Annotated in this window: 222 protein-coding genes, 3 tRNA genes, 2 pseudogenes and 2 riboswitches (2 of these 229 cut by a window edge); of the genes and pseudogenes, 100 read left to right on the forward strand and 127 right to left on the reverse strand. The window is 68.9% G+C overall.

The annotated features are described in order from the left end of the window. Positions 1–417: the 3' portion of a GbsR/MarR family transcriptional regulator gene (locus AC0QTQ_RS11530; RefSeq protein ID WP_480256701.1), read on the forward strand. 87 nt of this gene lie to the left of the window's left edge; only the last 417 of its 504 coding nucleotides appear in the window; the start codon falls outside the window, past its left edge; the stop codon is at positions 415–417. Positions 418–474: 57 nt separating this feature from the next. Here AC0QTQ_RS11530 and trpB read toward each other — a convergent pair whose 3' ends face one another. From trpB to trmB, 12 genes are all read right to left on the reverse strand, one after another. Next, positions 475–1,707, reverse strand: a complete 1,233-nt coding sequence (gene trpB, locus AC0QTQ_RS11535) for a tryptophan synthase subunit beta (RefSeq protein ID WP_121534738.1) — start codon at positions 1,705–1,707, stop codon at positions 475–477. A gap of 17 nt (positions 1,708–1,724) precedes the next feature. After that, positions 1,725–2,174: an N-acetyltransferase family protein gene (locus tag AC0QTQ_RS11540; RefSeq protein WP_480256702.1), complete on the reverse strand. Its 450-nt coding sequence runs from the start codon at positions 2,172–2,174 to the stop codon at positions 1,725–1,727. Further along, entirely contained in the window at positions 2,171–2,842 is a 672-nt protein-coding gene (locus AC0QTQ_RS11545; protein WP_480256703.1) for a phosphoribosylanthranilate isomerase, read from the reverse strand. The genes AC0QTQ_RS11540 and AC0QTQ_RS11545 overlap by 4 nt, the downstream gene beginning before the upstream one ends. Position 2,843: 1 nt before the next feature. Then, complete coding sequence (locus tag AC0QTQ_RS11550) at positions 2,844–3,200, reverse strand: lipopolysaccharide assembly protein LapA domain-containing protein (RefSeq protein WP_245965317.1); 357 nt, start codon at positions 3,198–3,200, stop codon at positions 2,844–2,846. 1 nt (position 3,201) lies between these two features. Next, positions 3,202–3,489, reverse strand: coding sequence for an integration host factor subunit beta (ihfB, locus tag AC0QTQ_RS11555; RefSeq protein WP_113899323.1), 288 nt, complete (start codon positions 3,487–3,489; stop codon positions 3,202–3,204). Positions 3,490–3,785: 296 nt separating this feature from the next. Further along, positions 3,786–4,805 carry an LLM class flavin-dependent oxidoreductase gene (locus AC0QTQ_RS11560; RefSeq protein ID WP_480256704.1) on the reverse strand — a complete coding sequence of 340 codons (1,020 nt, stop codon included), beginning with the start codon at positions 4,803–4,805 and terminating at the stop codon, positions 3,786–3,788. A gap of 210 nt (positions 4,806–5,015) precedes the next feature. Further along, positions 5,016–6,695 (reverse strand): 30S ribosomal protein S1, encoded by a 1,680-nt coding sequence (gene rpsA, locus AC0QTQ_RS11565; protein WP_121534742.1) that lies wholly within the window; start codon positions 6,693–6,695, stop codon positions 5,016–5,018. Between the two features lie 157 nt (positions 6,696–6,852). Beyond that, entirely contained in the window at positions 6,853–7,347 is a 495-nt protein-coding gene (locus AC0QTQ_RS11570) for a BLUF domain-containing protein (RefSeq protein WP_480256705.1), read from the reverse strand. A gap of 62 nt (positions 7,348–7,409) precedes the next feature. Further along, complete coding sequence (locus AC0QTQ_RS11575) at positions 7,410–7,997, reverse strand: hypothetical protein (protein WP_480256706.1); 588 nt, start codon at positions 7,995–7,997, stop codon at positions 7,410–7,412. Between the two features lie 36 nt (positions 7,998–8,033). Continuing rightward, positions 8,034–8,618: a (d)CMP kinase gene (locus tag AC0QTQ_RS11580; protein ID WP_480256707.1), complete on the reverse strand. Its 585-nt coding sequence runs from the start codon at positions 8,616–8,618 to the stop codon at positions 8,034–8,036. A 121-nt stretch (positions 8,619–8,739) separates the two neighbouring features. Continuing rightward, entirely contained in the window at positions 8,740–10,086 is a 1,347-nt protein-coding gene (gene aroA / locus AC0QTQ_RS11585; RefSeq protein ID WP_480256708.1) for a 3-phosphoshikimate 1-carboxyvinyltransferase, read from the reverse strand. Between the two features lie 108 nt (positions 10,087–10,194). After that, positions 10,195–10,923, reverse strand: coding sequence for a tRNA (guanine(46)-N(7))-methyltransferase TrmB (trmB, locus tag AC0QTQ_RS11590; protein ID WP_480256709.1), 729 nt, complete (start codon positions 10,921–10,923; stop codon positions 10,195–10,197). Positions 10,924–11,058: 135 nt separating this feature from the next. On the opposite strand from trmB, the gene lexA reads away from it, so the two are divergent. Next, positions 11,059–11,751, forward strand: coding sequence for a transcriptional repressor LexA (gene lexA / locus AC0QTQ_RS11595; protein ID WP_480256710.1), 693 nt, complete (start codon positions 11,059–11,061; stop codon positions 11,749–11,751). On the opposite strand, the gene AC0QTQ_RS11600 is transcribed toward lexA, so the two are convergent. Beyond that, positions 11,745–13,856, reverse strand: coding sequence for a ComEC/Rec2 family competence protein (locus AC0QTQ_RS11600; protein ID WP_480256711.1), 2,112 nt, complete (start codon positions 13,854–13,856; stop codon positions 11,745–11,747). The genes lexA and AC0QTQ_RS11600 overlap by 7 nt on opposite strands. 121 nt (positions 13,857–13,977) lie before the next feature. On the opposite strand from AC0QTQ_RS11600, the gene gltX reads away from it, so the two are divergent. The 7 genes from gltX to AC0QTQ_RS11635 all read left to right on the forward strand — a co-directional run bounded on the left by gltX (position 13,978) and on the right by AC0QTQ_RS11635 (position 21,074). Further along, positions 13,978–15,378 carry a glutamate--tRNA ligase gene (gltX, locus tag AC0QTQ_RS11605; protein ID WP_480256712.1) on the forward strand — a complete coding sequence of 467 codons (1,401 nt, stop codon included), beginning with the start codon at positions 13,978–13,980 and terminating at the stop codon, positions 15,376–15,378. 75 nt (positions 15,379–15,453) lie between these two features. Beyond that, positions 15,454–16,749: a citrate synthase gene (gene gltA, locus AC0QTQ_RS11610; protein WP_480256713.1), complete on the forward strand. Its 1,296-nt coding sequence runs from the start codon at positions 15,454–15,456 to the stop codon at positions 16,747–16,749. Between the two features lie 74 nt (positions 16,750–16,823). Continuing rightward, on the forward strand, positions 16,824–17,243 hold the full coding sequence (locus tag AC0QTQ_RS11615; RefSeq protein WP_480256714.1) for a DUF1284 domain-containing protein: 420 nt from the start codon (positions 16,824–16,826) through the stop codon (positions 17,241–17,243). Between the two features lie 75 nt (positions 17,244–17,318). Next, complete coding sequence (locus tag AC0QTQ_RS11620) at positions 17,319–17,978, forward strand: SDR family NAD(P)-dependent oxidoreductase (protein ID WP_480256715.1); 660 nt, start codon at positions 17,319–17,321, stop codon at positions 17,976–17,978. Between the two features lie 306 nt (positions 17,979–18,284). Beyond that, positions 18,285–19,073, forward strand: a complete 789-nt coding sequence (surE, locus tag AC0QTQ_RS11625; protein WP_121534753.1) for a 5'/3'-nucleotidase SurE — start codon at positions 18,285–18,287, stop codon at positions 19,071–19,073. Further along, complete coding sequence (locus tag AC0QTQ_RS11630; protein ID WP_121534754.1) at positions 19,070–19,738, forward strand: protein-L-isoaspartate(D-aspartate) O-methyltransferase; 669 nt, start codon at positions 19,070–19,072, stop codon at positions 19,736–19,738. Before surE ends, AC0QTQ_RS11630 begins: the two co-directional genes overlap by 4 nt. Positions 19,739–19,787: 49 nt before the next feature. After that, a complete protein-coding gene (locus tag AC0QTQ_RS11635; RefSeq protein ID WP_480256716.1) occupies positions 19,788–21,074 on the forward strand; it encodes a peptidoglycan DD-metalloendopeptidase family protein in 1,287 nt (428 codons plus the stop codon). A 165-nt stretch (positions 21,075–21,239) separates the two neighbouring features. Here AC0QTQ_RS11635 and AC0QTQ_RS11640 read toward each other — a convergent pair whose 3' ends face one another. Continuing rightward, positions 21,240–22,328 carry an ABC transporter ATP-binding protein gene (locus tag AC0QTQ_RS11640; RefSeq protein ID WP_480256717.1) on the reverse strand — a complete coding sequence of 363 codons (1,089 nt, stop codon included), beginning with the start codon at positions 22,326–22,328 and terminating at the stop codon, positions 21,240–21,242. A 61-nt stretch (positions 22,329–22,389) separates the two neighbouring features. Then, a complete protein-coding gene (locus tag AC0QTQ_RS11645) occupies positions 22,390–23,169 on the reverse strand; it encodes an SDR family oxidoreductase (protein ID WP_121534757.1) in 780 nt (259 codons plus the stop codon). A 165-nt stretch (positions 23,170–23,334) separates the two neighbouring features. Here AC0QTQ_RS11645 and AC0QTQ_RS11650 point away from each other — a divergent pair, with 165 nt between their 5' ends. Continuing rightward, the gene (locus AC0QTQ_RS11650) at positions 23,335–24,339 is read left to right on the forward strand and encodes a Hint domain-containing protein (RefSeq protein ID WP_480256718.1); all 1,005 of its coding nucleotides are present in this window, start codon (positions 23,335–23,337) and stop codon (positions 24,337–24,339) included. Positions 24,340–24,501: 162 nt separating this feature from the next. Here the strand turns inward: AC0QTQ_RS11650 and AC0QTQ_RS11655 are convergent, their stop codons facing one another. Next, the gene (locus AC0QTQ_RS11655) at positions 24,502–25,470 is read right to left on the reverse strand and encodes a DUF808 domain-containing protein (protein WP_480256719.1); all 969 of its coding nucleotides are present in this window, start codon (positions 25,468–25,470) and stop codon (positions 24,502–24,504) included. A 152-nt stretch (positions 25,471–25,622) separates the two neighbouring features. Between AC0QTQ_RS11655 and cobS the strand changes: the two genes are divergently transcribed. Together cobS and AC0QTQ_RS11665 are read left to right on the forward strand one after the other, a co-directional pair. Then, the gene (gene cobS / locus AC0QTQ_RS11660; RefSeq protein WP_121534760.1) at positions 25,623–26,597 is read left to right on the forward strand and encodes a cobaltochelatase subunit CobS; all 975 of its coding nucleotides are present in this window, start codon (positions 25,623–25,625) and stop codon (positions 26,595–26,597) included. 47 nt (positions 26,598–26,644) lie between these two features. After that, positions 26,645–27,022 (forward strand): hypothetical protein, encoded by a 378-nt coding sequence (locus AC0QTQ_RS11665; RefSeq protein WP_480256720.1) that lies wholly within the window; start codon positions 26,645–26,647, stop codon positions 27,020–27,022. Positions 27,023–27,099: 77 nt separating this feature from the next. On the opposite strand, the gene AC0QTQ_RS11670 is transcribed toward AC0QTQ_RS11665, so the two are convergent. After that, positions 27,100–27,684: an NADPH-dependent FMN reductase gene (locus tag AC0QTQ_RS11670; protein ID WP_480256721.1), complete on the reverse strand. Its 585-nt coding sequence runs from the start codon at positions 27,682–27,684 to the stop codon at positions 27,100–27,102. A 199-nt stretch (positions 27,685–27,883) separates the two neighbouring features. On the opposite strand from AC0QTQ_RS11670, the gene cobT reads away from it, so the two are divergent. Both cobT and AC0QTQ_RS11680 read left to right on the forward strand, forming a co-directional pair. Continuing rightward, entirely contained in the window at positions 27,884–29,758 is a 1,875-nt protein-coding gene (cobT, locus tag AC0QTQ_RS11675; RefSeq protein ID WP_121534763.1) for a cobaltochelatase subunit CobT, read from the forward strand. Then, positions 29,758–31,557 carry an aminopeptidase P family protein gene (locus AC0QTQ_RS11680; RefSeq protein ID WP_480256722.1) on the forward strand — a complete coding sequence of 600 codons (1,800 nt, stop codon included), beginning with the start codon at positions 29,758–29,760 and terminating at the stop codon, positions 31,555–31,557. Before cobT ends, AC0QTQ_RS11680 begins: the two co-directional genes overlap by 1 nt. Before the next feature lie 66 nt (positions 31,558–31,623). Here the strand turns inward: AC0QTQ_RS11680 and AC0QTQ_RS11685 are convergent, their stop codons facing one another. Next, on the reverse strand, positions 31,624–32,799 hold the full coding sequence (locus AC0QTQ_RS11685) for an acetate/propionate family kinase (RefSeq protein ID WP_480256723.1): 1,176 nt from the start codon (positions 32,797–32,799) through the stop codon (positions 31,624–31,626). Further along, on the reverse strand, positions 32,796–34,184 hold the full coding sequence (locus tag AC0QTQ_RS11690; protein ID WP_480256724.1) for a bifunctional enoyl-CoA hydratase/phosphate acetyltransferase: 1,389 nt from the start codon (positions 34,182–34,184) through the stop codon (positions 32,796–32,798). Before AC0QTQ_RS11690 ends, AC0QTQ_RS11685 begins: the two co-directional genes overlap by 4 nt. 231 nt (positions 34,185–34,415) lie before the next feature. On the opposite strand from AC0QTQ_RS11690, the gene AC0QTQ_RS11695 reads away from it, so the two are divergent. Next, positions 34,416–35,801, forward strand: a complete 1,386-nt coding sequence (locus tag AC0QTQ_RS11695; RefSeq protein ID WP_480256725.1) for an FAD-binding oxidoreductase — start codon at positions 34,416–34,418, stop codon at positions 35,799–35,801. Beyond that, entirely contained in the window at positions 35,798–36,187 is a 390-nt protein-coding gene (locus AC0QTQ_RS11700; RefSeq protein WP_121534767.1) for an SgcJ/EcaC family oxidoreductase, read from the forward strand. The genes AC0QTQ_RS11695 and AC0QTQ_RS11700 overlap by 4 nt, the downstream gene beginning before the upstream one ends. Before the next feature lie 76 nt (positions 36,188–36,263). Here AC0QTQ_RS11700 and metK read toward each other — a convergent pair whose 3' ends face one another. The 8 genes from metK to miaB all read right to left on the reverse strand — a co-directional run bounded on the left by metK (position 36,264) and on the right by miaB (position 44,100). After that, the gene (gene metK, locus AC0QTQ_RS11705) at positions 36,264–37,430 is read right to left on the reverse strand and encodes a methionine adenosyltransferase (protein WP_480259222.1); all 1,167 of its coding nucleotides are present in this window, start codon (positions 37,428–37,430) and stop codon (positions 36,264–36,266) included. 7 nt (positions 37,431–37,437) lie between these two features. Then, positions 37,438–37,486: riboswitch (SAM-SAH riboswitch) on the reverse strand. An 11-nt stretch (positions 37,487–37,497) separates the two neighbouring features. Then, positions 37,498–39,051 (reverse strand): apolipoprotein N-acyltransferase, encoded by a 1,554-nt coding sequence (gene lnt, locus AC0QTQ_RS11710; protein ID WP_480256726.1) that lies wholly within the window; start codon positions 39,049–39,051, stop codon positions 37,498–37,500. Between the two features lie 10 nt (positions 39,052–39,061). Next, positions 39,062–39,967 (reverse strand): hemolysin family protein, encoded by a 906-nt coding sequence (locus AC0QTQ_RS11715; protein ID WP_480256727.1) that lies wholly within the window; start codon positions 39,965–39,967, stop codon positions 39,062–39,064. Positions 39,968–40,003: 36 nt separating this feature from the next. Continuing rightward, a complete protein-coding gene (gene ybeY, locus AC0QTQ_RS11720; RefSeq protein WP_480256728.1) occupies positions 40,004–40,513 on the reverse strand; it encodes an rRNA maturation RNase YbeY in 510 nt (169 codons plus the stop codon). Then, on the reverse strand, positions 40,497–41,513 hold the full coding sequence (locus AC0QTQ_RS11725) for a PhoH family protein (protein ID WP_164880104.1): 1,017 nt from the start codon (positions 41,511–41,513) through the stop codon (positions 40,497–40,499). The genes ybeY and AC0QTQ_RS11725 overlap by 17 nt, the downstream gene beginning before the upstream one ends. Positions 41,514–41,681: 168 nt before the next feature. After that, entirely contained in the window at positions 41,682–42,005 is a 324-nt protein-coding gene (locus AC0QTQ_RS11730) for a hypothetical protein (protein WP_480256729.1), read from the reverse strand. Between the two features lie 11 nt (positions 42,006–42,016). Further along, positions 42,017–42,583: an OmpA family protein gene (locus AC0QTQ_RS11735; protein ID WP_480259223.1), complete on the reverse strand. Its 567-nt coding sequence runs from the start codon at positions 42,581–42,583 to the stop codon at positions 42,017–42,019. A 197-nt stretch (positions 42,584–42,780) separates the two neighbouring features. Continuing rightward, a complete protein-coding gene (miaB, locus tag AC0QTQ_RS11740) occupies positions 42,781–44,100 on the reverse strand; it encodes a tRNA (N6-isopentenyl adenosine(37)-C2)-methylthiotransferase MiaB (RefSeq protein WP_480256730.1) in 1,320 nt (439 codons plus the stop codon). 141 nt (positions 44,101–44,241) lie between these two features. Here miaB and AC0QTQ_RS11745 point away from each other — a divergent pair, with 141 nt between their 5' ends. The 10 genes from AC0QTQ_RS11745 (at position 44,242) to hemP (ending at position 53,969) form a co-directional block, all read left to right on the forward strand. Beyond that, a complete protein-coding gene (locus AC0QTQ_RS11745; RefSeq protein WP_480256731.1) occupies positions 44,242–45,111 on the forward strand; it encodes a glycosyltransferase family protein in 870 nt (289 codons plus the stop codon). Continuing rightward, positions 45,102–45,836 carry a 5-oxoprolinase subunit B family protein gene (locus AC0QTQ_RS11750; RefSeq protein WP_480256732.1) on the forward strand — a complete coding sequence of 245 codons (735 nt, stop codon included), beginning with the start codon at positions 45,102–45,104 and terminating at the stop codon, positions 45,834–45,836. The genes AC0QTQ_RS11745 and AC0QTQ_RS11750 overlap by 10 nt, the downstream gene beginning before the upstream one ends. Continuing rightward, on the forward strand, positions 45,833–46,777 hold the full coding sequence (locus AC0QTQ_RS11755; RefSeq protein ID WP_480256733.1) for a 5-oxoprolinase subunit C family protein: 945 nt from the start codon (positions 45,833–45,835) through the stop codon (positions 46,775–46,777). The genes AC0QTQ_RS11750 and AC0QTQ_RS11755 overlap by 4 nt, the downstream gene beginning before the upstream one ends. Before the next feature lie 194 nt (positions 46,778–46,971). Further along, positions 46,972–48,669, forward strand: coding sequence for an ABC transporter ATP-binding protein/permease (locus AC0QTQ_RS11760; RefSeq protein WP_480256734.1), 1,698 nt, complete (start codon positions 46,972–46,974; stop codon positions 48,667–48,669). Next, positions 48,666–50,345, forward strand: a complete 1,680-nt coding sequence (gene cydC / locus AC0QTQ_RS11765) for a thiol reductant ABC exporter subunit CydC (protein WP_480256735.1) — start codon at positions 48,666–48,668, stop codon at positions 50,343–50,345. Before AC0QTQ_RS11760 ends, cydC begins: the two co-directional genes overlap by 4 nt. Before the next feature lie 186 nt (positions 50,346–50,531). Further along, positions 50,532–52,136 carry a cytochrome ubiquinol oxidase subunit I gene (locus AC0QTQ_RS11770; protein ID WP_480256736.1) on the forward strand — a complete coding sequence of 535 codons (1,605 nt, stop codon included), beginning with the start codon at positions 50,532–50,534 and terminating at the stop codon, positions 52,134–52,136. A 6-nt stretch (positions 52,137–52,142) separates the two neighbouring features. Further along, positions 52,143–53,300, forward strand: a complete 1,158-nt coding sequence (gene cydB, locus AC0QTQ_RS11775) for a cytochrome d ubiquinol oxidase subunit II (RefSeq protein WP_480256737.1) — start codon at positions 52,143–52,145, stop codon at positions 53,298–53,300. A gap of 15 nt (positions 53,301–53,315) precedes the next feature. Continuing rightward, complete coding sequence (gene cydX / locus AC0QTQ_RS11780) at positions 53,316–53,438, forward strand: cytochrome bd-I oxidase subunit CydX (protein ID WP_113901665.1); 123 nt, start codon at positions 53,316–53,318, stop codon at positions 53,436–53,438. A gap of 210 nt (positions 53,439–53,648) precedes the next feature. Beyond that, positions 53,649–53,801 (forward strand): hypothetical protein, encoded by a 153-nt coding sequence (locus AC0QTQ_RS11785; protein WP_164880121.1) that lies wholly within the window; start codon positions 53,649–53,651, stop codon positions 53,799–53,801. Positions 53,802–53,810: 9 nt separating this feature from the next. Continuing rightward, on the forward strand, positions 53,811–53,969 hold the full coding sequence (gene hemP / locus AC0QTQ_RS11790; RefSeq protein ID WP_480259224.1) for a hemin uptake protein HemP: 159 nt from the start codon (positions 53,811–53,813) through the stop codon (positions 53,967–53,969). A 57-nt stretch (positions 53,970–54,026) separates the two neighbouring features. Here hemP and AC0QTQ_RS11795 read toward each other — a convergent pair whose 3' ends face one another. Beyond that, positions 54,027–54,296, reverse strand: a complete 270-nt coding sequence (locus tag AC0QTQ_RS11795) for a DksA/TraR family C4-type zinc finger protein (protein WP_480256738.1) — start codon at positions 54,294–54,296, stop codon at positions 54,027–54,029. A gap of 86 nt (positions 54,297–54,382) precedes the next feature. Continuing rightward, positions 54,383–54,456: transfer RNA gene (locus tag AC0QTQ_RS11800), tRNA-Gly, on the reverse strand. An 821-nt stretch (positions 54,457–55,277) separates the two neighbouring features. On the opposite strand from AC0QTQ_RS11800, the gene AC0QTQ_RS11805 reads away from it, so the two are divergent. From AC0QTQ_RS11805 to ybaK, 4 genes are read left to right on the forward strand one after another with little or no spacing between them, the layout of a single operon-like run. After that, complete coding sequence (locus tag AC0QTQ_RS11805; protein WP_480256739.1) at positions 55,278–57,125, forward strand: heavy metal translocating P-type ATPase; 1,848 nt, start codon at positions 55,278–55,280, stop codon at positions 57,123–57,125. Positions 57,126–57,134: 9 nt separating this feature from the next. Further along, positions 57,135–57,494, forward strand: coding sequence for a YigZ family protein (locus AC0QTQ_RS11810; protein WP_121533345.1), 360 nt, complete (start codon positions 57,135–57,137; stop codon positions 57,492–57,494). After that, a complete protein-coding gene (locus tag AC0QTQ_RS11815; protein ID WP_480256740.1) occupies positions 57,491–57,853 on the forward strand; it encodes a DUF4186 domain-containing protein in 363 nt (120 codons plus the stop codon). The genes AC0QTQ_RS11810 and AC0QTQ_RS11815 overlap by 4 nt, the downstream gene beginning before the upstream one ends. Next, positions 57,850–58,332: a Cys-tRNA(Pro) deacylase gene (gene ybaK, locus AC0QTQ_RS11820; RefSeq protein WP_113901659.1), complete on the forward strand. Its 483-nt coding sequence runs from the start codon at positions 57,850–57,852 to the stop codon at positions 58,330–58,332. Before AC0QTQ_RS11815 ends, ybaK begins: the two co-directional genes overlap by 4 nt. A 2-nt stretch (positions 58,333–58,334) precedes the next feature. Here the strand turns inward: ybaK and AC0QTQ_RS11825 are convergent, their stop codons facing one another. Next, the gene (locus AC0QTQ_RS11825) at positions 58,335–59,939 is read right to left on the reverse strand and encodes an ATP-dependent nuclease (RefSeq protein ID WP_480256741.1); all 1,605 of its coding nucleotides are present in this window, start codon (positions 59,937–59,939) and stop codon (positions 58,335–58,337) included. A gap of 54 nt (positions 59,940–59,993) precedes the next feature. Further along, positions 59,994–61,283: a DUF3422 family protein gene (locus tag AC0QTQ_RS11830; protein ID WP_480256742.1), complete on the reverse strand. Its 1,290-nt coding sequence runs from the start codon at positions 61,281–61,283 to the stop codon at positions 59,994–59,996. 215 nt (positions 61,284–61,498) lie between these two features. Between AC0QTQ_RS11830 and AC0QTQ_RS11835 the strand changes: the two genes are divergently transcribed. The 5 genes from AC0QTQ_RS11835 to AC0QTQ_RS11855 all read left to right on the forward strand — a co-directional run bounded on the left by AC0QTQ_RS11835 (position 61,499) and on the right by AC0QTQ_RS11855 (position 63,580). Further along, the gene (locus tag AC0QTQ_RS11835; RefSeq protein WP_480256743.1) at positions 61,499–61,918 is read left to right on the forward strand and encodes an EF-hand domain-containing protein; all 420 of its coding nucleotides are present in this window, start codon (positions 61,499–61,501) and stop codon (positions 61,916–61,918) included. Between the two features lie 33 nt (positions 61,919–61,951). Continuing rightward, positions 61,952–62,254 (forward strand): hypothetical protein, encoded by a 303-nt coding sequence (locus AC0QTQ_RS11840; RefSeq protein ID WP_480256744.1) that lies wholly within the window; start codon positions 61,952–61,954, stop codon positions 62,252–62,254. A 68-nt stretch (positions 62,255–62,322) separates the two neighbouring features. Then, complete coding sequence (locus AC0QTQ_RS11845; protein WP_480256745.1) at positions 62,323–62,892, forward strand: RNA polymerase sigma factor; 570 nt, start codon at positions 62,323–62,325, stop codon at positions 62,890–62,892. Further along, entirely contained in the window at positions 62,889–63,188 is a 300-nt protein-coding gene (locus AC0QTQ_RS11850) for a hypothetical protein (protein WP_480256746.1), read from the forward strand. The genes AC0QTQ_RS11845 and AC0QTQ_RS11850 overlap by 4 nt, the downstream gene beginning before the upstream one ends. After that, positions 63,188–63,580 carry a hypothetical protein gene (locus tag AC0QTQ_RS11855; protein ID WP_480256747.1) on the forward strand — a complete coding sequence of 131 codons (393 nt, stop codon included), beginning with the start codon at positions 63,188–63,190 and terminating at the stop codon, positions 63,578–63,580. Before AC0QTQ_RS11850 ends, AC0QTQ_RS11855 begins: the two co-directional genes overlap by 1 nt. A 48-nt stretch (positions 63,581–63,628) precedes the next feature. On the opposite strand, the gene AC0QTQ_RS11860 is transcribed toward AC0QTQ_RS11855, so the two are convergent. From AC0QTQ_RS11860 to AC0QTQ_RS11875, 4 genes are all read right to left on the reverse strand, one after another. Further along, on the reverse strand, positions 63,629–65,065 hold the full coding sequence (locus AC0QTQ_RS11860) for an NAD(P)(+) transhydrogenase (Re/Si-specific) subunit beta (protein ID WP_480256748.1): 1,437 nt from the start codon (positions 65,063–65,065) through the stop codon (positions 63,629–63,631). An 18-nt stretch (positions 65,066–65,083) separates the two neighbouring features. Next, positions 65,084–66,661: a Re/Si-specific NAD(P)(+) transhydrogenase subunit alpha gene (locus AC0QTQ_RS11865; RefSeq protein ID WP_121533325.1), complete on the reverse strand. Its 1,578-nt coding sequence runs from the start codon at positions 66,659–66,661 to the stop codon at positions 65,084–65,086. A gap of 278 nt (positions 66,662–66,939) precedes the next feature. Continuing rightward, on the reverse strand, positions 66,940–67,407 hold the full coding sequence (locus AC0QTQ_RS11870) for a methyltransferase family protein (protein ID WP_480256749.1): 468 nt from the start codon (positions 67,405–67,407) through the stop codon (positions 66,940–66,942). A gap of 14 nt (positions 67,408–67,421) precedes the next feature. Beyond that, positions 67,422–67,949 carry a hypothetical protein gene (locus AC0QTQ_RS11875; RefSeq protein WP_480256750.1) on the reverse strand — a complete coding sequence of 176 codons (528 nt, stop codon included), beginning with the start codon at positions 67,947–67,949 and terminating at the stop codon, positions 67,422–67,424. Positions 67,950–68,080: 131 nt separating this feature from the next. Here AC0QTQ_RS11875 and moaA point away from each other — a divergent pair, with 131 nt between their 5' ends. Further along, the gene (gene moaA, locus AC0QTQ_RS11880) at positions 68,081–69,097 is read left to right on the forward strand and encodes a GTP 3',8-cyclase MoaA (RefSeq protein WP_480256751.1); all 1,017 of its coding nucleotides are present in this window, start codon (positions 68,081–68,083) and stop codon (positions 69,095–69,097) included. An 84-nt stretch (positions 69,098–69,181) separates the two neighbouring features. Continuing rightward, entirely contained in the window at positions 69,182–69,589 is a 408-nt protein-coding gene (locus tag AC0QTQ_RS11885; protein ID WP_121533319.1) for a universal stress protein, read from the forward strand. Positions 69,590–69,703: 114 nt separating this feature from the next. On the opposite strand, the gene AC0QTQ_RS11890 is transcribed toward AC0QTQ_RS11885, so the two are convergent. Beyond that, complete coding sequence (locus tag AC0QTQ_RS11890; RefSeq protein WP_480256752.1) at positions 69,704–70,882, reverse strand: FAD-dependent monooxygenase; 1,179 nt, start codon at positions 70,880–70,882, stop codon at positions 69,704–69,706. A 103-nt stretch (positions 70,883–70,985) separates the two neighbouring features. After that, positions 70,986–71,408: an RNA polymerase-binding protein DksA gene (gene dksA, locus AC0QTQ_RS11895; protein ID WP_121533315.1), complete on the reverse strand. Its 423-nt coding sequence runs from the start codon at positions 71,406–71,408 to the stop codon at positions 70,986–70,988. A 192-nt stretch (positions 71,409–71,600) separates the two neighbouring features. Here dksA and AC0QTQ_RS11900 point away from each other — a divergent pair, with 192 nt between their 5' ends. Next, positions 71,601–72,446, forward strand: a complete 846-nt coding sequence (locus AC0QTQ_RS11900; RefSeq protein ID WP_480256753.1) for an AAA family ATPase — start codon at positions 71,601–71,603, stop codon at positions 72,444–72,446. A 265-nt stretch (positions 72,447–72,711) separates the two neighbouring features. Then, positions 72,712–72,785, forward strand: a tRNA-Gly gene (locus AC0QTQ_RS11905). A gap of 22 nt (positions 72,786–72,807) precedes the next feature. On the opposite strand, the gene AC0QTQ_RS11910 is transcribed toward AC0QTQ_RS11905, so the two are convergent. Next, positions 72,808–73,896, reverse strand: coding sequence for a PQQ-dependent sugar dehydrogenase (locus tag AC0QTQ_RS11910; protein WP_480256754.1), 1,089 nt, complete (start codon positions 73,894–73,896; stop codon positions 72,808–72,810). 107 nt (positions 73,897–74,003) lie between these two features. Here AC0QTQ_RS11910 and AC0QTQ_RS11915 point away from each other — a divergent pair, with 107 nt between their 5' ends. Further along, positions 74,004–74,354 (forward strand): RidA family protein, encoded by a 351-nt coding sequence (locus AC0QTQ_RS11915; protein ID WP_480256755.1) that lies wholly within the window; start codon positions 74,004–74,006, stop codon positions 74,352–74,354. A gap of 142 nt (positions 74,355–74,496) precedes the next feature. Here AC0QTQ_RS11915 and AC0QTQ_RS11920 read toward each other — a convergent pair whose 3' ends face one another. Further along, positions 74,497–75,663, reverse strand: a complete 1,167-nt coding sequence (locus AC0QTQ_RS11920) for a M20 aminoacylase family protein (protein WP_480256756.1) — start codon at positions 75,661–75,663, stop codon at positions 74,497–74,499. Between the two features lie 64 nt (positions 75,664–75,727). Further along, positions 75,728–77,065 (reverse strand): NAD(P)/FAD-dependent oxidoreductase, encoded by a 1,338-nt coding sequence (locus tag AC0QTQ_RS11925; protein ID WP_480256757.1) that lies wholly within the window; start codon positions 77,063–77,065, stop codon positions 75,728–75,730. Between the two features lie 154 nt (positions 77,066–77,219). On the opposite strand from AC0QTQ_RS11925, the gene AC0QTQ_RS11930 reads away from it, so the two are divergent. Together AC0QTQ_RS11930 and AC0QTQ_RS11935 are read left to right on the forward strand one after the other, a co-directional pair. Next, entirely contained in the window at positions 77,220–77,984 is a 765-nt protein-coding gene (locus AC0QTQ_RS11930; protein WP_480256758.1) for an HAD-IIB family hydrolase, read from the forward strand. Positions 77,985–77,994: 10 nt separating this feature from the next. Next, on the forward strand, positions 77,995–79,212 hold the full coding sequence (locus AC0QTQ_RS11935) for a glycosyltransferase family protein (protein ID WP_480256759.1): 1,218 nt from the start codon (positions 77,995–77,997) through the stop codon (positions 79,210–79,212). Here the strand turns inward: AC0QTQ_RS11935 and AC0QTQ_RS11940 are convergent. From AC0QTQ_RS11940 to AC0QTQ_RS12035, 20 genes are all read right to left on the reverse strand, one after another. Continuing rightward, on the reverse strand, positions 79,197–80,993 hold the full coding sequence (locus AC0QTQ_RS11940; RefSeq protein ID WP_480256760.1) for a sugar phosphorylase: 1,797 nt from the start codon (positions 80,991–80,993) through the stop codon (positions 79,197–79,199). The two genes, AC0QTQ_RS11935 and AC0QTQ_RS11940, sit on opposite strands and share 16 nt — an antisense overlap. Positions 80,994–81,110: 117 nt before the next feature. Continuing rightward, positions 81,111–82,133, reverse strand: a complete 1,023-nt coding sequence (hypE, locus tag AC0QTQ_RS11945; RefSeq protein ID WP_480256761.1) for a hydrogenase expression/formation protein HypE — start codon at positions 82,131–82,133, stop codon at positions 81,111–81,113. Positions 82,134–82,207: 74 nt separating this feature from the next. Beyond that, on the reverse strand, positions 82,208–83,344 hold the full coding sequence (gene hypD, locus AC0QTQ_RS11950) for a hydrogenase formation protein HypD (RefSeq protein WP_113901635.1): 1,137 nt from the start codon (positions 83,342–83,344) through the stop codon (positions 82,208–82,210). Then, on the reverse strand, positions 83,341–83,631 hold the full coding sequence (gene hypC / locus AC0QTQ_RS11955) for a HypC/HybG/HupF family hydrogenase formation chaperone (RefSeq protein ID WP_121533299.1): 291 nt from the start codon (positions 83,629–83,631) through the stop codon (positions 83,341–83,343). Before hypC ends, hypD begins: the two co-directional genes overlap by 4 nt. A 1-nt stretch (position 83,632) precedes the next feature. After that, entirely contained in the window at positions 83,633–85,108 is a 1,476-nt protein-coding gene (locus tag AC0QTQ_RS11960) for a sigma-54-dependent transcriptional regulator (protein ID WP_121533297.1), read from the reverse strand. Next, entirely contained in the window at positions 85,108–86,007 is a 900-nt protein-coding gene (gene hypB / locus AC0QTQ_RS11965) for a hydrogenase nickel incorporation protein HypB (RefSeq protein ID WP_480256762.1), read from the reverse strand. Before hypB ends, AC0QTQ_RS11960 begins: the two co-directional genes overlap by 1 nt. Then, complete coding sequence (hypA, locus tag AC0QTQ_RS11970; RefSeq protein ID WP_121533295.1) at positions 86,007–86,348, reverse strand: hydrogenase maturation nickel metallochaperone HypA; 342 nt, start codon at positions 86,346–86,348, stop codon at positions 86,007–86,009. Before hypA ends, hypB begins: the two co-directional genes overlap by 1 nt. Then, positions 86,341–87,225: a hypothetical protein gene (locus AC0QTQ_RS11975; RefSeq protein ID WP_480256763.1), complete on the reverse strand. Its 885-nt coding sequence runs from the start codon at positions 87,223–87,225 to the stop codon at positions 86,341–86,343. Before AC0QTQ_RS11975 ends, hypA begins: the two co-directional genes overlap by 8 nt. After that, the gene (gene hybE, locus AC0QTQ_RS11980; RefSeq protein WP_480256764.1) at positions 87,222–88,028 is read right to left on the reverse strand and encodes a [NiFe]-hydrogenase assembly chaperone HybE; all 807 of its coding nucleotides are present in this window, start codon (positions 88,026–88,028) and stop codon (positions 87,222–87,224) included. The genes AC0QTQ_RS11975 and hybE overlap by 4 nt, the downstream gene beginning before the upstream one ends. Then, entirely contained in the window at positions 88,025–88,852 is an 828-nt protein-coding gene (locus AC0QTQ_RS11985; protein WP_480256765.1) for a hydrogenase expression/formation protein, read from the reverse strand. Before AC0QTQ_RS11985 ends, hybE begins: the two co-directional genes overlap by 4 nt. Before the next feature lie 4 nt (positions 88,853–88,856). Beyond that, the gene (locus AC0QTQ_RS11990) at positions 88,857–89,270 is read right to left on the reverse strand and encodes a thioredoxin domain-containing protein (RefSeq protein ID WP_480256766.1); all 414 of its coding nucleotides are present in this window, start codon (positions 89,268–89,270) and stop codon (positions 88,857–88,859) included. A gap of 10 nt (positions 89,271–89,280) precedes the next feature. Then, positions 89,281–89,601, reverse strand: a complete 321-nt coding sequence (locus AC0QTQ_RS11995) for a HypC/HybG/HupF family hydrogenase formation chaperone (RefSeq protein WP_480256767.1) — start codon at positions 89,599–89,601, stop codon at positions 89,281–89,283. After that, entirely contained in the window at positions 89,601–90,233 is a 633-nt protein-coding gene (locus AC0QTQ_RS12000) for a HyaD/HybD family hydrogenase maturation endopeptidase (protein ID WP_480256768.1), read from the reverse strand. Before AC0QTQ_RS12000 ends, AC0QTQ_RS11995 begins: the two co-directional genes overlap by 1 nt. 309 nt (positions 90,234–90,542) lie before the next feature. Continuing rightward, positions 90,543–91,319, reverse strand: a complete 777-nt coding sequence (gene cybH, locus AC0QTQ_RS12005; protein ID WP_113901005.1) for a Ni/Fe-hydrogenase, b-type cytochrome subunit — start codon at positions 91,317–91,319, stop codon at positions 90,543–90,545. A 48-nt stretch (positions 91,320–91,367) separates the two neighbouring features. Beyond that, complete coding sequence (locus AC0QTQ_RS12010) at positions 91,368–93,161, reverse strand: nickel-dependent hydrogenase large subunit (protein WP_480256769.1); 1,794 nt, start codon at positions 93,159–93,161, stop codon at positions 91,368–91,370. A gap of 3 nt (positions 93,162–93,164) precedes the next feature. Further along, the gene (locus tag AC0QTQ_RS12015) at positions 93,165–94,241 is read right to left on the reverse strand and encodes a hydrogenase small subunit (RefSeq protein ID WP_113901003.1); all 1,077 of its coding nucleotides are present in this window, start codon (positions 94,239–94,241) and stop codon (positions 93,165–93,167) included. Between the two features lie 199 nt (positions 94,242–94,440). Then, on the reverse strand, positions 94,441–96,699 hold the full coding sequence (gene hypF / locus AC0QTQ_RS12020) for a carbamoyltransferase HypF (RefSeq protein WP_480256770.1): 2,259 nt from the start codon (positions 96,697–96,699) through the stop codon (positions 94,441–94,443). A 63-nt stretch (positions 96,700–96,762) separates the two neighbouring features. Continuing rightward, positions 96,763–98,199: a nickel-dependent hydrogenase large subunit gene (locus AC0QTQ_RS12025; protein ID WP_480256771.1), complete on the reverse strand. Its 1,437-nt coding sequence runs from the start codon at positions 98,197–98,199 to the stop codon at positions 96,763–96,765. Beyond that, entirely contained in the window at positions 98,196–99,194 is a 999-nt protein-coding gene (locus AC0QTQ_RS12030; protein WP_480256772.1) for an NADH-quinone oxidoreductase subunit B family protein, read from the reverse strand. The genes AC0QTQ_RS12025 and AC0QTQ_RS12030 overlap by 4 nt, the downstream gene beginning before the upstream one ends. Further along, complete coding sequence (locus AC0QTQ_RS12035) at positions 99,191–100,501, reverse strand: sensor histidine kinase (protein ID WP_480259225.1); 1,311 nt, start codon at positions 100,499–100,501, stop codon at positions 99,191–99,193. Before AC0QTQ_RS12035 ends, AC0QTQ_RS12030 begins: the two co-directional genes overlap by 4 nt. Before the next feature lie 209 nt (positions 100,502–100,710). On the opposite strand from AC0QTQ_RS12035, the gene AC0QTQ_RS12040 reads away from it, so the two are divergent. Further along, positions 100,711–102,354, forward strand: coding sequence for an FAD-binding dehydrogenase (locus tag AC0QTQ_RS12040; RefSeq protein ID WP_480256773.1), 1,644 nt, complete (start codon positions 100,711–100,713; stop codon positions 102,352–102,354). Further along, a complete protein-coding gene (locus AC0QTQ_RS12045; protein ID WP_480256774.1) occupies positions 102,351–103,346 on the forward strand; it encodes a 2-dehydropantoate 2-reductase in 996 nt (331 codons plus the stop codon). Before AC0QTQ_RS12040 ends, AC0QTQ_RS12045 begins: the two co-directional genes overlap by 4 nt. A 3-nt stretch (positions 103,347–103,349) precedes the next feature. On the opposite strand, the gene AC0QTQ_RS12050 is transcribed toward AC0QTQ_RS12045, so the two are convergent. From AC0QTQ_RS12050 to AC0QTQ_RS12075, 6 genes are all read right to left on the reverse strand, one after another. Beyond that, positions 103,350–104,342: an ABC transporter substrate-binding protein gene (locus AC0QTQ_RS12050; protein ID WP_480256775.1), complete on the reverse strand. Its 993-nt coding sequence runs from the start codon at positions 104,340–104,342 to the stop codon at positions 103,350–103,352. Next, entirely contained in the window at positions 104,339–105,094 is a 756-nt protein-coding gene (locus AC0QTQ_RS12055) for an ABC transporter ATP-binding protein (RefSeq protein WP_480256776.1), read from the reverse strand. The genes AC0QTQ_RS12050 and AC0QTQ_RS12055 overlap by 4 nt, the downstream gene beginning before the upstream one ends. Further along, complete coding sequence (locus tag AC0QTQ_RS12060; RefSeq protein ID WP_480256777.1) at positions 105,087–105,839, reverse strand: ABC transporter permease; 753 nt, start codon at positions 105,837–105,839, stop codon at positions 105,087–105,089. Before AC0QTQ_RS12060 ends, AC0QTQ_RS12055 begins: the two co-directional genes overlap by 8 nt. A gap of 22 nt (positions 105,840–105,861) precedes the next feature. After that, positions 105,862–106,473: a YkoF family thiamine/hydroxymethylpyrimidine-binding protein gene (locus AC0QTQ_RS12065; RefSeq protein WP_480256778.1), complete on the reverse strand. Its 612-nt coding sequence runs from the start codon at positions 106,471–106,473 to the stop codon at positions 105,862–105,864. Beyond that, a riboswitch (TPP riboswitch) is annotated at positions 106,464–106,573 on the reverse strand. Its footprint overlaps the gene before it by 10 nt. Before the next feature lie 62 nt (positions 106,574–106,635). Then, positions 106,636–107,799, reverse strand: coding sequence for an MFS transporter (locus tag AC0QTQ_RS12070; RefSeq protein ID WP_480256779.1), 1,164 nt, complete (start codon positions 107,797–107,799; stop codon positions 106,636–106,638). Between the two features lie 2 nt (positions 107,800–107,801). Further along, positions 107,802–108,341, reverse strand: a complete 540-nt coding sequence (locus AC0QTQ_RS12075; protein WP_480256780.1) for an N-acetyltransferase family protein — start codon at positions 108,339–108,341, stop codon at positions 107,802–107,804. A gap of 90 nt (positions 108,342–108,431) precedes the next feature. On the opposite strand from AC0QTQ_RS12075, the gene AC0QTQ_RS12080 reads away from it, so the two are divergent. Beyond that, positions 108,432–109,319: a LysR family transcriptional regulator gene (locus tag AC0QTQ_RS12080; RefSeq protein WP_480256781.1), complete on the forward strand. Its 888-nt coding sequence runs from the start codon at positions 108,432–108,434 to the stop codon at positions 109,317–109,319. A gap of 28 nt (positions 109,320–109,347) precedes the next feature. Here the strand turns inward: AC0QTQ_RS12080 and AC0QTQ_RS12085 are convergent, their stop codons facing one another. Then, positions 109,348–110,553 (reverse strand): NAD(P)/FAD-dependent oxidoreductase, encoded by a 1,206-nt coding sequence (locus AC0QTQ_RS12085; RefSeq protein WP_121533260.1) that lies wholly within the window; start codon positions 110,551–110,553, stop codon positions 109,348–109,350. A gap of 442 nt (positions 110,554–110,995) precedes the next feature. On the opposite strand from AC0QTQ_RS12085, the gene AC0QTQ_RS12090 reads away from it, so the two are divergent. From AC0QTQ_RS12090 to AC0QTQ_RS12120, 7 genes are all read left to right on the forward strand, one after another. Then, complete coding sequence (locus tag AC0QTQ_RS12090; RefSeq protein WP_480259226.1) at positions 110,996–111,241, forward strand: BufA1 family periplasmic bufferin-type metallophore; 246 nt, start codon at positions 110,996–110,998, stop codon at positions 111,239–111,241. Between the two features lie 55 nt (positions 111,242–111,296). Then, positions 111,297–112,148: an MNIO family bufferin maturase gene (bufB, locus tag AC0QTQ_RS12095; RefSeq protein WP_480256782.1), complete on the forward strand. Its 852-nt coding sequence runs from the start codon at positions 111,297–111,299 to the stop codon at positions 112,146–112,148. Continuing rightward, complete coding sequence (locus AC0QTQ_RS12100; RefSeq protein WP_480256783.1) at positions 112,132–112,896, forward strand: HvfC/BufC N-terminal domain-containing protein; 765 nt, start codon at positions 112,132–112,134, stop codon at positions 112,894–112,896. Before bufB ends, AC0QTQ_RS12100 begins: the two co-directional genes overlap by 17 nt. Then, positions 112,893–113,327, forward strand: a complete 435-nt coding sequence (locus tag AC0QTQ_RS12105) for a DoxX family protein (RefSeq protein WP_480256784.1) — start codon at positions 112,893–112,895, stop codon at positions 113,325–113,327. The genes AC0QTQ_RS12100 and AC0QTQ_RS12105 overlap by 4 nt, the downstream gene beginning before the upstream one ends. Positions 113,328–113,421: 94 nt before the next feature. Then, positions 113,422–113,964 (forward strand): sigma factor, encoded by a 543-nt coding sequence (locus AC0QTQ_RS12110; protein ID WP_480256785.1) that lies wholly within the window; start codon positions 113,422–113,424, stop codon positions 113,962–113,964. Then, positions 113,961–114,602 (forward strand): NrsF family protein, encoded by a 642-nt coding sequence (locus AC0QTQ_RS12115; protein WP_480256786.1) that lies wholly within the window; start codon positions 113,961–113,963, stop codon positions 114,600–114,602. The genes AC0QTQ_RS12110 and AC0QTQ_RS12115 overlap by 4 nt, the downstream gene beginning before the upstream one ends. Before the next feature lie 82 nt (positions 114,603–114,684). Then, complete coding sequence (locus AC0QTQ_RS12120) at positions 114,685–115,665, forward strand: MBL fold metallo-hydrolase (RefSeq protein ID WP_480256787.1); 981 nt, start codon at positions 114,685–114,687, stop codon at positions 115,663–115,665. 3 nt (positions 115,666–115,668) lie between these two features. On the opposite strand, the gene AC0QTQ_RS12125 is transcribed toward AC0QTQ_RS12120, so the two are convergent. Then, on the reverse strand, positions 115,669–116,304 hold the full coding sequence (locus AC0QTQ_RS12125) for a TetR/AcrR family transcriptional regulator (protein ID WP_480256788.1): 636 nt from the start codon (positions 116,302–116,304) through the stop codon (positions 115,669–115,671). A 172-nt stretch (positions 116,305–116,476) separates the two neighbouring features. On the opposite strand from AC0QTQ_RS12125, the gene AC0QTQ_RS12130 reads away from it, so the two are divergent. Genes AC0QTQ_RS12130 through speB form a run of 7 tightly spaced genes read left to right on the forward strand, consistent with a single transcriptional unit; the run spans position 116,477 to position 122,397 of the window. After that, the gene (locus AC0QTQ_RS12130; protein WP_480256789.1) at positions 116,477–117,529 is read left to right on the forward strand and encodes an ABC transporter substrate-binding protein; all 1,053 of its coding nucleotides are present in this window, start codon (positions 116,477–116,479) and stop codon (positions 117,527–117,529) included. A 49-nt stretch (positions 117,530–117,578) separates the two neighbouring features. Then, on the forward strand, positions 117,579–118,394 hold the full coding sequence (locus AC0QTQ_RS12135; RefSeq protein WP_121533252.1) for an ABC transporter permease: 816 nt from the start codon (positions 117,579–117,581) through the stop codon (positions 118,392–118,394). Continuing rightward, positions 118,394–119,173, forward strand: a complete 780-nt coding sequence (locus tag AC0QTQ_RS12140) for an ABC transporter ATP-binding protein (protein ID WP_480256790.1) — start codon at positions 118,394–118,396, stop codon at positions 119,171–119,173. The genes AC0QTQ_RS12135 and AC0QTQ_RS12140 overlap by 1 nt, the downstream gene beginning before the upstream one ends. Then, positions 119,170–119,928, forward strand: a complete 759-nt coding sequence (locus AC0QTQ_RS12145) for an SDR family NAD(P)-dependent oxidoreductase (RefSeq protein ID WP_480256791.1) — start codon at positions 119,170–119,172, stop codon at positions 119,926–119,928. Before AC0QTQ_RS12140 ends, AC0QTQ_RS12145 begins: the two co-directional genes overlap by 4 nt. Next, on the forward strand, positions 119,922–120,629 hold the full coding sequence (locus AC0QTQ_RS12150; RefSeq protein WP_480256792.1) for an SDR family NAD(P)-dependent oxidoreductase: 708 nt from the start codon (positions 119,922–119,924) through the stop codon (positions 120,627–120,629). The genes AC0QTQ_RS12145 and AC0QTQ_RS12150 overlap by 7 nt, the downstream gene beginning before the upstream one ends. Before the next feature lie 11 nt (positions 120,630–120,640). Further along, positions 120,641–121,411, forward strand: a complete 771-nt coding sequence (locus AC0QTQ_RS12155; protein WP_480256793.1) for a creatininase — start codon at positions 120,641–120,643, stop codon at positions 121,409–121,411. Between the two features lie 11 nt (positions 121,412–121,422). Continuing rightward, a complete protein-coding gene (gene speB / locus AC0QTQ_RS12160) occupies positions 121,423–122,397 on the forward strand; it encodes an agmatinase (RefSeq protein ID WP_480256794.1) in 975 nt (324 codons plus the stop codon). A gap of 40 nt (positions 122,398–122,437) precedes the next feature. Here the strand turns inward: speB and AC0QTQ_RS12165 are convergent, their stop codons facing one another. The 3 genes from AC0QTQ_RS12165 to AC0QTQ_RS12175 all read right to left on the reverse strand — a co-directional run bounded on the left by AC0QTQ_RS12165 (position 122,438) and on the right by AC0QTQ_RS12175 (position 125,186). Then, positions 122,438–122,923 carry a hypothetical protein gene (locus AC0QTQ_RS12165; protein ID WP_480256795.1) on the reverse strand — a complete coding sequence of 162 codons (486 nt, stop codon included), beginning with the start codon at positions 122,921–122,923 and terminating at the stop codon, positions 122,438–122,440. A gap of 1,251 nt (positions 122,924–124,174) precedes the next feature. Then, on the reverse strand, positions 124,175–124,888 hold the full coding sequence (locus AC0QTQ_RS12170) for a lysophospholipid acyltransferase family protein (RefSeq protein WP_480256796.1): 714 nt from the start codon (positions 124,886–124,888) through the stop codon (positions 124,175–124,177). 55 nt (positions 124,889–124,943) lie between these two features. Beyond that, complete coding sequence (locus AC0QTQ_RS12175; RefSeq protein ID WP_480256797.1) at positions 124,944–125,186, reverse strand: DUF982 domain-containing protein; 243 nt, start codon at positions 125,184–125,186, stop codon at positions 124,944–124,946. 864 nt (positions 125,187–126,050) lie between these two features. Here AC0QTQ_RS12175 and AC0QTQ_RS12180 point away from each other — a divergent pair. The 4 genes from AC0QTQ_RS12180 (at position 126,051) to AC0QTQ_RS12195 (ending at position 127,814) form a co-directional block, all read left to right on the forward strand. Continuing rightward, a complete protein-coding gene (locus AC0QTQ_RS12180; RefSeq protein WP_480256798.1) occupies positions 126,051–126,233 on the forward strand; it encodes a hypothetical protein in 183 nt (60 codons plus the stop codon). Between the two features lie 75 nt (positions 126,234–126,308). Then, positions 126,309–127,115, forward strand: coding sequence for a transglutaminase-like domain-containing protein (locus AC0QTQ_RS12185; RefSeq protein WP_480259227.1), 807 nt, complete (start codon positions 126,309–126,311; stop codon positions 127,113–127,115). A 217-nt stretch (positions 127,116–127,332) separates the two neighbouring features. Further along, a complete protein-coding gene (locus AC0QTQ_RS12190; protein WP_480256799.1) occupies positions 127,333–127,539 on the forward strand; it encodes a cold-shock protein in 207 nt (68 codons plus the stop codon). A 56-nt stretch (positions 127,540–127,595) separates the two neighbouring features. Continuing rightward, complete coding sequence (locus tag AC0QTQ_RS12195) at positions 127,596–127,814, forward strand: hypothetical protein (protein WP_480256800.1); 219 nt, start codon at positions 127,596–127,598, stop codon at positions 127,812–127,814. Between the two features lie 611 nt (positions 127,815–128,425). Here AC0QTQ_RS12195 and AC0QTQ_RS12200 read toward each other — a convergent pair. Then, a pseudogene (locus AC0QTQ_RS12200) lies at positions 128,426–129,091 on the reverse strand (transposase); the annotation flags it as partial. Between the two features lie 76 nt (positions 129,092–129,167). Between AC0QTQ_RS12200 and AC0QTQ_RS12205 the strand changes: the two are divergent. The 3 genes from AC0QTQ_RS12205 (at position 129,168) to AC0QTQ_RS12215 (ending at position 131,099) form a co-directional block, all read left to right on the forward strand. Next, a complete protein-coding gene (locus AC0QTQ_RS12205) occupies positions 129,168–129,584 on the forward strand; it encodes a hypothetical protein (protein WP_480256801.1) in 417 nt (138 codons plus the stop codon). Further along, the gene (gene tnpB, locus AC0QTQ_RS12210) at positions 129,581–129,931 is read left to right on the forward strand and encodes an IS66 family insertion sequence element accessory protein TnpB (protein ID WP_480256802.1); all 351 of its coding nucleotides are present in this window, start codon (positions 129,581–129,583) and stop codon (positions 129,929–129,931) included. Before AC0QTQ_RS12205 ends, tnpB begins: the two co-directional genes overlap by 4 nt. A 76-nt stretch (positions 129,932–130,007) precedes the next feature. Next, on the forward strand, positions 130,008–131,099 hold the full coding sequence (locus tag AC0QTQ_RS12215; protein ID WP_480256803.1) for an AAA family ATPase: 1,092 nt from the start codon (positions 130,008–130,010) through the stop codon (positions 131,097–131,099). An 865-nt stretch (positions 131,100–131,964) separates the two neighbouring features. Here the strand turns inward: AC0QTQ_RS12215 and AC0QTQ_RS12220 are convergent. The 11 genes from AC0QTQ_RS12220 to AC0QTQ_RS12270 all read right to left on the reverse strand — a co-directional run bounded on the left by AC0QTQ_RS12220 (position 131,965) and on the right by AC0QTQ_RS12270 (position 144,247). After that, positions 131,965–133,118 (reverse strand): IS3 family transposase gene (locus AC0QTQ_RS12220; protein ID WP_113902225.1). Its coding sequence is split into 2 segments (ribosomal slippage): positions 131,965–132,860 and positions 132,860–133,118, totalling 1,155 coding nucleotides; the frame shifts between segments, so codons are not numbered across the junction. A 65-nt stretch (positions 133,119–133,183) separates the two neighbouring features. Continuing rightward, positions 133,184–133,771 carry an AraC family transcriptional regulator gene (locus AC0QTQ_RS12225; protein WP_480256804.1) on the reverse strand — a complete coding sequence of 196 codons (588 nt, stop codon included), beginning with the start codon at positions 133,769–133,771 and terminating at the stop codon, positions 133,184–133,186. 12 nt (positions 133,772–133,783) lie between these two features. Beyond that, positions 133,784–134,611, reverse strand: a complete 828-nt coding sequence (locus AC0QTQ_RS12230) for an ABC transporter permease (RefSeq protein ID WP_480256805.1) — start codon at positions 134,609–134,611, stop codon at positions 133,784–133,786. Beyond that, the gene (locus tag AC0QTQ_RS12235) at positions 134,611–135,396 is read right to left on the reverse strand and encodes an ABC transporter permease (RefSeq protein ID WP_480256806.1); all 786 of its coding nucleotides are present in this window, start codon (positions 135,394–135,396) and stop codon (positions 134,611–134,613) included. The genes AC0QTQ_RS12230 and AC0QTQ_RS12235 overlap by 1 nt, the downstream gene beginning before the upstream one ends. Positions 135,397–135,448: 52 nt before the next feature. After that, entirely contained in the window at positions 135,449–136,528 is a 1,080-nt protein-coding gene (locus tag AC0QTQ_RS12240; RefSeq protein ID WP_480256807.1) for a quaternary amine ABC transporter ATP-binding protein, read from the reverse strand. A 64-nt stretch (positions 136,529–136,592) separates the two neighbouring features. Then, complete coding sequence (locus tag AC0QTQ_RS12245) at positions 136,593–137,444, reverse strand: glycine betaine ABC transporter substrate-binding protein (protein WP_480256808.1); 852 nt, start codon at positions 137,442–137,444, stop codon at positions 136,593–136,595. 247 nt (positions 137,445–137,691) lie between these two features. Beyond that, positions 137,692–138,642 carry a LysR substrate-binding domain-containing protein gene (locus tag AC0QTQ_RS12250; protein WP_480256809.1) on the reverse strand — a complete coding sequence of 317 codons (951 nt, stop codon included), beginning with the start codon at positions 138,640–138,642 and terminating at the stop codon, positions 137,692–137,694. A gap of 4 nt (positions 138,643–138,646) precedes the next feature. Then, positions 138,647–139,993, reverse strand: coding sequence for an NAD(P)/FAD-dependent oxidoreductase (locus AC0QTQ_RS12255; protein WP_480256810.1), 1,347 nt, complete (start codon positions 139,991–139,993; stop codon positions 138,647–138,649). A 13-nt stretch (positions 139,994–140,006) separates the two neighbouring features. After that, complete coding sequence (locus tag AC0QTQ_RS12260) at positions 140,007–141,515, reverse strand: aldehyde dehydrogenase (RefSeq protein WP_480256811.1); 1,509 nt, start codon at positions 141,513–141,515, stop codon at positions 140,007–140,009. A 2-nt stretch (positions 141,516–141,517) separates the two neighbouring features. After that, a complete protein-coding gene (locus AC0QTQ_RS12265; RefSeq protein WP_480256812.1) occupies positions 141,518–142,435 on the reverse strand; it encodes a dihydrodipicolinate synthase family protein in 918 nt (305 codons plus the stop codon). A gap of 471 nt (positions 142,436–142,906) precedes the next feature. Continuing rightward, positions 142,907–144,247, reverse strand: a complete 1,341-nt coding sequence (locus tag AC0QTQ_RS12270) for an anti-phage deoxyguanosine triphosphatase (protein ID WP_480256813.1) — start codon at positions 144,245–144,247, stop codon at positions 142,907–142,909. 327 nt (positions 144,248–144,574) lie between these two features. Between AC0QTQ_RS12270 and AC0QTQ_RS12275 the strand changes: the two genes are divergently transcribed. The 3 genes from AC0QTQ_RS12275 (at position 144,575) to tnpC (ending at position 147,252) form a co-directional block, all read left to right on the forward strand. Further along, entirely contained in the window at positions 144,575–144,769 is a 195-nt protein-coding gene (locus AC0QTQ_RS12275) for a hypothetical protein (protein WP_480256814.1), read from the forward strand. 289 nt (positions 144,770–145,058) lie between these two features. Then, positions 145,059–145,286 carry a hypothetical protein gene (locus tag AC0QTQ_RS12280; protein ID WP_480256815.1) on the forward strand — a complete coding sequence of 76 codons (228 nt, stop codon included), beginning with the start codon at positions 145,059–145,061 and terminating at the stop codon, positions 145,284–145,286. 616 nt (positions 145,287–145,902) lie between these two features. Further along, positions 145,903–147,252, forward strand: a complete 1,350-nt coding sequence (gene tnpC / locus AC0QTQ_RS12285; protein ID WP_480256816.1) for an IS66 family transposase — start codon at positions 145,903–145,905, stop codon at positions 147,250–147,252. Between the two features lie 630 nt (positions 147,253–147,882). Here tnpC and AC0QTQ_RS12290 read toward each other — a convergent pair. Beyond that, a pseudogene (locus AC0QTQ_RS12290) lies at positions 147,883–147,984 on the reverse strand (IS5/IS1182 family transposase); the annotation flags it as partial. A 150-nt stretch (positions 147,985–148,134) separates the two neighbouring features. Between AC0QTQ_RS12290 and AC0QTQ_RS12295 the strand changes: the two are divergent. Both AC0QTQ_RS12295 and AC0QTQ_RS12300 read left to right on the forward strand, forming a co-directional pair. After that, positions 148,135–148,413, forward strand: a complete 279-nt coding sequence (locus AC0QTQ_RS12295; protein WP_480256817.1) for a hypothetical protein — start codon at positions 148,135–148,137, stop codon at positions 148,411–148,413. Between the two features lie 74 nt (positions 148,414–148,487). After that, positions 148,488–148,682, forward strand: a complete 195-nt coding sequence (locus AC0QTQ_RS12300; protein ID WP_480259228.1) for a hypothetical protein — start codon at positions 148,488–148,490, stop codon at positions 148,680–148,682. On the opposite strand, the gene AC0QTQ_RS12305 is transcribed toward AC0QTQ_RS12300, so the two are convergent. Then, a tRNA-Thr gene (locus tag AC0QTQ_RS12305) sits at positions 148,683–148,758 on the reverse strand. It lies immediately after the preceding gene. Between the two features lie 42 nt (positions 148,759–148,800). Further along, a complete protein-coding gene (locus tag AC0QTQ_RS12310) occupies positions 148,801–150,489 on the reverse strand; it encodes an ABC transporter permease (RefSeq protein WP_480256818.1) in 1,689 nt (562 codons plus the stop codon). Positions 150,490–150,570: 81 nt separating this feature from the next. Between AC0QTQ_RS12310 and AC0QTQ_RS12315 the strand changes: the two genes are divergently transcribed. Further along, a complete protein-coding gene (locus tag AC0QTQ_RS12315; protein ID WP_121533238.1) occupies positions 150,571–151,452 on the forward strand; it encodes a hypothetical protein in 882 nt (293 codons plus the stop codon). 73 nt (positions 151,453–151,525) lie between these two features. Here AC0QTQ_RS12315 and AC0QTQ_RS12320 read toward each other — a convergent pair whose 3' ends face one another. Beyond that, positions 151,526–151,774, reverse strand: a complete 249-nt coding sequence (locus tag AC0QTQ_RS12320) for a DUF2312 domain-containing protein (protein ID WP_121533236.1) — start codon at positions 151,772–151,774, stop codon at positions 151,526–151,528. Positions 151,775–151,927: 153 nt separating this feature from the next. On the opposite strand from AC0QTQ_RS12320, the gene AC0QTQ_RS12325 reads away from it, so the two are divergent. Next, a complete protein-coding gene (locus tag AC0QTQ_RS12325) occupies positions 151,928–152,143 on the forward strand; it encodes a hypothetical protein (protein ID WP_121533234.1) in 216 nt (71 codons plus the stop codon). Between the two features lie 9 nt (positions 152,144–152,152). On the opposite strand, the gene AC0QTQ_RS12330 is transcribed toward AC0QTQ_RS12325, so the two are convergent. Together AC0QTQ_RS12330 and AC0QTQ_RS12335 are read right to left on the reverse strand one after the other, a co-directional pair. Then, positions 152,153–154,147, reverse strand: a complete 1,995-nt coding sequence (locus AC0QTQ_RS12330; protein WP_480256819.1) for an enoyl-CoA hydratase-related protein — start codon at positions 154,145–154,147, stop codon at positions 152,153–152,155. A 97-nt stretch (positions 154,148–154,244) separates the two neighbouring features. Continuing rightward, positions 154,245–154,583, reverse strand: a complete 339-nt coding sequence (locus AC0QTQ_RS12335; RefSeq protein ID WP_480256820.1) for a TraR/DksA family transcriptional regulator — start codon at positions 154,581–154,583, stop codon at positions 154,245–154,247. A 90-nt stretch (positions 154,584–154,673) separates the two neighbouring features. Between AC0QTQ_RS12335 and AC0QTQ_RS12340 the strand changes: the two genes are divergently transcribed. Further along, positions 154,674–155,234 (forward strand): nucleotidyltransferase family protein, encoded by a 561-nt coding sequence (locus tag AC0QTQ_RS12340; protein WP_480256821.1) that lies wholly within the window; start codon positions 154,674–154,676, stop codon positions 155,232–155,234. A 3-nt stretch (positions 155,235–155,237) separates the two neighbouring features. Here AC0QTQ_RS12340 and AC0QTQ_RS12345 read toward each other — a convergent pair whose 3' ends face one another. Genes AC0QTQ_RS12345 through AC0QTQ_RS12380 form a run of 8 tightly spaced genes read right to left on the reverse strand, consistent with a single transcriptional unit; the run spans position 155,238 to position 163,505 of the window. Continuing rightward, positions 155,238–155,729: an amidohydrolase family protein gene (locus AC0QTQ_RS12345; protein WP_480256822.1), complete on the reverse strand. Its 492-nt coding sequence runs from the start codon at positions 155,727–155,729 to the stop codon at positions 155,238–155,240. Beyond that, positions 155,729–156,553 (reverse strand): amidohydrolase family protein, encoded by an 825-nt coding sequence (locus AC0QTQ_RS12350; protein WP_480256823.1) that lies wholly within the window; start codon positions 156,551–156,553, stop codon positions 155,729–155,731. Before AC0QTQ_RS12350 ends, AC0QTQ_RS12345 begins: the two co-directional genes overlap by 1 nt. A gap of 3 nt (positions 156,554–156,556) precedes the next feature. After that, the gene (locus tag AC0QTQ_RS12355; RefSeq protein ID WP_480256824.1) at positions 156,557–157,420 is read right to left on the reverse strand and encodes an aromatic ring-hydroxylating dioxygenase subunit alpha; all 864 of its coding nucleotides are present in this window, start codon (positions 157,418–157,420) and stop codon (positions 156,557–156,559) included. Positions 157,421–157,430: 10 nt separating this feature from the next. Continuing rightward, a complete protein-coding gene (locus AC0QTQ_RS12360) occupies positions 157,431–158,837 on the reverse strand; it encodes an 8-oxoguanine deaminase (RefSeq protein ID WP_480256825.1) in 1,407 nt (468 codons plus the stop codon). Then, positions 158,834–159,769, reverse strand: a complete 936-nt coding sequence (locus AC0QTQ_RS12365) for an ABC transporter permease (RefSeq protein ID WP_480256826.1) — start codon at positions 159,767–159,769, stop codon at positions 158,834–158,836. The genes AC0QTQ_RS12360 and AC0QTQ_RS12365 overlap by 4 nt, the downstream gene beginning before the upstream one ends. 1 nt (position 159,770) lies before the next feature. Further along, positions 159,771–160,820: an ABC transporter permease gene (locus tag AC0QTQ_RS12370; RefSeq protein WP_480256827.1), complete on the reverse strand. Its 1,050-nt coding sequence runs from the start codon at positions 160,818–160,820 to the stop codon at positions 159,771–159,773. Continuing rightward, entirely contained in the window at positions 160,817–162,373 is a 1,557-nt protein-coding gene (locus tag AC0QTQ_RS12375) for an ABC transporter ATP-binding protein (RefSeq protein WP_480256828.1), read from the reverse strand. The genes AC0QTQ_RS12370 and AC0QTQ_RS12375 overlap by 4 nt, the downstream gene beginning before the upstream one ends. 7 nt (positions 162,374–162,380) lie before the next feature. After that, on the reverse strand, positions 162,381–163,505 hold the full coding sequence (locus AC0QTQ_RS12380) for a BMP family ABC transporter substrate-binding protein (RefSeq protein ID WP_480256829.1): 1,125 nt from the start codon (positions 163,503–163,505) through the stop codon (positions 162,381–162,383). A gap of 292 nt (positions 163,506–163,797) precedes the next feature. Between AC0QTQ_RS12380 and AC0QTQ_RS12385 the strand changes: the two genes are divergently transcribed. From AC0QTQ_RS12385 to AC0QTQ_RS12440, 12 genes are all read left to right on the forward strand, one after another. Then, positions 163,798–164,055, forward strand: coding sequence for a hypothetical protein (locus AC0QTQ_RS12385; RefSeq protein WP_480256830.1), 258 nt, complete (start codon positions 163,798–163,800; stop codon positions 164,053–164,055). A gap of 24 nt (positions 164,056–164,079) precedes the next feature. Continuing rightward, positions 164,080–164,727 (forward strand): Rieske 2Fe-2S domain-containing protein, encoded by a 648-nt coding sequence (locus AC0QTQ_RS12390; RefSeq protein ID WP_480256831.1) that lies wholly within the window; start codon positions 164,080–164,082, stop codon positions 164,725–164,727. After that, a complete protein-coding gene (locus tag AC0QTQ_RS12395; protein ID WP_480256832.1) occupies positions 164,724–165,353 on the forward strand; it encodes a glutathione S-transferase family protein in 630 nt (209 codons plus the stop codon). The genes AC0QTQ_RS12390 and AC0QTQ_RS12395 overlap by 4 nt, the downstream gene beginning before the upstream one ends. 8 nt (positions 165,354–165,361) lie before the next feature. Further along, on the forward strand, positions 165,362–166,282 hold the full coding sequence (locus AC0QTQ_RS12400) for a LysR family transcriptional regulator (RefSeq protein WP_121533208.1): 921 nt from the start codon (positions 165,362–165,364) through the stop codon (positions 166,280–166,282). A gap of 105 nt (positions 166,283–166,387) precedes the next feature. After that, positions 166,388–166,888: a thiamine pyrophosphate-binding protein gene (locus AC0QTQ_RS12405; RefSeq protein ID WP_113900952.1), complete on the forward strand. Its 501-nt coding sequence runs from the start codon at positions 166,388–166,390 to the stop codon at positions 166,886–166,888. Beyond that, a complete protein-coding gene (locus AC0QTQ_RS12410) occupies positions 166,885–167,493 on the forward strand; it encodes a thiamine pyrophosphate-dependent enzyme (RefSeq protein WP_121533206.1) in 609 nt (202 codons plus the stop codon). The genes AC0QTQ_RS12405 and AC0QTQ_RS12410 overlap by 4 nt, the downstream gene beginning before the upstream one ends. Before the next feature lie 45 nt (positions 167,494–167,538). Next, entirely contained in the window at positions 167,539–169,056 is a 1,518-nt protein-coding gene (locus tag AC0QTQ_RS12415) for a GMC family oxidoreductase (protein ID WP_480256833.1), read from the forward strand. Beyond that, on the forward strand, positions 169,053–170,420 hold the full coding sequence (locus AC0QTQ_RS12420) for an amidohydrolase family protein (RefSeq protein WP_480256834.1): 1,368 nt from the start codon (positions 169,053–169,055) through the stop codon (positions 170,418–170,420). Before AC0QTQ_RS12415 ends, AC0QTQ_RS12420 begins: the two co-directional genes overlap by 4 nt. A 10-nt stretch (positions 170,421–170,430) precedes the next feature. Further along, the gene (locus AC0QTQ_RS12425; protein WP_480256835.1) at positions 170,431–171,282 is read left to right on the forward strand and encodes an aromatic ring-hydroxylating dioxygenase subunit alpha; all 852 of its coding nucleotides are present in this window, start codon (positions 170,431–170,433) and stop codon (positions 171,280–171,282) included. Next, positions 171,279–174,308, forward strand: coding sequence for a molybdopterin cofactor-binding domain-containing protein (locus AC0QTQ_RS12430; RefSeq protein WP_480256836.1), 3,030 nt, complete (start codon positions 171,279–171,281; stop codon positions 174,306–174,308). The genes AC0QTQ_RS12425 and AC0QTQ_RS12430 overlap by 4 nt, the downstream gene beginning before the upstream one ends. After that, the gene (locus AC0QTQ_RS12435; RefSeq protein ID WP_121533196.1) at positions 174,305–174,775 is read left to right on the forward strand and encodes a (2Fe-2S)-binding protein; all 471 of its coding nucleotides are present in this window, start codon (positions 174,305–174,307) and stop codon (positions 174,773–174,775) included. Before AC0QTQ_RS12430 ends, AC0QTQ_RS12435 begins: the two co-directional genes overlap by 4 nt. Then, entirely contained in the window at positions 174,772–176,280 is a 1,509-nt protein-coding gene (locus AC0QTQ_RS12440) for an aldehyde dehydrogenase family protein (RefSeq protein WP_480256837.1), read from the forward strand. Before AC0QTQ_RS12435 ends, AC0QTQ_RS12440 begins: the two co-directional genes overlap by 4 nt. A gap of 6 nt (positions 176,281–176,286) precedes the next feature. Here the strand turns inward: AC0QTQ_RS12440 and AC0QTQ_RS12445 are convergent, their stop codons facing one another. The 5 genes from AC0QTQ_RS12445 to AC0QTQ_RS12465 all read right to left on the reverse strand — a co-directional run bounded on the left by AC0QTQ_RS12445 (position 176,287) and on the right by AC0QTQ_RS12465 (position 182,316). Beyond that, positions 176,287–177,381 (reverse strand): FliM/FliN family flagellar motor C-terminal domain-containing protein, encoded by a 1,095-nt coding sequence (locus AC0QTQ_RS12445; RefSeq protein ID WP_480256838.1) that lies wholly within the window; start codon positions 177,379–177,381, stop codon positions 176,287–176,289. A gap of 136 nt (positions 177,382–177,517) precedes the next feature. Next, positions 177,518–180,205 carry an ATP-binding protein gene (locus AC0QTQ_RS12450; protein ID WP_480256839.1) on the reverse strand — a complete coding sequence of 896 codons (2,688 nt, stop codon included), beginning with the start codon at positions 180,203–180,205 and terminating at the stop codon, positions 177,518–177,520. Between the two features lies 1 nt (position 180,206). Continuing rightward, the gene (locus tag AC0QTQ_RS12455; RefSeq protein ID WP_480256840.1) at positions 180,207–180,515 is read right to left on the reverse strand and encodes a hypothetical protein; all 309 of its coding nucleotides are present in this window, start codon (positions 180,513–180,515) and stop codon (positions 180,207–180,209) included. Beyond that, the gene (locus tag AC0QTQ_RS12460) at positions 180,515–180,934 is read right to left on the reverse strand and encodes a response regulator transcription factor (protein WP_121533186.1); all 420 of its coding nucleotides are present in this window, start codon (positions 180,932–180,934) and stop codon (positions 180,515–180,517) included. The genes AC0QTQ_RS12455 and AC0QTQ_RS12460 overlap by 1 nt, the downstream gene beginning before the upstream one ends. A gap of 77 nt (positions 180,935–181,011) precedes the next feature. Then, on the reverse strand, positions 181,012–182,316 hold the full coding sequence (locus AC0QTQ_RS12465; protein WP_480256841.1) for a short-chain fatty acyl-CoA regulator family protein: 1,305 nt from the start codon (positions 182,314–182,316) through the stop codon (positions 181,012–181,014). Positions 182,317–182,490: 174 nt separating this feature from the next. Here AC0QTQ_RS12465 and AC0QTQ_RS12470 point away from each other — a divergent pair, with 174 nt between their 5' ends. After that, positions 182,491–183,609 (forward strand): mechanosensitive ion channel family protein, encoded by a 1,119-nt coding sequence (locus AC0QTQ_RS12470; protein WP_480256842.1) that lies wholly within the window; start codon positions 182,491–182,493, stop codon positions 183,607–183,609. Here the strand turns inward: AC0QTQ_RS12470 and AC0QTQ_RS12475 are convergent. The 8 genes from AC0QTQ_RS12475 to AC0QTQ_RS12510 all read right to left on the reverse strand — a co-directional run bounded on the left by AC0QTQ_RS12475 (position 183,606) and on the right by AC0QTQ_RS12510 (position 190,988). Further along, on the reverse strand, positions 183,606–184,043 hold the full coding sequence (locus AC0QTQ_RS12475; RefSeq protein ID WP_480256843.1) for a hypothetical protein: 438 nt from the start codon (positions 184,041–184,043) through the stop codon (positions 183,606–183,608). The genes AC0QTQ_RS12470 and AC0QTQ_RS12475 overlap by 4 nt on opposite strands. Before the next feature lie 99 nt (positions 184,044–184,142). Next, a complete protein-coding gene (locus AC0QTQ_RS12480; RefSeq protein ID WP_480256844.1) occupies positions 184,143–185,123 on the reverse strand; it encodes an ABC transporter substrate-binding protein in 981 nt (326 codons plus the stop codon). Positions 185,124–185,170: 47 nt separating this feature from the next. Then, positions 185,171–186,019, reverse strand: coding sequence for an ABC transporter permease (locus AC0QTQ_RS12485; RefSeq protein WP_480256845.1), 849 nt, complete (start codon positions 186,017–186,019; stop codon positions 185,171–185,173). Then, positions 186,016–186,879 carry an ABC transporter permease gene (locus AC0QTQ_RS12490; RefSeq protein ID WP_480256846.1) on the reverse strand — a complete coding sequence of 288 codons (864 nt, stop codon included), beginning with the start codon at positions 186,877–186,879 and terminating at the stop codon, positions 186,016–186,018. The genes AC0QTQ_RS12485 and AC0QTQ_RS12490 overlap by 4 nt, the downstream gene beginning before the upstream one ends. A gap of 9 nt (positions 186,880–186,888) precedes the next feature. Beyond that, on the reverse strand, positions 186,889–187,425 hold the full coding sequence (locus AC0QTQ_RS12495) for a hypothetical protein (protein ID WP_480256847.1): 537 nt from the start codon (positions 187,423–187,425) through the stop codon (positions 186,889–186,891). Further along, complete coding sequence (locus AC0QTQ_RS12500) at positions 187,415–188,203, reverse strand: ABC transporter ATP-binding protein (protein WP_121533172.1); 789 nt, start codon at positions 188,201–188,203, stop codon at positions 187,415–187,417. Before AC0QTQ_RS12500 ends, AC0QTQ_RS12495 begins: the two co-directional genes overlap by 11 nt. Beyond that, a complete protein-coding gene (gene hydA, locus AC0QTQ_RS12505) occupies positions 188,203–189,657 on the reverse strand; it encodes a dihydropyrimidinase (protein WP_480256848.1) in 1,455 nt (484 codons plus the stop codon). Before hydA ends, AC0QTQ_RS12500 begins: the two co-directional genes overlap by 1 nt. 80 nt (positions 189,658–189,737) lie before the next feature. After that, positions 189,738–190,988: a Zn-dependent hydrolase gene (locus AC0QTQ_RS12510; protein WP_480256849.1), complete on the reverse strand. Its 1,251-nt coding sequence runs from the start codon at positions 190,986–190,988 to the stop codon at positions 189,738–189,740. Positions 190,989–191,190: 202 nt separating this feature from the next. On the opposite strand from AC0QTQ_RS12510, the gene AC0QTQ_RS12515 reads away from it, so the two are divergent. The 4 genes from AC0QTQ_RS12515 to AC0QTQ_RS12530 all read left to right on the forward strand — a co-directional run bounded on the left by AC0QTQ_RS12515 (position 191,191) and on the right by AC0QTQ_RS12530 (position 193,955). After that, positions 191,191–191,772: a TetR/AcrR family transcriptional regulator gene (locus AC0QTQ_RS12515; protein WP_121533166.1), complete on the forward strand. Its 582-nt coding sequence runs from the start codon at positions 191,191–191,193 to the stop codon at positions 191,770–191,772. A gap of 150 nt (positions 191,773–191,922) precedes the next feature. Further along, positions 191,923–192,495: a DoxX family protein gene (locus tag AC0QTQ_RS12520; protein ID WP_480256850.1), complete on the forward strand. Its 573-nt coding sequence runs from the start codon at positions 191,923–191,925 to the stop codon at positions 192,493–192,495. A gap of 143 nt (positions 192,496–192,638) precedes the next feature. Next, positions 192,639–193,250 (forward strand): TetR family transcriptional regulator C-terminal domain-containing protein, encoded by a 612-nt coding sequence (locus tag AC0QTQ_RS12525; protein ID WP_480259229.1) that lies wholly within the window; start codon positions 192,639–192,641, stop codon positions 193,248–193,250. A 105-nt stretch (positions 193,251–193,355) separates the two neighbouring features. Further along, positions 193,356–193,955: a hypothetical protein gene (locus AC0QTQ_RS12530; protein WP_480256851.1), complete on the forward strand. Its 600-nt coding sequence runs from the start codon at positions 193,356–193,358 to the stop codon at positions 193,953–193,955. 6 nt (positions 193,956–193,961) lie between these two features. Here AC0QTQ_RS12530 and preA read toward each other — a convergent pair whose 3' ends face one another. Together preA and AC0QTQ_RS12540 are read right to left on the reverse strand one after the other, a co-directional pair. Further along, on the reverse strand, positions 193,962–195,281 hold the full coding sequence (preA, locus tag AC0QTQ_RS12535) for an NAD-dependent dihydropyrimidine dehydrogenase subunit PreA (RefSeq protein WP_480256852.1): 1,320 nt from the start codon (positions 195,279–195,281) through the stop codon (positions 193,962–193,964). A gap of 3 nt (positions 195,282–195,284) precedes the next feature. Further along, a complete protein-coding gene (locus tag AC0QTQ_RS12540) occupies positions 195,285–196,622 on the reverse strand; it encodes an NAD(P)-dependent oxidoreductase (protein ID WP_480256853.1) in 1,338 nt (445 codons plus the stop codon). 291 nt (positions 196,623–196,913) lie between these two features. Here AC0QTQ_RS12540 and accB point away from each other — a divergent pair, with 291 nt between their 5' ends. The 3 genes from accB (at position 196,914) to aat (ending at position 199,507) form a co-directional block, all read left to right on the forward strand. Then, complete coding sequence (accB, locus tag AC0QTQ_RS12545) at positions 196,914–197,396, forward strand: acetyl-CoA carboxylase biotin carboxyl carrier protein (protein ID WP_480256854.1); 483 nt, start codon at positions 196,914–196,916, stop codon at positions 197,394–197,396. Positions 197,397–197,406: 10 nt separating this feature from the next. Continuing rightward, positions 197,407–198,753 (forward strand): acetyl-CoA carboxylase biotin carboxylase subunit, encoded by a 1,347-nt coding sequence (gene accC, locus AC0QTQ_RS12550; RefSeq protein ID WP_121533154.1) that lies wholly within the window; start codon positions 197,407–197,409, stop codon positions 198,751–198,753. Positions 198,754–198,868: 115 nt separating this feature from the next. Further along, positions 198,869–199,507, forward strand: coding sequence for a leucyl/phenylalanyl-tRNA--protein transferase (gene aat, locus AC0QTQ_RS12555; protein ID WP_480256855.1), 639 nt, complete (start codon positions 198,869–198,871; stop codon positions 199,505–199,507). Here aat and AC0QTQ_RS12560 read toward each other — a convergent pair. The 7 genes from AC0QTQ_RS12560 to uraH all read right to left on the reverse strand — a co-directional run bounded on the left by AC0QTQ_RS12560 (position 199,471) and on the right by uraH (position 204,790). Then, entirely contained in the window at positions 199,471–199,848 is a 378-nt protein-coding gene (locus tag AC0QTQ_RS12560) for a DUF2155 domain-containing protein (protein WP_480256856.1), read from the reverse strand. The two genes, aat and AC0QTQ_RS12560, sit on opposite strands and share 37 nt — an antisense overlap. Next, positions 199,845–200,345 carry an outer membrane lipid asymmetry maintenance protein MlaD gene (gene mlaD / locus AC0QTQ_RS12565; protein ID WP_480256857.1) on the reverse strand — a complete coding sequence of 167 codons (501 nt, stop codon included), beginning with the start codon at positions 200,343–200,345 and terminating at the stop codon, positions 199,845–199,847. Before mlaD ends, AC0QTQ_RS12560 begins: the two co-directional genes overlap by 4 nt. Before the next feature lie 36 nt (positions 200,346–200,381). Next, the gene (locus AC0QTQ_RS12570) at positions 200,382–200,762 is read right to left on the reverse strand and encodes an NADH:ubiquinone oxidoreductase subunit NDUFA12 (protein WP_121533146.1); all 381 of its coding nucleotides are present in this window, start codon (positions 200,760–200,762) and stop codon (positions 200,382–200,384) included. Positions 200,763–200,857: 95 nt separating this feature from the next. Then, positions 200,858–202,126 (reverse strand): ATP-dependent Clp protease ATP-binding subunit ClpX, encoded by a 1,269-nt coding sequence (gene clpX / locus AC0QTQ_RS12575; RefSeq protein ID WP_121533144.1) that lies wholly within the window; start codon positions 202,124–202,126, stop codon positions 200,858–200,860. Positions 202,127–202,239: 113 nt separating this feature from the next. Continuing rightward, the gene (locus tag AC0QTQ_RS12580; RefSeq protein ID WP_121533142.1) at positions 202,240–202,869 is read right to left on the reverse strand and encodes an ATP-dependent Clp protease proteolytic subunit; all 630 of its coding nucleotides are present in this window, start codon (positions 202,867–202,869) and stop codon (positions 202,240–202,242) included. 194 nt (positions 202,870–203,063) lie between these two features. Continuing rightward, positions 203,064–204,296, reverse strand: a complete 1,233-nt coding sequence (locus AC0QTQ_RS12585) for a urate hydroxylase PuuD (protein WP_121533367.1) — start codon at positions 204,294–204,296, stop codon at positions 203,064–203,066. A 137-nt stretch (positions 204,297–204,433) separates the two neighbouring features. Then, positions 204,434–204,790 carry a hydroxyisourate hydrolase gene (gene uraH / locus AC0QTQ_RS12590; protein ID WP_480256858.1) on the reverse strand — a complete coding sequence of 119 codons (357 nt, stop codon included), beginning with the start codon at positions 204,788–204,790 and terminating at the stop codon, positions 204,434–204,436. Between the two features lie 114 nt (positions 204,791–204,904). Between uraH and puuE the strand changes: the two genes are divergently transcribed. The 3 genes from puuE to AC0QTQ_RS12605 all read left to right on the forward strand — a co-directional run bounded on the left by puuE (position 204,905) and on the right by AC0QTQ_RS12605 (position 207,742). Continuing rightward, positions 204,905–206,320 (forward strand): allantoinase PuuE, encoded by a 1,416-nt coding sequence (puuE, locus tag AC0QTQ_RS12595; protein WP_480256859.1) that lies wholly within the window; start codon positions 204,905–204,907, stop codon positions 206,318–206,320. After that, positions 206,317–207,147 carry a bifunctional allantoicase/(S)-ureidoglycine aminohydrolase gene (locus AC0QTQ_RS12600; protein ID WP_121533136.1) on the forward strand — a complete coding sequence of 277 codons (831 nt, stop codon included), beginning with the start codon at positions 206,317–206,319 and terminating at the stop codon, positions 207,145–207,147. The genes puuE and AC0QTQ_RS12600 overlap by 4 nt, the downstream gene beginning before the upstream one ends. A gap of 103 nt (positions 207,148–207,250) precedes the next feature. Then, complete coding sequence (locus tag AC0QTQ_RS12605) at positions 207,251–207,742, forward strand: ureidoglycolate lyase (protein WP_480256860.1); 492 nt, start codon at positions 207,251–207,253, stop codon at positions 207,740–207,742. Here AC0QTQ_RS12605 and AC0QTQ_RS12610 read toward each other — a convergent pair whose 3' ends face one another. Together AC0QTQ_RS12610 and AC0QTQ_RS12615 are read right to left on the reverse strand one after the other, a co-directional pair. After that, positions 207,743–209,005, reverse strand: a complete 1,263-nt coding sequence (locus AC0QTQ_RS12610) for a glycerate kinase type-2 family protein (protein WP_480256861.1) — start codon at positions 209,003–209,005, stop codon at positions 207,743–207,745. It lies immediately after the preceding gene. 142 nt (positions 209,006–209,147) lie between these two features. Continuing rightward, entirely contained in the window at positions 209,148–210,716 is a 1,569-nt protein-coding gene (locus AC0QTQ_RS12615; RefSeq protein WP_480256862.1) for a bifunctional metallophosphatase/5'-nucleotidase, read from the reverse strand. Between the two features lie 171 nt (positions 210,717–210,887). On the opposite strand from AC0QTQ_RS12615, the gene AC0QTQ_RS12620 reads away from it, so the two are divergent. From AC0QTQ_RS12620 to arsC, 3 genes are read left to right on the forward strand one after another with little or no spacing between them, the layout of a single operon-like run. Next, complete coding sequence (locus tag AC0QTQ_RS12620; RefSeq protein WP_480256863.1) at positions 210,888–211,226, forward strand: DUF952 domain-containing protein; 339 nt, start codon at positions 210,888–210,890, stop codon at positions 211,224–211,226. Further along, positions 211,223–212,281, forward strand: coding sequence for a quinone-dependent dihydroorotate dehydrogenase (locus tag AC0QTQ_RS12625; protein WP_480256864.1), 1,059 nt, complete (start codon positions 211,223–211,225; stop codon positions 212,279–212,281). Before AC0QTQ_RS12620 ends, AC0QTQ_RS12625 begins: the two co-directional genes overlap by 4 nt. Next, positions 212,272–212,613: an arsenate reductase (glutaredoxin) gene (gene arsC / locus AC0QTQ_RS12630; protein WP_480256865.1), complete on the forward strand. Its 342-nt coding sequence runs from the start codon at positions 212,272–212,274 to the stop codon at positions 212,611–212,613. The genes AC0QTQ_RS12625 and arsC overlap by 10 nt, the downstream gene beginning before the upstream one ends. Positions 212,614–212,759: 146 nt before the next feature. Here arsC and AC0QTQ_RS12635 read toward each other — a convergent pair whose 3' ends face one another. The 6 genes from AC0QTQ_RS12635 to AC0QTQ_RS12660 all read right to left on the reverse strand — a co-directional run. Further along, positions 212,760–214,841 carry a 3'-5' exonuclease gene (locus tag AC0QTQ_RS12635; protein ID WP_480256866.1) on the reverse strand — a complete coding sequence of 694 codons (2,082 nt, stop codon included), beginning with the start codon at positions 214,839–214,841 and terminating at the stop codon, positions 212,760–212,762. After that, positions 214,838–215,233: a response regulator transcription factor gene (locus AC0QTQ_RS12640; RefSeq protein WP_121533121.1), complete on the reverse strand. Its 396-nt coding sequence runs from the start codon at positions 215,231–215,233 to the stop codon at positions 214,838–214,840. Before AC0QTQ_RS12640 ends, AC0QTQ_RS12635 begins: the two co-directional genes overlap by 4 nt. Positions 215,234–215,246: 13 nt before the next feature. Further along, a complete protein-coding gene (locus AC0QTQ_RS12645) occupies positions 215,247–217,073 on the reverse strand; it encodes a DUF294 nucleotidyltransferase-like domain-containing protein (protein ID WP_480256867.1) in 1,827 nt (608 codons plus the stop codon). Positions 217,074–217,130: 57 nt separating this feature from the next. Then, positions 217,131–218,864 carry a cation acetate symporter gene (locus tag AC0QTQ_RS12650; protein ID WP_480256868.1) on the reverse strand — a complete coding sequence of 578 codons (1,734 nt, stop codon included), beginning with the start codon at positions 218,862–218,864 and terminating at the stop codon, positions 217,131–217,133. Further along, entirely contained in the window at positions 218,861–219,169 is a 309-nt protein-coding gene (locus tag AC0QTQ_RS12655; RefSeq protein WP_121533115.1) for a DUF485 domain-containing protein, read from the reverse strand. Before AC0QTQ_RS12655 ends, AC0QTQ_RS12650 begins: the two co-directional genes overlap by 4 nt. A 206-nt stretch (positions 219,170–219,375) precedes the next feature. Next, positions 219,376–219,675 carry the end of an adenylate kinase gene (locus tag AC0QTQ_RS12660; RefSeq protein WP_480256869.1) on the reverse strand. The gene runs 390 nt beyond the window's last position, so only the last 300 of its 690 coding nucleotides appear in the window; its start codon lies off the right edge, out of view — the gene reads right to left on this strand; it ends in the stop codon at positions 219,376–219,378.

Here is a 219,675-nt window from a genome sequence, read left to right on the forward strand (position 1 = left end):
TTCGCCGCGATCTGGCGCGCCGCACAGGCCCCCTCGGCCGAGGATCTGGTGACGATCCTCGGTCTGTCGCGCTCGAACGTCTCGGTGGCGCTGAAGGAGCTGCGCGAGCGCGGCCTGATCCAGGCGGCGCGCAGCTTCGGCTCGCGCAAGGATTACTTCGTCGCCGATCCCGACCCCTGGGCGCTGCTGCGCTCGCTGCTGATCGAGCGTCAGCGCCGTGACCTCGCCCCTCTGGCCGAGCGTCTGGCAACGTTTGCGCAGGGCTCGGACGATCCGCGGCTCGCGCCGCTCGCGCAGATGGTGCAGGCGGCGGATGACTGGTTCGCCCGCCTTGCCCGGCACGACGCGGCCGAGCTTGCCCAGCTGATGCAGGCGGGCGATCTGCCGAAGAAGAAAAAGAAGAAGAACCGCGACTGAAGGCCCGGACAGGCCCGCAGGAGCGGAGACGGGCGGGGTTTCCCCGCCCGGGTCCTGTCAGCCCTGCATCTCGACGCCAAGGTGGCGCGCGACGGTGAAGATGTCCTTGTCGCCCCGCCCCGAGAGATTGACCACGATGATGTGGTCCTTCGGCAGCGTCGGCGCGATCTTCTTCACATGGGCAAGCGCATGGCTCGGCTCCAGCGCCGGGATGATGCCCTCGGTCCGGCACAGCATCTGGAAGGCGTCGAGCGCCTCCATGTCGGTCACCGAGACATAGTCCGCGCGGCCGATGTCATGCAGCCACGCGTGCTCCGGCCCGATCCCCGGATAGTCGAGCCCGGCCGAGATCGAATGCCCTTCGAGGATCTGGCCGTCCTCGTCCTGCAGCAGATAGGTGCGGTTGCCATGCAGCACGCCCGGACGCCCGCCGGTGAGCGAGGCGCAATGCTCCATCCGCTCGTCGACGCCATGGCCGCCGGCCTCGACGCCGATGATCTTGACCGAGGGATCGTCGAGGAAGGGATAGAACAGCCCCATCGCGTTCGAGCCACCGCCGATCGCCGCGATCACCGTGTCGGGCAGCCGGCCCTCGCCTTCGAGCTCCTCGAGCTGCCAGCGGGTTTCCTTGCCGATGATCGACTGGAAATCGCGCACCATCGCCGGATAGGGATGCGGGCCCGCCACCGTGCCGATGCAATAGAAGGTGTCGCGGACGTTCGTCACCCAATCGCGCAGCGCGTCGTTCATCGCGTCCTTCAGCGTGCCGCGGCCCGAGGTCACCGGATGCACCTCGGCGCCCAGAAGCCGCATGCGGAACACGTTCGGCGCCTGCCGCTCGACATCGGTCGCGCCCATGTAGACGACGCATTTCAGCCCGAACTTGGCGCAGACCGTCGCCGTCGCCACGCCATGCTGGCCGGCACCGGTCTCGGCGATGATCCGGGTCTTGCCCATGCGGCGGGCGAGCAGGATCTGGCCGAGCACGTTGTTGATCTTGTGCGCGCCGGTGTGGTTCAGCTCCTCGCGCTTGAGATAGATCTTGGCGCCGCCCAGCTCCTCGGTCAGGCGCTCGGCGAAATAGAGCGGCGAGGGCCGGCCGACGTAGTATTTCCACAGATACTCCATCTCGGCCCAGAACTCCGGGTCGGTCTTGGCGTGTTCATATTGCGCCTCGAGCTCCAGGATCAGCGGCATCAGCGTCTCGGACACGAAGCGCCCGCCATGGATGCCGAAGCGCCCGTTCTCGTCGGGGCCGGTCATGAAGCTGTTGGGAAGGTCCTCGGCCATCGTCTCACCTCGCGCGTTCAGTCGAGCTTGCGTTTATAGCCAAAGTGGCTGCGGGTAAAGCCAAGCCGCTCGTAGAAGGCATGGGCCCGGCTGCGCGAGGCATGGGTGGTCAACTGCATCACCACGGCCCCCGCAGCCCGGGCGCGCGCCTCGGCATCGGCCATCAGCGCGGCGCCGATCCCCTGCCCGCGCAGCCCCGCCGCGACCCGCACCGCCTCGATCTGCGCGCGCCGGGGCGCGGCAAGCGAAAGCCCGGTGAGGATCGAGAGCTGATAGGTGGCAATCACCTGCCTCGCGTCATCCGTGCCGACGATCAGCCGGGTGACGCCCTGCGCGGCCATCTCGCGCCAGAGCGCCAGGGCCCGTTCGGGCGCCATCGGCTTCGGATCGGCATCGCGACGATCGTCGGAAAGCAGTGCCAGCACCGGCGCAAGGTCGGCCTCGATCGCCTCGCGCCAGCGGATCATCCCTGCGCGGCCGCGACGAAGGCCCGGATCAGCGCCGCGTCCTTCTCGCCCGGCAGGCTCTCGACGCCCGAGCTGACATCGACCTGCGTCGCGCCGGTCAGGCGCACCGCCTCGGCGACGTTCTCGGGGGTCAGGCCGCCGGCCAGCATCCAGGGCCGCGTCCAGCTGCGCCCGGCGATCAGCTGCCAGTCGAAGGGCAGCCCGTTGCCGCCCGGCAGCGCCGCGCCCGCGGGCGCCTTGGCATCGACGAGGATCTGGTCCGCCACCGCCTCGTAGGCGTCAAGATGCGGCAGGTCCTCGGCGGTCGACACGCCCACGGCCTTCATCACCGGCAGCCCGGCGCGCGCGCGCACCTCGGCCACCCGCTCGGGGCTTTCATGGCCATGCAGCTGCACCAGATCGAGCGGCACCAGCGCCAGAACCTCGTCAAGGAAGGCATCGCTCGGATCGACGAACAGCCCGACCTTCGCCACCCCGAAGGGCACCTCGAGCGCGAGGTCGCGCGCCACCTCGGCCGAGACGTTGCGCGGCGATTTCGGGAAGAAGACGAAGCCCACATAGGCCGCGCCCGCCGCCACCGCCTCGGCGACATACGCGGGCCGGCTGAGCCCGCAGATCTTCACCCGCGTGCCGCCCGGACGGCCCCGATTGACTGCGATCGTCACCATCTCAGCGCGCGGTCTTGTCCAGAAGCGCCAGGACCTCGTCCTTCGGCTCTTCGTGGGTGGTCTTCAGCCGCTCCACCTCGCCCTCGAGCCAGGCGGCATGGCGGGCCGTCTTCGCCGCGCCCGAACGGATGCGATGCTCGCGCATCCATTCCCAGACGAAGCCCAGCAGCAGCCCGACCAGCAGGCTGGCGAAGATCACCAGGAACAGCGGCAGCTGCACCGCCCAGGAGAAGCCGAGGAAATCGCCGGTCTCGGGCGCCAGCAGCCGCAGCGTCACCGGGGCGCGATTGGCCAGCGCGATGGCCACCAGCAGCACGGCGAGCACGCCGAGCAGCAGGAAGCGCAGGTATTTCATCATTTCAGTCCGCCTCTCCGTTCAGCCGGTCCCGCAACAGCTTGCCGGTCTTGAAGAAGGGAACGTGCTTTTCCTCGACATCGACGGCATCGCCGGTGCGCGGGTTGCGGCCGGTGCGGGCGTCGCGCTTCTTCACCGAGAAGGCGCCGAAACCGCGCAGCTCGACCCGGTCACCGCGCGCCATGGCCTCGATGATCTCCTCGAAGATCGTGTTGACGATCTTCTCGACGTCGCGCTGGAAGAGATGCGGATTTTCCTCTGAGATCTTCGCGATCAGCTCGGACCGGATCATGCGTGCGTTCCCCCCAAGGGTGTCCGGGTGGCAGCCCCGGCACTGGATTCTTCCCGGACTATACGGAGAATTTTTTCCAGCACAAACAGCAAAGGCTTGGAAAGGCGTGGGATTCGGCGGGATGCGGCGCGGTGTCGCCGGCCCTGCCCGCCGTGACGGCGGATGCAGGCGCAGAAATCCGGCACGACGGGCGGCGGCGCGGTCGATCCGGGCGAATCGCCCGATGCAGCGCGGAAACGGCACGGGGCGCCCGATGGGCGCCCCGTTCGGGTCATGGGATGCGGCAGGCTGCGCGCTCAGCGCCAGCCAAGCGCCGGGGCGACATGCGTCAGGATGCTCTCGATCACATGGGCGTTGTAATCGACGCCGAGCGAGTTCGGCACCGTCAGCAGCAGCGTGTCGGCTTCGGCAATCGCCTCGTCGCGCTTCAGCTGCTCGACCAGCTTGTCGGGCTCGTCGGCATAGGAGCGGCCGAAGATCGAGCGCTGCCGCTCGATGAAGCCGACCTGGTCATCCTCGCTGCCGCCACGGCCGAAATACATCCGGTCCTCGTCATTCGTCAGCGCGAAGATCGAGCGGCTGACCGAGACGCGCGGCTTGCGCTTGTGGCCCGCGGCCTTCCAGGCCTCGCGATAGGCACGGATCTGCTTGGCCTGCTGCACGTGGAAGGCCTCGCCGGTCTCGTCGTCCTTCAAGGTCGAGCTTTGCAGGTTCATCCCCAGCATCGCCGCCCATTCGGCCGTCTTGTTCGAGCCCGCGCCCCACCAGATCCGGTCGCGCAGCCCCTCCGAATAGGGCTCGAGCCGCAGCTTGCCCGGCGGGTTCGGGAACATCGGCCGCGGGTTCGGCTCGGCAAAGCCATGGCCCTCGATCATCTGCAGGAAGGCCTGCGCGTGCCGGCGCCCCATGTCGGCGTCCGTCTCGCCCTCCTCGGGCGCATAGCCGAAATAGCGCCAGCCCTCGATCACCTGCTCGGGGCTGCCGCGGCTGATGCCAAGCTGCAGCCGGCCGCCGCTGATCAGGTCGGCGGCGCCCGCCTCCTCGGCCATGTAGAGCGGGTTCTCGTAGCGCGTGTCGATCACACCGGTGCCGATCTCGATCTTCGAGGTGCGGGCGGCGACGGCCGAGAGCAGCGGGAAGGGGCTCGCGTGCTGACGGGCGAAGTGGTGGACACGGTAATAGGCGCCATCAAGGCCGAGCTCCTCGGCCGCGACGGCGAGGTCGATCGCCTGCAACAGCGCGTCGCCGGCGGTCCGGGTCGCCGAGCCACGCTGCGCCGACCAATGTCCGAAGGACAGGAAACCGATATTCTTCATCGCATTGCTCCTCGGGCAGCACAGGCGGGGGCTTGGCCCCTGCCCGGTCCCGTTCGGCACATAGCTAGTCACTGCACCCCCGGCTTCGCAACCGCGGTGAGTGTTTGCCGAAGCGCAGCCACTGTGCACGCCCCGGCAGGCAAAAGAAAAACCCCGCCCTTTCGGGCGGGGTTTCCGGGGTGGGGCCGAAGCCCCTGCCCGTATCGCGGATTACTCGCGGCTCTTGAGCGCAGCGCCCAGGATGTCGCCGAGCGAGGCGCCCGAGTCGGACGAGCCGTACTGTTCCACGGCTTCCTTCTCTTCGGCGATCTCGCGCGCCTTGATCGACACGCCGAGCTTGCGGGTCTTGCTGTCGACGTTGACGACGCGCACGTCGACATGGTCGCCAACCTGGAACCGCTCGGGGCGCTGATCGGCACGGTCACGGGCGAGGTCCGAACGGCGGATGAAGGACTTCATGCCGTTGTATTCGACCTCGATGCCGCCGTCTTCGATCGCGGTCACGGCAACGGTGATCACCGAGCCGCGCTTCACGCCGTCAACCGCATCCGAGAAGGTGTCGGCGTCGAGCGCCTTGATCGAGAGCGAGATACGCTCTTTCTCGATGTCCACCTCGGTGACCGCGGCCTTGACCACGTCGCCCTTGCGGTAGTCCTGGATCGCTTCCTCGCCGCGCTTGTCCCACGACAGGTCGCTGAGGTGCACCATGCCGTCGATGTCGTTGTCGAGGCCGATGAACAGACCGAATTCGGTGATGTTCTTGACTTCGCCTTCGATCATCGAGCCGACCGGATGGGTCTCGGCGAAGACTTCCCACGGGTTGCGCATGCACTGCTTGAGGCCGAGCGACACGCGACGCTTCGCGGTGTCGATCTCCAGCACCATGACGTCAACCTCCTGCGAGGTCGAGACGATCTTGCCGGGGTGCACGTTCTTCTTGGTCCAGGACATTTCCGAAACGTGAACGAGACCCTCGACACCGGCTTCCAGCTCGACGAACGCGCCGTAGTCGGTGATGTTGGTGACGCGGCCCTTGTGCACCGAACCGATCGGGAACTTGGCTTCGACCGAATCCCACGGATCGTTCTGCAGCTGCTTCATGCCGAGCGAGATGCGGTGGGTTTCCTTGTTGATCTTGACGACCTGGACCTTGACGGTCTCGCCGATCGACAGGATCTCCGACGGATGGTTCACGCGGCGCCACGCCATGTCGGTGACATGGAGCAGACCGTCGACACCGCCGAGGTCAACGAACGCACCGTATTCGGTGATGTTCTTGACCACGCCGTCGACCACCTGGCCTTCGGTGAGGTTCGAGATGACCTCGGCGCGCTGTTCGGCACGCGACTCTTCGAGGATCGCACGACGCGAGACAACGATGTTGCCACGACGACGGTCCATCTTGAGGATCTGGAACGGCTGCTTGAGACCCATGAGCGGGCCGGCGTCGCGCACCGGGCGGACATCGACCTGCGAGCCGGGCAGGAAGGCAACGGCGCCGCCGAGATCGACGGTGAAGCCACCCTTGACGCGGCCGAAGATGGCGCCTTCGACGCGCTCTTCGCTGGCATAGGCCTTCTCGAGACGGTCCCAGGCCTCTTCACGGCGGGCTTTCTCGCGCGAGATCACGGCCTCGCCACGGGCGTTCTCAACGCGGTCGAGGTACACTTCCACTTCGTCGCCGACGGCGATCGAGGGGGCCTCGCCCGGGTTGGCGAATTCTTTCAGGTCGACGCGGCCTTCCATCTTGTAGCCGACGTCGATGATGGCCTGGCCCGCCTCGATGGCGATGACCTTGCCCTTGACGACCGAACCCTCCTGGGGGGTGTCGATCTCGAGGCTTTCGTTGAGAAGGGCCTCGAATTCTTCCATGGTAGCTTTAGCGCACATGCGTTTCAGTTTCCTTTGCGTGTGTTTCACTGGCCTGACGGTTGGCTCCGCCGGTCTTTTGTGGATACGCCGAGGCGGGTGCAGACAGGCGTCTGCCCCCTTCGGTCGGGGCCATATAGGCGCAATTCGCCTGTGGGGCAAGGAGTTTCGGCGCCGTTCAGGCGCTCGCGTCGAGGCGGGCGAGCCAGGCCGCCTGGTCCTCGCCGGGCGCGCGGGCATGCGGGAAGGCCGAACCGTAAAGGCGCATCTCCTCGGCGGCCTCGACCATGCGCGCAAAGACCGCCCGGCTCTCCCCGGCCGACAGCGGCGGGCGGGCCCCGTCCGGGTCGAGATCGGCGCCGAGTTCGAGGGCGAGGAAATGGTCATAGCCCATCGACCAGTCCGGGAAGGGCGAGACCGCCTCGTCGGGCGCCTCGAACAGCAGGTCCAGATCCCGGTGGCGCGGGTCTGCGGCGATCCGCGCCATCAGCGCGGCGATCTCGCCCGCGGGCCCGTGCAGCGCCTGGAAGAACTGGCCGTTCGCGCGCCACAGATAGCCGGTGATCCCCGCCGCCGCGTTGTGGCGCAGCGCGACGCGCAGGATGTCGAGGTCAGAGGGGTCGAAATCGGCCCGGGCCGGAATGCTTCGATAGAGCAGGCGCGTGAAGCCCATGATGTCCCTCTGCTTTCACGCACCAGTGATAGCCGATCGCGGCGCCAAGGCAAGGACCGGGCTCAGCCCGCATCGTCGCAGAAATGGCTGCGCAGATCATAGCGCGGCGCGGTGAAGGGGCCGGGCTCGCGCGGATCGCGAAGGCCATGCGGGTGCTGTCGCGCCCAGGAGCGCGAGAGGCTGTCGGGATCAAGCGCGCGGCGCTGGCACAGGCCGATGTCGCGCAGAACCGGGCTTTCGCCGCGCAGATCGATCAGATGGCCACTCTTGCGCGCCGCGCCCTCGGTCTGGAAGACCAGCGGCTCGGGCAGCGCGATGACCTCGGTCGCGGCGCCGAAAAGCCCGTCCTCGCCCTGCCAGTCCTGCCCCTGCGCGTCACGCCCACGCGCGAATGTCAGCGCCCAGCGACCGGGCGGCACCAGCACGCGGAAGAAGGTGCCGCCGCGGACATAGGCCGCCAGCACCGCCTGCCCGGTCGCGGGGTCGGAAAGCTGCAGGTAAAGATCGGCCCCCGGATCGCTCTTCACCTGCAGCGGCAGGGTCAGCGGCAGGCCGGAATGGTTCCACATCAGCCCCGCCGGGCGCTCGATCGCCGCCGCGGGCAGGGCCAGAAGGAAAAGCACGATCACAAGGGACAAGCGGCGCATCATGGTCGCATCATGCGCCTGCCCCGCGCGCTTGTGAAGTCAGCCGCGCAGCCTTTCGATCTGCGCGACCGCGGCGGCCACCGCCTCCTCGATCGTCATCTCGGAGGTGTCGAGCACCATGGCATCCGCCGCGGGCCGCAAGGGTGCATCGGCGCGGTTCATGTCGCGCGCGTCGCGCTCCCTCACCTCGGCCAGCACCCGCGCCGCGTCGCCGCCAACCTCGAGCCAGCGCCGATGCGCGCGCACCTCTGGCGAGGCGGTGACGAAGAGCTTCACCTCGGCCTCGGGGCAGATCACCGTGCCGATGTCGCGCCCGTCGAGCACCGCGCCCCCCTCGCGCCGGGCAAAGGCGCGCTGGAAGTCGAGAAGCGCCTGCCGCACCTCGGGGATCACCGCGACGCGCGAGGCGGCCTGCCCGGCTTCCAGCGTGCGCAGGTCATCGCGTGCCAGATCCTCGGGCGTCAGTCCGCGCGCCGCTTCGACCGGATCGCCGCCCTTGACGCCCACGGCGCGATAGAGCGCCCCGGTGTCGAGATGGGCAAAGCCGAAGCGGGCCGCCACGGCGCGCGAGATCGTGCCCTTGCCCGCCGCCGCCGGCCCGTCGATCGCTACGGTGAATCTCATGGCGTTCCCCTCAGTTCCGGCCTCGCTGTCGCATCCGAGCATTTGACCCAAGAAAAGGCCAAGGTGCAAAGACCCCCGGCTTTTCCTTGCCCAAAGACTCCCGCTGGAGGCGTCCTTGCTTTCAGCCTTCGCGGACGATCTCGGCGCCGAGCCCGCACATCAGCGGCTCGAACACCGGGAAGGAGGTGGCGATCGGCGAGCCGTCGTCGACGGAGATCGGCGCGCGCGCGGCAAGCCCGAGCACGAGGAAGCTCATCGCGATGCGGTGGTCGATATGGGTGGCGACGGTCGCGCCGCCCGGCACGCCATCGGGGCCGAGGCCATGCACGATCAGCGTGTCGTCATCTTCCTCGACGGTGACGCCGCAGGCCTCGAGCCCGCGCGCCATCGCGTCGATCCGGTCGCTTTCCTTGACCCGCAGCTCGTGCACGCCACGCATCACCGTGGTGCCGCGCGCGCAGGCCGCCACCGCCGCCAGCACCGGGTATTCGTCGATCTGGCTTGCGGCGCGTTCGACCGGCACCTCGATGCCGGTGAGTTCGGAGAAGCGCACGCGCAGGTCGGCGACGGGCTCGCCGCCCTCCTCGCGCTCGTTCTCGAAGGTGATGTCGGCGCCCATCTCGCGCAGGGTCAGGAACAGGCCATTGCGCGTCGGGTTCTGGCTGACGCCGGGGACAAGGATGTCCGAGCCCGGCACGATCAGCGCCGCACAGACCGGGAAGGCGGCCGACGACGGGTCGCGCGGCACCGCAACGGTCTGGCCGCGCAGCTCGGGCTGGCCGGTCAGGGTGATGCGATTGCCCTCGGGCGTCGCCTCGACGCTGACCTCGGCACCGAAGCCGCGCAGCATCCGCTCGGTATGATCGCGGGTCGCGGTCTTCTCGATCACCACGGTCTGGCCGGGGGCGTTGAGGCCGGCGAGCAGCACCGCCGATTTCACCTGAGCCGAGGCCATCGGCGTCGCATAGGTCACCGGCACCGGCTCGGCCGCGCCGACCACGGTCATCGGCAGCCGGCCGCCGGCGCGGCCATAGGCGCGCGCGCCGAAGAGCGCGAGCGGATCGGTCACCCGCCCCATCGGCCGCTTGCGCAGCGAGGCGTCACCGGTGAAGGTCGTGGTGATCGGCGAGGTCGCCATCGCGCCCATGATCAGCCGCACGCCGGTGCCCGAATTGCCGCAGTCGATCACGTCGGCGGGCTCGGCGAAACCGCCCACCCCCACGCCCTCGACCGTCCAGGCGCCCGCGCCCTCGCGCGTCACGCCGGCGCCGAAGGCCGCCATCGCCTTCGCAGTGTCGAGCACATCCTGCCCCTCGAGCAGGCCGGTGATTTTCGTGGTGCCGACCGACAGCGCACCAAGGATCAGCGCGCGGTGCGAGATCGACTTGTCGCCGGGCACCTCGGCCACGCCGGAAAGCGCGGCGCTCTTGCGCGCGGTCATGCGGATCGGATCGCCGTGGCCGGACATGGAAACCTCCCTGAAAGATCGGCCCCTGTTAGCGCAGCGCGCGCGCCCGCGAAAGCCCCCGGCCGGCGCGCGGCGCAAAATGCCGCCCCGCCGGGCCCCGCGGCGCGTTCAGAGCCGGCGGAAGGTGGCGTAATCGGGGGTGCGGCCCTCGCGCAGCGCCTTCTGCTCGTAGCGGGTCGAGATCCAGTCGCTCCACGGCGTGCCGGAATGGGCGACAAGCTCGAAGCCCGCCTTCGGCACCTCGCGCAGGGCCTGGGCCATGTAGCTCGGAATGTCGGTCGCGACGCGGAACTCGGCACCGGGCGCCATCACCCGGGCAAGCGGCACCAGATGCTCGGCGGTGACGAAGCGGCGGCGGTGGTGGCGCCGTTTCGGCCAGGGGTCGGGATAGTTCAGGAAGGCCTTGGCGATGCAGCCCTCGGGCAGCACGTCCATCAGGTCGCGCGCGTCGCCCGGATGCACGGCCAGGTTCGTCACGTCGGCGGCGCGGATCTTGCCGAGCAACATCGCGACGCCGTTGATGAAGGGCTCGGCGCCGATGATGTTCACCTGCGGATAGCTTGCCGCCATGTGCACCAGATGCTCGCCGCCGCCGAAACCGACCTCGAGCCAGATCGGCGCGTCATTGCCGAAGATGGTGGCCGGGTCGATCACCTCGCGCGCCGGGTTCTCGGCCCGGGTGACGCCGCGCGGGCGCAGGCTGTCGAGATCCTCGCTCAGATAGGTCTTTTGCGAGGCACGCATCGTCTTGCCGCGGATGCGGCCGTAGAAATTGCGCCATTCGGGCCGGCTCGTGTCGCCGTCCGCTGCCTCGGGATGTTCGCTCTCGTCGCTCATGGCCGGCCTCTAGGGCGGCGGCGCGGGCCGGTCAAGCCCCGTGGACGGCGGCGCCGGGCAAATCTTGACCGCAGCGCGGAACGGCGTTAGAACTTAATGTGAACTCACCGCGAACAAAACCGGGATGCACCGCCGATGCTGACGCGCAAGCAAATGGAATTGCTGGATTTCATCCAGAAGCGGGTGGCGCGCGACGGCGTGCCCCCCTCCTTTGACGAAATGAAGGACGCGCTCGAGCTGCGCTCGAAGTCGGGGATCCACCGGCTGATCACCGCGCTCGAGGAACGCGGCTTCATCCGCCGCCTTGCCCACCGGGCCCGCGCGATCGAGATCGTGAAGCTGCCCGAGGCGATGGAGACCGCAAAGCCCGGCTTCACGCCGCGGGTGATCGAGGGCGAGAAGGTGGCCCCGCCGCGCGCCGCGCAGCCGGTCGAGGCGGTGCATGCGCTCGAGCTGCCGGTGATGGGGCGGATCGCCGCCGGCGTGCCGATCGAGGCGATTGCCGAGATCTCGCATCACATCGCGGTGCCGGGCTCGATGCTGTCGGGCCGGGGCGAGCATTACGCGCTCGAAGTGCGGGGCGATTCGATGATCGGCATCGGCATCAACGACGGCGACATCGTGGTGATCCGCGAACAGGGCACGGCCGACAACGGCGACATCGTGGTGGCACTGGTCGACGGGCACGAGGCGACGCTGAAACGCTATCTGCGCCGCGGCGCGATGATCGCGCTCGAGGCGGCGAACCCCGAGTACGAGACCCGGATGCTGCGCGAGGATCAGGTGAAGGTGCAGGGCCGCCTTGTCGGGCTGATCCGCAGCTATTGACGGCGCGGGCGCCCGGTCCAGCGCCGCGCGCCCTGCCCCGGGCCGATCTGCCGGCCATCCGCGGCAAAGGCCACACCGCCCGCGCGCAGCCGGTCGCGATCCCAGATCTCGCAGCCCGCGGGGGCCGGATCGGGTGCGGGAGCCGCCAGAACGACGAGGGCGTCGTCGTGGCAGGCGGCGCTCAGCGCCGCGAGCGCGCCGGTGCCGCTCAGATGCACCACGGCGCGGCCGTTCCACAGGGCCGCCCGCGCACCGCGCGGGCCGGAGAACCCCGGACGGGCGGCGGCGGTCTCGGGCGCGGCATCGTCGCCATCGGCCTTGAGCCAGCTTTCAGCAACGAAAGCCGCGCCGGGCTTCGACAGCGCCCGGCCAGTCGCCGTGCTCAGCCCGACGAGCGCCCCCTCGGGCGCGATCAGCAGCGCGGGCCGCACCGCCGTGCCCCACAGCCCCGCCGCCACCGCCATCGCGGAAAGCCCCGCAACGCGCGGCAGCCCGCGCGCCAGAACCGCCACCAGCGCGCCAAGCGCCAGCAACGGCAGCACCGCAGCGGGCGGCGCCGGAACGGCGATCACCGCGCCATCGAGCGCCGCGACCCGCTCGGCCACGAAGATCATCCAGCGCGTGCCCTGCCCCATCACCCACAGCGCCGGCGCGGCCAGGCCGAGGGGCGCCAGCAACGCGGCGATCACCCCCGCCGGCATCACCAGCGTGCCTATCACCGGCACCGCGAGCAGGTTCGCCAGCAGCCCGTATTCCGCCACCCGGCCGAAATGCGCCGCCGCGATCGGCGCCGTCGCCGTGCCCGCAACCAGCGAGGTCAGCACCAGCATCGCCACCGGGCGCACCAGCCACGGCAGCCGCGGCGCGATCCGCGCCCAGGGGCCGAAGGCCAGCACCAGCGCCACGGTCGCCGCGAAGGACATCTGGAAGCCGGGCTCGGTCAGGCTCTCGGGTTCGAGCACCAGCAGCACCAGCGCCGCGAGCGCCACCGTGCGCAGCGAGATCGCGCGCCGGTCGAGCATCACCGCCAGCAGCATCACCGCGGTCATCAGCCAGGCGCGGGTCGTCGCCACCTCGGCCCCGGCGAGCCACAGGTAGACGGTCGAGGCCACCAGCGCCACCAGCGCCGCGATCTTCTTCACCGGCCAGATCAGCGCGAAGGGGCCGACGGCGGCGAGGCCGTAGCGGATCGCGGCAAAGACGAAGCCCGCCAGCATTCCCATGTGCAGCCCCGAGATCGAGATGATGTGATAGAGGTTCGCCGCCCGCATCACCGCATTCGTCGCCTCGGAAATCCCCGACCGGTCGCCGGTCATCAGCGCCGCCGCGACGGCCCCCGCCTGCCCCGGCATCCGCGCCTGCATCGCCGCCGAGAGCCGCATCCGCAGCCGGTGGCCGGCCAGCGCCCGGTCGTGCGGATCGGGGGGCGCCACGCGCAGCACCGGGCCGCGGGCGAAACCGACCGCGCCCAGCCCCTCGAACCACGCCGTGCGGCGAAAATCCCAGGCGCCGGGCTCGGCAGGCGGCGCGGGGGGCTGCAGGTTCGCGGTCAGCATCACCCGTTCGCCCGGTTCGGGCGGCGCCGCGGTCTCGGGGCGCAGGGTCACGCGCAGCGTCGCGGGGTTGCGGTCGGGGTCGATGTCGGTCAGCTGCACCGCATCAAGGGTCAGCCGGATCCGGTCGCGCGACGAGCGGTCGACCGCCAGCACCCGCCCCTCGACCGGACCGTCATAGCGAAAGGGCAGCACGGGGGCGGCGACGGCCCCGGCACGGGCCTCGGCCAGAAGCACCCCGGCCGCCAGCAGCGCCAGAAGGGCCGCCGGAAAGCGCAAGGGCTCCGCCCCGCGCGCCCAGATCAGCAACGCAACGACGGCAAGCCCGCCAAGCCCCCAGATCACCCCTGCGGGCGGATCAATGGGCGCGGCGAACCACGCCCCGATGCCCGCGCCAAGCGCCACCGGCGCCCAGAGCGGCAGGTCGAGCCGCGCCCGCACCAGCGCCCCCGCCGGATCCTCGAGCCCCGCGCCAAGCGCCCGCACCAGCCCCGCCGCGGACAGGCGCGCCGGTGCGCGCCCGGTCGTGATCGCGCTCCCCGGCTCGGACACCTTGTTTCTCTGCCCCTCCGCGCTTAGACAGACGCCGAAGATCAGCCTAGTGGCTGCATGGTTTACAGATCGTTAACAACGCCCCTCCCGGCGCCCGCCGGACCGGGCGAGAAAGGCCTCGATGTCGCAAAAGATCGTCACCCGCTTCGCCCCCTCGCCGACCGGCTACCTGCATATCGGCGGGGCCCGCACGGCGCTGTTCAACTGGCTGTTCGCGCGCGGCCATGGCGGCACCTTCCTGCTGCGCATCGAGGACACCGACCGCGCCCGCTCGACCCCCGAGGCGACGGCGGCGATCCTGAAGGGGCTCGAGTGGCTCGGCCTCGACTATGACGGCGAGGTGGTCAGCCAGTTCGAGCGCGTGCCCCGCCACGCCGAGGTGGCGCGCGAGATGCTCGCGCGCGGCGCGGCCTACAAGTGCTTCTCGACCCAGGAAGAGATCGAGGCGTTCCGGGAAAAGGCGAAGGCCGAGGGCACCTCGCAGCTGTTCCGCTCGCCCTGGCGCGACGCCGATCCCTCGACGTATCCGGATGCGCCCTATGTGATCCGGCTGAAGGCGCCGCGCGAGGGCGCGACGGTGGTGCACGACAAGGTGCAAGGCGACGTGACCGTGCGCAACGATCAGCTTGACGACATGGTCTGCCTGCGCTCGGACGGCACGCCGACCTACATGCTCGCCGTGGTGGTCGACGACCACGACATGGGCGTGACCCATGTGATCCGCGGTGACGACCATCTGGTGAACGCGGCGCGGCAGATGCAGATCTATCTCGCCATGGGCTGGGACGTGCCGGTCTATGCCCATATCCCGCTGATCCACGGCCCGGACGGCAAGAAGCTGTCGAAGCGCCACGGCGCGGTCGGGCTCGAGCAGTATCAGGCCATGGGCTATCCGGCGGCGGGGATGCGCAACTATCTGGCGCGACTCGGCTGGAGCCACGGCGATGATGAATTCTTCACCGACGAGCAGGCGAAGAGCTGGTTCGAGCTGGAAGGAATCGGCCGTTCGCCGGCGCGTCTCGACTTCAAGAAGCTCGAGAATATCTGCGGCCGGCACATGGCTGTGGCCGATGATGACGCGCTGATGCCGCAGGTCGCAGGCTATCTGGAGGCTGCAGAGCTGCCCGCACTGACCGAAATGCAGACAAAGGGGCTGCGCGCGGCGATGCCCTATATCAAGTCGAGCGCGAAGACCTTCCCTCAACTCATTGAAAAGGCGCACTTCGCCCTGATTCAGCGGCCGATCGACGTGGACGAGAAGGCGGCAAAACAGCTTGATCCGGTATCCCGTGGTATACTGAAAGAATTGACGCCGCGCCTGCAAAATGCTAGCTGGACGCGCGACGATCTGGAGGCCATCGTGAAGCAGGTTGCGGAGGAGAAAGACCTCGGGCTCGGCAAGCTGGCCTCTCCCCTGCGTGCCGCACTTGCGGGGCGGTCGGTGACCCCCGGCGTGTTCGATATGATGTATGTCCTCGGCCGGGAGGAAACCTTGGCCAGGGTGAACGATCAGGTGGCCTGAGGGCGGGCCGCCTCTCCGGTGAAACCGGACCCAACAGACCGGCGCGCCCGGCCGGACGACAGGAAAGGGAAGCTCATGGCTGACACGAAACGAACTGCCACACTGACGCTCGATGGCAAGACCTACGAGCTGCCGGTTCTCTCGCCCTCCGTGGGTCCGGATGTTCTCGACATCCGCAAGCTCTATGGCCAGGCCGATGTCTTCACCTACGACCCCGGTTTCACCTCGACCGCCGCCTGCGAGTCGGCGATCACCTATATCGACGGCGACAAGGGCGAGCTGCTCTATCGCGGCTATCCGATCGACCAGCTGGCCGAGAAGTCGCATTACCTCGAAGTCTGCTATCTGCTGCTGAACGGCGAACTGCCGACCCGCCAGCAGATGGAGGACTTCGAGTACCGGATCACCCGGCACACCATGCTGCACGAGCAGATCCAGTATTTCTTCCGCGGCTTCCGTCGTGACGCCCACCCGATGGCGACGATGGTCGGCGTCGTCGGCGCGCTCTCGTCCTTCTACCACGACAGCCTCGACATCAACGATCCGTGGCAGCGCGAAGTGGCCTCGATGCGCCTCATCGCCAAGCTGCCGACGATCGCCGCCTGGGCCTACAAGTACTCGATCGGCCAGCCCTTCGTCTATCCGCGCAACGAGCTGAGCTACGCCGAGAACTTCCTGCACATGTGCTTCTCGGTCCCGGCCGAGCCCTATCACGTGGAACCGGCGCTGGCGAAGGCGATGGACCGCATCTTCACCCTGCATGCGGACCACGAGCAGAACGCCTCGACCTCGACCGTGCGTCTGGCCGGCTCCTCGGGCGCGAACCCGTTTGCCTGCATCGCGGCCGGCATCGCCTGCCTCTGGGGCCCGGCCCACGGCGGCGCCAACCAGGCCTGCCTCGAGATGCTGCGCGAGATCGGCACCGTGGACCGCATCCCGGAATTCATCGCGCGCGCAAAGGACAAGAACGATCCCTTCAAGCTGATGGGCTTCGGTCACCGCGTCTACAAGAACTTCGACCCGCGCGCGAAGGTGATGAAGGAATCGGCGGACGAGGTGCTCGATCTGCTCGGCATCCACAACAACCCGACGCTCCAGGTCGCCAAGGAGCTCGAGAAGATCGCGCTTCAGGACGAGTATTTCATCGAGAAGAAGCTCTACCCGAACGTCGACTTCTACTCGGGCATCATCCTCGAGGCGATGGGCTTCCCGACCTCGATGTTCACGCCGATCTTCGCGCTGTCGCGCACCGTCGGCTGGATCTCGCAGTGGAAGGAAATGATCGGCGACCCCACCGGCAAGATCGGCCGTCCGCGGCAGCTCTACACCGGCGCGACCTTCCGCGACTACATCGACGTCGACGCGCGCTGAGGGGCACGCAAGCCACTCGAGGGCCGGGGATTTCCCCGGCCCTTCGCATATCTGCCCGAACCTCCGAGCCCGCGATGTCCGACCGCCCGCTGCGCTACCGCCCGCATCATTTCCTGTGCTCCCTCGGTTTCGAGGGGAAGGGCTATTCCGACGCCTTCACCGCCAACATGACGGCGATCGTCATGGGCCGGCTGCGCACCGAGGCGGGCCCGGCGGTCGAGATCGAGGTGACGGCGGCAGCAGATGACATCTGCGCCCCCTGCCCGGCGCGGCGCGGCGAAGGCTGCGACACCGCGGCGACGATCGACCGGCTTGATGCCGCGCATGCCCGTGCGCTCGGCCTGACGACGGGCGACCGGCTGAGCTGGGGCGAGGCGCTCGACCGGATGCGCGCGCTGCCGGCCGAGGCGCTGAGCGAGATCTGCGCGCCCTGCCAGTGGCTGCGCTACGGCATGTGCCGCGCCGCCCTCGCCCGACTGCAATCAGACAGCTGAGACCGCAACAGGATGCCGCAGGCGCGCCCGCGCGAAACGCTTGCGCGCCGCCTTCCCCTCTGGCAAGGAGCCGTCATGAGCACCGAGACCACCGAAAAGAACATCGCCCTCGTCACCGGCGCCTCGCGCGGGCTTGGCGCGGCGCTTGCCGAAACCCTTGCCGCCCGGGGCTGGCACGTGATGGCCGTCGCCCGCACCGTGGGCGGGCTCGAGGAACTCGACGACCGGATCCAGGCGGCCGGCGGGTCGGCCTCGCTTGCGCCGCTCGACGTCACCGACCCGGCGCAGATGGAGCATCTGGCGAACGCGATCGCCGGCCGCTGGGGCCGGATCGGGCTTTGGGCGCACACCGCGATCCACGCCGCGCCGCTTGCGCCTGCGGGCCATATCGACGCCAAGGATTTCTCGAAATCCGTCGCCACGAACGTCACCGCGACGGCAACGCTGATCCCGCTGATCGAACCGCTGCTGCGCGCGGGCGCGGGCACCGCACTCTTCTTCGACGATCCGCGCGGCGGACAGAAGTTCTTCGGCGCCTATGGCGCGACCAAGGCCGCACAGATCGCGCTCGCCCGCAGCTGGCAGGCGGAAAACGTCAAGATCGGCCCGCGCGTGGTGATCGCGGAACCGCGGCCGATGCCGACGGCGACGCGCGCGCGCTTCTTCCCCTCCGAAGACCGCGCGCCCCTCGCCGATATCCGCGACGAGGCGAAACGCCTCCTCGCCGAGCTCTAAGACCGGCGGGCGAAGGGGGCGCCGCCCCCTCGCGGCTTCGCCGCTCACCCCCGAGGTATTTCGGCCAGGAAGAAAGCAGGAGCCGGGATCGGCTGCCGGGGCTGCGCAAGCGGCCCCTTTTGCTTTCATCTTGGCACAAATACCTCGGGGGGAGCGCAGCGGGGGGCAGAGCCCCCCTCGCCGCCCGCACCGCAGCGCTGCCCTGCGACCACACATCTCCCGGAAATCCCGACGCATGCACCCCGTCGCTTGTCGCGCCGGGCCTTGCGGGCTAAGCAGGGGCAACACGAGCCGGACGGGGACTTCATGCGCATTCTGATCACCAATGACGACGGCATCCACGCGCCGGGGCTCGAGGTTCTGCTCGACCTTGCGACCGAGCTGGCCGGACCCGAGGGCGAGGTCTGGACCGTCGCCCCCGCCTTCGAGCAATCGGGCGTCGGCCATTGCATCAGCTACACCCGGCCGATGATGATCGCCAAGCACGGCCCGCGCCGCTATGCCGCCGAGGGCAGCCCGGCCGATTGCGTGCTGGCGGGGCTTTACGACGTCTTCGAGGGCGGCAAGCCCGATCTGGTCCTCTCGGGCGTCAACCGCGGCAACAACTCGGCCGAGAATGCGCTCTATTCCGGCACGCTCGGCGGGGCGATGGAGGCGGCGCTGCAGGGCGTGCCCGCGATCGCGCTGAGCCAGTTCCTCGGGCCGGACTGCATGGCCCCCGGCATGGACCCGTTCGAGGCCGCCCGCGTGCACGGCCCCGCGCTGCTGCGCCAGCTGTGGCAGAAGGGGATCTGGGACGATGGCCCCTATCGCGTCTTCTACAGCATCAACTTCCCGCCGGTGCCCGCCGCCGCGGTGAAGGGCTGGAAGGTGGCGCCGCAGGGCTATCGCACCGACAGCTTCTTCTCGGTCGAGCCGCATCATTCGCCGACCGGGCGGCGGTTCCTCTGGGTCAAGGGCGGCCCGCAGCACACCGCGACCGCCCCCGGCACCGATGCGGCGCTCAACCTCGAGGGCTGGATCTCGGTCACGCCGATGCGCTGCGACCTCACCGCCCATGACGTTCTGGCCGAGCTGGAGGCGCGCCTCGCATGACCGACACGCCCGAGGAGGACGGCATCGAACCGATCGCCGAGCGCAAGATGCGCTTCCTCTTCGCGCTGCGCTCCAAGGGCGTGACGGATGCGCGGGTGCTGGCCGCGATGGAGAAGGTCGACCGCGGCCCTTTCGTGCGCGGCCTCTTCGCCGAGCGCGCCTATGAGGACATGCCGCTGCCGATTGCCTGTGGCCAGACGATCTCGCAGCCCTCGGTCGTCGGGCTGATGACCCAGGCGCTTGGCGTCGGGCCGCGCGACACCGTGCTCGAGATCGGCACCGGCTCGGGCTATCAGGCGGCGGTGCTGAGCCTGCTCGCGCGCCGCGTCTACACCGTCGACCGCTATCGGCGCCTGGTGCGCGAGGCCTCCGAGATCTTCACCGCACTCGCCCTGCCGAACATCGTCGCGATCGCCGGCGACGGCACCCGCGGCCTGCCCGATCAGGCGCCCTTCGACCGCATCCTTGTGACCGCCGCCGCCGAGGACCCGCCCGGCCCCCTGTTGTCCCAGCTGAAGATCGGCGGTATCATGGTGCTTCCCGTCGGCCAGTCGGACACGGTCCAAAGCCTGATCCGCGTGCGGCGTCTCGAGACGGGTTTCGATTACGAGGAATTGCGCCCCGTGCGTTTCGTGCCGCTTGTCGAGGGCATGGCAAGCGACTGAGTTCAAGGCCCCGGCGACAGGGGCCACCAAGATGACGAGGACCGAGCCGATGACCGCTTCCCTGCGCCAGCCCCTTTCCCTGCCGCGCCGCACAGCACCGCGCCTGCTGCTGGCAGGCTGTGCGCTTGCCGCACTTGCCGCCTGCAGCAACATGGACGCCGACCTGCGCGGCTTCGGCAAGCTGGGCTTCGACACCAGCTCGGCCGCGCGCAGCGCGACCGCCGCCCGCCCCGAGCCCGACAGCCGCGGCGTGATCTCCTATCCGAACTTCCAGGTCGCTGTCGCCCGGCGCGGTGACACCGTCGCCACCGTCGCGACCCGGGCGGGCGTCAATGCCGAAGAGCTTGCGCGCTACAACGCCATCTCCTCGAACACGCCGCTGAACAAGGGCGAGGTGCTGGCGCTGCCGCGGCGCGTGGCCGAACCCGTGGCCACCGCCTCGGCCCTGCCCGCCGCGACCGCCCCCACCGCGACCGGGGCCGGCACCGAGCGCATCGACATCACCTCGCTCGCCTCCTCGGCGATCGACCGCGCCGCGGCGAGCAGCCCCGCCCCCGCCGCACCGAGCGCCACAACCGCGGCGCCCGCCCCGACGAAGACCGCCGCCGCCCCGGTTGCCGCAAAGCCCGCGACGGGGATGCAGCCCGCCTCGGCCGAGCCGGTGCGCCACAAGGTCGCCCGCGGCGAGACCGCCTATACCATCGCGCGCTATTACAACGTCTCGGCCAAGGCGCTCGCGGAATGGAACGGCCTGCCGGCCGATCTGAGCGTGCGCGAGGGGCAATATCTGCTGATCCCGGTCGCGACCGCCGGGGCCGCGCCGGCGAGCGCCTCGACCGTGACGCCGCCCGGCGCCGCCTCGCCCACGCCCGAGCCGCCCTCGGCCTCGAAACCGCTGCCGGCCGAAAGCCCGGTCAAGGCCTCGACCCCGGTCGACACCTCGGGCGTGCCGGACCTCGGTGCCACCCGCACCGCGGCCTCCTCGGGCTCGCAGCTGGTGATGCCGGTCGGCGGCTCGATCATCCGGCCCTATGTGAAGGGCAAGAACGACGGTATCGACATCGCCGCCGCCGCGGGCACCGCGATCAAGGCCGCCGATGCCGGCACCGTCGCGGCGATCACCAAGGACACCGAGCAGGTGCCGATCCTGGTGCTGCGCCACGCGAACGGCCTGCTCACGGTCTATGCCAATATCGACGGCATCGCGGTGAAGAAGGGAGACACGGTGAAGCGCGGCCAGGCGATCGCGAAGATCCGCGCGGGCGAACCGGCCTTCGTCCATTTCGAGGTCCGCAAGGGCTACGATTCCGTCGACCCGGTGCCCTATCTGCAATGACGCAAGCCGGGGGCGCTGCCCCCGCTTTTGCCTGCCGGCAAAATTCACCCCCGAGGTATTTCGGGCAAGGAGAAAGCACGGGCCTTTCCCGCTTCCAATTGCCGCAAATATCCCGGGGGGAGTCCGCAGGACGGGGGGCAGCGCCCCCCTTGCCCGCTCGTGGCCTCAGGCAGACGGAAAGACGAAGCAGCGGTCGCGGCGGATCATCAGCCACATCGGCGTGCCGGGCTTCGGCAGGAACACGTTCGGCACCGTCGCGCGCAGCACCGAGCCGTCGAACTCCATGCGGAACTCGACGAGGCTCTCGCGCCCCATGAAGCGGGCGCGCTCGACCACGGCGCGGGCAGGCGTGCCGTCCTGCACGGTCGGGTTCGGACCGCGGCCGGCGCGGTCGAAATCGATCTTCAGGTGCTGCGGCCGGATCACGATGTCGACGGCGGTGCCATCGGCCAGCCCCGGGGTCAGGAAATCGCCGAACGGCGTCGGCGTCAGCGCCCCCTGAACCCGCCCGGTGAGCACGTTGATATCCGAGAAGAAGGCCGCCGCCTTGCGGTCGACAGGCGCGTTGTAGAGGTTGTAGGGCGCGCCGCGCTGCACGATCCGGCCGTCCCGCATCAGCAAGATCTCGTCGGCCATCCGCATCGCCTCGTGCGGCTCGTGGGTGACCAGCAGCACCGCCGTGCCCTCCTCCTTCAGAAGGGCCAGCGTCTCGTCGCGGATGTCGTCGCGCAACCGCTCGTCGAGCCCCGAGAAGGGCTCGTCCATCAGCAGGATCCGCGGCCGCGGCGCAAGGGCACGGGCCAGCGCCACACGCTGCTGCTCGCCGCCCGAGAGCGCATGCGGCATGCTGTCGATGTGGCGCTCCAGATGCACCCGCTCGAGGAGTTCGCTGACCCGCGCGCGCTTCTCGGCCTTGCTTCCCGAAAGACCGAAGGCCACGTTCTCGGCCACGCTCAGATGCGGAAACAGCGCGAAGTCCTGGAACATCAGCCCGATCGCGCGCCGTTCGGGCGGCACGCGGAAGACGGTGTCGCACACCAGCGCCCCGTCGACGAGGATGCGCCCGCGGTCCTGCATGTCGACGCCCGCGACGATGCGCAGCGTCGTCGACTTGCCGCAGCCCGAGGGGCCGAGCAGGCAGGTCACCTGCCCCGCTGGAATCGAGAAGCTGACGTCGTCGAGCACCTGACGCCCGCCGAAGCTGCGCATCAGGCCCTCGACCTGCAGCCGGGGCGGAACGTGGGTCTGGGTCATTGCGGCTCCCGAGTGAAAAACTCGGGATTGGCCCTAGCATCCCCGCCCCGCCCGTGCAAGCTCACAGCGTCAGGTTCGCCGCGCCGCCGTCGACCAGGATGTTCTGCCCGACGATGAAGCCCGCATGGACCGAGCACAGGAAGGCGCAGGTCGCGCCGAACTCGGCCGGGGTGCCGAAGCGGCCCGCCGGGATCGCCGCCGCGCGCCGCGCCGCCGCCGCCTCGAGGGTGATCCCCTGCTCGGCCGCGGTGCGGCTGTCGAGCGCGATCATCCGGTCGGTGGCGTGGATGCCGGGCAGCAGGTTGTTGATCGTCACGCCGGCATGGGCGACCTGTCGCGAGGTGCCGGCGACGAATCCCGTCAGCCCGGCGCGGGCCGAGTTCGACAGCCCGAGCTGCGCGATCGGCGCGCGCACCGCCGCCGAGGTGATGTTGACGACCCGGCCCCAGCCGCGCTCGATCATCCCGGGCAGGCAGGCCTGCATCATCGCGATCGGGCTGAGCATGTTGGCGTCGATCGCGCGCAGGAAATCCTCGCGCGACCAGTCGCTCCAGAGCCCGGGCGGCGGGCCGCCGGCATTGTTCACCAGGATGTCGACCTCGCCCGCGGCCGCGAGCACCGCGGCGCGCCCCTCGGGCGTGGTGATATCGGCCGCGACCGGCACCACGGTGACGCCATGGCGTGCCTCGAGCGCATTCGCCGTCGCCGTCAGCGCCTCGGCGCCGCGCGCGTTCAGCACGATCTCCACCCCGGCCGCCGCGAGCGCCTCGGCGCAGCCGCGCCCGAGCCCCTTCGAGCCCGCGCAGACGATCGCGCGCTTGCCCCTGATCCCCAGATCCATTTTCCCCTCCGTCTTCCGTTCGTGGTCGGCGCAGGAAACACCGGAGACGGGGGGAAAGGCAATGCGCCACGCGCCCTTGACGCAAGCCCCCGCAGTTGCTTTACCGACCACAGGTCTTCTCAGGCCTTGCCGGAGCGCATTTCGCCCCGGAACAGGGAGCACACCATGACCTCAGCCCAGGCCCTGCCGCCCCAGACCGTCCACGTCTTCGACGCGGACCTGATCTGGGTGACCTCGGGGGCGAACCAGGGCGATGCGATCGACGTGCCCGCGCACAGCATCGCGGGCGATGTCTATCAGCTCGAGCGCGGCGCCACGCCGCTCAGGTTGCTGCTCGAGGCGGAAAACGGCGAGGGCTGTCAGCGCATCGCCCCGGGCTCCGAGGTCGGCACCCCGGGCAACACGATCACCGTCATCGCCCGTCATGTGATGATGACGCCCGAGGGCGACACCGTCGACATCCTGTTGCTGCGCGACGAGGCAAGCGGCGATCTCTTTGCCCTGCCGCTCTCGCCGATCGCGGCGCGCACCGATTACACGCTGCTCGAAGCGCAGGACGACCCGGGCTCGGCGCGGCTGAGCGACCTCGTCTGCGTCGCCTTCACCACCGGCACGATGATCACCATGGCCGGCGGCGCACAGCGCCCGATCGAGACGTTGCAGGCGGGCGACCGGGTGCTGACGCGCGATTCCGGGCCGCAACCGGTACGCCTTGTCGCCCGCGCCACGCTGCGCGCGCTCGGCTCGCTTGCGCCCGTGGTGATCTCGGCCGGCACGCTCGGCAACGAGGGCGACCTGATCGTCTCGCCGCATCACCGGATCTTCCTCTACCGGCGCGGCGAACGGCGGATCGGCGACACCTCGGAAATCCTCGTGCAGGCCAAGCACCTCGTCGACGGCGAACATGTCTGGCGGCGCGAAGGCGGCTATGTCGACTATTACGCGCTCGTCTTCGACCGGCACGAGATCATCTATGCCGAGGGCATCCCGGTCGAGAGCCTGATGGTGAGCGAGGCGACGCTCGGCCTGCTGCCAGAGCAGCTGACCGCCGAGATCCGCGCCCGCCTGCCGGATCTGAAGCACAAGCCGCATTTCGGCACCGAGGCCGGGCGCGAGACGGTCGAACGCGTCGGCCGCGCGAAGATCTTCCGGCCGCGCAACAAGGACTGAGGGCGCAGGGGGCGCTGCCCCCTCTTTTGCCTGGCGGCAAAATTCACCCCCGGGATATTTGGAGCAATTGGAAGATGGGCGCCGGCTTTCGCTTCCAATTGCCGCAAATATCCCGGGGGTGAGGCCCGAAGGGCCGAGGGGGCAGCGCCCCCTGCCCCGGTCTCAGTGCGCGCCACCCTTGCCGCGCAGGCGCGCGATCACCGGGTTGATGACCTTGGTCACCAGCGGCACCAGCGCCAGGCCGAAGGCCAGCCCGAAGATCCCGTCACAGGCCGCGGTGACGAGCCATTCGACAGTGCCGGCAAGGCTCTCTCCGACGCCGGCGGCAACCACGACGGCGAGGCGATGGATCGCCTCGTAGGGCGCCGCCCAGACGATTTCCGCCGCGCCATGCAACACGATCGAACCGCCAACCCAGAGCATCGCCGCCGTCCCCACCGCCATCAGCCCCGAGAGAAACCCCGGCATCACCTGGACAAGGCCGCGGCCGAAGGCGCGGGTCGGCGCGAGCCGGGCGTTGCGGGCAAGCCAGAGCCCGATGTCGTCCATCTTCACGATCAGCGCCACGCCGCCATAAACCGCCGCGGTGATGCCTAGCGCGACGACGGCAAGCGCCAGCGCCTCCATCCAGACCGGCTGCCCCGCCGGCAGCGCAGCGAGCGCGATGGTCATGATCTCGGCCGAGAGGATGAAATCGGTCTTCACCGCCCCCGAGACCTTCGCCGCCTCGAGATGGGCCGGGTCGCCGGTCTCCTCCGGCGCGCCATGGGCTGCCGCGGGGTGAAAGAGGTGAAGCACCTTCTCCGCCCCCTCGAAGCACAGATAGCTGCCGCCGAGCATCAGCAGCGGCGTGATCGCCCAGGGCGCGAAGGCCGACAGAAGCAGTGCCAGCGGCAGCAGGAAGACGAGCTTGTTGCGCACCGAGCCGAGCGCGATCTTGCCCACGATCGGCAGCTCGCGCGCCGCGGCGAAACCGTGCACATATTTCGGCGTCACCGCCGCGTCGTCGATCACCGCACCCGCAGCCTTGGCGCCGGCCTTCGCCGCCTGCCCCGCCACGTCGTCCACACTCGCCGCCGCGATCTTGGCGATCCCCGCCACGTCGTCGAGAAGCGCCAGAAGCCCGCTCATGGAAATCCCCATCCACCGTTTGCGGCAAGGTATGAAGCGGGCCGTCGCGATGCAAGGGCGCATGCCCGCCTGTATCCGGGACAATCCGCCCCTTGCGCGGCCTCGTGCGATGGTTCACAAATCCATCCGACCGCAGGATAAGGACGCCCGCCATGCTCGACACCAATGCCAAACCCACCGAAGAAATCGACGTGCGCGAGGTCTTCGGCCTCGACAGCGACATCAAGGTGAAGGGCTTTGCCGAGCGCACCGAGCGCGTGCCCGACCTCGACCCGACCTACAAGTTCGATCCCGACACCACGATGGCGATCCTGGCGGGCTTTGCCTACAACCGCCGCGTGATGATCCAAGGCTATCACGGCACCGGCAAGTCGACCCATATCGAGCAGGTCGCGGCGCGGCTGAACTGGCCTTGCGTGCGCGTCAACCTCGACAGCCACGTCAGCCGCATCGACCTGATCGGCAAGGACGCGATCAAGCTCGTCGACGGCAAGCAGGTCACGGTGTTCCACGAGGGCATCCTGCCCTGGGCGCTGCGCAACCCGACCGCGATCGTCTTCGACGAATACGACGCCGGCCGCGCCGACGTGATGTTCGTGATCCAGCGCGTGCTGGAAACCGACGGCAAGCTGACGCTGCTCGACCAGAACGAGGTGATCACGCCGAACCCGTATTTCCGTCTTTTCGCCACGGCGAACACGGTGGGCCTTGGTGACACCACCGGGCTTTACCACGGCACCCAGCAGATCAACCAGGGCCAGATGGACCGCTGGTCGCTGGTCGCCACGCTGAACTATCTCAGCCATGACGCGGAAACCGCGATCGTGCTGTCGAAGGCACCGCATTACAACACCGAGAAGGGCCGCAAGATCATCTCGCAGATGGTGCATGTGGCGAACCTGACCCGCACCGCCTTCATGAACGGCGACCTCTCGACGGTGATGAGCCCGCGCACGGTGATCGCCTGGGCGCAGAACGCCGAGATCTTCCGCAACGTCGGCTATGCGTTCCGGCTGACCTTCCTCAACAAGTGCGACGAGCTCGAGCGCTCGACCGTGGCCGAGTTCTTCCAGCGTCTCTTCGACGAGGAACTGCCGGAATCGGCCGCGGTGATCGCAACGCGGTGAGGCGCCGCGCGGCTATCATCTGTGCGGTGCTCCTTTGCGCACCGCACATGGCTCGTGCCAATGCGGCGGAAAAGATCAGCACCGCGCTGATCCCGCTGGATGCCGATCCGCAGGCAGCCGATCCTGTCTACCTGCAAAGCCGCTGCCGCGATTTCGTGACCGTGGTGCAAGCGCTGAAAGTGATCGCCGAAAGCAATCCGGTGACCGGGCGCAATGCCGCTGCGGGTGCGGCCTTCGAATGGGCCACCAGGGTCGATGGGGAGGCGAGCTTTCCGCTGGCCGTCCCTCGCGGCGAAGACGACGGATTCGGCCAGATCTATTTAGATGCCTTCAGCCCGATCGACGCGCGCACCCCGGAACCAAAGGCGGCGATCTACGCGCGCGACAAGGCGACCTGTGCGCCCCTGCTGAAAATGCTGCGATAATGCAAACGGCGCGCCCCTGGGCGCGCCGTTTCGTTTCGCGAGTGGTGTTTCGGGAGTGGGGGCCGGACGGCCCGGGCTCAGCCGCGGGCGGCCTTGGTGGCCTTCGCCCACCAGGCGATATCCTCGAGCAGTGCCTTCGCCGAGCCGGCGATATGGCCCTCGATCGAGGCCATCTCGCCGTTCTGGCCCAGGGGCGAGACCGCGAAGAAGTCGCCGCCACCGATATGCACGGCGTTGCGCACCGGCACCATCTGCAGCTCGACCGCGATCGCGCGCAGATGCTCGATCGCGCGGGCCGCGCCCACGCCGCCATAGCCCACGGCGCCCATCGGCTTCTTGCCCCATTCGACATAGGCCTGATCGAGCGCGTTCTTCAGCGAGCCGGTCAGCGAGTGGTTGTATTCGGCGGTGACGAAGATGTAGCCGTCGAATTCGGCGATCTTCTTCTGCCAGGCCTGCGCCTCGGGCGAGGCCGAGGGCATCCAGGCGTTCGAGGCCGCCTCGTTGAACAGCGGCAGGTTGAAATCGCGCAGGTCGACCAGCTCGAAGCTCAGGTCGGGGCGTTCCTTCGTCGCGAAGTCGAGGAACCAGTTGGCGGGCTTGTCGGCAAAGCGCGTGGCGCGCGTCGAGCCGATGATGATGGCAATCTTCGGGGTGCTCATGTCTGTCTCCGGTGGTCCGACGGGGCGCTTTCCGGCCCCGTTTGCAAGGTCACTATGATCGCAGAGAGCAAAGGCTCAAAGACATAGTTCTGTTCAGATCCGCACCGATCCGGTGCAGTGCGGAAAACGTGCCCGCAGCGGTGTGCCGCGGCCCCGCAAATCCCTTGCCGAGGGGGCGGCGGGGTGCTTTACCTGAGCCATGAGCAAGCCCATCGACAACCCCGCCGATCCCTTCAAGAAAGCCCTCGCCGAGGCGACCAAGACGCTCGCCGACGCGCCCGAGCTGACGGTGAGCTATTCCGTCGACCCTTCGGGGGTCTCGGGCGACCAGATGCGCCTGCCGCAGGTCAGCCGGCGGATGACGCGCGACGAGATCATGCTGGCGCGCGGCACCGGCGATGCGCTGGCGCTGCGCCGGCGTCACCACGACGACGCGCTCGGCGCGCGCTACCTGCCCACGGGCGACATGGCGCGGGCGCTTTACGAGGCGATGGAGGGGGCGCGCTGCGAGGCGCTTGGCGCGCGCGAGATGCCGGGCACGCTGACCAATATCGACGCGAAGATCGCGCATGAGGCCGAGCGCAAGGGCTATGCGCAGATCCGCTCGCGCGCCGAGGCGCCGCTGGCGGTGGCGGCGGGATACCTCGTGCGCGAGATGGCGACCGGGCGCAAGCTGCCGGCGGCGGCCGAGCATGTGCTCGACCTTTGGCGGCCGTTCATGGAGGAGGCGGCGGGCGACGCGCTTTCCCAGACCAGCGACCTGCTGGCCGATCAGGCGGCCTTCGCGAAGCTTGCCCGTCAGGTGATCGCCGATCTCGGCTATGGCGATCAGCTTGGCGAAGATCCCGATGAGGAGATGAACGACGAGGCCGAACCCGAGGAGGAGGCCGAGGAGAACGAGAACGGCGAAAGCCAGGATCAGGAGCAGAGCGAGCAGGACGACAGCGAGGCCAGCGCCGAAAGCTCGCAGGAGCAGACGCAGGACCAGCAGCAAAGCGCGGTGAGCAGCGACTCGGTCTCGGAAGACGAGCTGGGCGAGGAAATCGACATGCCCGCCGATGCCCCGCCCGAGCCGCCGGCGCCGCCCGCGGCTTCGCAGGCCGATCCGAACTATCGCGTCTTCACCACCGCCTTCGACGAGGAGATCCGCGCCGAGGATCTGGCCGAGCCGGTCGAGCTCGAGCGGCTGCGCGCCTATCTCGACCAGCAGCTCGAGCCGCTGAAGGGCGCCGTGTCGCGGCTGGCGAACAAGCTGCAGCGGCGACTGCAGGCGCAGCAGAACCGCAGCTGGGAATTCGACCGCGAGGAAGGCATCCTCGACGCCGGCCGTCTGGCCCGCGTGGTGGCGAACCCGACGATGCCGCTCAGCTTCAAGGTCGAGAAGGACACCGAATTCCGCGACACGGTGGTGACGCTGCTGCTCGACAATTCGGGCTCGATGCGCGGCCGGCCGATCTCGATCGCGGCGATCTGCGCCGATGTGCTGGCGCGCACGCTCGAACGCTGCTCGGTCAAGGTCGAGATCCTCGGCTTCACCACCCGCGCCTGGAAGGGCGGGCAGAGCCGCGAGCAGTGGCTGGCCGAGGGCCGCCCGCAGCAGCCCGGCCGCCTGAACGACCTGCGCCACATCATCTACAAATCGGCCGATGCGCCCTGGCGGCGGGTGCGCTCGAACCTCGGGCTGATGATGAAGGAAGGCCTGCTGAAGGAGAACATCGACGGCGAGGCGCTCGAATGGGCGCACAAGCGGATGCTCGCCCGCCCCGAGGCGCGCAAGATCCTGATGGTGATCTCGGACGGCGCGCCGGTCGACGATTCGACGCTCTCGGTCAACCCCGCGGTCTTCCTCGAGAAGCATCTGCGCGACGTGATCGCGATGGTCGAGAAGCGCCGCGCGGTCGAGCTGATCGCGATCGGCATCGGCCATGACGTGACCCGCTATTACCAGCGCGCGGTGACGATCACCGATGTCGAGCAGCTGGCCGGCGCGATGACCGAACAGCTCGCAAGCCTGTTCGACAGCGACCCGCGGGCGCGCGCCCGCGTCTTCGGCATGGCACGGGCAGCACGCTGATGTTTCAGGAATTTTCCGCGAAATCCTCGCCCGCGAACGGGCCCGTGCGTCTGGCCGCGCTGCGCCGCGAGATCGGGCGCGCGGGACTTGACGGCTTCATCGTGCCGCGCGCCGATGCGTTTCAGGGCGAATATGTCGCCGAAAGCGACGCGCGGCTCGGCTGGCTGACGGGCTTTACCGGCTCGGCGGGGTTCTGCATCGCGCTGGCCGATCGCGCCGGGGTGTTCATCGACGGCCGCTACCGCGTGCAGGTCCGCGCCGAGGTCGATCTTGGCGCCTTCACCCCGGTGCCCTGGCCCGAGGTGAAACCCGGCCCCTGGCTGCGCGAGCAGATGCCGCAGGGCGGCGCCGTCGGCTTCGATCCCTGGTTGCACACCCGCCGCGAGATCGAGGAGCTGGCGAAGGCGCTGGCCGGATCGGGCATCACGCTGGTCGAGAGCCGCAACCTCGTCAACGCGATCTGGACCGACCGCCCTGCCCCGCCGCGCGCCCCCGCACGCATCCACCCGGCCGAATTCGCGGGCGAGGACAGCGCCACCAAGCGCCGCCGCCTTGGCACCGCGATCGCCACCGGCGGCGCACGCACCGCGGTGCTGACGCTGCCCGACTCGATCGCCTGGCTGTTGAACATCCGCGGCGCCGACATCCCCCGCAACCCGGTGGTGCAGGCCTTCGCGCTGCTCGACAGCACAGGCGGCCTGGCGCTGTTCGCCGACCCCGCCAAGTTCGACGCGGCGCTTCTGGCCCATCTCGGCCCCGAGGTGCGGCTGGCCCCCTTCGACGCCTTCGGCGAGGCGCTGACCGACCTTGCGGGCCCGGTGCAGGTCGACCCGGCCACGGCGCCGCTGGCGGTCTGGCGGCTGCTCGAGGCCGCGGGCATTCCGGCGACCGCGGGCGAAGACCCCTGCATTGCCGCGAAGGCGCGCAAGAACCCGGCCGAGGTCGCCGGAATGGAGGCCGCGCATCTGCGCGATGCCGCGGCGCTGGCCGAATTTCTCGCCTGGGTCGATGCCGAGGCGCCGACGGGCGGGCTGACCGAGATCGACGTGGTGACGCGGCTCGAGGACTGCCGGCGCGCAACCGGCGTGCTGCGCGACATCAGCTTCGACACGATCTGCGGCGCGGGTCCCAACGGCGCGATCGTGCATTACCGGGTGACCGAGGGCACGAACCGCGCCGTCACCCCGGGCGAGCTGCTGCTGGTCGATTCCGGTGCGCAATATCCCGATGGCACCACCGACATCACCCGCACCCTGGCCGTGGGCCCTGTGCGTGACGACGCCCGCGCCCCCTTCACCCGCGTGCTGCGCGGGATGATCGCGGTGGCGCGCGCGCGCTGGCCGCGGGGCCTTGCCGGGCGCGATCTCGATGCGCTGGCGCGGGCACCGCTGTGGGAGGCGGGGCTCGATTACGACCACGGCACCGGCCATGGCGTCGGCGCGGCGCTCTGCGTGCACGAGGGCCCGGCGCGGATCTCGCGGATCTCGGACGTGGCGCTTGCGCCCGGCATGATCCTGTCGGACGAGCCCGGCTATTACCGCGAGGGCGCCTTCGGCATCCGGATCGAGAACCTGCTGCTGATCGAGGAGGCGCCGAAGCTTGGCGACGGGCGCGACCATCTGTGCTTCCGCACCCTCACTTGGGTGCCGATCGATCGCCGGCTGATCGTCGCCGAGATGCTGAGCACCGAGGAACGCGCCTGGCTCGACGGCTATCACGCCGAGGTGCTGGCCCGCGTCGCACCGCTGGTGAGCGCCCCCACTCGTGCCTGGCTCGAGGCGGCCTGCGCGCCGCTGTGACCCGCGGCAGCAAGATGTGAAAAAGGGCGGGGAGACCCGCCCTTTCCGGTTTCCGGGCCCGTGCGCTCAGAGCGTTTCCAGCACATGCGCCGCGGCGCGGGCGATGACGATTTCCTCGTTCGTCGGGATCACCAGAACCCGGGTCTTGCCGGTCGAGATCTCGCGCGCATGGGTGACGTTCTTCTCGGCATCGAGGGTGATGCCCAGCCACTCCATCCCCTCGCAGACCTGGGCGCGGACATTGGCCGAATTCTCGCCGATGCCGCCACAGAAGACGAGCCCGTCGATGCCGCCAAGCGCCGCCGCGATGCCGCCGAGTTCACGCCGGATGCGGAAGCAGAAATAGTCGATCGCCTCCTGCGCATGCGGATCGTCCGAGCTTTCGAGCGTGCGCATGTCGTTCGACACCCCCGACAGCCCCTGCAGGCCGGATTCCTTGTAAAGCAGCTCGGACAGCCCGTGGCTGTCGAGCCCGTCGGTGTCCATCAGATAGAGCAGCACGCCCGGGTCGATCTGCCCGGTGCGGGTGCCCATCGGCAGCCCGTCGAGCGCCGAGAACCCCATCGTGGTGTCGATCGGATGGCCGCCCTTCATGCCGCACATCGAGGCGCCGGAGCCCAGATGCGCCACCACCACCCGGCCCTTGTGCAGCGCAGGCTCGGTGCGGGCCAGCTCGCCGGTGATGTAGTCATAGCTCAGCCCGTGGAAGCCATAGCGCCGCACGCCCTTCTCGTAATAGCGCCGCGGCAGTGCGTAGGTGTCGTTGACGAAGGGATGCTCGCGGTGGAAGGCGGTGTCGAAACAGGCGATGTTCGGCACGCCCGGGAAGGTGTCGACGGCCGCACGCACACCGGCAAGGTTGTGCGGCTGATGCAGCGGCGCGAAGGGCGCGAGGCGGGCAAGCTCCTTCATCGTCGCCTCGGTCAGGCGCAGCGGCTCGGCGTGGTTCACGCCGCCATGCACCACACGGTGGCCGACGGCGATCACCTCGAGCCCCGGGAAGTCGGCCTGGAACACCTCGAGCGCGGTGCGCAGCGCGGCCCCGTTGGTGCGGAAGGCGGTCGGCGCATGCTCCGGCATCGGCAGGTTGCGCCCCGCCGCGTCGCGGATCTTCATCGCCGCCTCGCGCCGGCCGATGCGGTCGACGTGGCACATGGCGAGGGTCTCGAGCTCCTCGGTGAAGAGCCCGAGCTTGAGCGAGGAGGAGCCCGAGTTGACGGTCAGGATCGCGCGCGTGGTCATTTCGCCGCCCCCTTCACCCGGTTGTGGTGAATGGCCGCGACCGCCGCCGAGGCCAGCCGCGCCATCGCACTGTCAGACCGCGAGTTCAGGATCACCGGCACCTTGGCGCCCAGCACCAGCCCCGCCCCTTCGGCATGGCTGATATAGGCGAGCTGCTTGGCCAGCATGTTGCCCGAGTCGATGCCCGGCACCACCAGCACCTCGGCATGGCCCGCGACCGCGCCGCGCAACCCCTTGGTGCGCGCCGCGCCAATGTCGACGGCATTGTCCATGGCGAGCGGCCCGTCCACGACGCCGCCCTTGATCTGGCCGCGCTCGGCCATCTTCGACAGCAGCGCCGCATCGATCGAGGAGGGGATCGCCGGGTTCACCGTCTCGACCGCCGACAGCACGCCGACCTTCGGCACCTCGATGCCCAGCGAGATCGCAAGGTCGATGGCGTTCTGCACGATGTCGACCTTGGTCGCGAGATCGGGCGCGATGTTGATCGCCGCATCGGTGACCAGCAGCGGATGGGCCACGCCGGGGACGTCCATCACGAAGACATGGGTGAAGCGGCGCCCGATGCGCAGCCCCGTCGCCTTGTCGAGCATCGGGTGCAACAGGTCGTCGGTGTGCAGATGCCCCTTCATGATCGCATTCGCCCGGCCCTGGTTCACCAGATCGACAGCGAGCCGCGCCGCCGCCGCATCGGTCGGAACGTCGATAACCTCGTAGGCATCGAGCGACTTGCCAAGGCTTGCCGCCGCGCGCGCCATCTTGGCGCCGTTGCCGATCAGGATCGGCCGGATCAGCTTGCGCTCGGCCGAGATCAGCGCGCCATCAAGGGCATGTTCCTCGACCGGGCAGACGACGGCCGTGTCAAGCTCTGGCAGCCCCTCGGCCACCTCGAGCAGCGCCTGGAAATGGCGGTGGCGCTGCACGATCAGGCCGGGCACCTCGATCTCCTCGAAGCGCAGCTTGGCGGGCGGCGCCTGCACCGTCGCCTCGCCCTCGACCACCAGCGCGTCATCGCCCACCCGGCGCACCTCGGTGCGCAGCGTGATGCTGCCGTCGGGGTCCTTCGCGGTGACGGTGACGCGCGAGATCAGTTCCTCGCCCTCCGTCACCCGGGAATGGAAGGTCAGGGTCTGGGTCTTGTAAAGCGTGCCGGGGCCGGGCAGGAAATTGCCCAGCACCGCCGAGATCAGCGAGGCCACGAACATGCCGGGCGCCACCGCCTCGCGCTTGCCGTCGCCGTCGCCGTCCTCGGCCGCCAGGTGCAGCGGGTTGTAATTTCCCGAAGCGGCGGCAAAGACGTAGAAATCATCGGCGGTGCACAGGCGGCGCAGCTCGGCGCTCGTGCCCGGTTGCAGCTCGTCCCACATCCGGCTTTCCAGAATCATCGCGCGTTCCTTTCGATCTGTTCGCCAGTCCCGACTGTGTGCGGAGACCGGAGTTTCTGCAACCGCAACGCTGCGCCGCGGCATTTCCGGCCCGCTTCTAGCGCGCGAAGATGACGCAAACCTTGATCGGGGACAAAGAGCGGTCTGCCGCGCATGATTTTTCCCCGCCTCTTTCTTCGGGCGTCGCAACGTCATAAGACGGGGCCGGATTTGGATTTCGCGGAGGTGAAGATGGCACTCGCAGCGGCGATCACGGCGCTTGAGGCGCTGTTTGGCACGCGGTTCACGCAAACCCGGCCCGAGCGCGAGGCGCATGGCCATTCCGAGGCCTGGTTCCCGCTGACCCCGCCCGATGCGGTGGTCTATCCCGAGACGACCGAAGAGGTCGCGGCGCTGATGAAGATCTGCGCGGCCGAGGGCGTGCCGGTCACCGGCTGGGGCGCGGGCACCTCGCTCGAGGGCCATGCGCTGGCGCTGAAGGGCGGCATCTGCGTCGACTTCACCCGGATGAACCGCATCGTCGATCTGTCCGCCGAGGACCGGCTGGTGCGGATCCAGCCCGGCCTGACCCGCGAGGAGCTGAACACCGAGCTGCGTGCGACGGGCCTCTTCTTCCCGGTCGATCCGGGCGCGAATGCGACGCTCGGCGGCATGGCCTCGACCCGCGCCTCGGGCACGACCACGGTGCGCTATGGCACGATGCGCGACAATGTCGCCGCGCTCGAGGTGGTTCTGGCCGACGGGCGGGTGATCCGCACGGGGTCCGGCGCGGCGAAATCGGCCTCGGGCTATGACCTCACCGCGCTCTTCCTCGGGGCCGAGGGCACGCTCGGGCTGATCACCGAACTCACGCTGCGCCTGCATGGCCAGCCCGAGGCGATCTCGTCCGCCGTGTGCGCCTTCGACACGCTCGAGGCCGCGGTCGAGACGGTGCAGACGACGATCCAGATGGGCATCCCGATGGCGCGCATCGAATTCGTCGACGAGGAGGTGGCGCGGATCTTCAACGCGATCAACGGCACCCACCTGCCCGAGAAACCGCATCTGATGATCGAGTTCCACGGCTCGGACGCCACCGTGGCCGAGGACAGCCGCCGCTTCGGCGAGGTGGTGGCCGAGATGGGCGGCGCCGATTTCCAGTGGGCGACCACCACCGAGGACCGCAACCGGCTGTGGAAGATGCGCCACGAGGCCTATCTTGCCTGCCTTGCCTCGCGGCCGGGCAGCATGGGGCTCATCACCGATGTCTGCGTGCCGATCTCGCGCCTGCCCGAGGCGGTCGAGCGCGGCCGCGAGATGATCGCGAAGGCGGGCCTCGTCGGGCCGATCCTCGGCCATGTCGGCGACGGCAACTTCCACGCCATCCTGCTGCTCAGGCGCGACGACGCGGGCGAGCTCGCGAAGGCGAAGGAGGTCGCGCATGACCTCGCCCACATGGCGCTCGAGATGGGCGGCACGATCACCGGCGAACATGGCATCGGTGCCGGCAAGCGCGGACTGATGGCGGCCGAGCATGCCGCGGCCTGGCAGGTGATGGGGCAGCTCAAGGCGGCGCTCGATCCGCAGGGGCTGCTCAACCCCGGCAAGATCGTGCCCGGGCCGGAGGATGCCGCATGAGCCTGGCCCGTCCCGACGAGCTGCCGCGCGCCTTCGCCCTTGCCTGGGGGGCGCATGACGCCCGCGCGCTGGCCGATCTCTTCGCCGCCGATGCCGATTTCCTCAGCCTGACCGGCGGTTTCGCCGAGGGCCGCGCCGAGATCGCCGAGCTGTTCGCGGGCGAGCTGGCCGGCGCCTTCGCCCGCGCACGCCTCGTCACCGGCAAGACGAAGATCCGCCCGGCCGGCAGCGAGGCGGTGGTGCTGATGCAGCGCTTCGTGCTGAGCGGCATCGTCAATGCCGACGGCACCGACGCCGGCCGCATCGGCGCGATCCTGTGCGCGACGCTTGGCCTGGCGGCGGACGGCTGGCAGGTGATCGCGGCGCAATTCGTCGTCGAGGCCTGAGCCCCCGCCCGCAGGCGCCGCGGAAAACGAAAAAGGCCGGGCGCCCTGCCCGGCCTCTTCATTCCCTCTGCCCCGATCAGAGCGCCTTCTTCAGCGCCTCGGTCAGGTCGGTCTTTTCCCAGCTGAAGCCGCCATCCGCCTCGGGCGCGCGGCCGAAATGGCCATAGGCCGCGGTGCGGGCATAGATCGGCTTGTTCAGGTCGAGATGGGTGCGGATGCCGCGCGGCGTCAGGTCCATGCACTGGGCGACGATGCGCTCGATCTCCTCGTCGGGCACCTCGCCCGTGCCATAGGTATCGGCATAGATCGACAGCGGCTTGGCCACACCGATCGCATAGCTCACCTGGATCAGGCACTTCTTCGCCAGCCCCGCCGCAACGACGTTCTTGGCGAGGTAGCGCGCCGCATAGGCGGCCGAGCGGTCGACCTTGGTCGGGTCCTTGCCCGAGAAGGCCCCGCCGCCATGCGGCGCCGCGCCGCCATAGGTGTCGACGATGATCTTGCGGCCCGTCAGCCCCGCATCGCCATCCGGCCCGCCGATCACGAAGGTGCCCGTCGGGTTCACCCACCATTCGGTCTTGTCGGTGATCCAGCCCTCGGGCAGGACCTCGCGGATATAGGGCTCGACGATCGCGCGGATGTCGGCCGAGCTCTGGCTTTCATACTTGTGCTGGGTCGAGAGCACGATCGAGGTCACGCCGACCGGGCGGCCGCCCTCGTAACGCACCGACAGCTGCGACTTCGCATCGGGGCCGAGCGTCGGCTCGATGCCCGATTTGCGCACCTCGGCGAGGCGACGCAGGATCGCATGGCTGTAGAGGATCGGCGCCGGCATCAGCTCGGCGGTCTCGTCGGTCGCGTAACCGAACATGATGCCCTGGTCGCCCGCCCCGTCCTTGTCGACGCCCTGGCTGATATGGGCCGATTGCGGATGCAGGTAATTGGCGAAGTTCAGCGTCGCCCAGTGGAACTTGTCCTGCTCGTAGCCGATGTCCTTGACGCAGTCGCGCACGATGCCGTCGATGCGGCTCATGAACTCGGCGAGCTTCGACTTGTCCGACAGCCCGACCTCGCCGCCGACGACGACCTGGTTGGTGGTGGCAAACGTCTCGCAGGCGACGCGGGCGTTGGGTTCCTCGGCAATCAGCGCATCGAGCACCGCATCCGAGATGCGGTCGCAGACCTTGTCGGGGTGTCCTTCCGAAACGGATTCGGAGGTGAACACGTAATTCTGTCGTGCCATGGGAAAGTGCTCCATTGGTAAATCCCCGCTCCGTCAGGAAGCCGTTGGAGCGGTTCGATGCGCCTGCCTAGACCCGGCGGGCGGCGGGGTCAACGCGCCATTTCGGTGACGCAAGGAAAATCAGCCCGGCCAGAAGCGCGAGCAGCGCCACCACCGGCCCGTCGCCCGTGCGGGCGTACAGCGTTTCGGGCAGCGCCGGCGGCAGGGCCGCGTCGATCACCCCCTCGACGCCCATGCCAAGCTCGTCCGTCACCCGGCCCTTCGCGTCGATCATCGCGCTGACCCCGGTGTTGGCGGCCCGCGCCAGCGGCAGGCCGAACTCGATCGCCCGCAGCCGCGCCTGCGCCAGGTGCTGCCACGGCCCCGACAGCTCGCCGAACCAGGCGTCGTTCGTCACCTGCATCAGCCAGTCGGGGCGCGCCGGCACCCGGCGGATGTCTTGTGGAAAGACCGCCTCGTAGCAGATCAGCGGCTCGGCCCGGCCGAGCCTGCCAAGGTCGAGAAGCCGCTCGCCCGGGCCCGAGGAATAGCCGTTGCCTTCCTGCGCCGCGAAGGCGGCGATGCCGAATTCGGCCGCCAGATCGCCAAGCGGCATGTATTCGCCGAAGGGCACGAGGTGCACCTTGTCATAGACCTGCCCGACGCTGCCGTCGGCGCCGATCACCGCAAGGCTGTTGTAATAGCGCCGCCCCTCCTCGCGCTGGATGCCAAGCGCGACGGGAATGCCACCCGCGGCCTCGGCCACCATCTTCAGCCCGGCGCCCGGGTCGTTCAGCAAGAAGGGCACCGCGGTCTCGGGCCAGATCACCAGATCGGGGCGCGGCTTGCCGGGCGCAGGCTCCTCGGCGGTCAGGTCGAGATGGCGATAGAAGAACTGCAGCCGGTATTCGGGCAGCCATTTCAGCGCCTGCGGCGCATTCGGCTGCACGAGGCGCAGATTGACGGGCGGATCGCGCGGCACCTCGGGCGCCGCCAGACGCGCGGTGCCGCCGGCCCAAAGGCCCGCAAGCGCCACGGCCGCGACGCCCGCCCCCAAGGCCCGCCCGCGCGGGCTCCGCGCCAGCCAGGGCGCAGCGGTCAGCGCCAGCGTCAACAGGCTCAGCCCGATCGGGCCGACGAAAGCCGCCGCCTGCGCGACCGGCGTGCCGATCCACAGATGCCCGAAGAGCACCCAGGGAAATCCGGTGAAGACGTAGGAGCGCAGCGCATCCGAGGCGACAAGCCCCACCGCGATGCCCGCGACCCGCGGGCCGGTCCCGCCACGGCCGAGCCGCGCGCCAAGCCCCGCGCCAAGCGCCCAGAAGACACCCATTCCCGCCGCCATGAAGACGAGCGCAAAGGGCGCCATCCAGCCATAGACCTCGGGCTCGACCATGAACGGCTCGACGATCCAGAACATCGCCGCGGCGGCATAGCCGAAGCCGCCGGCAAAGCCGATCCAACCCGCGCGCGAACTGGCGGCGAGTGCCAGCAGCCCGCTTGCCGCCGGCAGTGCCACGAACCACGCGCCCAAAGGCGCCTGCCCCGCCGCGACGCCCACGCCCAGAAGCGCGGCCAGGGCCAGCGCCCGCCAGGACGGGCGGCACGGGGCACGCAGGAAGGCAGGCCAGCGCAGGCTCATCGCGTCCGGGTCACTCCGCCGGCGCCACGCCCGGCAGGCGCACGCGCAACCGCTTGATCCGGCGCGGATCGGCATCGACGATCTCGTATTCGACGCCGTTCTCGCCCTTGATCACCTCGCCGCGCGCCGGCACCCGGCCGATCTGCATGAAGACGAGACCGCCCATCGAGTCGATCTCCTGCTCCTCTTCGGGGTCGGCGAGGGTCATGCCGATCTCGGCCTCGAAATCCTTCACCGGGGCGCGCGCCAGCACCACCCACTGGCCGGGTTTCTCGAGCTTCCAGAACCCGCCCTCGGCCTCGTCATGCTCGTCCTCGATTTCGCCGATCACCTGCTCGATCAGATCCTCGAGCGTGACCAGCCCGTCGACGCCGCCATATTCGTCGATCACCAGCGCCATGTGGATGCGCTGCACCTGCATCTTCTGCAACAGCACCCCGATCGGCATCGAGGGCGGCACGAAGAGGAGCGGGCGCAGCAGCTTCTTCACCGAGAACCGGCTCGAGGCGGCACCAAAGCCGTATTCGAGCGCGAGGTCCTTCAGGTGGACAAGGCCAAGCGGCGTGTCGAGCGTGTCCTTGAACACCGGCAGGCGGGAATAGCCCTGCTCGCGGAACACCGCCACCAGCTCGTCGCGGGTGATGCCCACCGGCACCGCGACGATCTCGACCTTGGGGATCGCGACATCGCCCACCCGCATCCGGCGCAGGTTGCCGATGCCCGGCAGGCCGGCGGCCGCCGCGGTTTCGGGCTCGGGCGTGGCCGGGGCCTCGCTGTCGTTGTCGGGGGTGGAGGCGCCAAGCGCCCCGAAGAGTCGTCCCAGTAAGCCGCGCGAGTGCGGCTCGGAACTGTCGCCCGCGTCGGCATCCGACGCAGGGGCGTTGGCGGAGAGAGCTCCGTCAGCGGCGTGTTCCATCGTACCTTTCCAGATCACGCGGCGAAAATTGCCGCATCATGCCAAATATGGGTCATCGATCCCCATCTTTTCAAGAATGCGCACTTCCGTGGATTCCATCAAGGTGGCATCGCCCTCGCGCACGTGATCGTAACCGAGAAGATGCAAAACGCCATGCACGATCAGGTGCGTGACGTGATCGGCCATCGTCTTGCCGCCCTCGGCCGCCTCACGCGCGCAGGTCTCGAAGGCGATGGCGATGTCGCCAAGGCTGTCACGCTCGCCGGGCAGGAAGGGCTCGGGCGGCTCGGGGCGCTCGCCCTCGGCCTCCGCCGCAAGATCCTCGGCGGGCCAGCTGAGCACATTGGTGGGGGTGGGTTTCGCGCGGAACTCGGCGTTCAGCACGGCGATGCGCGCGTCGTCGCAGCCAAGCAGGCTGATCTCCCAGTCGTCGGGCGAGATCTGCTGATCGGCCAGAACGGCGCGCGCGGCACGCTCTGCCAGCGCCGGGAGGTCAATCTCCTCCCAGCGTGGCTCTTCGATCAGAATGTCAACCAGCGGCTCCATCGTCGCGGTCATAGGCGTCAATGATCCGCGCCACAAGGGGGTGGCGCACCACATCCGAGGCGGTGAAGTAGTTGAACGAGATCCCGCGCACGCCATCAAGGATGCGCTCGGCGTCCTGCAGGCCCGAGGGCACGCCGCGCGGCAGGTCGATCTGGCTGCGGTCGCCGGTGATGACCATGCGGCTTCCCTGCCCGAGACGGGTGAGGAACATCTTCATCTGCATCGTCGTCGCGTTCTGCGCCTCGTCGAGCACGACGAAGGCATTCGACAGCGTCCGGCCGCGCATGAAGGCCAAGGGCGCGATCTCGATCCGCTTCTCCTCCATCAGCTTCTGCATCTGCTTCGCCGGCAGGAAGTCGTTCAGCGCGTCATAGAGCGGCTGCATGTAGGGATCGACCTTCTCCTTCATGTCGCCCGGCAGGAAGCCGAGACGCTCGCCCGCCTCGACGGCGGGACGGGAGAGGATGATCTTGTCGACATGGCCGCCGATCAGCATGGTGACGCCGACGGCGACGGCCAGATAGGTCTTGCCGGTGCCGGCCGGACCGATGCCGAAGGCAAGCTCGTTCTCGAACAGCGCCTTCACATAGGCCTTCTGCGCCTCGGTCCGCGGCTCGACCTGCTTCTTGCGCGTGCGGATCTCGTATTTGCCCGCCGCGAACATCTCGAGCTGTTCGTCCACCGTCATCCCCGCATTGCCGAGATCGGCCATCCGGATCGCCGCATCGACCTCGCCGGCGTCAACCGCCTTGCCCTGTTCGAGGCGCTGATAGAGATGGTGCAGGATGCCGGTCGCCTGCATCTGCGCCTCTGGGGTGCCGACGATGGCAAGCTGGTTGCCGCGCCGCAGGATGTGCACCGAGAGCTTGTGCTCGATCTGCGCCAGGTTGCGGTCGAACTCGCCGCACAGCCCGATCAGCAGGCGGTTGTCCGGAAACTCCAGGAGTGCTTCGAAGCTGTCCTGAGAACGAGGCGGGGGTGAGATCGCGCTGAAGCCCAATAACGTCTCCCTTGGCTGGCTTGGTAAAGATATGGTGCCTCTCCCCCCCGAGTCACGCAAGCGCTGGTTTGTTTTTCAGCATGTGCCCGCGAAAATTTCACAAAACTGCAAAGAAATGAGCCGTGGGAGGGACCCCACGGCTCATTTGCCCGTTTTTTAGGCGAATGCTTACTGATAGTTCGACGGCCGGACCGGGTCGCTGATCTCACCGCCCGACTTGAACGGGCCGACCGCGGTCGAGGCAGGGCCGGCGCCCGAGCAGATCGGCTTGCCGTAATCGTCGACGCGGGCGGTCATGTAGCCCTCGGCGCCGTCATCGATGATCCAGTGGTCGCAGCCTTCCGGGTCGATCCAGACGCCGGCCTTGAGCTGGCTGAGGTGCTTGGCGCCGCCGATGTTGCGGTCCCAGCCCTTGTCAGAGGGTTCGGCGACGTCGCAGGCGGCAAGCCCGGCCGCGGCACCGAGGAGCAGGAGGATTTTGATCGCTTTCATGTCCCGTCTCCTCACTTCACGCAGATCACTTCGACGCGGCGGTTCTGCGCCATGCCGGCGGCGGTGGCATTGGTGGCCCGCGGCCAGCGCTCGCCATACCAGTTCACCGCAAGCACCGGCGCGCCGATCGACTGGGCAACGCCCGCCACGGCCTCGGCGCGGTTCTTCGACAGCTGCATGTTGTATTCATCCGAGGCGCGGCTGTCGGTGTGGCCGGTGATGATGAAGCTGCGCGCCTGCGCGGTGCGGAAGAAGTTTTCCAGATAGTTGCGGCCGGAGGCGGTGATCTTCGCGCTGTCCGTGGCGAAAAGCGTATCGGTCTGCAGCACCCCGCAAACGTCGCGGTGGCACACCGGGCGGCCGTCGCGGGTCTTGCGCGCGTCCATGTAGCCTTCGAGCCCGTCATCCATCGCCCAGTGCTCGCAGCCGTCGGGGTCGATCCAGATCGTCGGGACATAGCGTTCCGCGCGGCCGGCGTTGGTCTGCTGGGCCGAAGCGGAACCGGAGATCATGGCCAGTGCCAGCGCCGCAGCCCCGAAAGACGCAATCGCCGGTTTCACGGCCTTGGAGAGAGTCATCATCGCCGCTTCCGCCTCCTCATCGCAAATGGGGCCCGTCCTGCGGGCCATTAACCAAATATGGCGCTTACAATAGCAAAACCCTGCGGCTTTGAAAGCAATTAAACCCATATATTGTAGGGTTTCCCGCAACAAATCCGCCGTTGAGACGGGCTGCAGGCAATCATGGAAACGATGTCCGCCACCCGCCGGGCGGATCAGAGCAGAACGCCCGCCAGCGAGTTCGGGCCGCTCGCGGTGATTCTCACTTTCGCGAGAGCCCCCTGCAGCGGCGTTTCCGAGGTCACATGCACCGCCTGCAGGTAGTCGGACTTGCCCACCCATTGCCCCGGCAGCCGGCCCGGTTTCTCGAACAGAACCCCCACCTCGCGCCCGACCATCGCGGCCTGGCTTTCGTGCTGCAGCCGGGTGATGAGGGCCTGCAGCTCGTGCAGGCGCCGGTCGGCAACCTCGGGGTCGACGCCCGCGCGCTCGGCCGCGGGCGTGCCCGGGCGCGGCGAATACTTGAACGAGAAGGCGGCGCCGAACCCCACCTCCTCGATCAGGGCAAGCGTGTCGCGGTGGTCCTGCTCGGTCTCGCCGGGGAAGCCCGCGATGAAATCCGAGCTGAGCAGGATGTCGGGCCGCGCAGCGCGAATGCGCTCGATCAGCCGCAGGTATTCCGCCGCGGTGTGATGGCGGTTCATCAGCTTGAGGATCCGGTCCGCGCCCGACTGCACCGGCAGATGCAGATAGGGCATCAGCTTCGGCTCGGCGCCATGCGCCTCGATCAGGTCATCGGCCATGTCGTTCGGATGCGAGGTGGTGTAGCGGATCCGCTCGAGCCCCTCGATCCGGGCGAGTTCGCGCACCAGCCGGCCAAGGCCCCAGACCCCGTCCGCACCCTCGCCATGATAGCCGTTGACGTTCTGGCCAAGCAGCGTGATTTCCTTCACCCCCTTCGCCACCAGCTTCCCGGCCTCGGCCAGGATGCGGGCGACCGGGCGCGAGACCTCGGCGCCGCGGGTATAGGGCACGACGCAGAAGGCGCAGAACTTGTCACAGCCTTCCTGCACCGTCAGGAAGGCTGTGGGGCGGCCGGTGGCCGGGCGTTCGGGCAGCTTGTCGAACTTGTCCTCGACCGGGAACTCGGTGTCGACGGGGCGTTCGCCACGGGCGGTGGCGGCGACCATCTCGGGCAGGCGGTGATAGTTCTGCGAGCCGACGACCAGATCGACGAGCGGCATCCGGCGCATGATCTCCTCGCCCTCGGCCTGCGCGACGCAGCCCGCGACGCCGATCTTCAGCCCGGGCTTCGCCTCCTTGAGCGGGCGCAGCCGGCCGAGGTCGGAATAGACCTTCTCGGCCGCCTTCTCGCGGATGTGGCAGGTGTTCAGCAGCACCATGTCCGCCTCGGCCGGATCGTCGGTCAGCACATAGCCCTGCGTGCCCATGGCCTCTGCCATGCGCTCGCTGTCATAGACGTTCATCTGGCAGCCGTAGGTCTTGATGTGCAGCTTCTTCGGCGCGTCCGACATGGCGATCCCCCGCGTTTCAGACCCGCCCGATAGCGCAGAATCCCCCCGCCCCGCAACCGCTGCGCGCCGCTTTCCCCGCCATTCCCCGTCTTGCATTCCCCCGGCCCTTGCCCGATCCTCGCGCAAAATCCGGGGACTGGCATGAATTACGCTTCGCTTGACGCATTCCTGGCCGAGGGGACGGCCGCCCTTGCCAAGGGGCCGGTGGCCCTGATCCTCGTCGAGGATCTGGTCGAGGCCGAAAGCACGATCCGCCACCACCTGAAGGCCGGGTTCCGCTCGGTTCTGGTCTTCGCGCCCGAACGGCTGGTGCTGCCCGAGGATCTGGCAGCCAAGATCCACCGCATCCCGCGCGACATGCACCGCCCCGGTGCGCTGACCGACACTGTGAACCCGGTGATCGCCGCCGCGCCCGCCGATACCTGGATGTATTACTGCTACAATGCGGAATACCTGTTCCACCCGTTCTGCGAGACGCGCAGCGTGCAGGAGCTGCTGGCCTTCCACACCGAGGAACGGCGCCGCTCGATGCTGACCTATGTGGTCGACCTCTACGCCCCCGACCTTGCGCAGAACCCGAATGCGGTGAACCTGCGCGACGCGATGCTCGACCGGGCGGGCTATTACGCCCTTGCCCGCCCCGATCCCGCCACCGGCCACGCCCGCGAGCGTCAGCTCGATTTCTTCGGCGGGCTGCGCTGGCGCTTCGAGGAGCACATCCCGGTGAAGCGGCGCAAGATCGACCGGATCGCGCTTTTCCGCACCCGGCCGGGGCTGGAGCTGCGCCGCGACAACACCTTCAACGACGAGGAATACAACACCTATTCCTGCCCCTGGCACCACAACCTGACCGCGGCGATCGCCTCGTTCCGGGTGGCGAAGGCGCTGAAGTTCAACCCCGGCTCGACCTATGACATCGCCGATTTCCGCTGGTACAATTCGGTGCCCTTCACCTGGCACAGCCAGCAGCTGATGGACCTCGGGCTGATGGAGCCCGGGCAGTGGTTCTGAGCCCGCCGGCGCCGCGCTTCCTGCCCTGTGGCGATGCGGCGTTGACGGTCGAATTCGCGCCGGGCATCGACGCGGCGGCGAATGCCCTGGCGCTCGCGCTGGCCACCGATCTCGAGGCCGCCCCTCTGCCCGGTCTGCGCGAGGCGCTGCCCACCTATCGTTCTCTGACGCTGACCTATGACCCGTGCGTGACGGGCTTTGCGACGCTGCGCGCGGCCCTGATCCCACGCATCGCCGCGCTGCGCCCGGGCGCGGTCGAGGGCGCGCTGCGCAGCATCCCGGTCTTCTATGGCGGCCCCGCCTGCCTCGACCTCGCCCGCCTCGCCACCGAGAAAGGGATGGCCGAGGACGCGCTGATCGCGCTCCACCTCGGCGCCGCCTACCGCGTCGCGATGATCGGCTTCGCCCCGGGCTTTGCCTATCTCTCGGGCCTGCCCGCGGCGCTCGCCACCCCGCGCCGGGCCGAGGTCCGCCAGCGCGTGCCCGAAGGCGCGCTCGGCATCGGCGGCGGGCAGGCGAGCGTCAACTCCGTCGCCGCGCCCAGTGCCTGGTCCTACATCGGGCAGACGCCGCTGCGGCTCTTCGATGCCAGCCGCGCCCGCCCCTGCCTGCTGGCCCCGGGCGACCGGCTGCGCCTGCGCCGGATCGGGGAGGCCGAGTTCGACACCCTCGCCGCCCGCGCCCGCCGCGGCGAGATTCTCTTCGACCCGGAGACACCCGCATGACCGGCACGCTCGAGATCCGCGCCGCCGGGCCGATGATGACCGTGCAGGACCGCGGCCGCACCGGCTTCCTGCGCTTTGGCGTCTCGGCCTCGGGGCCGATGGACGGCGCGGCCTTCGCCGCCGCCAACGCCCTTGTCGGCAACGCGCCCGGGGCGGCGGCACTCGAATTCGCGCTGACCGGCGGCCGGTTCCGGGCGAGCCGCGACGTGCTGGTGGCCCTCACCGGCGGCGAGATGCGGGCCGAGGCGGGCGGCCGCCCCCTCGCCCCCTGGAGCTCTGCCCGGCTGCGGGCGGGCGAGGAGCTGACCGTCGGCGCCCTGCGCGGCGCGGTCTGGGGCTATCTCGCCGTTTCGGGCGGGATCGAGACGCCCCCGGTGATGGGCGCCCGCGCCACCCATCTGCGCAGCGCGATCGGCGGGCTCGACGGCCGCGCGCTGCGCCCCAGCGACACGCTGCCCCTCGGGCCGGAGCCCGGCGCCCTGCCGCGCCGCCTGACCCGCCCGCTGCGCCCCCGTCACGGCCCGATCCGCGTGGTTCTCGGGCCGCAGGACGACGCCTTCGCGCCCGAGATCCTGGCCCGTTTCCTCGGCGCGCCCTATGCCGTCAGCGCACAGCGCGACCGCATGGCGATGCTGCTCGAGGGCCCGGCGTTGCCCGCGGCGCGGGGCCACGACATCACCTCGGACGGCACGCTGATGGGCTCGGTGCAGGTGCCGCCCTCGGGCCGGCCGATCGTGCTGATGGCGGACCGGCAGACGACCGGGGGCTTTCCGAAGATCGCCACGGTCATCACCCCCGACCTCGGCCGGCTGGCGCAGATCCCCACGGGCGCCATGCTGCGCTTTCATGCGCTGAGCGTCGAGGCGGCCGAGGCCGCGGTCCGCGCCGCCGCCCGCCAGAGCGCCGAGGCGCTGGCCGATCTCGCCCCCACGGGCGTCTGAATGTCCGGGTGCGACGTTTTCGCACGCGAGATATGTGAGGCGAATATATTTCATTATTATTCAATGCATTATGGCGCAATCTTGAGAAAAAGGATGAGCACCACCCCTCGCAGGAACGGGCAATCTTCGCCCCGCGCCTTGCCGAACCCGCCTCCGCGCCCCTAGCTCTGCCCGAAGGAAACGCGACCGAAGACATGCCCCAGACTGACGAACCGCCCGCCGCGAACCCCGGCCGCGCCGATGCCGCGCTGACCCGCCTTGCCGCCCCGGCCACGCCCGCACTGCGTCGTGCGGGCGCGCTTTCGGCGCTCGCGGAACTCCTCTGGGTGGCGCAGGCGGCAGTGGTCGCGCTGGCGCTTGGCGGGCTGGTCAGCGGCACCGAACGGCTGTCGCCACTGGCGGCGGCGGCGGGGTTCCTCGCGCTCGCCGCGCTGCGCGCGCTGCTGGATGCCCGCGCCGGGGCGCTGGCACAGCGCGCGGCGACGGCGCTCGTCGAAAGCACTCGGCACCGGCTGATCGGCGCCGCCGCGCGGCAGGACGCCCGCGCCCGCAGCCCCGCCCCGGCCGAGCTTGCCAGCCTTGCCGCCGAGAAGGTCGCGATGCTTGCCCCCTGGGCCGCGCGCTACAGCCCGGCGATGGCACGGGTGCGGATCGTGCCGCTGGTCCTTCTGGCCCTCACCCTGCCCTTCAGCTGGGCCGCGGCGCTGGTGCTGCTGGTCGCCGGCCCGCTGATCCCGGTCTTCATGGCGCTCGTGGGCATGGCCGCGCGCGACGCCTCCGAGCGGCAGATGGCCGAAATCGGCACGCTCAACACCCTGCTCGTCGACCGCATCGCCGCGGTGGCCGATCTGCGGCTTCTGGGCGCCGAGGCGCGGGCCGGCGCCGACCTTGCCGCCGCCTCGGACGATCTGCGCACCCGCACGATGCGGGTGCTGGCGGTGGCGTTCCTGTCCTCGACGGTGCTCGAACTCTTCTCGGCGCTCGGCGTGGCGATGGTCGCGGTCTATGTCGGCTTCGCGCTGCTGGGCGAGCTGAATTTCGGCAGCTGGGGTGGGCTGTCGCCCGAGGCCGGGATCTTCCTGCTGATGATCGCGCCCGAGTTCTTCCAGCCGCTGCGCGATCTGGCCGCCGCCTGGCACGACCGCGCCTCGGCCCTTGCCGTCGCCGACGAGATCGAGGCGGCCGAGGCCGCGATCGCCGCCTCGGGCACGATCCTCGGGAACGGCGCGCCGGCCTCGGCGCTGCCGCCCGCCCCCTTCTCCTGGCGCGGGCTGGTGCTGTCGCCCGGCCCGGGGGCGGCGCTGCTCGGCCCGCCCGATGGCGCGGTGCAGCCCGGCGAGGCGCTGGCCATCGCCGGCCCCTCGGGGGTGGGCAAGACGACGCTCCTTGCCGCACTTGCCGGGTTGATCCGCCCCGAGGCGGGCGAGATCCGCTGGGGCGAGACCGTGCTTTCGGACAGCACCGCCGACGCGATCCGCGCCGGCATCGGCTGGCTGCCGCAGGCGCCGCGCTTCATCGACGCGCCGCTCGGCGAGGCGCTGATGCTGGGCCGCGCGGGCGACCTCGACGCGGCGCTGACCGCGGCACAGGCACAGGGCATCGTCGCGGCCCTGCCCGGCGGGCTTTCGGCGCGGCTTGGCGATCTCGGCGGTGGCGTCTCGGGCGGCGAGGCGCGGCGGCTGATGATCGCGCGTGCCCATGCCGCGAAGGCCAGCCTGATCCTTGCCGACGAGCCGACGGCCGACCTTGACCATGAAACGGCGCAGGCGGTGCTGGCGGGGCTTCTGGCCCTGCGCGCAACCGGCGCGGCGCTGATCGTGGCGAGCCACGACCCCGCGGTCCTGGCGGCGATGGACCGGGTCTTGCCGATGACGGCGGAGGGGAGCGCATGAGACCGCTACTGCACATCGCCCGCCGCCTGCTGAAGGCCGAGCCCGTGGCCTTCCTGCGCGGCCTGGCGCTTGGCATCACCGTGCTTGCCATGGGCGCGGCGCTTCTGGGCCTCTCTGGCTGGTTCGTCACCGCCGCCGCCGCCGCGGGCATCGCCGGCATCGGCATCGGCTTTGATTTCTTCCGCCCCTCGGCCGGGGTGCGGTTCCTTGCCCTTGGCCGCTCGGGCGCACGCTATGGCGAGCGGATGCTGACCCATGACGCGACGCTGCGCGCGCTCGCTGCGCTGCGGCTCGGCCTTTACGCCGGCATCACCCGCCTGCCCTTCGAGGCCCAGACCCGCCTGCGCGGCGCCGAGGCGCTGAACCGGCTGACCTCGGATGTCGACGCGCTCGACGGGCTGCTCTTGCGCCTTGTGCTGCCGGCGGTCTCGGCGGTCGCGGTGCAGGCGGGCGCCTTCGTCGCGCTGTGGGTCCTCGTCGCGCCGGCCGTCGCCTGGGGGGTGCTTCTGTCCTTTGGGCTGGGCGGCGGCGTGACGCTTGTCTTCACCCTGCGCCATGCCAGCGCCCGGTCCGAGGCCACCGAGGCCGCGCTGCAATCGCTGCGCGCGCAGGCGCTCGACCTTGCCCAAAGCCGCGCCGATCTGGCCGTGGCCGGTGCCCTTGCCCGGCAGGAGGCGGGGCTTGCCGCCACGATCCACGCCGAGGCCCGCGCCCGCGACGGGCTCGAGACGACCGAGCGTCAGGGCGGTGCGGCGATCGCGCTGACCACGGGGCTTGCCGCCACCGTGGCGCTCGCCCTGGGCGGGCCGCTCGCCGCCGCCGGCACGATCAGCCCGGCGCGCGCCGCGATCGGCGTCTTCACCGCGCTCGCGCTTGGCGAAACGCTGTCGCTCTTGCGCCGGGGGCTCGCCGAGCTCGGCCGGATGCAGGCCGCGGGCGCCCGCGTCACCGCGCTCAGCGACACGCCGCCCCGCCCCACGCCCGCGGCCCCCGCGCCGCGCCCCGATCCGGCGGCGCCGCTTCTGCAGGTCACCGCCCTGCGCCATCACCGCGCGGGTGCCGCGCGCGACACCTTCGGCCCGCTCGATCTGAGCCTGTCGCGCGGCGAGATGGTGCTGCTCACCGGCCCCTCGGGCGCCGGCAAGTCGACGCTGCTCGCCACCCTTGCCGGGCTGATCGCGCCGACCGCGGGCGAAATCCGGCTGCTGGGCGCCCCCCTCGCCGCCTGGCCCGAGGCCGACCTGCGCGCGCATCTGACGCTGGTGCCGCAACGCTCGGCGCTCATCGCCGGCAGCGTCGCCGAGAACCTAGCCCTTGCCTTCCCCGCCGGCACCGTCCTGCCCGAGGCCGAGGCTTGGGCCGCACTCGAGGCCGTGGCGCTCGCCGATGTGCTGCGCGCGCGCGAGGGGCTGGCGACCCGCCTCGGCCCCGGCGGCGCGGGGCTGTCGGGCGGACAGGCGCGCCGCCTGGTCCTCGCCCGCGCCGCGCTGCGCCGCGCCGATGTGCTGCTTCTCGACGAGCCGACCGAGGGCCTCGACCCGGCCACCGCCGCCGCGATGCTGTCGGGCCTGCGCGCCTTCGCGCCCGAGTCGGGGTTCCTGGTTGTCAGCCACCGCAACGCCGATGCGGGGGCGGCGACTCGCTCCGTCTCGCTGGCATTTCCCGGTCACGCCTGAGGCATACTGTCCCACCTGCCGCGGAGTCGCGGAAATCCGCAGGGCTGCGACCTTACGTCTCTTTGATCCCGGTCAAGGAGAGGGAAAGGAATGCCCGCATATGATGCATCCGCGGGAAATGTTTCGCCCGCATGCATCTTTCGCGGAGGCTTCCCCCCGCGACAGGCAAGGAATGGGAGACGACGGATGGATTTTGGTATTGTGGAGCTGTCGCGACTTCAGTTTGCGATGACGGCTCTGTATCACTTCCTCTTCGTGCCGCTGACGCTGGGATTGTCGATCCTGGTTGCGATCATGGAGACGGTCTATGTGATGACCGGGCGGCCGATCTGGCGGCAGATGACGAAGTTCTGGGCGACGCTGTTCGGCATCAACTTCGTGCTCGGCGTGGCGACGGGCATCACCATGGAATTCCAGTTCGGCATGAACTGGAGCTATTACAGCCATTATGTCGGCGACATCTTCGGCGCGCCGCTCGCCATCGAGGGGCTGATGGCCTTCTTCATGGAGGCGACCTTCGTCGGGCTGATGTTCTTCGGCTGGGACAAGCTTTCCCGCGTCGGCCATCTCACCGTCACCTGGCTCGTCGCGATCGGCTCGAACTTCTCGGCGCTGTGGATCCTGATCGCCAATGGCTGGATGCAGAACCCGGTGGGCGCCGAGTTCAACCCGATGACCATGCGCATGGAGATGACCTCCTTCTTCGAGGTGCTGTTCAACGAGGTCGCGCAGGCGAAATTCGTCCATACCGTCTCGGCGGGCTATGTCACCGCCTCGATCTTCGTGCTTGGCGTCTCGGCCTGGTACATGCTGAAGGGGCGCCATCTGGAGCTTGCCCGCCGCTCGATCGCGGTGGCGGCGGCCTTCGGTCTCGCCTCGTCCTTCTCGGTGGTCATCCTCGGTGACGAGTCGGGTTACAACGCCTCGCTGAACCAGAAGATGAAGCTCGCCGCGATCGAGGCGATGTGGGAAACCGAACCCGCCCCCGCCTCCTTCACCCTCTTCGGCATCCCCGACCAGGCGGCGCGCGAGACCCATTACGCGGTCAAGATCCCCTTCGCGATGGGGCTTCTCGGCACCCGCTCGCTGACCGAGGAAATCCCCGGCATCGACCAGCTGGTGAGCCAGGCCGAGACCCGCGTGCGCTCGGGCATCCTCGCCTATGACGCGCTGATGCAGATCCGCGCGGCGAAGGGCAATGTCACGCCCGAGGAGACCGCCGCCTTCGAGGAACACTCGAAGGATCTGGGCTTTGCGTTCCTGCTCAAGCGCTATGTCGACGACCCGCGTCAGGCGACCGAGGCGCAGATCGTGCAGGCCGCGAATGACACCGTGCCCACGGTCTGGCCGATCTTCTGGTCGTTCCGGATCATGGTGGCGCTCGGCTTCTCCTTCATCGCGGTTCTGGGCTATTTCTTCGTGGTCTCGAACTTCAAGGGGATGCGCTATCCCCGCTGGGCGCTGCGGCTGGCCGTCATCGTCATCCCCGCGCCCTGGATCGCCGCCGAGCTCGGCTGGTTCACCGCCGAATTCGGCCGCCAGCCCTGGACGGTCGACGGCGTGCTGCCGACCGCGCTCTCGGTCAGCCATCTCTCGGTCGCTGATCTCGCGATCACCCTTGCGGGCTTCGTGCTCTTCTACACCGTGCTCTTCATCATCGAGATGGGGCTGATGGTGAAATACATCCGCAAGGGCCCCTATCAGGACGTCGCCGAGACCGAGGACTGGATGCGCCGCCACGAAGCGCGGCTGAAGACCTCGGACGATGCCGTCACCATGCCTGCGGAGTAAGACACCATGATTTTGCATGATCTGATCAGTCTCGATGTGCTGCGGGTGATCTGGTGGGGGCTCCTCGGCGTGCTGCTCATCGGCTTTGCCGCCACCGACGGCTTCGACATGGGCGTGGGGGCGCTGCTGCCCTTCGTCGCCAAGACCGATGACGAGCGCCGCGTCGTGATCAACACCGTCGGCCCGGTCTGGGAAGGCAACCAGGTATGGTTCATCCTCGGCGGCGGCGCGATCTTCGCCGCCTGGCCGCCGCTCTATGCGGTCAGCTTCTCGGGCTTTTACCTCGCGATGTTCGCCGTTCTGGCGGCGCTGATCCTGCGCCCGGTGGGCTTCAAGTACCGCTCGAAGCGCGAGGGCCATGCCTGGCGCAACGGCTGGGACTGGGCGCTCTTCGTCGGCGGCGCGGTGCCGGCGCTGATCTTCGGCGTCGCCGTCGGCAATGTGCTGCAGGGCGTGCCGTTCCAGATCACCGAGGATCTGATGCCGCTCTACCCGGGCGCCTTCTATGCGAAGTTCCTCGGGTTGCTGAACCCCTTCGCGCTGCTCGCGGGTGTGGTCTCGCTGACCATGCTGCTGCTGCATGGCGCGGGCTGGCTGACGCTGAAGACCGAGGGCGCGGTGCAGCGCCGCGCGATCGCGATCGGCTCGGTCGCGGGCATCGTGGCGATCCTCGCCTATGCGCTCGCCGGCGTCTGGCTGGCTTACGGCATCCCGGGCTATGCGCTCACCTCCGAGGTCGCGGCGAACGGGCCCTCGAACCCGCTGCTGAGCACCGTCGCGCATCAGGGCTCCTGGCTTGCGGCCTATGCGCTGCGGCCCTGGATCGCGATCGCCCCGGGTCTGGGCATCGCCGGCATGGCGCTGGCGATCGTCGCGATGCGCAAGGCAAGCGGTGCGGCGCTGATCTTCTCGGGACTGGCGATCCTTGGCGTGATCGCCTCGGTCGGGCTGACGATGTTCCCCTTCATCCTGCCCTCCTCGATCCAGCCCGACGCCTCGCTCACCGTCTGGGACGCCTCCTCCTCGCATCAGACGCTGTTCGTGATGCTGGTCGTCTCGGTGATCTTCGTGCCGATCATCCTTGCCTACACCGCCTGGGTCTACAAGGTCCTCTGGGGCAAGGTCACCGTCGCCGAAGTCACTGAAAACAAGAACGCCTACTGAGAAAGGACGCATCCCATGTGGTACTTCGCCTGGATCCTCGGCCTCCCCCTCGCTGCCCTCATCGCCGTCGCAAACGCCATGTGGCTCGAAATGCTCAACGATCGGAAGATCGCCGGGGAGCACGATCCGAAGCCCTGAGGCAACCCCTCCCGAGACCGGCCCCCTTCGTCCAGTTTGGGGGCCGACCAGGGGCCGTCCCGGTATCAGCCGCCGGGGCGGCCCCGCTTTCTTCCGGGGGAGCGTCCGGCGCGGCGGAGATAATCCGAGTAAAAGAATCAGTCTTTACAAATCCGATCTTTTCACTCAGGTTATCCCCACCAGGAACCGAAGCGAACAGGATACCCGGACATGAAACGCTCCCTCCATCCCGGCCCCGACGCGCGGGGCGCCCGCCGCTCTGACCCGCCCTTCAGCCTGCGCGACCTCGTCGAGGCGATCTGCACCGGCGTCGCCCCCGCCCAGGGGATCGAGATGATGCTCGACCGCATCGAGAGGGGCTGAGGAATGACGATGTCGCAAAGCTTTACCGCGCAGGATTACCTCCCCGCGCTGCCGCTGCATGATGCGCGCGTGCTGACCGAGGGCGGCTCGCTCGCCAGCATCCTGCTGGACGGTCAGGTCTATATGCTGCGCATCACCAAGGCTGGCAAGCTGATCCTGACGAAGTAGTCCCCGTCAGAGATCCCTTCCTTCGTCGCGACTGGGGCCGGCCTGCCGGCCCCCTTTTCATTTCAGCTGGCTGTCCTTCGAGCCGCGCCGGTTGATGCCGCCGCGCAGCTGCGGCCGGGCGTCGCGCGCCTTCTGGCAGTCGATGCAGAGCTTGACGCCGGGGATCGCGACGCGCCGCGCCTCGGGGATCGGTTCGTCGCATTCGACACAGACTTCCGCGCTCTCGCCCATCGGAGCGCGCCGCGCCTGCAGGCGCTTGAGCTCGTCCTCGATCGAGGCGTCGATCTGTTCGTTCACCGCGCCGTCGCGCGCCCAGCCACCGGCCATGCCGCATCCCTCCTGCCAGACCGTCAAGCTAGGCAGCAAAACGCCGCCCGTCAAAGGGGCGGCGACAACCAGAGGGGAAATTTTTCTGGAGCGGGCGGCGGGAATCGAACCCGCGTCATTAGCTTGGAAGGCTAAGGTCTTACCATTACACAACGCCCGCGCCGGTGCGCAATCTGTGCCCGGACCTGATACAGGCACCGGGCGCGTCGTGCAAGCGCCGCGTGACGGGCTCGGCGCTTGCGCCGGTCGAACCACGGATCGGCCGGTTCCACGAAGCCGGTCGGCGCATCCTGCTCGCCCCGGCGCCAGACCGTCGCCTGCTGCGGAGGGATCGTCGCGTCGCGCCCCGTCGCGAAGCTCTGCACGCCGGAAAGCCCCGTCCGTCTCCGGTGATACCAGCCGTCGCAGAAGGCGCCGGGGCCCGAGAGCTTGCGCGGCAAGGCGAAGGTCGAATGTCGGTGGTACCGATCGAGCCTGGCCGCCGGCCCGGGCCGTCCGCCCCCAGTCCCGGATCTCCTCGGCGTCGGTCGCGGCCACCGCGGCGCGGCGATCGACGAAGCGGTTCGCCCAGGGGGGCGAGCGCCGGCGGCGGCATCGCATGGTCCGGCTGCAGACCCGGATCCGGGGTGAAATTCGGCGCCCGTGGTAGGGTGTGGCAGGTCTGGCAACGGTTGTGCACGGCGCCCTGTGCATCCTCGGTCTTCGTGTCGCACGGCGGCGGGAGAGAGGCGGCCCTGTCCGCAAGCCCCCTCGCCGTCAGATCGCGCGCATGGGCCGGCGCAGCGGTGGCAAGAAGGGCAAGCGGGGTCAGGCGCCGCATCGGTCGATCCTTTTCGGCAGGCAGGAGGAACGCAGACGGGCGCGCGCGATGTGACACACCCGCCTTCCCTGGTGCCACCCGCACCCGGGGAGCGACGGTGCGCCCCGTTGACGGCGCCGCGGCGCGGGATAGTGTGGCCCCCGGCAACCTCGGAGGCAGCCATGAGCAGAACCGGCACCGCGCTTCTCTCCCTTGCGATCGTCGGGCTCGCTCTGGGGCTCGGGTTGCGTTTCGCGGGGCTGTCCCCCGCCGCGCAGATCGTCTGGACGCTCGGCACCCTGCCCGTCCTTGCCGCCCTGCTGATCGAGATCGTGCGGGCGCTGGCGCGCGGCGAGGTCGGGCTCGACATCGTCGCGGCGCTGTCGATGAGCGCGGCGCTCGCCTTCGGCGAGACCCTTGCCGCGCAGGTGGTGGCGGTGATGTATGCGGGCGGCACCTTCCTCGAGGCCTATGCCGAGGGGCGGGCGCGGGCCGACATGTCGGCGCTGCTCGCCCGCGTGCCGCGCGTCGCGCATCGCCACCGCGGCGACGGGCTCGAGGAGGTCGCACTTGACGCGCTCGTCCCCGGCGACCGCATCCTCGTGCGCCGCGGCGAGGTGACGCCGGTCGACGGCACGCTGGCCTCGGCGACGGCGCTGCTCGACACCTCGGCGCTGACCGGCGAGTCGCTGCCGGTGCGGATCGGCCCCGGCGCCTCGGTGATGAGCGGGGCGGCGAATGCGGGCGAGGCCTTCGACATGATCGCCACGCATCGCGCCGCCGAAAGCACCTATGCCGGCATCGTGCGGCTGGTCGAGGCGGCGGCCCGCGCCCGCGCGCCGATGGCGCGGATGGCCGATCGCGCCTCGCTCGGCTTTCTCGCCGTCACCCTGCTGATTGCGGGGGCCGCCTGGGGGCTGACCGGCGATCCGATCCGCGCCGTCGCGGTGCTGGTGATCGCCACCCCCTGCCCGCTGATCCTCGCCGTTCCGGTGGCGCTGGTCGCGGGGCTCAGCCGCGCCGCGCGCTTTGGCGTGCTGATCAAGGGCGCACAGGCGCTCGAGGCGCTGTCGCGGGTACGGGTGCTGATCCTCGACAAGACCGGCACCCTCACCGACGGCATGCCGAAGCTGACCGCGATCCTGACCGAGAGCATCGACGAGACCGAAGCGCTGCGCCTTGCCGCGGCGCTTGAACAGGCCTCGGGCCATCCGGTCGCGCAGGCGCTGGTGGCCGAGGCGCAGGGCCGCGGCCTGGCCCTGCCGGTGCCCGAGGCGGTGTGCGAGGCGCCCGGCGAGGGCCTGACCGGCCGGATCGAGGGGCATGCGGTCGCGATCGGCGGGCCGGGCTTCGTCGCCGCGGCGCTTGGCCAGCCCGCCCCCGACCTGCCGCCGGCCGAACCCGGCGCGCTGCGGGTGACGCTCGGCGTCGATGGCCGGATCGTCGCCCATCTGACCCTCGCCGACCGGCTGCGCGAGGACACGCCCGGCTTCCTCGCCGCGGCGCGCCGCCTCGGCATCCGCCGCATCATCCTGGCGACCGGCGACCGGCCCGAGATCGCCGAGCGGGTCGCGGCGCCGCTGGGTCTTGATCTGGTCGAGGCGGCACTTGTGCCCGTGCAGAAGGTCGAGATCGTGCTGCGCGAGCGCGCCCGCGGGCCGGTGATGATGGTGGGCGACGGGGTGAACGACGCCCCGGCCCTCGCCGCCGCCGATGTCGGCGTGGCCATGGGCGCGCGCGGCGCCGCCGCCTCGGCCGAGGCGGCGCAGGTGGTGCTGCTCGTCGACCGGCTCGACCGGCTGCTGCCCGGCATCGAGGTCGCACAGCGCTCGATCGCCATCGCCTGGCAAAGCGTCGCGGTGGGGCTTGGGCTGAGCGTGCTTGGCATGATCGCCGCGGCCTTCGGGCTGATCTCGCCGATCGAGGGCGCGATCGCGCAGGAGGCGATCGACGTCGCGGTGATCCTGAACGCGCTGCGCGCCCTGGCGATCCGGCCGCGCGGCATTGCCCCCGCCGCCGAAGCGGCCTAAGCGGGGGCCATGCGCATCCTCGAGAACATCCTCACCGACCGCGGCTCGCGCTATGCCGTCTCGGGTGGCCCCTGCCGCACCGAGGCGGAGGCGCGCGCCTTCCTCACCGCGCTGAAGCGCAACAAGAAATTCGCCAAGGCCACGCATAACAGCTGGGGCCTGATCGGCGCCGAGGGGCCGGTGAAGAACGACGACGGCGAAGCGGGCGCCGGCATGGTGATCTTGCGGATGCTGGAGCGCGAAGGGGTGACAGACGAGATCGTCGTCGTCACCCGCTGGTTCGGCGGCAAGCATCTGGGCGGCGACCGCTTCCGCCATGTGCAGGAGGCGGTGCGGATCTACATCGACGCGCTGCGCGCCGGGGCATGAACGCCGAAGCCGAGATGCTGGCCCGCCTCGCGCACTCGAAATTCCGCGCGCGCTTTCACCTCGGCCCGCGCGAGCGTGCCTATGCCGAGACGAAGGGCCGCGCGGTGATCGCCTCGCATGGCGCCGATTTCATCGCGACGCGGCTGGCCCCCACCACCCCGCCAAACGACGGCAGGCAGACCCCGATGCGCGGCCACCCGGTCTTCGTCGCCCAGCACGCCACCGCCACCTGCTGCCGCGGCTGTCTGGCGAAATGGCACGGCATTCCGGCCGGCACGGCCTTGACCTCGGCCGAACAGGACCGGATCCTGCGCCTGATCCTTGCCTGGATCGACCGCGAGATGGACCACGGACAATGAGCACGCAAACCCCCTCGACACAGGCACTGAAGCGCGCGGGCGTCGATTTCGACATCCGCGAATACGACTATCCGCACGACCACGGCCACGAGCGCATCGCACTTCAGGCGGCCGAGGCGATCGGCGCGGACCCGGCGCGGGTGCTCAAGACGCTGATGGTCGAGGTCGACGGCAAGCCCGCCTGCGCGGTGATCCCCTCGGACCGGACGCTGTCGATGAAGCGCGTGGCCACGGCCTTCGGCGGCAAGGCGGCGCAGATGATGGACGCGGCGAAGGCCGAGCGCCTGACCGGCTTTCACACCGGCGGCATCAGCCCCTTCGGTCAGCGCAAGCGGGTGCCGGTGGCGATCGAGGCGGCGGTGATGGACTTCCCGACGGTGGTCATCAACGGCGGTAAGCGCGGCATGATGGTGATCCTTGCCCCCACCGACGCCCTGACCGCGGCAGGCGCCACCGCACAGCCGCTGATCGCCGACTGAGCTCAGATCAGCAGCGCCTCGACCCGCGCCGCGATCTGCACGAAGGGGGCCGGGAACGAGGCCCGCAAGGCCGCGATCATGTCGGCCCGCAGCTGTTCGGCCGGCAATTGCAGCGCCGCAGACAGCGCCCTGAATTCCTTGTGCTTGCCCGCATCAAGGCTGGTCAGAAGCAGCTCTCTCAGCTCGGCCTCGCTCGCCACACCCCAGCGGCCGGCGGGCGTGACCTCCCCCAACACCTCCGCCAGTTCACATTGAGCGATCGCCTGCTCGAACAGCCATTTCTCGGGCCAGTGCTCGCCGGGCAGGAAATCGAGATGATCCCGCGCCCAGTCCCGAATCTTCGCCTGTTCCGCCGCAACCGAATGGACGCCGTCGCATTGCCTCGCCACGCCCGAGCAGAAGCTGTCCGCGGTGTTGCGCCGATCGCCATCTGGCAGGCACAGGCATTGCCCGCGCCCCTCGAGAAAGCGCGCCGCCATCACCCGTTGCAGGCTGCTGTGCGAGCCGATCGGCAGGATCCTCACCCGCTCCCGCTGCGCGAGGCTGAGGCTTGCCTGAACGATCGCCTCGGCCACCTCGTCCTCGACGAGGATGTCGAGCTTACGCGGATCGCTGCGCCCCATCCGGCCGCAGGCATAATCGGCCGAGATCCCGGGAAAGACCCGCGTGTCCTCCCCCACGGTCTCGATGAACACCCTCCCCTCGGGCGGCAGCGCTGCGAGGATCTCGTAGGCATGGGTGGTGCAGATCACCTGACACTTGCGTTCAAGACACAGCGTTTTCAGCACCTCGATCAGCCGTTGCTGGGCGCGCTCGTGCAGGCCCAGCTCGATCTCGTCGATGACGAGCAGGCAGCCCGGCCCGGCGGCGAAAAGCGTGATGAGGATCTCGAACACCGCGCTTTCCCCGGCCCCCATGTTGAAGCCCGAATAGCGCAGCGCCCCCGACTGCACCCGCGGCAGGGTGTAGCGGCGATGTTCGAGGCTTTCGAAGGCGTCGTAATGCTTGCCGAGGATCCGCCCCGCGAGTTCGGCAATGCGGGCGCTGTCCGCGGCGGCGACGCCCGGCGGCCGGAAGCTGGCGCGATAGGACTTGTGCGTGCTGCGCTCGTAATAGGGCACGACCCGCTGCACGCCGAAATAGATGACGTTGCGATCGACCCGGCGATCATAGTTGTTCCACTTGCCGCCCTCTCGCTTGCGTCGGGTCTGCTTGTAAATGGCCGGCACAAATCGACGAGGTCGACTAAGGATGCGGCGATATCCAGACAGAAAATCGTAGGTTATCTCCACGCCCTCCGGCCCGATCTCACCGGCGGACTGCACGAAGAAATCGCTGAAGGTATAGTAGTTCACCTTTCGACTTGGCGGGCGAAAACCGTCGGCAGCATTGTGAAAGGCACAGGCCGCCATCGCGAGCAGCGTCGACTTGCCCGATCCGTTCGCCCCGGCGATGGCGAGGATCGGATAGCCGATCTCCAGCCGGAACGGCGCCAGCCCGCGCATCCGGCCGCGCGCCAGCTCGATCGCGACCAGCGACTGCCGCGTGTTGTCGTTGGCGAACCAGTTCAGGTTCTGCTGATCAATCTCTGAAAGAACATATGGCATGACGCCTCCCGCAATGCGGGAAGTATCGGCAGCAAACCGTGTCCCCGCAAGGGCCTAGTGCCCGCCAAAGCCCTTGCGGATGCGGCGCACCATCAGCCAGACGCCGATGATGACAAGCGGCGTCAGACCGGCCACGGCCATCTCCTTCGACACGCCGTAATGCTTGGCCAGCGGATAGCTCAGATAGCCCGCAAGGCTGACCGCGTAATAGCTGATCGCCACCACCGACAGCCCCTCGACCGTGTGTTGCAACTGCAGCTGCACGTCGGCGCGCCGGTCCATGCTTTCCAGAAGCTTCTGGTTCTGCCCCTGGCGCTCGACCTCGACCCGGGTGCGCAGCAATTCGCCCGCGCGCTCGGCCCGCTCGATCATCGCGTTCAGCCGCGCCTCGGCCGATTTCACCGTGCGCATCGCCGGATCATAGCGGCGCAGCATGAATTCCGAGAATTTCTGCCGCCCCTCGAAGCGGCTCTCGCGCAGCACCATCACCCGTTCCTTGACGATCGCCTCATAGGCCCCCGTCGCACCGAAGCGGAAGGAATGGGCGACGGCGAGCCCCTCGAGCTCGGCCGAGATCGCCAGCAGCCGGTCGAGCTGCTCCTCGGCGGGGTGGCTGTCGTCGCTCATCCCCTCGACCAGCGCCTCGAGCTCGGGGTCGAGCGCGTTGAGCCGCTGCGTCAGGCTGCGCGCCCGGCCAAGGCCCAGCATCGACATCGCGCGATAGGTCTCGAGCTCGCAGATCCGCTGCACGACGCGGCCGATCCGCCCGGGCCCGGTGCCCGGCCGCACGAAGACGGCAAAGCGCATCTGCCCGTTCGCGTCGATGCGGAAGTCGGTCGCCACCGCCGCGGCCCCGTCGAGCACCCAGGCACAGACCATGCTTTCGTGCACGAACCAGTCGTCGAGCGCGGGCATGATCGCATCCGGGTCCTCGGGCAGGAACTCGATGCGGATCATCACCGCGGCGATGCGCTTGCCCGGCGCCTGCGCCAGCCAGTCGGCCGGGAAGACCTCGGTGTCGTTCGGGTCGAAGGGCCGCGCGGCGACACCCGGCGCATGGGCGAGATAGGTCACGAACTCGGTGTGGCTTTCCCATTTCAGGGTATAGCGGCCGATCTCGCCGGTGTGGTGGGTGACATCGGCGGGCGGCAGCGGCGCGCCGTTGCGCTCGAGCAACGCGCACAGATGCGCGTGATCGCGCGTGCGGTCGCGGTTCGCGGCATCGCGCGGTTCCTTCACCGCGGCATAGACCACATGGGCCGGCGCCGCGATGCGCGGAAAGGGGCGCGCATGCAGCTCGTTCACCAGCGCATAGCGCAGCGGATGGTCGTCGATCGGGGTCATGCTGCCTCCGGTGCGGTCAGGGCCGAGGCTTTCCCCCTTACCGCGAATCTCCCCACACGCAAAGAAAAAATGCCGCGATACCAGATGTTTATCGGCATGCAACGGTATGCAGCCCATGACCGACGACGCCGCGGCACGAAAAAAACGCGCGGCGAGCGTAGGGGTTGGCGGCGCGGCACGTATCCTCTTGCACGACACCGAAAGGGAGACCCGAGATGAAACCTGCCCTGCCCCTGATCGCGCTTGCCACGGCGCTTGGCCCGGCGCTGGCCTGCGCCGCAGGCGCCACCAGCCCGGGCTTTGCCGCGCTCGACCGCGACGGCAACGGCGCGATCAGCCGCGCCGAGTTCCTCGAGCTGCGCAAGGCGATGTTCGCGCGCATCGACACCGACAATTCGGGCACGATCACCCGCGCCGAGATCGACGCCGCCCGGGCGAAGCTGCCGCAAGGCAGCAGCCGCCGCGGCGAGGACCGGCTCTGGGCGCAGGATACGAACCGCGACGGCAAGCTGACGCTCGCCGAATACACCGCCCAGACCCGCGGCTTCGACATGGCCGACCGCAATGGCGACGGCGTGCTGAGCCCGGCCGAATTCGAGCGCGTCGCGCGCTTCCTCGGCCAGCTGCCGCGCTGATACCGCCCCCCACCTCCGTCGAAAGGACAGATCATGAAACGTCTTGCCACCCCCCTTCTCGCCCTTGCCCTCGTGCTGCCCGCCACCGCGCAGGCGCACAGCGTCACCGTGACCGGCGCGAATGGCGGCACGATCCAGCGCGACCGCGACTGCAGCCGGTCCTCGGGCACGGCGCGCTGCACCGTCAGCGGCACCGCGACCGGCCCGAACGGGCAGATCGCGACGCGCGAGCGGGTGCGCACCACCACCGCCGGCAGCTCGAGCACCACGGTCACCGGCACCGGGCCGCAGGGCAGCACCACCTATCGTGCGCGCCGCATCATCGTGACGCGCTGAGGGGATGCGCCCGCCCCGCCCCGCGGCTAGGCTGCGGCGGGCGGGGCGCAGGGGGCGCGCAGGCGGCAATGGAACGAGGCGAGGAAGCACAGGCACTGATGGCGGCGCTCGCGCGCGGCGAGCGGGCGGCGCTTGCGCGCCTGATCGCCCTTTACGGACCCGGGGTGCAGCGCTTCATCGCGGCCCAGCTCGGCTCGCGCACCGAGGCCGAGGATATCGCGCAGGAGGTCTTTCTGCGGGTCTGGGCGCAGGCGGGTCGCTATGACCCGGCACGGGGCGCGGTCAGCAGCTGGATCTGGCGCATCGCGCTGAACCTGTGCATCGACCGGCGCCGGCGGCTTGGCTGGCGGCGCTTCCTCGGCCTCGAGGCGGCGCCCGAGACGGCGGACGAGGCGCCCGATGCCGAGGCGGTGCTCGACGGCCGGCAACGGCTCGCGCAGACCCGCGCGGCGCTCGCCCGCCTGCCCGAACGGCAACGCGCGGCGCTTTTGCTGCGCGCGACCGGCGGGCTCGCCACGGCCGAGATCGCGGCCGCGCTCGGGGTCAGCCCGGGGGCGGCGGAACAGCTTCTGGTGCGGGGCCGCGCGGGGTTGCGCGCGCAGCTCGGCCCCGGATCCGGGGAGGAGGAGAAAGGATGACGCAGATGGATGACGACGACCTCGATCGCGACCTGTCGGCGCTGATGGCCGAAGAGGCCGCGGATGCGGCGGCGCTCTCGCGCCGGGTGCTGACCCGGCTCGCGACGCCCGCGCCCGCGGGCGCCGCGGGGCTTGCCGAGGTGCTGGCCCTGCCCGGCCCGGCGCTTGGTCTCTTCGGCGGGATGATGGCGGCGGCGATGGCGCTTGGCTATCTGCTGCTGCCGGTGATGGGCGGCGAGGGCTGGGTCACGCTCGGCCTCTTCGGCGATGTTCTGGCCGTGACGGGAGGGTTCTGATGACACTCAAACGCGACAAGGGGCGGATCGTGCTGATTGCGGTTCTGGCGGTCTCGCTTCTGGGCAATGCGCTGGCGGCGGGCGCGGTGCTGCGCTTTCGCGCGCTGCAGAGCGAGCTGCTCGGCCCCGCGGCGGAGCAGGCGCTTTTCCCGCGCGCGGTGCGGCGCGACCTGCGTGCGGCGCTGCGCGAGAATGCCGAGACCCTGCGCCCGGCCCTGCACCGGCTGGCCGAGGATCGCGCCGCGGTCGTCGCGGCAAGCACGGCGCAGCCCTTCGACCGTGCCGCGCTCGATGCCGCGATGGTCGCGATGCGCGCCCAGCTCGACACTACGCTCGGCGCAGTGCAACAGGTGATCGGCGACCGGCTTGAAGCCCGCGCAAGGGGCCAATAGCAAAAGGCCCCGCCGAAGCGGGGCCTTTCATCACGGTGCGGGTGCCGTTCAGCGCAGCAGATGCAGCAGCTCTTCGATCGACTTCTTCGCGTCGCCGTAGAACATCCGCGTGTTCTCCTTGTAGAACAGCGGGTTCTCGATGCCGGAATAGCCCGTGCCCTGGCCGCGCTTCGACACGAAGACCTGCTTCGCCTTCCACACTTCCAGCACCGGCATGCCGGCGATCGGCGAGTTCGGGTCTTCCTGCGCCGCCGGGTTCACGATGTCGTTCGAGCCGATCACGATCGCCACGTCGGTTTCCGGGAAGTCGTCGTTGATCTCGTCCATCTCCATGACGATGTCGTAGGGCACCTTCGCCTCGGCCAGAAGCACGTTCATGTGCCCCGGCAGTCGACCCGCGACCGGGTGGATCGCGAAGCGGACGTTCTTGCCCTTGCTGCGCAGGATCGAGGTCAGCTCCGACACCGCCACCTGCGCCTGCGCCACGGCCATGCCATAGCCCGGCACGATGACCACGCTGTCGGCGTCGCTCAGCGCATCGGCCACGCCCTGCGCGTCGATCGCCACCTGCTCGCCGGTCACTTCCATCGCCGGGCCCGTCGCGCCGCCGAAGCCGCCGAGGATCACCGAGATGAACGAGCGGTTCATCGCCTTGCACATGATGTAGGACAGGATCGCGCCCGAGGACCCGACCAGCGCGCCGGTCACGATCAGCAGATCGTTGCCGAGCGAGAAGCCGATCGCCGCCGCGGCCCAGCCCGAATAGCTGTTCAGCATCGACACCACGACCGGCATGTCGGCGCCGCCGATGCCCATGATCAGGTGATAGCCGATGAAGAAGGCCAGCAGCGTCATCACGATCAGCGCCCAGGCCCCCGCGCCGTTCATGAAGGCGATGAGCATGGCGAGCGACAGCAGCGCGGCGCCCGCGTTCAGCATGTGGCCGCCCGGCAGCTTCTTCGCCTTGCCGTCGACCTTGCCGGCAAGCTTGCCGAAGGCGACGACCGAGCCGGTGAAGGTGACGGCGCCGATGAAGACGCCGAGGAACAGCTCGACGCGCAGGATGTTCAGCTCGACCGCCGACTTGTGCGCGACAAGCGCGGCAAAGCCGGTGAGCGCCTCGCGCGCGGCCGCATCCATGGCGCCGACCCGCGCCATCTCGAGATAGGCGTTATAGCCGATGAAGACGGCAGCGAGACCCACGAAGCTGTGCAGCGCCGCGACGAGCTGCGGCATCTCGGTCATCTCGACCGTCTTCGCCACATACCAGCCGAGCACCGCGCCACCCGCGAGCATCAGCGCGATCACCCAGCCATGGCCCATGCCCGGGCCGAAGACCGTGGCGATGACGGCGAGCGCCATGCCGGTGATGCCGTACCACACGGCGCGTTTCGCGCTCTCCTGCCCCGAGAGGCCACCGAGCGAGAGGATGAACAGAACGGCTGCAGCGATATAGGCAGCCTGAACGATACCGATGGAAAACATCTCAGTCCCTCCCCCCGATCACGATTTCTGGAACATGGCGAGCATCCGCCGGGTGACGAGGAAGCCGCCGACGATGTTGACCGTGGCGATCAGCACCGAAAGCGCGGCAAGGACGACGACCAGCCAGCTGCCCGAACCGACCTGCAGCAGCGCACCGAGGATGACGATGCCCGAGATCGCGTTCGTCACCGCCATCAGCGGCGTGTGCAGCGAATGCGACACGTTCCAGATCACCTGGAAGCCGACGAAGCAGCTCAGCGCGAAGACGACGAAATGCGACATGAACGAGGCCGGCGCGACCGAGCCCACGAGCAGCAGCAGCGCCGTGCCGATGGCCAGCAGCATCACCTGCTGCCGCGTCGCCTTGCGGAAGGCCTCCTTCTCGGCCGCCTTGCGCTCCTCGGGGGTTGGCTCCTTGGCCTTCTCCTTCGGCTTGTGCGCGGCGATCGCCTTGATCTTCGGCGGCGGCGGCGGGAAGGTCACCGCGCCCTCGAAGGCCACAGTGGCGCCGCGGATCACGTCGTCTTCCATGTTGTGGACGATGACGCCATCCTTGCCGGGCGTGAGATCGGTGATCATGTGGCGGATGTTGGTCGCGTAAAGCTGCGAGGCCTGCGTCGCCATCCGCGAGGGGAAGTCGTTGTAGCCGATGATCGTGACGCCGTTCTCCGAGACGATCTTCTCGCCCGGCACGGTCAGGTCACAGTTGCCGCCGCGTTCGGCCGCAAGGTCGACGACGACCGAGCCGCGCTTCATCGCGGCGACCATGTCGGCGAGCCACAGCTTCGGCGCGTCGCGGCCCGGGATCAGCGCCGTGGTGATGACGATGTCCATGTCGGGCGCAAGCTCGCGGAACTTCTTCAGCTGCGCTTCGCGGAACTCGGGGCTCGAGGGCGCGGCATAGCCGCCGGCCGCAGCGCCGTCCTGCGTCTTCTCCTCGAAGTCGAGGTAGACGAATTCGGCGCCCATCGATTCGATCTGCTCGGCCACTTCGGGACGGACGTCGAAGGCATAGGTGATCGCGCCAAGCGCGGTCGTCGTGCCGATCGCGGCCAGACCCGCGACGCCAGCGCCGACGATCAGCACCTTGGCCGGCGGCACCTTGCCCGCCGCCGTCACCTGCCCGGTGAAGAAGCGGCCGAAATTGTTCGCGGCCTCCATCACGGCGCGATAGCCCGCGATGTTCGCCATCGAGCTGAGCGCGTCCATCTTCTGCGCGCGCGAGATCCGCGGCACCATGTCCATCGCGATGAAGTTCGCGCCGGTTTCCTTCGCCAGTTCAAGGCGATCGGGGTGCTGGCCGGGGTAGAAGAACGAGATGACGGTCTGCCCCTTGCGCAGCCAGCCGTGTTCCTCGTCGGTGACCAGCGGGCGCACCTTGACGATGAAATCGACCTCGGCGAAGAGCTCCGCCACGGTCGGGATCACGGTGACCCCGGCCTTGCGATAGGCCTCGTCCGAGAAGCCGGCGGCGTCGCCCGCCCCAGCCTCGATGAAACAGGTATGCCCCAGTTTTTGCAGCTGCAGCGCGGAATCAGGGGTCATCGCGACGCGCGATTCCCCCTCGAACGTCTCTCTCGGAGCGCCGATCTTCACGTGTTTCTCTCCCATGATTGCCCCCGGACCAATTTCAGCCGGGGGACACAAACGTGGCAAAATCTCCTTAGCACCGCGCAATAAAGTTTCACAAGTCGCAGGTGCCATGGAATCCTTGGAAAAAAGTCGCAGGCAACATAAGTGAATACACTTGCACGCAGTCCCGTGCAGGTTTCTTCGTTCGCGATCAACACCTTGCTTTGCCCGAACGCAAGCCCCTCACGCTGCGGCTGCAGCATCGGGGCCCGGAGAATTGTCGCTGCGACGTTGCGGCGCAGTCACAGCCAGCGCCGGGTGCGGGCGCGATAGGCCGCATAGTCGGCCCCGAAGGCCGCGCCGATCCAGGCCTCTTCGGCACGGATGTAGCGGCGGGTGATGAAGCCCATGAAGACCGGCACCAGCACCAGTGCAAGGCTTGCGCCCCACCACAGGTCGAGCCCGGCAAGCAGGATCGCATCGGCCAGATAGATCGGGTTGCGCGACAGGGCGAAGACACCGCCGGTGACCAGCGCCGCGGGCCGGCGCCGCGGAATCACCGTCGTGCGGTGAACCGCCATCTGCGCCGCCGCGAGCCCCATCAGCACAACCGCCGCGCCGATCAGGCCGCCGCCAAGCGCCCGTCCGAAGGGCAAGGGCAGCGGCACGAGCCGGCCGATCCCCCAGCTTGCCAGCGCGAAAAGCGCCAGCCACAGCGGCGGGATGTCCGCCTCGCGCAGCAGGTCGGCACTGGATCGGTGGCGCGCCACGGCCTCCTGCCCGCTCAGCTGCGCCAGACCACGATCTGCGCGAGATCGGAGGGGGCAAAGCCCAGGAGCCGCAGTGCGGCAAGCGAGATCTGCGAGCCGGCGTTGCGGTCGCCCACCAGCGGCAGCAGGTCGACCTGCACCGAGGCGCCGGTCCTCGGGTCCTCGAGCCGGCCCTTGCCCGGCGCCACGACCAGCGGCGTGCGGATCCAGAAGCCGGTGGCGGTCGGATCGCCGAGGCTCGCCACCGTGGTGCCAAGCCGCATCTCGCCCGGGATCGCGACGACGCCATTCGCCGCGATATGCGCGGCCGAGGTGGTGGTCGCCGATTCGGGCACACCCGATTGCGGCACCGAGCCCGGCATCGGTCCGGCCTGCGGCGCGGGCGAGGCCTGCGACAGCGGCATCACGTCGACCGAGCCCGGATCGGGCAGCGCGCCGGTCGGGGTCTCGGCGGCGTCGACCGGCTTTTGCGCCGCCTTGCCGCCGCCACATCCCGCCAGCGCGATCGCCAGAACCGTGATCGCCACACCCGTCCGCTTCATGCCTGCCTCCGCACAGAAATCCGGCGCAGACTAGGGGGTGGCGGGAGACACTGCAACAGGGGCGCGACATCGCGCACGCGGATGTGCGCGCGCGCTTGCCGGGCCGGGCATCGCGCCCTATCTGGGCGCGCATGGAAACCGCGCCCCTGCCCCTCATCGACCCTTTCGCACGACCGATCACCTATCTGCGGGTGTCGGTCACCGATCGCTGCGACTTTCGCTGCACCTATTGCATGGCCGAGCACATGCAATTCCTGCCGAAGAAGGAGCTGCTGACACTCGAGGAGCTCGACCGGCTGTGCACGGGCTTCATCGGGCTTGGCGTGCGCAAGCTGCGGGTGACGGGGGGCGAGCCGCTGGTGCGGCGGGGCATCATGGGCTTCTTCACCGCGGTGGCGCGGCATCTGGAGACCGGCGCGCTCGACGAGCTGACGCTGACCACGAACGGCTCGCAGCTGGCGCGCTTTGCCGATGACCTGGCGGCCCTTGGCATGCGGCGGGTGAATGTCTCGCTCGACACGCTCGATGCGACGAAATTCGCCGAGATCACCCGCTGGGGCCGGCTCGCTCCGGTGCTCGAGGGGATCCGCGCCGCGACCCGGGCGGGGATGCGGGTGAAGATCAACACCGTGGCGCTGAAGGGCTTCAACGAGGACGAGCTTTTCGCCCTGGTCGACTGGTGCGGCGCCGAGGGGCACGACCTGACCTTCATCGAGGTGATGCCGATGGGCGAGATGGGCGAGGAACAGCGGCTCGAGCAATACTGGCCGCTGACCGACCTGCGCGCGCGGCTGGCCGAGCGTTTCACCGTCACCGAGACCGGCGAGCGCTCGGGCGGGCCGGCGCGCTATGTGCGGTTGGGCGAGACCGGCCAGCGCATCGGCTTCATCACGCCGCTCAGCCACAATTTCTGCGAAAGCTGCAACCGGGTGCGGGTGACCTGCACCGGCGAGCTGTTCATGTGTCTGGGCCAGGAGGACAGCGCCGATCTGCGCGCGCCGCTGCGCGCCCACCCGGACGACGACGCGCCGCTCGAGGCGGCGATCCGCGCTGCCATCGCGCGCAAGCCGAAGGGGCACGATTTCGACTATTCACGCGCCCATGTTTCGGGTCAGATGAGTCGTCACATGAGTCACACCGGCGGCTGAGCCGCCGCGTGGCAAGATGACCCAGATCAAGGCGCGCGGGCAAGGGAGAGTCCAGTCTCGCGCCGGACCAAAGGAGAATTCTCGATGTATTCCAACATCATCGTCCCCCTCGCCTTCGACGAGGACCACAACCCCGACACCGCGCTGAACGTGGCGCGCACGCTCGCCTCGGACGGCGCGCGGATCACCCTCGTGCATGTCATGGCCGATGTGCCGGGCTATGCCATCTCCTACATGCCCGAGGGCTACGGCGCCGAGCTGCGCAAGACCCTGCAGGAGCAGCTCGACGCGCTGGCCGATGATTTCGAGGCCGGCGCCGGCGTGATCCGCCAGGGCAATGCGGCGAACGAGATCCTCGACCTTGCCGAGGAGATCCAGGCCGACTGCATCATCATCGCCTCGCACCGTCCGGGCTTTGGCGATTACCTGATCGGCTCGACCGCGGCACGGGTCGTGCGCCACGCGCCCTGCTCGGTGATGGTGCTGCGCTGAGGCGGAAACAGGGAGGGGGCGCCGCCCCCTCTTTTGCCTGACGGCAAAATTCACCCCCGGGATATTTGGGGCAATTGGAAGCTGGAAACCGGCCCGCAAGGGCCGGTCCTTCGTTCAGACGCCCGCACCGCCGGTGACGTCGTGGCCATAGACCCAGTCGAAGCGGCCAAGCAGCCTGCCCGGCACCAGCGTCGAGAGGGTGCGGATGCCCAGATGCCCCACCGTGCGGGTCAGCCCCGAGAGGTGGTAATTGCGTGCGTTGCGGTTTGCCGCCTCGACGATGCGCGCACAGCGCGGGGCCCGCGCGGCCTGATAGGCGGCGAGCGCGGCACTGTCCTCGGTGTGCTGCGCCAGCGTCTCGGCCAGAACCCAGGCATCCTCCATCGCCATCACCGCGCCCTGCGCAAGGAAGGGCAGCGTCGGATGCGCGGCATCACCGAGCAGCACCGCGCCCTCGCCCCACCAGCGCCCGGCGACCGGGTGGCGGAAGAGGCCCCACAGGCCCGGCGCCTCGACCTGCGCCAGCCAGTCCTGGACCTGCGGACAGAACTCCTCGAAGGCCGCGCGCAGCGTCAGCGGATCGTCGGTGAGGCTCCAGCTTTCCTCGACCCAGCGGCGGCGCTCCTCGACCGCGACGATGTTGCGCAACCCGCGGCCGAGCGGATAGCTGACCAGGTGCTTGCCCGCGCCCATGAAGACCTGCGCCACCTTCGGCGCGGCATCGTCGCAGGGGATGAGCGCGCGCCAGGCGACCTGATGGGTGAAGAAGGGGGCGACCGCGCCATTCAGCGCCGCGCGAACCTTCGAATGCAACCCGTCGGCACCGATCAGCAGGTCGGTCTCGATCTCGGTGCCCTGCGCGGTGGTCAGCCGCGGCGCACGACCGGCAGCGAGATCGACGGTCTCGATCTTCTGCAGCAGGCGGATCTGCACGCCCGCCGCGCGCGCGCCCTCGGCCAGCAGCTCGATCAGCCGCGCGCGGTGCAGGAAGCGGTATTCGGCGCCCGGCCGCAGCCGTGCGAGGTCAAGCCGCGCCACGCGCGAGGCCGTCTCGCCGTCGATCAGCTCGACCGCCTCGGCGCGCGGGCCCGCGGCCTCGAAGGCCTCGCCAAGGCCGAGCGCACGCAGCACCCGCGCCCCGTTCGGCGAGATCTGCAGCCCCGCCCCCACCTCGCGGATCGCCTCGGCCTGTTCGAGAACGGTGACCTCAGCGCCGCGCAGCGCCAGGGCGCGCGCCACGGTAAGCCCCGCCACACCGGCCCCCAGCACGGTGATCCTGCGTCCGATCAGCATGGTTCCTCCAGAAACGACTGCACCGGCACCATCGGGGTGCCGGTGCGAGCTGTCCTTGCGCGACATCAAATCCGGGGCACCCCGCCGCCGGGACCCGCCGCGATCAATCGTCGCGATGCACGCGCTCGCGCCGCTCGTGGCGCTCCTGCGCCTCGAGCGTCATCGTCGCGATCGGGCGCGCATCGAGCCGTTTCAGGCTGATCGGCTCGCCCGTCATCTCGCAATAGCCGTATTCGCCATTGTCGATCCGCCGCAGCGCCGCGTCGATCTTCGCCACCAGCTTGCGCTGCCGGTCACGGGTGCGCAGCTCGAGCGCGCGATCGGTCTCTTCGCTCGCGCGGTCGGCGAGGTCGGGCACGTTGCGCGCCGATTCCGCCAGGCCTTCAAGCGTTTCCGCGGATTGTTCGAGGAGCTCGTGCTTCCATGCCTGCAGCTTGCGGCGGAAGTATTCGAGCTGCCGTTCATTCATGAACGGTTCGTCCTCGGCGGGGCGATAGTCATCCGGTAGAAAGATTTCGGCCTTCATTTCTGCCCTCACTCTTCTGCCGTCCCGCAAGTCCGGCAGATTCCCTGCCCAAAATTCATGGCGCGCTCATACCGCAACGCCGTTGGGATGTCACGCCCCCGTTTTCACCCCGCCTCTTCCGCCCCACCGGTTGCGGCGCGCCCCGCGCACCGCTAGGCTCCGCTCCCGTGCCACAGCCAGCGGAGTTCGCCCGTGCGTTTCCAGTCGACCGACAGCTACGTCGCCCCCGAAGACCTGATCGTCGCGGTCAATGCCGCCGTGGCGCTCGAACGGCCGCTGCTGGTGAAGGGCGAGCCCGGCACCGGCAAGACCGAGCTGGCGAAACAGGTGGCGCAAAGCCTGGGTCTGCCGATGCTCGAGTGGAACATCAAGTCGACGACGCGCGCCCAGCAGGGGCTTTACGAATACGACGCCGTCAGCCGGCTGCGCGACAGCCAGCTGGGCGAGGCGCGGGTGGCGGATGTGCGCAACTACATCCGCAAGGGCAAGCTGTGGCAGGCCTTCGAGGCCGAGGGCAAGGTCGTGCTGCTGATCGACGAGATCGACAAGGCCGACATCGAGTTCCCGAACGACCTGCTGCAGGAACTCGACAAGATGGAGTTCCACGTCTACGAGACCGGCGAGACGGTGCGGGCGCGCCATCGCCCGGTGGTGATCATCACCTCGAACAACGAGAAGGAGCTGCCCGACGCCTTCCTGCGCCGCTGCTTCTTCCATTACATCAAGTTCCCCGAGGCCGAGGTGCTGAAGGCGATCGTGCGGGTGCATTTCCCGGGCATCAAGGAGGCGCTGCTGACCGCCGCGCTGACGCAGTTCTACGAGATCCGCGAGACGCCCGGGCTGAAGAAGAAACCCTCGACCTCCGAGGTGCTCGACTGGCTGAAACTGCTGCTGGCCGAGGATCTGGCGCCCGAGGATCTGAGGAAGGAGGGCGCGACGCTGCTGCCGAAGCTGCATGGCGCGCTGCTGAAAAACGAGCAGGACGTGCATCTGTTCGAGCGGCTGGCCTTCATGGCGCGCCGCCAGCCCGGACGCTGAGCGCGGCCCACCGGCTTAGCACGAACCGTCGCAAGGGGGGCGCTGCCCCCCTCGGCCTGCGGCCTCACCCCCGGGATATTTGCAGCAATTGGAAGTACAGGACCGCTCTCGTCTTCCAATTGCCCCAAATATCCCGGGGGTGAATTTTCCGAAGGAAAAGAGGGGGCAGCGCCCCCTGCCTTCCGCCCCGGGCCGGGCCGCGAAAATCCCGCGCAAGGCCGCTTGACGGCGCCCGGCACTTGGCTTAGGTCTGCGCCTGCACCATGCGGGTATGATGTAATGGTAGCCTGTCAGCTTCCCAAGCTGAACGCGCGGGTTCGATTCCCGCTACCCGCTCCAGCCCCCCTCCAGTCACAGCCCTTCACTCGGAAAGTGGCACGAGACGGTAAAGCGCGCCCTCCTCGGCATCGCTGATGATCCAGACATGGCCCGCGCCGTCGACCGCCACATCGCGCACCCGCATGCCGAGATCCCAGCGGTCGAGCTGGGACGTGCCATCGGGCGCGACGCGGACCAGCCCCTCGCCGCGCAGCGCGCCGATCAGCAGCGACCCCGTCCAGTCGGGAAAGTCGCGCCCGGCATAGACCGCAAGCCCGGCGGGCGCGATCACCGGTGTCCACCACAGCACCGGCGCGGCCAGATCGGGGCGGATGTCGTGGTCGGGGATCGGCCAGCCGGAATAGTGATCGCCGTTCGAGACGAGCGGCCAGCCATAGTTCCGCCCGGGCTCGATCCGGTTCAGCTCATCGCCGCCGCGCGGGCCCATCTCGTGTTCCCACAGTGTGCCATCGGGGGCGAAGGCGAGGCCGTAGGGGTTGCGATGCCCCTCGCTCCAGGTCACGGCGCGGGTCGGGCTGCCGGTGAAGGGATTGCCCGGCGCAGGCTGCCCCTCGGGCGTCAGGCGCAGGATCTTGCCGCGCGGATTATCGGGCTGCTGTGCGGTGTCGGGCTGCATCCGGTCGCCCACCGACAGATAGACCATCCCGTCCGGCCCGAAGGCGATGATGCCGCCAGGTTGCCCCTCGCCGCCCGGGCTCTGGCGCCAGAGCGGGGTGAGCTCGGTCAGCCGATTGCCCGCGAGCCGCGCGCGGGCGAGCGTCAGCGCGTTGTCTTCCGCGACATAGCTGAGGAAGACCCGCCGGGTGGTGACGAAATCGGGCGCGGCGGCGATGTCGAGAAGGCCGATCTGGCCCTCGTAACGCACCGCCGGCAGGCCGCGGATTTCCTCCGCCTGCCCGCGCGAGACCTGCCACAGCTGCCCCGCCTTGCCGGTGACGAGCAGATCGCCGCCGGGGAGTGGCGCAATCGCCCAAGGCAGCGTGAGCGGCACCACCCGTTCGAGCCGGAACGGCGCCTCGGCGCGCGCCGGCAGGCCGCCCATGTTGCCCGGCGCCTGTGCCAGCGCCGCACCGGTCATCAGCAGCAGTCCAACGATCCATCCCAATCGCATCGCGCCCTCCGTTTGCGAGCAGTCTGGCACGGCGGGCCGCGCTTTGCACCCTTCCCCTTGGCCCTGCCCACCGCTATCACGCTGGGGCACAACCACAGGAGGGCCCGATGGCCGGGATCGAACGCATCGAATGCGGCGCGCGGATGAGCGGCGCCGTCGTCTACAACGGGCTTGTCTGGCTGGCAGGCCAGGTCGGCACCCCGGGCGCCAGCGTCACCGAGCAGACGAAAGACGCGCTGGCCGAGGTCGACCGGCTGCTGGCGCTGGCCGGTTCTGACAAGACCCGGATCCTGAGCGCGCAGATCTGGCTCGCGGACATGGCCGATTTCGCCGAGATGAACGCGGTCTGGGATGGCTGGGTGCCGCAGGGCGCGACGCCCGCGCGTGCGACCGGCGAGGCGAAGCTGGCCGCGCCTGGCTATCGCGTCGAGGTGATCGTCACCGCCGCGCAGGCCTGAGCCGGTCGAGGGGGCGCTGCCCCCTCGCGCCTTTGGCGCTCACCCCCTGGAGATTTGCCGCGATTGGAAGGGGAAAGGTCGCTTTCGCCCGCCGTCGCGGCAGATCGGCCGGGGGCTTTCTTTTGGGCAAGGCGCGGCGCCGTCACTCCAGCGGCAAGCGGGTCTCGATCATCCCCGCATACCAGCTTGCGCCGAAGCAGATCGCCTCGTCGTTGAACTCGTAACCGGGGTGGTGGAGGATCGCGCTGTCGCCATTGCCGACGAAGATATAGGCGCCCGGCCGCGCGTTCAGCATGTAGCTGAAATCCTCGGCCGCCATCTGCGGCGGGAAGTCGGTGTCGACCGTGCCCGCGACCGATTGCGCGACGGCGATGGCGGCGCGGGTGGGCTCGGGCGCGTTCACCGTGGCGGGATAGCCCGGCATCCAGTCGAGCGCAGCCGTCGCCCCCGCCGCCTCGGCGGTCAGCGTGGCGATGCGGCGCAGCTGCGCCTCGGCCGTCACGCGCAGATCGGGATCGAGGGTGCGCAGCGTGCCGCGCAGCTCGGCCGTCTGCGGGATCACGTTATAGGCCCCCGTCCCCGCCCGCAGCGTGCAGATCGACAGCACCACGGGCGACAGCGGGTCGGTCAGCCGCGAAGCCACCGTCTGCAGCGCGACGACGATCTGGCTGGCCACCAGCACCGGATCGACCGCCTGATGCGGTTTCGCGGCATGGCCGCCGCGGCCGGTCACGGTGAGGCGGAACTGGTCGCAGGCCGCCATCACCGCGCCCTCGCGGATCGCGAATGTGCCGAGCGGCACCCCCGGCCAGTTGTGCATGCCATAGATCTCGTCGATGCCGAAGCGCTCCATCAGCCCGTCGCGCACCATCTCGTCGCCGCCACCGCCGCCCTCCTCGGCGGGCTGGAAGACCAGCACCGCGGTGCCGTCGAAGGCGCGGGTCTCGGCCAGATATTTCGCGGCGCCAAGCAGCATCGCCATATGGCCGTCATGGCCGCAGGCGTGCATCTTGCCGGGCGTGGTCGAGGCATGGGGCAGGCCCGTCTCCTCCTCGATCGGCAGCGCGTCCATGTCGGCGCGCAGCCCGATCGCCCGGCCCCGGCTGTCGGTGCGGCCGCGGATCACCGCGACGACACCCGAGCGGCCGATCCCCTCGACCACCTCGTCGACCCCGAAGCCGCGCAGCAGACCCGCCACCCGGCCCGCGGTGCGCGGCAGGTCGAACATCAGCTCGGGGTGGGCGTGGAAATCGCGCCGCCAGGCGATGATCTCGGGCAGCAGTTCGGCGAAACGGTTCTTCACGGGCATCGGGCACCTCCAGACGCGCCAGCCTGCGGCAGAAGCGGCGCGCCGGCAAGCCCCTGACGCGCCGTCAGAAGGTCGGGCCGAGATCCATCTTCGTGCCGTCCGAAAAGCGGGCAAAACGGAAACGGCGCAGGTCGTGGCCGGTGTCGCGGCCCAGCATCCGCGCCGCCATCACCCGCCCGATCGCCGGGCCGATGCCGAAGCCATGCCCCGACAGGCCCGTGGCGATGAAGAGCCCGGGCACCGGGCTTTCGTCGAGCACCGGCACGGTGTCGGGCATCACGTCGATCATGCCGGCCCAGGACCGGATCAGCCGCGGCACGCCAAGCGCCGGGAAGGCCCGGGCAAAGCCCGCCTGCACCTCCTTCAGCCGCGCAAGGTTCGGCGCCGGGTCGAGGACGCGCAGCCGCTCGAACGGGCTTTCCTCCTCCTCGCTCCAGTGCCGCGGCGTGGTCCAGCCATCGGGCCAGCCGCGCCCGGGCGCCCAGGGGCGCAGCCGGGTCTTCGCACCGTCGCGGCGAAGCTGCGGGAGATAGCGGGCGAGGTTCCGGAACGCATCGGGGCCGATGTAGAAATCGTGCCAGGTGCCCGAGGCAAGGGTGTAGCCGCCGTCAACCCGGCGCCGCCAGGCGAAGATCTCGTCGGTGGCCGAGACCTGCGCCACCTCGGGCAGCGGTTCGGTCTGCGCGACGGTCGAGCGCACCGCAAGCTGCGGCAGCCGCACCCCCTCGCGCGCGGCAAAAAGCGACGACCAGGCGCCGCCGGCCAGAAGCACCTGCGGCGCGGTGATCGGGCCCAGTTCCGTCACCACGCCGATCACCCGCCCGCCGGCACGGTCGAGCGCGCGCACCGCGCAATTCTCGACGATCTCGACCCCCGCGGCGACGGCGAGGCGGGCAAGCAGCGGCACCGCCACCCAGGGCTCGGCGCGCGCGTCGGACGGCGTGATCAGCCCCGCGGCCCAGCCCGCGGTTGCAGAGAGCGCCGCGAGCTCGGCGCGCGACATCAGCCGGCTTTCAAGCCCGTGCTCGGCCGCCAGCCGCACCCAGGCCTCGTAGCCTGCAGCCGATTTCGGGTCATGCGAGAGATAGGCGACACCCGCGCGGCGAAAGCCAAGCTCGGGGCCGAGCTGCGCCGCGAATCCCTGCCACAGATCGAGCGCCTCGAGCATCAGCGGCAACTCGGCCGGGTCGCGGCCCTGGGCTCGGATCCAGCCCCAGTTGCGGCTCGACTGCTCGCCCGCGATGCGGCCCTTTTCGCACAGCACGACGCGTTGCCCTGCCTGCGCGAGATAATAGGCTGCCATCACCCCGGCGATGCCGCCCCCGATCACCACGACGTCGGCCTGTGCCGGCGGCGGGCCCGGGTAGACGACGCGCTCCGCCTCGGAAATCACGAATGCCATCTGTGCCCCCTGCTGTGCCGCCCCGAAGCTCGCGCCGTGGCCGGCCGACGTCAAGCCCGATGCCGCGGCGCGGCGTTATCTGTCGCGCGCAGTCCACAGCGGGTTGGCAGGCGGGGCCCGGGCCGCTAGGCTTTCCCCAGACGAAAGGACCCGAGTGAAACTCCTGATCTTCAGCGACCTCGACGGCACCCTGCTCGATCACGCAAGCTATGATTTCGCCCCGGCGCGGCCGCTGCTTGCCTGGCTTGCGGCGCGCGAGGTTCCGGTGGTGCTCGCCTCCTCGAAGACCGGGGCGGAGATTGCCGGCTGGCAGGCGCGGATGAGGCTCGGCGGCTGGCCCGCGATCGTCGAGAACGGCGCGGCACTGCTGGAAGGCGCCCCCGACGACACGGGCTATCACGCGATCCGCGCGGCGCTTGACGCCCTGCCCGCCCGCCTGCGCACGCGCTTTCGCGGCTTTGGCGACATGAGCGCGGCGGAGGTGGCGGACGTGACCGGGCTGCCGCCCGACGAGGCGGCGCAGGCGAAGCAACGCGCCCATTCCGAACCGGGGCTGTGGTCGGGAACCGAGGCGGAGGCAGAGGCCTTTCTGGCCGCCCTTGCGCCCGCAGGCATCTCGGCGCGCCGCGGCGGACGGTTCCTGACGCTGTCGCAGGGCGGCACCAAGGCCGGGCGGATGACCGAACTGATCGCCCGCTTCCGGCCGGACCTGACCATCGCGCTCGGCGACGCGCCGAACGACGCCGAGATGATCGCAGCCGCTGACCGCGGCGTCATCGTGCGCAACGACGCCGGCACGCCCCTGCCCCGCCTCGCGGGCGAGGACAGCGGCCGCATCCTGCGCACCACCCGCTCCGGGCCCGACGGCTGGGTCGAGGGGCTGACCCGGATCCTGCGCCAGAACGGGATCGACACATAAGGAGAGGCCCATGGCTGACTTTCACCAGAACGGCAATATCGCGCAGTTCCACGACCTGCGCACCCGACCGCTCGAGGAACTCGAATACCGGCTCGAGACCTTCGCCCAGACCCGCAAGATCAGCCTGATCCTGCCCTCGCTCTTTTCCGAGCTGGAGGGGCCGGCGCTGGAAAACATCCTCGATGAACTGTCGAAGGTGAAATACCTGCACCGCGTCATCATCGGCCTCGACCGCGCCGATGCCGCGCAATTCGCCGAGGCGAAGCGCTTCTTCGCGCGGCTGCCGCAAAACCATGTGGTGATCTGGAACGACGGGCCGCGGGTGCGCGCGGTGATGGCGCGGCTGGCAGAGCTGGGCATCGGCCCGATCGAGCCGGGCAAGGGCCGCAATGTCTGGGGCTGCATCGGCTATCTGATCGCCTGTGCCGACAGCGCGGTGATGGCGATCCATGATTGCGACATCACCACCTACGAGCGCGGGATGCTGTCGCGCCTGGTCTATCCGGTGGCGCACCCGCAGCTGCCCTATCACCTGTCGAAAGGGTTCTATCCGCGCACCGGCAACGGCCGTCTGGGCGGGCGGGTGACGCGCAACCTCGTCAGCCCGCTGCTGATCTCGCTGAAGAAGGTGGTGGGAGACCGCGACTACATCGACTATCTGCGCGCCTTCCGCTATCCGCTCTCGGGCGAATTCGCGATGCGCACCGCGACGCTGCCGGACCTGCGGCTGCCCTCGGACTGGGGGCTCGAGATCGGGGTGCTGTCAGAGGCCTGGCGCAACATGGGCCCGCGCGCCGTGTGTCAGGTGGAGATCGCCGACAGCTATGACCACAAGCATCAGGACCTGTCACCCGAAGATGCGCAGACCGGGCTCAACCGGATGTCGATGGACATCTGCAAGGCGATCTTCCGCAAGCTTGCCGCCGATGGCACGGTGTTCTCCTCGAACATCTTCCGCACGCTGAAGGCCACCTATTACCGCCGCGCGCTCGACATGCTCGAGGTCTATTCGCATGACGCGATGATGAACGGGCTGGCCTTCGACCGTCACGCCGAGGAAAAGTCAATCGCGCTGTTCGCCGAGAACATCTCGAACGCCGGGCAGGTGTTCCTCGACACGCCGCAGGAACAGCCGTTCATCCCGAACTGGAACCTCGTCCACGCCGCCGACCCCGATCTGATGGCCGATTTCCGCGCCGCCGTCGCCGCCGATCAGGCCGGGGCGTAGCCGGTGTTCGCGATCCAGCGGCACTGGTAGGGGGCGAAGGCGATCGTGCCGTCGGGGTCGATCGCCGCGCCCGACAGCAGGTCGCGCCAGTCCTCGTCGGCGATCAGGTTCAGCGCGAAGGCGTCGATCACCACCGTCTCGGCCGAGACATTGTGCAGCGCGAAGATCGACTGGCTGCGGTCGAGCGACTGCCGCCAGACGCACAAAAGCCGGTCGTCGGGGGCCAGCGTCAGCTGCGTCGCGTTCGGGTGGAACCCGGGCTGGCGCGCGCGGATACGCAACCGCCGCTTCATCTCGGCCATCACCTGCGCCGCGGCGCTTGACGGGTCATCGAGCCGCGCCCGCAGCGCCGGATAGTTCCAGCGGTGGCGGTTGATCGCCCGGTTCATGCCGCGCCTTGCCACCGCCTCATGGTCGTTTTCCGTGGCGGTGAACGAGTGGATGTAGAAGGCCGGGATCCCTTCGAGCGACATGACGATGGTCTGCGAACACAGGAAGCGCGCGACCTTGTCGCCCTCCTCGCCGGCGAAGGTGCGCCCCATCGCGTCGAAATAGCTGCAGTTGATCTCGTAGGGCGCCTCGCCGCCCCCCGGCAGCGCCCGCATCGAGACCAGCCCGCCATTGGTGCGCACGCAGTCGATCATCGCCGCGATCTCCTTGGGCGGCAGGATGCCCTCGACCGGGCGCATGCCGATGCCGTCATGACTGGCGGTGAAGTTGAAATAGGCGCAGCCCAGTGGCGCCGGCGGCATCGCCCGCAGCCAGCGCCGCAGATGCCGCACATTGCCCGACAGCATCGCGTGCAGCACGAGCGGCGGCAGCGGGAACTGATAGACCATATGCGCCTCGTCACGCCGGCCGAAATAGCTCAGGTTCTCGGCCTTGGGCACATTCGTCTCGGTCAGCAGGATCACCTTCTCGGTCGCGTAATCGGCAAGCAGCCGCATCAGCTTCACGATCGCATGGGTCTGCGGCAGGTGGATCGAGGGGGTGCCCGGCGCCTTCCACAGGAAAGCCACCGCATCGAGCCGGATGATCCGCACGCCTTCGTCGATATGCAGCCGCAGGATCCGCAGGATCTCGAGCAACACCTCAGGGTTGCGGAAATCGAGATCGACCTGATCGTGACTGAAGGTGCACCAGACATGGCGCGGCCCCATCGCCGTCGTCACCGCGCGCAGAAGCGGCGAGGTGCGCGGCCGCACGACCGCGCTCAGATCGTCCTCGGGCGAGGCCTCTATGAAGAAGCGGTCATAGGGCGGCTGGCCCTGACGGTAGGCGGTGAACCAGGCGCCCTGCGACGAGACATGGTTCAGCACCATGTCCGACATCAGGCTGAAGGCCGCGCCGATGCGGCGGATATCGGCCCAGTCCCCAAGCGCCGGATCGACCTTGCGGTAATCGGTCACCGCGAAACCGTCGTCCGAGGTATAGGGGAAGAAGGGCAGGACATGGACGCCGTCGACCACCCCGGTCATCTCGCGCAACAGGAAGTCGTGCAGCAGGTCGAGCGGCTTGTGCGCGCCGTCCTCGATCGAGTTGCCATAGGTGATGACGATCGCGTCGCGTTCCGACCACAGGTTGTTCGAGGGCCGCCGCGGCCTTTGCCGGCGCGTGTGCCCCTCGGGCCAGAAGGCGGCGATCACCGCGCGGGCCAGATCATCCGTGTCGCGGGCGGGATAGATCTGCCGCAGCAGATCGCGCAGATGGGTCTGCAGGGACGCATGTCCGGCGGGCCTGTCGATCGCTCGGGTCCTCCTGTGGCGTGGCGGCCGCCCCATCAGAGCAAGCCCCGGCACGAAGGTAAAGCCCCGAAGCGGTCATCGCGGCCCCGGCCCCGCCGCTGCCCGCCCGGACGGCAAGCGCCGGGCAGGACTGCCAGTTTTCGCGCCGTGCGGTCAGCAGATGCGCGGCAGCTGCTCGCCCACCAGCATGTCGACGATCCGCGCCCCGCCGAAGGCCGTGCGCATCCGCACCTGTCCGGGGTGCGCCGCAACCGCCGCGCCGATGATGCAGGCGCCCTGCCCCTCGGGCCGCGCCCGCATCGCGGCCAGCGCCGCCCCGGCCTCGGCCTCGGGCACGAAGACGACCAGCCGCCCCTCGTTCGCCAGGTAGAGCGGATCGAGCCCGAGGATCTCGCACATGCCAGAGACCTCGGCGCGCAGCGGCAATGCCTCTTCCGAGATCTCGATGCCGCAACCCGCCGCCGCCGCGATCTCGTTCAGCGCCGAGGCAAGCCCGCCCCGGGTCAGGTCGCGCGCCGCCCGCGCCCCGGGCGCCGCCGCCAGCACCGCCTCCATCAGATGGCCAAGCGCCGCGCAATCGCTTTCAAGTGCCGTCGAGAGCGCCAGATCGCCGCGCGCGGCAAGGATCGTCGCGCCATGATCGCCGAGCACCCCGTTCACCAGCGCGACATCGCCCGGCCGCACCCGGCCCGCGCCCATCTCGCGCCCGGGCGGCACCACACCGACCCCGGCGGTGGTGACGAAGACCCGGTCACAGGCGCCGCGCCCGACGACCTTGGTGTCGCCGGTGACGATCCGCACGCCGGCGGCCTCGGCCTCGCGCGCCATGGTGGCGACGATCCGGCGCAACAGCGCAATCTCGGTCCCCTCCTCGATCACGAAGGCGGCCGAGAGCCACAGCGGCCGCGCGCCGCAGACGGCCAGGTCGTTCACCGTGCCGCAGACGGCGAGCTTGCCGATGTCGCCGCCCGGAAACTCGAGCGGCGTCACCACGAACCCGTCGGTGGTGAAGGCGAGCCGCGCGCCGGGCTCGGCCAGCGCCGCGGCGCTCAGCTGCGCGGCATCCTCCATCCCCGGCGGTTCGAAGACGGCGGTGAAGACCTCCTCGATCAGATCGCGCATCGCCGTGCCGCCACCACCATGGGCCAGCGTCACCCGTTCATCCCGCAATGCCATTTCATCTTGCTCCAAATACCTCGGGGGTCCGGGGGCAGCGCCCCCGGCGGGTCGGGGGCGTCACGCCCCCGAACTCATTCCGCCGCCGCCCGCGCCCCGCCATATTGCCAATAGGCCGCACAGGCGCCCTCGCTCGACACCATCAGCGCGCCCAAGGGCATCTCGGGGGTGCAGCCGCGGCCGAATTGCGGACACTGCACCGGCTTCATCCGCCCGGTCATCACCGCCCCGCAGGCGCAGCCCTCGGGATCGGCAAGCTCGGTGCGCACGCCGGCATAGCCCACACCGAATTTCTCCTCGGCGTCGAAGGCCCTGTAGGCCGGCCGGATGCGCAGCCCCGAAGCGTCGATCTCGCCCAGCCCCCGCCACTCGAAGGAGGGCCGCTTCTCATAGACATCGGCGATCGCGGCCAGGCTGACGGCATTGCCATGTTCGGGCACGACGCGGGCATATTGGTTCTCGACCTCGGCCCGCCCCTCGGCGATCTGGCGCAGCACCATCATCACCGATTGCAGCAGGTCGGTGGGCTCGAACCCGGCGACCACGATCGGCTTGTGATAGTCGCGCGCGATGAAATCATAGGGGTGGATGCCGATCACCATGCTGACATGCCCGGGCCCGATGAACCCATCAAGCCGCATGTCGGGGTCATCGAGCAGCGCCCTGATCGGCTCGGGCACGGTGATGTGGTTGCAGAAGACCGAGAAATTCGCCAGCCCCTCGCGTGCCGCCTGCTGGATCGCCAGCGCGGTCGAGGGCGTCGTCGTCTCGAAACCAAGGCCGAAGAAGACGACCTCGCGCTCCGGGTTGCGGCGGGCAAGTTCGAGCGCATCGAGCGGCGAATAGACCATGCGGATATCGGCCCCCGCCGCCTTCGCCTGCAGCAGCGAGCGTTTCGAGCCCGGCACCCGCATCGCATCGCCGAAGGTGGTGAAGATCACCCCGGGCTTCTCGGCGATCTCGATGCACTCGTCGACACGCGCGCGCGGCAGAACACAGACCGGGCAGCCCGGGCCATGCACGAACTCGACCCCCTCATGCACCAGCTTGTCGAGCCCGTAGCGGAAGATCGAATGGGTGTGGCCGCCGCAGATCTCCATGATCGCGACGGGCTTGTCGCGGGTCGCGCCGATCCTGTCGGCCAGTTGTGCAATCTCGGCCAGCAGCGCCTTCGCGGCCTTCGGGTCGCGGAATTCGGAGGCGAATTTCATGCCCGTCCCTCCAGCGCCGCGTCACCCTCGGCCATCTGCGCAAGCGCCTCCTGCGCCTCGCCCAGATCGTGGAGCGCGGCCAGGGTCTTTGCCGCCTCCTCCTCGTCGATCAGGCTCATCGCGAAGCCCACGTGAATGAGCGCCCAGCGGCCGAGCAGATCCTCGAGCGGCCCCTCGGCCACGCAGGCCACGTTCACCTCGCGCCGCACCCCCGACACGTCGGCCATCGCCATCAGCCGCCCCGCATCGGTGATCGCCACGATCTGTCCCGGAATCCCAAGGCACATCTCAGATCTCCTCCTCCTCGCTTGCCGCCGAGGGATCGGTGATCCCGTAACGGTCCAGTTTCGCCCGCAACCCGACCCGCGACAGCCCAAGCTCGGCCGCCGCCCGGCTCTTGTTCCAGCGCTGCCGCGTCAGGGTCTCGCGCAGGATCCGCATCTCGATCAGCTCGATGCGGTCCTTCAGCGAGCCCTCGGCGGTCATCACCTCTTCCGCGGCCCGGTCCGCCCCCTCGTCCGAGGGCGCCGCCTGCAGGATATGACGCGAGATCAGCTCGGCGCCCAGCACATTTTCCTGCGCGAAGATCAGCATCCGGGTGATCTCGTTCGTCAGCTCGCGCAGATTGCCGGGCCAGTCGTAGTTCTCCAGGAACTCCAGCGCCGCCGCCTCGAAGCCGAGGATCGGCTTGCCATGCGCCCCGGCGGCCTCCGACAGGATCGCCTGCGCGAGCATCGCGACATCGCCGCGCCGCGCGCGCAGCGGCAAAAGCGCGATCTCGCCGAGCGCGATGGCATAGTAAAGATCGGCGCGGAAACGGCCCTCGGCGACCGCGCTGCGCAGATCGCAGGCCGCCCCCGCGATCAGCCGCAGGTTGGTGCTGACGCTTTCCTGCCCGCCCACCGGGGTGATCGTGCCCTCGGCCAGCATCCGCAGCAGCGCGAGCTGCAGCGCCGGGCTCGCCGCCTCGAGCCCCGCAAGATAGAGCGTGCCGCGGTCGGCCTTCTGCGCCAGCCCGATCCGCGCCATGCCACCCGGCAACACGCCGCGCTTCGCCCCGAACAGCTCGATCATCGCGAGCTCCTCGGGCATGCCGGCGATCGAGAGTTCATAGAACGGCTTGTCCGAGCGCAGCGAGCCATAGTGCATCGCCCGCGCCATCTGCCCCTTGCCGGTGCCCGGCTCGCCGGTCAGCAGCACCGGCACATCGAAGGTCGCATATTGCCGCGCGAGCTTCACCGCCGTGTTCATCGCGGAATTCGGGCTGCGCAGGATGGTCTCGAACCCCATGCCCTCGCGCAGCGCGCGGCGGCGCTTCTCGACCCGGGTCTCGGTCGTGGTGTTCAAAAAGCGCATCTCGAGCGACAGCCGCTCGTTCTCGCGGGCGAGCGCGAACATCTTCGCCGCGTTGCGCGCCGCCGCCAGAAGCTGTTCGGGATGCCAGGGCTTGGCGATGAACTGATGCACCCCGGCCTCGTTGATCGCCGCCACCATCGAGTTGCTGTCGGTATAGCCGGTGATGACGATGCGCACCGTCTCGGGCCAGCGCTCGCGCACCTCGGTGAGGAACTCGACGCCCGAGCGGCCGGGCATGCGCTGGTCGCAGAAGATCACCTGCACCCACTGATCCTCGAGCACCGCGATCGCCTCTTCGGCCGAGGGCGCGGTGAGAATCTCGAACTCGTCCTCGAGCGCCATCTTCATGGCGAGGGCCGAGTGCGGCTCGTCATCGACAAGCAGGATCGCCGGGGTGGAGGCCGCCATCACGCGCCCTTTCGCGCAAGGCCCGCGCGCAGCCAGTCAAGCCAGGCCTGCATCCCCTCGCCGGTGCGGGCCGAGACGCGCAGCACCTCGATCGCCGGGTTCACCCGCTTCACATTCGCCTCGTAGAGGTCGAGATCGACGTCGCAATAGGGCGCAAGATCGACCTTGTTCAGGATCGCCAGCCCCGCCGCGGCGAACATGTCGGGGTATTTCAGCGGCTTGTCCTCGCCCTCGGTGACGCTGAGGATGGCGACCTTGGCGTCCTCGCCGAGGTCAAAGGCCGCCGGGCAGACCAGGTTGCCGACATTTTCGATGAAGAGAAACGCGCCCTCGGGCAGGCCAAGACGCGCAAGCGCCGCCTCGACCATCCGGCCATCGAGGTGACAGCCCTTGCCGGTGTTCACCTGGATCGCCGGGGCGCCGGTGGCGCGGATGCGGTCGGCGTCATTCGTGGTCTGCTGGTCGCCCTCGATCACCGCGAGCGGCACCTCGCCCAACATCTCGATGGTGCGGCACAGAAGCGTGGTCTTGCCCGAGCCGGGCGAGGAGACGAGGTTCGTCGCGAAGGCATGGCGGGCGGTGATCGCGGCGCGGTTGCGCGCGGCGAAGGCATCGTTCTTCGACAGGATGTCGGTCTCGATCGCGATCAGCCGCTCCTGGCTCATGCCGGGAACCTCGGTGCCGGCGGGGCCGTGGCCAAGGTGGATATCACCGCCCGCATGCGCATGGCCGTGGTCATGCAGCGCCCCGCCAAGGGCCGGGATCGCCACGCTTTGCAGCGGCGCGGGATGGGCCGCGGGCTTGGCCGCAAGCGGTGCCCCCGCCTGCCCGGTCTTTTCCAGATGGGCGCGGAACGCGTCCTCCACGCTGTGTCCGCCGCAACCGCAAACCGTGCACATCAGAGCACCTCCAAATCCTTGATCCGCATTTCCTCGCCGCCCTGCACCAGCAGCTTGCCGCCGCCGCAGTCCGGGCAGGGATCGAGACGGTGGCGGATCTCCACCGCCGCCCCGCAGTCATAGCACAGCGCCTTGCCGGGAAGTTCAATCACCTCGAGCGTCGCCCCCTCGGCGACCGAACCGCGCATCACCACGTCGAAGGCGAAATCGAGCGCCTCGGTCTCGACGCCGGCAAAGCGGCCGATCTCCAGCCGCACCCGGGTGACGCGCGAAAACCCGTTCGCGCGCGCCGAGTCCTCGATCACGTCGCGGATGCCCTCGGCAATCGACATCTCATGCATCGCTCAGCTCCTGCAGATCGACCGCCACGCAGGGGTCGAGAAGATCGACGACCAGCGCCGCAAGCCCCGCCTTCGCCGCGGGCAGCGTGGCGAGCGCGCGTTCGAGCGCCCCGCCCGGGGCCAGCAGATGATCGGTCGGCGTGACCCGGGACAGCGCCGTCACCCGCCCCGCCTCGGTCTCGGCCCGCAAGGCATAGGTGCCGCGCGCCGCGGCGACCAGTGCGGTGCCGTCCTCGGTCACCCGCGCCGGGCGCGGCGCGGCGCAGAAGGCATCGAGATCGACAAGCCGGCCAAGCGCGCGCCACAGCGGCCCGCGTCCGAAATCGGCCTCGGCCGCGCGCATCAGAGGGTCTTCGGCGACCCGCCCGGCGGGCGAGTTCTCCTGCGCGGTAAGCGCCATCGGCTCGGTCAGCGGCGGCAGATCGGCGGTCGCCTCGCCCGGCGCGAAACGCGCAGCGATCTCGGCCAGAAGCGGCGCCATGCCGCGTTCCGAGGCGAGCCAGCCCGCCAGATCCGCGGGCTTGTCGCCGCCCCAGAGCGCCACGCTCAGCCCCGCGCCGCCCTCGGCCCAGCCCGCGGGCAAGGGCCGCGGGTCAAGGCCCAGAAGCCGCGGCCCGCTCAGGCACAGCTTCGCCAGATGGTCGCGCAGGATCTCGCGCCGGGTGTCGGCGGCATCGGCCGGCAAGCCAAGCGCCAGCCGCGCCGCCAGCCCCTGCGCCGCGCCGCACAGGTTGAAGAGCCGCGGCATCAGCTGAGCCACCTCCTCGGCCGGGCGCCCGCGCATCAGCGCCGCAACGGGCAGCGGCGCGGGCGGCACGATCTGCACCGCAAGCGCCGCGCCCGCCGGGCGCAGGAGGATGGCGAGCGCCGTGCTCATGCGGCGCCCTCGGGCGCCGGGTCGTCGGCCAGCCCCGCCGAGATCAGCCGCCGCCGGGTCGGCACCACCGCCTCGTCGGCGTCCTCGGCCTCGGGCGCCTCGGCTGCCGCCAGCTCGGCCTCGCGCCCCGCGCGGATCTCGGCGGCGCGGTCGGTCTCGGCCCGGTTCTCGGTCTTGAACAGCTCGACCATGATCGCCCGGGCGACGTCGCGCGCCTGCATCTGGGTCTGGAAATCGCCCATCGGCGAGAACAGCGAGCACGCCTTGTAGCCGCCGCCCATCTCCCGCACGTTGTGGATGAACTCGTAACGCCCCGAGGGGAAGTCGATCGCCTCTTTCGCGCCGGGGATCAGCGCCGACCAGTCCTCGCCCTCGGCGGGCAGCAGGATCAGGTTCATGAACCACGGGCTGACCAGCACCCCAAGTGCGCGGCCCTCGTGCGCGACAAACCCCACCGCCTCGACCGAGAGCGCCTTGTTCACCAGGGGCACGTCACGCATCTTGGCGTTCCAGATCTCGCGGAAATCGGCCGCCAGACGCTCGGCCTGCGCCGACACCCGCTGCGCCTCGAGCAGCGCCGGCGCGCCCGGGTCCTCGCGCACCATGAACTGTGCCTTCGGCGCGTCACAGGTCGGGCAATGCCAGTCCTCGGGCAGCGCGGCAAAGGGCGTGCCGGGCAGGATCTGCCGGCTGTCGTCGCCCTCGGCCGGGTCATAGGGGGTCCAGCAGATCTTGCACTCCATCACCGCGCGCTCGGAAATGCGGTCGTTCGCGCCAAGATACGAGCCCTCGAAGCCACTCATCGGATCGCCTCCAGCACCTCGCGGATGCGCTCGGCGCTGTCCTCGAGATCCTCGCGCGCGGCCATCGCCACCTCGGGCATCGCCGTCACCTCGAAAGTGTCGAGAATGAGCGTGTCCATCGAGTTGAAGAACTGCACGCGCCAGACATGCGAGAGCCCGGTCGCGGTGATCCGGCAATTGCCATAGCCGCGCGACAGGATGGTGACCGCGCCCTCGCCAAGCGCGGCGTCAAGCCAGAGAAGGTCTTCCTCGGTGTGCGGCAGCAGCGTCAGGTTGATCACATGCGGTAGCCCGCCCGCGAACCGCGCCGACTGGTCCTCGAGCTCGGCCATCAGCGCGGGGGCGTTCACCACGCCCGCGGGCCGCGGATGGCGGGCGCCACGCGCGGCGCGGAAGGGCTCGAAGGCGCGCGAGATCGCGGCGGCGGGCACTGCCCCCACCTCGATGTGGTCGATGCCGGCGCCGATCACGCTCCAGACCCCCGCGAAGACGCTTTCCTGCACCGCAAGCGCCGGGATGCCGCGGATCTTCATCGCGACCTCGCCCTGGCCCATGGTCTCGGCGATCAGCGCCCGGTTCGGCGCGTCGAGGGGGGCAAGGTCGAAACTTGCCATGCCGCCCGCGGCGCAGACCTCGGCGGCATCGGCGATCTCGGCCAGAAGGGCGAGCGCCGGGCCGAGGTCAGTGGCATCCTCGACCTCGGGCAGATGCGTCGAATAGGTGCGCATGCCGTCGGGCAACTGCATGTAATGCAGCTCCTCGCCCTCTTCGGGCTGCGAGCCCGGACCGAACCCGACGGGCGGCAGGTGGAAGTTGGAAACCATCGGCTCAGCCTTTCGCGGTCAGGATATGGGTGGTGCGGGCGATGTAATCGTCCCAGTCGCGGATCTTCTCGATCGCGCCGAGGAACACGCCGTCGCGGTAGAAGAGAAACGCCGGCGTGCGCAGGGCCCGGGTCTCCTCGCGCAGCTGCGCCTCGATCGCGTCGCCGACCACGGCGCAGTCGAAGGCGTGCTGGAAGGCCATGCGCAGCTCGGGCAGCACCACGGCGGCATCGGGCGTCTCGAGGTTGCGTTTCGCGTCGCCCGGCACCAGCAGGCAATGCGCGCCGGGCCGGGTGGTGAACTCGGCCAGATCCGAGCGGTTGCCCAGCAGCGGCCAGCCCAGCTCGGCGATCAGCCGCGCCACGAGCGGGTGCATCACGCCCGAGGGGGCGGCATCGGGAAGAACGAGATCGTGCATCGGGCCCTCCTCAGGCGCTGGTCTTGCCGGCGTCGAGCGCGGCCTGCAGATGGGGCGGCAATTGCGGCGCGCGCGCCTCGAGATCGGCGAAGGCATCGCCCAGCCCCTCGCCCGCCATCAGCGCCCGCAGCCCGCCGAGCGCGGCGAGAATCCGCCCCGCCTCCTCGGCAGGCAGCACCGCACGCGCGGCGCCGAGGAAGGAGAGGACCCAGTCCCCCACCACTGCCTCGGGGGTGAGCGAGAGGTCGACGATGACCGCCCGCCCCTCCTCGAGGGCCTCGCCGCGGATGCCCTCGACCGCGGTCAGCTGCACCGGAATGCCCACACACATCACGCAGTCTCCTTGGCTGTCGCGGGGAAGAATCGATCGTCGCCGGTGCGGCAAGCCGCCTCGGCCGAGGGGCGGCCGGTCTCGTAGGCGCCGCGCCGGATCGAGGCATCGGCGAGATCGCCGGTCTCGGTGCGGCCGTCGCCCACGGGCACGCCCCAGCGGCTGAGCTCGGCCACCGCCTCGGCGATCGCCGGGCCGATCTGCGCCGCCACCGCCGGCCGCAGGCCGCCGCCGTAATCCTCGAGCTCGACCGGCTGGCAGCCGATCAGCGTCAGCCGCGCCGGGCAGCCGCCGGTGAATTGCGCCGTCGCCAGCACGTCCTGGAACCCGGTCTGATGAAGGGACATCTTCTTCGCGCCCATGAAGGCCGGCACGTCCCCGTCACGCAGCACCCGCAGCGTGCCGGGGGGAAGCCCGAAATCGATGGCATCGAAGACGAGAAGCGCGTCGGCCTCCTCGAGGAAGGGCAGCAGGTAAAGCCCTTGCGTGCCGCCGTCGAGCAGCCGCACCCGGTCAGGCAGCGCGCAGCGCTCGGCCATCTCCTCGACGCAGCGCACGCCGAAGCCTTCATCCGCCCAGAGCACGTTGCCGATGCCGAGGACAAGCACCCGTTCAGGTCGTTCAGCTGGCATAGGTCCCTCCCCTTGACCGTCTGCTGGCAAGAGGCTTTTCGCCCCAAGTTGATTCCGAAAGTAATCTTTCCGCCGCTTTCCGCCGCCGAAAAAATCAAGACCCGGGCATTCCGGGCCACAGCATTGAAATGAAATCAAAATCTGGTCGAAACCCCGCCCGGCGAGAGGGAAATCCCGGAAAGGAGCTTACCACCCGACGCTGAAATCCGGCAATTCATTTTCCGCATGGCAGCCCTGAATGCGAACAGGCGCGGGGATTTCCCGCGCCTGTCCGTCCGGCCGACCGGATCACTCGTTACCCATCCCGGTTCAGTCGATCCGGTCGTCCTTGAACATGCGGTGGCCGGAAATCATCGTCGACACCATCGACTGGCGCGACATGATATCCTCGCGGATCGCGGCATAGATGTGGATGATCATGAAGATCACGATCGCCCACATGCCGAGGTGGTGCAGCGTGTGCAGCCGCTGGCTGTTCTGCACGAGGCCCAGAAGCCAGCCCATCGCGGTGTCGGGCAGGCTGCCCTGTCCCGCGCCCTCGGCATAAAGCGCCCAGCCGGTGCCGATCATGAAGGTCAGCCCGAGCGTCATGAAGCAGAACATCGCCACATGCGCGAGCGGGTTGTGGCCCACATATTTCTTCGGGTGCTTCTCGAGGAACATGTACCAGCGCAGCTCCCACAGCAGTTCGCGCCAGAACCGCGGGTTGAAGATCGGCACGTAAAACATTTGCCGGGCGTGGGAATTTCCGACAAAGGCCCAGTAGATGCGGCCAAAGAAGCCGACCGTCAGGATCATCGCCGCGGCGAAATGGGCAAAGCGGACATAGCCCATCACGAACTGGTCGTAGGCCTCGGCGATCTGCATCGTCGGCAGCGGCCGGCCGATCAGATAGCCGGTGACGCACAGCACGGTGATCGCCAGCGCATTGACCCAGTGCCAGATCCGCACCGGCGCCTGATAGACATAGACCGAGGTGCTGTGGCGGATCGATTCCAGATCCTCGAGCGTCGCATCCCCGGTCAGGCGCGAGGCCTCGAAGATCTCGTGCGCCTCGCGGGCGGGATGAAAGATCTTGTCACTCATGGCCGGGCCCTCCCCTGGCTCTTGCCTTGATCTGCATCGCTTCCTCCCTCAGCGCACCTTGACCCGGGTCAGTTCCTGACCGTCGGGCGACATCACATGGGTCGAGCAGGCGAGGCACGGGTCGAAGCTGTGCAGCGTGCGCAGGATCTCGACCGGCTCCTCGGGGCGCTCCATCTTGGTGTCCATCAGCGAGGCCTCGAAGGCGCCGATGTTGCCCTGACTGTCGCGCGGCGAGCCGTTCCAGGTGGTCGGCACGACGCATTGGTAATTCTCGATGCGGCCGTCCTTGATCTTGATCCAGTGGCCAAGCGCGCCGCGCGGCGCCTCGGTCATGCCGACGCCCTTGGCCTCCTTCGGCCAGGTCGAGGGGTCCCATTTCTCGACATTCGCCGTCGACTGGTCGCCGTTCCTGATGTTGGCGATCATCTTGTCGAAGAAGTGCCGCTGCAGGCGCGAGCAATATTCGCTTTCAAGCGCGCGCGCCGCGGTGCGGCCCAGCGTCGAGAAGAGGGCATTGAACGGCAGGTCCATGGTGCGCAGAAGCCCGTCGACCTGGCTCTTGATGTCCTCGTGGCCCTTGGCATAGCCCACGACATAGCGGGCGAGCGGCCCCACCTCCATCGCGTGGCCCTTCCAGCGCGGCGCCTTGATCCAGGAGTATTTCGCCGACTCGTCGAGCTCCTCGATATTGGTGCGGGTGCCCTTGGCGTTCGGGCCAAGCTCGTAATGCGGGGTGGTCTCGCCATCCCAGGGGTGCAGGCCCTTGCCCGGCTCGCCATAGGTGTACCAGGAGTGATCGACGAATTCCTGCACCTGCTCGGGGTCGCGCGGATCGACGTCGTGGACCTCGCTCAGGTTGCCGTTGATGATCGCGCCGCGCGGCAGGTGAAGCTGTTCGGGGCTGAAATCGTTGGGGTTTTCCGGGATGTCGCCATAGGCAAGGCAGGCCTGCGAGGAGAGGCCCCCGCCATAGAGCCAGTTGCGATAGAAGCCGCCGATCGCGATCACGTCGGGGATGTAGACGTTGCGGTTGAACTCGGCCGACTTGTCGATGATCGAGGAGACGAGGTTCAGCCGCTCCATGTTGATCGCGCCGACCGAGCCGACGCCGTCGATGTTGATCGGGCACGGCACGCCGCCCACCAGCCAGTTCGGATGCGGGTTCTTGCCGCCGAAGATGGTGTGGACCTTGACGATCTCCTTTTGCAGGTCGAGCGCCTCGAGGTAATGGGTCGTCGCCATCAGATCCGCCTCGGGCGGCAGCAGATAGGCGGGGTTGTCCCAGTAGCCGTTCTTGAAGAGCCCGAGCTGCCCGCTTTCGACGAACTTCTTCAGACGGTTCTGCACGTCGCGGAAGTAGCCGGGGGAGGAGAGCGGGTGGCTCGGGCTCACCGCCTGCTGCAGCTCGGAGGTGGCCTTCGGATCGGCGCGGAGCGCATTCACCGGGTTCACCCAATCGAGCGCATGCAGGTGATAGAAATGGACGATGTGGTCATGGATCTGCAGCGCGAGCTGCATCATGTTGCGGATCGAGTTCGCGTTGTCCGGGATCTGGATGCCAAGCGCATCCTCGACCGCGCGCACCGAGGTCAGCGCGTGGGTGCCGGTGCAGACGCCGCAGATCCGCTCGGTGAAGGCCCAGGCGTCGCGCGGGTCGCGGCCCTTGAGGATGACCTCGAGCCCGCGCCACATCGTGCCGGTCGAGACCGCGTTGCGGATGATGCCGTTCTCGTCGACGTTCACCTCGCAGCGCATATGGCCTTCGATGCGGGTGACCGGGTCGACGACGATGCGCTTGCCTGTGGTGTCGAGGGTGAAGCCGTTGGGGGTCTGGGTGGTCATGGCTTACGCCTCCTCGTTCTTCTTCTGCGCGCGCTTGAGCGCGGAGACGGCGGCATGCACCGCCACGGCACCGCCGACGACGGCGGCCGCGGTGCCGCCGACCTTGTCGGCGTTGGCCTCGATGCCGAATTGCTTGATGTTGGTCAGCCGGTCATAGAACGAGCCCTGATCCCAGAACCCGTCTTCCGAACAGCCGATGCAGCCATGGCCAGACTGGATCGGGAAGGACACGCCGTCGTTCCAGCGCACGGTCGAGCAAGCGTTGTAGGTGGTCGGCCCCTTGCAGCCCATCTTGTAGAGGCAATAGCCCTTGCGCGCATATTCGTCGTCCCAGTGCTCGACGAATTGGCCGGCGTCGAAATGCGGGCGGCGATAGCACTTGTCGTGGATGCGCTGGCTGTAGAACATCGCCGGGCGGCCCTGACGGTCGAGTTCCGGCAGCCGGTCGAAGGTCAGCATGTAGGTGATGACGCCGGTCATCACCTCGGCGATCGGCGGGCAGCCGGGCACCTTGATGATCGGCTTGTCGGTGATGACCTTGTGAACGGGCGTCGCGCGCGTCGGGTTCGGCGCCGCCGCCTGCACGCAGCCGTAAGACGCGCAGGCGCCCCAGCTGATGATCGCCTTGGCGTGTTCGGCGGCGTGTTTCAGCTGCTCGACGAAGGGCTTGCCGCCGACGATGCAGAACATGCCGTCCTCGTTCAGCGGCGGGTTGCCCTCGACCGCAAGGATGTAGTTGCCCTTGTATTTCTCGATCGTGTCCTGAAGTGCCGCCTCGGCCGCCGTGCCTGCCGCCGCCATCAGCGTGTCGTCGTAATCGAGCGAGATCATCGACAGCACGACATCCTTCGCCAGCGGATGGGCCGAGCGGATGAAGCTTTCCGAGCAGCAGGTGCATTCGAGCCCATGCACCCAGATTACCGGCGTGCGCGGCTTCGTCTCCATCGCCTCGGCGATCTTCGGGACGTAAGCCGGGCCAAGGCCGAGGGCCGCGGCGGTGAGCGAGCAATATTTCATGAAGCTGCGGCGGGTGATCCCCTGCCGACGCATCACGTCATAGAAGGTTTCGATTGTCGACACTGGTCCCTCCCTGGCCCGTTCGGCGCGCCAGACCGGGGGCCCGCGCGGTGTATTCCTTGGTATGCAGGGCGGTGACGGGGGCTGCCAAAGGGATTTCACCCTCAGGCGGTGCGCGCGTTTTCAACGTGAAATCAATTGGTTGGAGAAATTCTAAGCGAGCCGGGCGGCAAGCGGGTGACCGCTTTCGCGGCCCGAGTGGTCAGGTGCTTTCCGACTGCGCTGCAGCGACAAGGGCCTGACCGAGCGCCAGCCCGCCGTCATTCGCCGGCACCCGCTGGTGAGTGAGCACGGGCAGCCCGGCCAGCGCGGCGCAGGTCAGATCGTGCAGCAACGCGTTCTGGAACACCCCGCCCGACAGTGCCACCGCCTGCGCCTCTCCGGCCTCGACCAGCGCGCGGGCCGGGGCGGCGAAGGCCTCGGCGACCCAGCGGTGGAAGGCAAGCGCAAGGGCGCCCGGATCGGTGCCGCCCAGTTGCGCCGCCCTCAGCTCCCGCAGCAGGGCTGCGGGCGCGAGCGCGCCGCCCCGCGGGGCGGGAGCGCCGAAGCTACGCTTCGGCGCTCCCGCCCGCACGGCCCGTCGTGCCAGGGCTTCAAGCCGCATCGCCGCCTCGCCCTCATAGCTCTGCCGCATCGGGCAGATCCCGAGACAGGCGGCGACCGCATCGAAAAGCCGCCCGGCCGAAGAGGACATCGGCGCATTGATCCCCTTCGCCGCCGCCTGCCGGGCGAGATCGCGCGGGGCATCCGGGAAGAGCGCATCGGCCCAATCCGACAGCCCCGCTGCATCGAGACGCACCAGCGCGTTGCGCCAGGGCTCGATCTGCGCGCGGTCGCCACCGATCAGCGGCGCAGGCATCAGCCAGACCCGCCGCTCATAGCCCGCGTAATCACCGAGCAGGATCTCGCCGCCCCAGACCGTGCCATCCGGGCCAAGGCCCAGACCGTCGAGCACGATCCCCGCCACCTTGCCGCCATCGCGCGGCCAGAGGTTCTCGCCGAGACAAGCGGCGAGATGGGCGTGGTGATGCTGCACCGCGACGAGCCGCAGGCCCTCGGCCGCGGCCCGTGCCTGCCCGTGCCGCGTCGCGCGGAAATCGGGGTGCAGATCGGTCGCCACCACCTGCGGGTGATGATCGAAGAGCGCGGCATAATCGGCATCGGCCTGCTGGAACGCCTCCCAGGTCAGCGCCTCGTCCAGCTCGCCCAGATGGTGGCCGAGCAGCGCCTGCCCGTTTTTCACCAGACAGATCGCCGCCTTCATCTGCCCGCCATAGGCGACAACCGGCGGCGCATCCTCGAACCCGGGCGGCAGCGGCAAGGTGCCCGGCACCTGCCCCCGCGCGCGGCGCAGCACCATCGGCGGCTCGGCCCGCACCACCGAGTCATCGAGCCGCCGCGCGATCTCGCGGTCATGCATCAGGAAGCCGTCGGCGAACCCGGCAAGCTTCTCGCGCGCCTCCCCATTGCCGATCACCTGCGGCTCGCCCGAGAGATTGCCCGAGGTCATCACCAGAACGCCGCCGAAGGCATCCATCAGCAGATGATGCAGCGGCGTATAGGGCAGCATCACGCCCAGGCTGTCGATCCCGGGCGCCACCGCCTCGGGCAGCGTGCCGCGCGAGGGCATCAGAACGACCGGGGCCGCGGCCTCGTGCAGCGCCGCCCGCGCCGCCTCCGACACCTCGACGATCGCCGCCAGATCCGCCTCCCGCGCCATCAGCGCGAAGGGTTTTGCCGGCCGGTGCTTGCGCGCGCGCAAGCTGGTCACCGCCCCGGCGTTCGCCGCATCACAGGCAAGGTGAAAGCCGCCCAGGCCCTTCACCGCGACGATGCCCCCGGCCCTGAGCCGCGCCGCAGCCAGGGCGATGGCATCGCCCGCACCCTCGGCGCCGCCCTCCTCATACCACAGCCGCGGGCCGCAGACCGGGCAGGCGATCGGCTGCGCGTGAAAGCGGCGATCGGCGGGGTCGCGATACTCGGCGCCACAGTCCGGGCACATGACGAAGGGCGCCATCGTCGTCTTCGCCCGGTCATAGGGCAGCCCCTTCAGGATGGTGAAGCGCGGCCCGCAATGGGTGCAATTGGTGAAGGCATAGCCGCGCCGCCGCCCCTCGCCGCGGATCTCCTCCAGACAGGCCGGACAGGTCGCGGCATCGGGCGTCACCCGGGTCTCCGCCCCTGCGCCCTGCGAGGCGACAATCTCGAACCCCTCGGGCAGCGCGTCGAAGACAAAGGCCGTGACCTCGACCGCATCGACCCGCGCGAGCGGCGGCGCCTCGGTCCGGATCGCCGCGACCAGATCGCCGATCTCGCCTGCCACCCGTACCAGCACTCCCTCGGGGTCGTTCAGCACATGGCCGCGCAAGCCCCGCGCATGCGCGAGCTGCCAGATGAAGGGCCGAAACCCCACCCCCTGCACCTGCCCCCGCACCCGGATCTGAACGCCCTGCTCTTTCATCTTGCCTCAAAGACCTCGGGGGCCCGGGGGCAGCGCCCCCGGCGCTCTCCCCCCACACGCCCCTCACTGCACCGTGCACACCATGCACGGATCGAAGGAGCGCACCACATGCTGCACGGCGACCGGCGGGTCCTCACCCGCCGCCACCGGCGCGCCGACCAGTGCCGCCTCGAGCGGTCCGAGCACCCCCGCCGCGTCGCGGGGCGAAAAGTTCCAGGTCGTCGGCGCGATGATCTGGTAAGACGCGATCCGCCCGCCCTCGATCCGCAGCCAATGGCCAAGCGCGCCGCGCGCGGCCTCGACCAGCCCCGCCCCCTGCCCGACCTCGGGGATCTTCCCTTGCGTGATGAAGCGCGCGCCGGGGTCGATGCCGCGGGCGAGCTCCTCCATCACCAGCTGCGTGCGGGCAAGCTCCAGCAGCCGCCCGGCCACCCGCGCCAGCACCCCGCCGCCCCCGGCCGCCAGCGCACGCGCAAGCGGGTGGCCATCGACCACCTGCCGGGCAAGTGCACCGACCTCGGCCGGCGCACCGGCCAGCCGCGGCGCCTTGCACCAGCTGTACGCGCCCGCGCGCATCGCCTCGTCGGGCCGGGTCTCGGCGGCGAAGGGATGCGCGGTCTCGCCGAGCATCCAGGCGTGGCTCAGGTCCTCGACAATCGCCGCGTCAACCACCGGCTGCACGGCCCCGTCCTGCCACAGGCCGGGGGCATAGATCCGCCTGCCTTCAATCGGATAGGCGCCGAAGCTCAGGTAACGGCCGCGACCCCGACCAAGCCCCGCAAGCCCGGTATCGGCGGCGATCTCGAGGAACAGCCCGACGTCGCCCCGGCCCCAGACGCTCAGCGCTGCAACCGTTTCCAGCGCCACGAAATCCTCGAGCGGGCCGCCGAAGACCACCTCTTCCAGATACCGACGGAAGGCGCGCAGAGTGATCTCGATGCGCAGCTTCTCGCGCGGGCCCGGGGCGCGGGTGACGCCGCCGGGCTGGATCGCCAGCGTATGCGGCCATTTCCCCGCCATCAGCCCGAGGATGTGCATCAGGCTTGCCCGCGCCTCGATCGCCGCGCGCTGCGCGCCGCCCTCGATCGCGGTGAAGCGCGCCACCGCGCGCGGATACCAGCCGCGGCCGGCATAGGCCGGGCGGGTGAAATCGGGCATGAAGAACAGGTTGAAATGCAGCAGGTGGTCCGAGACGTTCTCGACCGCGTGGATCAGCGCCGCCATCGCCGCGCCCTGCGGCGTCGGCGCCAGCCCCATCGCCACGCCAAGCGCCCGTGCCGCCGCCGCCGACTGGCTGATCGAGCAGATGCCGCAGATCCGCGGCGCGATGGTCAGCGCGTCGCGCGGGTCCTTGCCGTCGAGCATCCGCTCGAAACCGCGGTAAAGCGGCGCGTTCACCTCGGCCGAGGCCACCGCGCCCTCGGCGATGTCGAGATGCACCTCGAGATCACCCTCGACCCGGTTGAACGGCCCGACCACCAGCCGCGTCGGCCCGCTCATCGCCGGCCCTTCGGCTTGCGCAGGGTGGGCGGGGTCTCGATCCGGTCGGCGGTGGCGTTGGTGGCGATCCGCGCGGGCGTCGCGGCTTTCGACAGCGAGGCGAGCGCCATGAACCAGGCCTTCGGCATGTCGGTCGGCAAGCCCACCGGAATGCCCGCGATCTTCGGCGTCTCGCCGAAGGCGTGGCGGGGTTCCTCGAACTCGGGGGCGGTGCAGTTGATGCAGGGGTAATTGCCGCGCGTGCAGCTGCCCTCGCCATTCCAGGGCCGGATGTTGCAATCGCCCACCGCCTGGGTGCCGATGCAGCCGAGGTTCTCCATCATGCAGCCCATCTCTCCCGGCTCGATCGCCGAGGCCTTGTATTCATAGAACTCGTTCTTCGGGCAGCCGTGATGCACGAGGTGCTGGGCGTAGAAGAGCGGCCGGCCGAAGGCGTCGAGGTCGTCGGGCCCGAGCGTCCCCGCCGCCAGCATCAGCAGCGTCTCGGTCACCCAGCCCGGATGGGTCGGACAGCCCGCGACGTTGATGACGGGCAGGCCCGAGCGGGCACGGAACCCGGCGGGCAGCGCGCCGCCCGGATGGGCGCCGTCATATTGCACGCCGACCGCGTCCGACGGATTGCCGCCCGCCGTGGTCACCCCGCCATAGGTCGCGCAGGTGCCGACGGCGACGACGTTCTCCGCCATCGGCGCCAGGCTGCGCAGCCAGTCGAGCATCGAGCGCCCGGTGCCCGACAGCATCTGGAACCGCCCGGTGCCACGCGGCCCGCGCGCGATCGCGCCCTCGACGGCGAGGATATCGAGCGCCACCTCGCCCGCCTCGGCGGCGGCCAGGATCGCGCGCGCCTCGGCCCCGGTCTCGAGGCTGAGCCCCGGGTGCCACAGGAAGCGCAGCCCCGCCCCCGAGAGCGTGTCGAAGAGGTTCGGGTCCTCGGCGCACAGAAGCGACATCGTGCAGCCGCCACACCCGGACGCCTGCAGCCACAGGATGTTCATGCGCTCTCCCCCGTCGCAAGCGGCAGATCGAAGCTGAAGCAGGCGCCGCCAAGCGCGCTGCCGCTCGGGCACAGCCGCAACCGGCCGCCGTGCTCCTCGACGATCTTGTTGCTGATCGACAGGCCAAGCCCGGTGCCGCGGCCGACGGGCTTCGTGGTGAAGAACGGATCGAACACTGCCTGCGCCAGATCCTCGGGCACACCCGGGCCGCTGTCGGCAACCGAAAGCACGCCGCGGTCCCCTGCGATGCCGGCCGAGATCTCGATCGCGCCGTCGGCCCGACCGTCGAGCGCGTCGATCGCGTTCTGCACGAGGTTCATCGCCACCTGCTGGATATGCCCGGGCCGGCCCCTCACCTTCAGCGCGGGCAGGCCGGTGAAGCGCACCTCGGCCATGGTCTTCGAGCCGCGCCGAACCCAGGTGGCGGCGATCCGCGCGGTCTCGACCAGATCGAACTCAACCATCTCGCCCGAGCCCTCGGCCGAGAGCCGGCGCAGGTCCTCGACGATGTCGCGCACCCGTTCGGCGCCGTCGCGCGCACCGCGCACCGCGTCGCGCAGGTTGCGCACTTCGCGGTCAAGCTTCAGCTCCTCGCGCAGCGCCATCAGCCGCTCGCGGCTCGCCCCCTGCGCCACCTGCTCGAAATATGTCTCGAACTTGCCGGCATAGCGTTCAAGCGCATGGGCATTGGCATAGACGAAGGAGATCGGGTTGTTCAGCTCGTGCGCGACACCGGCCAGAAGCCTGCCGAGCGAGGCGAGTTTTTCGTTGCGCACAAGCTGCGCCTGCGCCGCCTTCAGATCCTCGTGGCTGTGGGCAAGCGCCGAATAGGCCTGGCGCAGCTCGCCGAGCGGCCGCCCGGTCAGCACATAGCCCACCACCCGCTGCCGCTCGTCAAGCCGCGGGCTGACGGAGAGTTCAAGCGGCGCCGGGCCCGTGGGGCCGCGCAGCGCGCCTTCAAGCGTCACCGGGCGGCGGCTGTTCGCGGCCTCGGCCAGCGCCGCATCGAGCGCCGCCATCGTCTGCGGCTCGACCATCTCGGCGAGCGGCTTTCCGTGCCAGTCGGCCGCCGGATGCCCGGTCAGCGTGCCGACCGAGGCCGAGGTCTCGACCACCTCGCCCGCGCGCGAGACCACGATCAGCGCATCCGACACGCTCGCCAGGATCGAGCCGAGGAACGAGCGCATATCTTCGAGCGCGTGGTTCTGATGTTCCAGCCGTTCCTGATAGTCGACCAGATCGGCATAAGTGCGGTCGACGGCCGACAGCACGTCCATCCAGACCTCGTCGCCCGCCGCGCGCGCCATCTCGTCAAGGCCGGGCGCGCCCGGAACCCCGCGATGCGGGGCCGGTTCGGCGGGGTCCGTGCCCCCTATCTGCGCGCGATGTGCCATGGCCGCGAGCATATCCGCCTCCCCCTCGCGCGCAAGCCCCGCCGCTGACGCTGCGTCGTTATGGACGCCTGCAAGGGCCTGCCCCAGCATCGGGATCGGAGGCCTTGTCCGGGGAGAAGACAATGGGAGAGACAACCGACGTGGTCGTCGTCGGCGCCGGGCTTGCGGGGCTGGTGGCCGCCTGCGAGCTGCTCGACCGCGGCCGGCGCGTGACGATCCTTGACCAGGAGCCGCGGGCAAGCCTTGGCGGGCAGGCGTTCTGGTCGCTCGGCGGGCTGTTCATGGTCGACACGCCCGAGCAGCGCCGGATGCGGATCCGCGACAGCGCCGATCTGGCGCTCTCCGACTGGCTCGGCTCGGCGGGTTTCGACCGCGCCGAGGATGCCTGGCCGCGCCGCTGGGCCGAGGCCTATCTCGCCTTCGCCTCGGGCGAGATGCGGGCCTGGCTGCACGGTCTCGGGATGCGCTGGTTCCCGGTCGTGGGCTGGGCCGAGCGCGGTGGCGGGCTGGCGGACAGGCACGGCAATTCGGTGCCGCGCTTCCATGTCACCTGGGGCACCGGGCCCGGGGTGCTCGCCCCCTTCGTCGCCCGCGTCCGCGCCGCCGAGGCCGAGGGCCGGCTCAGGCTGCATTTTCGTCACCGCGTCACCGCGCTCTGCGGCGGGCCCGAGGGCATCACCGGGGTCGAGGGCGAGATCCTGGCCGAGGACGCCGCCGGGCGCGGCATGGAAAGCACGCGCGCCGTCGCGGGCCGGTTCGAGATCGCCGCCGGGGCGGTGATCGTGGCGAGCGGCGGCATCGGCGGCAATGCCGCGCTGGTGCGACAGAACTGGCCGGTCGAGCGGCTCGGCCCGCCGCCCGAAAGCATGGTCTGCGGCGTGCCCGCCCATGTCGACGGGCTGATGATCGGCCATGCCGAACGCGCCGGCGCCCGGGTCATCAACAACGACCGGATGTGGCATTACACCGAGGGCATCCGGAACTGGGACCCGATCTGGCCGAACCACGGCATCCGGATCCTGCCCGGCCCCTCCTCGATGTGGTTCGACGCCGACGGCAACCGCCTGCCCGCGCCCTGTCTGCCGGGCTTCGACAGCCTCGGCACGCTCGCCCATCTGTGCCGCAGCGGCCAGCCGCATTCGTGGTTCGTCACCACCCAGGCGATCGCGAAGAAGGAATTCGCGCTCTCGGGGTCCGAGCAGAACCCCGACCTCACCGGCAAGGACATCCCGCTTCTGCTGCGCAGCCGGCTCGGCCGGGCCGCGGCGCCGCCACTCGAGGCGTTCAAGCGCCATGGCGAGGATTTCGTCGTCGCCCGCGGGCTTGAGGAACTGGTGGCGGGGATGAACCGGATCGGCGCGCGGCCGATCAAGGCCGATCACCTGCGCGCGCAGATCGAGGCGCGCGACCGCGAGCTTGCAAATCCCTTCGCCAAGGACGTGCAGATCACCGCGCTGCGCGGCGCGCGCGCCTATCTCGGCGACCGGCTGATGCGCACCGCGCGGCCGCACCGGATCCTCGACCCGATGGCCGGACCGCTGATCGCGGTGCGGCTGCATGTGCTGACGCGCAAGACGCTGGGCGGCATCGAGACCGACCTGACCGGGCAGGCGCTTGGCGCCGACGGCCGGCCGATCCCGGGCCTTTTCGCCTGTGGCGAGGCGGCGGGCTTCGGCGGCGGCGGCTATCACGGCTACAACGCGCTCGAGGGCACCTTCCTCGGCGGCTGCCTGTTCTCGGGCCGGGCCGCGGGGCGGGCGGCATGAGGATCGGCGTCTTCGGCGCGGGGGCCGTGGGCGGCCATGTCGGCGGCTGCCTCGCCCTTGCGGGGGCCGAGGTGGTGCTGGTCGGCCGCGCGCCGAAGATGGCGGCGCTGCGCCGCGACGGGCTGCGGGTGAGCGACCTCGACGGGCGCGACGGCCGCACCCGGGCCTGCCTTGCGACCGACGATCCGCGGGCGCTCGCGGGCTGCGACCTCGTGCTGGTGACGGTGAAATCCGCCGCGACCGAGGCGGCCGGGCGCGCGCTTGCCCCGGTGCTCGCGCCGCATGCGGTGGTGGTGAGCCTGCAAAACGGCCTCGGCAATGCCGCCCGGCTTTCGGCGGCGCTGCCCGGAATCACCGTGCTGGCGGGCATGGTGCCCTTCAACGTCGTCACCGGGCCGGGCGGGCGTCACCACCGCGCCACCGCGGGGCGGATCGCCGTCGACGCCCGCGCCGCGGCCTTCGCGCCGGTCTTCGCCCGCGCCGGGCTGCCGCTCGACCTGCGCCGGGACATGGAGGCGGTGCTCTGGGGCAAGCTGCTTTTGAACCTCAACAACGCCGTCAATGCGCTCTCCGGCCTGCCGCTGCGGGCAGAGCTTGCGCAGCGCGACTATCGCCGGGCGCTGGCGCTGGCGCAGACCGAGGCGCTCGCGCTGCTGCGCCGCGAAGGGCGGGTGCGCCCGGCCCGGCTGACGCCGCTGCCGCCCACCCTCGTGCCGCGGGTGCTGGCCCTGCCCGACCCCGTCTTCCGGCGTCTGGCCGGCGCGATGTTGCGTATCGACCCGAGCGCGCGGTCCTCGATGGCCGACGACCTTGAGGCCGGCCGCCCGCCCGAGATCGACTGGATCAACGGCGAGGTGGTGGCGCTCGCCCGCAGGCTTGGGCGGCCGGCGCCGGTGAACGCGCGGCTGTGCGCCCTGATCCGCGAGGGGCGCCGGCCGATCGCGGCGGCGGCGCTGCTCGCCGATCTGCGCGCCGCCGCCCGGGCAGGCTGAGCCTTACTCCGCCATCCAGCGCTGGTCATGCCAGCCCGAGACATCGCCCGGCCAGGCCAGCGCCGCGCCGGTGCTGTCCTTCAGCACGCCGCTGTCGAACAGGAACTTCGCCATCGCGGCAAAGCGCGCGGGGTCGATCGTGCCGACAGGGGTGCTGCCGTCACGCAGATAGCCGCCCGCGTCGATCGCCGCCATCGAGCCGCGCACCAGCGCCGGGTTCGGGAAATCCCCCGCCGCCAGCAACAGATCGGCCGCCTCGGCCGGGTGGTCGGCCGCCCATTCATAACCCTTCTGCGTCGCACGCATGAAGGCCGCGACCATCTCGGGGCTCTTCGCCACGGTTTCGGCACGCGCGGCGATATAGCCGCTCTGCTGGTCGGGAACGCCGAAATCGGCATAGCGGAAGGACGACTGGTGCCGCCCCTCGAGCGTGCTGTTCACCCCTTCCCAGGTCGCGACCTCGAGGGTGAAATCGACCTTGCCGGCCGCCAGCGCCTCGTAGGCGCCGGTGCCGAGGGTCACGGTCGTCCACTCGGGCGTGCCGCCGTCGGCGCGGATCATCGTGCCGATCAGCGCCGCCTCGGCCGGCCCGCCAAAGCCCGCATAGATCTTGCCCGACAGATCGGCCGGGCGGGTGATCGCCGCGTTGTCGGAATTGTAGACGAGCCGCCCGGTCTCGTGCTGCATCGTCGCCCAGAGCGCAACCAGATCCGCCCCGCTTGCCCGCGCCGACAGGAAGCCGAGCGAGGTCAGATAGCCGAAATCGGCCGCCCCCGCCGCCAGCAGCGCCGCCGGGCTGGTGTCGGAATAGGGCAGCAGCTCGACCGCCAGCCCCGCCTCGGCGTAAAAGCCCTTCTGCTGCGCGACGACAAGGCCGACGTGGTTGGTGTTCAGCGTCCAGTCGAGCGCGACGGTGACGGGGGTGGCGGTCTCGGCCGTGGCCGTGGTCGCAAACGGCAGCAGCAGGCCAAGCGCCAGCGCAAGGGATCGGATCATGTCGGGGGGTCCTCCAGCAACAGGGTTTTCAGGGTTTCGCGCAGCGGGGCAAGGCTGTGCTCGCTGCGCGCGGATGGCGGGATCGGCACGGCGATCTCGGCCCGGATCCGGCCGGGACGGGCCGCCATGACCAGGATGCGGTCGGCAAGCGAGGTCGCCTCGTGCAGGTCATGAGTGACCAGCAGCACGCTGCGCGGCCGCTCGGCCAGCCGCGCCAGAAGCCAGCCCTGCAGCCGCAGCCGCGTCACCGCATCGAGCGCCGAGAACGGCTCGTCGAGCAGCAGGAACTGCCCGTCCTGCACCATCGTGCGCAGGAAGGCGGCGCGCTGGCGCATGCCGCCCGACAACTCGGCGGGATACATCGCCTCGGTGCCGGCAAGGCCGAAGGCCGGGAACAGCGGCGCCACCCGGGCGCGCGCCGCCCGCGCCGACAGCCCCGCCACCCGCAGCCCGAGCGCGGCGTTCTGGGCGATGGTGAGCCAGGGAAACAGCGCATCCGCCTGCGGCTGAAAGCCGATCGCCGGATCGGGCAGGCGCAGCGGCCGGCCGCCGATCCGTGCCTGCCCCTCGGCGGCAAGGGTCTCGGGCAGGATGCCCGCCAGCCAGCGCAGCACCGTCGACTTGCCGCAGCCCGAAGGGCCGATCAGCGCGGTGATGCCGGTGGTCGGCAAGGTCATCGACAGGTCCTCGACCAGCACCCGCGCGCCCGCCCGGATCGTCAGCCCGCTCAGATCGAGCCCCGCCTCAGTCATGGCGCGCCTCGGGCCCGCGGGCCGTCAGCCGGGCCAACCCGCCGATCAGGGCGAGCAGCGCCAGCGTCAGCCCCGCCGAGACCAGCACCGCCGCCAGCACGAGATCGGGGCGGAAGGTGTTCTTCGCCTGCAGGATGTAGATGCCAAGCCCGCGCCGCGCCCCGGCATATTCGGCAAAGATCGTCGCCACGATCGCATAGGTCGCCGAGACCCGCAGCCCGGACAGGAACGACGGCCGCGCCGCGGGCAGGCAGGCACGCCAGAACACCTGCCCCCGCCCCGCCCCCATCGAGGCCAAGAGCTCGCGCAACGCGGGCGGGGTCTGGCGATAGCCCGCAAGCAGCGTCAGCAGCATCGGGAAGAAGGTGACGAGGATCACCAAGAGCACCTTCGGCAGCAGCCCGAAGCCGAACCACAGGATCATCAGCGGCGCGAGCGCAACGAGCGGCACGGTCTGGCTGGCGACGAACAGCGGCATCAGCGCGCGCTCGGCCCGCGGCAGGAAGTGGAGCGCCACAGAGACCGCAAGCGCCACCGCGACCGAGGCGGAAAAGCCGATCGCCGCGACCTGCAGCGTGGCGCCGGCATGGGCGGCGATCTCGGCGCGGTTCAGAACCAGCGCGCGCAGCACCGCCGAGGGCGCGGGCAGGATCAGGGACGAGACCCCGGCGAGCCGGCAATAGGCCTCCCAGCCCGCCAGCAGGCAGGCAGCAACGATCAGCGGCGGCAGCGCACGCGACAGCATCGGCAGAACCTCCGGTCCGGGCTCAGCGCGGGCTGGGGCTGTTGGCCGAGGCCGTCAGGTCGATCGTCACATGCCCCTCGGCCGGACCGAAGCGCAGGAAGGCCTGGCGCACCGTCTCGAACACGGCCCCCGCGTCGCCGCGCAGGCGGGTGCAGAAATTCTTCGAGCGCAGGAAGGTGCCCGAGGCCTTGAGGAAGTCGATGCAGCCATAGATCTCGTCCATGTGCCGGTCCTGTCCGAGCACGTAGAGCGAGAATTGCACGTCGATCTCGACGCCCAGCACCGGCGCCGCCTGCACCGCGGCCAGGGCCTCGGCCTGACGCTGCGCCAAGGGCGTGCCCTGCGCGCGGGTCAATGTCTCGCAGCGGCAGGCGGGCTCGTCGGGCTCGCCCGGGCAGCCGCGGGAGAAGGTGACATGCATCGTCACATGCGCGGGGTCCTGCGCGGTGCGGGCGAAGAGGTCGCGCACCGCATCGAAAAGCGGCCCGGGCGCGCCAACCATCAGGGTCGAGATGTCGTCGGTCTCGATCCGCAGGCTGTCGCGATAGGGGGTGAGGGCCTCGAGGCCCGACAGGATGACCCGGATGAATTCCGACGTCATCGGATAAAGCGACACTTGCGCGCCGATGAACATGATGCCCTCGCTCCGCCGGCATTACCCGGATCAGCTTTGAAGGGTCCGCGCGGTCCTCGCGCATCTCAGCCCCGGATCTGGAGCACCCCTGGTTACGGGCGTGACCATGCGACCGAACGGGCGGGCTGTCAACAGGGGGTTCTGAGATTTTCCGCGCCGGGGTCAGAGCGGCGCGGGCCGGCGCAGGAACAGCATGGCGGCCGCGGCCGCGGCGACAAGCGCGAGCGCAAGGCTCAGTCCCAGCGCGGCACCAGGGCCGGCCCGCGCGATCAGCGTCGCGTAGATCAGCGGCGCGGCGGCCGCGGCATAGAAGGACGGGCCGATCAGCCGCCCGGCGATCACCGCGTAATCGGCGACCGGGAACAGCACCAGCGGCAGGCTGCCGCGCGCGATGGTCAGGAGCCCGTTGCCGGCGCCATAGGCGAGCACGAAGAGCACGGCCACGGGCCCCGCCCCGGCGATCGCCGGCCCCGCCGCCATGCCAAGCGTCAGGATCCCGGCCGCGACCAGCGCCAGCGCCCGTGGATCGAGCCGGCGGCCGAGCACGATCTCGAGCAGCCGCGCCGCCGATTGCGCGATCCCGGGCAGGGCGGCAAGGGCGACGGCGCCTTCCGGGCCGATGCCCCGCCCGGTCAGCAGCGCGATCAGATGCGCCGACAGGCCCGAGCTGAGGAAGGCGGTGGCGGCGACGATGGCGGCGAAAAGGATGGCGGCGGCGCGCGTCTCGGGCGGGATCGTCGCGCGGCGCGGCGCGGCAGTGCCGCCCCCGCCCTGCCCGGCCGCCGGCAGCAGCCGGTAAAGCGGCAGCATGGAAAGCGCGATCGCGGCATGGACAAGCAGCGCCCCGCGCCAGCCAAGCGCGCCCTCGAGGAAGGCGCCGAGCGGCCAGAACAGGCTGGAGGCGAGCCCACCCAGCAAGGTGATCTGCGACAGCGCCGGCCGCGCGGCCCGGCCGCCCGCCTGAACGAGCGCCGCGAAGGCCGCCTCGTAAAGGCACATCCGCATACCGATCCCGAGAACGACCCAGCCGGCCAGATACAGCCCCGCCCCCGGCGCCACGGCCAGCATCGCACAGCCAAACGCCAGCAGCAGCGAGCCCGCGCTCATCACCGCCCGCCCGCCGTGGCGGTCGAGCGCGCGGCCAAGCGCGGCCGAGCTGAGCCCCATCACCGCAAGCGCCAGCGAGAAGCCGCCATAGGCAAGCGCCGGGCCGAAGCCCGGCTCGGCCGCGATCGCCGGCCCGAAGACGCCGAGCGCGTAATAGGACAGGCCCCAGTTCACCAGCTGGCTCAGCCCGACCGCGGCGACGGTGCGGCGGGGCAGCATCGCTAGCCCTCGAAGGGCGTGTCATCGCCCGGTCCGAGCGGGCGCTGCATCAGCACGGAATCAAGCCAGCGCCCGTGCTTCCAGCCGACCGAGCGCAGCGTGCCGACCGGCTCGAACCCCATCGCGCGGTGCAGCCCGATCGAGGCGGCATTGGCGCTATCGCCGATCACCGCGACCATCTGGCGAAACCCCGCCGCGGTGCACTCGGCGATCAGCGCCCGGATCAGCGCGCGGCCGACGCCGAGCCCCTGCGCCGCCGGCGCGACATAGACCGAATTCTCGACCGTGCCGCGATAGGCCGGGCGCGGCCGGTAGGCGCCGGCATAAGCATAGCCGACAACCTCGCCCTGCCGCAGCGCGACCAGATAGGGGAAACCGGCGGTGACCACCTTCTGCCAGCGCGCCTGCATCTCGGTCAGATCCGGAGGATCGAGCTCGAAGCTTGCGGTGCCGAAGCGCACCGCTTCGGCATAGATCGCCTGGATGGCGGGAAGGTCATCGGCCCGGCAGGGCCGCAAGGTCAGGGGAAAGGCGTCGCTCATGCTCTGCTCCGCAAGGATGTCGCGGGCAAGATGGCATTCCGATTGGCAAAAGGAAATGCTATGCTTCTTATGCAATCGATAAGGAAAACCTTGAAGAATACCCTGACCCTGCGCCATCTCGACCTGCTTGCGGATGTGGCCGAGCTTGGCAGTTTCTCGGCCGCGGCCGAGAAGGAAGCGCTCTCGCAGCCCGCGGTGAGCCAGCAGATCCGCGCGCTCGAGACCTTCTTCGGCGTGCGGCTGATCGAGCGCAGCGGCCGGCACATGCGCCCGACCGAGGCCGGGCGGGCGGTGCTGGCCGGTGCGGGCCGGATCCGCGACGAGGTCGAGGCGATGCAGGAGGCGGTGCAGCCCTTCCGCGCCGGCCGCGCCGGGCGGGTGCGGATCGGCACCGGCGCCACCGCCTGCATCTACCTGCTGCCGCCGATCCTCGGCGCGCTGAAGCGGGAGATGCCCGGGCTCGACTGCACCGTGCGCACCGGCAACAGCCCCGAGATCCGCCGTCTGGTCGAGGAGAACGCGCTCGATCTCGGCCTTGTGACCCTGCCCGCGCCGGGCCGCTCGCTCGAGGTCACGCCGATCTTCGAGGAGGATCTGGTCGCGGTCTGTCCCGCCACCGAGGCGCCCGTGGGGCCGATCACCGCGGCGGCCCTCGCCGCCCGGCCGCTGGTGCTTTACGAGGATGCGGGCCACACCCGGCTGCTGATCGACGGCTGGTTCGCCGCGGCCGGGCTGCAGCCGAAGCCGGTGATGGAGCTTGGCAGCGTCGAGGCGATCAAGGAGATCGTCGGCGCGGGGCTCGGCTGGTCGGTACTGCCCGCCTCCTCGGTGCGGCCCGGAAAGGCAGGCGGGCTCGGCTCGGTGCCGCTCGAGCCGCGACTGTGCCGCCGCCTCGGGCTGGTGCTGCGCCGCGACAAGCGGCTGACCGCGGGGCTGCGCGAGGTGATCGCGGCGCTTCGGGCGGGGCTGACCGGCTGACCGCCGCGCCCCACCCCGCCACGCCCGCTCAGACGATCGCCTGCTCGAGGAAGGGCCGGCCCTCGGCGATGCGCTCGAACCGCATGTCGCTCAGGTCGATGCTGCGATAGCCGCCATAGGTGATGAGTTCCATCACCGCGCGGCCGACCGCCGGGCCCTGCTGCAACCCGTGCCCGGAAAAGCCGTTCTGGAAGATGAAATTCGTCACCTCGGGATGGCGGCCGACGATGCCGTTCTGGTCGAAGGTGTTGTAATCGTAATGCCCGGCCCAGAAGCGCACGAGCTTCAGCGCCTCGAAATTCGGCGAGCGTTCGGCCAGCGCCGGCCAGATCTGCTCTTCCCATTCCGGGTGGTCAGGGTCGAAATCGTCGTAATCGGGCGGCAGGTCGTTCTCGGGCACGCCGCCGGCGATGAAGAAACGCCCCTCGGGCCGGCACCAGACGCCGGTCGGATCGACCATCAGCGGCAGCCGGCCATCGTTCACCCGTGCGCTGCCCTCGGGCGTGCCCGCCGCGTCGAAGACGAAGAGCGTGCGCTTGCGCGGCTCGACCGGCAGATCGAGCCCGGCCATGCGCGCCACACGCCCGCCGCGCGGCCCGGCGGCGTTGACGATCGTGCCGGCGCCGACGCTCGCCCCCGATTTCAGCGTGACGCCGGTCACCCGGTTGCCCTCGCGCGCGATCGCCACGACCTCGTCGGCGACGAAATCGACGCCGAGCGCGCGCGCCTTGCGCCGGGCTCCCGCCATGATCCCGGTGTTGTCGAACCAGCCCTCGCCGCTCAGCCCGTAGGAGGCCAGCAGCACGTCTTCGGTGTTCAGATGCGGGAAGGCCCATTTCAGCTTGTCGGCATCCCACAGCTCGACCTCGGCGCCGGCGGCGCGCTGCACCGCGTGGTTCTCGCGCAGGATGCGGACCTGATCGTCGGTATTGGCGATGAAGAGGTATCCGCCCGGGTGATAGCCAAGGCTGGGCCGGTCACCCTCGACCTCCATCAGGTCGGGGAAATCGCGGATGAAATCATGACCGAAGAGGCCGATCTCGACATTCGCGCGGTTCGAGAACTGCACCCGGATGCCCGAGGCCGAAAGCGCGGTCGAGGCGGTCGCATAGCTCGGGTCGCGCTCGACCACCAGCACCGTGCCGTCGAAGTCCGGGTTCGACGCCAGCCAGTAGGCGGTGCAGGCGCCCATCACGGCCCCGCCCACGATCACGACATCATACTGTTCACGCATCTTCGGTCTCGTCCTCGACAATCCGTTCAGGCCCGGAACCGCCGGGCGCGGGCAAGGCCGGCGCACCAGCTTCCCCGGGCCCGCGGACAGCTGTCCGCGACCTGACCGGCAGCACATCCGGAGCGGGGAAACCGGGACCAGGCCCGAGGTCGGGCGCCGTCGCCCGATGCGCCAAGACTGCCGCGCGGCACCGCGAAACGCCAATTCGGATTGGACCCGACCTCATTCCGGAACGGAATGATTTTTCCGCCGCGGCCGGCGGGCACGGCCGCAGCGCCGATCACGCCTGCGTGAGCGCTGTAACGTTCGGCACCGCCGCCGCGAAGGGATCCATGAAGGACCGCAACACCGCCCCTTCTTTCAGCGATGGAGACAGCAGATGACCGCACCGACCACCACCCGCCTCGCCCTTGGCGCCTCGCTCCTGTGCACGCTTGCCGCGATGGCGGCCGCGCCGGCGCAGGCCGAGAGCATGGAGAAATGCTATGGCGTCGCGCTTGCCGGCAAGAACGACTGCGCCGCCGGCCCCGGCACCACCTGCGCCGGCACCTCGAAAGTCGACTATCAGGGCAATTCCTGGAAGCTCGTGCCGGCCGGCACCTGCACCACGATGGAGCTGCCCGCCGGCGCCGACGGCATGGCACGCCACGGCTCGCTCACCGCGTTGATGCGCGACATGGCCTCGTGATCCCTGCCGGGGGTGCGGCCCCTCCGCGCCCCCGCCCGTCTGCCCGGAGGTTCCCATGCCCGCCCTGCCCGCATCCGTCGGCCTCGGCTTCAAGCCCGAGCATTTCGCCGCCATCGGCGCCGATCGCCGCCGCGTCGACTTCTTCGAGATCCACGCCGAGAACTACCTCGGCGCGGGCGGGCTGCCGCATGCCCAGCTTGCCGCATTGCGCGCCGACTATGCGCTTTCCGTGCATGGCGTCGGGCTGTCGATCGGTGCGGCGCGCGGTCTTGATGCGGCACATCTGCGCCGGCTGCGCGCGCTGTGCGACCGCTACGAGCCCGAGAGCTTTTCCGAGCATCTCGCCTGGTCGAGCCATGGCAGCGCCTATCTGAACGACCTGTTGCCGCTGCCCTATACCGAGGAAACCCTCGCCACCGTCTGCGACCATGTCGATGCGGTGCAGACGGCGCTTGGCCGGCGGATGCTGCTCGAAAACCCCTCGACCTATGTCCTTTTCGCGCAGTCGACGATCCCCGAGACCGAGTTCCTGAACGCCGTCGCCGCCCGTACCGGCTGCGGGTTTCTGCTTGACGTCAACAACCTCTTCGTCTCCTGCACCAACCATCGCAGCGATCCGCGCGCCTATCTTGATGCCTTCCCATTGCGCGCCGTGGGCGAGATCCATCTCGGCGGCCATGACAGCGAACCGCTGCCCTCGGGCCCGCTGCTGATCGACGCGCATGGCAGCCCCGTGGCCGATCCGGTCTGGGCGCTTTACGCCGAAACGATCCGCCGCGCGGGGCCGCTGCCGACGCTCGTCGAATGGGACAACGACCTGCCCGGCTGGGACGTGCTGGCGGCCGAGGCGGGACGCGCGGCGGCGATCCTTGCACGCGAGGGAGGCCGCCATGCCCGCGCATCGTGAAAGCCTTGCCGAATTCGCCGCGGCGCTCGACAGCGGGCCGCTGCCCGGTGGCCTGTGCTCGAGCGGAGAGACGGCGCGCCGCTTCGACGTCTATCGCAACAATGTCGCGGTCAGTCTGGGCCGGGCGCTCGCCGCGCGCTTTCCGGTCATCGCCCGGCTGGTGGGCGACGCCTTCTTCGCCGCCCTCGCCCGCCGCTTCACCCGGGCGCATCCGCCGCGCACGCCGGTTCTGCACGAATGGGGGGCGGAGTTTCCGGCCTTTCTCGAGGCCTTCGCGCCGCTCGCAGCCTATCCCTATCTCGGCGATGTGGCGCGGATCGAGCTTGCCCGGGGCTTGGCCTTCCACGCCGCCGACGCGCCGCCGATTGCCCCCGAGACACTGGCCACGGCCGACCCAGAGCGGCTGGTCCTGGGCCTTGCGCCCTCGGTTCACCTGCTCGCCCTGCATCACCCCGCAGTGTCGATCTGGGCCCGCCATCAGCCGGGGGGCGAGGCGCGCGCCCTCGGCACCGGCCCCGAGACCGCGCTGATCCTGCGCGACCGCGCCTTCGAGGTGCCGGTGCGCGCGATCTCGCCCGCCAATGCCGCGCTGATCGCCGCGCTTGGCCGGGGCGAAACGCTCGCCCGCGCCGCCGCCCGCGCGGCGCAGCTTGCGCCCGGGCACGACCCCACCCCCTGCCTCGTCGCGCTGATGCGCGCGGGCGCCCTGACTGCCCCTGAAAGCCACCGGGAAGGAGGACCCAGATGACCCCGATCCTGCGTTTCAACCGCCTGGCCGCGCGGCTGCCCCTTGATGCCGTCCGGCTCGGACTGCGGCTCTTTCCGGCCCTCGTCTTCCTGCAATCGGGCCGGACCAAGGTCGATGGCTTCGCCATCCGCGACAGCACCTGGTATCTCTTCGCGCATGACTATGCCCTGCCGCTGATCCCGCCCGAGGTCGCCGCGGTGAGCGCCACCACCGCCGAGCACCTGCTGCCCGCGCTGATGATACTCGGCCTTTGCACCCGCCTTGCCGCGTTCGGGCTGATCGGGATGACTGCGGTGATCGAGATCTTCGTCTATCCCGAGGCCTGGATCACCCACGGGCTCTGGGCCTCGGCGCTCTTCGCGCTCGTGGTGCTCGGCCCCGGGCGCTGGTCGCTTGACCGCGCGCTCGGGCTCGAGGACGGGGCGGGCTGAGATGGCAGGCAGTCTGGCAATGGCCGAGGATTGCCCGACCGGGAGCCGGGGCGCTAGAGTGGTGCGGCAGGCGGCGCGCGACACGGAGGCCAGGGTGACCGATCACGACGACTGGGCCACGCTCCTGACCCGCGCCAATGCCGGCGACGGGCCGGCCTTCGCCCGCTTCCTGCGCGAGGTGAGCCCCCCGATCCGCGCGGTGCTGCGCGCCCGCGGTGGCGGGCTGCCGCGCGATCAGCACGAGGACGTGCTGCAGGAGGTGCTGCTGGCGCTGCATCTGAAGCGGCACAGCTGGATCCCGGGCACGCCGGTGCGGCCCTGGGTGATGGCGATCGCGCGCTACAAGCTGATCGACGCCTGCCGGCGGCGCGGCGCGGCGATCCACCTGCCGATTGAAAGCTTTGCCGAGGTGCTGGCCGACGGAAGGCTGATGCCGCCGCTGGCCGGCCGGGATGCCGAGCAGATGCTCGCCCAGATCGACACGCGCTCGGCCGCGCTGGTGCGTGCCGTCGCGCTTGAGGGCGACAGTGCCGAGGAGGCGGGCGGTGCGCTTGGCCTCAGCGCGGGAGCGGCGCGGGTTGCGCTGCACCGCGCGCTGCGCCGCCTCGCGCAGATTGCGGAAAGGATGAAGACGTGACCCAGCCCCAGGAAACCGAGGCATTCATCGCCGCCCTTGCCGCGGCCCCTGCCCCCGAGCCGCTGCGCCCGGGCCGGATGGCGCTGCGCGTCGGCACGGGGCTGGCGCTCGGGCTCGCTGCCGTGCTGACGCTGCTGGGCATCCGCCCCGATCTGGGCGCGGCGCTGATGACCCCCGTCACCGCCGCGAAGACCGTGGTGCCGCTGCTTCTGGCGCTGCTGGCGCTGGCGCTGACCTTCGCGACCACCCATCCGGGCCGCCGCGCGCCGCTCTGGCCGCTGCTGCTGCCACTTGGCCTTGCGCTGGCGCTGTTTGCGGAACGCCTGCTCGACACCCCGCCTGCGGCCTGGCGGGCCGAGCTGATGGGCCACACCGTCCGGGCCTGCCTGCTGTCGATCACCACGATCTCGGCGGCGCCGCTGGTGCTGGGCCTTGCCGCCCTGCGGCGCGGCGCAAGCACCCGCCCCGCACTGACCGGCGGGCTTTGGGGGCTGGCGGTCGGGGCGCTGGCGACGGTGGGCTATACGCTCCATTGCAACGAGGATTCGCCGATGTTCTATGTCGCCTGGTACGGGCTGGCGATCGTGATCTCTGGCGCGGTCGGCGCAATCGCCGGAGCCCGCGTGCTGCGCTGGTGAATGCCGAAGGCCGGGGGCGGGACTGGACAGGACCGCCTCGGCGCCCCATCTGCAGAGGGGGACCCCGCCCGAAGGATGCCCCATGCTCCGCCCCCGCCCCTATGCCGGCCCCGTCAGCGACCATTTCGACGGCACGCGCTTCTTCGCGCCGGGCCAGCCCTCGCCCGACCGCAGCCTGCGCGAGCTCCTGCGCTGGCACCGCGAGGGCAACCGCGCGCCCTGGCCGAAACGGGTGGCGGTGACACCCGCCGTACCGCCGGCCCGATCGGGCCCCGCCCGGGTCACCATGGTCGGCCATGCGACGATGCTGATTCAGGTGGCCGGGGTGAACTTGCTCACCGATCCGGTCTGGTCCGAACGCGCGAGCCCCTCGCGGCTGATCGGCCCGCGCCGTGTCACCGCGCCGGGGATCGACTTCGACCGGCTGCCGCCGATCGACGCGGTGCTGCTCAGCCACAACCACTATGACCACCTCGACATCGCCACGCTGCGCCGGCTGCAGGCGCGGCACCGGCCGCTGATGGTGATGCCGCTCGGCACCGATGCGACGGTGCGGCGCGCGGTGACGGGGGCGCGGATCGTCACCGCCGACTGGCACGAGGAGGTGCCCCTCGCCCCCGGCATCGCCGCGACGCTGACGCCGGCGAACCACTGGTCGGCGCGCCGGCTCGGCGACCGGCGGCGGGCGCTGTGGTGCGGGTTCTGGATCGACAGCCCCGCGGCGCGGCTGTGGTTCGCGGGCGACACGGGCTATGGCGACGGCGCGATCTTCCGCACCATCCGCGCCCGCCACGGCGCCCCCGACATCGCGCTGATCCCGATCGGCGCCTATGCGCCGCGCTGGTTCATGGCCGCGCAGCACATCGCGCCCGACGAGGCGGTGCAGGTCTTTCGCGACATCGGCGCGCGCGCGGCGCTTGGCTTTCACTGGGGCACGTTCCAGCTGACCGACGAGCCGCGCGAGGAACCGGCCGAGCTGCTGGCCGCGGCGCTTGCCGCGGCCGGCATCGCGCCCGAGCGGTTCCGCGCCTTCCGCCCGGGCGAGGTCTTTGCCGAAGGCTGAGCCTCAGCGCCCCGGAAACCCGCCCGGCATCAGCGCGTTCAGATCGTTGCGCAGGTGCTGGAGCCCGGCCTCGCAACTGCTGCCGTCGGCGGCGATGAACTCGATGAAGCGGGCGTTCTGCAGGTTGAACAGCGCCCAGCCCAGATGCGCCGGATCGACCGTTTCCGGCAGAATCCCCGCCCCGACCATGCGCTCGATCTCGCGGATCAGCACCGAGGCCAGACGGTTGTCGAGCTCGTGATAAAGCTTGCCGAAGCGCGGTTCGGTGCCCGAGACCGAGGCCGCGATCACCTGCCGCCAGATCGCCTTGTCGAGATGGGTCTGGGTGTGGCGACAGACGATCTCGAAGAAGCCGAGGACGCGGTCGGTCAGGGTCTCGCCCCGCGCGCGCAACCCGCGCTCCAGCGTCGCCAGCAGCTCGCGGTCGCTTTCCGCCACAAGTGCCAGCAGCACCCCCGATTTCGTGCCATAGTAATTGTGCACGGTGACACTGGAGACGCCGGCGATCTCGGCGATCGCCTCCATGGTGATCTTTTCAAGACCGGCCTCGAGAAACAGGCTCTTGGCGGCGGCAATGATGCGCGCCTTGCGGTCTTCCTTCTGCCGCTCGCGCAGGCTGGTGGGCTGTTGTTCCGTCATGGCGGCATCATTTCGTCTCGTGGCGGGAATTGCAACAAACAATTTATCGTATCAAATTTTTTATTGACTAAAGAATTTAGCCACGTATGAATTTTTGCAAGACCACCATCACTCACACGACCACCACTCACGACATCACCAAGAAAAACGACGACCGTCAGGGAGCCCCACGATGAAGACGCTGACCATCGCCTTTGCTGCCATCGCCGCCTTGAGTGCCGGAACCGCCTCGGCCAAGGACACCATCAACATCGGCATGTGCGTGTCCTGGCCCGGCTATGCCATGCTCGACGTGGCCAAGCAGAAGAACCTGCTGCCCGGTTACGACCTCAACATCACCAATTTCGAGGACCCGCTCGGCGGCCATGCCGCGCTCGCCGCGGGGCAGATCGACGTCTACGGCTGCACCGCCGATTACGTGCCGGTCTCGGTCGAGGCCGGGCTGAACGAGGTCAACGTCGCCTATCTCAACCCCTCCTACGGGGTCGATCACGTGATCCTCGCCGCCGGCATGGACCCCGCCGCGCTGAAGGGCAAGAAGGTTGCCGCGCCGCAGGCCTATATCGGCCAGCTGCTGATGGGGCTCTGGCTCGACCGGCAGGGCATCGCGCCCGGCGACGTGACCTGGGTGAACCTCAATGCCGACGAGGCGGTGGGGCCGATGCTCTCGGGCGATCTGGCCGCGGCCTACATGTACGAGCCCTGGATCTCGAAGGTGCTCGAGGCCGCGCCCGGCGCGAAATCGGTGGTGAACACCACCGCCCCCGAGATGCTGAAGACCGGCATCTTCATGGACTCGCTCTACATGAACAAGGACTTCATCGCGAAGAAGCGCGACGCGGCCCTCGCCGTCCTCAAGGCCGAATGGGACGCCCGCGGTTACTGGCATGACCATGTCGAGGAGGTGAACGCGCTGATGGCCGAGACCCTGCAATGGCCGGTCGAGGACGTCAATGCGGTGATCGGCACCAATGGCAAGAGCCTCGACGGCGGCATCTATGTCTTCGACTTCGACGAAAGTGCGCGCACCTGTGGCGTGCTGGATGGCGAGCCGCCCTTCGGCCTGCCGAACGGCTCGATGCCGGGTTCGGTCGCGCTGACCAACGAGTGGTGGATCAAGCTTGGCCTGATGAAGACCAAGATCGATCCGGCGAAGGGCATCGACTGCTCGCTGATGGGCGATCTTGTGGCGCGGGGCTATCGCCAGTCCTTCACCGCGAACTGATCCCGGCATTGCCCCGCGGCACCCGCCGCGGGGAGCAACGGAGGACCCGATGTCGACCGCTTCCAAGGGGCGCAAAGCCCGGCTGCTGCAAGTCCGCGTCCCGGTCTCGGGGCGACAGGCGCTGATCTCGGCCCTCGGGGTCTGGATCGCCTTCTTCGGGGTCTGGATCCTCGCCTCGGGGCTTGGCTGGGTGAACCCGATCCTGGTGCCGCCGCCCGGCAAGGTCTTTGCCACCATCGTGCGGCTCTTCGCCGAGCAGGGCTTCGGCGCCGATGTGCTGATCTCCATCGGGCGGGTGCTGATCGCCTTTGCGCTCGCCAGCCTCGTCGCGGTGCCGCTCGGCGTCGCCATGGGGGCCTTCCCGGCGATCAACGCCGTCTTCGCCCCCTTCGTCTCGGCCTGGCGCTATCTGCCCGCGCCCTCCTTCATCCCGATCCTCTTGATGTGGTTCGGCACCGGCGAGACGCCGAAGCTCGCGCTTCTCTTCCTCGGTGTGATCTTCTTCCTCGTCACCCTGATCGCCGACCACACCCGCGAGATCCGCAAGGAGCTAATCGAGACCGCGCTGACGCTTGGCGCCAATCGCCGGGTGACGGTGTTCCAGGTGATGCTGCCCGCCGTGCTGCCCAATATCCTCGTCGCGATGCGGCAGATGCTGGCCGTGGTCTGGACCTATCTGGTGATCGCCGAGATCGTCGCCTCCACCACCGGCATCGGCGCGATGATGATGCGCGCCCGCCGGTTTCTCAAGACCGACGAGATCCTTGCCGGCATCATCGTGATCGGCGCGCTCGGCATGGCCTGCGACATGGCCTTCGCCCTTCTGCACCGCCGCCTCTTCCCCTATCTGGAGGACAAGCGCTGATGTCCGCCCTGCTGCAAATCCAAAACGTTTCCAAGACCTTCGATCTGCCCGGCGGGCAGGCACTGACCGCGGTCGACGATGTCAGCTTCGCGGTCGAGAAGGGCTCGATCTGCGTGCTCCTCGGCCCCTCGGGCAGTGGCAAGTCCACCATCCTGCGGATGATCGCCGGGCTCGAGACCCAGAGCTCGGGTGCCGTGCTGCTCAATGGCACCCCGATCGACGGGCCCGGGCGCGAGCGTGGCATGGTGTTTCAGGCCTATAGCTCGTTCGACTGGATGTCGGTCGGCAAGAATGTCGAATTCGGCATGAAGATCAACGGCGTGCCCGCGGCCGAACGGCGCGCGCGGGCCGAGCGCTTCATCGGCCTCGTCGGGCTGTCGAAATTCATAGACGCCTATCCCTCGCGGCTTTCGGGCGGCATGCGGCAGCGCGTGGCGATTGCCCGCACGCTGGCCAATGCCCCCGACGTGCTGCTGATGGACGAGCCCTTCGGCGCCCTTGACGCCGAGACCCGCTGGCAGATGCAGGAGCTGATGATCGAGGTGGCCGAGGCCTCTGGCACGACGATGATCATCGTCACCCATGACATCGAGGAGGCGATCTTCCTTGCCGACAAGATCGTGTTCCTGTCAAGCCACCCGGGCCGGCTGAAGGAGGAGATCCTCCCCACCTTCAAGCCCGGCCGGCTGCGCAACAAGGAAGATGTGATCGCCCTGCCCGGCTATGCCGAGATGGAGCGCAAGATCATGCGGATGATGCGCGAGGAGGGCCACAAATGACCGGCCTCGACTTCACCGGCCGCACGGTCGTCATCACCGGATCGAGCCGCGGCATCGGGCTGGGCATCGCCCAGGGCTTCGCCCGCGCCGGCGCGACGCTGCACCTGATCGCGAATGACGCCGCGGTGCACGCGCGCGCCGCCGACCTTGGCGCCACCGCGGCCGAGGCCGACATCTCGGTGAAATCCGAGGTGCTCCGCGCCCTCGCGCCCCTCGAGCGCATCGACGTGCTGATCAACAACGCAGGCCTCGAGCTGATGACGCCAATCGGGGATGCGTCGGACGCGACGACCGACGCCTTCCGTCGGGTGATCGACATCAACGTGACCGGCACGGCGCTCGTCACCGCCACGGCGCTTGGCCGGATGGGCGCGGGCGGCGCGATCGTCAACACCGCCTCGATCTGGGGCCGCGTGGCCGAACCGGGTTTCGGCGCCTATGTCGCCTCGAAACACGCGATCATCGGGCTGACCAAGACCTGGGCGCGCGAGCTCGGCCCCCGCGGCATCCGGGTGAACGCGGTCTGCCCCGGCTGGGTGCGGACCGAGGCCTCGATGCGCTCGCTTGGCCGGATCGCGGCCGAGGCGGGCCGGGCCGAGGACGATCTGCTCACCGACATCGTCGCCGGGCAGGCCCTGCCCGGCCTGATGGAGCCGCCCGACATGGCGCCCACCTATCTGTTTCTTGCCTCCGACCTTGCCGCGAACATCACCGGCCAGTCGCTGGGCGTCGACCGAGGAGAAGTCCCATGGTGAAACCGCTTTCCGGCAAGCGCGCCCTTGTCACCGGCGCGGCGAGCGGCATCGGCTTTGCCGCCGCCTGCGCGCTGCAGGAGGCCGGCGCCGAGGTGATCGGTCTCGACCTGCTCAGCACCGAGGCGCCGTTCCAGATCCTGGCCTGCGACCTTGCCGACGAGGCGCAGATCGTCGCGACGGTCGCGGGGGCGGCGGCGCGGATGGGGGGCATCGACATCCTCGTCAATAACGCCGGCATCCTCGAGGAAGCCCCGCTTGGCGCGCTGAGCGCCGCCCATATCGACCGGATGTTCGCGGTCAACGTGCGCGGCGCGATGCTGGTCGCGCGCGAGGTGCTGCAGCATCTGCCCGATGGCGGGCGGATCATCAACACCGTCTCGGAACTCGCCTATCTCGGCCGCGCCAATGCCTCGGTCTATGCCGCGACCAAGGCGGCGATGCTGGGCGCGACCCGGTCCTGGGCGCGCGAACTCGCGCCGCGGATCCTGGTGAACGCCGTGGCGCCCGGGCCGACCGACACCCCGCTTCTGGGTTTCGAGAAACTCGACGCCCGCGCGCAGGCCGAGGAAACCGCCTACCCGATCGGCCGCATCGGCCGCCCCGAGGAAGTGGCGGCCGCCGTGGTCTTCCTCGCCGGCCCCGGCGCCACGCTCTTTATCGGACAATGCCTCGGCGCCAATGGCGGCGCGGCGATGATGTGATGGACCAGACGATGACCGACACCGTTTTCTATGCCGAACTGCCCTGGCCCGAGGTCGAGGCCCGCATCGCCGCCGGCGCGCCGGTGTTCCTGCCGCTCGGCGCGACGGAACAGCACGGCCGGCACATGGCGCTGAACGTCGATGTGGTGCTGCCCACCGCAGTGGCCGCGCGGGCGGCGGCCGAGGTCGGCGGGCTGGTGCTGCCGACGCTCGCCTATGGCAACCGCTCGCAACCCAAAACCGGCGGCGGCCCGGGCTTTCCCGGCACGGTGAACCTGACCGCGCAGACCTTCGCACTGATCGTGCGTGACGTGATCTGCGATCTCTTCCGCCAGAAGGTGCGCAAGATCGTCACCGTGAACGGGCATTACGAGAATATCGGCCCGACGATCGAGGGGATCGAGCTGGCGCTCGACGCGATCGGGCGCGACCGCACCGACGGCCTTGTCATCCTGCGCGTCGACCACTGGGACATGGTGCAGCCCGAGACGCTCGATCGCATCTTCCCCGACGGCTATCCGGGGATCGAGCTCGAACATGCCTCGGTGATCGAGACCTCGATGATGATGGCGCTGCGGCCCGAGCTTGTCGATCTGACGAAGGCAGCCCATGACGGCCCCGCCGCCTTCCTGCCCTATGACCGCTACCCCAAGCCCTGCGCCGAGGTGCCGCCCTCGGGTGTGCTGTCGCTGACCGAGGGATCCTCGGCCGAGAAGGGCGAATGGCTGCTGGCCGATTGCACGGCCGGCATCGCCGCCGCCGTTGCCCGCGAATTCAACTGAGGACGCTGAAAATGACCAAGTTCCACCAGCCCATCGACGCCGCCGAAGTGCCGCGCTTCGCCGGGCTTTCGACCTTCATGCGCCTGCCCGCCGTGGCCTCGGCCGCGGGGCTCGATATCGCGCTGATCGGGATTCCGTGGGATGGCGGCACGACGAACCGCGCCGGTGCCCGGCACGGGCCGCGCGAGGTGCGCAACATGTCGAGCCTGATGCGCAGCGCGCACCACGCCTCGGGCGTCGCCCCCTTCGAGATCGCCAATATCGCCGATGTGGGCGACCTCTCGGTGAACCCGATCGACGTGATGGACGGGATCGCGCGGATCCAGAACGGCATGGCCGCGATCGTCGCCACCGGCGCACTGCCGCTTGCCGTGGGCGGCGACCACCTGACCACCCTGCCCTCGCTGCGCGCCGTCGCGAACGGGCCGCGGGGGGGCGGCAAGCCGCTCGGGATGATCCATTTCGATGCGCATTCCGACACCAACGACACCTATTTCGGCGGCAACCGCTTCACCCACGGCACCCCCTTCCGCCGCGCGATCGAGGAGGGCGTGCTCGACCCGAAGCGCGTGGTGCAGATCGGCATCCGCGGCTCGGTCTACGAGCCGGGCGAGCATGACTGGGCCAAGGCGCAGGGCATCCGCATCATCTACATGGAAGAATTCGTGGCCCGCGGCCCCGCGGCGGTGATCGCCGAGGCGCTGGAGATCGTCGGGCAGGATCCGACCTACATCACCTTCGACATCGACTCGATCGACCCCTCGATGGCGCCGGGCACCGGCACGCCCGAGATCGGCGGCTTCACCACCCGCGAGGCGCAACAGATGCTGCGCCTCCTTGGCCCGGTCAACATCGCCGGCGCCGATGTGGTCGAGGTGGCGCCGCCCTTCGACGTCGGTGGCATGACGGCGCTCGCCGGCGCCACGGTGATGTTCGAGCTGATGTGCGTGATGGCGACGCAGGTCGATCAGCGCCGCAACGGCTGAGACACCAGCGCCCCGGCACCGACCGGGGCGCCCGCCCGGCTCACGAGCACTGCGTCAGATAGTTCTGCTGCGCCGTGTCGAGAAGCCCGTCGAGAACCGCCATGCCGAGCGGGCTGCCCGAGACATCGGGCACCTGCCCCAGCGGCCCACGCATGCGCAGCTGCTTGAGCAGCAGTTCCGGGTGATAGTGGCGCAGCATCGAGCCGAAGACGAGCGAGAAGGCCATGCCCTGCTGCGGGTCGAGCGCGCCCATCGTCGTGACCGTCGGCAGCGACAGCCCCGAAAGCTGCGCGACCGCGGCCGGGTCTGCATTCTGGTTTGCCTCGAGAACCGCCCCGATCCGCTCGATCTCGTCGGCCGAACGGGTCGCCACGCCGGTCTCGATCTCGTGAAGCGCGCTGCATTGCGCGGCGGAGAAGCTCATCGGCGCATCGGCGGGCGGCAGCGTGGCGAATTGCGCCAGCGCCGGCAGCGCGGGTGCGGCAAAGGCGCAGGCGGTGGCAAGGGAAAGCAGGTGTGCACGCATCGAGAGGTCCCGGCGACAGTGGTCAGTTCGGCACGGGCATGCCACGGATCCGGCGCGGAGGACAGGCACGCCTGCGTGACCGCGCCGCGCCCCGGCCAGTTCCCGCCGGCGGCCGGACGGCCCGAGGGACGCGTGGGATCTTGGTCAGGGGCTGGTGCCGACGGAGGGCATCCCGAGGATGTCGCGCGCCGTTTCCTGACGCCCCAAAACATGAGATAAAGCCATCAAATTACAGAAGAAAACGTCTCACCCCGTCGCTGAAGACACGTAAGAAGCGCACGCAGGATGTAGGGCTAGTGTGGCGCTTGCAGTGGCGGCAAAAGACAGGCTGACGGCGATCAAGATCAAGAACGCGGCCCCCTGGCCTCCATGGTGACGGAGGTGGTCTATATCTCCACCGCACAGTGGATGGCGGGAAGTGGATCTACCGCTTCACCTTCGCGGGTCGGCGCCGTGGCAGGGGCCCGGGCGCCCTTTCGGCCGTTTCCCGGCGCAAGCGCGCAAGGAGCGGGGCCGCCGGGCCGCGGTTCGAGCCGCCGGCCGCGATCCGATCTCCGTGCGGGCACAAGAGAAGAACACGGCGACGATCGAGGCCGCCCGAGCGGATCAAGTGCCCCCTCCGGGCGGCCGAAGCCTGTCGCGTCCCGCTCTCGAAAGCGGCGCTTGAGATCGTTCGGACCGCTCGGCACCTGTCGAATGACCGCGTCGACGGCTTGCTGCTTCCGGGCGCGCTTGGCGGAGCCCTGTCGCAGAATGCGCTGCTCAATGTGCCCGACGACATGCACGAGGCCGGCAGGCCACACGGGCTCCGCACCAGCTTCCGGACCTGGGTATAGGAGACCGCCTCCGCTTCCCATGAGGTCGCGGCGACGGCACTCGGGCACAAGATCGGCGGACGCGTGGAACGGCCTTGCGCGAGATCCGATTACCTGGACCAGCGCGCCGCCCTCATGCGACGATGGGCCGATCATGTCGCAGGCGACGACACGGCGGGCCGGAGCTGATCTAGACGATCCGGGCCGCTTGACCACAAGACAACGCATCTGTCGCCCCGCCGCCAGCCACCGGAACCTCAGCTCTGATCGCAGCCAAAGCGCCGTGTCGATCGCGGGCGGAATGATCTGTATGGCGTTTCGCCCATTCCCTTTCCGAGAAGGCCGGACAGCCCCGAGGGAAGTCGAGACGCATTTTCAGGGATGGGGAATCGGGCTTTCTCGGCGAGGAGGACAGGATGGTGGGTGGTGCGGGCCCCTAGATCTCTGCCGGGACGAGGCGGCCCTTCTCGGTGTTCAGAAGCTGTTCGACCTGTGCCATCACGTCGGCGGGGGGCAGGCCCGGCGGGATCGGCGGGAAATAGGAAACGACGATCGTGCCGCCCCGCTTTGCGCCTTTGCCCCAGAAGCAGCCGGCATTGTGCACCACCGGAACCACCGGCAGATCGAGCTTGCGATAGAGCGCGATCAGCCCGGGCTGGAACTTGCGTTGCTCATGCACGCCGATGCGGGTGCCTTCGGGGAAGATCAGGATCGAGCGACCGCGCGCCACCTCCTGCCGCGCCTCGGAGATCATCGCCGCCATTGCCCGGCCGCCGCCGCTGCGGTCGATCAGGATCATCGGCGCATGGCTCAGGAACCAGCCGAAGACCGGGATCCTGCGCAGCTCCTGCTTGGCGATGATGCAGACGTCGGGGACCAGCTGGTTGAACGCGAGGGTTTCCCAGGTGGACTGGTGGTTGCAGACATAGATGCAGGGGGCATCGAGATGCTTGTTCTCGATGCCCTCTTCGCGCAGGCGCAGCCCGAGGATGCGGTGCGACAGGCCCAGCACGCCGCTGGTCCAGAAGCGGATCGCGGCGCGGGTGAGGCCGGGGCGTTGCAGCAGCGCAAGGGCCGGGATGAAGGGGCTCTGCAGCAACGTCCAGAGCCCGAAAAACACGTCGAAAAGTCTCGATCGGACGATCAGCATCCTTGGCCTTGTGCTCCTTGGCATCAGCCTGCAGTCGGGTGAGCCCCGGCCGCCATCAGGCGGCGAGGGGCAGGGTCTGGCGGTGCTGCGGCACGAAGCCGGCGCTGCGGGCGGCATGCAGGAAGGCGTGGCGCGCCTCGCTGACCGAGCCCAGACAGTCCATCGCAGCCTCGAGACGGCCAAGCGCATGCTGGCGCGCCGCGTCAGCGACGGGCCACTTCTTGCGCAGCCAGTATTGCGCCTGTTCGATCGTGCTGAACTTCTGCACGTCGCCTTCCGGCGAGATCACGAGAGACATGGGTTCACCCCAGTAGATTTCGATCAAGGTATTGGTCTTTCTTGGAAAACGTGAGGGCACTCGGCAAAGCCGGTGTTCCTCTCACGGCAGGCGTGTCGGTCGCGGGGCCGATCGCGCCAGGTTGATTTGTGCGGCATCGGCTCTGGCCGCGCGCTGCGCATGCCAGGAAGCCTGCCCATGTGGTCAGGCGCGACGTCGGGCGTTGCAAGCTGACCTGTGCCCGGTGGCACGTTCGGCTTGCCTGCCTGCCGCGGCAGGGACGAGCCCATCCCGTCTGTCGACCGCCGCTGCGGTTCGGACGTGTTGTGTGGTGGTCTGGTCGACCTGTTTCACGCTGGCCGGATCGGTCATCGTGCGTTCCTTTCCGAAGTGCCGCCCACAGGATGCGGGGGGCCGGGCAAAGCTCAAGATCGTCGCTGAGCCGGAAGGAACAGGGTCCGAGAAGAAGAGATGCAAACCCTAGATAGGGGCTCGACCCATGAATTGCGAGAAAATAAAGCACCCCCGCAGACAGGTTCGGGCAACCCTTTCCTGCCAAAGGAGATTATCTTGAAGGTCCAGCCCTCTGGAGCCTGCATCGGGGCCTTTTGGGGGATCGCACGCCGGTATTGCGCCGGTTCTTCGGAACGAGGGCTCGCAATCGAACGGGATCTCCCCATATCATGAGGAACTGCAGTGTTCATCCCGGGGGCGGACGCCGACCTCCGCGGGCGCCGTGGCGCCGATCGGGGAACCGGGCAGTTGCCCCGGCCATCCGGTCTCCCGGACCTGCAGGCCGAAGGCCTGATCGCGACGGCGCCATCCGCCCGTGCGACGCGTCATCAGACCCTGAGTGGACGTGTTGCCAGAAAAGGATGCCACAAGATGAAATCGCCGGAGACCGAAGACCGCGAGCCCGCAGAGGCTGCGCGTCCCGCGACCGAGACCTCGCAGAAGCCGGACACCCCGCATCCGCGGGTGCGTGGATCGATCTTCGATCCCTCTTACGCACCCGAGGGAGCCGAGCTGCGCAAGGCATGGTCCCGCTTCGATCGCAAGAAGCTATGAGGGTCTCGACGGCCGAGCCGGCCCGCGCGCCCTTCGCCTTCCCCATCCGCGAGGTTCGCGATGACGTTCAATAATATCCGGATCAAGCTCGGCTGCCGGTTCAATCTGAGCCTGCCGCAGCCGACGCCGATGATCGCGTTGCTGAACGTGCATTTCTCGCGCGTGGGCGATCTGGAATTCCCCGACCATGTGCGCACCTGGCCGCCGGTGCCGCTGAGCGCCTATCGCGACGCGTTCGGCAACTGGTGCACGCGGCTCGTCGCGCCCGCGGGTGACTTCAGCATCGGCACCGAGGGGGTGATCGGCGACAGCGGCCTGCCGGACGCGCGCCCGCCGGACGGCGGTCAGAGCCCGGTCGAGACCCTGCCCGACGAGACGCTCGCCTTCCTGCTGGGCAGCCGCTATTGCGAGACGGATGTGCTCTCCGACACCGCCTGGCGCCTGTTCGAGCATACCCCGCCCGGGCGTGCCCGAGTGCAGGCGATCTGCGACTTCGTGCATGGGCACATCCGGTTCGACTACCTCGCCGCGCGGGCGACCCGCAGCGCGGCGCAGGCCTATGCCGAGGCGCAGGGCGTGTGCCGCGATTACGCGCATCTGGCGATCACCTTCTGTCGCTGCATGAACATCCCTGCACGGTACTGCACCGGGTATCTGGGCGACATCGGCATGCCGCCGCCCTATCCGCCCGGCGATTTCGCGGCCTGGATGGAGGTCTGGCTGGATGGCCGCTGGTGGGTGTTCGATCCGCGCAACAACACCCCCCGCATCGGTCGCGTGCTGGTCGCCCGCGGGCGCGATGCCGCCGATGTGCCGCTGATCCATTCCTTCGGAACGAATGTTCTGACCGGGTTCGAGGTCTGGACGGATCAGATCGCCTGATGCAGGCCGCGGCGGGCCGATCCTGAACCTCATTCGGTGCGGAAAATCCGGGGAGGCGTCTTTTCCTTTGTGAAATGCCGCCGAGTCGTGTAGGAAGAGCAGGCTACGTTGTTCCCAACTGCACCTGTCTCCTTTGTCGGCTTCAGTCTGCCTTTTAGAATTGACTGAGCCGGGCTGCCGCGTTTTGCGGGCGGTATTTATTTAAGGAGATCTCACGATGGCCAATGGCACCGTGAAATGGTTCAACAGCACCAAGGGTTTCGGCTTCATCGAACCGAAGAACGGCGGACGGGACATCTTTGTCCACATCTCGGCGCTCGAGCGCGCAGGCATTGCGCAGCTCAATGATGGCCAAGCCGTCACCTACGAAGTCGAGACCGGCCGCGACGGCCGTGAATCCGCTCGCGATCTGCAGGTCGCCTGATCGGAACGATCCTGGATCCGGCTCCACCGGCCGGATCACACGATCAAGGAGGCGTCATGCCCCGCAAGGATAAGACCAGCGGTTTCTTCCGCGAGATTGCTCAGGCGCCGACCTCGGCGCAGGAGCGCACCGATGCCGCGGTCAAGCTGATCCGCGAGACCGAAGCGGAATCGCGCGCGGATCTGACCGCAAGCCTGCGCGCCGCACGTATCGCACGCGACACGGGTGGCATGCCCCCCGCTGCACCATCCGGCAAGGCAAAGTCGCGCAGCTGAGCCGCGCGCATCCAGCACACAGAGATTCCCGGAGCTTCTCTTCGGGATGTTACGGAGGGCCCAACCATGGCTGCCGAAAAAAAGCCTTCGGGCAAGACCCACGGGGCACATAAGGCGCCCCATCGGGAAGAACATCCCAGCCTCGGCTGGCATGAGTTCTTCCAGAGCCTCGTCACCGAGAGATCTCCGGACCGTCGGCTTGCACTGCCGCATGGGATCCAGGAATAGGCTTTCACTGTCAGTGTGGTGAATGGCATTCCCGGTGAGGCGGCTGAGCGCGATATGGCTTCACTTTGAGCCGATCGGTGTTCGTCGGATGACTTACCGGGAGGTGGAGCGGCAGGGGGAAATCCCTGCCGTTTCGCTTTTCGGAAGTACCGGCGCTCGAACTGAATGGTGCGTGACGAGTGCTTGCTTCATCGCCTTCGCGTCGGCACCGTCCGTCATGCTGCACGGAGCAGGGGTCGGGTTTTGGCAGGGGCATTCTGCGCTCAGCATACGGCTCCGGCGTCCGCTGAGGGCCGAGCACGTCGGGTCTGAGGTTGTGGCCCGATCTCGGGGTTGTTGCGCAACTCATGCCTGAGGCATGATGCCCCCCTTCCCCGCCGGCGTCATGCTACGCGGACGATCTCAGCGATACCGAGCGCATTGAAACGGTTGATGAGGGCGCAGCGGATCCGGATTTCGGCGGTTTGTCGGTCCGGGTCTCTTGCGGCGATGCGCTCGCCGAAAGCCTTGAGCCGAGCCGAGCCGATGAGTGCCACCGGTTCGAGCGAACCGGCGAGGGCATTTTGCCTCGATCCGGCTTCGGACATGGTATCCGGTCCATCGCGTCCAGAGCGCCCTGCCATAGTGCCGGGTGGCGCGAAGGGTTTCGTTTCGGGTGATTGCCGCCGGGCAGTCCTCTTTCCACGGCCGCCCGCTTTTGCGGATAGGGATGATCGGCGAGGCCTGACGGTCGATGATGGCGGCGTGGCAACGGCGCGTGTCATACGCGCCATCGGCGGTCACGGTGCCGATCTCTTCGCACTCGGGGATCTGGTTGAGCAGTTCCGGCAATGAGGAGGACAAGAAAACAGTCCGGGGGACTGTTTTCCCGACGAATGGACTGTCACCATCGCTGCTGGGAGTGAATTCCACGGCGCGGATGTCAGACGTGGCGGCAGCTTGAACAGGACCTTGATGGTCAGACAGAATTGGATTGCCGTATCCGAGAACAACGCGGGGCAACCCGGGCTGCCGTCATGCGGCGCGAGCCAGGTCATCTCCTTGGTAAGCGGTGCATATACCCCATGTTCCAATGAAATAAGGGTTTTGCGATGATCGCCCTCTCTCTGTTCGAAGGAGGTCGAGATGTTGGACGAGAAGGATGGCGGCGATGTGGTGGTCTGGGGAATCCCGGTGATCACCGCCGACAACGGGCGTCGGATCTGGCCCGATGAGCTCAAGGCGATGGCGGTGAAGAAGATCAAGGCCGGCACCAAGATCGTCACCATCGCCAAAGAGATCGGGGCCAACGAGTCCCTAGTCGCGAAATGGGCGCGCGCCGAATTGCCCGAACTGCCGCGCCGGGGGCGGCCGCAGGGAAAGGCTCCGCAATTCGTCGAGGTGATGGCCCCCTCGGAACAGGTGCGCGCCACGAGGCAGACGGGCGCCGCTGACGCGGCCGCCTGTCAGATCCGGATCGGCGACGCCGAGATATCGGTCGGTGGTAATTTTCCGACCGAGCAGCTGGCCGAGATCCAGCGTGCGGTGAGGGCCTCGCAATGAGTTACCACACCCCGAGCTACCGCATCTACCTCGCCACCGAGCCGATCGATTTTCGCAAGGGCATGGACGGGCTGGTGGCGCATGTCGCGAGCCAGTTCCAGCTTGACCCGTTCGACGGAGCGATCTGGGTGTTCCGCTCGCGGCGCGCCGACAAGCTGAAGATGATCGTCTGGGATAGCACCGGGCTGGTGCTGACGATGAAGCGCCTCGATGGCAAGCGCTTCGTCTGGCCGAAGGCCCAGTCCGGGCCGATGATGCTGAACCAGGTGCAGTTCGACGCCCTCTTTGCCGGGGTCGATTGGCGCGGCATCGCGGTCAACGCCCCGCGCAAGCCGGTCATCGCCTGAGCCCTCCAAAATGCCCTTCACGGCGGGTCGGGATTTTCCCGGCCCCCGGTAAGGCTCTGCCTGAAAAGGAAATCCCATGCTCCGCCACAAGATATTGCTGGTAAAATATCCGTCGGACGAGACCCAGAAATCGATCGAACTGCGCCTGTCCGAGCGCCTCAAGAACCTTCGGCAGGCGATGTTCTTGGCCGCGCTGGACCCAATCCGGGACGAGGATCTGCCCCGTCCCACGGACCCCGAGGTGGACATTATCATCAAATTGGAGGACGCGGATTGCCGCAAGATCACGCGCCGAGCAAAGCGGTTGATCGAGCGCCGCGAGGCCGCCTCGGGGCTCGCTCACTTGCGCAAAGAAGATCGGGATCGGCTTGCGGCACTGCGTGACGGCGTCAATCTGATCCGCCTCCCGTCCGAGCACCGCGCCGACGAGATCGCGGCGGAAGTTCATGCGGATTACCCTTGGCTGGCACCCGCGACCGAAGTTGTCTGGCACGCGTTGCGGAAATCGGTGCGCGAGGGTTGGCCGGGCGTTCGCTTGCCGCCGCTTCTGCTCGATGGGCCCCCGGGGATCGCAAAGTCGACTTGGGCACGTCATCTGGCTACCGCGCTGCGTATGCCGTCGATATCGGTTGAGGCGACGGTCGAGAACGCCAGTTTCGGATTGCTCGGCTGTCAGCGCGGCTGGGCCACCGCAGGACCCGGACGGCTGCTACAGCTGATCCTTCAGGAGAGGGTCGGCAACCCGATCGTCGTGATCGATGAACTCGAAAAGGCCGGTCGTGTGACAGGGACGAATGGCGGGTCCTATGATCTGTGCGGCGGACTGTTGCCACTGTTGGAGCCCGCAACCGCAAGCCGTTGGACTTGCCCGTATTTTCAGGTGCCATTTGACTTGGGACAGGTGTCATGGGTCATGACCGTCAACGCGACGCGCCCCATTCCAGAGCCTCTGCTGAGCCGCTGCCCGCCAATCCGGCTGCCGCACCTGACAACGCGGGACCTGACCGGTTTCGCGCGTCGTCAGGGCGCGCGGCGTGCTTTGAGCGATGACAGCATCGAGGTGATCGTGGAAGCGATCCAAGCGAGCGCAGGTCCCATCTCGCTCCGGACTGTGATGCGGATGATCGCGCGTGCCGAGACGCTTGAGGCGGGGCCGCAGTGGCACTGACGGGCGCCTCAACGCATTGGAGAGATTATGATAAACCTAGTGAAGGACGGCATGGCATCTTCATTTGAGGACCGCGCAAGGCAAAAGCCGAGGCACGGGCGCGAGATGAAGAACGTCTGGCCAGAGGCGAGATATCAGCCGCGGATCTGCAGAAAGAGAGTGCGCATTTCGCACGGGCGCTCAGTGGACAGAATGGGCCGCTCAGAGTCGGATTTCCTGTCAAAAGCAAGCTTGGCAAATGGCGGTATATGGAGTTTCCTGCGAACAAGCTCCCCAAGGATGACAGCGGATCGATCACGATCACCATCTATGCCCGCATGGACCCCGAGGGCCGGGCACGTTTACGAGGCCAAGACCAACGCGAGTGGCGGGGGGCAGCCCAAGCGTCATTCGTGCAAGGCGCAACTTCACGCCAGTCGCCGACACGAAGGGCGGAAAGCCGACCGACGGCGATGCAACAATGCGGCCACAGCAAAGGGTGGGAAAGCAGTCTCTCATGCAAAGTGCGGCGACGTGGGCGTTAGGATGAGAGAAGGAGGACAGTCATCTTGTGCCATGGAGACAATGAACACCGGCTCGTTCGCCGGCGTCCAACTTTTCGCCTCGAAGGCTGCAAACGTCGATGTCAAGCGTTTGATCGTTGCACAGAGCGGCATGGCGAGCATAAGTATTAGATGTGAAGCATGAGAGGGAGCTTCGATGAGCCATCTATATGACGAGCGTACCGACTGCTTCTCCGTTATGCAGACGGCGACGGTCCGTGAGTATCTGGATTTAGTTGCGGCCGCCCATGACGCACGTGGCAGGATGAGCGGCCAGAGAGAGACACTTAAAACTACTGACCTGCCCCCCGGTCGTCCCTCGTTCATAACGAGAGTCCTTGGGTTTGATAGTGGTCGGTTTCGGGTTGGGCAAGCGCGTCGGGCGCGGAGCCCTCAGATTGCTCAAGCGCCCGGCGCGCGTCGGACGGGGTCTTGTTGCCCAGCGAGGAATGCGGCCTGACGTTGTTGTAGTCGTAGCGCCAGAGGGCCAGTTTGCGGCGGGCATCGGCCAGGCTGTCGAAGATCTCCTCGTTCAAGCATTCGTCCCGCAGGCTGCCGTTGAAGCTTTCGATGTAGCCGTTCTGCTGCGGCTTACCCGGGTCGATGTAGTGCCATTCGACGCCGTTCTCGTTGGCCCATTTCAGAATGGCCTTGCTGGTGAACTCGGTTCCGTTGTCGCTGACGATGCAAGCGGGCTTGCCGTAAATCCTGACCAGCGCATCGAGTTCCCGCGCCACCCGAGCCCCCGAGATGCTGGTGTCGGCGATCAGCGCCAGGTTCTCGCGGCAGCAATCGTCGTTCACGGCCAGGATGCGGAACTTGCGGCAGGCCCCGAACGTGTCGGACAGAAAGTCCAGAGACCAGCGCTGGTTCGGCCGCAGCGGCACCGGCATCGGGGTTCGACTGCCGCGCGCCCGTTTACGGCCACGTCTGCGTCGCACTGACAGCCCCTCTTCGCGGTAAATCCGGTAGAGTTTCTTCTCGTTCATGATCATGCCCTTGCGCTCCAGCATAATGCCGACACGCCGGTAGCCGAAGCGACGGCGCTTCTCGGCGATCTTGTGCATCTCTTCACGGATTTCCGGGTTGTCGGGCGGCCGTTCATGCCGCACCGTCTTCGGATCGACACCGATCAGGACACAGGCCCGGCGTTGAGAGATCGGATGATCCTTCATCGCCCGCAGCACCGCGTCCCGCCGCGCCATCGGTGTCGTCAGGGTTTTCCCAGCAGATCCTTCAGGACCACATTGTCCAGCATCGTATCCGCCAGCAGGCGTTTCAGCTTCGCGTTCTCGTCCTCGAGCTGCTTCAGCCGTTTGGCGTCCGACAGGTCCATCCCGCCATACTTGCCCTTCAGCTTGTAGAAGGTCGCGGGGCTCAACCCGTGCTTCCGGCAAAGCTCGGAGGTCGGCAACCCAGCCTCCTGCTCCTTGATCATCCCGATGATTTGCGCATCGGTGAAACGGCTTTTCCTCATGTCGTCTGCTCCTTCTCAGGTTGGGCAGACTCTACATCACAGCGAGGGAACTTCCGGGCGGCAGGTCACACCATATCGGTGGCCGCAGCCCCGCCACCGCAGGTCATCACCTCATCCGACACTTCAAAGCGATTGCCGGTGGGCGCGAGGGTGGGGAAATCCTCGCAGAAGGCTGGTTGGTTTTCCCAGTGCAGGGTGAAGGGGCGATCCGTGAGCAGCCCGGCCTCGGCGAGCGTCACCGCGCCGGTGCAAATGCCCCCTACCGCGCCGCCAAAGCGGGCGTGACGAGAGATTGCCGCCACGACCTTTGGCGCCGCCGCGGCCTTGGGCGGGTTGCCCGCGCAGACAAAGGCACGCGTGGCACGGTCCATCTGCTCCAGCGGCCCATCGACACACACCGAAATTCCCGAGGAACTCGCGACGGGTGAGCCAGTTTCCGACATCAGCCGCCAGCGATAGAGCGGCTGTTGCGCCAGCTGATTGGCAATGCGCAACGGATCGACCGCCGAGGAAAACGCCAGAAGCGTGAAACCCGGCACAAGAATAAAGGCATAGGTCCGCGTGGGCTGCCCCGCCGGAAGTAGAAAATAGGCGGCCCCAAGGGGAACGACGGGATCGCCCCCTTGCGGGCCTTCTTTCATCCGGTCGAGCATTTCCAGGCCCTGTTACCCGAGCGCGCGCCGCGACAGTCGGTCCAACAGGATCGCGACAGCCACGATCGAAAGCCCCGCGCGCAGGCCAAGGCCCATCTCCATCCGCGTGAGACCGCGCGTAACCTCGGCCCCCAGACCGCCCGCGCCCACAAGGCCCGCCAGCACGACCATCGCCAGCGACAGCAGAATGGTCTGGTTCAGCCCGACCATAAGCGTCTTGCGCGCGGCAGAAATTTCCAGCTTGCCCAGCACCTGCCAGAAGCCTGCGCCAGAGGCATGGCCGAGCTCGATCAGCTCGTTCGGCACCTCCTTGAAGGCGAGCGTGGTGATGCGCAGCATCGGCGGGATGCCGTAGACAACGGTGGCGATCAACGCGGGCACCTTGCCCAGGCTGAAGATCATCACAGCGGGGATCAGGTAGACCCACGGCGGCACCGTCTGCATGATGTCCAGGACCGGGCGCAGGATGGCCTCGACCCGGCGCTTGCGCGCAGCCCACAGCCCCAGCGGGAAGGCGATGAGAACCGAGACGATGACCGACACGCTGACGAGCGCGATCGTCTGCATCGCCTCTTTCCACATCCCCGCGGCAAGGCAGAGCCCAAGGCTCGCCGCGGCCAGCGCACCGTAGCGCAGCCCATAGCCGACGGCGGCCAACGCCACGACGGCCGAGAGCATCAGCCACGGCGCGGGCAGCAGCAATGCGCGCTCGGCGCCGCCGATCACGGCCTCGACCGCACCGCCGATGGCCGCGAACAGTCCATGCGCATGCACGTTGAGCCAGTCGATTGCCTGCGAGACCGAGGCACCGGGCGAAAACAGGGGGACGGGCGCGGCCATCAGCGGGTCTCCTTGGTGGCGGTCTGGCTGATCCGGTCAAGCACGATGGTCAGCACGACAATCGCGATGGCGGCATCGACCGATTTGGCGATGTCGAGCGTGCGCACCGAGGCATAGATCGTTTGCCCCAGCCCACCAGAGCCCACGATACCAGCGATCACCACCATGCCAAAGGCCATCATCAGGCTCTGGTTCACGCCGGCCATGATCGAGCGCGCCGCAAAGGGCAGGCGGATCTTGGCGAAGGTCTGCCAGCCACTCGCGCCGGTCGCGGCGCCGAGCTCCATGAATTCGGTCGGTGTGCGGGCGATGCCAAGCGCCGTGAGCTTCACGGTCGGCGGCACGGCCACGATGAAGGTCGCGAGAATTGCCGTGGCGGGGCCATAACCCAGAAAGGCAATCGCCGGCAGCAGGTAGAGATAGGGCGGCAGGGTCTGGATCAGGTCGAGCACGGGATCGACGATGCGCGCCACGCGCGGGTTATATCCCGCAAGAACCCCGACGAGCCCACCGACAAGCACCGCAATCGTGGTCGCCGACAGCACGAGCGCCAGCGTCTCGAGCGTTTCACCCCAGAGCCCCATCGCCCAGCAAAGCGCCAACCCGGCCGTGGCGATCACGCCAAAACCCAACCCGACCAGGCGCCAGGCAAGCACCCCGCAGGCCAGCGCCAAGCCCCACCAGGGCGGCAGCTGAAGAAGCCACAGAAGCCCGCCGTAGCCTCCTTCGAGCAGAGCGCGCAAAGCCGAGAAGGCCGCGCTGCCATGGGTGCCGATCCACGTCATGGCCGCGTCTATCGCGTGGTCAAACGCCTTGATCTGTTGTTTCCACGCCATCTCAGGCCACCGCCTCGGCCTGAACTGCGGGCTCGTCTTCGCCGCGAATGCCTTGCAAAAGCGCGCGCGCCGTCACCACGCCACGACAGGTGCCCCCGTCCTCAATGGCCACGGCCTGATCGGGGGTGGACAGCACCAGATCGATCAGCCCCTGAACATCGGTCTCGGGTGAAGTGCGCGGCAGTCGCGACAGCACATCGGGCGCAACCTCTGTCAGCGGCAGCATCAGCGAATGCGCCTTGACCAGATGCAGCCGAGAGATGCCCGCGACGAATTCGGCGACATAGGCATCGGCCGGATGCAGCACGATTTCTTCCGCGGTGCCCTGCTGGATCATCATGCCATCTTTCATGATGGCGATCCGGTCGCCGATGCGCATGGCCTCATCGAGGTCGTGGGTGATGAAGACCGCGGATTTCCCGAGCGACTTGGTGAGCTGACGGAACTCGTCCTGCAGCTGTTTGCGGATCAGCGGATCGAGCGCCGAGAAAGGCTCGTCCATCAGGATGATCTCGGGGTCCGAGGCGATGGCGCGCGCCAGACCGACGCGCTGCTGCATGCCGCCCGAAAGCTGACGCGGCAGATGGTGCGCCCAGTCCGACAGCCCGACACGCGACAGCGCATCGAGCGCGATCTTGTGACGCTCGGCCTTGGATACGCCCTGCACCTCGAGGCCGAAGGCGGCATTGTCGAGCACCGATCGGCCGGGGATCAGCGCGACCGACTGGAACACCATGCCGATCTCATGCGCCCGCAGTTCCCGCAATTCCTTGCGGCCCATGGCCGAGATGTCGCGCCCCTTGATCGCCACCTTGCCCAGGCTCGGTTCGATCAGGCGGTTGAGCAGACGCACCAGCGTCGACTTGCCGCTGCCCGAAAGCCCCATGATGCAGAAGATCTCGCCCTTGCGGATCTGGAAGCTGGCGTCGGACACGCCGACCACGCAGTTGTAATCGCGCAGCACGTCGCGCTTGGCCAAGCCGCGCTCACGGATGGCCTTGATGGCCTCCTCCGACCGCTCGCCGAAAATTTTCCAGACGTTCTGGCAGTCGATCAATACGTCGAGGGCTTCGCTGTTCATTCGGGTGCTCTCGTGTTTGGAAGGGATGGAGCTGGCCCGGCGCAATGCCGGGCCAGCACGAAGATCATTCGCTCTTGATGTCTTCCCAGCGACCGATCAGGTCGGCATGCGCGCCCACCCAGTCGGCCACGGCCTCATCCATGGTCTTGCCGTCATTCACGGCCGAGTTGATCGCGGTGATGTCTTCGAGCGGGACGTAGACGCTCGCGATGGCTTCACGCGCGCCGGGGTTCGCCGCCGAGAAGCCCTTGGTGCCGATCCAGTAATAGCTTTGCGCACCGGGGAAGATGCCCTTCGGGTCGGCGAGGAACTTCAGGCCGAATTTCTGCATCATCCACGAGGGCTGCCACACGGTGACGGCAATCCATTCGCCACGATCCTCGGCGGCCTTCAGCGCAGCGGTCATCGCGCCGGTGGAGCCCTCGACCAGCTCAAGGTCGAGATCGTATGCGTCCACCGCGCTCGCCGCGTCGCGCATCAGCCCCGAACCTGGCTCGATGCCGATGATCTTGCCGCCGAACTTCTCGGCATTGGCATTGAGGTCCTCGATGCTGGCGATGTCCACGTAGGACGGCACGGCAAACGCCTGATAGAGCCCGTGCGACACCGGCGAGATCTTCTCCAGCGCGGTCATGTTCTTGACCCAGTAGTCATGCGCCACGTAGTCGGTCTGCGAGGCCATGATGTCGATGTCACCGCGGGTCATCGCGGCAAAGGCAATGCCCCATTCCGAGAACTCGGTCACCTCGACGGTATAGCCCTTGTCCTCGAGCACCTTCTTGGTGATGCCGGTGATCGGGGTCAGGTCTTCCCAGGACATGGTGCCCATGTGGATGACCTTGTCCTGTGCCTGAGCCGCGCCGCCAAAGGCCAGCGCCATGGTCGCGGCACAGATCGTGTTGAGGAATTTCTGCATTTGTATCTCCGCTGTTGGTCCGTTGTTGCGACCCCGACGCCGGACCATGCGCCATCCTTCGCCGCAGAGCCTGCGGCGGCGTGTCCGGGTGTCAGAACCGTCAAATTTTCTCCCTCTCCGAAACGCTGCTCGCGTTGTCCGCGTATCTGCGACGTTTGGAATTCTCAGAGTGTCACTGAGCCGGCGTTTGCGCGGCAAACCAGAATTTCGTCCGGTGTGGCATTAGAAAAACTGTGGCAAGCCGCGATCAACGCGGCGCCTCGGCGCCCAATGCGCCCAGCAGATAGGTGACGAAGCGCGCCACCACGGGGCGGCGCAGCGCATCCTTGCGGTAGCTCAGAAAATTCCCCCGCCCGATGCCAATGGTACCAGGATGGGCGAGCACCAGCGTTCCAGCAGCCAGATGGCGGGTAATCATCTGGTGCCAGCCCAACATCACGCCCTCGCCCTCGAGCGCGGCCTCCATCAGCAGCCCCACCTTGTTGGTGGTCAGGCTCGAAGGCGCCTTTGCCCAAACCGCGCCCTGCGCCCGAAACCACTCTGCCCAACCCAGCGGTTGCCAGCCAATGGCATCTGCGTTCCAATGGCTGTCGTGCAGGTGCAAAAGGTTGGCATCGTTGAGGCTTTCGGCGCTCTCGAACGGCCCCTGCGCGGCCAGATAGGCCGGGCTGCACACCGGCTGCGCCAGTTCGGGAAACAGAAAATGCAGTTCCTCGCCCGCTTCGCAGCGCTCATTGCCGCATTGGATCACCACATCCACCTGCGCATAGTTGCGCAAGGTATCGTCGGCATCCGAGGCCAGCACGACGAAGCCTACCTCGGGATGCTCGACGCGGAAGGACCGGATGAGCGGCGCAAGCCAGAACCGGGCCATACCATCAGTGGCCGAAATCGTCACCACCTGCGGCTCGTCCGTGCCCGAAATCGCCGCAACGCCCGCGGTGATCTGATCGAGCCCCGCCGTTACCGCCCCTTGCAGCGCCTTGCCCGCTTCGGTCAGCTCCAGCGCATTGTGCTTGCGAATGAAGAGCGGGGTTTCCAGCGCGGTCTCCAGCAGACGGATCTGTTGGCTGACCGCGCCTTGGGTGACGTTCAGCTCCTTCGCCGCCAGCGTGAAGCTCAGGTGTTTGGCCGCCACTTCGAAGGTAGCGAAAGAGCCGAGCGAGGGCAGATAGCGGCGTCTGATGATCGGCGGCATGGGGTCACTCGCGGCGGGATTGCCACTCCTTGAACCGAAGATAGGCATTTGCGCCAATCGTGTCGAATGGATGTGGCGGCAGGCGCGCGGGCGCGGGTTCGGCAGCGAAATAGTGGGTGATGTCGCTTTGCAGCCCGTAGGCCAGCTCGGCCGCGCCGATGCCCGAAAGCGTGCCACGCACTGTTCCCAGACCATTCTGCACGCAGGCCACATACAGCCCCGGCTCCAGCTCGCGCATCACCGAAGCCGCATTGCGCGTCAGACACAGATGCCCCGACCAAGCCTGCGCGAAAGGCACCGCCTTGAGCATCGGAAAGCGCGCCTCGAACTTCTCGCGCATGATGCGCGTGACGCGGGCAAGATCGGCTTCGCTCGTCGTCATCTCGGGGCGGTAATAGCCGCCCTGACGGATGATGATGCGGTTGCCGCCCTGGGCCGGGCCGATCCGGCGCACCGTCGTGCCCATCGGATCGGCGGGGGTGATGCCCCAGCTTTCCACCCCGCCAAGCGCGCGCATCTGATCGGGGCTCAGCTCCGCGGTCATGCAGGCATTCAGCATGATGTGCATGAGCCGCCCGCGCTCAAAGCCGAAGCTCTCAAGATGGCCGTTATTGGCCAGGATGACCCGCTGCGCACGCAAGGAGCCGCCCGCGGTGGTAACCCGCCAGCCTGCCGCCTCGCTCTCGATCCGTGTCACGCCCGACCGCTCGAAGATGCGCACGCCCGCGCGCTCAAGCCCTGACGCCAGACCCCGCGCATACCCCGCGGGCTGGATCAGTGCGGTGCCCGGCGTGAAAAGCCCGCCGAGGTAATAGTCGCTGCCCGTCAGCGCGCGCATCGCGGCGGCATCGAGCATCTCGAACCGCTCGCCAAGCGCCTTGAGATGCTCGGCATAGGCGTGGTTGGCGGCCATTCCCACCTCGGAGCCCGCGCCGTTCACCTTGCCGATGCGCTGAAGGAACCCGTCGGGGATGGCATAGTCCGCAACCGCCTCGGCCGCGAAGTCGATGGCCTGCCGGTTCAGCCGGGTCAACTGCCGGTCACGCGTCTCACCGCCCCCCTCGTAACCCGAGGAGGTCAGCTCATGCGGCAGGTCGATCATGAAGCCCGAGTTACGCCCGGTGCCGCCCTCGCCCACCTGCGCTGCATCAAGGAGGACGATGTCGAGGGCTACATCGATCTGCTTCAGCCGGCGCGCCGCCGAGAGCCCGGCATAACCCGCGCCCACGATGGCGATATCGCAGCCCTGCTGCCCCGAGAGTGCCACCCGCGGAGCCTCCGCGGGCAGGATCGTGGCCCAACCAGCCGGTCCGGTGAAGCGCGGCTGGCGTTTGGCGTCATGTCGGCTCATCGCGCCCCTCCGATCAATCGACGCAAGCGTCGGTGTGATCGGTCAGGTCCAGCCAGATCGTCTTGAGCTGGGTGTACTGGTCATGCGCGTGGATCGAGTTGTCGCGCCCGCCAAAGCCCGACTGCTTGTAGCCGCCAAAGGGTGTGGTGATGTCGCCCTCGCCGAAGCTGTTCACCGTCACCGTGCCCGCGCGCAGCGCCCGCGCCCCGCGCAAGGCCCGCTTGCCGTTGGCGGTGAAGATCGAGGCGGCGAGGCCATAGTCGGTATCGTTCGCGACCGCGATCGCCTCGTCGAAGCTGCTCACTTCGATCACCGTCAGGATCGGCCCGAAGATCTCCTCGACCGCCAGCTTGGCATCGCGCGCAGCGACCTCGGCAATCGTCGGCTCGATGAAGCCCTCGCCAATGATCTTGCCGCCGAGGTGGAACGTCTCGGTCTGCGCGATCTCAAGATAGCTGCACACCTTCTTGAAATGCGCAGGCGACACCAGCGCGCCCACCCGAACCTGCGGATCGAGCGGATCGCCCACAACCCATTCGCGGGCATGGGCCTTGACGCGCTCCAGAAGCGCTGCCTTGACGCCCGATTGCACGATCAGCCGAGAGGCGGCCGAGCAGTTCTCGCCCATGTTCCAGAAGGCGCCATTGACCACATGGGCCGCCACGGCATCCAGATCCTCGGCATCGTCGAGCACGATGCAGGGGTTCTTGCCACCCAGCTCCAGCACCACTTCCTTGAGGTTGCTGTCGGCCGAATAGTGCAGGAAACGACGCCCCGTCACGGTCGAGCCCGTGAAGGACACCATGTCGACATCGGGGTGACGGCCGAGCGGCTCGCCCACCTCGGCACCCGAGCCGGTGACCACGTTGAACACCCCGCGCGGCACGCCTGCCTCATGCGCCAATTCCGCGATGCGCAGCGCGGTCAGCGTGGTTTCCGCAGCAGGCTTGACCACCACCGAACAGCCCGCGGCCAGCGCCGGGCCGATCTTCCACGCCAGCATCAGCAGCGGGAAATTCCACGGCAGCACGAGCCCCACAACGCCGACCGGCTCGCGCACGATCATTGCCATGTGATTGTACGAGGCGGGGGCGACCTGATCGTAGATCTTGTCGATCAGCTCGGCGTGCCATTTGATCACATGGATCGCCTCGGGCACATCGACGGTCTCGCAATCGAAGATCGTCTTGCCGCTGTCCACGCTCTCCATCACCGCCAGTTCGCGGGCATTGCGCGTCATCAGCTTGGCGAGGCGGATCAGCACATCCTTGCGCTCGGCCGGGTGAAGCTTGGCCCAGCGGCCGTCGTCAAACGCCTCGCGCGCCTTGGCGACGGCAAGGTCCACATCCTCGGCACCACAGGCGGCAATCTCGCACAGCGCCGTGCCGGTCGCCGGGTTGGTCGATGTGAAGGTCTTGCCCGAGGCCGCCGGACGGAAGGTGCCGTCGATGAAGGCATTGGTGGGCAGCTCGAGCGCGGCGGCAACCGCTTCGTATTCCGCGCGGATCAGCAGATCGGCCATGGTCAGTTTCCTTCCTTGATCGCCGCCACCGCCGTCTTCAGCGTGCGGATCACCTGTGCGAGTTCGCGCTTTTCGTCCTTGTTCAGCCCCTTGAGCGGCGGCCGCATCGGCCCGGCGCGCAGCCCCGTGATCTCGACCCCGTGCTTGACGCACTGGATGAACTTGCCGCCCTGTTCGAGCACCCGCATCAGCGGCAGCATGGCCGACATGATCCGCCGTCCGGTGCTAAAATCGCCCCGCAGCACGCAGGTTTCATAAAGGTAGATGTGCTCTTCGGGCAGGAAGTTGGAGCCTGCGCAAATCCAGCTGCGCGCGCCCCAGGCGAAGAACTCAAGCGCCTGATCGTCCATGCCACAGCTGGTCTGGATATGCGGATAGTCCCGCGCCAGAAGGTGAAGCCGGTTGATGTCGCCCGAGCTTTCCTTGATCCCGATGACATTGCGAGACCGGCCGACGCGGTCCAGGAACTCGCGCCCCATCTCGACGCTCATCCGCCCCGGATAGTTGTAGAGGATGATCGGCAAATTGGCCACGCGGTCGATGGCCAGTGCGTTCAGCGCATTCTCGCGCTCGGTCGGCACCGAATAGGGCGGAGTGCCCAGGAGGATCGCATCGGCGCCCATGTCGCGCGCGCCCTGGGCCAGCGCGATGGAATCTGGCGTGCGCATCGCGCCGGTTCCGACGATCACCGGCACGCGGCCTTTTGCCTGCTTGGTGGTGAACCGCGCCAGCGCCAGGCGCTCTTCGATCGTTTCGGCGTAGTTCTCGCCGGTGGATCCACCCGAAATCAGGCCATGCACCCCGGTCTCGATCAGACGCTCGACAAGCTCTGCGAGCGTATTGAAGTCGATCTCGCCATCAGCGGTGAAGGGGGTGATCACCGGAGTGTAAATGCCTTCCAACACCATCCTTGGCGTCATGTCGCGGTCTCCTGACTGGGAGCACCCGGGCCTCCTCGCTGTTGGCGGCACACGGTGCAATCGTGATCCCATCAGCTAGAGGCAAGGCCCAAAACTCCGCAAAGGAGAATGTTCACGGGCTTGGCATTAGAGAAAGTAATGCCTCGTCGCACTGGGTGAACCAAGTGCTGCGCCGCCAATGAATGGCCGGTTCCGCGCAACCGATCCATGGCGCCCAACGGCAGCAATGGGCCGAGGCTGTGTGGAAACTCAGCTTTCCTGAAATCGCGAAGGACGATTTCCTTATCAGGCTGCCAGAGGTCGCCGGCATCGGAACAAAACTTCTCAGGATCGCCCGCGGGCAAACACTATTCCGGAGCCAGCCATGTCCGATCGAGTTTTCACACAGCCTAGGCCGTTTTCCGCCGTCTGCGAATGCCCCCAACGCCATCGATGCGCCCGGCCCATGGACGAAGCTGCCCCCGGTTCTCCTCACAGCCTGTCGAACACGGACCCCATCCGTGGCGCGAACAGCCGCTCATAGGTCTTCAGCAGATAGGTGTCCGTCATCCCGGCCACGAAATCGCTGATGATGCGCAAGTCACCGCCTGCGGCCTGCAATCGCGCATGGGCATCGCGCGGCAATAGCCGCTCCGGTTCCGATTGCAACGCTTCGAACACCGACACCACCATGGATTGCCCCTTGAATTCCAGGTGCTGCACGCCGGGGCTGCGGATCACCTCCGCCATGATGAAATCCTTCAGCGCCTTTAGAAATCTGGCTTGCCCCTCCGGCACGGCCACACGCCAGCGCAGCAGTGGCTCCCCGAATTCCGGTTTTTCGTCGAAGGCGACGGTGGTGACCAGATGGCCCACCAGCCGGCCGATCCAGCGCTTGCGGCTGTCGCTGCCGCCGAACAGTCCGGCGATCATCGCGTCATAGGGGTCATTGCTTTCGGTCGGGGCCTTTTTGCGCCGGTCCTCGAGGAAGCTGCAGCATGCCTCTGGCGGAACCTGATCCCGGAACTGCCCGGGCGCAACCAGGAGCAGGGCAATGGCGTCCTCGAGGTCATGAACGCCGTAGGCGATGTCGTCGGCCAGATCCATGATGCTGCAATCGAGCGATTTGTGCAGGGTACGGGCGTGCTTGCCCTCGCGGGTCTCGATCCGCGTGAATTCTGCCCGGTCGGACGCCGTCAGGGGGGCGAGGATCCAGTCCACCACTTCCGTCTCACAGGTCAGATAGCCCTTGGGCGGGGTCGAGGCCGACAGGTCGATGGTCTGCAGCACCGAAAGCCCGGTCTGCAACTGCGGTCGGATCGCGGGGTTCAGCAGCGCCGACAGCGGGGCCGGGTATTTCAGCACTCCAAGCATCGAACGCCGGGACAGGTTCGCCCCGGCCTGCGCCGAAAAATTCTCCAGCCGTGCCAGCAGGCGCAGAGTCTGACCGTTGCCCTCGAACCCGCCCGCCTCGCGCATGCAATAGTTCAGCGCCACCTCGCCGCCATGACCGAAGGGCGGATGGCCAAGATCATGCGCGCAGGCGATGGCGTGGATCTGGCTGCGATCCGGAAGAACAGCGGTGGCGGGATGATCCGGAAAGCTTCGCGCAAGCTGGCGCACAAGGCCACCGGCGATTTGCGCCACCTCCAGCGAATGGGTCAGCCGGGTGCGGTAGAAATCGCTGTCGCCGAGGTTCAGGATCTGGGTCTTGCCCTGCAGCCGCCGGAAGGAGGCCGAATGGATCACCCGCGCGTAATCGACATCCCCGATGTCGCGGGCATCTTCCGCCTGCGGCGTCCAGCCCTCGCGCCGCGCATTCCACTCCGTCATGTCAGCCTCTCCTTGCATCCCTGATGAATGCCGCATCGCAGGCAGGACCATACCATCGGCATCGCGCCTGAACCCCGACCGCCATGGCGGGCCATGAAGAGCATAAGGACCAGACATCCATTCGGGGCGCGGATTTTCGGCATCGACAGGGGCCCGGCCCATGCAAGCGGCTTCACCGCGCAGGCGCGAAAGGGAAAAGGCGCGCCCAGAAAAATAGCGGCCACAACCTCAATCACGAAATTGTGAGGACGGCTGTTTCGGAGAGGTCGAGGCCCCTCGAATCCAGCAAACCTGCTGCTCGGCGACGTCGCCTCGGATTTGGATAGAATGAAAAGCCTGGCCCGCCTTGTCAAGCCCCCGGATCTGCCGGAATTGACAAGAAAATCCGGCCGTTGCGGCTATCCCACACCGGTTTGGCCGACGAAAACGGACTTGATCGTCCCGGAATTTGTGCCTTATCTCATCACCATGATGACCCAGAACACGCATATCACCCCCGCCGCCTCCCGGCTCATACGCTGATCCTTCGGGATCGGACGTGGGGTTTCGTTCTGCATCGATGTTCTCCTGACCGACGTTTCTGAGCCGAATCACGCCCGTAAAATCGGACGCCACGCGGCTTGAAACGGTCATCGAGAGGTTCTCTTGCCGCCCGAGCGCCGAAACTTTGTGAGGATCGTCCCGAAAGGGACCCGGAATTCGCAAGGTTTCAGCACCCCCTCCGACCCGGTTCAGACACCGCGCAGCCCGCATTCGGGGGCTGCCGGTCGTAGAGCGGGATCAGTCGGACACAAGACCTGAGGCGGCGAAAATGAACGGCGAAGCGAAAAACGAAGAAAAAGACGAAAAAGGCGTCAAGTTCCTGTTTGTTAACGATTTCTTCCGTTTTGAGAACTCTCGCGCTATGACTCTGCCCGATCCTCGCCCCCATCCTGGAGATCGCAATGACCTACACTTGAGCCCCGAAAACGAAAACGCCGGGATGTTGGCGCATCCCGACGTGGACGTCTCTCAATGGACCGAAGCCCACGAGTTGTGATGCCTGTTGGATAGCAGATCCTGCGCTCAGCCGCAAGGAACTGCTTCGGCATCGGTCCTCCTCAAACCTGCCCCCAACCGGCTCGGAACCTGCTCCGGGCGCATGACGTGCGCCTCCGGCGGCGCGTCTCCGCATGGCTGTCTCATGGGTCGACTGTCACGCGCCGCACCCGCGGCCACGCGAAATCGACGCCGCCCGTCCGGGCGGGGCCCCTTTGAAGACAGGACACCGAAAATGACCGGCAAAGACCAGAATGACGAACCCCTGAATGGCGAGATCATGCCGCCCGAGGATGAAGATCCTCCTCATGGTGACGGCGCAGAAACCTTCACCGGCAAGCTCAGCGCCACAAGCAAGATCATCAACGAAATCTTCGAGATCGCTCTTGCGCTGCCCGACAAATACCGCTGGGAGCGCAACGCGCTCAACGTCTGTGTGCGCGCCCTGCACATGGAGCATGTGGCCTCTCAGGAACGCCTGCAGGGCGCCAAGCGCAAGATCTCGGCGTTGAAGTCTGACCTGCGTCGCACGACCGAGCAGCTCAGCATGCTGAAAAGCAAAATGTGGGGCGAGAGCTCCGAGAAGGGTCGTGAAGCGATCGAGGTTGACGACAGAGATGTCGCCGATATCCCCGATTTCGAGCTGGAAGAGACGGAGAAAGAAGGGGCGCGGGGTGGCGAAACTGCCCGACGACCTCGAGCGGCGGCATGTCGATCATTTTCCGCCGGAACGCCACTGCCCCTGCGGCCGCGAAATGAAGTCGATCGGTGTCGAGACCCGGGAACGCTTGGTCACGATCCCCGAACGGCAGGTGGTGGAAGTCCATCACTATCACACCTGTGCCTGCAACCGGACCATCTGCAAGGAGAACAAACCGATGTCCGCCAAAGCTGAGCGCTACATCATGCGCGGCCGCAAGGCCGATCTCGACACCGTGATCGAGTATTCGCTGCAAAAATTCTATGAAGCAAAGACAGTTTATCGTCAGGAGCGCCGCCTGCTCGACGCCGGGTGCAACGTCACGCGCCTGCACCTCGGCCGCCTCACGACGCATCTGGCCGGCTTCCTCGAGCCTGTCTGCGACGAGATCTGGAAGCACGCGACCGCCGGCCACTCGGCCATGATGGACGAGACGCCGTTGCGCGTGCAGGCGGAGGGAAAATGCGAGCAGGGCTATCTCTGGGCGATCTGCCGCGATGAGCGCGGCTGGAACCCCGATGCGCGTCCGGCGGTGTATTTCCGCTATGCCCCGTCGCTGGGCGGGCAGGTCGCAAAAGAGATGCTGGAGGGCGCGCTGATCGATACCCTCCAGACCGATGGCTACGCGGGGTATAATGGCGTCCGCCATGCCCCGGGCCAGAATGACGGTGTGGATATCCAGCGGTGCATGGCGCATGCCCGTCGCCAGTTCACCGATGCGCAGAAGGTGGCCCCCAGCACCCTCGCCAAGCGCGTGCTCAAGCGTATCGGGGGCATCTATGCTGTCGAGAAGCGTGCCAAGGAGCTGCCGCCCGCGCAGCGCGAGGCCATGCGCTTCGCCGAGGCGCTGCCGGCTTTGAAGGCGATCCGCGAGGAGTTGCTGAAAGCCGAACCGGGTCTGCCGAAGGGGAAACTCAAGAATGCGGCAAATTACTTCCTGAACGCTTGGGAGGACCTGATCCGTTACGTCTTCAATGGCCGGCTCGAGATCGACAACAACCCGGTCGAGCGCTGCATGCGCCTCATCGGGGTGACCCGCAAGAACTCGCTGTTCGCCGGGAGTCATGCGGCGGCCGAGAACTGGGCCATCTTCTACACCCTGATCGAAACCGCGCGCCTGAACGATGTCGATCCATTCAAATACGTGCGCTGGGTCGTGGGCGAGATCGAAAAGGGCCGCGAGTTGACCGACTACAGCCGCCTGATACCTTGGGATTACAAGGCTGCGGCTCCGGCGCTCGCAAACCCGCCGAAAAAGGCGGCCTGATCCGCCGGGATCGCCGCCTGCCGCGCGGCGATCCCTTTACGCGCCCCGCGCGCATGACCTTGTTCAGCCGGGCTCCGCACATCGGGGTTCCGGCCCAAAGTCATGTTCGAGCATCAGACCCGCGCCCGGCGCGTCAATCGATCGGTCACATCGGGTCTGGACGCACCTTCCGGGCGACGCGCTCATTCCCTGAAGCATTTGCCTTCGATGGCCCCGCCAAGCGCGGCGCGACGACCTCATACAGGCCATTGCCTGCGTCGAGGACGGCAAGGCGACGCCTCATACATCCGTTTGGGGGCGGGCATTCTCACAGCCGTCCTTTGTCGCGCTATGGTAGGCCCATTTCTGGCGCGTCTGATGCCTTGCCAACGCCTTCCGGTCTCGGCGCGATGATCCTGCCGTCGCCGCCGGCAAACGCCTCCGTACCCTTGATCCTCGAAGTTCGATCGGCCGCTCGCTCACATTGGCGCCTTGAGCGCGGCCTCGACAGCGGCGGGAACCATCGATGACGCAGCATCAGAAGCCGCCATGTTCGAGGACGCGATTCGGCGTCAACAGGCTTCAGACGAACCGAATCGCCAGATTGGGGGCGAAATCCATGTCAATCCCTGGGCGGATGCACCGCTTACTCTCCTTGTCCAGCCAGATCAGTAGCGACCCGCGCTTGCGACGCGAAGCCGTGTAGCCGGGCCAGTTCGTCGTGCGGTAGCGGGCGGGTGCAGGCTTGCTCATGCACCCCATCTAACCGCATGGATTCACGATGTGAATCCTTCGAAGACAGAGTTCTGCAACAACGCCGCTCAGGGGTGAAACCTGGGGGGTTTTAGGGCTGATGCACCGCTTACCTTCAACGAGTGGGGTGAGTGGGGACCGCCTGAAGTCATGGAGATGGATGGAAGCGCGCTGCTTGGATTTAGCCTGAAGTCGGCCGAAAACCCCGATTTGATCCACATATGGCCTGACGGAACAAATACGGGACGCATCGGGAAGAAAGCCGCCGGACGCCGGCTCGACGGGCGTGAGTGGAGCGAGATGCCCAAGGTCGCTCGCCGCGACAAGATAACTACGGCCCGCGCAGCGCTGTCCGAGATCACCGCGATCAGCGGCGGCCCGATCCGCCGCATCGCGCTGGACGCACGCGACAAGATGGAGAAAAACTGATGGGAAAGCATGAGCAGATCACGATCACGCGCCCTCTGTGGGTCCGGGTGTCCGATGCCGCGCATCGGTTCGGGATGTCGCGGGCGACGGTCCACAGGGCCGCGGCGCGGGGCGAGATCCCCATCCACCGACAGCGCGGCAGCCGTGTGAATGCGGATGAGATGGATGCCTGGCTTCGGGGGGGCGCCTTCCAGCGCGCCGTGAGCGTGGGGCCAACCCGCCCCACAAATCCAAAACGAAAACAATATCAACACACTAGTTTGACATAATGGTGCCGACGGAGGGATTTGAACCCCCGACCCTCGACTTACAAGATCGCCGCTCTACCAACTGAGCTACGCCGGCACGCGGCCCTCGATACAGGGCGCGGCCCGATCGCGCAAGCACTCAGCGCCGGCGCAGGTTCGCCCGCGCCAGCACCACCACCGCGGCCAGGCCCACGGCGCTCACCAGCAGCGCCGGCGGCGCCGCGTCGCCGAGGTTCTCGAGGCTCGCCTTCTCATGCACCCGCGTCGCCAGCGTCTCGTAGTTGAACGGGCGCAACAGCATCGTCGCCGGCAACTCCTTCACGCAATCGACGAAGACAAGCAGCAGCGCCGAACCGATCGAGCCCTTCATCAGCGGCAGATAGACCGCGCGCAGCACGCCCCCCGCACTGCGGCCGAGCGAGCGCGCCGCCATCGGCAGCGAGGGCGGGATCCGGCCGAAGGCGGTCTCGGCCGAGCCCTCGGCCAGCGCGAAGAAGCGCACGACATAGGCCAGCACGATCGCGGTGGCCGAACCGGTGAGGATCAGCCCCGGGTCATGGCCGGTCAGCGCCGCGATGGCATCGGCGATGCGGTGGTCCAGGGCGGCAAGCGGCAGCAGGATCCCCACCGCCAGCACCGCACCCGGCGCGGCATAGCCCAGCACCGTGACCGGCAGCGCCAGCCGCGGCAGCCGCCGCCCCGAGAGCCGCACGCCATAGACGAGGAACAGCGCCGCCGCGACGGTCAGCACCGCCGCCGCACCGCCCGTCACCAGCGTGTGCCAGAAGGCACGGGCCAGGCCGCGCCCGCCCCAGGCCTCGGGATGGGCGGCGGCCTGCGCGCCGAGCACCGCCACCGGCAGCACGAAGCCCGCGGCGAAGGGGATCGCGCAGGCCACCGTGGCCGCGAGGCCCGCAAGCCCCGGCAGCCGCGTGGCGATCACCGGGCGGGTGCCGCGCGCCGACTGGTAATGCCGCGCCCGCCGCCGCCCCGCCGCCTCGAGCGCGACGAGCAGCAGCACGACGCCGAGGATCACGCAGGCAATCTGCGCCGCCCCGCCCGCATTGCCGGCCTCGAGCCAGGTGGTGAAGATGCCGGTGGTCAGGGTCTGCACCCCGAAGTAATCGACGACGCCGAAATCGGCCACGGTCTCCATCATCGCGATCGCCGCGCCGGCGGCAATCGCCGGGCGCGCGAGCGGCAGGCCGACCCGCCAAAAGAGCGCCCAAGGCCCCGCGCCAAGTGCCCGCGCCACCTCGTAGCTCGCCCCCGATTGCTCGCGGAAGGCCGAGCGGGTCAGCAGGTAGGTATAGGGATAAAGCGCCGCCGCCAGGACCAGCGTCGCCGCCCCGCGCGAGCGCACCTCGGGGAACCAGTAGTCGCGCGCCGTGGTCCAGCCCATGGCGGCACGCAGCCCGGCCTGCACCGGCCCGGAATAGTCGAGGAAATCGACCAGCGCATAGGCGCCGACATAGGCCGGCACCGCAAGCGGCAGCAGCAGAAGCCACTCGAGCAGCCGGCTGCCCGGGAAGCGGTACATCACGACGAGCCAGGCCGCCCCCGTCCCCGCCGCGGCCGAGAGCACCGCCACCCCGCCCGCGAGCGCCGCCGTATTCGCCAGATAGCGCGGCAGGGTCGAGGCCAACATGTGCGGCCAGATGTTCTCGGTCGGGTTGAGGGCGATCCAGATCACCGCGACCAGCGGCGCCGCGATCAGCGCCGCAATCGCCAGCGCGCCGGCCGACCACAGGCCCGAGCCCGCCTGGCGCAGCGCGCCCGCCGTCGCGGGCCCCGTCGCGCAATTCCGAGTGTTCTTATCAGTTTCCATCCGTCTGCCATATCCCAGAAGCGGTTTGCCTGTCCAGAAATCCGCAGCTATTCTCGGCCGCGGGCAGCAAAGGACTTTTTCATGCAGGTCGTCTTTCACCTCGGCGCGCATTCCACCGACGAGGACCGGCTGATCACCACGCTTGCGGCAAATCAGGAGGCGCTGGCGCAGGTGGGGGCCGTGGTGCCGGCCCCGCGCGCCTATCGCGGCGCGCTGCGGGACGCGCTGATCGCGCTGAAGGGCCAGCCTGCCGACCCGGAAACCCAGGCCAGCCTGCTTGCCACCTGCCTTGGCGATGCCGCGCCCGAGGGCAGCCGGCTGATCTTCAGCCACCCGAATTTCCTGGGCCTCTACGACCGCGCGGTGACCGAGGCGGGGTTCTACGCCTCGGCCCCGGCCAAGCTCGAGCCGCTCGCGAACCTCTTTCCCGATGCGCAGGCCGAGTTTCACCTTGGCCTGATCAACCCCGCGACACTGGTCGCGGCGCTTGTCGCGCGCGCGCCCGAACGCAGCTATGACGACTTCATGGCGGGGCAGACGCCGGAAAGCCTCCGCTGGGCGCCCGTGGTGCGCGAGATGGTCGCCGCCGCGCGCGGGCTGCGCTTTGTCGTGTGGTGCAACGAGGACCAGCCGCTGATCTTCCCCGAGGTGCTGCGCAGCCTTGGCGGGATTCCGGCCGAAGTGCCGCTCGCCGGCGAGGACAGCCTGCTCGAGGAGATCATGACGCGCGAGGGGATGACGCGGCTGCGCGGCTACATGGCGCAGCACCCGCCGCAGTCGGTGGCGCAGCGGCGCAAGGTGGTCAGCGCCTTCCTCGACAAGTTCGCCCGCCCCGAGACGCTCGAGGTCGAGCTGTCGCTGCCGGGCTGGACCGAGGATCTGGTGGCGCAGGTCACCCGCGCCTACGAGGCCGACGTGGCCGAGATCGCGGCGATGGAAGGCGTGACCTTCATCGCCCCCTGAGCCCGCCACCGCTCTGCCAGGCACCGGCCGGCCCTGCCCGCACGCGCGGGGGGCCGGCACGGTTGCGCGGCGCTCAGGCCATGCCGAGCGCGGCCTTGTAGATGTCGAGGATCGCTTCCTCCTCGGCCAGATCGTCGCGGTCGCGTTTGCGCATCGCGATGATCTTCTTGATCACCTTGGTGTCGTAACCGCGCGCCTTCGCCTCGGACATGATGTCCTTCTGCTGCTCGGTGATGTCCTTCTTCTCGGCTTCGAGATGCTCGTATTGCTCGATGAACTGGCGCAGTTCGTCGGCGGTCACGTTATAGGCGGCATCGTTCATGGGTCTGCTCCTGCTCGTCCGGTCCGGTCGGTGCGTCCTGACTAGCCCGCCGGCCCCCGCGCTTCAAGCGTCCGAAGCCCGCCGCCGGCCGGCCTTTGCTTGCCAAGCGCCGCCCGCCGGGCTACGCCGGAAGGGAAAATGCGGGAGGAAGCAATGGACTATCTGATCTGGCCGGGCGCCATCATCGTTCTGGCGGGCCTTGCCGGCATCATCTGGAGCGTGCTGACCGTCGGCCGCGCCCGCCGCGCGAAGCTGAGCGATGCCGAGCTGCGGGTGAAGCTGCAGCAGGCGGTGCTGCTGAACATCGGCGCGCTGCTGGTCTCGGCGCTTGGTCTGATGATGGTCGTGGTCGGCGTGATCCTGCGCTGAGCCGCGGGCTCAGCCATCGAGTTCCCCAAAGCGCCGGCCGTTGCGGATCAGCACGTCAAGCAGCGTGACCGGCTCGGGCGCGCCCTCGGCCTCCAGTGCGCGCAGCCGCTTGCGCAGCGCCAGAAGTCCCGTCCGGTCGGCCTGGAACAGCGGCCCGCCGCGGTGACGCGGAAAGCCGGTCGCGGCAATCGCCACGAGGTCGACATCGCCCGCACGATGCGCGCCCCCGGCCTGCAGCGCCGCCGCCCCCTCGCCCGCCAGCTCGGCCAGCACCCGCGCCACGATCTCGGCCGCGGTCAGCCGGCGTGGCACGATCCCGGCCTCGATCCGCAGCGCCTCGAGCACCGGCGCCTCGTCGGGCCAGGGCGCGGGCGGCTTGCCCGGCGCGTAGAGCCACACCCCCCGCCCCGCGGCACGCCCCGTGCGCTCCTCGAGCCCGAGCCAGGCGAGATAGGCCCCGCCCGCGCGCCCCGCCGCGGCCAGAAGCCGCTGCCCGGCCGCAAGCCCGATCCGGTCGAGCCGCGCGAAGGGCCCCTCGGCAAAGCCCCAGCCGATCAGCGCGGCATCGACCGCCGCCGGCGCCGCCCCCGCCATCACCGCGCGCTCGGCCGCGGCAAGCAGCGCCGCCTCGAGCCGTGCCCCGAGGGCGCGTGTATGCACGACGGCGCCGCCCTCGGCACGCAGCACCGACGCCAGGCGATGCAGTGCCGCGCCCAGCTCGGGCGCCGCGGCCCAGACCTCGGCCAGCCCCGGCCAGCGGGTGAAGGAGAGCTCCGCCCCCTCCCCGCCACCCTCGCGCGCCAGAAGCGTTCCCGCCGGCAGCGCCGCGCGCAACCGCGCAAGCTCGCCCTCCTGTGGCGCGGCCAGCAGCAAATCGGCCGGCGCAAAGCCATCGGGCGCCACCACCGGCTCGAGCCGGTCCCAGTCGGCATCGCGCTTGGCGGCATTGACGCGGCCGGCCTGCAGCGCCGCCTCCTGCGCCTCGGCGATGGCGCGCACCGAGGCCTCGATCCGCGCGGGTTCCGTGGCACCGACCTGCACCCGTAATCCACGGCCCAGAAGGCCGAGCGCGATCCGGTCGGGCTGGTTCCACAGCGCCACGGCGCCGACACGGGGGACCTCGCCCGCGACCGGCGCACCGGCGATCTGCGCTGCCGCCCGCCGCGCCGCACCGACATGGCCAAGCGCCGCCGACAACTCGGCCAGCGCCAGATCGGCATAGGCCACTGCCTCGAATTCGAGCGCCTCGGAGAGCGGCAGCAGCGCCGCCGCCTCGATCACCTCGGCGGCGCGGGCAAAGACCCCTGCAAGCGGCCCCTCGGGCAGCCGCGCCCGTGCCGCCGCCAGCCCGTCGAGATAGCGCGCCGGGTCCTCGACCGAGCCCTCGCGCGGCGGCAGCGGGGCGGCGCCCGCGTCAGCCACGCGCAACGCCTCGGTCAGGGCGGCGGATTCGATTGCCCCCTCGGAGGCCACGGCATCGCACAGCCCGGCCCGCATCGCCGCCTGTGCATCAAGCACCTTGCCGCCCGCAACGAAGTCGAGCGTCGCGACGGCCCCCGCGCGCCGCGCGAGCCGCACCAGACCACCCGCCGCGGGAATCAGACCAAGCCCCGCCTCCGGCGCGACAAAACGCGTGCCCGCAAGCGCCATGCGCAGCCCCGCCGCCTGGGCCAGCGCCAGCCCGCCGCCGGCGATCGTGCCGGTCAGCACCGCGACCACCGGCACCCGCGCCGCGGCGATGCGGCCGGCCAGCGCGCCAAGCGGCGGCGCCTCGGCGGTGTCGGCGTAATCCCCGGGAATCTCGGCCGCGACGGGCCAGCCGCCCTCGCCCGCGCGCAGCACGATGGCGCGCAGATCGGGGTCCTGATCGCAGGCCGCAAGCGCGCCGGCCAGCGCCGCGCGCAGCCCCGCATCGAAGCCCGCGCCCACCGGCGCCTCGGCCGCGCCTGCCAGAGTGATGAGCGCCACGCCCTCGCGCCGCTGCAGCCTTGCCCGTTTCGTCATCGCCCGTCCGCTCCGCCGTTTCGCAGAGTTTACGGACAACCCCTGCTGCTGCAAGGAAAAACCGCCCCTTTCCAGAGACTTGAACGCCAAGCCCCGATCAGACGGCGGTTTTGCGCTTGGGCGCGTGGTTGCGGCAGAAGGGGGTTGCCGGCAACAGATCGAGCCGTTCCTCCGAGATCTTCTCGCCGCAAACGGTGCAATAGCCGTATTCGCCCTCGTCCATCCGCCGCTCGGCCGCCTCGATCATCCGCATCTCGTCCTGCGCCGAGACGCCCAGGCCCCGCAACACCTCGTCGGTCTCGTGCCAAGTCGCCTGTTCGGCCCAGTCCTTCTCGCCCTCGCTCTCCTCGAGGTCGTCGGAAATCTGGTCGACGCGCGCCAGAAGGAGCGCCTTGCGGGCTTCGAGTTCCGCCCGTCGGGTATCGAGGGATTTCATGGCTTTCTCCTCTATTTCCGGTGTATTGTGGTCGGACGTGTAAAAAGTGGCCTTGATTCAGGTCAATCCTGCGGGGCGGAAGGGATGAGAATGACGCGCACCATCGGTGCCATGCTTGCGGCGGGGATCTCGCGCCGCTTCGGACCCGAAGACAAACTGCTTGCCCCCTTTCGCGGTCGTCCACTTGCCACCCATGCCGCGCACGCCCTGCTGGCGGTCCCGGTTGACGAACGGGTCGCGGTGATCTCCTCTCCCGCACTGCGCCCGCTGCTGGCCGATTACGAGATCGTCGAGGTCACCCCGGGTTGCACCCAGTCGGACAGCCTGCGCGCCGCGGTCGACCATGCCGAGGCGGTCGGCGCCGAGCTGCTGCTGATCGTGCTGGCCGACATGCCGCGGGTGCCGCCCTCGCTGATGCGTCAGGTGCTGGAACATGCCGCGGCCGACCGTCCGGCCTCGGCCTGGGCGGGCAGCCATGGCGCGCCGCCGGTCTGCCTGCCGGCCTCGATGTTCGACGAGCTGCGCGCACTCGAGGGCGACCGCGGCGCGGGCAGCCTGCTGCGCGGCGCGCCCGGCGTGGTGCGGGTGCCCTGCATGCCGCACCTGCTGGCCGATATCGACACGCCCGAGGATCTGGCGCAGCTGCAATAGGCCTCAGCGGCGGAGACGCTCGACGCCGTCGGTCCAGACCCGCGCGATATTCGGCCGGCTGGCCCCGTGCAGGATCTTCTCCAGCAGCCGCTCGCCGGTCTGGCCAAAGACCCGGATCGTGCCGTCGGGCGCCGTGGTGTCGACCGCCATCGCGTCGAACTTCAGCCCCGGCACGAAGGCGCCGACCGGCAGGCCAAGCGCCTCGGCCCCGCCGCGGGTGGCCAGATGGAAGGCCGTGCGCATGTCGATGCGGGACGGCCCCGCGCCGCGCCCGGCAGGCGGCAGACCGGCATCGACGCCCCCCTCGCGCATCCGCGCCGCGGCCACCGCCATCCGCGCCGCCTCGAAGATCGAGGGCGCAGGCCCGCCCGAGATGTCGGTGCCAAGCCCGACCCGCAGCCCGCGCGCGAGCGCCGCGCGCAGCGGGAACACGGCATTGGCGAAATAGGCGTTCGAGAGCGGGCAATGCGCGACGCCCGCGCCATGGTCGCGCATCAGATCCATGTCCCCGAGGGCGACAGATGCGTCGCATGGGCAAAGACCGAATGCGCCGGCATCAGGCCGAAATGGGCCAGCGTCTCGGCATCCGAGCGGCCCATGCGGGTGCGCACGAAGCCATGTTCCCAATCGCTTTCCGAGACATGCGACTGCACCCGCACCCCGGTCTCGGCGGCAAGCCGGCCAAGCCCCTCGAGGCAGGCGTCGGTGCAGGCGGGCACGAAGCGCGGGGTGATCGCGGCGGCGACCAGCCCGGCATTGCCCGGCAGCGCGGCGATATGGGCGATCACCGCGCGGCTGCCGTCGACCGCCGCCTCGGCCGAGGCGTCGCGGTAGAACTCGGGGCAGGTCTCTGGGTGATCCATCGCCACCTTGCCGATCACCGCGCGCTGGCCGAGTTCAAGGCAGATCTCGGCGAGCCGGTTCGTCGCCGGCACATGGATCGTGGCGAAATGCAGCGCCGAGGTGGTGCCGAGCGCCAGCATGTCGGCGATCAGCGCGCGATAGACCGTCTCGGCGAAATCGAGATCGGCAAAGCGCGCCTCGAGCGGGAAGGTATAGGCGTTCAGCCAGTCCTCGAGCGGCAGGTCGAGCGCGGTGCCAAGCTGGGCATATTGCGGCGCGTGCACATGCAGATCGACAAAGCCCGGCAACAGCACCTGCCCCGCGGGCAGGCGCTCGGCGTCGGGCGCGTGGCCGCCCGGCTCGACCGACAGGATGGTGCCGTCCTCGGCCAGGGTGAAGAGCGCATCGCTCAGTTCCTCCAGCTCGCCCGCGCGGGGGGCATGGAAGGCATCGGCGATCAGCCGGCGCAGGCGCATCGCTCAGGCCGCCTTCGGGCCGAGGCTGGTGCCATAGAGGCAGTTCTTCTCCTTCAGCCAGCGCCGATAGGCGATCGAGGAGGCATCGGCGCGGGTCGGCGTCTCGGCCCGCGGCTCGAGCGGCAAAAGCACCGGGCGCTGGTTCTCGAGGATGATCTTGTCTTGCAGGAAGATCACCTGCTGGAAGGCGATCAGGTCCTGCGTCGTGCCCTCGTCATCGAGCAGGAACATCACCGGATGCGCGATCGAGACGCCGGGCTCGACCGGCTGCACGAAGAGGCAGATCACGTCCCACCGCGTCGCCGAATTCGGGCAGGTCTTGTAGAGCAGCACGGTGAAGGGCGTGGTGACGCGATAGATGTAATCGGTGCGGATCGCGCCGGTCGCGGCCAGCGCCGCCTTCGGCTGGGTGAAGACGCAATCCGTCGCCCAGACCTCGTCGACGTCGCGGCGGATCTCGCACTTGTATTTCTCGACCTCGGTCAGCGGTTCCGAGCCGAGGATGTCGGTGTGCACGAAGGGGAAATGCGCCATGTCGAGGAAGTTCTCGATCACCCGCGGCGCCGAGGCGCGCACCGGGATCGCGCCGCAAGGCACATAGCGGCGGTCGCGCTCGTCGGCCTCGGCGATCTCGGGCACCTCGCCCGCGGGCATGCCGGTCGTCGTCCACAGATAGCCATAGCGCTCGCGCACGGGCAGTTCCGCCTCGTCCAGCCGCACCGAGAGCGCATCGCCGCGTTTCGTCACCACGAGGTCATGGCCCAGAAGCCGCGTGCCATGGGCGCCCTGCGGCATGTCCTGAATGCAGCCAAGGCAGAACCACTGGTCATTGCTGTCATCCGTCACTTCGGGAACAAGAGCGTTCATTACCATCTCCTCAGGCATAGATCCGCGCCATGGTCTGGCCATGCTCGGCAAGGGCGGCCTCGATGTCGAGCCGGGTGAAGCCCCGCCGCTCGATCACCGGCACACCGTTGATGAAGGAATAATCGACCGCGAAGGGGCCGCACATGACGAGCGCAGCAAGCGGATCGCGCTGCGTGCCGGCAAGGCCGAGCTGATCGCGGCGCACCGCGATGACGTCGGCGGCCTTGCCCGGCGCGAGCTGGCCGATGTCGTCACGGCCAAGCAGCTTCGCCCCGCCCCGCGTCGCCATCCACAGCGCCTCGCGCGCCGACAGCGCCGCCGGCGTGCCGCCGAAGCCGCCGCGCCCGCCGGGCTTGGCCGACAGGTATCTCGCCGGGGCGACGCGCTGCAGATACTGGGCCATGCGCGCCTCCTGGAACATGTTCGAGGTGTCGTTCGAGGCCGAGCCGTCGACGCCGAGCCCCACCGTCACCCCGGCATCGAGCATCTCGCGCGCCCGCATGATGCCAAGGCCGCAACGCATGTGCGCCGAGGGGCAGAAGGTGGCGCCGGTGCCGGTCTCGGCGAACAGCCGGATCTCGGCATCGTCCAGGAAGATCGCATGCGCGAACCAGACATCGGGGCCGAGCCAGCCGACGCTTTCGGCGTAGCCGACCGAGCGCATGCCATAGATCTCGTGGCAATAGACCTCTTCGTCGAGCACCTCGGCGATGTGGGAATGCAGATGCACCCCCCGGTGCGACCGCGCCAGCTCGGCCGCCTCGCGCATCAGCCCGGGGGTCACCGAGAAGGCCGAACAGGGCGCCAGAACGATGCGCGTCATCGCCCCCTCGCTCATGTCGTGATAGCGGTGGATCAGCCGCTCGGCGTCGCGCAGGATGTCCTCTTCCTCCTCGACGCAGCTGTCGGGCGGCAGGCCGCCCTTGCTTTCGCCGCGCGACATCGCGCCCCGCGCCGCATGAAAGCGCATCCCCATCTCCTGCGCGACACGGATCGGTGTGTCGAGGGTGCAGTCGTTGGGCATGATATACTGGTGATCGGAGGAGGTGGTGCAGCCCGAGGCGATCAGCTCGGCCATCGCCATGCGGGCCGCGACCTCCATCGCCCGGTCGTCGATCCGCGCCCAGATCGGATAGAGCGTCTTCAGCCAGTCGAAGAGCGGATCGTCCTGCACCATCACCCGGGTCAGGTTCTGATAGAAATGGTGGTGGGTGTTCACCATTCCCGGCATGACGACGTGATCGCTCAGGTCGATCACCCGGTCGGCCGCGACGTCCGCGAAGTCGGCCATCGGTCCGACCGCGGCGATGCGGGTGCCGTCGATCAGCAGCCCCGCATCGGTCAGCTCGCGCCCGGCCGGGCCGCCCGCGTCGTCGAAGGTCGCAAGGACCGAGATGTTCTTCAGCAGGGTCTTCATCGCACGTCCCGGAAATAGGGTTCGGTCAGGCCTTCGGGCGCGGCCATCAGCCGGCGCATCCGCTGCCAGGCCAGCACCGGCACGATCATCAGCGCGATCGTGCCAAGGTAAGGCAGCATCGACAGGATCGAGGCGGCGACCGGCCAGTTCCGCGCCTGCCCGACGAAGCCAAGCGCGGTGACGAAACCGAACAGCAGCGCCGCGAGCACCGCGTTCACCGGGCGGAAGCCCGCGAAGATCACCAGCGCGACGGCGATCCAGCCGCGGCCCGAGACCACGCCCTCGGACCAGCTCGGCACGAAGGCGAGCGTCAGATAGGCCCCGGCGCCTGCGGCGAGCGCCGCGCCAAGCGCGGTGTACCAGAAGCGGAACTTCATCACCGGGATGCCCGCGGCATCGGCGGCGGCCGGGTTCTCGCCCACGGCGCGCATGTTCAGCCCGTGGCGGGTGTGGAACATCAGCCAGTGCAGCACCACCGGCAACACCAGGAAGATGATGTAGACGAGGATGTTGTGGCTGAAGAAGGCGCGCCCGACGAAGGGCAGGTCCGACAGGAAGCCAAGGTCGAGCGGGCGGAAGGTGGCGGGCGACGGGCTGCCCGAGACGGGCTTGCCCAGCGTCGCCGCCATGCCGGTGCCGATATAGGTCAGCGCGAGCCCGCTCAGCACCTGATTGGCGCGGATCACCACCGTGGCGAAGGCATAGACCATGCCGACGACCAGCCCGACGAGCAGCGCCGCGCCGAAACCGAGCCAGGGATGGGGCGAGGCGACGACGGTGGTGATCGCGGTCATCGCGCCCAGCGCCATCAGCCCCTCGACACCGAGGTTGACGACGCCCACCCGTTCGGCCAGCACCTCGCCCAGCGCCGCAAGCGCCAGCACCCCGCCGGCCAGGAAAGCGGTCTGGATCAGCCCTGCGAGAATATCCATCTCACGCTCCCTTCGCGAGTTTGACGATGCGGTATTTCGCGGCCTCGTCGCCGATCGCCGCGTAAAGCAGGATCAGCCCGGTCAGCGCGAGCACGGTGTGGGTGGTCAGCCCCTGGGTCTGCAAGATGATGCCGCCGTTCAGGATGGTGGCCATCAGGAAGGCGGTGGCGATGGTGCCGAGCGGCGCAGCGCGGGCCAGAACGGCGACCATGATGCCGAGATAGCCGTAATTGTTCGAGATCCCGCCCTGCAGCCGGCCGACGGTGCCCGCAACCTCCATCATCCCGCCCAGCCCGGCGATGGCGCCCGAAAGCAGCATCACCGCGATCAGATGGCGCCGCACCGGCATGCCCGCATAGCGCGCCGCCCCCGGGTTCGAGCCGCCGATCCGCACCTCATAGCCCCAGCGGGTGAAGGCAAAGACCGCGGCCAGCCCCACGGCGAGGATCACCGCGACCGGCAGCCCCCAATGCACGATGCCCCAGAATTCGGGCACCGAGACCGGCAGCCGCGCGGTGGTCGCGAGCGCATGCCCCGACGGGTCCAGCCAGGGCCCGGTCGAGACCCAATAGACCAAGAGCAGCGCGACGAAGTTCAAAAGCAATGTGGTGATCAGCTCGGACACGCCCGCATAGGCGCGCGCAAGCGTCGGCACCAGGATCCAGGCGGCCCCCGCCAGCGCCCCCGCGACGGCCATCGCCGGCAGCAGCGCCCAGTCCGGCCCCGGCACGAAAAGCGCGATCCCCGCCGCGGCAAAGGCGCCCAGATTGAACTGCCCCTCGGCGCCGATGTTCCACGCCCCGATCCGCAGCGCCACCGCGACCGCCAGCCCGCAATAAAGGAGTGGCGTGAACAAAAGCGCCAGATCCTCGAGCCCGAAGCTCGATCCGAAGGTCGATTTCAGCACCCGGCCAGCCAGCGCCAGAGGCTCCATGCCGACAAGTTTCAGCACCAGCCCCGCAGTCAGCAGCGCCAGCACCACCGAGGCGATGCGCGCCGCAAAGGCGACCGAGGGTTTCGCGACCGGCAGGCGTTGCAGACGATAGCTCATGCCGCGTGCCTCCCGCCCATCATCAGGCCGATCGCCTCGATCTCCGCGCCCTCGGCGGGCACGACCCCCATGATCTCGCCATGAAACATCACGGCGATCCGGTCAGCGAGGGTCAACAGCTCCTCCAGTTCCTCGGACACCAGAACCACGGCGACGCCGGCGTCGCGCAGCTCGGTGAAATAGCGCATCATCGTGTTGATCGCGCCGACATCGAGCCCGCGCGAGGGATAGGCCGCAACCAGCACCTTCGAGGCGATGCGCATCTCGCGCCGCGCCACCAGGCGTTGCTGGTTGCCGCCCGAGAGGTTGCGCGCCGGCATCTCGAAGCTCGGCACCATGACCTCGGCGGCGGCGGCGATCTCGCGCGCGAGCCGCGTCGCCCGCCAGGGCCGGAACAGCGGCCCGAGCGACAGCGGCGGTTTCGCGTATTCGCGCAGAACCGCGTTGTCGGTGATCGAGAGCGCCGGCGCCATGCCGGCGTGCAGCCGGTCCTCGGGGATATGGCCCACGCCCTGCGCCGCGATCCTGCGTGCGCCGGCACGGGTGACATCGGCGCCCTCCAGCCACACCCGGCCGGTCGTCGGCACCGCAAGCCCGGTCATCACCTGCGTCAGCTCGCGCTGGCCATTGCCCGCGACCCCGGCGATGCCGAGGATCTCGCCCGCACGCAGCTCGAGCGAGACGTTCTTCAGCAGTGTCACACCCTCGGACATCAGGCTGACGCCCTCAAGCGCCAGCACCGGCGCGCCGATGCGGCCGATGTCGGCGCCGCGCATGTCGCTCAGCACGATCTCGCGGCCGACCATCTGCTGTGCGAGGCTCGTCTCGGTGCAGGCCTCGGTCCAGTCGGTCGCCACCTTGCGGCCCTGCCGCAGGATGGTGACGCGATGCGCGATCTCCAGCACCTCGTCGAGCTTGTGGCTGATGAAGATCACCGCATTGCCCTCGGCCACGAAGGCGCGCAGGGCGGCGAAAAGCTCGCGCGCCTCGGCGGGCGTCAGCACCGCCGTCGGCTCGTCAAGGATCAGCACCCGCGCCTTGCGGGCAAGGACCCGCAGGATCTCGACGCGCTGCTGCTCGCCGGTCGACAGCTCGGCCACCCGCGCCGCCGGGTTGACGGCGAGACCGAGCCGCGACGACAGCTCGGCCGTGCGCGCCTCGAGCGCCGCGCGCGAGATCCGCCTTGGCGTCTCGCTCCAGCCCAGATGGATGTTCTCGGCCACGGTGAAGGCGCGCACTAGCTTGAAGTGCTGGTGCACCATGCCGATGCCCGCCGCGATCGCATCGACCGGCGAGGCAAAGCTGACCGCGCGGCCGCCGACGATGATCTCGCCCGAGTCGGGCTGATAGATGCCCGTCAGGATGTTCATCAGCGTCGACTTGCCGGCGCCGTTCTCGCCCAGAAGCGCGTGGATCTCGCCCGGGAAGACGTCGAGATCGACATCGGCATTGGCGATCACGCCCGGGAAGACTTTGCCAACCCCGCGCAGCGAGACAAGCGGAGGCGTCCCGGGCGCCAGCCCGAGACGCGACTGGATCGAAGGCTCTGCCATCGCCGCCTCAGGCGTCGAGGCCCGAGACGCCCTCGATCGACCAGTCCCAGTGATAGAGTTCTTCCTCGGTCATCTTCTGGCCCGCGGCGACCTTGATGTTGCCCTTCGAGTCCTTGATCTCGCCGACGAAGGGGCTCCAGCCCTCTTCCATCATCTTCGTGCGCGCGGCATCGGCCTTGGCGGCGACCTCGGGCGGCACCGTCTCGCCCCAGACGTCGCGGTCGACGCCCTGGCCCATCGGCAGCAGCCCGTAGGTCGGCGTCCATTCGCCCGCAAGGCGGCGGCGCACCTGCTCGACGTAGAAGGGTTTGAAGTCGACCATGATCGAGGTGATGTAGGCCTTCGGGCCATAGCGGCGCAGGTCGGTGTTCCACATCACCGCCTTCGCGCCCCGCGCCTCGGCGACCTGCAGATAGCCGGCCTCGTCCATGATCCCGAAGAGCACGTCGCAACCATTGTCGAGAAGCGCGGTGCCGGCCTGGGTCGCGGCCTGCGGATCGAACCACGAGTTGATGACGATGCACTGCACGGTCGCGGCCGGGTTCACCGTGCGCGCGCCCATCAGGAAGGCGTTGGTGCCGGAATAGACCGAGGGCACCGGGAAGGAGGCGACATAGCCGAGCTTGCCCGATTTCGACATCGCACCCGCGGCGATGCCCGCGACATAGGACGGATACCAGTGCTGCACGTAATAGGTGCCGAGGTTGTCCATGTGGGTGCGGCCGTCGCATTCATAGAAGGCAACCTCGGGGGCGCGCTTGGCGACGTCATAGAGGAAATCGCCATAGTTCGAGGTGGCGAAGACCATGTTCGCCCCGTCGGCAACGAACTGGCGGAAGATGCGCGTGGCGTCGGCCGAATAGGGGACCGACTCGACGAAGGAGGTGCGGATGCCCGGGAAGGCCGCCTCGACCGCCTTCATCCCCTGGTCATGCGCCCAGGTCCAGCCCTCGTCCGAGACCGGGCCGGTGTGGCCGAAGGCGATCATCGCATCCTTGACGTCGACGGGGGCGAGCGGCGCCTGCGCGAAGGCGGGGCGCACGAGCCCGGTTCGCGGCAGCAGCAGGCCCGCGCCCGCGGCGGCGCCCATGTTCAGAAAGCCGCGGCGGGAAAGAGACTTGATAGAGATCATGAGGAGGCTCCCAGTGTCGGTTGGCGGGTCCGCTCTTGCCGGCGGAACTCCGTGTCATCGGTTCTGTCGTGGACGGGGCTGCGGAACCGCGCACCGTTTGCATCTGCAGCGTGCCCCGATTCCGGCCGTTCTGACTAGCGCCAAATCCGAGACCTCAACGTTGCGCTGAACGCAACACTTGACGGGCCGGCCGGGGCTGGTCTTACTGAGCCGCGACCGGCCCCGGAGCGATGGGATCCACCGCGCCTCCGGCCCTCCGGCCAGACCCGTTCCACCGCCCGAAAGGCCTGCCATGCCTGCTTCCCGGCGCCCTGCATCGCGCGCGACCTTCACCTTCTCCGGGCAGATCCGCCCGGACAGCTTCGCCGAATTCGCCGCCCACCGCGCGGCACGGCTGTCGATCGCGCTCGACACCCTTGCGCTTGATGCAACAGCGGCGCGGCTGCGCGTCAGTGGCGCCCCGGACCTGCTCGACGCCTTCGAGATGGCGATGAGCCTCGGCCCGGCGGATTGCCTAGTGCGCGCGGTGGACCGCAATGACAACAACTGAACGACCAACAGCGAGGATCGAAGAATGACTGGGACGCAATGGGTGCCGCTTGCCCTTGCCCGTGACATCACGCCGGGCACCTCGGCGGGAACCGTGGCGGAGGGCGCCGAGATCGTGGTCTGGCGCGACACCGACGGGCGCGCCCATGTCTGGGAGGACCGCTGCCCGCATCGCGGCATGAAGATGAGCTTCGGCTTCGTGCGCGGCGATCACATCGCCTGCCTCTATCACGGCTGGGAATTCGACGAGGGCGGCACCTGCCGCAAGATCCCCGCCCACCCCGAGCTCGAGGTGCCGGGCTCGATCTGCGTCGCGCGCTATGGCTGCACCGAGACCGGAGCGATGATCTGGGCGGCGCTGCCGCTCGGCGTCGAGACCGGCGAGCTGCCGGCTCTGCCCGACGCGGTGCCGGTGCGCTCGATCACCATCGAGGCCGGGCTGATCTCGGTGGCCAACATGCTGCTGAACGAGGAGAACGCGGTGATCGAGGGGGCGCTTGCGACCCTCGACAGCGCGCATGGGCCGCTTGCCATCGGCGTGCAGCCGATCCGCCCCGGGGCAGTCACGCTGCATATCGCCACCCGCCCCGGCGCCTCGACCGAGACCCTGCTCGCGATCTGTGACTGGGCCGAGACGCTGCGCCGCACCGCCGAGAAGGAGATCGCCGCATGAGCGCGCCGCTTCTGCACAATTACGACCTCGACGAGGATTGCTATCGCGCCCGGCTGGTCGCCGCCTGCAGCGGCGTCGCGCTCGATCTGCGTAACGTCGACATGTTCCCGGGCGCCGAACACCGCTCGGATGCCTACCTGCGGCTGAACCCGCTCGGCACGCTGCCGATCCTGCAGGACGAGACGCTGGTGCTGACCCAGCCCGAGGCGATCCTGCGCCGGATTGCCGCGCTCGATCCGGAACGGCGGCTGATGCCCGAGGACAGCATCATCGCCGCGCGCATCGACGACTGGCTGGCCTTCTGGGCGCAGCATCTGGCACCGGCGAAGGCCGCGCGCGAGATTGCGCTGATGGCAACACCCGGCGACCTTGCCGCGCTCTCGGCGCGCACCGCACGGATGCTGCGGGTGATGGAAGACCACATGACGCATCAGACGATCCGCGGCCTTGGCTTCTTCGCCGGGCCCGAGCTGACGCTCGCCGATCTGGCGCTGTTCCCGGCCTTCGCGCTCAGCCGCGACCACGGGCTCGACCACGACGCCTTCCCGGCGCTGCGGCTCTGGGCGCGGCGGGTGCGGCTGACCCCGGGCTTCATCACCATGCCGGGCATTCCGGATTATCACTGAGGGCACAGATGGACCTGCACCGGCTCGGGCTGATCTCGTCACGCACGCATCACTTCATGCTGGTGGCGCGGCTCGGCTCGATCCGGCAGGCGGCGCTCGCGATGAACGTCGCCCCCTCCTCGGTCAGCCGCACCATCAAGCAGCTGGAGGAGGACATCGGCACGCCGCTGTTCGAGCGCCAGAAGCAGCGGCTGAAGCTGACCTCGGCGGGCGAGCTGCTGCATTACCATTTGCGCCAGTCCGACCGCGAGCTGAAACGCGCGGTGACCGAGATCGGCGATCTTCAGGGGCTGCGGCGCGGCACCGTGACGCTTGCGGTAATCGAGAGTGCGGCCCGCGCGCTGGTGCCCGACGTGCTCGCCGCCTTCTGGATCCGCCACCCCGAGATCTCGGTCGACGTGCATGTCTGCGGCTCGCAGGAGGCGGTGGATCTGGTGACGCAGGGCGAGGCCGACATCGCCATCGCCTTCGACATGCGCCTGCCGCGCGGCGCGCGCCGGATCACCGCGGTGCAGCTGCCGCTTGGGGTGATGGTCGCCCCCGGCACCCGGCTGACGCAGCAGAAGGGGCCGTTGCGCTCCTATGACCTGGCCGGCGAGCGGGTGATCCTGTCGGACCATTCGCTCACCCTCGACAGCTCGATCGAACAGGTGCTCTCGGGCAGCTTCGTCGAATTCTCGCGCCGGGCAAGGACAAACTCGATCGGGCTGATGATCGACCTGGCCAAGCGCGGCCTCGGCACGGTGTTGCAGACCCAGCTCGGCGTGCAGGCCGAGATCGCGCGCGGCGAGCTGGTGTTCATCCCGCTCTCCGATTCGCGCCTCAGCGCGCGACGCCTGTCGCTGATCGCGCGGCCGAAGGGCGAGGCCTCGGAGGCGGCCGAGGCGCTTGGCTCCTCGCTCGGCCTCGCGCTCGAGCGGCTGGCCTGACAGGTGTTGCACCAGGCACAACGACTGGTTCGGAAATCATCGTCTTTTCGGAACACCGGAAAGCTGGTTGGCTGAGCGGGAAGACAACGCAGGAAAGACTCTCCCATGCAGCAAAGCGCCGTCGACGCCGTGATCCGCGGCCTCAAGCGCGCAGGCGTCTCGATCGTCTGCTACCTGCCGGATTCGCTCTTCAAGGAGCTCTATCCGGCGCTTGATGCCGATCCCGACATCCGCACCATCCGCGTCACCAACGAGGGCGAGGGCGCGGCGATCTGCGGCGGCGTGTTCCTCTCGGGCAAGCGCGCGGCGCTGGTGATGGAGAACTCGGGCCTGCGCGCCTCGGTCGAGCCGCTTGCCCGGATGGGGCTCGGCGCCGGCATCCCGGTGGTGATGCTGATGAGCTATCGCGGCGACATGGGCGAGAACAACTGGTGGGCGGTGCCGCATGGCGTGACGATGGAGCCGGTGCTGCAGGCGCTGCGCATCCCCTATGTGGTCGAGCGCGAGGAAGCGCGGATCGAGCAGGCGATCGTCGACGCCTACGAGCTGGCCTATGCCAGCTATTACCACACCGCGGTGGCGCTGTCGGGGAGCATCGTGCGATGAAACGCTTTGACTGCATGACGAAACTGGCCGCGATGCTGTCGGACGAGCTGGTGATCCTGTCGCTCGGCGCCTCGGTCGACGAATGGTACAACGCCGCCCCGCACATGCGCGCAGCCAGCCTGTTCCAGCAGCAGCTGGGCTGCGTCACGCCGCAGGCCTTCGGTCTGGCGGCGGGGCTTCCCGACCGCCGCATCGTCTCGCTCGACACCGACGGCGGCATGATGTTCAACCTCGGCATCCTCGCCACGCTGGGCAACGAACAGCCGAAGAACCTCTTCGTCGTGGTCTGGGACAACGAATGCTACCAGTCGATCGGCGGCCCGCCGACCCACACCGCCTTCGGCCGGGTCGACATCGCGGCGATCGCGCGCGGCGCGGGCGTGCCGCATGCCTATACCGCCCGCACCCTCGAGGAGTTCGAGGACCATTGCCGCAAGGGCCTCGCCGCGGCCGAGCCCTATATCGTCGTCGCCAAGGTCGCGGGCACGGTGCAGCCCGACATCCGCCGCAAGCATTCCGACGGGCGCGAGGACAAGTACATCTTCGTGCGCCATGTCGAGGCGACCGAGGGGATCACCATCATGGGCCCCTCGGAGCACAACTGAGACGGCACGCTGGACAGAAGGCAGGGGGCAGAAGGCACGAGGGCGATGCAGGACAGCTTCGATTTCATCGTCATCGGCTCGGGCTCGGGCGGCGCGCCGGTGGCGCGGCGTCTGGCCGAGGCGGGCGCCGAGGTGCTGGTCCTCGAGGCCGGGCGCGACCCGAAGGGCGTGCGCGAGATCGAGGATCCCTCCTGCTGGTTCGGGTTGCAGCGCAGCATCTGGGACTGGGAACACGACTATGCCCCCGCCCCCGAGGTGCTGGGCCGCACCATCGCCATTCCGCGCGGCAAGGCCGTGGGCGGCTCCTCGGCCACCAATGCGATGATGTGGTATCGCGGCACCCCTGCAGATTACGCACGATGGGACGCCGAGGCGCCCGGCTGGTCCTTTGACGACTGTCTGCCCTTCATCCGCCGCGCCGAGGACTGGGCGGGCGGCGCCACCCACCTGCGCGGCGTGGGCGGCCCGCTGTCGATCGAACGCTCGAGCACCGAGCACCCGCTGACCCGCGCGATGCTGGCGGGCGGGCGGGCGATGGGGCTGCCGGAACTGGCCGATCCGAACGGGCCCGAGCCCCTCGGCGTGGCGCTTGGCAATTTCAACCTGAAGGACGGGCGGCGCTGGACCTCGGCCGACGGCTATCTGCGGCCGATGCTGGGGCGCGGCGTGACGCTGCTCCCCGAGACCCGGGCGCTGGACCTGATCTTCACCGGCGACCGCGCGACCGGGGTCGAGACCACGGCCGGCCGTTTCACCGCGCGCCGCGGCGTGATCCTTGCCGCCGGCGCCTTCGAGACGCCGCGGCTGCTGACCCTTGCCGGCATCGGTCCCGAGGCGGAGCTCGCCCGCCTCGGCCTTGCCTGCCGGGTGCGGGCCGAGGGCGTGGGGCAGAACCTGCAGGACCACCCGCTGCTGCGCGCGCTGAATTTCCGCCTGACCGAGCCCTTCGGCCCGATGCAGGGGAACGGCGGCGGCACGCTGACGATCTGGAAATCCGATGCCAGCCTGCCCGAGGCGGACCTGCTCGCCTTCCCGATCCAGGGCCGCTCGGGGGTGCCCGCGCTGATGGAGCACTACCGCCTGCCCGACCAGGGGCCGCTCTTCGCCATTGGCCTCGGCGTGATGCGGTCGTGGTCGCGCGGGCGGCTGCGGCTGACCGGCACCGGGGTCGATGACCCGCTCGACATCCGCCCCGGCCTGCTCACCGATCCGCGCGATCTGGCGGCGATGAAGCGCGGCGTCGAGGCGCTGCTCGACTTGGTCACGGGTCCGGCCTTCGCCGGCCTCTTCGCCGGCTTTGCCGCGCCCGAGGGGCGGCTTACCGGCGACGCGCTCGACACCTTCGTGCGGCGCGGCTGCTCGACCTTCTTCCACTGCTGCGGCACGGCGCGGATGGGGGCCTCGGACGAGGCCCCGGTCACCCCGCGCCTTGCCGTCCGGGGCACGCGCGGGCTGTGGGTGGCGGATGCCTCCGTGATCCCGGTGATCCCCGCCTGCCACACCCACGCCCCCGTGACCCTGATCGGTGAACGCGCGGCGACGTTCATTCTGGAGGACGCATGACCGACCTGATCCTGACCGCCGATGCCGTGGTGACGATGGATGCCGCGCTGCGGGTGATCGCCAAGGGCGCGGTCGTGGTGCGCGGCGACACCATCGCCGCCGTCGGCCCCGCCGACGAGATCCTTGCCGCCCACCCCGGCGCCAAGGTCAAGTCGATGGGCCGCGCCGTACTGATGCCCGGGCTGATCAACGCCCATGCCCATTCCGGCTTCCTGCGCGGCACCGCCGAACACCTGCCGGTCTGGGACTGGCTGACGCTGCACATCAACCCGATGCACCGGATGCTGCGCCCCGAGGAGGCCGAGGCGGCAAGCTATCTGTGCTATGCCGAAAGCCTGCTGTCCGGCACCACCACCGTCGTCGACATGTGGCGCTTCATGGAGGGCTCGGCCAAGGCCGCCGAGGTGATGGGCAACCGGCTGATCGCCGTGCCCTATGTGGGCGAGCACCCCGATTACGACTATTTCGACCGGCTCGACATGAACGAGGCGCTGATCCAGCGCTGGAACGGCGGCGCAGACGGCCGGGTCTCGGTCTGGGTCGGGCTCGAACACCTGTTCTATGCCGACGAGGCCGGGCAGCGGCGCGCCATCGACATGGCGAAGAAATACGACGTGCCGTTCCACACCCATTGCTCGGAGGCCGAGATCGAGGTGGCCGAGTTCCTCCGCCGCTATGGCCGCCGCCCGATGGAGGTGTTCCGCGATCTGGGCTTCTTCGAGACCCGCCACACGATGTTCGCCCATGCCGTCTGGCTCGACCGCGACGAGGTCGAGCTGATCTCGGGCTACAACGTCTCGGTCGCGCACAACCCGGTGTCGAACATGAAGCTCGCCTCGGGCATCGCGCCGGTGGCCGAGATGCTGGAGCTGGGCGTGCCGGTCGGGCTTGGCACCGATGGCGAGAAGGAAAACAACAACTTCGACATGTTCGAGGAGCTGAAGACCGCCTCACTTCTGGGCAAGCTGCGGCACCGCGACGCCGCGGCGATGGACAGCTGGACGGCGCTGCGCATGGGCACCTCGCTCGGCGCGAAGGCGGTGGGGCTCGGCGAGGTCACCGGCGCGCTCGAACCCGGCAAGAAGGCCGACATCATCGCGGTGCGCGCCGACACGCCGCGGATGACCCCCTTCCTGCCCGATGGCGAATGGTTCAACCTGCAGCACAACCTTGTGCATGCGGTGCGCGGCTCGGACGTGGCGATGACCATGGTCAATGGCGCGATCGTCGTCGAGGACGGCGCGCTGAAGACCGGCGACATGGGCGAGATCATCGCCCGCATCGACCGCCTTGCCCCCGGCCTTTTCACCCGCCGCAAGGCGTGGCTGGGCGAGAATGCCTCGAAACAATGGACCGATGCCTGAGGAGGCCACGATGAGCGCCACGCAAGATCCCGTCGCCCTGAACGCCTGGTATGCGGTCGCGACGCTTGCCGACCTCGACCGGGTCGAGGAGACGAAGCTGCTGGGCCACCCGATCACCATCGGGCCGGGCCGGCAGGTGATGTCCGACGCGCGCGCCCTGCCGGTGCGCGAGAAATTCGGCTGTCTGTGGACCACGCTCGGCACCCCGGGGCGCGAGATCTTCGACATCGCCGAAGCCGGGGAACCCGACCGCCGCTTCGTCCCCTGCGGTTGGGTGACCATGCGGGCCTCGGGGCTGAGGGTGGTCGAGAACTTTCTCGACATGGCGCATTTTCCCTTCGTGCACACCGACATCCTCGGCTCCGAGCCGCACACCGAAGTGCCTGGCTACAAGTCCGAGATCCGCCGCGAGGTCGACGAGGTCTGGGCGACGAACTGCACCTTCTTCCAGCCGCAGATGACCAGCACCCGGCCCGAGGGCGAATTCGCCCGGCTGACCTATCGCGTGCCCGATCCCTTCGTCGTCATGCTCTATCGCGTCTGCCCCTCGGCGCCCGAGCGGCAGGACGCCATCGCGCTCTTCATCCACCCGATCGAGGCCGGTCTGTGCCGGGCGCAGCCGGTGATGTATCTGCTCGACCAGCAGGCGACGCAGACGCAGCTTCTGCGCTTCGAGCAGGTGATCTTCCTGCAAGACCGGATCATCGTCGAGAACCAGCGCCCGCTGCTTCTGCCGCTGGAACCGCGGGCCGAGATCCCGACCCGCGCCGACAGTTCCTCGATCGCCTATCGCCGCTGGCTGAAGGAGAAGGGGCTGACCTTCGGCACGACCGCCGAACCCGCCGCGATGGCCGCCGAATGAGCGTCACCCGCGCCGCGACGCTCGACGAGGCACTCGCCCGCATCGCCGCGGGGGCGCGCCCGGTCGCGGGCGGCACCGCCTTTCGGCTGGATGCGGCGGCGGGCAAGCCGGTGCCGGCGGATCTGGTCGACATCGGGGCGCTGCTGCCGAAAGGCATTGAAGGAAACCGGATCGGCGCGGGAACCGATCTCGAAACCCTGCGTTGGGGGTCAGTGCCGCTTCTGAGCGCGGCGGCGGCCGATGTCGCCGCCCCGAACATTCGCCGTCTGGCGACGCTCGGCGGCACCATCGGCTGGCGGGCGGGGTGCCTTCTTCCTGCCCTTCTTGCGCTTGAGGCGCAGGTCGGGACCACTCACGGCCCCCGTCCGCTCGTCGACTGGCTCGCCTGCCCCGAGGGGCTGGTGCTGTCGGTCACCGTCTCGCCGCTTGCCCGGCAGATCTGGCGCAAGACAGGACTGCGCGCGGGGTTCTGCCCCTCGATCATCGCCGCGGCGGGCGCGTTCAGCCTCGAGGACGACCGCATCGCCGCGGTGCGGCTCGCGGTCGGCGGCGGCGCGGTCGCCCCCGCGCGCCTGCCCGAGACCGAGGGCTGGCTGCTCGGCCGGCCGCTCGCCACGCTCGACCGCGCGGCGCTCGGCGCCCGGATCGAGGCCGAGATCGCCGCCCCCGACTGCGCCTTTCGCAGCGCCCGCTACCGCCGGCGCGTCGCGGCGAACGCGCTGGTCGCGGGGCTGGTCGGGCTGGCGCCGCGTCCCCGCCCCGCGCGTCCGCGCCCTGCCCCCGCGCCGCTGCCCGAGCTGACGGAACTGAGCCGCGCCGCCGGTGGTGAGCGCTGGCACATGCGCGAGGACATGCCCGCCAAGGTGCGCGGCACGCTCGCCTACATGACCGATGTGCGGGCCGAGGGGATGCTCGTCGGCCGCATCCTGCGCGCCGCCCATCCGCATGCCGAGATCCTGGCGATCGACACCGCGGCGGCCGAGGCCCTGCCCGGCGTGCGCGCCGTCGTCACCCATCGCGACGTGCCGGGGCTGAATGCCTTCGGCATCCTGTTCCAGGACCAGCCGGCGCTCTGTGCCGACCGGGTGCGCTATATCGGCGATGCGGTGGCCGCAGTGGCCGCCATCGACGCCGAGACCGCCGAGCGCGCGCTGTCGCTCATCCGCGTCGACTATCGGCCGTTGCCGCTGGTCGAGGACATGGCGGCGGCGCTTGCCCCCGGGGCGCCCCCGGTCCATGCCTCTGGCAACCTGGTGACCGAGGTCGGGCTGAGCCGCGGCGATCTGGCCGCGGGCTTTGCCGCTGCCGCGCATGTGGTCGAGGACACCTATGTCACGCCGCGGCAGATGCACGGTTTCATGGAGACTGAAGGGGGCTGGGCCGCGCCCGAGGGCGAGGGGTTGATCGTCTGCGCGGGCGGTCAGCATGGCGCGCGCGACCGGATGCAGCTTGCCCGCATCCTCGCCCTGCCCGAGGAGCGGATCCGCGTCGTCACCTCTCCGACCGGTGGCGCCTTCGGCGGCAAGGACGAGCTGACCGTGCAGCCGGCGCTCGCACTTCTGGCGCTGAAGGCCCGCGCCCCGGTGCGCCTGCATCTGAGCCGCGCCGAAAGCGTGCTTGCCGGCACCAAGCGCAACCCCTTCGTGATCCGCATGCGCACCGGCTGCGACGCCGAGGGGCGGCTGGTGGCGCAGGAGGTCGAGGCACTGGCCGACAGCGGCGCCTATGCCTCGCTCTCGCCCGGCGTGCTGGAAACCGCGATGGAGCACGCGGCCGGCCCCTATCGGGTCGCGAACATCCGCACCCGTGGCCGGCTCGCCTATACCAACAACGGCACCGGCGGCGCCTTCCGCGGCTTTGGCGCGAACCAGATGAGCTATGCGATCGAATGCCAGATCGACCGGCTCGCGGCGCGGTGCGGGCTCGACCCGGTCGAGATCCGGCGCCGCAACCTGCGCCGGGCGGGCGAGCCGGGCTTCCTCGGCCAGAAAGTCGCGCCGACCGAGAAGCTGTCCGAGATGCTCGACATCGCCGCGGCCTCGGACCTGTGGGCGCCCGCCGCCGCGCGCCCCGACGAGGTCACCGGCACCGGCATCGCGCTGAACTATCAGGGCAACGGGCTTGGCACGATCCCGACCGACGAGGCGCGGTTCGAAGTGCGGCTCGAAGACGGCAAGATCCGCGTCTTCACCGGGCTCGACGAGATCGGCCAGGGCATGGTGGCCTCGGTCCATGCCGCGGTGGCCGAGCAGCTGCACTGCGCGCGCGCCGACATCGAGGTGATCTTCGGCGACACCGGCACCGCGCCCGACAGCGGTTCGACCACCGCCTCGCGCGGCGGCTATGTGGTGTGGCGCGGCGTCGAGGAGACGGCGCCGGCGCTGGCCGCAAAGATCCTCGCGCAGGCCTCCCTGCGGCTTGGCCTGCCCGCGGACCGGCTGCGCATCGTGCCGGGCGGGGTCCAGGCCGAGGGCGGCAACCACAGCCCCACCCTCGCCTTTTCCGAACTGGCGCCAGAGCGCGCCGAGACCTTCTTCGCCTTCCCGAAAAGCGACTACCGCGCCGGCAATGCGCGTTTCATCTTCGCCTATGGCGTCACCCTCGCCCGTGTCGCGATCAGCCGGGTGAGCGGCGCGGTGCGGGTGCTCGACCTCGAGATCCACACCGCCGCGGGCAAGGTGATCGACATGGCCTCCTATCTTGGCCAGATGGAGGGCGGGCTGGTGCAGGGCCTTGGCTTCACCCTGACCGAGGACATGCCGATGACCGCCGGCCGGCCGCTTGCGCGCAACTTCGACAGCTATCTGATGCCCACGGTGCGCGACGTGCCCGAGCGGATGCGGGCGACGGCGCACGAGCCGCTCGACCCCACCGACCCCTTCGGCCCGCGCGGGGTGGGCGAGCTTGGCATCGGCGCGGTGACGCCCGCGATCGCGAATGCCGTCGCCGATGCGCTTGGCGCCTGGCCCGCGACCGCGCCGTTTCCGCCAGAAACCCTGCTTGCGATGCTGGAGGCCGCCCGATGAGCCCGCCCCTCGCCTTCACACTGAACGGCGCCCCGGCGACGATCGGCGCCGAGGAAACTCTGCTCGACGCGCTGCGCGAGCGGCTTGGCGCGACCGAGGTCAAGGCGGGCTGCGCCATCGGTCGCTGCGGCGCCTGCACAGTGCTTCTGGACGGCGCCGCGGTGAATGCCTGCCTGCTCTCGGGCTGGCAGGTCGCGGGCCGCGCGATCACCACCATCGCCGGACTCGCCGCCCTGCCCGTGGGCGAGACGCTCGCCGCCGCGATGGAGGAGGAAAACGCCTTCCAATGCGGCTATTGCGCGCCCGGCATGATGATGACGCTGGCGGGGCTGCTCTCCGCCCGCCCCTTGCCCGATGACGCCCGCATTGCCGAGGCGCTCGAGGGCAACCTGTGCCGCTGCACCGGCTACCACTCGATCCTGCGCGGCGCGAGAACCGCCCGCGACCGCCTGAAAGACCTGCCATGACCCTGAGCCTCACCCCCCATGCCCCGAAGACCGAAGGCGCACGCGCCTTCCTGGCCACTGGCGCAAAGAAGATCCTGATCGACGGTGAATGGCGCGCCACCGCCGCGACCTTCGAGACCACCGATCCGGCGACCGGCGCGCTGCTCGCCACGCTCGCCCGTGCCGGCGCGACCGAGGCCGAGGCCGCAGTTGCCGCGGCACAGGCGGCGCTTTCCCGCCCCGACTGGGCCCAGATGCTGCCGATGGCGCGCGGCGCGCTGCTGTGGAAGATCGCCGATGCGATCGAGGCGCACGCCGACGAACTGGCCGAGCTTGAAAGCCTCGATCAGGGCAAGACCTTCGCCACCGCCCGCTTCGGCGAGATCCCGGGCGCGATCGCGCAGTTCCGCTATTACGCGGGCTATGCGAGCAAGATCCTCGGCACCGCGATCACCCCCTCGATCGGCTATGCGCCCGCCGGCAAGCAGGTGATGGCCTACACCCGGCGCGAGCCGATCGGCGTGGTGGCGGCGATCACGCCGTGGAACTCGCCCTTGCTGATGGCGGCGATGAAGCTGGCACCGGCGCTTTGCGCGGGCTGCACGGTGGTGCTGAAACCGGCCGAGGAGACCTCACTCACCGCGATCCGGCTGTGCGAGCTGATGCTCGAGGCGGGGCTGCCCGCGGGCGTCGTCAACCTGCTGACCGGCTTTGGCGCCGAGGTCGGCGATGCACTGGCCCGTCACCCCGGCGTCGCCAAGGTCGCCTTCACCGGCTCGACCGAGGTCGGGCGGATCCTGCTCGGCTCGGCGCGCGGCAACCTGAAGAAGCTGACGCTGGAGCTGGGCGGCAAGTCGCCGGCGATCGTGATGGCCGATGCCGACCTGTCGCGCGCCATTCCCGGCGTCGCGCGCGGCATCTTCGCCAATTCCGGGCAGGTCTGCGTTGCGGGCTCGCGCGTCTATGTGCAGCGCAAGGTCTATGAGGCGATGGCCGAGGGGCTGGCACGCGAGGCGGGGCGGCTGCGGCTTGGTCACGGGCTCGACCCGGCGTCCGACCTTGGCCCGCTGGTCAGCCCGGACCAGGCGGCGCGCGTCGCGGCCTATGTCGCGGGCGGGCGGGCCGACGGGGCCGAGGTGCTGGCGGGCGGCACGGGGTTCACCGAGGCGCCGGCCTTCTTCGCGCCGACGGTCGTTGCCGGCGTCACCCCCGACATGGCGCTGATGCGCGAGGAGATCTTCGGCCCGGTCACCGCGATCACCCCCTTCGACGAGCCCGAAGAGGCACTGGCGCTTGCCAATGACACCGACTACGGCCTTGCCGCCTCGGTCTGGACCGAAAGCCTGAGCGCCGCGCACCGGATGGCGGCGGCGGTGCGGGCGGGCACGGTCTGGGTGAATTGCCACAGCTACTTCTCGCCCGAGCTGCCGAAGGGCGGGATGAAGACCTCGGGCTGGGGGGTGGAGAACGGGCCGAACGGGCTCGAGAACTACCTCGAGACGAAGACCGTCTGCATGGTGGTCTGAACCGCCTCAGGCCGAGGAGCTGCGCCGCGCGGCCGGTTTGGCCGGCGCCTCCCCGGCGTCGCCGTCCCAGTCCATGGCAAGACCAAGCGCGCCCGTGCCCGCCGCAGCAGTGCCCGGGGCCGGCGCGGCGGCAAAGGGCGAGGGGCCGGGCTCGAACGGCGGGGCGGTCTTCATCTTCAGCGGCTTCGCCGCCTGCGGCAGCGCCGCCTCGTCCTCGTCCGAGGAAATCCGCAACGCCCGGAAACCGCGGTGCTGGCCAAGCCGCGCCGGGGCCAGCCGCCGCCGCCCCGCGCCCTCGAGCGACAGCCGCTCGAGCGCATCCTCGGGCAACGGGATGCAGGTGCCGGGGCCGAAGGTCATCAGCGTGGCGAGCGGCAGGGTGACGCGGTGCAGCACCGCCTCGAGCACCGCCTGCGTGCCCATCACCGTGCCCTCCATCCGCCGCGCCCAGTCGGCGGCCTCGGCCGCATCGCTCTCGGGCGCGGGGGCAGCCGGAGCCCCCGCCGTCGGCCGCACCGGCTGGCGCCGGAAATGCCCCTGCGCCGGCACCGCCCACAAGAGCCCGGCAGGCCGCCCCGGCGCCGGGCCGAGCACGAGATCGATCTGCCAGACACGATAGCCCAGATCCTCGAGCAGCAGGCCAAGCGGGCGCGGATCATCAAGATGCGAGGCATAGCGATAGCCCCCCGCCCAGACCTGCTCCTCCATGCCCTCGAGCCCGTCCTCGATCCCCTCGAGGACGGCATCGACGAACTCCGCCGCCATCGCCGCATCGACCCGGGTCGGGCGGCGCGGCGGAGCCACGGCGCGCCCGACCCGACCGGTCATCTGCACCTCGATCAGCGTCGCGAGCGTCGCGGGCGGCAGGGCCAGCAGGCCGAGCGTCTCCTGCGGCCCCTCGATCAGGGCAAGCAGCGACAGCTCCTCGAGAAGCTCGGGCAGGTCGGAGAGGGTCATCCGCCGCTCGCGGATCGCACTCACCGCCAGCGGCAGATCGAACAGCTCGCCCGCCGCGCGCGACAGTGCCTGCGAGATCGCCCGCTCGGCCGTCATCGGCGGCGCGCCGGGATCGGGCCGCCCGGCCTCTGCCTTGCGCGCCAATACCGGCCTGTCCTGAGCCTGCCCCGCCATCTGCCCGATCCGTCCCGCCGCTGTCCGCGCCACAGGGGCGCCCCTGGCGGCCAGAATGCCCCGCTCAGGGTTTACAAATCATTGAAGCGCGTGGGATTTTGCCGTCTCAGGCGGCCTCGCCTTCACGCCGGCGCAGCGGCAGCGTGACCCGGAAGGCGGCGCCCCCCTGCCCCGGCAGATAGTCGATGCTGCCGCCCAGATTGGCCATGATCTCGCGGCAGATCGCGAGCCCCAGCCCCGCGCCCCCCGCCTTCGAGGTGTCGGTGAGGCGGGCGAATTTCTCGAAGATCAGCGCCTGGCTGGCCTTCGGGATGCCCGAGCCGTTGTCGATGAAGTCGATCTGCGCCTTCTGGCCGCGCCGCTTCACCTCGATGCGCAGCACCGCCCGTTCGGCGTCGCAATATTTGCGGGCGTTCGAGATGATGTTGATGAACACCTGCACCAGCCGGTCGGTGTCGGTGAAGATCGGCATGTGCTCGGCCGGGGTGTCGCGTTCCAGGCGGAAGTCGCGCTCGGGCCGGGTGTTCGAGGCGGCAGAGACGGCGCGGTCGATCAGGTCGTGCAGGTTCGCGACCGAGACCGTGAGCTGCGCCTTGCCGTGTTCCAGAACCGACAGGTCGAGCAGGTCGTCGAGCAGCCGGGTCAGCCGCCGCGCCTCCTCGTGGATGATCTCGGCATATTGCGCGCGCAGCGCCTCGGGCAGGTCGGGCTCCATCAGGATCTCGGAAAAGGCGCGGATCGAGGTCATCGGCGTGCGCAGCTCGTGGCTGATCTGGCCGAGGAAGGCGTCCTTCTGCACCGACAGCGAGGTCAGCTTCTCATTCGCCTCGCGCAGCGCGCGCGCGGTGCGGGCAAGCTCTTCCGACTTCGCCTCGAGGCGGGCCGAATATTCCTTGATGTCGGCGGCCTCGCCCGCGACGGCGATCAGGTCCTGCACGCTGACCGAGGCGCCGCCAATGAGCTGCGCAATCATCGCATGCGCCGTCGCCGCGCCGACCGAGCCCGCCAGCTGACGCTCGAGCCGCGCCAGGAACTCGGGCGTCGGGTCGGGCAGGAAGCCGGCCTTGCCCTGTGCCGCCGCCCGGGTCTGGAAGAAGTGCTGCGCCTCCTCGGCACCCAGGATGCGCTGCGCCATGCTGAGCAGATCCTCGGCCTCGGCCTGGCCGCGCGACCAGCTGCGCGCGCCCTGGCCCTGATCGAAGACATTGACGAAGGCCACGCCCTGCAGCCGCTCCATCGGTCCCGGGAAGCTGGTCATCGAGAAGACGAGGAAGGCGAGCGTGTTGACGAGCAGCGACCAGAACAGCGCATGCAGCAGCGGGTCGAGCCCCTCGAGCCCGAAGAGCGCCTGCGGCCGCAGCCAGGAGATGCCGAAGGGCCCCTCCGCCAGCAGCCCCGCCGACATCAGCCCGCCGCCGCCGAAGGAGGGCAGGAACAGCGCGTAAAGCCAGATCGCGAAACCGCTCACCAGCCCGACCATCGCGCCAAGACGCGTCGCGCCACGCCAGAAGATGCCGCCGATCAGCGCCGGCAGCACCTGCGCAGTGCCGACAAAGGCGATCAACCCGATCTCGGCCAGCGCCTCGGTGCCGCCTGACAGCTGGTAGTAGAAATACCCCATCGCCAGCACCGCGCCGATCGAGAGCCGCCGGCTGATCAGCACGAGGCCGCGCACGTCGCCCTGTTGCGCCCGCCCCGCGCGCAGCGCCAGCCACAGCGGCGTGACGATGTGGTTCGAGACCATCGTGGCGAGCGCGATCGCCGCCACGATCACCATCGAGGTGGCCGAGGAGAACCCGCCGAGGAAGGCAAGGAGCGCCAGCCGCCCCTGCCCCTCGGCCAGCGGCAGGGTCAGCACGAAGAGGTCGGGGTTCGCGCCCGTCGGCAGCCGCTCGAGCCCGAGCACGGCGATCGGCACGACGAAAAGGCTCATCAGCATCAGATAGGCCGGGAAGGCCCAGCTCGCGGTGGCCAGATGGCGTTCCTCGACATTCTCGACCACCAGCACCTGAAACATCCGCGGCAGGGTCAGCACCGCCGCGGCCGAGACGAAGGTCAGCCCGGCAAAGCGGCCCGGGTGCAGATCCCAGCCGGCAATCGGCGAGGCCTCGATGCGGGCAAGCACATCGGCGGGCCCGCCGGCGATGCCCCAGACGACGAAGACCCCGACCGCGACCAGCGCCAGCAGCTTGACCACCGCCTCGAGCGCGATCGCCATGACGACGCCGTGGTGACGCTCGTTCGCATCGAGGTTGCGGGTGCCGAAGAGGATGGTGAAGAGCGCCAGCCCCGCCGCGATCCAGAACGCGGTCGAGCCCTGATCGGGCATCGGCCAGCCCTCGTGCGGGTCGGCGGCAAAGACACCGAAGCTCAGCGTCACCGACTGCAGCTGCAGCGCGATATAGGGGGTGGCGGCGGCGACCGACATCAGCGTGACGATGACGCCGAGCAGATTCGACTTGCCGTAGCGGCTCGAGATCAGGTCGGCGATCGAGGTCACCCGTTGCACCCGGCCGATCCGCACCAGCTTGCGCAGGAGCGCCCACCAGCCGACGAAAACCAGCGTCGGGCCAAGGTAGATGGTGGCGAACTCAAGCCCCGAGCGCGCCGCATAGCCAACCGCGCCATAGAAGGTCCAGGCGGTGCAATAGATCGACAGCGACAGCGTGTAGACCCAGGGGCTGCGCAGGAACCGCAGCCGGCCAAGCCGCGCCCGCCGCTCGGCCACGAAGGCCACGGTGAACAGGATGATGACGTAACCGAGGCTGACCGCGACGAGACTGTCGAAGGGCATCTCAGCCGTCCCCGCCCGGCGTCCCGGGGGCCGGCGGCGGCTCGCCCACCGCCTCTTCCTCGGCCTCGAGCGCCGGGCCAAGGCCGCGGGCAAGACCGAAGGCCGCCAGGATCAGCCCGCACCAGACGAGGAAAAGATAGATCCCCCCCGCCCCGGTGCGCGGCCCGGTGCCGGCTTCGGCATGCCACAGCCCGGGCAGCAGAAGCAGCACCGCCCCCAGAAGCGGCAACACGCGCGCGCCGTCCATCATCCGCCGGCGGCGGTAGGAACGGCGGGCCAGGAACAGCGGCTGGCCGGCGCTGCGCGGCATCAGCGCCGCCCCGGCGCGGCAACGGCGGCAGCGGCCCCATTCGCGGCGCCGGCCCCGGCGAGCGCCTCGAGCGCGGCGACGAGATCGGCATTGGCGAAGGGTTTCGCCAGGAAGGCGGTGGCGCCGGCCTGTTCGGCCGCCTCGCGGTCGCGCGCCTGACCGCGCGCGGTCAGCATCAGCACCGGCGTCGCGGCAAGCCCCGGATCGGCGCGCAGATCGGTCAGGATCTCGAGTCCCGAGCGGCCGGGCAGCATCAGATCGAGAATGACGGCCTCGGGCCGCAGCCCGGCGATGCGCGCCAGCGCCTCGCCGCCGTTCGTCTCGAGCATGACCTGCCATCCCGCACGACCCAGGATGAACCGGATCGCCTCGGCGATATGCGGCTCGTCCTCGATCAGCAGCACCTGACGTTGCGCCATCCTGTGCCTCCTCTCCCCCTCGGCCGACTATCGCGGGCCGGGGCCGTGCTGTCAAACGGCGAGCGGTCGGGGGGGCCTCAACGTTCGGGCAGGATCGAGGGCTCGCGTCGCCCCGGACAGCCCGCGCGCGGACAGATCCGGCACGAGCTGCCGACCGCGCGTTCGGTGCCCTCGCGGCCGGGCGGGGCGGGCAGAAGCAGCATCATCGCTTCACGCAGCACCGGCCCGTCGAAGCCGCCGACCGGGTGCTGGGCGCACCAGGCATAGGCGAGGAAGCGCGCCGGCAGCCGCCCGGCCATGTCGATCACCGCGCGCACCGGCTGCGACGGGCGGGCCAGCGCCTCGTAGAGCGGCCAGAGCGGACAGGCGGCGCCGAAGCGCGGCGGGGCAAAGCCCGGCACCGGCCGGCGCAGGGTCAGCGTGCCCGAGCCGTCGCTGGCGACAAGCCCCGCCGGCACCCGCCCGGGTAGGCCGGGCGGCAGCGTGGCAAGGCGGCGAAAGACCATCCCGACCGGCACGCCAAAGCGCGCGGCCAGAAGCCCCGGTTCGGGCCCGAGCTCGACCAGCGCGTCGGAGAACGCCGCCAGCGGCAGCGCCCGCGCCTCGGCCGCCGCCCGCGCGACATGGGCAAGCGCCAGCTCGCGCGCCGCGGCCGAGGCGAGTTCCGGCACCCCCTCGATCAGCGCCTCGGGCGCCGGCGGGGCGTCGGTTTCCAGCTCGGCCAGATGCCAGTCGCGCCCGGCAAGCCAGGTCTCGAGCTGTTCGAGCGGTGCGGCAAGGCCGGTCTCGGCGGTCTCCATTTCATCAAGATAGCCCACCAGCGACTCCGCCGTGCCCGACAGCCGCAGGCTTTCCTCGGCCATGGTGCGCAGGAAGCGGCTGCGCCATTCGGGCTCGATATCCTCGGTCTCGGCCAGAATCGCCGCGGTCGAGCGCAGCGAGGTCACCGCCGAGAGCACCTCGTGCAGGTTGTCGAGCAGGAACGGGTCCTGCGCCATCCGCTCGGCATAGCCCTCGACCACGCGCTCGAGCGCGCCGACGCGCGCCTGACGGTCGGCCAGAACCGCGGCCCAGCCCGGGAAACGGCCGACGAATTCCTCGATGCGTTCAAGCTCGGGCCCGGCCTTCTCGGCGCCCACGGCAGCCTCGCGCAGCCCGTCGAAGAGCACTGCCTCGGCCCCTTCCGAAAGCGCCACCGGCTCGACCCCGAGGGCGCGCGCAAGCGTCTCGAGCAGGTCATCGCCGACGCGGCGGCGGTTGTGCTCGATCAGGTTCAGATAGGCCGCGGAAATGCCGACGCCGCGGGCGAGATCGGCCTGCTTCACATGCAGCGCCGTGCGCCGCTCGCGGATCCGCGTGCCGGTGAGGGCGGAACGGGCCACGGCCACCTCCCTTCGTGTCCATGCCCGGAATTTACAGGCAATGGACTGTCTACAAAAGCATTTTACGCATGATGGCAGCGGTTTTCAGGCCCGCACGGGAAACACCGCGCCCTTGCGCGAAAGCGCACGGGAACCCCGCCCCGCCCTGCTGCGTTGCAGCACAAAGGAGGGAACATGGGCAAGACAGTGACGGCCGACCTTGAAACCCTGATCGCGCGGGCCGGGGTGTGGCTGCCCGACTGGGCGGTCTCGGCGCTGGTGCTGGGCGCGGCGCTGATGCTGGCGCTCGCGGTCTGGCGGCTGGTCTTCGGGGCGCTGAATCGGCTGGTAGCGGGCCGCGATCTGTTCTGGCGCTCGCTCGTCGGGCGCGGCGCGGCGCCGTTGCGGCTGGTCCTTGCCATCGCCGCGCTGCGCTTCGCGCTGTCGCTCGCGCCACTCGGGGCGACCATGGCGGCGGGGCTCGCGCAGCTTCTGCTGGTGGCCTTCATCCTGTGCCTCGCCTGGATCGCCTGGACCGCGCTTTCGATCTGGACGACGCTGCACCTGCGCCGCTTCAAGCTGGATGCCGAGGATAACCTGCTGGCCCGCAAGCATGTCACGCAAACCCGCATCCTGATGCGGGTCGCCAAGGTGGTGCTGATCCTCTTCGCCACCGCCGCGGCGCTGATGACCTTCGAGCCGGTGCGGCAATACGGCGTCTCGCTGCTGGCCGCGGGCGGCGCGGCGGGCATCGTCGTGGGCCTTGCGCTGCAGCCCGTGCTGAAGAACCTGATCGCCGGCATCCAGCTTGCCATCACCCAGCCGATCCGCATCGACGACGCCCTTATCGTCGAGGGTGAATGGGGCAATGTCGAAGAGATTTCCTCGACTTACGTGGTGATCCGGTTGTGGGACTGGCGCCGGCTCATCGTGCCGCTGAGCTATTTCATCGAACAGCCCTTCCAGAACTGGACCCGCGAGAGCGCCGAGCTGATCGGCACCGTGCTGCTCTATCTCGACCACCGCGCCCCGGTCGAGGAGATCCGCGCCAAGGGCCGCGACCTGGCCGCCGCCTCGCCCCTGTGGGACGGCAAGGTCTATGCGCTGCAGGTCACCGATTTCCGCGAACGGGTGATGGAGCTGCGCGTGCTCGTCTCGGCCCGCACCGCGCCGCGCGCCTTCGACCTGCGCTGCGAGATGCGCGAGAAGCTGATCGGCTGGCTGCAGGCCGAACATCCCGACGCCCTGCCCCGCACCCGCGAGGAGATCGCCGTCACCGCGGCGCCGCCGTCCCTGGCCGGGGAGCCGGGCTAGTTCTCGAGACTGCCGAAGCGCGCGCCATAATTCATTGCGCGGCGGGTGCAGCGGTCGAGGGCGAAGTCGAACCACGCCCGTTCGCGCCCGCGCGAGGCCCACAGATCGGTGCCGAGCTTCGCCCGCCCGGCGGCGATCGCGCGGCCCATGCCCTGGACGTCGAGCTTTCGCAACCGGCCGATCCAGAATTGCGCCGCCTCGTCCTGCAGGCTGCCGACCGGAGCGCCCGCAGGCAGGTAATCCTGCGCGACGGCCAGGCAATAGCCCGCCTCGACCGCCTCGGTCGGGGTGTCGAAAAGATAGCCCGGTGGCGCCGCGAACTGGCTTTTCCACACCGCCCAGAACAGCACCCCGACGACGGCCACAAGCAGCGCGCCACCCGTCCAGAGCAGCGGCGCCGGCAGATCCTCGTCGGTCACATAGGTGCGGGTCATCGGCGATCCTCCGGCCCCGAGATCAGCACAGAGGGGTTAAGGAATCGCCCATGAAAAAAGGGCGCCCCGAAGGGCGCCCCAGATCCGCGCGGGCCGTGCTTACTTCAGCGCCGCGTCGGTGATGTCGAGCGTATAGGCCCCTTCCGGCGCCTTCGAGATGACCGGGTCCGAGCCGCCGGCCAGCAGGATCTTCACCGTGCGTTCGTAGTCCGCCGGATCGAGCGCGCCGTTCGAGCCCATGGTGAGCTTGGCGATCTCGCCCATCATCCGCTTCTGGTGCTTCTCGGTCTGCGCCCCCGACTCGTCGTTCTCGAGCACGATCTCGGCCGCCTCGTCGGGGTTCGCCTCGGCGTATTTCCAGCCCTTCATCGAGGCGCGGACGAACTTGACCATCTTCTCCTTGAAGGCCGGGTCCTTGAGCTTGTCTTCCATGACGTAAAGCCCGTCCTCGAGCGTGGCGACGCCCTCGTCCTCGTACTTGAAGGTGACGAGATCCCCGGGGGTCAGCCCGGCATCGATCACCTGCCAGTATTCGTTGTAGGTCATCGTCGAGATGCAGGCGGCCTGCTTTTGCAGCAGCGGATCGACGTTGAAGCCCTGCTTGAGCACCTTCACGCCCTCGGCCGAACCGTCGGTCGGGATGCCGAGCGTCGCCATCCAGCTCAGGAACGGGTATTCATTGCCGCCGAACCAGACGCCGAGCGTCTTGCCCTTGAAGTCCTCGGGCCCCTTGATCCCGGTTTCCTTGAGGCAGGTCAGCATCATGCCCGAATGCTTGAAGGGCTGGGCGATGTTGACGAGGGCCAGCCCCTTCTCGCGCGCGGCAAGCGCCGAGGGCATCCAGTCGACGGTGACATCGGCGCCGCCGCCGGCCATCACCTGGGTGGGCGAGATGTCGGGGCCGCCCGGCATGATGTCGACGTCGAGCCCCTCTTCCTTGTAAAAGCCCTTGTCCTTGGCCACGTAATAGCCCGCGAACTGGGCCTGGGTGACCCATTTCAGCTGCAGCTTGACCTCTTCGGCCGACACGCCCCCCGCCATCAGGGCCAGCGCCGCCGCACCGATCAGAAATTTCTTCATCGTCGTCTCCACAGTTGACCCCGGGTGTTTCCCCGGTGTTGAAAAACTCATTTCGCGCGCTGCGAGGGGTGCCAGAAGGTCACCGCCTTCTCGATCAGCACCATCATCCCGAAGAAGCCCGACCCGGCGAGGGCCGCCACCGCAATCTCCGACCAGACGAGCGGCATATCAAGTTGCCCCACCGCGGTCGAAATGCGGAAGCCCATGCCCCGCGTCGGGCTGCCGAAAAATTCGGCAACGATCGCGCCGATCAGCGCCAGCGTGGTGGCGATCTTCAGCCCGTTGAACAGGAAGGGCATCGCCGCCGGCAGGCGCATCTTCAGAAGGCTCTGCCGATAGGTGGCGGAATAGGTCTGCATCAGGTCGCGCTGCAGCGCGTCGGTGGCGGCAAGCCCCGCGACCATGTTCACCAGCACCGGGAAGAACACCATCACCACCACGACTGCCGCCTTCGACTGCCAGTCGAAACCGAACCACATCACCAGGATCGGCGCAATGCCGACGATCGGCAGGGCGGCGACGAAATTGCCCACCGGCAGCAGCCCGCGCTGCAGGAAGGGCGAGCGGTCGACGACAATCGCCACCAGCACCGCCGCGCCGCAGCCGATGACATAGCCCGCCAGCGCCCCCTTCAGGATGGTCTGGGCGAAATCGCCCCAGAGCAGCCCGGTGCTTTCGGCAAAGCGCGCCGCGATCATCGAGGGCGGCGGCAGGATCACTGGGCTGACCCCCAGCCCGATCACCATCCCCTGCCACAGCACCAGCAGGGTGATGCCGAACAGCACCGGCACGAAGATCCGTGCCCAGCGATGCCCCCCCCAGCGGTTGGCAATGGTCACGTTCAGCGCCGAGGTCGCGATCCAGAAGGCGAGTGCCGCCCAGCCCTGCCAGCTCATCGTGCCATCCCCATGCGTTTGAGCGTCACCGCCTCGATCGCGCCGACCACGGCGACGAGCGCCGCCGCCAGCAGCGCCGCGGCAAAGAGCGCGGCCCAGATCTGGATCGTCTGGCCGTAATAGCTGCCCGAGAGCAGCCGCGCGCCCAGACCCGCCGTCGCGCCCGCGGGCAGCTCGGCCACGATCGTGCCGACCAGCGCCGCCGCGACCCCCACCTTCAGCGAGGCGAAGAGATAGGGCATCGAGGACGGCAGGCGCAGCTTCCACAGCACCGCCGCGCGCGGCGTGTTGTAGGTGCGCAGCAGGTCAAGCTGCATCCCGTCTGGCGCGCGCAGCCCCTTCACCATGCCGACAAGGATCGGGAAGAAGCTGAGATAGGCCGCGATGATCGCCTTCGGCACCAGCCCCTTGATGCCGAGCGAGGCGAGCACCACGATCACCATCGGCGCGATCGCCAGGATCGGAATGGTCTGGCTGGCGATCGCCCAGGGCATCACCGACATGTCCATGGCGCGGCTGTGCACGATGCCGATGGCCAGGATCAGCCCCGCCGCGGTGCCCAGCACGAAACCCGCCATCGTCGCCGAGAGCGTGACCCAGCCATGATAGACGAGCGAGCGTTTCGAGGTGATCTTCTGCCCCGCCACGCCGTCCCACAGCCCGGCCAGCACCTGATGCGGCGCGGGCAGGACCGGGCGCTCCTGCGCCATGGTCTCCGAGATCAGCTGCGCGGTCGTCACCTCGGTGCCCGCCCGCGCCGCCTGGTCATAGACCCATTTCGAATTCAGCCAGACCGCCGCGCCATACCACAGCACGACGATGGCGGCGACACCGGTCAGGATCGGCAGAATGGTCTTCATCGCCCGGCCTCAGTCCTCAAGTCGATAGGTCGGCGCAAGGGTGATGCCCTCGCCCGTTCCGGTATCGGTGACACGCACCACCACCGCCGCGGTGCCGGCAGGATCGCCCGCCGTGTTGCGGAAGCGGAAATCAAGATCGAGCGGCCGGAACCGGCCGGTGCCCGCCGCAAGGCGCCCCGCGTAACAGGGCACCGTGTCGCTGCCAGGCGCGGCCCGCCCCTCGGCGTCGTAAAACGAGATCGCGCAGCTCAGGGCCAGCGGCCGGTCGGCGGCACCGGGCTGCACAAACGCATCAAGACCCAGCCGCAGCACCGCGCCACGCCGGGCATGATCGACCGGCCGGCCCTCCGCGTCGCGGATCTGCGCGCGAACGGACAGCGTATCGTCGATCTTCGTCCAGACCTCGGGCCGGGGCGCATGGGTGCCCAGCCCATAGGCATCGACCAGGGTCTCGGCCACGGCGGGCGCGGCAAGCGCCATCACCGCCGCCAGCGCGACGGCGCAGCTCCGGGGCCAGCTCCGGGGGCGGTGCGGTTCAGACCTCATAGGCATGCCCTGCCCGCAGCCCCTCGCGCACGCGGTGCGCAATCTCGAGGAATTCGCGGCTGTCGCGGATCTCGAGCGGCCGCTCGCCGCGCGGCAACGGGCTGTCGATGACGTCGGTGATCCGGCCCGGACGCGGGCTCATCACCACGATCTTCGTCGACAGATAGACCGCCTCGGGGATCGAATGGGTGACGAAGCCGATGGTCTTGCCGGTGCGCGACCACAGCTTGAGCAGTTCCTCGTTCAGCCGGTCGCGCACGATCTCATCGAGCGCGCCGAAGGGTTCGTCCATCAACAGGATCTCGGCGTCAAAAGCGAGCGCGCGCGCGATCGAGGCGCGCTGCTGCATGCCGCCCGAGAGCTGCCAGGGGAACTTCTTGCCAAAGCCCTTGAGGTCGACCAGCTCGAGCACCTTCTCGACCCGCGCCTCCTGATCGGGCTTCGGATAGCCCATGATCTCCAGCGGCAGACGGATGTTGCCGGCGATGGTGCGCCACGGATAGAGCCCCGCCGCCTGGAACACATAGCCATAGCTGCGTTCGCGGCGCGCGTCGTCGGCGCTCATGCCGCGCACCTTCAGCGTGCCGCCGGTCGGCGTTTCAAGCGCCGCGATGCAGCGCAGGAAGGTGGTCTTGCCGCAGCCCGAGGGTCCGATGAAGGAGACGAACTCCCCCTTCGCGACCTCGAGGTTCACATCGCGCAGCGCCTGCACGGGGCCGTCGTTCGTCTGGAAGACGAGATCGACGCCCCGCGCCTCGATGATCGGGATCGCCGCCATCACACCCCCGAAGCCGGAATGCCGGCACGCGCGACCGGGCGCGGCGCGGTCAGCTCCTTCCAGGTCGAGAGCGCGCGGTTGACCGTGCCGTTCGGCTCGCGCGCCACGAACTCGCCATGGCCCTCGGGCGCCAGCACCTTGCCGTCGGCATAGGCGAGCATCCCCCGCGACAGCGTGTAGCGCGGCAGGCCATTCACCTCGATGCCCTCGAAGACGTTGTATTCGATCGCCGATTGCTGGGTCTTGGCAGAGATCACCTTCGACGCCTTCGGGTCCCAGACCACGAGATCAGCGTCCGAGCCGACCAGAACCGCGCCCTTCTTCGGATAGCAGTTCAGGATCTTGGCGATATTGGTCGAGGTCACGGCGACGAATTCGTTCATCGTGATCCGGCCGGTGTTCACGCCCTTCTCCCACAGCACCGGCATCCGGTCCTCGAGGCCCCCGGTGCCGTTCGGGATCTTGGTGAAATCGCCGACGCCATAGCGCTTCTGCTCGACGGTGAAGGCGCAATGGTCGGTGGCGACACAGCTCAGCGTGCCGGACGCGAGCCCGGCCCAGAGGCTGTCCTGATGGCGCTTGTTGCGGAAGGGGGGGCTCATCACCCGGCCCGCGGCGTGATCCCAGTCGGGGTTCGCATATTCGCTCTCGTCAAGCGTCAGATGCTGGATCAGCGGCTCGCCCCAGACCCGCTTGCCGTTCATCTTGGCGCGGCGGATCGCCTCGTGCGCCTCCTCGCAGGAGGTGTGCACGACGTAAAGCGGCACACCCGCCATGTCGGCGATCATGATCGCGCGGTTCGTCGCTTCGCCCTCGACCTGGGAGGGGCGCGAATAGGCATGCGCCTCGGGCCCGGTGTTGCCCTCGGCCAGGAGCTTCGCCGACATCTCGGCGACGATATCGCCGTTCTCGGCATGGACGAGCGGGATCGCCCCCAGCTCGGCACAGCGCTTGAACGAGGCGAAGAGCTCGTCGTCATTCACCATCAGCGAGCCCTTGTAGGCCATGAAATGCTTGAAGGTGTTGATGCCGAGGCCGACGACCTCCTTCATCTCCTCGAAGACCTGCTCGCTCCACCAGGTCACCGCCATGTGGAAGGAATAGTCACAGCGCGCCCGCGCCGACTTGTTGTGCCAGGCCTTGTAGGCGTCGAGCAGGCTCTGCCCCGGCGCCGGCACCGCGAAATCGACGACCATCGTCGTGCCGCCCGCCAGCGCCGCGCGCGTGCCATAGTCGAAATCATCGGCCGAGAAGGTCCCCATGAAGGGGAATTCCAGATGGGTATGCGGGTCGATGCCGCCGGGCATGACATAGCAGCCCTCGGCCTCGAGCACCTCGTCGCCCGCCAGATCCGGCCCGATCCCGATGATCTTGCCGCCCTCGATCAGCACATCCGCCTTGTAGGTCAGATCGGCGGTGACGATGGTTCCGTTCTTGATGACTGTGGTGGTCATGAATAGCTCCCTGAAAGCCGTTGCTTTCATCTTGGCCCAAATACCTCGGGGGTCCGGGGGCGGCGCCCCCGGCCGTTTTCTCAGGCGACGACTTCCGCCGTCTCGAGCACCGCATGCAGCAGCACATCCGCACCGGCGGCAGCCCAGTCGGGGCTGATCTCCTCGGCCTCGTTGTGGCTCAGACCATCGACGCAGGGGCACATGATCATCGTGGTCGGCGCCACCTTGGCGGCCCAGCAGGCATCGTGGCCGGCCCCCGAGACGATGTCCATGTGGCTGTAGCCAAGCTTTTCCGCCGCGGCGCGGACGCGGCCCACCAGCTCGGGGGTGAAGGTCACCGGGTCGAAATGGCCCACCGCCTCGACCGCACAGCCGACGCCCAGCTCGGCGCAGATCGCCGCGGCGCGGGTCTCGATCGCGGCGCGCATGGCGTCGAGCTTTTCCTGGTCGACGGTGCGGATGTCGACGGTGAAGACCACCGTGCCGGGCAGGACGTTGCGCGAATTCGGCGAGAAGGTCACCTGCCCGACGCCGCCCACGGCGTTCGGCTGGGCGGCCATCGTCACCTCCTGCACCATCTCGAAGATCCGCGCCATCGCGAGGCCCGCGTTCACCCGCATCGCCATCGGGGTCGAGCCGGTATGCGCCTCCTTGCCGGTCAGGGTGAATTCGAGCCACCACAGCCCCTGGCAATGGGTGACGACGCCGATCGTCTTTTCCTCGGCCTCGAGGATCGGGCCCTGTTCGATGTGATATTCGAAATAGGCGTGCATCTTGCGCGCGCCGACCTCTTCGCCGCCCTTCCAGCCGATGCGTTCAAGCTCGGCGCCATAGGTCTTGCCCTCGAGATCCTTGCGGCCATAGGCATAGTCGAGCGTATGCACACCCGCGAAGACGCCCGAGGCGAGCATCGCCGGGGCAAAGCGCGCCCCCTCCTCGTTCGCCCAGTTCGTCAGCACGATCGGATGCTTCGTCTTGATCCCCAGATCGTTCATCGTGCGCAGCGTCTCGAGCCCGGCCAGAACGCCCAGCACGCCGTCATACTTGCCGCCCGTCGGCTGGGTGTCGAGATGCGAGCCGATATAGACCGGAAGCGCGTCGGGCTCGGTGCCCTCGCGGCGCATGAACATCGTGCCCATCTTGTCGACGCCCATCGTCAGGCCCGCGGCCTCGCACCAGCTCTGGAACAGCGCGCGGCCCTCGGCGTCGGCGTCGGTCAGGGTCTGGCGGTTGTTGCCGCCGGCCACGCCGGGGCCGATCTTCGCCATCTCCATCAGGCTGTCCCACAGGCGTGCGGAATTGATGCGGAGGTTTTCTCCGGGTGCAGACATCTTGCGAACTCCCTGTCGACTGCGGGGCGTCTTGCCCTCTTGCGACGAATCTTTTTCTGACCGTATGGTCAGGTTGAGGGAGCCACGTCCTGACCATCCGGTCAACAAGATTTCCGCCGCAGGGGGCGCCGTGAACGAAACGACAGCATCCGGACGCCCAAAAAATGGGCGCCGCACCGCGAACCGCAAGGCGAACGAGGAAATGATCCTGAAGGCGGCCGAGACCGTCTTCGCCGAAGCGGGATTCGGCGGCGCGACGATGCAGCTGATCGCCGACATGGCGGGGCTGCCGAAGGCCAACCTGCATTACTATTTCGCCACCAAGGAGGCGCTCTATCGCGCCGTGGTCGAGCGCATCTTCCGGATCTGGCTGACCGCGGCGAATGTGATGGACGATGCCGCGGGCCCGGCCGAGGGCATCGGCGCCTATATCGACGCCAAGCTCGAGATCTCGCGCCGGCATGCGAACGGCTCGAAGGTCTGGGCATCGGAGGTGATGCATGGCGCGCCGGTGATCCAGGACTATCTGGAGACCACGCTGCGCGACTGGACGGCGGGGCGCGCGGCGGTGATCCGGCGCTGGATCGCCGAGGGCAAGATGGCCGAGGTGAACCCCGAGCACCTGCTCTACATGCTCTGGGCCTCGACCCAGCATTACGCCGATTTCGGTCACCAGATCGAGGTGCTGAACGGCGGCCCGCTGAGCGAGGCGGACTGGACCGCGGCCAAGGCCTCGGTCAAGGAGATCATCCTGCGCGGCATCGGCGCCCTGCCGCCGTCCTGACCCAGTCGAAGCCATGATCTGGATCAAGTGAAATCAGATACTTCTGAGCGGCGCAGCACAGGATCTGCGCCGCCGCGTGCCTAGTGTGCGCGCCGCGTCGATGGCACAGTCCGGCTGTCAGAAAACTGGACACGTGTCATGGAGGCACAAATGGCTGACCTCTTCCCCCTCTCCCGCGAACGGCTGGTTCTGCCCTTCCTCGCCCCGTTCTACGCCGGCATCGCCGAACCCGCCGGCTGGGCGGTGTTCCGCATCGTGATCGGCGGCACGCTGATCTACGAGGGCTGGCCGAAGATCGTGGCGCCCCTCGCCCAGTCGGGCTTCGTCGAGGCGCTCGGCTTTCACCCGGGCTGGCTCTTCTCGCCGCTGCTCGCCGCGATGCAGTTCTTCGGCGGCATGCTGATCGCCGTCGGGCTGCTGACCCGCCCGATCGCGCTCGCGAATGCGGTGATGCTGCTGATCACGCTCTGGTTCCACTACACCCACCCCTATGGCGAGGCCTTCCTCACGGCCGAGGGCATCGCCTATCTCAAGGACAATGCCGGGCTGCTGACCGATGCCGGCGCGGCGCGGCTGCTCAAGGACGGCGGCGCGGCCTTCCTCGAGCAGGTGCAGGAAAAGGCCTATCTCGCCTCGCTGTTCTGGGCGGCCGGAGCGGCGCTGATCGCGGCGTTTGGCGGCGGCGCCTGGTCGATCGACCGCAAGCTCGGGCGCGAGTTCTGATCCGGCCCGCCGGTTTCAGCACCGTATCAGGACCGGGGGCCCCCGCCTCCGGTCCATGGCTTTGCCGCGGCAGACCCGATGCGTTGAACCCCCCGGCGTCCTGAAGTATACCGCGAGGATCCGGAGGAGAGAACTTGGCCGAGATCACGCCCCAGCGTCCGCGCACCCGCATTCAGCGCCGCAACATCGAGACGATCCTCGAGGCCGCGCTCGAAGTGTTCTCGGCGCAGGGCTTCCGTGGCGCGACGCTCGACCAGATCGCCCAGGCGGCGGGGCTGTCGAAGCCGAATCTGCTCTATTACTTCCCCTCGAAGGAGGCGATCCATGTCGAGCTGCTGAGCGGGCTGCTCGATGTCTGGCTGGCGCCGCTGCGGGCGATGGACCCGGCGGGCGAGCCCAAGGCCGAGATCATGGCCTACATGCACCGCAAGCTCGAGATGAGCCGCGAGATGCCGCGCGAAAGCCGCCTCTTCGCCAATGAGGTGCTGCAGGGCGCGCCGCGGATGAGCGCGCTTCTGGGCAGCGAGCTGAAGGAGCTTGTCGACGAGAAGGCCGCGGTGATCCGCGCCTGGTCCGAGGCCGGCCGCATCGCCCCCGTCGATCCCTATCACCTGATCTTCTCGATCTGGGCGCTGACCCAGCATTACGCCGATTTCGACGTGCAGGTGCGCGCCGTGCTCGGCCCCGGGCGCGACCCGCTCGACGAGGCCGGCCGCTTCCTCGACACGCTGTTCGAGCGGCTGCTCGCCCCCTGAGCGCCCCGTTAACCCATTCGTAAAATATACCGCCCCGGATTTACGCTTGGATAACCCCGGCGGAGCACACTGATTCCGTGGAGGAATTGGGCGAGGAGATTTGGAATGGACCGGATTTCCGGAATGCTGCCCCAGATCGGCTGGTCGCCGCAGCTGGTTCCGGCAGCACCGAAGGCCGCCCCCGCCACGACGGTCGAGGCGGCCAGCATCACGGCCGACACCGCGGGCGGGATGAGCGCGAATGTCGACACCGGCAGTGGCAGGGAGTTTCTGGCGCAGCTGCGGCTGCTGTCGCGGCAGGCCGGCGCGGACACGCCCGGGGGCGACGACAGCGAGACCGGGCGCGCCGGCGCCCCCGCCATCGTGCCACGGATCGAGGCCGCGCCGGACCCCGACGCGCCGACAGGGCCGCCCCCGGCCTTCGAGGTCACGCCACTCGAGGCACAGGCGGCCGCGCTGCGCGCGGGCCCGGGCCGACTGCAGGCCGAGGACATCGCCGCCGGGGCAAGCCCGGGCGAGGACATCGCTGCCGCCGGAGGGGTGCAGGCCGATCCGACGCGGGCCGCCGTCGCGCTGGCGCAGGCGACCGGCGCCGCCGCACCGTCAGACGAGCGCCCCGCGGTCGTGCCGCAGGGCGCCTGGCCGCTCGGGGCCGAGGTCAGGGGCGCCGCCACGCCGGGGCCGAGCCTCGACGTGACGCGCTGATCGCGGTCACTCCGCGGCGGTGATGCCGCAGGTGTAATTCGACGACCCCGGGTTGTTCGGATGGGTCGTCCAGTTCGCATAGGGCGCGACCTTGCGCCCGGTGCGCGGGTCCACGGTGCCAAGCGGCAGGGTCTTCATGCTGATGCAATCGACCGGGCAGACATCGACGCAGAGGTTGCAGGCGACGCATTCCTCGTCCTTCACGGTGAAGGTGCGATCCTCGCCCATGGCGATCGCCTGGTGCGAGGTGTCCTCGCAGGCGGCATAGCAGCGCCCGCACTTGATGCAGTCCTCCTGGTCGATCACCGCCTTGGTGACGTGGTTCAGGTTCAAGTGCTGCCATTCCGAGAAATTCGGCACCGCGCGCCCGACGATCTCCTCGACCGAGGTGAAGCCCTTCCTGTCCATGTAGTCCGACAGGCCCGAGATCATCTCCTGCACCACCTTGAAGCCATAGGTCATCGCCGCGGTGCAGACCTGAACGTTGCCCGCCCCCATCGCCAGGAACTCGGCCGCGTCGCGCCAGGTGGTGACGCCGCCGATGCCCGAGATCGGCAGACCGCGGGTTTCGGCATAGCGCGCGATCTCGCCCACCATGTTCAGCGCGATCGGCTTCACCGCCGGGCCGCAATAGCCGCCATGCGTGCCCTTGCCGTCGATCATCGGCTCGGGGCAGAAATCGTCGAGATTGACCGAGGTCACCGATTTCACCGTGTTGATCAGGCTGACCGCATCCGCCCCGCCGCGCTTGGCGGCGAGCGCCGGCGGCAGGATCGAGGTCACGTTGGGCGTCAGCTTCACGATGCAGGGCATGCGCGAATATTGCTTCACCCAGCGGGTCACCATCTCGATGTATTCGGGCACCTGCCCCACCGCCGAGCCCATGCCGCGCTCGGCCATGCCGTGCGGGCAGCCGAAGTTCAGCTCGACCCCGTCAGCGCCGGTGTCCTCGACATGGGCGAGGATCGCCTTCCAGCTCTCCTCGTCGCAGGGCACCATCAGCGACACGACGAGCGCACGGTCGGGATAGTCGCGCTTGACCGACTTGATCTCGCGCAGGTTGACCTCGAGCGGGCGGTCGGTGATCAGCTCGATGTTGTTGATCCCCATCACCCGTCGGTCGCCGCCATAGATCACGCCATAGCGCGGCCCCGAGACGTTGACGACGGGCGGCCCCTCGGCGCCGAGGGTCTTCCACACCACGCCGCCCCAGCCCGCATCATAGGCGCGGCGGACGTTGTATTCCTTGTCGGTCGGCGGCGCCGAGGCGAGCCAGAACGGGTTCGGCGACTTGATGCCGATGAAGTTGCTGCGCAGGTCCGCCATCTGTCAGGCCCCCATCAGGAAAGAGTGGATGTCTTCGGCCGCATCGCGCCCCTGCGCGACGGCATTCACCGTCAGGTCCTCGCCCGCGGGCGCGCAGTCGCCGCCCGCCCAGACCCGCGCAAGGCTCGTGCGCCCTGCCCCGTCAGTGCCGATCTTCGGCCCGGCCGTCTTCACCCCCTCGGGCAGCGCGCCAAGCGTCTGGCCGATCGCCGAGAGCACCTGATCCGCCTTCAGCCGGAAGGTGTCGTCGAGCATCCGCAGCCCGGCGCCGCCGGTCTCGGTGCGCGCGAACTCGACCTCGAGCCCGCCCGCGACGGCATGGATCGCCACCGGCGCGGCGTTGCAGATGATCCGCACGCCATGCGTCGCGGCGTGTTCCTGCTCGTGGACCGAGGCCGGCATCTCGGCCTGCGCGCGGCGATAGACGATGGTCGAGGTCTCGGCGCCCAGAAGCTTTGCCTGCACCGCCGCATCGACCGCGGTCATGCCGCCGCCGATCACCACCACCTTGCGCCCGACCGGCAGGCTGGCAAGGTCGTCGGCCTGCCGCAGCGCCGCGATGAACTCGGTCGCCGGCGTCGCAAGCTCGCCCCCCGGCAGGCTCAGCGCGTTCACGCCCGACAACCCGATGCCCAGGAAGACGGCGTCGTGCCGGCCCAGAAGATCGTCGAGCGTGCCATCGCCCGCCCGGCCGAGCGCCCAGTTCGTCACCACCTCGATGCCGCCCACCTGCAACAGCCAGGCGACCTCGCGCGCGGCGAAATCCTCGGGCGCCTTGTAGGCGGCGATGCCGTATTCATCGAGCCCGCCCAGCTTGGGCTTGGCCTCGTAGATCGTCACCTTGTGGCCCTTGAGCGCAAGACGGTGCGCGCAGGCAAGCCCCGCGGGCCCGCCGCCCACCACCGCGACCGAGTGCCCGGTGGGGGCGCCGGCGGTGAAGGGATGGCCCTGCTTCTCCAGCAGCGTATCGGTGGCAAAGCGCTGCAGCAGGCCGATCTCGACCGGCTTGCCCTCGGCCTCCATCCGCACGCAGGCGCCCTCGCACAGGTTTTCCGTCGGGCAGACGCGCGCACACATGCCGCCGAGGATGTTCTGCGAGAAGATCGTCTTCGCCGCCGCCTCGGGCGTGCCGGTCGCGATCTGCCGGATGAAGAGCGGAATGTCGATCGTCGTCGGGCAGGCCGTGGCGCAGGGCGCGTCATGGCAGAAATAGCACCGATCGGCCGCCACCGCGGCCGCATGGGCGGTAAGCGGCGGCGCGACATCCTGGAAATTCGCCGCATAGCGCTCGGGCGAAAGCCGCCCGGGCGCGACCCCGGGCGTGAACTGGCTGTTGGTCACCTTGGACCTCCCTGGCTTTGTTATTGTCCCCAAGCTTGCACGGGCAAAAATTTTATCAAGTGGTAAAATACGCCGCGCCGCCGCATCCGGGCGCATTTGCCCGCGCGCAAGGCAGCCGGCGCGTCATCGCCGAAAAATTGGGCGAAATCGCCCGGCTCCGACCTGCCGCCGCGTCAGTCGTTCGCGCTTTCCTCCCCGGCCCGGCTGGCGTATAAGGCGGTCCTGATACCGGGGCGCCCGGCACCAAACGACCGGGCCGACCAGAACCTGACAGCATCCTTTGAGGACGGCATGACCAAACAATCCCATGAAAACGACGTGGCTTTCATTCAGGCGCTCGCCGAGCTCCTGAACAGCAACGACCTCACCGAAATCTCGGTTGTGCGGGAATACGGCGAGGATGACAGCCTCGAAGTGCGCGTGGTGAAGCAGGCGACGGTGATCGCCGCGGCCCCCGCCCCCGTCTACGCGGCCCCCGCCGCCGCGCCGGTTGCGGTTGCAGCCCCCGCCGCCGTGGCCGATGCCGATCCGGCCTCGCTGCCCGGCGCCGTGACCTCGCCGATGGTCGGCACCGCCTATCTGGCGCCGGAACCGGGCGCCAATGCCTTCGTCAAGGTCGGCGACACGGTCAAGGAAGGCCAGACCCTGCTGATCGTCGAGGCGATGAAGACGATGAACCACATCCCGGCGCCGCATTCGGGCACGGTCAAGCGCATCCTCGTCGACGACGGCACGCCGGTCGAATACGGCTCGGCGCTGATGATCGTCGAGTGAGGGCATGCCCATGTTCGACAAGATCCTGATCGCCAACCGGGGCGAGATCGCCCTGCGGGTGATCCGCGCCTGCCGCGAGATGGGGATCGCCTCGGTCGCGGTGCACTCGACCGCCGACGCCGACGCCATGCATGTGCGCATGGCCGACGAAAGCGTCTGCATCGGGCCGCCGCCGTCCTCCGAGAGCTATCTCTCGATCCCGGCAATCGTCGCCGCCTGCGAGATCACCGGCGCCCAGGCGATCCACCCGGGCTACGGCTTCCTTTCGGAAAACGCGAACTTCGTGCAGGTGCTCGAGGATCACGGCATCACCTTCATCGGCCCCTCGGCGGAACATATCCGCATCATGGGCGACAAGATCACCGCCAAGGAAACCGCGAAGAAGCTGGGCATCCCGGTGGTTCCGGGCTCGGCCGGTGGCGTGCATGACGTCGACGAGGCCAAGCGCACCGCGGCCGAGATCGGCTATCCGGTGATCATCAAGGCCACCGCCGGCGGCGGCGGGCGTGGCATGAAGGTCGCCGAGACCGAGGCCGACCTCGAGATCGCCTTCCGCACCGCGCGCTCCGAGGCCAAGGCCGCCTTCGGCAATGACGAGGTCTACATGGAGAAATATCTCCAGAAGCCGCGTCACATCGAGATCCAGGTCTTCGGCGACGGCAAGGGCCGCGCCGTGCATCTGGGCGAGCGCGACTGCTCGCTGCAGCGCCGCCACCAGAAGGTGCTGGAAGAGGCCCCCGGCCCCATCATCACCCCCGAGCAGCGCACCAAGATCGGCAAGATCTGCGCCGACGCGATGGCGCAACTCGGCTACTCCGGCGCCGGCACGATCGAGTTCCTGTTCGAGGACGGCGAGTTCTACTTCATCGAGATGAACACCCGCCTGCAGGTGGAACATCCGGTGACCGAGGCGATCTTCGGCGTCGATCTCGTGCGCGAACAGATCCGCGTCGCAGCCGGCGAGAAGATGGAATTCCGTCAGGAAGACCTGAAGATCCGCGGCGCCGCGATCGAGGTCCGGATCAACGCCGAGCGGATGCCGAACTTCGCCCCCTGCCCCGGCCGCATCACCCAGTATCACGCCCCGGGCGGTCTGGGCGTGCGCGTCGACTCGGCACTCTATGACGGCTACAAGATCCCGCCCTATTACGACAGCCTGATCGGCAAGCTGATCGTGCACGGGCGTGACCGGCAGGAGGCGCTGGCGCGTCTCAGCCGCGCGCTGAGCGAGCTGATCGTCGATGGCGTCGACACCACGGTGCCGCTGTTCACCGCGCTGCTGCAGGAGCCCGACATCCTGAAGGGCGACTACTCGATCCACTGGCTCGAGAAGTGGCTGAAGAAGACCTACGGCTGAGCGATCCGCCAAAGACCCTGAGACGCCCCCGCAAGGGGGCGTTTTTCTTTGCGCGAACCCGTTTGAACCTGCCCTGATTCCGGCCCATTGTGCGGGGGCAACGCGGGGGGATGCGATGGCGCAGGAACTGACGGCAGGAATGCTGCTTTCGGGCTATGCCCGGGGCATCTTCCCGATGGCGCAAAGCCGCGACGATCCGGAGCTGTTCTGGTTCGAGCCCCGCGCCCGCGGCATCCTGCCGCTCGACGGTTTCCACGTCTCGCGCTCGCTTGCCCGCACGATCCGCCGCGGCGGCTTCGAGATCCGCATCGACACCGCCTTTCACGCGGTGGTCGAGGCCTGCGCGGCGCGCGAGGAAACCTGGATCAACGCCCCGCTCTTCACCCTCTACGATGCGCTCTTCGCGATGGGGCATGCGCATTCGCTCGAGGTCTGGCGCGGCGAGGCGCTGGTCGGCGGCGTGTTCGGGGTGACGCTGGGCGGTGCCTTCTTCGGCGAGAGCATGTTCTCGCGCGTGCCTGATGCCTCGAAGGTGGCGCTGACCTATACGGTCGACCGGCTGCGGCAGAGCGGTTTTTCCCTCTTCGACACGCAATATCTGACGCCGCATCTGGCAAGCCTGGGCGGGGTCGAGATCCCCCGGCTCGAGTATCGCCGCCGGCTGGCCGAGGCACTGAGCCACACTGCGGATTTCACCGCCGCGCCGGTGCCAGACGCTCAGTCGGTCTTGCAGCGCATGACCCAGACGTCATAGCGCTGGTGGTCGAGCGCCGAAAGCGCCGGGCTGTCGGCGATCATCCAGCCCTCGAAGACCGGCTGCGCGGCATTCGGATCGGTGATGACGAGATAGGCATAGGCGTTCGACGAGGGGTCATCCGCCGGATAGCGGCATTCCTTCAGCGTCACCTTGATATGGCCGAAATCGACGGTCTGGCCGACCGACAGCACGATGTCCGACGAGGTCGCCGAGACCTTGTCGAGCCCGCGCAGCACCGCGCCATTCGCCTCCGCGAGGCCATTCGCGGCATCCTGCGCAACGGCGGCCGTCGCGCCAAGCGCAAGGGCCAGCACCGCGGCGCGCAGGGGCGCGATCATTGCGCGGCCCCGGGATCGGCGCCGGCATCGGTGCCGGGCGCAGCCTTCAGCTTGTCCGCGCCACCGCCGACGAATTTCATCAGCAGGCCAAGCGTCGAAACCGCGCCTTGGGTATCGAGGATCTCGTCGCCCGGGGCGAAATTGTCGACGCTGCCGCCCGGGAGGATCTCGATGAACGAACCGCCCATCAGCCCTTCCGAGGCCACGATGATCTGCGAATCGTCGGGCAGCTCGACGCCCTTGTTGATCGCCACCGTGGTGTCGGCAAAGAAGGTCTTGGTGTCGAGCCGGATATCGGTGACGGTGCCGATCTTGACGCCTGCCATGCGAACGTCGGTGCCCGGCGTCACGCCCTCGACCGAGCGGAAGGAGGCATGCAGCGGATAGCTGCCCGCGGCGGTGCCGAAGCTGTGCCCCTTGCCGGCCCAGAACAGGAAACCGACGGCGACGGCCAGAACGACCGCCCCGGTCAGCACTTCAACGCGATTCTCGCTCATGATCTCTCCCGCAGGGATGCCCGACCGGGCCCGGCCTCATTCGGCCGGCTGCCAGGCCTCGTAATCGCGCCGCTCGACCGGCGCGTCGCGGCGAATCGAGCCCGCCGGAACATAGGCCGCGTCGGTGCCGGTGCGGTTCGCCAGATGCGGCAGCTCCCACGGCTTGTGCGCGACGGCGACCTTGGTCGGCGGCTCGTCCCAGGTGAAGTGGATCCAGCCGTGCCATTCCGGCGGAATCCGGCTCGCCTCGATCTCGCCGTTGTAGATCACCCAGCGGCGCTTGCCGTCGGCCGTCTGGTAATAGACGTTGCCTTCCGCGTCCTCGCCCACCTTCACGCCCTTGCGGGCCGTGAACAGCCGGATCCCCGAGGTCTGGGACCGGTTCCACCAGGTAAAAATGCGAAGCAGAAAGTTCATGCCATCCTCCGCGGGCTTTTGCCCGTTTATAGCCAGTTGCGCGGCAAGGTCCAGAGCCGCTTGCGAAAAGGGCGGGCCTTTGCCCGCCCCTGCGCTCAGCCGGCGCTCTTCGGCTCTTTCTTCGCGTTTTCCGCGTAGATCAGCAGCGGTTTCGCCTCGGCGGTCTCGACCGCCTCCTCGTTCACCACGACCTCCTGCACGCCGGTCATGCCCGGCAGCTCGAACATCGTGTCGAGCAGGATGTCTTCCATGATCGAGCGCAGCCCGCGCGCGCCGGTCTTGCGCTTGATCGCGCGCTTGGCGATGGCGCTCAGCGCATCCGGGGTGAAGCTCAGCTTCACGCCCTCGATGTCGAAGAGCCGCTGATACTGCTTCACCAGCGCGTTCTTCGGCTCGGTCAGGATGGTGACCAGCGCCTCTTCATCGAGATCCTCGAGCGTGGCGATCACCGGCAGACGGCCGACGAATTCCGGGATCAGGCCGAACTTCAGCAGATCCTCGGGTTCCAGCTCCTTGAAGAGCTCGCCCGCCGAGCGCTCGTCGGGGCCCTTGACCGCGGCGCCGAAGCCCATCGCCGAGCCCTTGCCGCGCTGCGCGATGATCCGGTCGAGGCCGGCAAAGGCGCCGCCGCAGATGAACAGGATGTTCGTCGTGTCGACCTGCAGGAATTCCTGCTGCGGATGCTTGCGCCCGCCCTGCGGCGGCACGGAGGCGACGGTGCCTTCCATGATCTTCAGGAGCGCCTGCTGCACGCCCTCGCCCGAGACGTCGCGGGTGATCGAGGGGTTGTCCGACTTGCGGGTGATCTTGTCGACCTCGTCGATGTAGACGATGCCGCGCTGCGCCCGCTCGACGTTGTATTCGCTGGCCTGCAGCAGCTTCAGGATGATGTTCTCGACATCCTCGCCGACATAGCCGGCCTCCGTCAGCGTCGTCGCATCGGCCATGGTGAAGGGCACATCGAGGATGCGCGCCAGCGTCTGCGCCAGCAGCGTCTTGCCGCAGCCGGTCGGGCCGATCAGCAGGATGTTCGACTTCGACAGCTCGATGTCGGACTTCGCGCTGTTGTTCAGCCGCTTGTAATGGTTGTGCACCGCGACCGAGAGCACGCGCTTGGCATGCATCTGACCGATCACGTAATCGTCGAGCACCTTGCAGATGTCGCGCGGCGTGGGCACCCCGTCGGTCGACTTGAGCCCCGAGCTCTTCGTCTCCTCGCGGATGATGTCCATGCACAGCTCGACGCATTCGTCGCAGATGAACACGGTCGGGCCCGCGATCAGCTTGCGCACCTCGTGCTGGCTCTTGCCGCAGAACGAGCAATAGAGCGTGTTCTTGCTGTCGGAGCCGGAATTGTTCGCCATCGTCTTCCTCTGCTCTGGCCCGGAACGCGGGTCCCTGGTGGGCCGCCCCTGAAGTTTAGGGCAGCCCCATGGTCATCACAATGTCAAAAATCCTGCCCCGCCGCGGGGCAAGATCACTTCTCCGCCTCGGCCTTGCCGCGGCTTTCGAGGATGTCGTCGATCAGGCCCCAGGCCTTCGCATCCTCGGCCGACATGAAGTTGTCGCGCTCGAGCGCCGCCTCGACGGTCTCGTAATCGTTGCCGGTGTGCTTGACGTAGATCTCGTTCAGGCGGCGCTTCAGCTTCTGCGTCTCCTGGGCGTGGATCATGATGTCGGTGGCCTGGCCCTGATAGCCGCCCGAGGGCTGGTGCACCATCACGCGCGAGTTCGGCAGCGAGAAGCGCATGCCCTTCTCGCCGGCCTGCAGCAGCAGCGAGCCCATCGAGGCCGCCTGGCCGATGACGAGCGTCGAGACCTTCGGCCGGATGTACTGCATCGTGTCGTAGATCGACAGCCCCGAGGTCACCACGCCGCCCGGGCTGTTGATGTACATCGCGATTTCCTTGGTCGGGTTCTCCGCCTCGAGGAACAGCAGCTGCGCGCAGATCAGCGTCGACATGGCGTCATGCACCGGGCCCGCGAGGAAGATGATCCGCTCCTTCAGCAGGCGCGAGTAGATGTCATAGGCACGCTCGCCACGCGAGGTCTGTTCGACCACCATCGGCACCAGCGTGTTCATGTAGAGGTCGATCGGATCCTTCATTCCTCAGCCTTCCCTGCGGTCTTGCGTCACGATGAACGCGGAACTTTACCCGAGTCTTAGTGGCGCGGGCTGGACGCTGCAAGGGCAGCCGGCAACAGTTGATGCCGCAAGCGCGGCAAAGCTGCCTCCTGCGGCCGACAGCAAAACGCCCGCCCCGGGTGGGGCGGGCGCGAAAACGGACCGTAAGGCGCGGCTCAGCCGCGGGTGGCGGCCTCGTACCAGTCGCGGATCACCTTGCGCTCCGAGGCTTCCATGAAGCTCAGGTTGCCCGGCGGCATGGCATGGGTCAGCCCCGCCTGCACATAGATCTGATGCGCGGCCCGCGCGATCTGCGCCGGGGTCTCCAGATGCACGCCCTTCGGTGCGCGGGTGATGGCGTCAAAGCCGCCCGGCTCGGTCGCGTGGCACATCGAGCAGCGGCCCAGAACGATGTCGGTCACCTGATCGAAGCCCGCGGCCTGCGCGAAGCGCGCCTCGATCGGGCTCAGCGCCGCTTCCGTGTCGTCGCCCTCGCCGGTGCCGGTGAAGGTCGAGAGCCAGACGCAGATCAGGAACAGCACCACGGTCACGCCCCAGGTCCACCACGGCGCGCCCTTGTGCGCGTGATGGGTGTTGAAGAAGTGCCGGATTGTCACCCCCATCAGGAACACCAGCGAGGCGATCAGCCAGTTGTACTCGCTCGCGAAGGCCAGCGGGTAATGGTTCGACAGCATCAGGAACACCACCGGCAGCGTCAGGTAGTTGTTGTGCGTCGAGCGCTGCTTGGCGATCTTGCCGTATTTCGGATCGGGGGTGCGGCCGGCCTTCAGATCGGCCACCACGATGCGCTGGTTCGGCATGATGATCAGGAACACGTTCGCGGTCATGATCGTCGCGGTGAAGGCGCCAAGGTGCAAAAGCGCCGCGCGGCCCGAGAACACCTGCGTATAGCCCCAGGCCATCGCCACCAGGATGACATAGAGCAGCACCATCAGCGTGGTGCTGTTCTCGCCGAGCTTCGACTTGCACAGCAGGTCATAGAGGATCCAGCCGATCGTCAGCGAGCCCGCCGAGATCGCGATCGCGCCCCAGGTCGGCAGATCCATCACCCGCGGGTCGATCAGGTAGAACTGCGATTGCGCCCAATAAAGCAGCATCAGCATGGCAAAGCCCGACACCCAGGTCATGTAGCTTTCCCATTTGAACCAGGTCAGCTCGTCGGGCATCCGCTCGGGCGCCACCATGTATTTCTGGATGTGGTAGAAACCGCCGCCATGCACCTGCCAGGCGGCCCCGGTCACCCCCTTCGGCGCGCCCGGCTCGGGCCGCAGGCCAAGGTCCAGCGCGATGAAGTAGAAGGACGACCCGATCCAGGCGATGGCGGTGACGACATGCAGCCAGCGCACCGCGAACTGCGCCCACTCGAGCAGGAAGGTATAGTCGAACATCATGTCCCCGTGTTCTTTTTCCGACAGCATCGGCCTGCGCCCCCACCCACGCAAGCCTCGGCGGGCCTGAGCCCGCCCCCCTCGGACGCGCGCCCCGCAAACGGGCGCCGGCGCCGGAAAATCAGGCAGATGTCAGATCAGCTGCCGCGATAGGTCGAATAGCCGAAGGGCGAGAGCAGCAGCGGCACATGGTAATGCGCCGCGGGCTCGGAAATGCCGAAGCGGATCGGCACATGGTCGAGGAACAGCGGCGCCGCCCCGGCCTGCCCGGTTTCGCGCAGATAGTCGCCGACCTCGAAGACCAGCTCGTAGACCCCGGTCGCGAAGGCCTGCACCGGCAGGATCGGCGCATCGGTGCGCCCGTCGGCGTTGGTCATCGCCTCGGCGATCTGCTCGCGCTCGCCCGCCTCGATGCGGAACAGCGCGATGCGGATCCCCTCGGCCGGGCAGCCGCGCGCGGTGTCGAGAACATGGGTGGTCAGATATCCGGTCATCGCGGCTCTCCTTTGCGCCGACTATGGCGCGCGTCCCCGGCGCCGGCAAGCACCCCCTTGCGCCCGCCCGGCAATCGTCCTTTGATCGCGCCCGAAAAATTCCCGGAGGCTCAGATGATCCGCTATCCCCGCGACATGCGCGGCTACGGCCCCAATCCACCCGATGCGCAATGGCCCGGCGGCGCGCGCGTCGCGATCTCGCTCGTGCTGAACTACGAAGAAGGCGGCGAGAACTGCATCCTGCACGGCGATGCCGCGTCGGAAGCGTTCCTGTCGGACGTCGCCGGCGCCGCGATGTGGCCCGGGCAGCGCCACTGGAATATGGAATCGATCTACGAATACGGCGCCCGTGCCGGGTTCTGGCGGCTGCACCGGCTGTTCACCGCGATGCAGATCCCGGTGACGATCTATGGCGTCGCGACGGCGCTTGCGCGCAACCCCGAACAGCTTGCCGCGATGCAGGACGCCGGCTGGGAGATTGCCTCGCACGGGCTGAAATGGGTCGAGCACAAGGACATGCCCGAGGCCGAGGAACGCCGGCAGATCGCCGAGGCGATCCGGCTCCACACCGAGGTGGTGGGCGAGCGGCCGCGCGGCTGGTACACCGGACGCTGCTCGGCCAACACCGTGCGCCTGACCGCCGAGGAAGGCGGCTTCGACTGGATCTCGGACACCTATGACGACGACCTGCCCTATTGGCTCGAAGTGGGCGACCGCGACCAGCTGGTGATTCCCTACACGCTCGAGGCGAACGACATGCGTTTCGCCACCTCGCCCGGCTGGATCGAGGGCGAGATGTTCTTCCAGTATCTGAAGGACAGCTTCGACACGCTCTATGCCGAAGGGCTCGAGGGCCGCGCCAAGATGTTCTCGATCGGGCTGCACAACCGGCTGATCGGGCGCCCGGGCAAGATGGCCGGGCTGAAGCGCTTCCTCGATTACGCCAAGGCGCACGAGGGCGTGTGGTTCGCCCGCCGCGGCGACATCGCCCGGCACTGGGCCGCCGTCCACCCGCATCACCGCATCGAGCGCCCCTCGCAGATGGACCGCGCCCGCTTCGTCGAAGCCTGGGGCGGCATCTTCGAGCACAGCCCCTGGATCGCCGAGCGCGCCTATGACCTCGAACTCGGCCCGGCGCATGACAGCGCGGTGGGGCTGGCGCATGCGCTCGCCCGGGTGTTCCGCACCGCCACGCCCGCCGAGCGTCTCGGCGTGCTGCAGGCCCACCCCGACCTCGCCGGCAAGCTTGCGCAGGCGAAGCGGCTCACCGCCGAAAGCACCGCCGAGCAGGCCTCGGCCGGGCTCGACGCGCTGACCGACGCCGAGCGCGCCCGCTTCGAGGCGCTGAACACCGCCTATACCGTGAAATTCGGCTTCCCCTTCATCATCGCCGTGCGCGACCATACGAAGGACGGCATCCTCGCCGCCTTCGAAAGCCGCCTCGCCCATGATGCCGAGACCGAATTCGCCGAGGCCTGCCGTCAGGTCGAACGCATCGCCACCCTGCGCCTGAAGGAGTTGCTGCCGTGACCGGCTATTACGCCCCGAAAGGCGGCCTGCCGCCGCAAAGCGCGCTGATGACCGGCCGCGCGATCTTCACCGAGGCCTATGCGGTGATCCCGAAAGGCTGTTTCTCCGACATCGTCACCAGCTATCTTCCGGGCTGGACCGACACCCGGCTGTGGCTCATCGCCCGGCCGATGTCGGGCTTTTCCGAGACCTTCAGCCAATATGTGATGGAGGTCGGCGCCGATGGCGGCTCGGACGCGCCCGATGCCGACCCCGGCGCCGAGCATGTGCTCTTCGTCACCGAGGGCGAGATGTGGCTCTCGCTCGACGGGCAGGAATACGAACTCGCGGCGGGCGGCTATGCCTATATCCCGCCCGGCACCGAGTGGCGGGTGAAGAACGGCGCCGACCACCCGCTGCGCTTCCACTGGATCCGCAAGCTCTACGAGCGCGCGCCCGGCCTGCCCGCGCCCGAGGCCTTCGTGACGAACGAGCGCGAGATCGCCCCGGTCGCGATGCCCGACACCCAGGGCCGCTGGGCCACCACCCGCTTCGTCGACCCGACCGACCTGCGCCACGACATGCACGTCAACGTCGTCACCTTCCAGCCCGGCGGGCTCATTCCCTTCGAGGAAACCCATGTGATGGAGCACGGGCTCTACGTGCTCGAGGGCAAGGCGGTCTACAAGCTCAACCAGGACTGGGTCGAGGTCGAGGCGGGCGATTTCATGTGGCTGCGCGCCTATTGCCCGCAGGCCTGCTATGCCGCGGGGCCGGGCCCGTTCCGCTACCTGCTCTACAAAGACGTGAACCGCCACGCGCGGCTGCGCGGCCCGTTTTCGCGCTGACCGGGCCGGGGCCCAAAGCCCCGCCACTCCTTCTTCTTGGCCCAAATACCTCGCGGGGGTCCGGGGGCGCGACGCCCCCGGCCTCCCGGACCGGAGCCCCGACATGCAGATCACGACCGAACCCCTCACCGCCGAGGCCTTCGCCCCCTTCGGCGAGGTGCTGGAGGCCGAAGGCGCCCCCGACCGGATCATCAACGCCGGCATGTGCGGCCGCTTCCACGACCGCGCGACACTCGATTTCGGCACCGAGACCGGTGGCCGGCCGGGGATCTCGATCTTCAAGGCGATCCCGCGCGCCCTGCCCTATACCTTCGATCTGCTCGAGCGCCACCCCGAGGGCAGCCAGGCCTTCGTGCCGATGACGGCGGACCCGTTCCTCGTCATCGTCGCCCCCGATGTGGACGGCCGCCCGGGCCGGCCGCGCGCCTTCGTCACCTCGGGCGCGCAGGCGATCAACTTCCGCCGCGGCACCTGGCACGGGGTGCTGACGCCGCTGGCCGAGCCCGGGCTTTTCGCGGTGATCGACCGGATCGGCACCACGGCGAACCTCGAAGAGGTGATCCTCGCCCCCCCGGTGACGGTCACCGCCCCCTGATCAGGCGATCAGCACGGCGCGGAAATCGTTGACATTGGTCAGCGTCGGCCCGGTCACCACCTGCGCCCCCGCGGCGCCGAAGAAGCCATGCGCATCGTGGCGGGCAAGCGCCGCGCGCGCATCGAGCCCCCGCGCCGCCGCCTCGGCCAGCGTCGCCGGCCCGATCAGCGCACCCGCCACCTCGTCCGCGCCATCGACGCCATCGGTGTCGCAGGCGATCGCCCAGATCCCCGGCGCGCCGTCCAGCGCCAGCAACGCCGCCAGCGCGAATTCCGCATTCGGCCCGCCGCGGCCATCCGCCCCCGCCAGCGTCACCGTGCATTCGCCGCCCGAGAGCAGCACCACCGGCGGGTCGCCGGGCCGCCGCGCCGCCGCGATCTGGCGCGCCAGCGCCGCCTGCGCAGCGCCCTGCACCGCCGCCTCGCCCTCGATCGCGTCGCCGAGCATCCGCACCGCGCAGCCCGCCGCCCGCGCGACCTCCGCCGCGGCGGCCAGCGACTGCGACGGCGCCGCAACGATCCGGGTTTCGGTGCGCGCCAACCGCGCATGCCCCGGCGCGATCACCCCCGAACCCTTCGAGAGCGCCGCGCGCACCGCCTCCGGCACCGCGATACCATAGCGCGCCAGCACCGCCCGGGCGTCCTCGACGGTCGAGCCATCGCCCACCGTTGGCCCCGAGGCGATGAAGGCAAGGTCGTCGCCCGGCACGTCGGAAATCACCAGCGCCAGCATCCGCGCGGGCCAGGCGGCGGCCGCGAGCTGCCCGCCCTTCACCGCACTCAGATGCTTGCGCAGGGTGTTGATCCGGTCGATCGGCGCCCCCGAGGCCAGCAGCGCCGCCGTCACCGCCTGCTTCTCGGCGAGCGTCAGCCCCGGCACCGGCGCGCACAGCAGCGCCGAGCCGCCGCCCGAGATCAGCGCCAGCACGAAGTCCGCCTCTCCCAGAGAGGCCAGCAGATCGAGCATCCGCCGCGTCGCCGCGACGCCCGCCGCGTCGGGCACCGGATGCGCCGCCTCGACGATCTCGATGCCGCGGCAGGGCCGGCCATAGCCATAGCGGGTGATGACCAGCCCCTCGCAGGGGCCCCAGGCGGCCTCGACCGCCTCGGCCATCCGCGCCGAGGCCTTGCCGGCACCGACCACCACCACCCGCCCGCCCGGGCGCGGCGGCAGCGCGGCGGCGATCACCCGCATCGGATCGGCCGCGGCCACGGCCGCATCGAACATTGCGCGCAGCAGCGCGGGCGGGGTCAGCGCAGCCATGCACAGGCCTTCCGGCAAGATATGGTCGGGCAGGTCTTCGCTCGTGTCATCGCATCCCTCCAGGGCCACAGGTTTGCCCGCACGCCCCCGCCGCGCAAGAAAAAACGGGGGCCGAGGCCCCCGTCTTCCGGCGTGCGCGGGCTCATTCCTGCGTGATGCGCCCGTCGAGCTTCGGCGTGTAAGGCCCGACTTTCGCAAGATATTCCGCCGTCACATCGGCCAGATCGGGGCCGAAGTCATAGGCCTTCATGCCCTCGGCCGCGAACATCTTGAAGCCGTCGCCGCCGTTGCGGACATAGTTGTTCGTCACCACGCCATAGACCTTCTCGGGATCAAGCGGCACCCAGCCACCGTCCTGCGCGACCTCGACCGACAGCACCCGGCTGCCCGCGGGCTTCTCGGCACTCCACGTGTATTTCAGCCCGGCGACCTGCGGGAAGCGGCCCGCCCCCTCCTCGACCTGGCTCAGCCCGTTCTCGAGCGCCGCGCGGATCGTCGATCCCTTCGCCTCGAAGGTCGAGAGCGTGTTCTGGAACGGCAGCACGGTCAGCACCTCGCCCATCGTCACCGGCCCGGCGTCGATCGAGGCGCGCACGCCGCCGCCGTTCTGGATCGCGATGGTCACGCCCTGATCCTTCACCCGGTCGAGCATCGCCTCGGCGATCAGGTCGCCCATCTCGCATTCCTTCACCCGGCAGCTGTCACGGCTGCCGTCGATCTCGGCCGCGGCCTCGGCCACCACCTTGGCGCGCACTTCCTCGAGGGGCTTGGCCATCTCGGCCACTTCGGCCGCGATCTTCGGATCGGGCACCACCGAAGCATCGAGCAGGATCGGCTCGCCCGAGGCGGCGGTCAGGTTGCCCGCGTCGTCGAAGGTCAGCACCAGATGGCCCAGATATTTCGAATAGGCATAGGCCGAGACCACCGGCACATTGCCGACCATCGTCGGATAGGCCTCGCCGCCCGGGCCAAAGAGCGTGTGGCTGTGGCCGCCGACGATCGCGTCGATGCCGGGCACCGCGGCCGCGAGCGCCTTGTCCTTGACGAAGCCGGTGTGGGTCAGCGCCACGATCTTCGTCACCCCCTCGGCTTCAAGGGCCGCGACATCCGCCTTCAGGCTCTCGGCCTCGTCGTGGAAGATCACGTTCGGCCCGGGCGAGGAGGTCTCGGGCGTGTCGACGGCCAGCGCCGAGACGATCCCCACCTTCTCGCCGCCGACATCGAGCACCAGCGTCTTGTGGATCTTGCCCTTCAGCTCGTCCGAGCGGCTGAGATCGAGATTTCCTGACACCATCGGAAACCCGATGCTGCCGGTGAAGGCCGCCAGCTGCGCCGGGCCGTCGTCGAACTCGTGGTTGCCGACCGCCATCGCCTGATAGCCGATCGCGTTCATGAACGCGGCCGTGTCCTTGCCCTTGTAGGTGGTGTAGAAGAGCGAGCCCTGGAACTGGTCGCCCGCATCGAGAAGCAGCACGTTCTGACCGGCCAGTTCGGCGCGCATCTCGGCCACCTTCGCCGCCACCCGTGCGATGCCGCCAAAGCACTTGCCCTCGCCCTCCTCCTCGGCGCTGCAGGTGGAATCGTATTTGTTGATCGATTCGATGCGGCTGTGCAGGTCGTTGGTGTGCAGGATGTGCAGCGTATACTCGGCCTGCGCGGTGCCCGCGCTGAGCGCAAGCGCGGCGACCGTGGCAAGAAGACGGGCGTTCATGAAAACCTCCGGGACAATGTCACATGGGCGTTACTGTGGCGTCACACGGTCCTGCGAGTCAAAGCCGTTGACGCGGATCAGCCTGTTTTGGCCAGCTGACAGCCGCGTGACAGTCCGGCCTGCGGCGCTGCGCGGGATTGACCGGCCCGCGGCCGGAGGGCATGAGAGGACATGCTGATTTACAAGATCTTCCGCCGCCCCGAATGGGATGCCTTCCGCGCCGCGGGCGAGACCGCCGGTGCCCCCGTCGACCTTGCCGACGGGTTCATCCATTTCTCGACCTCCGCCCAGGTCGTCGAGACCGCCGCGAAACATTTCGCCACGGAAAGCGACCTCGTCCTCGTGGCGGTCGCGGTCGAGCCGCTCGGCACGGCGCTGAAATGGGAGCCCTCGCGCGGCGGCGCGCTCTTCCCGCATCTCTATCGCCCGCTCACCCTTGCCGATGTCGCCTGGGACACCTCCCTGCCGCTCGGCGTCTCCGGCCATATCTTCCCCGAGGTGCTGCTGTGAATTTCGTCGAACGCACGGGCCTTGCGCTGATGCACCGCTTCGATCCGGAAACCGCGCATGGGCTGTCGCTGATGGCGCTGCGCGCGGGGCTGGCACCGCTGCCGGGCCCGGTGCACTGCGCCCGACTTGCCACCGATCTCGCCGGGCTGAAACTGCCGAACCCGGTGGGGCTGGCCGCGGGCTTCGACAAGAATGCCGTCGCCCTGCCGCAGCTGATGCGCGCGGGCTTCGGCTTTCTCGAGGTCGGCGCCGCCACCCCGCGCCCGCAGCCCGGCAACCCCAAGCCCCGGCTGTGGCGGCTGACCGAGGACCGCGCCGTCATCAACCGCTTCGGCTTCAACAACGAGGGGATGGAGGCGATCGCCGCCCGCCTCGCCGCGCGCCCGGCGGGGATTCCGGTGGGCCTCAACCTCGGCGCGAACAAGGACAGCGCCGACCGCGCCGCCGATTTCGCCACCGTGCTGCGCACCGCGGGCCCGCATCTCGACTTCGCCACGGTGAACGTGAGCTCGCCCAACACCGAGAAGCTGCGCGAGCTGCAGGGCAAGGAGGCGCTGGCCGCCCTTCTGAAAGGCGTCGTCGCGGCGCGGGGCGAGCTCGAGCGCCGCATCCCCGTCTTCCTGAAGATCGCCCCCGATCTTACCCCCGCCGAGCTCGAGGAGATCGCCGAGGTGGCGCTCACTTCCGGCATCGACGGCATCATCGCGACGAACACGACGCTGTCGCGCGAGGGGCTGACAAGCCCGCAGGCCGATGCGCCGGGCGGGCTGTCGGGCGCGCCGCTCTTCGAGAAATCGACCCGCGTGCTCGCCCGCCTGTCGCAGCTGACGCAAGGCCGGCTGCCGCTCGTCGGCGTCGGCGGCATCGGCTCGGCCGAACAGGCCTACGAGAAGATCCGCGCCGGCGCGAGCGCGGTGCAGGTCTATTCGGCGATGGTCTATGCCGGGCTGTCGCTCGTGCCCGAGATCGCCCGCGGCCTCGACGCACTTCTGGCCCGCGACGGCTTCGCCTCGGTCGCCGAGGCGGTCGGCACCGGGAGGGGCGCATGGCTCTGACGATCTGGCACAACCCGCGCTGCTCGAAATCGCGCGAGACGCTCGCTCTGCTGCAGGCCCGCGGGTTTGCGCCCGCGGTGCGGCTCTATCTCGAAGACGCGCCCTCCCGCGCGGAACTCGCCGCGGCACTGGCAAAACTCGGCCGCCCGGCGGCGGATCTTCTGCGCTGGAAAGAGGCCGATGTGCCCGCCGGGCTGACGAAGGCCGCGCCCGAGGCCGAGATCCTCGACGCGCTCGCCGCCCATCCGCGGCTGATCGAACGCCCGCTTGTCCTCACCGACCGCGCCGCGCGGATCGGGCGCCCGCCGGAAGCGGTGCTCGACATCCTGTGAGCGCGCGGGGGGCGCTGCGCCCCGGCCTTGCGGCCTCCCCCGGAGGATTTGCACCCGAAAAAAACGCAAGCGCCACGGCCCCTGCTTTCATCTTGGCCCAAATACCTCGGGGTGAATTTCCCGCAGGGAAAGAGGGGCAGCGCCCCTCAGCCGTTCAGGTCGCGTAGCAGCCGGCCGTGCTTGCGCACCTCGGCCACCACCTCGCCGAAGGTGACGAGCCCGCGCGCCTTCAGCGCCGGCAAGAGCTTGAGAAAGGCCTCCGCCGTCGCCACCGTGTCGCCAAGCGCGGTGTGGCGCGCCTCCTCGGGGATGGTGATGCCGAGCCGATGGGTCAGCGCATCGAGACTGTGCGGCTCATGCGCGCCGAACACCACCGCCGAAAGCAGCACCGTGTCCAGCACCGGATGGTCGAACAGCCGCCCCGCGACGAATTCCTTGCGGCGCAGGAAGTCCATGTCGAAGGGGGCGTTGTGGGCGACCAGAACCGCGCCCTCGGCAAAGCGGTGGAAGCGGCGCAGCACCTCGGCGACCGGGGGCGCGCCGGCCACCATTGCATCGGTGATGCCATGCACCGCGGTCGAGGCGGCCGGGATCGGGCGGCCCGGGTTCACCAGCGTGTCGAAGACCTCGCCCTCGACACGGCGGCCGTTGAGGATCCGCACCGCGGCGATCTGCACGATCTCGTCGCCCTCGGCCGGCAGGAGGCCGGTCGTCTCGGTGTCGAAGACGACGCAGGTCAGCGCGTCGAGCGGGGTCTGCGCCACCTCGGCCTCGCGTGCACGGGTGAGCAGGTCGAAATCATAGACCACCTTGCGCGGCACCGGCACGGGGCGGGCAAGCGCCCGGCGCGCCTCGCGCAGCGGCAGACACAGCCGCGCCCGGCCGTCCGGAAGGCGCTCGGGCCAGATCTCGCTTGCATGCGTCGCCAGCACCCGCCGCCCGGTGACCTCGGCCACACCGTGCAGCGGGGCCTCGAGCCAGGCCTCGAGCGCGCTCACCGAGACCGGCGCGCCCGCCCATTCGAGCGCGACAAGCGCCCCCGCGCCCTCCTCGGTGATCTCGAGCCGCAGCGCGTCGCGGTCGGAGAGACGGGCGGCCAGATCCGCGAGCAGCGCCACCATCTCGAACCCCTCGCAGCGCAGCAGAAGCGGCGCCGCGACCGGCAGCAGCGTGCCACCGGCCGCCGCGACCCGCACCCGCACCGCCTCGCCCAGGTCCGAGGCGCGCACAAGCGCGAGCGGCCACCAGTCTGCACGGCTCGCCTCGTGGCGCGCCGAAAGCGCGTGGATCGCCCGACCGAGCGTGCCCGCCGCCTCGAGCGCCGCAAGCCGCACCCGGTCGCGCTCGGCCCCGGTCGGGCCGGCCTCCTCGGCCAGCAGGCCGATCAGCGATTGCACCGCGGCTGCGGGGCGGCGGACGCGGTCGAAGAGTTCGTCGATCAGCTGCTCGCGCCGGGCATGCGCAGCCAGGTCGGCCGAGACATCGCGCAGCGTCAGCACATAGCCCGCGCGGCTGTGATCCGCCGACTCGGCCAGGAGCCGCATCCGCGCCGCCAGCACCCGCCCGTCGGCGACCGTCGCGCAGAGCAGGTCCGAGGCCGCATCCGGGTCCTCGGTCGCCAGCAGCCGCTCGCGGGCATGGGCGAGCGGCGCGCCGTCGAGATAATCGAAGACGCGCCGGTCGAGCCCCGGCGCATGGGCTCCGCCCAGCAGATCGACCGCCTGGCCGTTGTAGAAGACCAGCTGATGATCCGCCGTGCACAGGAGCACCCCCACCGGCACGTCGGACAGAAGCGCCTCGAGCCGGTCCTTTTCCTGGGCAAGCCGCGTCGTCTCGCGCTGCACCGCCTCGGCCAGCGCCGAGCGGGTCTCGGCGAGGCGGGCGGTGACCGCGGCCGCGGCGGGGGCGAGATCGCCGAGATAGCGCCCCGCCCCGGCATCGATCCCGGCGACGATCTCGGCATCGGTGCGGGCGCGGATGCCGCCCGCAAGGCGCTCGATCGGGCGGGCAAGGTGGCGGTCGAAGAGCGCCCCGACCAGCACGAGCAGCGCGACGAGGACGGCCGCCGCCACGGCCCCGCCGCGGATGATCGCCGCGGCCGCGGCAGGATCGGACAGCCCGCGCAGCGCGACGCCGCCACCGATGGCAAGCGCCGCGAGTCCCCCGGCCGCGAGCGCCGCAAAGAACAGGAAGACCCGCAGCCGCAGACTGAGCCGGGACAGCGTCATCCCCCGTCCCCCGCCCCGAGAAGCCTCTGAACTTCGACGCGCAGCTCATTGATTTCAAATGGCTTTGCGATGAATCCATCGGCCCCGAGCGCAAGCCCCTTGCGCCGCTCAAGGGCCGATCCCCGCGCCGTCATCAGCAGGATCCGGACATCGGCGAGATCCGCGTCGGCCCGCACCTCCTGACAGATCTCGTAGCCCGAGACATCGGGCAGCATCACGTCAAGAAGCACCAGATCGGGATGTTCGCGCCGGATCCGCTCGATCGCCCCCGCCCCGGTGGCGAGACGGGCCGGCTCGAACCCCTCGCGGCTCATCAGGAAATCGAGCGCGAGCGCGATATTGTCCTCGTCCTCGATGATCAGCACACGCGGCTTGCGCGCTCCGTCCGCCATGGGTTCGTCCTCCTCAACCGATCGCCGGCCGGGCATGGGCGATCGCCGATTGCATCGTGCGCACCACCACGAAGGCGTCGCGCAGATGCGAGCGTTCGAGGTCGCTCAGGTCCGAGGGGGCGAGGTAATTGTCAGGCTTGCGTCCGGCGCGGATCAGGTGGGCCTGATTTTCCAGCCGCACCGTCGCGATCAGGTCATAGGCCTCGATCATGTCGCGCGCATCGCCGGCCGAGATCACCCCGGCCGCCTCCGCCCCGAGCAGCCGGGCGCGGGTATTGGCCGCCGTGACCCGCCCGCGCAGCGCATGCACCCGCGCCAGATCGGTCACCGGCACCACGCCATTGTGCTTGAGGTCGATGTGGTTGCGGTGCTCGCCCGAGCGGATGGTGGCGATGCCGCGCAGCATTCCGAGCGGCGGCGTGTGCTTGAGACTGTTCGACACCAGATGCGCGATGAAGATCGGGTTCTGTGCCGCAAGCTCCAGCGTCTCGGCCTGCAGCGCCTGGAACAGCCCCGGCGCCGTGCCGCCGATCGGGCGCAGGTCGAACATCACCGAGGCGAGCATCTGCGCCTCGGGGTCGGGGGTGTCGAGCCAACTGCGGAAATAGGCGCGCCAGCGCTGCAGCGGCGCGCACCAGCGCGGGGTGGTGGCCATCATCTCGCCCGGGCAATAGACATAGCCGCAGGCGTTCAGCCCGTCCGAGACGATCTTCGCAAGGGCGGCGAAATAGGCGCTGTCCTCCTCGGTCGCGCTGTCGTCATGGATCAGGCAATTGTCCTGATCGCTGACGCCGGTCTGCTCCTGCCGGCCCTGGCTGCCGCAGGCCAGCCACAGATAGGGCACCGGCGGCGGGCCGAGCGTGGCCTCGGCCATCGCCAGCAGGCGGCGGGTGACGGCATCGGCGATGTCGGTGACGAGGCGGGTCACCACCTCGTGGCTTTGGTGGCTGCCGACGAGCTGCACCAGCAGCTGCGGGATGCGGGCGGTCACCGCCGCCATCTCATCGACCGTGACCGAGGAGACCACGTCGCGGATCAGCACCGCCGAGCTGACCGCCTGGAACCGGGTCAGGTCGGTCTGGGTGATCATGCCGACGAAGCGCCCCTCCTCGGTGATCGGCAGATGGCCGATGCGGCGCTCGAGCATGATGTGCAGGATGTCCGAGCCCAGTGCGGTGGGCGGCAGCGAGACCGGATCGGCGCTCATCACCTCGCTCACCGGGGTCGCCGGGTCGCGCCCCCCGGCCAGCACCTTGTTCGACAGGTCGCGCACGGTGACGAGGCCGAGCAGCTGCCCGTCCGCGCCGGTGACACCGAGCGAGGAGACCTGCGCGTCGCGCATCATCTGCGCGGCCTCGGTCACCGTGGCCCCGGGGCCGCAGGCAAGCGGGCGACGGGCGATCAGGTCGGCGACTTTCTGCGTGGCCAGATCCGCCCCGGGCCGATCACCGCGGCGGCGGTTGAAGAAGCGTTCGAAGGCCGGATAGGTCCGGATCAGCCGGGTGAAGGTGGGCGCCGGCAGCACGAGGATGATCGCATCCTCGGTCGCGCGGGCCTGGGTCACGGCGATGCCGCCGCGCATCAGGCCACGCTCGCCGAACGAGTTGCGCGGGCCGAGCAGCGAGACCAGCGCGCCGTTGCCGTCGGTGATCTCGACCCCGCCCTGCTTGATCAGGTAGAGCCCGCCGATCGGCGCGTCATGCACGTAGATCAGCGAATTCGCGCGAAAGACCATGCGGCGGAAGGAACCGGCGACAGACGCCAGCTCGTCACGCGGCAGGGTATCATAGGGATGGACGCTTTCCAGAAACGCGGTGATGGCCTTGATTTCGGCGTCCATGACTTTCCTCCCCGGGGTGGCCTGCCCCGTCAGGGGCAGGCCGGGATGCAGGCGGGATCAGTGTGCCGAAGCTTCGGCGGCACCGATGCCGGTTTCCGAGCGCACCTGCTGCGCCAGATAGCCGGCCTTGTCCTCTTCCGCGCGGCGGCTCTTGTCGGTGATCGAGAAGAACCAGACGCCGACGAAGGCAAGCACCATCGAGAACAGCGCGGGCGAGGTGTAGGGGAACGGCGCCGAGCCCTTGGCATGGCCGAGCGTGGCTTCCCACACCGAGGGCGAGATCACGGTCAGCGTCACCGAGGAGACGAGGCCGATCAGACCGCCGATCACCGCACCGCGGGTCGTCATGCCCTTCCACAGCAGCGACAGGAACAGCACCGGGAAGTTGGCCGAGGCCGCGATCGCGAAGGCCAGCGACACCATGAAGGCGATGTTCTGCTTCTCGAAGGCGATGCCGAGGATGACCGCGACGATGCCGAGCGCGATGGTGGTGATGCGCGAGACCTTCAGCTCCGAGGCGCTGTCGGCCTTGCCCTTCTTGAACACCGTCGAATAGAGGTCATGCGACACCGCCGAGGCGCCCGAGAGCGTCAGGCCCGCGACCACCGCAAGGATCGTGGCGAAGGCCACGGCCGAGATGAAGCCGAGGAAGATGTTGCCGCCGACCGCATGGGCCAGATGGACGGCCGCCATGTTGTTGCCGCCGATGAGACCGCTCACGCCGTCCTTCAGCTCGAGGAAGTCGGGGTTGGTCAGCACGAAGACGATCGCGCCGAAGCCGATGATGAAGGTCAGCAGGTAGAAGTAGCCGATCCAGACGGTCGCCCACATCACCGACTTGCGCGCTTCCTTGGCCGAGGGAACGGTGAAGAAGCGCATCAGGATGTGCGGCAGACCGGCGGTGCCGAACATCAGCGCCATGCCGAAGCTGATCGCCGAGATCGGATCCTTCACGAAGCTGCCCGGCCCCATGATCGAGAGACCGGCCTTGGCCGCCTCTTCCGGGGTCTTGCCGGCCGCGCCGGCCAGCTCGGACTTGACCTTCACCGATTCCGCGAACAGGCCCTCGAAGCTGAAGCCGAAGTGCGACATCACCATGAAGGCCATGAAGCTCGCACCGCCAAGCAGGAGGCAGGCCTTGATGATCTGCACCCAGGTGGTGGCGGTCATGCCGCCGAAGAGCACATAGACCATCATCAGCGCGCCGACGATGACGACGGCGTAATGGTAATCGAGGCCGAACAGCAGCTTGATGAGCTGGCCCGCGCCGACCATCTGCGCGATCAGGTAGAAGGCCACGACGACGAGGGTCGAGAGCGCGGCGAAGACGCGCACCGGGGTCTGGGCGAAGCGGAAGGCCGCCACGTCGGCGAAGGTGAACTTGCCGAGGTTGCGCAGCCGTTCGGCCATCAGGAAGGTCAGGATCGGCCAGCCGACGAGGAAGCCGATCGAATAGATCAGCCCGTCGAAGCCCGAGGTCATCACCGCCGCCGAGATCCCGAGGAAGGAGGCCGCCGACATGTAGTCACCGGCGATCGCCAGCCCGTTCTGGAAGCCGGTGATGCCACCGCCGGCGGTGTAGAAGTCGGCCGCCGACTTGGTTTTCGCGGCCGCCCATTTGGTGATGAACAGCGTCATCACCACGAAGACGGCGAACATCGCGATCGCGGTCCAGTTCGTGGGCTGCTGCTTGATCTCGCCCTCGAGGGTGCCCGCCGCGAAGACGGCGCCCGGCATCAGCATGAGGGCGGCGAGGCCGAGGGACCGGCCGGCCTGGGTCAGTCGGTTCATTTCAGCACCTCGCGCTTCACCTGCTCGGTCATTTCGTCGTATTCGCCATTCGCGCGGAAGACGTAGATCGCCGTCACGACGATGGTGAAGACGATCACGCCGAAACCGGCGGGAATGCCCCAGGACATCACGCCATCGCCGATCGGCGTGGCCAGGATGTCCTTGCGGAAGGCGATCAGGGTGATGAAGCCGTAATAGACGACCAGCACCAGGATGGTGAGCATCCAGCCGAAGCGGAGGCGCTTGCTGCGCAACTCCTTGTAGGTCGGGCTGTTTGCGATGCGTTGCAGCATCGTGTCTTGCATTGTGTTTCCCTCCTCCTTGATGAACGCGATGCGCGCGGGATGCAGGCCCCCTCGACCGCCCCGACGCCGGGACAAGCCGATCCTGCACGCGAAAGCCCCTTTCGCGCATCGTTGACAGACCGTTTCAGATCAGCGCCGCCGCCGGTCCAGTGCCGGCGGAAGCCGTGGTCCCGGCGCCTCCGTCCAGGCGGAGGCGCCAGCTCTCGTCACGCGACGCGCTCGACGATCGACCCGAGCCCCGCGGCGATCTCGTCGATGGAACCCATCGCGTCGATCTCCTCGAGGACGCCAAGCGCCCGGTAATGGGCGATCAGCGGCGCCGTCTGCGCGTGATAGGCCTGCAGCCGGGCACGCGCGGTTTCGGCAGTGTCGTCGGCCCGGCGCTTGAACTCCGTGCCGCCGCATTTGTCACAGACCCCGGCCACCGCGGGCTGCTTGAAGGCGTCATGATAGCCCTCGCCACAGCTTGCGCAGGTGTAGCGGCCGGCGACGCGGGCGATCATCGC

This window comes from Paenirhodobacter sp. YD-8 (assembly GCF_056590935.1).

Bases quoted from the DNA above. Each gene is read 5' to 3' on its own strand.
- ybaK (WP_113901659.1), top strand. From the start codon at position 57,850: ATGAGCACGCAAACCCCCTCGACACAGGCACTGAAGCGCGCGGGCGTC.
- AC0QTQ_RS12640 (WP_121533121.1), bottom strand. From the start codon at position 215,233: ATGGCGGACGGAGCGCGCAAGCCGCGTGTGCTGATCATCGAGGACGAG.
- AC0QTQ_RS11570 (WP_480256705.1), bottom strand. From the start codon at position 7,347: ATGGGCTTCACGCGCCTGCTCTATCGAAGCATTCCGGCCCGGGCCGAT.
- AC0QTQ_RS12300 (WP_480259228.1), top strand. From the start codon at position 148,488: ATGTCGCGGGCGACGGTCCACAGGGCCGCGGCGCGGGGCGAGATCCCC.
- hemP (WP_480259224.1), top strand. From the start codon at position 53,811: ATGTCGCAAAGCTTTACCGCGCAGGATTACCTCCCCGCGCTGCCGCTG.
- hypE (WP_480256761.1), bottom strand. From the start codon at position 82,133: ATGGCATTGCGGGATGAACGGGTGACGCTGGCCCATGGTGGTGGCGGC.
- AC0QTQ_RS12610 (WP_480256861.1), bottom strand. From the start codon at position 209,005: ATGGCTGCGCTGACCCCGCCCGCGCTGCTGCGCGCAATGTTCGATGCG.
- AC0QTQ_RS11940 (WP_480256760.1), bottom strand. From the start codon at position 80,993: ATGGGGCGGCCGCCACGCCACAGGAGGACCCGAGCGATCGACAGGCCC.
- AC0QTQ_RS11715 (WP_480256727.1), bottom strand. From the start codon at position 39,967: ATGGAACACGCCGCTGACGGAGCTCTCTCCGCCAACGCCCCTGCGTCG.
- AC0QTQ_RS11620 (WP_480256715.1), top strand. From the start codon at position 17,319: ATGAGCACCGAGACCACCGAAAAGAACATCGCCCTCGTCACCGGCGCC.
- AC0QTQ_RS11935 (WP_480256759.1), top strand. From the start codon at position 77,995: ATGGCTGACTTTCACCAGAACGGCAATATCGCGCAGTTCCACGACCTG.
- AC0QTQ_RS12235 (WP_480256806.1), bottom strand. From the start codon at position 135,396: ATGACGTGGATCGGCACCCATGGCAGCGCGGCCTTCTCGGCTTTGCGC.
- AC0QTQ_RS12395 (WP_480256832.1), top strand. From the start codon at position 164,724: ATGAGCGCGCCGCTTCTGCACAATTACGACCTCGACGAGGATTGCTAT.
- AC0QTQ_RS12100 (WP_480256783.1), top strand. From the start codon at position 112,132: ATGCCCGCGCATCGTGAAAGCCTTGCCGAATTCGCCGCGGCGCTCGAC.
- AC0QTQ_RS12605 (WP_480256860.1), top strand. From the start codon at position 207,251: ATGCAGATCACGACCGAACCCCTCACCGCCGAGGCCTTCGCCCCCTTC.
- bufB (WP_480256782.1), top strand. From the start codon at position 111,297: ATGCCCGCCCTGCCCGCATCCGTCGGCCTCGGCTTCAAGCCCGAGCAT.
- AC0QTQ_RS12055 (WP_480256776.1), bottom strand. From the start codon at position 105,094: ATGACTGAGGCGGGGCTCGATCTGAGCGGGCTGACGATCCGGGCGGGC.
- AC0QTQ_RS12405 (WP_113900952.1), top strand. From the start codon at position 166,388: ATGCAGCAAAGCGCCGTCGACGCCGTGATCCGCGGCCTCAAGCGCGCA.
- AC0QTQ_RS11925 (WP_480256757.1), bottom strand. From the start codon at position 77,065: ATGGCATTCGTGATTTCCGAGGCGGAGCGCGTCGTCTACCCGGGCCCG.
- AC0QTQ_RS11990 (WP_480256766.1), bottom strand. From the start codon at position 89,270: ATGCACGATCTCGTTCTTCCCGATGCCGCCCCCTCGGGCGTGATGCAC.
- AC0QTQ_RS12130 (WP_480256789.1), top strand. From the start codon at position 116,477: ATGAAGACGCTGACCATCGCCTTTGCTGCCATCGCCGCCTTGAGTGCC.
- hypC (WP_121533299.1), bottom strand. From the start codon at position 83,631: ATGTGCCTTGGGATTCCGGGACAGATCGTGGCGATCACCGATGCGGGG.
- AC0QTQ_RS12280 (WP_480256815.1), top strand. From the start codon at position 145,059: ATGAACGGCGAAGCGAAAAACGAAGAAAAAGACGAAAAAGGCGTCAAG.
- AC0QTQ_RS11575 (WP_480256706.1), bottom strand. From the start codon at position 7,997: ATGATGCGCCGCTTGTCCCTTGTGATCGTGCTTTTCCTTCTGGCCCTG.
- AC0QTQ_RS11915 (WP_480256755.1), top strand. From the start codon at position 74,004: ATGGCCGGGATCGAACGCATCGAATGCGGCGCGCGGATGAGCGGCGCC.
- AC0QTQ_RS12150 (WP_480256792.1), top strand. From the start codon at position 119,922: ATGGTGAAACCGCTTTCCGGCAAGCGCGCCCTTGTCACCGGCGCGGCG.
- AC0QTQ_RS12090 (WP_480259226.1), top strand. From the start codon at position 110,996: ATGGCGGCCGCGCCGGCGCAGGCCGAGAGCATGGAGAAATGCTATGGC.
- AC0QTQ_RS12645 (WP_480256867.1), bottom strand. From the start codon at position 217,073: ATGGACGCCGAAATCAAGGCCATCACCGCGTTTCTGGAAAGCGTCCAT.
- AC0QTQ_RS12165 (WP_480256795.1), bottom strand. From the start codon at position 122,923: ATGCGTGCACACCTGCTTTCCCTTGCCACCGCCTGCGCCTTTGCCGCA.
- AC0QTQ_RS12345 (WP_480256822.1), bottom strand. From the start codon at position 155,729: ATGCGCGACCATGGCGCGGGCGTCGCGCATTGCCCGCTCTCGAACGCC.
- hypD (WP_113901635.1), bottom strand. From the start codon at position 83,344: ATGAAATTCGCCTCCGAATTCCGCGACCCGAAGGCCGCGAAGGCGCTG.
- preA (WP_480256852.1), bottom strand. From the start codon at position 195,281: ATGGCGGACCTGCGCAGCAACTTCATCGGCATCAAGTCGCCGAACCCG.
- AC0QTQ_RS12335 (WP_480256820.1), bottom strand. From the start codon at position 154,583: ATGAAATCCCTCGATACCCGACGGGCGGAACTCGAAGCCCGCAAGGCG.
- AC0QTQ_RS11855 (WP_480256747.1), top strand. From the start codon at position 63,188: ATGACACTCAAACGCGACAAGGGGCGGATCGTGCTGATTGCGGTTCTG.
- AC0QTQ_RS12455 (WP_480256840.1), bottom strand. From the start codon at position 180,515: ATGCCGCGCAGCGCCGGCCAGCCGCTGTTCCTGGCCCGCCGTTCCTAC.
- AC0QTQ_RS11640 (WP_480256717.1), bottom strand. From the start codon at position 22,328: ATGACCCAGACCCACGTTCCGCCCCGGCTGCAGGTCGAGGGCCTGATG.
- AC0QTQ_RS11735 (WP_480259223.1), bottom strand. From the start codon at position 42,583: ATGACTCTCTCCAAGGCCGTGAAACCGGCGATTGCGTCTTTCGGGGCT.
- AC0QTQ_RS12430 (WP_480256836.1), top strand. From the start codon at position 171,279: ATGAGCGTCACCCGCGCCGCGACGCTCGACGAGGCACTCGCCCGCATC.
- AC0QTQ_RS12325 (WP_121533234.1), top strand. From the start codon at position 151,928: ATGGACTATCTGATCTGGCCGGGCGCCATCATCGTTCTGGCGGGCCTT.
- AC0QTQ_RS12250 (WP_480256809.1), bottom strand. From the start codon at position 138,642: ATGCCGCCGATCATCAGACGCCGCTATCTGCCCTCGCTCGGCTCTTTC.
- hypA (WP_121533295.1), bottom strand. From the start codon at position 86,348: ATGCATGAGATGTCGATTGCCGAGGGCATCCGCGACGTGATCGAGGAC.
- cobS (WP_121534760.1), top strand. From the start codon at position 25,623: ATGCTCGACACCAATGCCAAACCCACCGAAGAAATCGACGTGCGCGAG.
- AC0QTQ_RS12420 (WP_480256834.1), top strand. From the start codon at position 169,053: ATGACCGACCTGATCCTGACCGCCGATGCCGTGGTGACGATGGATGCC.
- AC0QTQ_RS12415 (WP_480256833.1), top strand. From the start codon at position 167,539: ATGCAGGACAGCTTCGATTTCATCGTCATCGGCTCGGGCTCGGGCGGC.
- AC0QTQ_RS12615 (WP_480256862.1), bottom strand. From the start codon at position 210,716: ATGAACGCCCGTCTTCTTGCCACGGTCGCCGCGCTTGCGCTCAGCGCG.
- AC0QTQ_RS11560 (WP_480256704.1), bottom strand. From the start codon at position 4,805: ATGAAGAATATCGGTTTCCTGTCCTTCGGACATTGGTCGGCGCAGCGT.
- AC0QTQ_RS12410 (WP_121533206.1), top strand. From the start codon at position 166,885: ATGAAACGCTTTGACTGCATGACGAAACTGGCCGCGATGCTGTCGGAC.
- AC0QTQ_RS12030 (WP_480256772.1), bottom strand. From the start codon at position 99,194: ATGAACATCCTGTGGCTGCAGGCGTCCGGGTGTGGCGGCTGCACGATG.
- AC0QTQ_RS12085 (WP_121533260.1), bottom strand. From the start codon at position 110,553: ATGCGTGAACAGTATGATGTCGTGATCGTGGGCGGGGCCGTGATGGGC.
- AC0QTQ_RS12040 (WP_480256773.1), top strand. From the start codon at position 100,711: ATGGGAGAGACAACCGACGTGGTCGTCGTCGGCGCCGGGCTTGCGGGG.
- AC0QTQ_RS12260 (WP_480256811.1), bottom strand. From the start codon at position 141,515: ATGGCCGATCTGCTGATCCGCGCGGAATACGAAGCGGTTGCCGCCGCG.
- AC0QTQ_RS12485 (WP_480256845.1), bottom strand. From the start codon at position 186,019: ATGAGCTGGCAGGGCTGGGCGGCACTCGCCTTCTGGATCGCGACCTCG.
- AC0QTQ_RS11680 (WP_480256722.1), top strand. From the start codon at position 29,758: ATGTTTCAGGAATTTTCCGCGAAATCCTCGCCCGCGAACGGGCCCGTG.
- AC0QTQ_RS12560 (WP_480256856.1), bottom strand. From the start codon at position 199,848: ATGATCGCGCCCCTGCGCGCCGCGGTGCTGGCCCTTGCGCTTGGCGCG.
- gltA (WP_480256713.1), top strand. From the start codon at position 15,454: ATGGCTGACACGAAACGAACTGCCACACTGACGCTCGATGGCAAGACC.
- AC0QTQ_RS12175 (WP_480256797.1), bottom strand. From the start codon at position 125,186: ATGTCTCTCGTGATCTCGCCGGAAGGCGACGTGCAGAAGTTCAGCACG.
- AC0QTQ_RS12010 (WP_480256769.1), bottom strand. From the start codon at position 93,161: ATGACCACCCAGACCCCCAACGGCTTCACCCTCGACACCACAGGCAAG.
- AC0QTQ_RS11830 (WP_480256742.1), bottom strand. From the start codon at position 61,283: ATGACCCCGATCGACGACCATCCGCTGCGCTATGCGCTGGTGAACGAG.
- AC0QTQ_RS11650 (WP_480256718.1), top strand. From the start codon at position 23,335: ATGACCTCAGCCCAGGCCCTGCCGCCCCAGACCGTCCACGTCTTCGAC.
- aat (WP_480256855.1), top strand. From the start codon at position 198,869: ATGGCGCAGGAACTGACGGCAGGAATGCTGCTTTCGGGCTATGCCCGG.
- AC0QTQ_RS12120 (WP_480256787.1), top strand. From the start codon at position 114,685: ATGCTCCGCCCCCGCCCCTATGCCGGCCCCGTCAGCGACCATTTCGAC.
- AC0QTQ_RS12155 (WP_480256793.1), top strand. From the start codon at position 120,641: ATGACCGACACCGTTTTCTATGCCGAACTGCCCTGGCCCGAGGTCGAG.
- AC0QTQ_RS11580 (WP_480256707.1), bottom strand. From the start codon at position 8,618: ATGAGATTCACCGTAGCGATCGACGGGCCGGCGGCGGCGGGCAAGGGC.
- ihfB (WP_113899323.1), bottom strand. From the start codon at position 3,489: ATGATCCGGTCCGAGCTGATCGCGAAGATCTCAGAGGAAAATCCGCAT.
- AC0QTQ_RS12145 (WP_480256791.1), top strand. From the start codon at position 119,170: ATGACCGGCCTCGACTTCACCGGCCGCACGGTCGTCATCACCGGATCG.
- AC0QTQ_RS12375 (WP_480256828.1), bottom strand. From the start codon at position 162,373: ATGGCAGAGCCTTCGATCCAGTCGCGTCTCGGGCTGGCGCCCGGGACG.
- AC0QTQ_RS12225 (WP_480256804.1), bottom strand. From the start codon at position 133,771: ATGCTCGACCGGATGAAAGAAGGCCCGCAAGGGGGCGATCCCGTCGTT.
- AC0QTQ_RS12585 (WP_121533367.1), bottom strand. From the start codon at position 204,296: ATGTTCGACTATACCTTCCTGCTCGAGTGGGCGCAGTTCGCGGTGCGC.
- AC0QTQ_RS12490 (WP_480256846.1), bottom strand. From the start codon at position 186,879: ATGAAGACCATTCTGCCGATCCTGACCGGTGTCGCCGCCATCGTCGTG.
- AC0QTQ_RS11645 (WP_121534757.1), bottom strand. From the start codon at position 23,169: ATGGATCTGGGGATCAGGGGCAAGCGCGCGATCGTCTGCGCGGGCTCG.
- AC0QTQ_RS11985 (WP_480256765.1), bottom strand. From the start codon at position 88,852: ATGGTTTCCAACTTCCACCTGCCGCCCGTCGGGTTCGGTCCGGGCTCG.
- cybH (WP_113901005.1), bottom strand. From the start codon at position 91,319: ATGAGTGACAAGATCTTTCATCCCGCCCGCGAGGCGCACGAGATCTTC.
- AC0QTQ_RS11795 (WP_480256738.1), bottom strand. From the start codon at position 54,296: ATGGCCGGTGGCTGGGCGCGCGACGGCGCGGTGAACGAACAGATCGAC.
- AC0QTQ_RS11910 (WP_480256754.1), bottom strand. From the start codon at position 73,896: ATGCGATTGGGATGGATCGTTGGACTGCTGCTGATGACCGGTGCGGCG.
- hydA (WP_480256848.1), bottom strand. From the start codon at position 189,657: ATGACCACCACAGTCATCAAGAACGGAACCATCGTCACCGCCGATCTG.
- AC0QTQ_RS12265 (WP_480256812.1), bottom strand. From the start codon at position 142,435: ATGACGCCAAGGATGGTGTTGGAAGGCATTTACACTCCGGTGATCACC.
- AC0QTQ_RS11810 (WP_121533345.1), top strand. From the start codon at position 57,135: ATGCGCATCCTCGAGAACATCCTCACCGACCGCGGCTCGCGCTATGCC.
- AC0QTQ_RS11695 (WP_480256725.1), top strand. From the start codon at position 34,416: ATGGCACTCGCAGCGGCGATCACGGCGCTTGAGGCGCTGTTTGGCACG.
- tnpB (WP_480256802.1), top strand. From the start codon at position 129,581: ATGAGTTACCACACCCCGAGCTACCGCATCTACCTCGCCACCGAGCCG.
- AC0QTQ_RS12530 (WP_480256851.1), top strand. From the start codon at position 193,356: ATGGACCGGATTTCCGGAATGCTGCCCCAGATCGGCTGGTCGCCGCAG.
- AC0QTQ_RS12635 (WP_480256866.1), bottom strand. From the start codon at position 214,841: ATGACGCTGTCCCGGCTCAGTCTGCGGCTGCGGGTCTTCCTGTTCTTT.
- AC0QTQ_RS12050 (WP_480256775.1), bottom strand. From the start codon at position 104,342: ATGATCCGATCCCTTGCGCTGGCGCTTGGCCTGCTGCTGCCGTTTGCG.
- AC0QTQ_RS11890 (WP_480256752.1), bottom strand. From the start codon at position 70,882: ATGCTGATCGGACGCAGGATCACCGTGCTGGGGGCCGGTGTGGCGGGG.
- AC0QTQ_RS11960 (WP_121533297.1), bottom strand. From the start codon at position 85,108: ATGGCGGCCTCCACCCCGGCGATCCTGCTTGTCGATGACGAGCCGCAC.
- hypF (WP_480256770.1), bottom strand. From the start codon at position 96,699: ATGAAAGAGCAGGGCGTTCAGATCCGGGTGCGGGGGCAGGTGCAGGGG.
- AC0QTQ_RS12500 (WP_121533172.1), bottom strand. From the start codon at position 188,203: ATGGCGGCGATCCCGATCATCGAGGCGCGGGGCGTCGATCTCGTCTTC.
- AC0QTQ_RS12400 (WP_121533208.1), top strand. From the start codon at position 165,362: ATGGACCTGCACCGGCTCGGGCTGATCTCGTCACGCACGCATCACTTC.
- cydX (WP_113901665.1), top strand. From the start codon at position 53,316: ATGTGGTACTTCGCCTGGATCCTCGGCCTCCCCCTCGCTGCCCTCATC.
- aroA (WP_480256708.1), bottom strand. From the start codon at position 10,086: ATGTCCGGCCACGGCGATCCGATCCGCATGACCGCGCGCAAGAGCGCC.
- cydC (WP_480256735.1), top strand. From the start codon at position 48,666: ATGAGACCGCTACTGCACATCGCCCGCCGCCTGCTGAAGGCCGAGCCC.
- AC0QTQ_RS12360 (WP_480256825.1), bottom strand. From the start codon at position 158,837: ATGAAGACCCTGCTGAAGAACATCTCGGTCCTTGCGACCTTCGACGAC.
- AC0QTQ_RS12510 (WP_480256849.1), bottom strand. From the start codon at position 190,988: ATGTCTGCACCCGGAGAAAACCTCCGCATCAATTCCGCACGCCTGTGG.
- AC0QTQ_RS12380 (WP_480256829.1), bottom strand. From the start codon at position 163,505: ATGATCTCTATCAAGTCTCTTTCCCGCCGCGGCTTTCTGAACATGGGC.
- AC0QTQ_RS11615 (WP_480256714.1), top strand. From the start codon at position 16,824: ATGTCCGACCGCCCGCTGCGCTACCGCCCGCATCATTTCCTGTGCTCC.
- AC0QTQ_RS12355 (WP_480256824.1), bottom strand. From the start codon at position 157,420: ATGAACGCTCTTGTTCCCGAAGTGACGGATGACAGCAATGACCAGTGG.
- AC0QTQ_RS12195 (WP_480256800.1), top strand. From the start codon at position 127,596: ATGCCCCGCAAGGATAAGACCAGCGGTTTCTTCCGCGAGATTGCTCAG.
- AC0QTQ_RS12440 (WP_480256837.1), top strand. From the start codon at position 174,772: ATGACCCTGAGCCTCACCCCCCATGCCCCGAAGACCGAAGGCGCACGC.
- metK (WP_480259222.1), bottom strand. From the start codon at position 37,430: ATGGCACGACAGAATTACGTGTTCACCTCCGAATCCGTTTCGGAAGGA.
- tnpC (WP_480256816.1), top strand. From the start codon at position 145,903: ATGTCGCCGATATCCCCGATTTCGAGCTGGAAGAGACGGAGAAAGAAG.
- AC0QTQ_RS11840 (WP_480256744.1), top strand. From the start codon at position 61,952: ATGAAACGTCTTGCCACCCCCCTTCTCGCCCTTGCCCTCGTGCTGCCC.
- AC0QTQ_RS11755 (WP_480256733.1), top strand. From the start codon at position 45,833: ATGACCGGCACGCTCGAGATCCGCGCCGCCGGGCCGATGATGACCGTG.
- AC0QTQ_RS12170 (WP_480256796.1), bottom strand. From the start codon at position 124,888: ATGCTGATCGTCCGATCGAGACTTTTCGACGTGTTTTTCGGGCTCTGG.
- AC0QTQ_RS12320 (WP_121533236.1), bottom strand. From the start codon at position 151,774: ATGAACGATGCCGCCTATAACGTGACCGCCGACGAACTGCGCCAGTTC.
- mlaD (WP_480256857.1), bottom strand. From the start codon at position 200,345: ATGAGCGAGAATCGCGTTGAAGTGCTGACCGGGGCGGTCGTTCTGGCC.
- AC0QTQ_RS12255 (WP_480256810.1), bottom strand. From the start codon at position 139,993: ATGAGCCGACATGACGCCAAACGCCAGCCGCGCTTCACCGGACCGGCT.
- AC0QTQ_RS11685 (WP_480256723.1), bottom strand. From the start codon at position 32,799: ATGACCACGCGCGCGATCCTGACCGTCAACTCGGGCTCCTCCTCGCTC.
- AC0QTQ_RS12065 (WP_480256778.1), bottom strand. From the start codon at position 106,473: ATGTTCATCGGCGCGCAAGTGTCGCTTTATCCGATGACGTCGGAATTC.
- AC0QTQ_RS11785 (WP_164880121.1), top strand. From the start codon at position 53,649: ATGAAACGCTCCCTCCATCCCGGCCCCGACGCGCGGGGCGCCCGCCGC.
- AC0QTQ_RS11845 (WP_480256745.1), top strand. From the start codon at position 62,323: ATGGAACGAGGCGAGGAAGCACAGGCACTGATGGCGGCGCTCGCGCGC.
- lexA (WP_480256710.1), top strand. From the start codon at position 11,059: ATGCTGACGCGCAAGCAAATGGAATTGCTGGATTTCATCCAGAAGCGG.
- AC0QTQ_RS12450 (WP_480256839.1), bottom strand. From the start codon at position 180,205: ATGCCCTTCGACAGTCTCGTCGCGGTCAGCCTCGGTTACGTCATCATC.
- AC0QTQ_RS11860 (WP_480256748.1), bottom strand. From the start codon at position 65,065: ATGTTTTCCATCGGTATCGTTCAGGCTGCCTATATCGCTGCAGCCGTT.
- AC0QTQ_RS11545 (WP_480256703.1), bottom strand. From the start codon at position 2,842: ATGGTGACGATCGCAGTCAATCGGGGCCGTCCGGGCGGCACGCGGGTG.
- AC0QTQ_RS11635 (WP_480256716.1), top strand. From the start codon at position 19,788: ATGACCGCTTCCCTGCGCCAGCCCCTTTCCCTGCCGCGCCGCACAGCA.
- AC0QTQ_RS11805 (WP_480256739.1), top strand. From the start codon at position 55,278: ATGAGCAGAACCGGCACCGCGCTTCTCTCCCTTGCGATCGTCGGGCTC.
- AC0QTQ_RS12650 (WP_480256868.1), bottom strand. From the start codon at position 218,864: ATGAACCGACTGACCCAGGCCGGCCGGTCCCTCGGCCTCGCCGCCCTC.
- AC0QTQ_RS12215 (WP_480256803.1), top strand. From the start codon at position 130,008: ATGCTCCGCCACAAGATATTGCTGGTAAAATATCCGTCGGACGAGACC.
- AC0QTQ_RS11760 (WP_480256734.1), top strand. From the start codon at position 46,972: ATGCCCCAGACTGACGAACCGCCCGCCGCGAACCCCGGCCGCGCCGAT.
- AC0QTQ_RS12435 (WP_121533196.1), top strand. From the start codon at position 174,305: ATGAGCCCGCCCCTCGCCTTCACACTGAACGGCGCCCCGGCGACGATC.
- AC0QTQ_RS12295 (WP_480256817.1), top strand. From the start codon at position 148,135: ATGGAGATGGATGGAAGCGCGCTGCTTGGATTTAGCCTGAAGTCGGCC.
- AC0QTQ_RS12655 (WP_121533115.1), bottom strand. From the start codon at position 219,169: ATGCAAGACACGATGCTGCAACGCATCGCAAACAGCCCGACCTACAAG.
- AC0QTQ_RS12495 (WP_480256847.1), bottom strand. From the start codon at position 187,425: ATGAGGTCTGAACCGCACCGCCCCCGGAGCTGGCCCCGGAGCTGCGCC.
- AC0QTQ_RS12370 (WP_480256827.1), bottom strand. From the start codon at position 160,820: ATGAGCTATCGTCTGCAACGCCTGCCGGTCGCGAAACCCTCGGTCGCC.
- AC0QTQ_RS12070 (WP_480256779.1), bottom strand. From the start codon at position 107,799: ATGCTGCCCCGCCGCACCGTCGCCGCGGTCGGGCTGAGCCAGCTGGTG.
- AC0QTQ_RS12515 (WP_121533166.1), top strand. From the start codon at position 191,191: ATGATCCTGAAGGCGGCCGAGACCGTCTTCGCCGAAGCGGGATTCGGC.
- arsC (WP_480256865.1), top strand. From the start codon at position 212,272: ATGGCTCTGACGATCTGGCACAACCCGCGCTGCTCGAAATCGCGCGAG.
- AC0QTQ_RS12240 (WP_480256807.1), bottom strand. From the start codon at position 136,528: ATGAACAGCGAAGCCCTCGACGTATTGATCGACTGCCAGAACGTCTGG.
- AC0QTQ_RS11630 (WP_121534754.1), top strand. From the start codon at position 19,070: ATGACCGACACGCCCGAGGAGGACGGCATCGAACCGATCGCCGAGCGC.
- AC0QTQ_RS12470 (WP_480256842.1), top strand. From the start codon at position 182,491: ATGGGCAAGACAGTGACGGCCGACCTTGAAACCCTGATCGCGCGGGCC.
- accC (WP_121533154.1), top strand. From the start codon at position 197,407: ATGTTCGACAAGATCCTGATCGCCAACCGGGGCGAGATCGCCCTGCGG.
- AC0QTQ_RS12580 (WP_121533142.1), bottom strand. From the start codon at position 202,869: ATGAAGGATCCGATCGACCTCTACATGAACACGCTGGTGCCGATGGTG.
- AC0QTQ_RS11920 (WP_480256756.1), bottom strand. From the start codon at position 75,663: ATGCCCGTGAAGAACCGTTTCGCCGAACTGCTGCCCGAGATCATCGCC.
- gltX (WP_480256712.1), top strand. From the start codon at position 13,978: ATGTCGCAAAAGATCGTCACCCGCTTCGCCCCCTCGCCGACCGGCTAC.
- AC0QTQ_RS12105 (WP_480256784.1), top strand. From the start codon at position 112,893: ATGACCCCGATCCTGCGTTTCAACCGCCTGGCCGCGCGGCTGCCCCTT.
- accB (WP_480256854.1), top strand. From the start codon at position 196,914: ATGACCAAACAATCCCATGAAAACGACGTGGCTTTCATTCAGGCGCTC.
- AC0QTQ_RS12390 (WP_480256831.1), top strand. From the start codon at position 164,080: ATGACTGGGACGCAATGGGTGCCGCTTGCCCTTGCCCGTGACATCACG.
- cydB (WP_480256737.1), top strand. From the start codon at position 52,143: ATGATTTTGCATGATCTGATCAGTCTCGATGTGCTGCGGGTGATCTGG.
- AC0QTQ_RS11885 (WP_121533319.1), top strand. From the start codon at position 69,182: ATGTATTCCAACATCATCGTCCCCCTCGCCTTCGACGAGGACCACAAC.
- AC0QTQ_RS12310 (WP_480256818.1), bottom strand. From the start codon at position 150,489: ATGGAAACTGATAAGAACACTCGGAATTGCGCGACGGGGCCCGCGACG.
- AC0QTQ_RS11670 (WP_480256721.1), bottom strand. From the start codon at position 27,684: ATGAGCACCCCGAAGATTGCCATCATCATCGGCTCGACGCGCGCCACG.
- AC0QTQ_RS11550 (WP_245965317.1), bottom strand. From the start codon at position 3,200: ATGATGAAATACCTGCGCTTCCTGCTGCTCGGCGTGCTCGCCGTGCTG.
- AC0QTQ_RS12460 (WP_121533186.1), bottom strand. From the start codon at position 180,934: ATGGCGCAACGTCAGGTGCTGCTGATCGAGGACGAGCCGCATATCGCC.
- moaA (WP_480256751.1), top strand. From the start codon at position 68,081: ATGGAAACCGCGCCCCTGCCCCTCATCGACCCTTTCGCACGACCGATC.
- AC0QTQ_RS11825 (WP_480256741.1), bottom strand. From the start codon at position 59,939: ATGCCATATGTTCTTTCAGAGATTGATCAGCAGAACCTGAACTGGTTC.
- clpX (WP_121533144.1), bottom strand. From the start codon at position 202,126: ATGGCGAACAATTCCGGCTCCGACAGCAAGAACACGCTCTATTGCTCG.
- AC0QTQ_RS12350 (WP_480256823.1), bottom strand. From the start codon at position 156,553: ATGCGCCTGCGCCGGCTGATCGCCGATGCCTTCCATGCCCCCCGCGCG.
- AC0QTQ_RS12570 (WP_121533146.1), bottom strand. From the start codon at position 200,762: ATGAACTTTCTGCTTCGCATTTTTACCTGGTGGAACCGGTCCCAGACC.
- AC0QTQ_RS11835 (WP_480256743.1), top strand. From the start codon at position 61,499: ATGAAACCTGCCCTGCCCCTGATCGCGCTTGCCACGGCGCTTGGCCCG.
- AC0QTQ_RS12190 (WP_480256799.1), top strand. From the start codon at position 127,333: ATGGCCAATGGCACCGTGAAATGGTTCAACAGCACCAAGGGTTTCGGC.
- trmB (WP_480256709.1), bottom strand. From the start codon at position 10,923: ATGAGCGACGAGAGCGAACATCCCGAGGCAGCGGACGGCGACACGAGC.
- AC0QTQ_RS12385 (WP_480256830.1), top strand. From the start codon at position 163,798: ATGCCTGCTTCCCGGCGCCCTGCATCGCGCGCGACCTTCACCTTCTCC.
- AC0QTQ_RS12135 (WP_121533252.1), top strand. From the start codon at position 117,579: ATGTCGACCGCTTCCAAGGGGCGCAAAGCCCGGCTGCTGCAAGTCCGC.
- dksA (WP_121533315.1), bottom strand. From the start codon at position 71,408: ATGAAGGCCGAAATCTTTCTACCGGATGACTATCGCCCCGCCGAGGAC.
- uraH (WP_480256858.1), bottom strand. From the start codon at position 204,790: ATGACCGGATATCTGACCACCCATGTTCTCGACACCGCGCGCGGCTGC.
- surE (WP_121534753.1), top strand. From the start codon at position 18,285: ATGCGCATTCTGATCACCAATGACGACGGCATCCACGCGCCGGGGCTC.
- AC0QTQ_RS12125 (WP_480256788.1), bottom strand. From the start codon at position 116,304: ATGACGGAACAACAGCCCACCAGCCTGCGCGAGCGGCAGAAGGAAGAC.
- AC0QTQ_RS12000 (WP_480256768.1), bottom strand. From the start codon at position 90,233: ATGCCAGCTGAACGACCTGAACGGGTGCTTGTCCTCGGCATCGGCAAC.
- AC0QTQ_RS12315 (WP_121533238.1), top strand. From the start codon at position 150,571: ATGCAGGTCGTCTTTCACCTCGGCGCGCATTCCACCGACGAGGACCGG.
- AC0QTQ_RS12140 (WP_480256790.1), top strand. From the start codon at position 118,394: ATGTCCGCCCTGCTGCAAATCCAAAACGTTTCCAAGACCTTCGATCTG.
- AC0QTQ_RS12475 (WP_480256843.1), bottom strand. From the start codon at position 184,043: ATGACCCGCACCTATGTGACCGACGAGGATCTGCCGGCGCCGCTGCTC.
- AC0QTQ_RS11730 (WP_480256729.1), bottom strand. From the start codon at position 42,005: ATGAAAGCGATCAAAATCCTCCTGCTCCTCGGTGCCGCGGCCGGGCTT.
- AC0QTQ_RS12035 (WP_480259225.1), bottom strand. From the start codon at position 100,501: ATGGCGCGCGCGGCGGGCGACGAGGTCTGGATGGACGTGCTGTCGGCC.
- AC0QTQ_RS11995 (WP_480256767.1), bottom strand. From the start codon at position 89,601: ATGTGTGTGGGCATTCCGGTGCAGCTGACCGCGGTCGAGGGCATCCGC.
- hybE (WP_480256764.1), bottom strand. From the start codon at position 88,028: ATGAGTGGCTTCGAGGGCTCGTATCTTGGCGCGAACGACCGCATTTCC.
- AC0QTQ_RS12620 (WP_480256863.1), top strand. From the start codon at position 210,888: ATGCTGATTTACAAGATCTTCCGCCGCCCCGAATGGGATGCCTTCCGC.
- AC0QTQ_RS11690 (WP_480256724.1), bottom strand. From the start codon at position 34,184: ATGATTCTGGAAAGCCGGATGTGGGACGAGCTGCAACCGGGCACGAGC.
- AC0QTQ_RS11815 (WP_480256740.1), top strand. From the start codon at position 57,491: ATGAACGCCGAAGCCGAGATGCTGGCCCGCCTCGCGCACTCGAAATTC.
- AC0QTQ_RS11540 (WP_480256702.1), bottom strand. From the start codon at position 2,174: ATGATCCGCTGGCGCGAGGCGATCGAGGCCGACCTTGCGCCGGTGCTG.
- miaB (WP_480256730.1), bottom strand. From the start codon at position 44,100: ATGTCGGACGCGCCGAAGAAGCTGCACATCAAGACCTACGGCTGCCAG.
- AC0QTQ_RS12230 (WP_480256805.1), bottom strand. From the start codon at position 134,611: ATGGCCGCGCCCGTCCCCCTGTTTTCGCCCGGTGCCTCGGTCTCGCAG.
- lnt (WP_480256726.1), bottom strand. From the start codon at position 39,051: ATGAGCCTGCGCTGGCCTGCCTTCCTGCGTGCCCCGTGCCGCCCGTCC.
- puuE (WP_480256859.1), top strand. From the start codon at position 204,905: ATGATCCGCTATCCCCGCGACATGCGCGGCTACGGCCCCAATCCACCC.
- AC0QTQ_RS12275 (WP_480256814.1), top strand. From the start codon at position 144,575: ATGAAAAGCCTGGCCCGCCTTGTCAAGCCCCCGGATCTGCCGGAATTG.
- AC0QTQ_RS12075 (WP_480256780.1), bottom strand. From the start codon at position 108,341: ATGAGCGACGCCTTTCCCCTGACCTTGCGGCCCTGCCGGGCCGATGAC.
- AC0QTQ_RS12205 (WP_480256801.1), top strand. From the start codon at position 129,168: ATGTTGGACGAGAAGGATGGCGGCGATGTGGTGGTCTGGGGAATCCCG.
- rpsA (WP_121534742.1), bottom strand. From the start codon at position 6,695: ATGTGCGCTAAAGCTACCATGGAAGAATTCGAGGCCCTTCTCAACGAA.
- hypB (WP_480256762.1), bottom strand. From the start codon at position 86,007: ATGTGCACGGTTTGCGGTTGCGGCGGACACAGCGTGGAGGACGCGTTC.
- AC0QTQ_RS11770 (WP_480256736.1), top strand. From the start codon at position 50,532: ATGGATTTTGGTATTGTGGAGCTGTCGCGACTTCAGTTTGCGATGACG.
- AC0QTQ_RS11850 (WP_480256746.1), top strand. From the start codon at position 62,889: ATGACGCAGATGGATGACGACGACCTCGATCGCGACCTGTCGGCGCTG.
- ybeY (WP_480256728.1), bottom strand. From the start codon at position 40,513: ATGGAGCCGCTGGTTGACATTCTGATCGAAGAGCCACGCTGGGAGGAG.
- AC0QTQ_RS11655 (WP_480256719.1), bottom strand. From the start codon at position 25,470: ATGAGCGGGCTTCTGGCGCTTCTCGACGACGTGGCGGGGATCGCCAAG.
- trpB (WP_121534738.1), bottom strand. From the start codon at position 1,707: ATGGCCGAGGACCTTCCCAACAGCTTCATGACCGGCCCCGACGAGAAC.
- AC0QTQ_RS12045 (WP_480256774.1), top strand. From the start codon at position 102,351: ATGAGGATCGGCGTCTTCGGCGCGGGGGCCGTGGGCGGCCATGTCGGC.
- AC0QTQ_RS12425 (WP_480256835.1), top strand. From the start codon at position 170,431: ATGAGCGCCACGCAAGATCCCGTCGCCCTGAACGCCTGGTATGCGGTC.
- AC0QTQ_RS12340 (WP_480256821.1), top strand. From the start codon at position 154,674: ATGACGCGCACCATCGGTGCCATGCTTGCGGCGGGGATCTCGCGCCGC.
- AC0QTQ_RS12025 (WP_480256771.1), bottom strand. From the start codon at position 98,199: ATGAGCGGGCCGACGCGGCTGGTGGTCGGGCCGTTCAACCGGGTCGAG.
- AC0QTQ_RS12520 (WP_480256850.1), top strand. From the start codon at position 191,923: ATGGCTGACCTCTTCCCCCTCTCCCGCGAACGGCTGGTTCTGCCCTTC.
- AC0QTQ_RS11875 (WP_480256750.1), bottom strand. From the start codon at position 67,949: ATGAAGCGGACGGGTGTGGCGATCACGGTTCTGGCGATCGCGCTGGCG.
- AC0QTQ_RS12245 (WP_480256808.1), bottom strand. From the start codon at position 137,444: ATGCAGAAATTCCTCAACACGATCTGTGCCGCGACCATGGCGCTGGCC.
- speB (WP_480256794.1), top strand. From the start codon at position 121,423: ATGACCAAGTTCCACCAGCCCATCGACGCCGCCGAAGTGCCGCGCTTC.
- AC0QTQ_RS12480 (WP_480256844.1), bottom strand. From the start codon at position 185,123: ATGAAGAAATTTCTGATCGGTGCGGCGGCGCTGGCCCTGATGGCGGGG.
- AC0QTQ_RS12365 (WP_480256826.1), bottom strand. From the start codon at position 159,769: ATGGATATTCTCGCAGGGCTGATCCAGACCGCTTTCCTGGCCGGCGGG.
- AC0QTQ_RS12060 (WP_480256777.1), bottom strand. From the start codon at position 105,839: ATGCTGTCGCGTGCGCTGCCGCCGCTGATCGTTGCTGCCTGCCTGCTG.
- AC0QTQ_RS11700 (WP_121534767.1), top strand. From the start codon at position 35,798: ATGAGCCTGGCCCGTCCCGACGAGCTGCCGCGCGCCTTCGCCCTTGCC.
- AC0QTQ_RS12180 (WP_480256798.1), top strand. From the start codon at position 126,051: ATGAAATCGCCGGAGACCGAAGACCGCGAGCCCGCAGAGGCTGCGCGT.
- AC0QTQ_RS12270 (WP_480256813.1), bottom strand. From the start codon at position 144,247: ATGACGGAGTGGAATGCGCGGCGCGAGGGCTGGACGCCGCAGGCGGAA.
- AC0QTQ_RS12330 (WP_480256819.1), bottom strand. From the start codon at position 154,147: ATGACGAAACGGGCAAGGCTGCAGCGGCGCGAGGGCGTGGCGCTCATC.
- AC0QTQ_RS11745 (WP_480256731.1), top strand. From the start codon at position 44,242: ATGAATTACGCTTCGCTTGACGCATTCCTGGCCGAGGGGACGGCCGCC.
- AC0QTQ_RS11665 (WP_480256720.1), top strand. From the start codon at position 26,645: ATGGCTCGTGCCAATGCGGCGGAAAAGATCAGCACCGCGCTGATCCCG.
- cobT (WP_121534763.1), top strand. From the start codon at position 27,884: ATGAGCAAGCCCATCGACAACCCCGCCGATCCCTTCAAGAAAGCCCTC.
- AC0QTQ_RS11975 (WP_480256763.1), bottom strand. From the start codon at position 87,225: ATGAGCACGGCGCTCGCCATCCTCCTGCGCCCGGCGGGCGCGGCGCTT.